This window comes from Mycolicibacterium pulveris (assembly GCF_010725725.1).
GTDB classification, from domain to species: domain Bacteria; phylum Actinomycetota; class Actinomycetes; order Mycobacteriales; family Mycobacteriaceae; genus Mycobacterium; species Mycobacterium pulveris.
The window spans coordinates 1,584,960-1,812,731 of the sequence record NZ_AP022599.1; the positions used below are offsets into that span (position 1 = coordinate 1,584,960).

Annotated in this window: 219 protein-coding genes, 3 pseudogenes and 1 riboswitch (2 of these 223 running past the window's edge); of the genes and pseudogenes, 86 read left to right on the forward strand and 136 right to left on the reverse strand. The window is 68.2% G+C overall.

The window, feature by feature from the left end; all coding sequences use genetic code 11:
• On the forward strand, window positions 1-14 hold the end of the coding sequence (locus G6N28_RS07815) for a hypothetical protein (protein ID WP_163899033.1). It extends 289 nt beyond the left edge of the window; only the last 14 of its 303 coding nucleotides appear in the window; the start codon falls outside the window, past its left edge; the stop codon is at window positions 12-14.
• Between the two features lie 60 nt (window positions 15-74).
• Entirely contained in the window at window positions 75-458 is a 384-nt protein-coding gene (locus tag G6N28_RS07820; protein ID WP_163899036.1) for a nitroreductase family deazaflavin-dependent oxidoreductase, read from the forward strand.
• A 9-nt stretch (window positions 459-467) separates the two neighbouring features.
• On the opposite strand, the gene G6N28_RS07825 is transcribed toward G6N28_RS07820, so the two are convergent.
• On the reverse strand, window positions 468-1,091 hold the full coding sequence (locus tag G6N28_RS07825) for a universal stress protein (RefSeq protein WP_163899039.1): 624 nt from the start codon (window positions 1,089-1,091) through the stop codon (window positions 468-470).
• Window positions 1,092-1,261: 170 nt separating this feature from the next.
• On the opposite strand from G6N28_RS07825, the gene G6N28_RS07830 reads away from it, so the two are divergent.
• Together G6N28_RS07830 and G6N28_RS27260 are read left to right on the forward strand one after the other, a co-directional pair.
• Window positions 1,262-1,444, forward strand: coding sequence for a hypothetical protein (locus tag G6N28_RS07830; protein WP_163899042.1), 183 nt, complete (start codon window positions 1,262-1,264; stop codon window positions 1,442-1,444).
• A 28-nt stretch (window positions 1,445-1,472) separates the two neighbouring features.
• A complete protein-coding gene (locus G6N28_RS27260; protein ID WP_163899045.1) occupies window positions 1,473-2,801 on the forward strand; it encodes an AAA family ATPase in 1,329 nt (442 codons plus the stop codon).
• Between the two features lie 31 nt (window positions 2,802-2,832).
• On the opposite strand, the gene G6N28_RS07840 is transcribed toward G6N28_RS27260, so the two are convergent.
• The 15 genes from G6N28_RS07840 to G6N28_RS07910 all read right to left on the reverse strand — a co-directional run bounded on the left by G6N28_RS07840 (window position 2,833) and on the right by G6N28_RS07910 (window position 14,151).
• Window positions 2,833-3,306 carry a lipoprotein LpqH gene (locus tag G6N28_RS07840; RefSeq protein ID WP_163899048.1) on the reverse strand — a complete coding sequence of 158 codons (474 nt, stop codon included), beginning with the start codon at window positions 3,304-3,306 and terminating at the stop codon, window positions 2,833-2,835.
• 100 nt (window positions 3,307-3,406) lie between these two features.
• Complete coding sequence (locus G6N28_RS07845) at window positions 3,407-4,765, reverse strand: cytochrome P450 (RefSeq protein ID WP_163899051.1); 1,359 nt, start codon at window positions 4,763-4,765, stop codon at window positions 3,407-3,409.
• A gap of 57 nt (window positions 4,766-4,822) precedes the next feature.
• Window positions 4,823-5,305 (reverse strand): pyridoxamine 5'-phosphate oxidase family protein, encoded by a 483-nt coding sequence (locus G6N28_RS07850; RefSeq protein ID WP_163899054.1) that lies wholly within the window; start codon window positions 5,303-5,305, stop codon window positions 4,823-4,825.
• Window positions 5,306-5,324: 19 nt separating this feature from the next.
• The gene (locus G6N28_RS07855; RefSeq protein ID WP_163899058.1) at window positions 5,325-5,594 is read right to left on the reverse strand and encodes a hypothetical protein; all 270 of its coding nucleotides are present in this window, start codon (window positions 5,592-5,594) and stop codon (window positions 5,325-5,327) included.
• Between the two features lie 68 nt (window positions 5,595-5,662).
• A complete protein-coding gene (locus G6N28_RS07860) occupies window positions 5,663-6,262 on the reverse strand; it encodes a TetR/AcrR family transcriptional regulator (RefSeq protein WP_163899061.1) in 600 nt (199 codons plus the stop codon).
• Window positions 6,243-7,118, reverse strand: coding sequence for an oxygenase MpaB family protein (locus tag G6N28_RS07865; RefSeq protein WP_163899064.1), 876 nt, complete (start codon window positions 7,116-7,118; stop codon window positions 6,243-6,245). The genes G6N28_RS07860 and G6N28_RS07865 overlap by 20 nt, the downstream gene beginning before the upstream one ends.
• A gap of 149 nt (window positions 7,119-7,267) precedes the next feature.
• Window positions 7,268-7,501 carry a hypothetical protein gene (locus G6N28_RS07870; protein WP_163899068.1) on the reverse strand — a complete coding sequence of 78 codons (234 nt, stop codon included), beginning with the start codon at window positions 7,499-7,501 and terminating at the stop codon, window positions 7,268-7,270.
• A complete protein-coding gene (locus G6N28_RS07875; protein ID WP_163899070.1) occupies window positions 7,498-7,992 on the reverse strand; it encodes a transport-regulating membrane protein Mce1N in 495 nt (164 codons plus the stop codon). The genes G6N28_RS07870 and G6N28_RS07875 overlap by 4 nt, the downstream gene beginning before the upstream one ends.
• Complete coding sequence (locus G6N28_RS07880) at window positions 7,989-8,360, reverse strand: hypothetical protein (protein WP_163899074.1); 372 nt, start codon at window positions 8,358-8,360, stop codon at window positions 7,989-7,991. Before G6N28_RS07880 ends, G6N28_RS07875 begins: the two co-directional genes overlap by 4 nt.
• A 10-nt stretch (window positions 8,361-8,370) precedes the next feature.
• A complete protein-coding gene (locus tag G6N28_RS07885; protein ID WP_163899076.1) occupies window positions 8,371-8,817 on the reverse strand; it encodes a hypothetical protein in 447 nt (148 codons plus the stop codon).
• Entirely contained in the window at window positions 8,814-9,746 is a 933-nt protein-coding gene (hemB, locus tag G6N28_RS07890; RefSeq protein WP_163899078.1) for a porphobilinogen synthase, read from the reverse strand. Before hemB ends, G6N28_RS07885 begins: the two co-directional genes overlap by 4 nt.
• Before the next feature lie 62 nt (window positions 9,747-9,808).
• The gene (locus G6N28_RS07895) at window positions 9,809-11,503 is read right to left on the reverse strand and encodes a bifunctional uroporphyrinogen-III C-methyltransferase/uroporphyrinogen-III synthase (protein ID WP_163899080.1); all 1,695 of its coding nucleotides are present in this window, start codon (window positions 11,501-11,503) and stop codon (window positions 9,809-9,811) included.
• A 16-nt stretch (window positions 11,504-11,519) separates the two neighbouring features.
• Entirely contained in the window at window positions 11,520-12,470 is a 951-nt protein-coding gene (gene hemC / locus G6N28_RS07900; RefSeq protein ID WP_163899082.1) for a hydroxymethylbilane synthase, read from the reverse strand.
• A gap of 3 nt (window positions 12,471-12,473) precedes the next feature.
• Window positions 12,474-13,817: a glutamyl-tRNA reductase gene (locus G6N28_RS07905; protein WP_163899084.1), complete on the reverse strand. Its 1,344-nt coding sequence runs from the start codon at window positions 13,815-13,817 to the stop codon at window positions 12,474-12,476.
• 79 nt (window positions 13,818-13,896) lie between these two features.
• Window positions 13,897-14,151 carry a glutaredoxin family protein gene (locus G6N28_RS07910; RefSeq protein ID WP_163899087.1) on the reverse strand — a complete coding sequence of 85 codons (255 nt, stop codon included), beginning with the start codon at window positions 14,149-14,151 and terminating at the stop codon, window positions 13,897-13,899.
• A gap of 39 nt (window positions 14,152-14,190) precedes the next feature.
• Here G6N28_RS07910 and G6N28_RS07915 point away from each other — a divergent pair, with 39 nt between their 5' ends.
• Entirely contained in the window at window positions 14,191-15,108 is a 918-nt protein-coding gene (locus G6N28_RS07915; protein WP_235674501.1) for an HAD family hydrolase, read from the forward strand.
• 55 nt (window positions 15,109-15,163) lie between these two features.
• Entirely contained in the window at window positions 15,164-15,703 is a 540-nt protein-coding gene (locus tag G6N28_RS07920) for an FAS1-like dehydratase domain-containing protein (protein WP_163899090.1), read from the forward strand.
• Between the two features lie 18 nt (window positions 15,704-15,721).
• On the opposite strand, the gene G6N28_RS07925 is transcribed toward G6N28_RS07920, so the two are convergent.
• The 9 genes from G6N28_RS07925 to G6N28_RS07965 all read right to left on the reverse strand — a co-directional run bounded on the left by G6N28_RS07925 (window position 15,722) and on the right by G6N28_RS07965 (window position 23,347).
• Window positions 15,722-16,795, reverse strand: a complete 1,074-nt coding sequence (locus G6N28_RS07925) for a lysophospholipid acyltransferase family protein (protein WP_163899093.1) — start codon at window positions 16,793-16,795, stop codon at window positions 15,722-15,724.
• A 38-nt stretch (window positions 16,796-16,833) separates the two neighbouring features.
• Window positions 16,834-17,934: an SDR family oxidoreductase gene (locus tag G6N28_RS07930; protein ID WP_163899096.1), complete on the reverse strand. Its 1,101-nt coding sequence runs from the start codon at window positions 17,932-17,934 to the stop codon at window positions 16,834-16,836.
• Window positions 17,935-17,965: 31 nt separating this feature from the next.
• On the reverse strand, window positions 17,966-18,067 hold the full coding sequence (locus tag G6N28_RS07935; RefSeq protein ID WP_003402602.1) for a 30S ribosomal protein bS22: 102 nt from the start codon (window positions 18,065-18,067) through the stop codon (window positions 17,966-17,968).
• An 85-nt stretch (window positions 18,068-18,152) separates the two neighbouring features.
• Window positions 18,153-18,416, reverse strand: coding sequence for a helix-turn-helix domain-containing protein (locus G6N28_RS07940; protein WP_046752438.1), 264 nt, complete (start codon window positions 18,414-18,416; stop codon window positions 18,153-18,155).
• A 142-nt stretch (window positions 18,417-18,558) separates the two neighbouring features.
• Window positions 18,559-19,431 (reverse strand): pyrroline-5-carboxylate reductase, encoded by an 873-nt coding sequence (gene proC / locus G6N28_RS07945; RefSeq protein ID WP_179962037.1) that lies wholly within the window; start codon window positions 19,429-19,431, stop codon window positions 18,559-18,561.
• Window positions 19,432-19,460: 29 nt separating this feature from the next.
• On the reverse strand, window positions 19,461-20,273 hold the full coding sequence (locus G6N28_RS07950) for a thioesterase family protein (RefSeq protein WP_163899102.1): 813 nt from the start codon (window positions 20,271-20,273) through the stop codon (window positions 19,461-19,463).
• A gap of 26 nt (window positions 20,274-20,299) precedes the next feature.
• The gene (locus G6N28_RS07955; protein ID WP_163899105.1) at window positions 20,300-21,145 is read right to left on the reverse strand and encodes a sugar phosphate isomerase/epimerase family protein; all 846 of its coding nucleotides are present in this window, start codon (window positions 21,143-21,145) and stop codon (window positions 20,300-20,302) included.
• A 28-nt stretch (window positions 21,146-21,173) separates the two neighbouring features.
• A complete protein-coding gene (locus G6N28_RS07960; protein WP_163899109.1) occupies window positions 21,174-22,316 on the reverse strand; it encodes an Rv0497 family membrane protein in 1,143 nt (380 codons plus the stop codon).
• 26 nt (window positions 22,317-22,342) lie between these two features.
• A complete protein-coding gene (locus G6N28_RS07965; RefSeq protein ID WP_163899113.1) occupies window positions 22,343-23,347 on the reverse strand; it encodes a Ppx/GppA family phosphatase in 1,005 nt (334 codons plus the stop codon).
• Window positions 23,348-23,379: 32 nt separating this feature from the next.
• On the opposite strand from G6N28_RS07965, the gene G6N28_RS07970 reads away from it, so the two are divergent.
• Entirely contained in the window at window positions 23,380-24,156 is a 777-nt protein-coding gene (locus G6N28_RS07970) for a DUF3109 family protein (protein WP_163899116.1), read from the forward strand.
• A gap of 51 nt (window positions 24,157-24,207) precedes the next feature.
• Here the strand turns inward: G6N28_RS07970 and G6N28_RS07975 are convergent, their stop codons facing one another.
• The 6 genes from G6N28_RS07975 to G6N28_RS08000 form a co-directional block, all read right to left on the reverse strand.
• Window positions 24,208-24,894, reverse strand: a complete 687-nt coding sequence (locus tag G6N28_RS07975; RefSeq protein WP_163899119.1) for a response regulator — start codon at window positions 24,892-24,894, stop codon at window positions 24,208-24,210.
• 9 nt (window positions 24,895-24,903) lie between these two features.
• The gene (locus G6N28_RS07980) at window positions 24,904-26,085 is read right to left on the reverse strand and encodes a PAS domain-containing sensor histidine kinase (RefSeq protein WP_163899121.1); all 1,182 of its coding nucleotides are present in this window, start codon (window positions 26,083-26,085) and stop codon (window positions 24,904-24,906) included.
• Window positions 26,086-26,215: 130 nt separating this feature from the next.
• Window positions 26,216-26,965, reverse strand: a complete 750-nt coding sequence (locus G6N28_RS07985; protein ID WP_163899124.1) for a phosphoglyceromutase — start codon at window positions 26,963-26,965, stop codon at window positions 26,216-26,218.
• Between the two features lie 93 nt (window positions 26,966-27,058).
• The gene (locus G6N28_RS07990) at window positions 27,059-27,565 is read right to left on the reverse strand and encodes a type III secretion system chaperone family protein (RefSeq protein WP_179962038.1); all 507 of its coding nucleotides are present in this window, start codon (window positions 27,563-27,565) and stop codon (window positions 27,059-27,061) included.
• Window positions 27,562-28,908: a D-inositol-3-phosphate glycosyltransferase gene (mshA, locus tag G6N28_RS07995; protein ID WP_163899127.1), complete on the reverse strand. Its 1,347-nt coding sequence runs from the start codon at window positions 28,906-28,908 to the stop codon at window positions 27,562-27,564. The genes G6N28_RS07990 and mshA overlap by 4 nt, the downstream gene beginning before the upstream one ends.
• 38 nt (window positions 28,909-28,946) lie before the next feature.
• Complete coding sequence (locus G6N28_RS08000; RefSeq protein ID WP_163899131.1) at window positions 28,947-30,209, reverse strand: ROK family protein; 1,263 nt, start codon at window positions 30,207-30,209, stop codon at window positions 28,947-28,949.
• 168 nt (window positions 30,210-30,377) lie between these two features.
• Between G6N28_RS08000 and G6N28_RS08005 the strand changes: the two genes are divergently transcribed.
• Window positions 30,378-31,124 (forward strand): SDR family oxidoreductase, encoded by a 747-nt coding sequence (locus tag G6N28_RS08005; RefSeq protein WP_163899134.1) that lies wholly within the window; start codon window positions 30,378-30,380, stop codon window positions 31,122-31,124.
• 9 nt (window positions 31,125-31,133) lie between these two features.
• Here the strand turns inward: G6N28_RS08005 and G6N28_RS08010 are convergent, their stop codons facing one another.
• On the reverse strand, window positions 31,134-32,444 hold the full coding sequence (locus G6N28_RS08010) for a L,D-transpeptidase (RefSeq protein WP_235674502.1): 1,311 nt from the start codon (window positions 32,442-32,444) through the stop codon (window positions 31,134-31,136).
• A 15-nt stretch (window positions 32,445-32,459) separates the two neighbouring features.
• The gene (locus G6N28_RS08015) at window positions 32,460-33,515 is read right to left on the reverse strand and encodes a UDP-N-acetylmuramate dehydrogenase (protein ID WP_163899137.1); all 1,056 of its coding nucleotides are present in this window, start codon (window positions 33,513-33,515) and stop codon (window positions 32,460-32,462) included.
• A 26-nt stretch (window positions 33,516-33,541) separates the two neighbouring features.
• Here G6N28_RS08015 and G6N28_RS08020 point away from each other — a divergent pair, with 26 nt between their 5' ends.
• A complete protein-coding gene (locus tag G6N28_RS08020; RefSeq protein WP_163899140.1) occupies window positions 33,542-34,054 on the forward strand; it encodes a DUF2505 domain-containing protein in 513 nt (170 codons plus the stop codon).
• A gap of 22 nt (window positions 34,055-34,076) precedes the next feature.
• Window positions 34,077-34,589 (forward strand): DUF2505 domain-containing protein, encoded by a 513-nt coding sequence (locus tag G6N28_RS08025; protein ID WP_179962039.1) that lies wholly within the window; start codon window positions 34,077-34,079, stop codon window positions 34,587-34,589.
• Here G6N28_RS08025 and G6N28_RS08030 read toward each other — a convergent pair.
• The 12 genes from G6N28_RS08030 to G6N28_RS08085 form a co-directional block, all read right to left on the reverse strand.
• Complete coding sequence (locus G6N28_RS08030) at window positions 34,586-35,194, reverse strand: TetR/AcrR family transcriptional regulator (protein WP_163905970.1); 609 nt, start codon at window positions 35,192-35,194, stop codon at window positions 34,586-34,588. The genes G6N28_RS08025 and G6N28_RS08030 overlap by 4 nt on opposite strands.
• A 270-nt stretch (window positions 35,195-35,464) precedes the next feature.
• A complete protein-coding gene (locus tag G6N28_RS08035) occupies window positions 35,465-37,198 on the reverse strand; it encodes an HNH endonuclease signature motif containing protein (protein ID WP_163899144.1) in 1,734 nt (577 codons plus the stop codon).
• Window positions 37,199-37,265: 67 nt separating this feature from the next.
• A complete protein-coding gene (locus G6N28_RS08040; RefSeq protein WP_163899148.1) occupies window positions 37,266-38,957 on the reverse strand; it encodes a PE-PPE domain-containing protein in 1,692 nt (563 codons plus the stop codon).
• On the reverse strand, window positions 38,954-39,262 hold the full coding sequence (locus G6N28_RS08045; RefSeq protein WP_163899151.1) for a cupin domain-containing protein: 309 nt from the start codon (window positions 39,260-39,262) through the stop codon (window positions 38,954-38,956). The genes G6N28_RS08040 and G6N28_RS08045 overlap by 4 nt, the downstream gene beginning before the upstream one ends.
• 107 nt (window positions 39,263-39,369) lie before the next feature.
• A complete protein-coding gene (locus tag G6N28_RS08050) occupies window positions 39,370-39,879 on the reverse strand; it encodes an Rv2253/PknI dimerization domain-containing protein (RefSeq protein WP_163899154.1) in 510 nt (169 codons plus the stop codon).
• Window positions 39,879-41,153 (reverse strand): cytochrome P450, encoded by a 1,275-nt coding sequence (locus G6N28_RS08055; protein ID WP_163899157.1) that lies wholly within the window; start codon window positions 41,151-41,153, stop codon window positions 39,879-39,881. Before G6N28_RS08055 ends, G6N28_RS08050 begins: the two co-directional genes overlap by 1 nt.
• Complete coding sequence (locus G6N28_RS08060) at window positions 41,150-41,779, reverse strand: TetR/AcrR family transcriptional regulator (RefSeq protein WP_163905972.1); 630 nt, start codon at window positions 41,777-41,779, stop codon at window positions 41,150-41,152. The genes G6N28_RS08055 and G6N28_RS08060 overlap by 4 nt, the downstream gene beginning before the upstream one ends.
• A 59-nt stretch (window positions 41,780-41,838) precedes the next feature.
• The gene (locus G6N28_RS08065; RefSeq protein WP_163899161.1) at window positions 41,839-42,273 is read right to left on the reverse strand and encodes a nitroreductase family deazaflavin-dependent oxidoreductase; all 435 of its coding nucleotides are present in this window, start codon (window positions 42,271-42,273) and stop codon (window positions 41,839-41,841) included.
• A 6-nt stretch (window positions 42,274-42,279) separates the two neighbouring features.
• On the reverse strand, window positions 42,280-43,536 hold the full coding sequence (locus G6N28_RS08070) for a cytochrome P450 (RefSeq protein ID WP_163899164.1): 1,257 nt from the start codon (window positions 43,534-43,536) through the stop codon (window positions 42,280-42,282).
• The gene (locus tag G6N28_RS08075) at window positions 43,533-44,321 is read right to left on the reverse strand and encodes an SDR family NAD(P)-dependent oxidoreductase (RefSeq protein ID WP_163899167.1); all 789 of its coding nucleotides are present in this window, start codon (window positions 44,319-44,321) and stop codon (window positions 43,533-43,535) included. The genes G6N28_RS08070 and G6N28_RS08075 overlap by 4 nt, the downstream gene beginning before the upstream one ends.
• Window positions 44,318-45,538 carry an amidohydrolase family protein gene (locus G6N28_RS08080; RefSeq protein ID WP_163899170.1) on the reverse strand — a complete coding sequence of 407 codons (1,221 nt, stop codon included), beginning with the start codon at window positions 45,536-45,538 and terminating at the stop codon, window positions 44,318-44,320. The genes G6N28_RS08075 and G6N28_RS08080 overlap by 4 nt, the downstream gene beginning before the upstream one ends.
• A complete protein-coding gene (locus G6N28_RS08085; protein ID WP_163899173.1) occupies window positions 45,535-47,004 on the reverse strand; it encodes an aldehyde dehydrogenase family protein in 1,470 nt (489 codons plus the stop codon). Before G6N28_RS08085 ends, G6N28_RS08080 begins: the two co-directional genes overlap by 4 nt.
• Window positions 47,005-47,176: 172 nt before the next feature.
• Between G6N28_RS08085 and G6N28_RS08090 the strand changes: the two genes are divergently transcribed.
• From G6N28_RS08090 to G6N28_RS08115, 6 genes are read left to right on the forward strand one after another with little or no spacing between them, the layout of a single operon-like run.
• Entirely contained in the window at window positions 47,177-48,367 is a 1,191-nt protein-coding gene (locus tag G6N28_RS08090) for an MCE family protein (RefSeq protein WP_163899177.1), read from the forward strand.
• The gene (locus G6N28_RS08095; protein WP_163899180.1) at window positions 48,364-49,392 is read left to right on the forward strand and encodes an MCE family protein; all 1,029 of its coding nucleotides are present in this window, start codon (window positions 48,364-48,366) and stop codon (window positions 49,390-49,392) included. Before G6N28_RS08090 ends, G6N28_RS08095 begins: the two co-directional genes overlap by 4 nt.
• A complete protein-coding gene (locus G6N28_RS08100) occupies window positions 49,385-50,440 on the forward strand; it encodes an MCE family protein (RefSeq protein WP_163899183.1) in 1,056 nt (351 codons plus the stop codon). Before G6N28_RS08095 ends, G6N28_RS08100 begins: the two co-directional genes overlap by 8 nt.
• Before the next feature lie 2 nt (window positions 50,441-50,442).
• Window positions 50,443-51,768, forward strand: a complete 1,326-nt coding sequence (locus G6N28_RS08105) for an MCE family protein (protein ID WP_163899186.1) — start codon at window positions 50,443-50,445, stop codon at window positions 51,766-51,768.
• Between the two features lie 2 nt (window positions 51,769-51,770).
• Window positions 51,771-53,006 (forward strand): MCE family protein, encoded by a 1,236-nt coding sequence (locus G6N28_RS08110; RefSeq protein ID WP_163905973.1) that lies wholly within the window; start codon window positions 51,771-51,773, stop codon window positions 53,004-53,006.
• Entirely contained in the window at window positions 53,006-54,445 is a 1,440-nt protein-coding gene (locus tag G6N28_RS08115; RefSeq protein WP_163899188.1) for an MCE family protein, read from the forward strand. Before G6N28_RS08110 ends, G6N28_RS08115 begins: the two co-directional genes overlap by 1 nt.
• A gap of 4 nt (window positions 54,446-54,449) precedes the next feature.
• On the opposite strand, the gene G6N28_RS08120 is transcribed toward G6N28_RS08115, so the two are convergent.
• The 5 genes from G6N28_RS08120 to G6N28_RS08140 are packed head-to-tail and all read right to left on the reverse strand — an operon-like array spanning window position 54,450 to window position 59,730.
• Complete coding sequence (locus tag G6N28_RS08120; RefSeq protein WP_163899192.1) at window positions 54,450-55,643, reverse strand: thiolase family protein; 1,194 nt, start codon at window positions 55,641-55,643, stop codon at window positions 54,450-54,452.
• Window positions 55,640-56,053 (reverse strand): Zn-ribbon domain-containing OB-fold protein, encoded by a 414-nt coding sequence (locus tag G6N28_RS08125; protein ID WP_235674503.1) that lies wholly within the window; start codon window positions 56,051-56,053, stop codon window positions 55,640-55,642. Before G6N28_RS08125 ends, G6N28_RS08120 begins: the two co-directional genes overlap by 4 nt.
• Window positions 56,050-57,264, reverse strand: coding sequence for a CaiB/BaiF CoA transferase family protein (locus G6N28_RS08130; RefSeq protein WP_163899195.1), 1,215 nt, complete (start codon window positions 57,262-57,264; stop codon window positions 56,050-56,052). The genes G6N28_RS08125 and G6N28_RS08130 overlap by 4 nt, the downstream gene beginning before the upstream one ends.
• Before the next feature lie 14 nt (window positions 57,265-57,278).
• Window positions 57,279-58,115, reverse strand: a complete 837-nt coding sequence (locus tag G6N28_RS08135) for a mycofactocin-coupled SDR family oxidoreductase (protein WP_163899199.1) — start codon at window positions 58,113-58,115, stop codon at window positions 57,279-57,281.
• Window positions 58,116-58,125: 10 nt separating this feature from the next.
• Window positions 58,126-59,730, reverse strand: a complete 1,605-nt coding sequence (locus tag G6N28_RS08140; RefSeq protein WP_163899202.1) for an AMP-binding protein — start codon at window positions 59,728-59,730, stop codon at window positions 58,126-58,128.
• A gap of 95 nt (window positions 59,731-59,825) precedes the next feature.
• Here G6N28_RS08140 and G6N28_RS08145 point away from each other — a divergent pair, with 95 nt between their 5' ends.
• Both G6N28_RS08145 and G6N28_RS08150 read left to right on the forward strand, forming a co-directional pair.
• On the forward strand, window positions 59,826-60,653 hold the full coding sequence (locus G6N28_RS08145) for a carbon-nitrogen hydrolase family protein (protein ID WP_163899205.1): 828 nt from the start codon (window positions 59,826-59,828) through the stop codon (window positions 60,651-60,653).
• Window positions 60,650-61,555, forward strand: coding sequence for an LmeA family phospholipid-binding protein (locus G6N28_RS08150; RefSeq protein ID WP_163899208.1), 906 nt, complete (start codon window positions 60,650-60,652; stop codon window positions 61,553-61,555). Before G6N28_RS08145 ends, G6N28_RS08150 begins: the two co-directional genes overlap by 4 nt.
• A 4-nt stretch (window positions 61,556-61,559) precedes the next feature.
• Here G6N28_RS08150 and G6N28_RS08155 read toward each other — a convergent pair whose 3' ends face one another.
• From G6N28_RS08155 to G6N28_RS08195, 9 genes are all read right to left on the reverse strand, one after another.
• On the reverse strand, window positions 61,560-63,263 hold the full coding sequence (locus tag G6N28_RS08155; RefSeq protein ID WP_163899211.1) for a zinc ribbon domain-containing protein: 1,704 nt from the start codon (window positions 63,261-63,263) through the stop codon (window positions 61,560-61,562).
• On the reverse strand, window positions 63,260-64,906 hold the full coding sequence (locus G6N28_RS08160; protein ID WP_163899214.1) for a S53 family peptidase: 1,647 nt from the start codon (window positions 64,904-64,906) through the stop codon (window positions 63,260-63,262). Before G6N28_RS08160 ends, G6N28_RS08155 begins: the two co-directional genes overlap by 4 nt.
• Complete coding sequence (locus G6N28_RS08165) at window positions 64,848-65,141, reverse strand: hypothetical protein (RefSeq protein WP_128108109.1); 294 nt, start codon at window positions 65,139-65,141, stop codon at window positions 64,848-64,850. Before G6N28_RS08165 ends, G6N28_RS08160 begins: the two co-directional genes overlap by 59 nt.
• A gap of 50 nt (window positions 65,142-65,191) precedes the next feature.
• Complete coding sequence (gene deoC / locus G6N28_RS08170; RefSeq protein WP_163899217.1) at window positions 65,192-65,890, reverse strand: deoxyribose-phosphate aldolase; 699 nt, start codon at window positions 65,888-65,890, stop codon at window positions 65,192-65,194.
• Between the two features lie 2 nt (window positions 65,891-65,892).
• On the reverse strand, window positions 65,893-66,309 hold the full coding sequence (locus G6N28_RS08175) for a DUF2599 domain-containing protein (RefSeq protein ID WP_407664942.1): 417 nt from the start codon (window positions 66,307-66,309) through the stop codon (window positions 65,893-65,895).
• On the reverse strand, window positions 66,309-66,590 hold the full coding sequence (locus tag G6N28_RS08180; RefSeq protein WP_046752623.1) for a DUF2516 family protein: 282 nt from the start codon (window positions 66,588-66,590) through the stop codon (window positions 66,309-66,311). Before G6N28_RS08180 ends, G6N28_RS08175 begins: the two co-directional genes overlap by 1 nt.
• Window positions 66,591-66,638: 48 nt before the next feature.
• On the reverse strand, window positions 66,639-67,259 hold the full coding sequence (locus G6N28_RS08185; protein ID WP_163899221.1) for a heparin-binding hemagglutinin: 621 nt from the start codon (window positions 67,257-67,259) through the stop codon (window positions 66,639-66,641).
• 68 nt (window positions 67,260-67,327) lie between these two features.
• Window positions 67,328-67,741: a helix-turn-helix domain-containing protein gene (locus tag G6N28_RS08190; protein WP_163899224.1), complete on the reverse strand. Its 414-nt coding sequence runs from the start codon at window positions 67,739-67,741 to the stop codon at window positions 67,328-67,330.
• A 90-nt stretch (window positions 67,742-67,831) separates the two neighbouring features.
• Window positions 67,832-69,160 (reverse strand): DUF445 domain-containing protein, encoded by a 1,329-nt coding sequence (locus tag G6N28_RS08195; RefSeq protein WP_179962040.1) that lies wholly within the window; start codon window positions 69,158-69,160, stop codon window positions 67,832-67,834.
• Between the two features lie 103 nt (window positions 69,161-69,263).
• On the opposite strand from G6N28_RS08195, the gene G6N28_RS08200 reads away from it, so the two are divergent.
• Together G6N28_RS08200 and G6N28_RS08205 are read left to right on the forward strand one after the other, a co-directional pair.
• On the forward strand, window positions 69,264-69,962 hold the full coding sequence (locus G6N28_RS08200; RefSeq protein WP_163899227.1) for a TetR/AcrR family transcriptional regulator: 699 nt from the start codon (window positions 69,264-69,266) through the stop codon (window positions 69,960-69,962).
• Window positions 69,963-69,983: 21 nt separating this feature from the next.
• Window positions 69,984-70,829: a polyphosphate kinase 2 family protein gene (locus G6N28_RS08205; RefSeq protein WP_163899230.1), complete on the forward strand. Its 846-nt coding sequence runs from the start codon at window positions 69,984-69,986 to the stop codon at window positions 70,827-70,829.
• 307 nt (window positions 70,830-71,136) lie between these two features.
• On the opposite strand, the gene aceA is transcribed toward G6N28_RS08205, so the two are convergent.
• Both aceA and G6N28_RS08215 read right to left on the reverse strand, forming a co-directional pair.
• Window positions 71,137-72,423: an isocitrate lyase gene (aceA, locus tag G6N28_RS08210; RefSeq protein WP_163899233.1), complete on the reverse strand. Its 1,287-nt coding sequence runs from the start codon at window positions 72,421-72,423 to the stop codon at window positions 71,137-71,139.
• Between the two features lie 234 nt (window positions 72,424-72,657).
• The gene (locus tag G6N28_RS08215) at window positions 72,658-73,473 is read right to left on the reverse strand and encodes an acyl-[acyl-carrier-protein] thioesterase (protein ID WP_163899236.1); all 816 of its coding nucleotides are present in this window, start codon (window positions 73,471-73,473) and stop codon (window positions 72,658-72,660) included.
• 100 nt (window positions 73,474-73,573) lie between these two features.
• Between G6N28_RS08215 and ramB the strand changes: the two genes are divergently transcribed.
• On the forward strand, window positions 73,574-74,989 hold the full coding sequence (ramB, locus tag G6N28_RS08220) for an acetate metabolism transcriptional regulator RamB (RefSeq protein ID WP_163899239.1): 1,416 nt from the start codon (window positions 73,574-73,576) through the stop codon (window positions 74,987-74,989).
• 10 nt (window positions 74,990-74,999) lie between these two features.
• Window positions 75,000-75,551 (forward strand): carboxymuconolactone decarboxylase family protein, encoded by a 552-nt coding sequence (locus G6N28_RS08225; RefSeq protein WP_163899242.1) that lies wholly within the window; start codon window positions 75,000-75,002, stop codon window positions 75,549-75,551.
• 9 nt (window positions 75,552-75,560) lie between these two features.
• On the opposite strand, the gene G6N28_RS08230 is transcribed toward G6N28_RS08225, so the two are convergent.
• From G6N28_RS08230 to adh, 7 genes are all read right to left on the reverse strand, one after another.
• Window positions 75,561-76,949: a phenylacetate--CoA ligase family protein gene (locus tag G6N28_RS08230; RefSeq protein WP_163899246.1), complete on the reverse strand. Its 1,389-nt coding sequence runs from the start codon at window positions 76,947-76,949 to the stop codon at window positions 75,561-75,563.
• A 10-nt stretch (window positions 76,950-76,959) separates the two neighbouring features.
• Window positions 76,960-77,229 carry a hypothetical protein gene (locus G6N28_RS08235; protein WP_128108125.1) on the reverse strand — a complete coding sequence of 90 codons (270 nt, stop codon included), beginning with the start codon at window positions 77,227-77,229 and terminating at the stop codon, window positions 76,960-76,962.
• A complete protein-coding gene (gene lpdA / locus G6N28_RS08240; RefSeq protein WP_163899249.1) occupies window positions 77,226-78,620 on the reverse strand; it encodes a dihydrolipoyl dehydrogenase in 1,395 nt (464 codons plus the stop codon). The genes G6N28_RS08235 and lpdA overlap by 4 nt, the downstream gene beginning before the upstream one ends.
• A 62-nt stretch (window positions 78,621-78,682) precedes the next feature.
• Window positions 78,683-79,162 (reverse strand): hypothetical protein, encoded by a 480-nt coding sequence (locus tag G6N28_RS08245; protein WP_128108127.1) that lies wholly within the window; start codon window positions 79,160-79,162, stop codon window positions 78,683-78,685.
• Window positions 79,155-79,433, reverse strand: coding sequence for a putative holin (locus tag G6N28_RS08250; protein WP_163899252.1), 279 nt, complete (start codon window positions 79,431-79,433; stop codon window positions 79,155-79,157). The genes G6N28_RS08245 and G6N28_RS08250 overlap by 8 nt, the downstream gene beginning before the upstream one ends.
• A gap of 27 nt (window positions 79,434-79,460) precedes the next feature.
• Window positions 79,461-79,913: a DUF779 domain-containing protein gene (locus G6N28_RS08255; RefSeq protein ID WP_163899255.1), complete on the reverse strand. Its 453-nt coding sequence runs from the start codon at window positions 79,911-79,913 to the stop codon at window positions 79,461-79,463.
• A gap of 80 nt (window positions 79,914-79,993) precedes the next feature.
• Window positions 79,994-81,517, reverse strand: coding sequence for an aldehyde dehydrogenase (gene adh / locus G6N28_RS08260; RefSeq protein ID WP_163899258.1), 1,524 nt, complete (start codon window positions 81,515-81,517; stop codon window positions 79,994-79,996).
• 56 nt (window positions 81,518-81,573) lie between these two features.
• Here adh and G6N28_RS08265 point away from each other — a divergent pair, with 56 nt between their 5' ends.
• Window positions 81,574-83,586: a prolyl oligopeptidase family serine peptidase gene (locus G6N28_RS08265; RefSeq protein WP_163899262.1), complete on the forward strand. Its 2,013-nt coding sequence runs from the start codon at window positions 81,574-81,576 to the stop codon at window positions 83,584-83,586.
• On the opposite strand, the gene G6N28_RS08270 is transcribed toward G6N28_RS08265, so the two are convergent.
• Both G6N28_RS08270 and efeO read right to left on the reverse strand, forming a co-directional pair.
• Window positions 83,579-84,838, reverse strand: a complete 1,260-nt coding sequence (locus tag G6N28_RS08270) for a Dyp-type peroxidase (protein WP_163899265.1) — start codon at window positions 84,836-84,838, stop codon at window positions 83,579-83,581. The genes G6N28_RS08265 and G6N28_RS08270 overlap by 8 nt on opposite strands.
• Window positions 84,835-85,758 carry an iron uptake system protein EfeO gene (efeO, locus tag G6N28_RS08275; protein WP_163899268.1) on the reverse strand — a complete coding sequence of 308 codons (924 nt, stop codon included), beginning with the start codon at window positions 85,756-85,758 and terminating at the stop codon, window positions 84,835-84,837. The genes G6N28_RS08270 and efeO overlap by 4 nt, the downstream gene beginning before the upstream one ends.
• A gap of 134 nt (window positions 85,759-85,892) precedes the next feature.
• Between efeO and G6N28_RS08280 the strand changes: the two genes are divergently transcribed.
• Window positions 85,893-86,798 carry a crotonase/enoyl-CoA hydratase family protein gene (locus G6N28_RS08280; protein WP_163899271.1) on the forward strand — a complete coding sequence of 302 codons (906 nt, stop codon included), beginning with the start codon at window positions 85,893-85,895 and terminating at the stop codon, window positions 86,796-86,798.
• Here the strand turns inward: G6N28_RS08280 and G6N28_RS08285 are convergent.
• Genes G6N28_RS08285 through G6N28_RS08310 form a run of 6 tightly spaced genes read right to left on the reverse strand, consistent with a single transcriptional unit; the run spans window position 86,785 to window position 91,705 of the window.
• Window positions 86,785-87,771 carry a DUF2889 domain-containing protein gene (locus tag G6N28_RS08285; RefSeq protein ID WP_163899273.1) on the reverse strand — a complete coding sequence of 329 codons (987 nt, stop codon included), beginning with the start codon at window positions 87,769-87,771 and terminating at the stop codon, window positions 86,785-86,787. The genes G6N28_RS08280 and G6N28_RS08285 overlap by 14 nt on opposite strands.
• A 28-nt stretch (window positions 87,772-87,799) precedes the next feature.
• Window positions 87,800-88,651, reverse strand: coding sequence for a Nif11-like leader peptide family natural product precursor (locus G6N28_RS08290; RefSeq protein WP_163899277.1), 852 nt, complete (start codon window positions 88,649-88,651; stop codon window positions 87,800-87,802).
• Between the two features lie 41 nt (window positions 88,652-88,692).
• Window positions 88,693-90,210 (reverse strand): aldehyde dehydrogenase family protein, encoded by a 1,518-nt coding sequence (locus G6N28_RS08295; RefSeq protein WP_163899280.1) that lies wholly within the window; start codon window positions 90,208-90,210, stop codon window positions 88,693-88,695.
• A gap of 9 nt (window positions 90,211-90,219) precedes the next feature.
• Window positions 90,220-90,786, reverse strand: coding sequence for a phosphatase PAP2 family protein (locus G6N28_RS08300; RefSeq protein ID WP_235674505.1), 567 nt, complete (start codon window positions 90,784-90,786; stop codon window positions 90,220-90,222).
• Entirely contained in the window at window positions 90,783-91,298 is a 516-nt protein-coding gene (locus G6N28_RS08305) for a mycothiol transferase (RefSeq protein ID WP_163899284.1), read from the reverse strand. The genes G6N28_RS08300 and G6N28_RS08305 overlap by 4 nt, the downstream gene beginning before the upstream one ends.
• A 14-nt stretch (window positions 91,299-91,312) precedes the next feature.
• The gene (locus G6N28_RS08310; RefSeq protein ID WP_163899287.1) at window positions 91,313-91,705 is read right to left on the reverse strand and encodes a VOC family protein; all 393 of its coding nucleotides are present in this window, start codon (window positions 91,703-91,705) and stop codon (window positions 91,313-91,315) included.
• Window positions 91,706-91,727: 22 nt separating this feature from the next.
• Between G6N28_RS08310 and G6N28_RS08315 the strand changes: the two genes are divergently transcribed.
• Window positions 91,728-93,446, forward strand: a complete 1,719-nt coding sequence (locus G6N28_RS08315; RefSeq protein WP_163899290.1) for an N-acyl-D-amino-acid deacylase family protein — start codon at window positions 91,728-91,730, stop codon at window positions 93,444-93,446.
• Window positions 93,447-93,452: 6 nt separating this feature from the next.
• Here G6N28_RS08315 and G6N28_RS08320 read toward each other — a convergent pair whose 3' ends face one another.
• Both G6N28_RS08320 and G6N28_RS08325 read right to left on the reverse strand, forming a co-directional pair.
• Window positions 93,453-94,709 carry a hypothetical protein gene (locus tag G6N28_RS08320; protein ID WP_163899294.1) on the reverse strand — a complete coding sequence of 419 codons (1,257 nt, stop codon included), beginning with the start codon at window positions 94,707-94,709 and terminating at the stop codon, window positions 93,453-93,455.
• Between the two features lie 250 nt (window positions 94,710-94,959).
• Entirely contained in the window at window positions 94,960-96,303 is a 1,344-nt protein-coding gene (locus G6N28_RS08325; RefSeq protein WP_163899297.1) for an ICP22 family protein, read from the reverse strand.
• 168 nt (window positions 96,304-96,471) lie between these two features.
• On the opposite strand from G6N28_RS08325, the gene G6N28_RS08330 reads away from it, so the two are divergent.
• Window positions 96,472-96,846 (forward strand): pyridoxamine 5'-phosphate oxidase family protein, encoded by a 375-nt coding sequence (locus G6N28_RS08330; RefSeq protein ID WP_163899300.1) that lies wholly within the window; start codon window positions 96,472-96,474, stop codon window positions 96,844-96,846.
• Between the two features lie 153 nt (window positions 96,847-96,999).
• Here G6N28_RS08330 and groL read toward each other — a convergent pair whose 3' ends face one another.
• Window positions 97,000-98,625, reverse strand: a complete 1,626-nt coding sequence (gene groL, locus G6N28_RS08335; protein WP_163899303.1) for a chaperonin GroEL — start codon at window positions 98,623-98,625, stop codon at window positions 97,000-97,002.
• Window positions 98,626-98,828: 203 nt separating this feature from the next.
• Window positions 98,829-99,929 (reverse strand): PE-PPE domain-containing protein, encoded by a 1,101-nt coding sequence (locus G6N28_RS08340; protein ID WP_163899306.1) that lies wholly within the window; start codon window positions 99,927-99,929, stop codon window positions 98,829-98,831.
• Between the two features lie 361 nt (window positions 99,930-100,290).
• Here G6N28_RS08340 and G6N28_RS08350 point away from each other — a divergent pair, with 361 nt between their 5' ends.
• The gene (locus G6N28_RS08350) at window positions 100,291-101,976 is read left to right on the forward strand and encodes a DEAD/DEAH box helicase (RefSeq protein WP_163899309.1); all 1,686 of its coding nucleotides are present in this window, start codon (window positions 100,291-100,293) and stop codon (window positions 101,974-101,976) included.
• Between the two features lie 48 nt (window positions 101,977-102,024).
• On the opposite strand, the gene G6N28_RS08355 is transcribed toward G6N28_RS08350, so the two are convergent.
• The 4 genes from G6N28_RS08355 to G6N28_RS08370 are packed head-to-tail and all read right to left on the reverse strand — an operon-like array spanning window position 102,025 to window position 105,095.
• On the reverse strand, window positions 102,025-102,300 hold the full coding sequence (locus tag G6N28_RS08355; RefSeq protein ID WP_235674506.1) for an addiction module protein: 276 nt from the start codon (window positions 102,298-102,300) through the stop codon (window positions 102,025-102,027).
• Window positions 102,301-102,302: 2 nt separating this feature from the next.
• Window positions 102,303-103,118 (reverse strand): HAD-IIA family hydrolase, encoded by an 816-nt coding sequence (locus G6N28_RS08360; RefSeq protein WP_163899312.1) that lies wholly within the window; start codon window positions 103,116-103,118, stop codon window positions 102,303-102,305.
• 25 nt (window positions 103,119-103,143) lie between these two features.
• Window positions 103,144-104,562: a PH domain-containing protein gene (locus G6N28_RS08365; RefSeq protein ID WP_163905983.1), complete on the reverse strand. Its 1,419-nt coding sequence runs from the start codon at window positions 104,560-104,562 to the stop codon at window positions 103,144-103,146.
• Window positions 104,563-104,612: 50 nt separating this feature from the next.
• A complete protein-coding gene (locus G6N28_RS08370; RefSeq protein ID WP_163899315.1) occupies window positions 104,613-105,095 on the reverse strand; it encodes a PH domain-containing protein in 483 nt (160 codons plus the stop codon).
• 41 nt (window positions 105,096-105,136) lie between these two features.
• Between G6N28_RS08370 and G6N28_RS08375 the strand changes: the two genes are divergently transcribed.
• The 17 genes from G6N28_RS08375 (at window position 105,137) to G6N28_RS08455 (ending at window position 123,137) form a co-directional block, all read left to right on the forward strand.
• Window positions 105,137-106,048, forward strand: coding sequence for an SDR family NAD(P)-dependent oxidoreductase (locus G6N28_RS08375; RefSeq protein WP_163899319.1), 912 nt, complete (start codon window positions 105,137-105,139; stop codon window positions 106,046-106,048).
• Complete coding sequence (gene moeA, locus G6N28_RS08380) at window positions 106,048-107,244, forward strand: molybdopterin molybdotransferase MoeA (RefSeq protein WP_163899321.1); 1,197 nt, start codon at window positions 106,048-106,050, stop codon at window positions 107,242-107,244. Before G6N28_RS08375 ends, moeA begins: the two co-directional genes overlap by 1 nt.
• A 40-nt stretch (window positions 107,245-107,284) precedes the next feature.
• Window positions 107,285-107,983: a phosphatidylserine decarboxylase gene (locus G6N28_RS08385; protein WP_163899324.1), complete on the forward strand. Its 699-nt coding sequence runs from the start codon at window positions 107,285-107,287 to the stop codon at window positions 107,981-107,983.
• The gene (gene pssA / locus G6N28_RS08390) at window positions 107,980-108,831 is read left to right on the forward strand and encodes a CDP-diacylglycerol--serine O-phosphatidyltransferase (protein ID WP_163899326.1); all 852 of its coding nucleotides are present in this window, start codon (window positions 107,980-107,982) and stop codon (window positions 108,829-108,831) included. The genes G6N28_RS08385 and pssA overlap by 4 nt, the downstream gene beginning before the upstream one ends.
• Window positions 108,828-111,008, forward strand: a complete 2,181-nt coding sequence (locus G6N28_RS08395) for an AAA family ATPase (RefSeq protein WP_163905984.1) — start codon at window positions 108,828-108,830, stop codon at window positions 111,006-111,008. The genes pssA and G6N28_RS08395 overlap by 4 nt, the downstream gene beginning before the upstream one ends.
• Window positions 111,009-111,149: 141 nt before the next feature.
• A complete protein-coding gene (locus G6N28_RS08400; RefSeq protein WP_163899328.1) occupies window positions 111,150-111,638 on the forward strand; it encodes a DUF1707 domain-containing protein in 489 nt (162 codons plus the stop codon).
• A gap of 128 nt (window positions 111,639-111,766) precedes the next feature.
• Entirely contained in the window at window positions 111,767-112,267 is a 501-nt protein-coding gene (locus tag G6N28_RS08405) for a CBS domain-containing protein (RefSeq protein ID WP_235674507.1), read from the forward strand.
• 12 nt (window positions 112,268-112,279) lie between these two features.
• The gene (locus G6N28_RS08410) at window positions 112,280-113,563 is read left to right on the forward strand and encodes an ArsB/NhaD family transporter (RefSeq protein WP_163899330.1); all 1,284 of its coding nucleotides are present in this window, start codon (window positions 112,280-112,282) and stop codon (window positions 113,561-113,563) included.
• Window positions 113,564-113,609: 46 nt separating this feature from the next.
• Window positions 113,610-115,715 (forward strand): acyltransferase family protein, encoded by a 2,106-nt coding sequence (locus G6N28_RS08415; protein WP_235674508.1) that lies wholly within the window; start codon window positions 113,610-113,612, stop codon window positions 115,713-115,715.
• 159 nt (window positions 115,716-115,874) lie between these two features.
• Complete coding sequence (locus tag G6N28_RS08420; RefSeq protein ID WP_163899332.1) at window positions 115,875-118,769, forward strand: Na+/H+ antiporter subunit A; 2,895 nt, start codon at window positions 115,875-115,877, stop codon at window positions 118,767-118,769.
• Entirely contained in the window at window positions 118,766-119,239 is a 474-nt protein-coding gene (locus G6N28_RS08425; RefSeq protein ID WP_163899334.1) for a Na(+)/H(+) antiporter subunit C, read from the forward strand. Before G6N28_RS08420 ends, G6N28_RS08425 begins: the two co-directional genes overlap by 4 nt.
• Window positions 119,236-120,834: a Na+/H+ antiporter subunit D gene (locus G6N28_RS08430; RefSeq protein ID WP_163899336.1), complete on the forward strand. Its 1,599-nt coding sequence runs from the start codon at window positions 119,236-119,238 to the stop codon at window positions 120,832-120,834. The genes G6N28_RS08425 and G6N28_RS08430 overlap by 4 nt, the downstream gene beginning before the upstream one ends.
• The gene (locus G6N28_RS08435) at window positions 120,831-121,364 is read left to right on the forward strand and encodes a Na+/H+ antiporter subunit E (protein ID WP_163899339.1); all 534 of its coding nucleotides are present in this window, start codon (window positions 120,831-120,833) and stop codon (window positions 121,362-121,364) included. The genes G6N28_RS08430 and G6N28_RS08435 overlap by 4 nt, the downstream gene beginning before the upstream one ends.
• Window positions 121,361-121,648 carry a monovalent cation/H+ antiporter complex subunit F gene (locus tag G6N28_RS08440; protein WP_163899341.1) on the forward strand — a complete coding sequence of 96 codons (288 nt, stop codon included), beginning with the start codon at window positions 121,361-121,363 and terminating at the stop codon, window positions 121,646-121,648. The genes G6N28_RS08435 and G6N28_RS08440 overlap by 4 nt, the downstream gene beginning before the upstream one ends.
• Window positions 121,645-122,007 (forward strand): monovalent cation/H(+) antiporter subunit G, encoded by a 363-nt coding sequence (mnhG, locus tag G6N28_RS08445; RefSeq protein WP_163899343.1) that lies wholly within the window; start codon window positions 121,645-121,647, stop codon window positions 122,005-122,007. Before G6N28_RS08440 ends, mnhG begins: the two co-directional genes overlap by 4 nt.
• Entirely contained in the window at window positions 121,994-122,791 is a 798-nt protein-coding gene (locus G6N28_RS08450) for an SAM-dependent methyltransferase (protein WP_163899345.1), read from the forward strand. Before mnhG ends, G6N28_RS08450 begins: the two co-directional genes overlap by 14 nt.
• Window positions 122,792-122,852: 61 nt before the next feature.
• Window positions 122,853-123,137, forward strand: coding sequence for a type VII secretion target (locus G6N28_RS08455; protein ID WP_163899347.1), 285 nt, complete (start codon window positions 122,853-122,855; stop codon window positions 123,135-123,137).
• 20 nt (window positions 123,138-123,157) lie between these two features.
• Here the strand turns inward: G6N28_RS08455 and G6N28_RS08460 are convergent, their stop codons facing one another.
• The 5 genes from G6N28_RS08460 to G6N28_RS08480 are packed head-to-tail and all read right to left on the reverse strand — an operon-like array spanning window position 123,158 to window position 126,413.
• Complete coding sequence (locus tag G6N28_RS08460; RefSeq protein WP_163899349.1) at window positions 123,158-123,796, reverse strand: LON peptidase substrate-binding domain-containing protein; 639 nt, start codon at window positions 123,794-123,796, stop codon at window positions 123,158-123,160.
• Window positions 123,797-123,798: 2 nt separating this feature from the next.
• Window positions 123,799-124,932 (reverse strand): glutamate--cysteine ligase, encoded by a 1,134-nt coding sequence (locus G6N28_RS08465; RefSeq protein WP_163905989.1) that lies wholly within the window; start codon window positions 124,930-124,932, stop codon window positions 123,799-123,801.
• Window positions 124,913-125,599, reverse strand: coding sequence for a superoxide dismutase[Cu-Zn] (gene sodC, locus G6N28_RS08470; protein ID WP_163899351.1), 687 nt, complete (start codon window positions 125,597-125,599; stop codon window positions 124,913-124,915). Before sodC ends, G6N28_RS08465 begins: the two co-directional genes overlap by 20 nt.
• A gap of 10 nt (window positions 125,600-125,609) precedes the next feature.
• Window positions 125,610-126,068, reverse strand: coding sequence for a LytR C-terminal domain-containing protein (locus tag G6N28_RS08475; RefSeq protein WP_179962041.1), 459 nt, complete (start codon window positions 126,066-126,068; stop codon window positions 125,610-125,612).
• 36 nt (window positions 126,069-126,104) lie between these two features.
• Window positions 126,105-126,413, reverse strand: coding sequence for a nucleoid-associated protein NapA (locus G6N28_RS08480; protein ID WP_046752892.1), 309 nt, complete (start codon window positions 126,411-126,413; stop codon window positions 126,105-126,107).
• Between the two features lie 135 nt (window positions 126,414-126,548).
• Between G6N28_RS08480 and G6N28_RS08485 the strand changes: the two genes are divergently transcribed.
• Entirely contained in the window at window positions 126,549-127,142 is a 594-nt protein-coding gene (locus G6N28_RS08485; protein ID WP_163899356.1) for a peptide deformylase, read from the forward strand.
• Window positions 127,142-128,047: an N-acetylglutamate synthase, CG3035 family gene (locus G6N28_RS08490; RefSeq protein WP_163899358.1), complete on the forward strand. Its 906-nt coding sequence runs from the start codon at window positions 127,142-127,144 to the stop codon at window positions 128,045-128,047. Before G6N28_RS08485 ends, G6N28_RS08490 begins: the two co-directional genes overlap by 1 nt.
• 1 nt (window position 128,048) lies before the next feature.
• Here the strand turns inward: G6N28_RS08490 and G6N28_RS08495 are convergent, their stop codons facing one another.
• Window positions 128,049-128,339: a CDGP domain-containing protein gene (locus G6N28_RS08495; RefSeq protein WP_163899360.1), complete on the reverse strand. Its 291-nt coding sequence runs from the start codon at window positions 128,337-128,339 to the stop codon at window positions 128,049-128,051.
• Between the two features lie 66 nt (window positions 128,340-128,405).
• On the opposite strand from G6N28_RS08495, the gene G6N28_RS08500 reads away from it, so the two are divergent.
• The 8 genes from G6N28_RS08500 (at window position 128,406) to G6N28_RS08535 (ending at window position 136,412) form a co-directional block, all read left to right on the forward strand.
• Window positions 128,406-129,206 (forward strand): exodeoxyribonuclease III, encoded by an 801-nt coding sequence (locus G6N28_RS08500; RefSeq protein WP_163899362.1) that lies wholly within the window; start codon window positions 128,406-128,408, stop codon window positions 129,204-129,206.
• 47 nt (window positions 129,207-129,253) lie between these two features.
• Window positions 129,254-130,855: an HNH endonuclease signature motif containing protein gene (locus G6N28_RS08505; protein ID WP_163899364.1), complete on the forward strand. Its 1,602-nt coding sequence runs from the start codon at window positions 129,254-129,256 to the stop codon at window positions 130,853-130,855.
• Window positions 130,856-130,895: 40 nt separating this feature from the next.
• Window positions 130,896-131,004: riboswitch (TPP riboswitch) on the forward strand.
• Window positions 130,999-132,597: a phosphomethylpyrimidine synthase ThiC gene (thiC, locus tag G6N28_RS08510; RefSeq protein ID WP_163899367.1), complete on the forward strand. Its 1,599-nt coding sequence runs from the start codon at window positions 130,999-131,001 to the stop codon at window positions 132,595-132,597. Its footprint overlaps the riboswitch before it by 6 nt.
• On the forward strand, window positions 132,594-133,436 hold the full coding sequence (thiD, locus tag G6N28_RS08515; protein WP_163899369.1) for a bifunctional hydroxymethylpyrimidine kinase/phosphomethylpyrimidine kinase: 843 nt from the start codon (window positions 132,594-132,596) through the stop codon (window positions 133,434-133,436). The genes thiC and thiD overlap by 4 nt, the downstream gene beginning before the upstream one ends.
• Window positions 133,433-134,050, forward strand: a complete 618-nt coding sequence (locus tag G6N28_RS08520) for an alpha/beta hydrolase family protein (RefSeq protein WP_163899371.1) — start codon at window positions 133,433-133,435, stop codon at window positions 134,048-134,050. The genes thiD and G6N28_RS08520 overlap by 4 nt, the downstream gene beginning before the upstream one ends.
• Window positions 134,047-134,631, forward strand: coding sequence for a septum formation family protein (locus tag G6N28_RS08525; RefSeq protein WP_163899374.1), 585 nt, complete (start codon window positions 134,047-134,049; stop codon window positions 134,629-134,631). Before G6N28_RS08520 ends, G6N28_RS08525 begins: the two co-directional genes overlap by 4 nt.
• Before the next feature lie 15 nt (window positions 134,632-134,646).
• Window positions 134,647-136,131, forward strand: a complete 1,485-nt coding sequence (locus G6N28_RS08530; protein WP_163899376.1) for a flavin-containing monooxygenase — start codon at window positions 134,647-134,649, stop codon at window positions 136,129-136,131.
• An 11-nt stretch (window positions 136,132-136,142) separates the two neighbouring features.
• On the forward strand, window positions 136,143-136,412 hold the full coding sequence (locus tag G6N28_RS08535; RefSeq protein WP_163899378.1) for a DoxX-related protein: 270 nt from the start codon (window positions 136,143-136,145) through the stop codon (window positions 136,410-136,412).
• On the opposite strand, the gene G6N28_RS08540 is transcribed toward G6N28_RS08535, so the two are convergent.
• A complete protein-coding gene (locus tag G6N28_RS08540) occupies window positions 136,379-137,614 on the reverse strand; it encodes a TetR/AcrR family transcriptional regulator (protein WP_163905990.1) in 1,236 nt (411 codons plus the stop codon). The genes G6N28_RS08535 and G6N28_RS08540 overlap by 34 nt on opposite strands.
• Before the next feature lie 104 nt (window positions 137,615-137,718).
• On the opposite strand from G6N28_RS08540, the gene G6N28_RS08545 reads away from it, so the two are divergent.
• From G6N28_RS08545 to G6N28_RS08560, 4 genes are read left to right on the forward strand one after another with little or no spacing between them, the layout of a single operon-like run.
• The gene (locus G6N28_RS08545; protein WP_163899380.1) at window positions 137,719-137,943 is read left to right on the forward strand and encodes a hypothetical protein; all 225 of its coding nucleotides are present in this window, start codon (window positions 137,719-137,721) and stop codon (window positions 137,941-137,943) included.
• Between the two features lie 11 nt (window positions 137,944-137,954).
• Window positions 137,955-138,296 carry a hypothetical protein gene (locus G6N28_RS08550; RefSeq protein WP_163899382.1) on the forward strand — a complete coding sequence of 114 codons (342 nt, stop codon included), beginning with the start codon at window positions 137,955-137,957 and terminating at the stop codon, window positions 138,294-138,296.
• 14 nt (window positions 138,297-138,310) lie between these two features.
• Window positions 138,311-139,531, forward strand: a complete 1,221-nt coding sequence (locus G6N28_RS08555; RefSeq protein ID WP_163899384.1) for an APC family permease — start codon at window positions 138,311-138,313, stop codon at window positions 139,529-139,531.
• Window positions 139,528-140,817 (forward strand): uracil-xanthine permease family protein, encoded by a 1,290-nt coding sequence (locus tag G6N28_RS08560; protein ID WP_163899386.1) that lies wholly within the window; start codon window positions 139,528-139,530, stop codon window positions 140,815-140,817. The genes G6N28_RS08555 and G6N28_RS08560 overlap by 4 nt, the downstream gene beginning before the upstream one ends.
• Here G6N28_RS08560 and G6N28_RS08565 read toward each other — a convergent pair.
• Genes G6N28_RS08565 through thiO form a run of 5 tightly spaced genes read right to left on the reverse strand, consistent with a single transcriptional unit; the run spans window position 140,771 to window position 145,770 of the window.
• Window positions 140,771-142,219 carry a M28 family peptidase gene (locus tag G6N28_RS08565; protein ID WP_163905992.1) on the reverse strand — a complete coding sequence of 483 codons (1,449 nt, stop codon included), beginning with the start codon at window positions 142,217-142,219 and terminating at the stop codon, window positions 140,771-140,773. The genes G6N28_RS08560 and G6N28_RS08565 overlap by 47 nt on opposite strands.
• A complete protein-coding gene (locus tag G6N28_RS08570; RefSeq protein WP_163899388.1) occupies window positions 142,219-143,727 on the reverse strand; it encodes a M28 family metallopeptidase in 1,509 nt (502 codons plus the stop codon). Before G6N28_RS08570 ends, G6N28_RS08565 begins: the two co-directional genes overlap by 1 nt.
• Window positions 143,728-143,766: 39 nt before the next feature.
• Entirely contained in the window at window positions 143,767-144,528 is a 762-nt protein-coding gene (thiG, locus tag G6N28_RS08575) for a thiazole synthase (RefSeq protein WP_163899390.1), read from the reverse strand.
• Complete coding sequence (thiS, locus tag G6N28_RS08580; RefSeq protein WP_163899392.1) at window positions 144,521-144,718, reverse strand: sulfur carrier protein ThiS; 198 nt, start codon at window positions 144,716-144,718, stop codon at window positions 144,521-144,523. Before thiS ends, thiG begins: the two co-directional genes overlap by 8 nt.
• A complete protein-coding gene (gene thiO / locus G6N28_RS08585) occupies window positions 144,715-145,770 on the reverse strand; it encodes a glycine oxidase ThiO (RefSeq protein WP_163899394.1) in 1,056 nt (351 codons plus the stop codon). The genes thiS and thiO overlap by 4 nt, the downstream gene beginning before the upstream one ends.
• A 202-nt stretch (window positions 145,771-145,972) precedes the next feature.
• On the opposite strand from thiO, the gene thiE reads away from it, so the two are divergent.
• Window positions 145,973-146,644, forward strand: a complete 672-nt coding sequence (gene thiE / locus G6N28_RS08590; RefSeq protein ID WP_163899396.1) for a thiamine phosphate synthase — start codon at window positions 145,973-145,975, stop codon at window positions 146,642-146,644.
• On the opposite strand, the gene G6N28_RS08595 is transcribed toward thiE, so the two are convergent.
• The gene (locus tag G6N28_RS08595) at window positions 146,628-147,134 is read right to left on the reverse strand and encodes an NUDIX hydrolase (RefSeq protein ID WP_163899398.1); all 507 of its coding nucleotides are present in this window, start codon (window positions 147,132-147,134) and stop codon (window positions 146,628-146,630) included. The genes thiE and G6N28_RS08595 overlap by 17 nt on opposite strands.
• Before the next feature lie 113 nt (window positions 147,135-147,247).
• Here G6N28_RS08595 and glnX point away from each other — a divergent pair, with 113 nt between their 5' ends.
• The 4 genes from glnX to G6N28_RS08615 all read left to right on the forward strand — a co-directional run bounded on the left by glnX (window position 147,248) and on the right by G6N28_RS08615 (window position 152,519).
• Entirely contained in the window at window positions 147,248-148,567 is a 1,320-nt protein-coding gene (gene glnX / locus G6N28_RS08600) for a protein kinase G-activating protein GlnX (protein WP_163899400.1), read from the forward strand.
• A 10-nt stretch (window positions 148,568-148,577) separates the two neighbouring features.
• Window positions 148,578-149,543, forward strand: coding sequence for a glutamate ABC transporter substrate-binding protein (locus G6N28_RS08605; protein WP_407664943.1), 966 nt, complete (start codon window positions 148,578-148,580; stop codon window positions 149,541-149,543).
• Window positions 149,543-151,840: a serine/threonine-protein kinase PknG gene (locus G6N28_RS08610; protein WP_163899402.1), complete on the forward strand. Its 2,298-nt coding sequence runs from the start codon at window positions 149,543-149,545 to the stop codon at window positions 151,838-151,840. The genes G6N28_RS08605 and G6N28_RS08610 overlap by 1 nt, the downstream gene beginning before the upstream one ends.
• 253 nt (window positions 151,841-152,093) lie before the next feature.
• Window positions 152,094-152,519 carry an STAS domain-containing protein gene (locus G6N28_RS08615; protein WP_235674509.1) on the forward strand — a complete coding sequence of 142 codons (426 nt, stop codon included), beginning with the start codon at window positions 152,094-152,096 and terminating at the stop codon, window positions 152,517-152,519.
• On the opposite strand, the gene G6N28_RS08620 is transcribed toward G6N28_RS08615, so the two are convergent.
• Window positions 152,520-153,728 carry an acetate kinase gene (locus G6N28_RS08620; protein WP_163899404.1) on the reverse strand — a complete coding sequence of 403 codons (1,209 nt, stop codon included), beginning with the start codon at window positions 153,726-153,728 and terminating at the stop codon, window positions 152,520-152,522.
• Window positions 153,728-155,800: a phosphate acetyltransferase gene (gene pta / locus G6N28_RS08625; protein WP_163899406.1), complete on the reverse strand. Its 2,073-nt coding sequence runs from the start codon at window positions 155,798-155,800 to the stop codon at window positions 153,728-153,730. Before pta ends, G6N28_RS08620 begins: the two co-directional genes overlap by 1 nt.
• Before the next feature lie 272 nt (window positions 155,801-156,072).
• Between pta and G6N28_RS08630 the strand changes: the two genes are divergently transcribed.
• The 4 genes from G6N28_RS08630 (at window position 156,073) to G6N28_RS08645 (ending at window position 162,728) form a co-directional block, all read left to right on the forward strand.
• Entirely contained in the window at window positions 156,073-157,572 is a 1,500-nt protein-coding gene (locus tag G6N28_RS08630; protein WP_163899409.1) for a hypothetical protein, read from the forward strand.
• Window positions 157,573-157,640: 68 nt separating this feature from the next.
• Complete coding sequence (locus G6N28_RS08635) at window positions 157,641-158,996, forward strand: glycosyltransferase family 2 protein (RefSeq protein WP_163899413.1); 1,356 nt, start codon at window positions 157,641-157,643, stop codon at window positions 158,994-158,996.
• Complete coding sequence (locus tag G6N28_RS08640) at window positions 158,993-160,921, forward strand: hypothetical protein (protein WP_235674510.1); 1,929 nt, start codon at window positions 158,993-158,995, stop codon at window positions 160,919-160,921. Before G6N28_RS08635 ends, G6N28_RS08640 begins: the two co-directional genes overlap by 4 nt.
• 4 nt (window positions 160,922-160,925) lie before the next feature.
• On the forward strand, window positions 160,926-162,728 hold the full coding sequence (locus G6N28_RS08645; protein WP_163899414.1) for an ArnT family glycosyltransferase: 1,803 nt from the start codon (window positions 160,926-160,928) through the stop codon (window positions 162,726-162,728).
• Here G6N28_RS08645 and fgd read toward each other — a convergent pair.
• A complete protein-coding gene (gene fgd / locus G6N28_RS08650; RefSeq protein WP_163899415.1) occupies window positions 162,631-163,641 on the reverse strand; it encodes a glucose-6-phosphate dehydrogenase (coenzyme-F420) in 1,011 nt (336 codons plus the stop codon). The two genes, G6N28_RS08645 and fgd, sit on opposite strands and share 98 nt — an antisense overlap.
• A 35-nt stretch (window positions 163,642-163,676) precedes the next feature.
• On the opposite strand from fgd, the gene G6N28_RS08655 reads away from it, so the two are divergent.
• A complete protein-coding gene (locus tag G6N28_RS08655) occupies window positions 163,677-164,432 on the forward strand; it encodes an MBL fold metallo-hydrolase (RefSeq protein ID WP_163899416.1) in 756 nt (251 codons plus the stop codon).
• On the opposite strand, the gene G6N28_RS08660 is transcribed toward G6N28_RS08655, so the two are convergent.
• Both G6N28_RS08660 and G6N28_RS08665 read right to left on the reverse strand, forming a co-directional pair.
• Complete coding sequence (locus G6N28_RS08660; protein WP_163899417.1) at window positions 164,425-164,721, reverse strand: hypothetical protein; 297 nt, start codon at window positions 164,719-164,721, stop codon at window positions 164,425-164,427. The genes G6N28_RS08655 and G6N28_RS08660 overlap by 8 nt on opposite strands.
• Complete coding sequence (locus G6N28_RS08665; RefSeq protein ID WP_163899418.1) at window positions 164,718-165,254, reverse strand: GNAT family N-acetyltransferase; 537 nt, start codon at window positions 165,252-165,254, stop codon at window positions 164,718-164,720. The genes G6N28_RS08660 and G6N28_RS08665 overlap by 4 nt, the downstream gene beginning before the upstream one ends.
• A 65-nt stretch (window positions 165,255-165,319) precedes the next feature.
• Between G6N28_RS08665 and G6N28_RS08670 the strand changes: the two genes are divergently transcribed.
• A complete protein-coding gene (locus G6N28_RS08670) occupies window positions 165,320-166,171 on the forward strand; it encodes an SDR family oxidoreductase (RefSeq protein WP_163899419.1) in 852 nt (283 codons plus the stop codon).
• Between the two features lie 79 nt (window positions 166,172-166,250).
• Here G6N28_RS08670 and G6N28_RS08675 read toward each other — a convergent pair whose 3' ends face one another.
• The 6 genes from G6N28_RS08675 to purT form a co-directional block, all read right to left on the reverse strand.
• On the reverse strand, window positions 166,251-167,132 hold the full coding sequence (locus tag G6N28_RS08675) for an endonuclease domain-containing protein (protein ID WP_235674511.1): 882 nt from the start codon (window positions 167,130-167,132) through the stop codon (window positions 166,251-166,253).
• A 90-nt stretch (window positions 167,133-167,222) separates the two neighbouring features.
• Window positions 167,223-167,639, reverse strand: a complete 417-nt coding sequence (locus G6N28_RS08680; protein WP_163899420.1) for a hypothetical protein — start codon at window positions 167,637-167,639, stop codon at window positions 167,223-167,225.
• Window positions 167,639-168,856 carry an O-succinylhomoserine sulfhydrylase gene (locus G6N28_RS08685; RefSeq protein WP_163899421.1) on the reverse strand — a complete coding sequence of 406 codons (1,218 nt, stop codon included), beginning with the start codon at window positions 168,854-168,856 and terminating at the stop codon, window positions 167,639-167,641. Before G6N28_RS08685 ends, G6N28_RS08680 begins: the two co-directional genes overlap by 1 nt.
• Entirely contained in the window at window positions 168,853-169,266 is a 414-nt protein-coding gene (locus G6N28_RS08690) for a rhodanese-like domain-containing protein (protein ID WP_163899422.1), read from the reverse strand. The genes G6N28_RS08685 and G6N28_RS08690 overlap by 4 nt, the downstream gene beginning before the upstream one ends.
• A gap of 19 nt (window positions 169,267-169,285) precedes the next feature.
• Window positions 169,286-169,693, reverse strand: coding sequence for an Rv0361 family membrane protein (locus tag G6N28_RS08695; RefSeq protein WP_163906002.1), 408 nt, complete (start codon window positions 169,691-169,693; stop codon window positions 169,286-169,288).
• Window positions 169,694-169,728: 35 nt separating this feature from the next.
• A complete protein-coding gene (gene purT, locus G6N28_RS08700) occupies window positions 169,729-170,952 on the reverse strand; it encodes a formate-dependent phosphoribosylglycinamide formyltransferase (protein WP_407664944.1) in 1,224 nt (407 codons plus the stop codon).
• Window positions 170,953-171,018: 66 nt separating this feature from the next.
• Between purT and G6N28_RS08705 the strand changes: the two genes are divergently transcribed.
• The 3 genes from G6N28_RS08705 to G6N28_RS08715 are packed head-to-tail and all read left to right on the forward strand — an operon-like array spanning window position 171,019 to window position 174,485.
• A complete protein-coding gene (locus tag G6N28_RS08705; protein ID WP_163899425.1) occupies window positions 171,019-173,037 on the forward strand; it encodes an MMPL family transporter in 2,019 nt (672 codons plus the stop codon).
• A gap of 54 nt (window positions 173,038-173,091) precedes the next feature.
• Window positions 173,092-174,297: a cytochrome P450 gene (locus G6N28_RS08710; protein WP_163899427.1), complete on the forward strand. Its 1,206-nt coding sequence runs from the start codon at window positions 173,092-173,094 to the stop codon at window positions 174,295-174,297.
• Window positions 174,294-174,485 (forward strand): ferredoxin, encoded by a 192-nt coding sequence (locus G6N28_RS08715; RefSeq protein WP_163899429.1) that lies wholly within the window; start codon window positions 174,294-174,296, stop codon window positions 174,483-174,485. Before G6N28_RS08710 ends, G6N28_RS08715 begins: the two co-directional genes overlap by 4 nt.
• Before the next feature lie 361 nt (window positions 174,486-174,846).
• On the opposite strand, the gene G6N28_RS08720 is transcribed toward G6N28_RS08715, so the two are convergent.
• Window positions 174,847-174,993 (reverse strand): hypothetical protein, encoded by a 147-nt coding sequence (locus G6N28_RS08720; RefSeq protein ID WP_163899431.1) that lies wholly within the window; start codon window positions 174,991-174,993, stop codon window positions 174,847-174,849.
• Between the two features lie 109 nt (window positions 174,994-175,102).
• On the opposite strand from G6N28_RS08720, the gene G6N28_RS27415 reads away from it, so the two are divergent.
• Both G6N28_RS27415 and G6N28_RS27420 read left to right on the forward strand, forming a co-directional pair.
• Window positions 175,103-175,471, forward strand: coding sequence for a PGRS repeat-containing protein (locus G6N28_RS27415; RefSeq protein WP_407664945.1), 369 nt, complete (start codon window positions 175,103-175,105; stop codon window positions 175,469-175,471).
• Window positions 175,472-175,587: 116 nt separating this feature from the next.
• Window positions 175,588-176,253, forward strand: coding sequence for a hypothetical protein (locus tag G6N28_RS27420; RefSeq protein WP_407664946.1), 666 nt, complete (start codon window positions 175,588-175,590; stop codon window positions 176,251-176,253).
• Here the strand turns inward: G6N28_RS27420 and G6N28_RS08730 are convergent.
• From G6N28_RS08730 to G6N28_RS08740, 3 genes are read right to left on the reverse strand one after another with little or no spacing between them, the layout of a single operon-like run.
• Window positions 176,234-176,830 (reverse strand): hypothetical protein, encoded by a 597-nt coding sequence (locus tag G6N28_RS08730; RefSeq protein WP_163899435.1) that lies wholly within the window; start codon window positions 176,828-176,830, stop codon window positions 176,234-176,236. The two genes, G6N28_RS27420 and G6N28_RS08730, sit on opposite strands and share 20 nt — an antisense overlap.
• The gene (locus tag G6N28_RS08735; protein ID WP_163899437.1) at window positions 176,827-177,462 is read right to left on the reverse strand and encodes a PaaI family thioesterase; all 636 of its coding nucleotides are present in this window, start codon (window positions 177,460-177,462) and stop codon (window positions 176,827-176,829) included. Before G6N28_RS08735 ends, G6N28_RS08730 begins: the two co-directional genes overlap by 4 nt.
• Complete coding sequence (locus G6N28_RS08740) at window positions 177,459-178,757, reverse strand: adenylosuccinate synthase (RefSeq protein WP_163899439.1); 1,299 nt, start codon at window positions 178,755-178,757, stop codon at window positions 177,459-177,461. The genes G6N28_RS08735 and G6N28_RS08740 overlap by 4 nt, the downstream gene beginning before the upstream one ends.
• Window positions 178,758-178,834: 77 nt before the next feature.
• On the opposite strand from G6N28_RS08740, the gene G6N28_RS08745 reads away from it, so the two are divergent.
• The 3 genes from G6N28_RS08745 to G6N28_RS08755 all read left to right on the forward strand — a co-directional run bounded on the left by G6N28_RS08745 (window position 178,835) and on the right by G6N28_RS08755 (window position 181,425).
• A complete protein-coding gene (locus G6N28_RS08745) occupies window positions 178,835-179,413 on the forward strand; it encodes a peptidase M50 (protein ID WP_163899441.1) in 579 nt (192 codons plus the stop codon).
• Window positions 179,414-179,512: 99 nt separating this feature from the next.
• Window positions 179,513-180,292 carry a site-2 protease family protein gene (locus tag G6N28_RS08750; protein WP_163899444.1) on the forward strand — a complete coding sequence of 260 codons (780 nt, stop codon included), beginning with the start codon at window positions 179,513-179,515 and terminating at the stop codon, window positions 180,290-180,292.
• 242 nt (window positions 180,293-180,534) lie between these two features.
• A complete protein-coding gene (locus tag G6N28_RS08755) occupies window positions 180,535-181,425 on the forward strand; it encodes a cation diffusion facilitator family transporter (RefSeq protein WP_163899446.1) in 891 nt (296 codons plus the stop codon).
• Between the two features lie 4 nt (window positions 181,426-181,429).
• Here G6N28_RS08755 and G6N28_RS08760 read toward each other — a convergent pair whose 3' ends face one another.
• Window positions 181,430-181,846 carry a DUF3151 domain-containing protein gene (locus G6N28_RS08760; protein WP_163899448.1) on the reverse strand — a complete coding sequence of 139 codons (417 nt, stop codon included), beginning with the start codon at window positions 181,844-181,846 and terminating at the stop codon, window positions 181,430-181,432.
• A 92-nt stretch (window positions 181,847-181,938) separates the two neighbouring features.
• On the opposite strand from G6N28_RS08760, the gene G6N28_RS08765 reads away from it, so the two are divergent.
• Window positions 181,939-182,796 carry an Rv0361 family membrane protein gene (locus tag G6N28_RS08765; protein WP_163899450.1) on the forward strand — a complete coding sequence of 286 codons (858 nt, stop codon included), beginning with the start codon at window positions 181,939-181,941 and terminating at the stop codon, window positions 182,794-182,796.
• Here the strand turns inward: G6N28_RS08765 and G6N28_RS08770 are convergent.
• Entirely contained in the window at window positions 182,793-183,806 is a 1,014-nt protein-coding gene (locus G6N28_RS08770; protein ID WP_163899452.1) for an alcohol dehydrogenase catalytic domain-containing protein, read from the reverse strand. The two genes, G6N28_RS08765 and G6N28_RS08770, sit on opposite strands and share 4 nt — an antisense overlap.
• Window positions 183,807-183,936: 130 nt before the next feature.
• Here G6N28_RS08770 and G6N28_RS08775 point away from each other — a divergent pair, with 130 nt between their 5' ends.
• The gene (locus G6N28_RS08775) at window positions 183,937-184,614 is read left to right on the forward strand and encodes a DedA family protein (protein ID WP_163906004.1); all 678 of its coding nucleotides are present in this window, start codon (window positions 183,937-183,939) and stop codon (window positions 184,612-184,614) included.
• Here the strand turns inward: G6N28_RS08775 and G6N28_RS08780 are convergent.
• The 8 genes from G6N28_RS08780 to G6N28_RS08815 are packed head-to-tail and all read right to left on the reverse strand — an operon-like array spanning window position 184,611 to window position 192,509.
• On the reverse strand, window positions 184,611-185,807 hold the full coding sequence (locus tag G6N28_RS08780; RefSeq protein ID WP_163899454.1) for a vWA domain-containing protein: 1,197 nt from the start codon (window positions 185,805-185,807) through the stop codon (window positions 184,611-184,613). The genes G6N28_RS08775 and G6N28_RS08780 overlap by 4 nt on opposite strands.
• Entirely contained in the window at window positions 185,807-186,454 is a 648-nt protein-coding gene (locus G6N28_RS08785; RefSeq protein ID WP_163899456.1) for an SRPBCC family protein, read from the reverse strand. Before G6N28_RS08785 ends, G6N28_RS08780 begins: the two co-directional genes overlap by 1 nt.
• 20 nt (window positions 186,455-186,474) lie before the next feature.
• Window positions 186,475-187,362: an AAA family ATPase gene (locus G6N28_RS08790; RefSeq protein WP_163899458.1), complete on the reverse strand. Its 888-nt coding sequence runs from the start codon at window positions 187,360-187,362 to the stop codon at window positions 186,475-186,477.
• Complete coding sequence (locus G6N28_RS08795) at window positions 187,359-187,952, reverse strand: nucleotidyltransferase family protein (RefSeq protein ID WP_163899460.1); 594 nt, start codon at window positions 187,950-187,952, stop codon at window positions 187,359-187,361. The genes G6N28_RS08790 and G6N28_RS08795 overlap by 4 nt, the downstream gene beginning before the upstream one ends.
• Window positions 187,934-188,719 (reverse strand): XdhC family protein, encoded by a 786-nt coding sequence (locus tag G6N28_RS08800; RefSeq protein WP_163899462.1) that lies wholly within the window; start codon window positions 188,717-188,719, stop codon window positions 187,934-187,936. Before G6N28_RS08800 ends, G6N28_RS08795 begins: the two co-directional genes overlap by 19 nt.
• Window positions 188,720-188,727: 8 nt before the next feature.
• Window positions 188,728-191,130 (reverse strand): aerobic carbon-monoxide dehydrogenase large subunit, encoded by a 2,403-nt coding sequence (locus tag G6N28_RS08805; RefSeq protein ID WP_163899464.1) that lies wholly within the window; start codon window positions 191,128-191,130, stop codon window positions 188,728-188,730.
• Complete coding sequence (locus G6N28_RS08810) at window positions 191,127-191,615, reverse strand: (2Fe-2S)-binding protein (RefSeq protein ID WP_163899466.1); 489 nt, start codon at window positions 191,613-191,615, stop codon at window positions 191,127-191,129. Before G6N28_RS08810 ends, G6N28_RS08805 begins: the two co-directional genes overlap by 4 nt.
• Before the next feature lie 18 nt (window positions 191,616-191,633).
• The gene (locus G6N28_RS08815; protein ID WP_163899468.1) at window positions 191,634-192,509 is read right to left on the reverse strand and encodes an FAD binding domain-containing protein; all 876 of its coding nucleotides are present in this window, start codon (window positions 192,507-192,509) and stop codon (window positions 191,634-191,636) included.
• A gap of 137 nt (window positions 192,510-192,646) precedes the next feature.
• On the opposite strand from G6N28_RS08815, the gene G6N28_RS08820 reads away from it, so the two are divergent.
• The gene (locus G6N28_RS08820) at window positions 192,647-193,624 is read left to right on the forward strand and encodes a LysR family transcriptional regulator (protein ID WP_163899471.1); all 978 of its coding nucleotides are present in this window, start codon (window positions 192,647-192,649) and stop codon (window positions 193,622-193,624) included.
• On the opposite strand, the gene nhaA is transcribed toward G6N28_RS08820, so the two are convergent.
• From nhaA to clpB, 7 genes are all read right to left on the reverse strand, one after another.
• Window positions 193,608-195,464: a Na+/H+ antiporter NhaA gene (gene nhaA / locus G6N28_RS08825; protein WP_235674512.1), complete on the reverse strand. Its 1,857-nt coding sequence runs from the start codon at window positions 195,462-195,464 to the stop codon at window positions 193,608-193,610. The two genes, G6N28_RS08820 and nhaA, sit on opposite strands and share 17 nt — an antisense overlap.
• Window positions 195,461-196,561 (reverse strand): glycoside hydrolase family 76 protein, encoded by a 1,101-nt coding sequence (locus G6N28_RS08830; protein WP_163899473.1) that lies wholly within the window; start codon window positions 196,559-196,561, stop codon window positions 195,461-195,463. The genes nhaA and G6N28_RS08830 overlap by 4 nt, the downstream gene beginning before the upstream one ends.
• A gap of 14 nt (window positions 196,562-196,575) precedes the next feature.
• A complete protein-coding gene (locus G6N28_RS08835; protein WP_163899475.1) occupies window positions 196,576-197,217 on the reverse strand; it encodes a TrmH family RNA methyltransferase in 642 nt (213 codons plus the stop codon).
• Window positions 197,210-198,106: a hypothetical protein gene (locus tag G6N28_RS08840; protein ID WP_163899477.1), complete on the reverse strand. Its 897-nt coding sequence runs from the start codon at window positions 198,104-198,106 to the stop codon at window positions 197,210-197,212. The genes G6N28_RS08835 and G6N28_RS08840 overlap by 8 nt, the downstream gene beginning before the upstream one ends.
• A gap of 12 nt (window positions 198,107-198,118) precedes the next feature.
• Window positions 198,119-198,907, reverse strand: a complete 789-nt coding sequence (locus G6N28_RS08845) for an SDR family NAD(P)-dependent oxidoreductase (protein WP_163899480.1) — start codon at window positions 198,905-198,907, stop codon at window positions 198,119-198,121.
• A gap of 14 nt (window positions 198,908-198,921) precedes the next feature.
• Window positions 198,922-199,761 (reverse strand): trehalose monomycolate transport factor TtfA, encoded by an 840-nt coding sequence (gene ttfA / locus G6N28_RS08850; RefSeq protein ID WP_163899482.1) that lies wholly within the window; start codon window positions 199,759-199,761, stop codon window positions 198,922-198,924.
• Between the two features lie 143 nt (window positions 199,762-199,904).
• Complete coding sequence (gene clpB, locus G6N28_RS08855) at window positions 199,905-202,451, reverse strand: ATP-dependent chaperone ClpB (RefSeq protein ID WP_163899484.1); 2,547 nt, start codon at window positions 202,449-202,451, stop codon at window positions 199,905-199,907.
• A 175-nt stretch (window positions 202,452-202,626) separates the two neighbouring features.
• On the opposite strand from clpB, the gene G6N28_RS08860 reads away from it, so the two are divergent.
• Both G6N28_RS08860 and G6N28_RS08865 read left to right on the forward strand, forming a co-directional pair.
• Window positions 202,627-203,025, forward strand: coding sequence for an Rv0361 family membrane protein (locus G6N28_RS08860; protein ID WP_163899486.1), 399 nt, complete (start codon window positions 202,627-202,629; stop codon window positions 203,023-203,025).
• 30 nt (window positions 203,026-203,055) lie between these two features.
• Window positions 203,056-203,718: a GAP family protein gene (locus G6N28_RS08865; protein ID WP_163899488.1), complete on the forward strand. Its 663-nt coding sequence runs from the start codon at window positions 203,056-203,058 to the stop codon at window positions 203,716-203,718.
• Here the strand turns inward: G6N28_RS08865 and G6N28_RS08870 are convergent.
• Window positions 203,713-204,327, reverse strand: coding sequence for a TetR/AcrR family transcriptional regulator (locus G6N28_RS08870; protein ID WP_179962042.1), 615 nt, complete (start codon window positions 204,325-204,327; stop codon window positions 203,713-203,715). The two genes, G6N28_RS08865 and G6N28_RS08870, sit on opposite strands and share 6 nt — an antisense overlap.
• A 95-nt stretch (window positions 204,328-204,422) precedes the next feature.
• Here G6N28_RS08870 and G6N28_RS08875 point away from each other — a divergent pair, with 95 nt between their 5' ends.
• From G6N28_RS08875 to G6N28_RS08885, 3 genes and pseudogenes are all read left to right on the forward strand, one after another.
• Entirely contained in the window at window positions 204,423-205,442 is a 1,020-nt protein-coding gene (locus tag G6N28_RS08875) for an ABC transporter permease (protein WP_163899490.1), read from the forward strand.
• 16 nt (window positions 205,443-205,458) lie between these two features.
• On the forward strand, window positions 205,459-206,625 hold the full coding sequence (locus tag G6N28_RS08880) for an FAD-binding oxidoreductase (RefSeq protein ID WP_163899492.1): 1,167 nt from the start codon (window positions 205,459-205,461) through the stop codon (window positions 206,623-206,625).
• 115 nt (window positions 206,626-206,740) lie between these two features.
• A pseudogene (locus G6N28_RS08885) lies at window positions 206,741-207,241 on the forward strand (zinc-binding dehydrogenase); the annotation flags it as partial.
• On the opposite strand, the gene G6N28_RS08890 reads toward G6N28_RS08885, so the two are convergent.
• Window positions 207,232-207,675 carry a nuclear transport factor 2 family protein gene (locus G6N28_RS08890; protein WP_235674513.1) on the reverse strand — a complete coding sequence of 148 codons (444 nt, stop codon included), beginning with the start codon at window positions 207,673-207,675 and terminating at the stop codon, window positions 207,232-207,234. The pseudogene G6N28_RS08885 and the gene G6N28_RS08890 overlap by 10 nt on opposite strands.
• A 39-nt stretch (window positions 207,676-207,714) precedes the next feature.
• Between G6N28_RS08890 and G6N28_RS08895 the strand changes: the two genes are divergently transcribed.
• Window positions 207,715-208,617, forward strand: coding sequence for an aldose 1-epimerase (locus G6N28_RS08895; protein ID WP_163899498.1), 903 nt, complete (start codon window positions 207,715-207,717; stop codon window positions 208,615-208,617).
• 4 nt (window positions 208,618-208,621) lie between these two features.
• On the opposite strand, the gene G6N28_RS08900 is transcribed toward G6N28_RS08895, so the two are convergent.
• From G6N28_RS08900 to G6N28_RS08920, 5 genes and pseudogenes are all read right to left on the reverse strand, one after another.
• Window positions 208,622-209,296, reverse strand: a complete 675-nt coding sequence (locus G6N28_RS08900; protein ID WP_163899500.1) for a methyltransferase family protein — start codon at window positions 209,294-209,296, stop codon at window positions 208,622-208,624.
• Window positions 209,297-209,349: 53 nt separating this feature from the next.
• Entirely contained in the window at window positions 209,350-221,850 is a 12,501-nt protein-coding gene (locus tag G6N28_RS08905; protein WP_163899501.1) for a non-ribosomal peptide synthetase, read from the reverse strand.
• Window positions 221,837-226,409 (reverse strand): annotated as a pseudogene (locus G6N28_RS27425) (amino acid adenylation domain-containing protein). Before G6N28_RS27425 ends, G6N28_RS08905 begins: the two are co-directional and overlap by 14 nt.
• A gap of 22 nt (window positions 226,410-226,431) precedes the next feature.
• A pseudogene (locus G6N28_RS08915) lies at window positions 226,432-226,662 on the reverse strand (MbtH family protein).
• Window positions 226,663-227,029: 367 nt separating this feature from the next.
• A protein-coding gene (locus tag G6N28_RS08920; protein ID WP_163899503.1) for a class I SAM-dependent methyltransferase crosses the window boundary here: on the reverse strand, window positions 227,030-227,772 show its 3' portion. The gene runs 136 nt beyond the window's last position; the window shows 743 of its 879 coding nt (coding positions 137-879); its start codon lies beyond the right edge, outside the window — the gene reads right to left on this strand; it ends in the stop codon at window positions 227,030-227,032.

The window sequence follows — 227,772 nt, forward strand, 5'->3', positions numbered from 1 at the left end:
TGCACTCATCCTAGCCCTTCGCGCTCAACCAACCGCCTTGAGGTGGGCCACGTCGTACGGGTTTGATGGCTGTTATGCAACTCCCGCAATGGCTGGCCCGGTTCAATCGACACGTCACGAACCCGATCCAACGGCTGTGGGCGGGCTGGGCGCCGACGTTCGGCATCCTCGAGCACGTCGGCCGCAAGTCCGGCAAGCCCTATCGCACGCCGTTGACGGTGTTCTCCACCGCGGACGGGGTCGCGATCCTGCTCACCTACGGGCCGAACCGCGACTGGTTGAAGAACATCACGGCCGCCGGCAATGCCCGGATAAAGCGGCACGGCCGCACCTTCACCGTGGCTGATCCCCGTGTGGTCAGCAAAGCCGAGGCCGCCGAGCACGGGACCGGCATGGCTCGGTTCGTCTTCGGGCGAATGCCGTTCGAGCAGGCGGTGCTGCTGCGTCGGGCACCCTGAGCTGCCGGCTCACACTCGCATGTGCGCGGGGTCGACGATGAGCACCGGCACCGGGGAGTGCTCGAGCAGATAGGAGGAGACGCTGCCGAGCAGCAGCCGGCTCACGCCGCGGCCGCGGCGACCGACGGCGATGACGTCGGCCTCCAGCTGTTGAGCGCGGTGGGCCAGCGCTTCTCCGGCGGCGCCGACGAGCACTTCGTGCCGGGGCGGTCGGTCTGGTCGCCCGATCTTGGCCGCGACGGCGTTCAACTCCGCGTCGGCCGTGGCCACCACCGCTTGCTGGGGATCCTCGGCGGCCTCGTAGGGCACCACCTCGGCCAGGACGAGTTCACCGTCCCCGCCGAACAGTCGCTGCGCGGCGTCGAGCGCGGCTGCCGCCTGCGCGGACCCGTCCCAGCCCACCAGGACACGCGGCCCAACGCTCGGTGCTGCGTCGTCGTCGCCGGTCGACACCCGCCGCGGCCCACCGCGGTCCGCGCGTTCCAGCGCGATCGGGACGAAGATCGGGCCGAGCACCAACGCGATCGGGATCCAGCGGAGGTCGTGGCCGCGGCGGGCCAACCACAGCCCGGTGATCGCGCCGGTGCCGAACCACACGACCAGAAACGCCACTCTGAAGGCGACAGTGTCCATACCTGGTTTCCCCCGGGCCGAGATCGACGTTTTGTCGACTTTTACTCGAACTTTTCGTCCCAAATGTCCCTTTGCGCAACAAGACCACACGACCACACGGCAACAAGGCAACGCAACTGGGGTAGCGGGTTACCCCAGCGCGCCCCCGACGGCGCCGTCAACCTTGGTCCATGTCGGCCGAACCGCTGGCACGGCTGCCGTTGCCGTACGCGACCGCACTGCGGTTGCGGGCCGCCGGCGTCGACGACGAGGTGATCGCCGATCGGGTCGGCGTCGACCTGGATGCCCTCCCGACATTCATGCGGGTGGCCGAGGCCAAGCTGGCCGCCGCATCGAGGCAGACGCCGTCCTGAACGCGCCGGTAGCGGCTAGAATTTTCCGGTGATCCAGGGCTGGCCGCTGGTAGGGCGGTCAGAGGAACTGGCGGTCATCGCCGAGGCCACGCGGGCAGCGGATCGCTCCCGCGGGATCGTGTTATCCGGTTCGCCCGGCGTCGGCAAGACGCGGCTGGCGCGCGAAGCCGTCGCACGCTGCGGCCCGCGCGGCGCCCGCCGATACTGGATCGCCGGCACGGCGTCGTCGCGCAGTGTTCCGCTGGGTGCCTTCATCGACATCGCCAGCGACTTCGGCCCGGATCCGCTGCGGCGGGTCCGCGAAGTGATCGACGGACTGATCGGGGATGCGCGCCGCGGCGAGGTCGTCGTCGGGGTCGACGACGCCCACCTACTCGACGACCTGTCGGCGTTCACCGTGAACCAACTCGTCACGCGACGGCTGGCCACCGTCATCCTGACGATCCGCTCGGGCGAGTCGCCGCCGGACGCGATCACCGCGATCTGGAAAGACCAGCATCTGGAACGCCTTGAACTGCAGCCACTTTCGCTGCCGGAAATCGCGGACCTGGTGCAGCATGTGCTGGCCGGGCCGGTGGATTCGTTCAGCGCGCAACGGCTTTGGCAGTACACCCAGGGCAATGCGCTCTATCTGCGGCACCTGCTGGACAACGAGGTGAACGCCGGCCGGATCTCCCGATGCGCCGGGGTGTGGCTGTGGGACGGGCACCCGCAGCTGTCCCCGACGCTCGTCGAGCTGATCGAGGCGCGGATGACCAAGGTCGCCGCCTCCGACCAAGACGCCGTCGCCGCCCTTTCCACCGTTTCCCCACAGCAGTCCGCCGTTGCCGCCCGGGCAGCCGGCGCACGTGGCGTCGAGGCCGTCGCCGATCAGCAGACCGCCCGGGCCGATCAGGCCCAGGAAAGCCCCGCCGCCGAACAACGCTTGGGTGTTCAACGCCTGCGGCACCGACGGCCCGTCGCCGGCGGCACCTCCTTGCGGTGTCGCAAACACCAGCGGTGCAAAGAAGTTGGCGCCTGCCGACGTCACCGAGTTGGCGTCGGCGGTGAAGTCTTCGACGGCGGCACTGACCGCGAGGACGGTGTCGCCCGCGGCTCCGGATCCCGCGGGGTCGCCTTCGCTCGACGGAGGACCTTCGGGCGCCGCCAACGGATTCCACGCTTGCGACGATGTCGACGACGTCAACGCCATCGGCGGAGGCGCCGCGGCCCGCACCGTGGCGGTGGAGTCGACGGGGGTCGACGGCGGTGGTTGCTGCGCCGCGACGCTCACGCCCCCGACCATCAGCAGCCCAGCCGCCGCCGCGGCGGTGATCTTGGCGTTGTTGTCAGTTGTCGATGTCGAGTTCCGCTTTGACATGAGCGCCCTCCATCCGCGCCTGTAATGGCTACGGGCAGGTCACCGCGATCTCGAAGGGCTTGTTGACGGGCTGCATGGGATTGGCCATGTCGACGCCGGTGGCGGTGCCCGAGATCTTGTAGGTGTCGCCGTTCTTTTCGACCTTCGCCTCACCCTGACCGGTGCCGCTCTGGAAGCCCAGCGTCACGCCGTTGACGTTGCCGAGGCCGACCGATTGCACGGTCGAGCCGTCCTCGCTCAACACCGCCCCGATGCCGGTCATCGCGTCGCCGATGGCGATGTTCAGGTTTCCGCCCATGCTGGAGCACACGACGGTGCCCTCGACGTCTTGATCCTGCCCGTCGATCGACACCTTGGTGGCGCCACCGCTTGATCCGGCCGGTGCGGCGCTGGCGGTTCCCGGGTCGGCGGCACCCTCGGACTTGTCATCCGACGAACAGCCGGACATCCCGGCGATGATGAGCATCGCACCGCTCGTCGCGATCAAGAACCCACGCTTCACGACCCTGCTCCTTCGTGTGCTGTGACCGTCAGGAGCAACGTATTTCGGGAGGGTGTGCGCGGCTGGGGTAGTGAACTACCCCATTTTTCCCGGGTCGACGTCAGCCGCGCGGACGCAGCCGGGCCCGGATCGGGCCCTTGGCCACCGTGGTGAACGGCACCTCGCAGTGGAACTCGTCGTCGAGCGAACGGATCTCGAGGGCCCGCAGGATGGTGCCCAACGCCAGCGTCGTCTCCAACCGCGCGAAGTGTTCACCGATGCACGGCCGGCCCCCGCCGAGAAACGGCAGGAACTGCCAGCGGTCGCGGGCCTTGACGTTCTCCGGGCTGAACCGGTCGGGGTCGAACGCCATCGGGTCGGGCCACAGCTGAGGATCGTGATGCAGCGCGTACAACCCCACCGCCAGCAGGCTGCCCTTCTCCACGCGGTAGCCGTCCACGGCGATCTCCTGGGTGGCCAGGCGTGCGACGCCCGCGGCGGGCGGGCACAGCCGCAGCGACTCGTGCAGCACCTGCACGGTGTAGTCCAGCCGGGGCACGTCCTGCGGCGTCAGCTCGCGGTCGCCGATCGCGGCGGCCTCCTCGGCCACCCGGGCCTGCACGTCGGGGTGATGGCCCAGGATCCACAGCGTGTGGGTGAGCGCCGTGGCGGTGGTGTCGTGCCCGGCCAGCATGAAGATCAGCAGATCGTTGGAGATGTCCTCGTCGGACAGCGGCTTGCCGGTCTCGGGGTCGGTGGCCGCGATCAGCGCCTGCACCAGCGGCGCGTCCCGGTGCGGATCGGCCCGGCAGGCGTGCACCATGTCGTCGGTGATCTGGCGCATCTCGGCGACCGCGGCAGCGGCGCGTCGACGCGCGGGCGTCGGCAGCCAGCGCGGTGCCCGCACCGGCCGCAACGCCCGGTCGGCGGTGTACGACGACGCCACGTGCATGCACCGCGCGATCGTCTCGGCGCGTTCGTTGAGGTCGATGCCGAGCACCGACCGGCCCAACGACTGCATGGCCACCTTGCGGCACTCCAGGTCCAGGTCGACCTCGCCGCCGTCGGGCCAGCGATCGACGAACCGTTGCGCCGCCGCGGACATGTGGCCGCCGAAGTCGCGCACGTTGTGCTTGGTGAACACCGGTTGCAGCGCCCGTTTGCGCGGCCGCCACAGCTCGTTGGGCAGCACGAACAGGCTGTCGCCTGCCATGTTGCGCACTTCCTCGTGGATGATGCAGCGCTCCGAGGACGCGTCTTTGCGGCCCAGCACGTCGCGCATGGCGTTGGGTGACATCACCGCCACGATCGGCGGGAACAGCCACTTCGGCCCGAACTGGATTCGCGTGATGCGTCCGCCGGCGTCGCGGATCTCCTCCTGGCCGGTGTCGAGCCTGCGTACGAGCTTCACCAGCCGCCAGAACGGCAGCGGATTCTTCGGCACCAGCGGCAGGCTGGCGACGTCAAGCGTCGTCGTCATGGCTTCGATCATGACGCAGCGCCTGCGCCGCGCGCGAGCGGGTCCCGCGGTTTGCCGTCAGGCGGCCCACAGCAGCGGAGCGCCCCGGCCCTGCGTCATCACGGTGCCCGCCATCACCCGGATCCGGTACGGGCTGAGCCGCAGCACCGCGAACTGATCGGATGTCGGGCCATCGCGCCACATCGGGATGATGCGCGGGTCGTAGCCGACGGGCTCGGAGGCGTTGGCGAACTTGTCCCAGACGGCGGCGCGCGTCTCGTCGTCGAGGTACCACTCGACGAGGCACTCGGCGCTGCAGGTGTCGTGGCTGGGCGACCAGTAGCTCACCGACACCTCGGGGTGGGCGGCCAGATGCGCCTTCTTCACCGGGCTGGGCACCGTCGCGATCCAGCCGAACAGGTCGGTTCCGTCCCACTCCCAGATCGGATGCAGGATCCGGGTGCGTGGACGGCCGTTGGCGTCGACGGTGGCCACCGATGCCCACACGATCGAGTGCGCCATCTCGACGAACGCGGGCGCGATCTGCTCCAGCGAGGTCACGCCGGGCACTCTACGCGGGTTACGCGTCGTCCTTGCGGTCGCTGTATTTCGGGTTGCCCTCGTCGTCGACCCATTCGTTGACGGCGGTGCCCGAGACCGCGCCGCCGGTGCCGGGCATCGTGATGGTCTCTCGGGTGTCGTCGTAGTCCTTGGCCATCTCCTTGGCCTTTTGCCGGTGTTCCTCTGTCACCTCGGGCTTTTCGGTGGGTGGCGGGTCGTCGGGTTTGTCGACGACCTGATGGTGGTCATCGGTGCGGGGTTCGGCGCTGTGCCGTCTGTCGTCGTTCATGGCCTACTGTCTGCCCCCGCCAGGCCCAGACAAAACCGGCCAGCGCCCTCCGACCCCCCGCTTTCGGGCTAGGCGGACACGGTGCGCAGCGCGGCGGGCAGGCTGGGCAGGAAGTGGCGGGTGGCGAAGGCCCGGATGTCGTCGGCGGTGTCCAGCGGGGTGGCGCTGGGCAGCAGCAACACCATCGCGGCGTAGCGCAGGATCGTGTCGGCCAACTCGTCGACCGCATCCGCGCCGATCCGTTCGTCGAAGCCGGGCGGGAAGATGGTCCGCAGCGCGCCGGCCATCCGCTCGATCGCCGCGTCCCAGTGTTGGTTGGCCAACTGCAGCACCAGCGCCGGCTCGTCGGTGACCATCCGGTGCAGCACCCGGTGGCTGCGGAACTTCAGGATCGAGTGGGTGAACGCCTCGACGTAGTAGTTCGACTGCGGCCCGGCCTGTTTCAGTTCGGTGGCGATGTCGGCGAACAGCGTCACGTTCTCGTCGTCGATGACGGCGGCGATCAGCTCGTCCTTGTTGACGAAGCGCCGGTAGATCGTGGTGCGGCTGACGCCGGCGCGGCGGGCGACGTCTTCCAATGCCACCCGGCGGAACCCGTGCTGTTCGAACTCGACGACGGCGGCGTCGAGGATCGCGCGAGTGGTGGCGTCAGCCTCTGGCTGTGACATAGCCCTTGCACGCATAGCCGTTGTACCGCAACCGCATTGGCAGCCGGTCCCACAGCCAGTTCACCGGGCGCGTGCGCCAGAACGCGGCGAAGCGCTGGTACCGGCGTTCCTGGCGGTCACTCCACGGCAGGCCGAGCAGGTCCCGGGCGCGCGGCGGCAGGCCGCCGGTGGTCAGGAAGGCCGCCAGCGGGTTGAAGATCGGCGCGATCAGCCGCCACGCGACCGGATGCACGCCCTTGGGGCACGGAAAGCCCTTGGTCACATAGCCGACGCCGTATTTCGCGGTGGGGTGGGCGACGACGATCTCGTCGAGCATCCGGTCCCAGTAACGCTCGAACTCGGCGTAGGTGGCCGGCATCGGCCGGTCGCTGACGCCGTAGCGGCGGTACCACGTCTTCGACTCGAGGTAGATCTGCTCCTTCTCCTCGCGGGTCAGCCGCTTGACGAAGGTGTCGGCGAAGTACAGCACCTGTTCGACGAAGGTGGCATGCGCCCAGAAGTAGGTTTCGGGATCCAGCGCGTGGTAGCGCTGCCCTGCCCCGAACTCACTGGGCATCTCGCCCTTGATCTCGGTGTGGAAGTCGCGGACCTGGGCGCCCGGGTGGTCGTCGTCGGTGCCGTAGACGGTGTTGAAGATCGGCGGCAGCGAGCGCTTGACCCGCGCGGCGGTGTCGTCGAAGAACACCGAGTGGTCGAGCACGCCCTGGCCGAGCTCGGCGAGCATGTTCTGCAGCACCGCGGGCCGCGGCCCGATCAGGAACATCCTGTTGTCGCCGAAATAGCGCCAGACCAGCGACTGCGGGCCCAGCGGCAGCGCGTCGTCGAGGTGCTCGGTCTTCTCCACCAGTTCGGTCATTGCAACAGTGTTACAAATTCTGAACTTTGTACCAAGCGGTTGTGAGGCGCCTCTCACCAGGCACGCCGAAAGGGACAAACCGGCGGGAAAGTGCGAGTGTTTCTCACCATTGCGTCGATCTCGGCGAACGCAGGGCGCGGCGCGGGAGTTCAGCGGCGCAACCGGGCCAGGCCCAGCACGGCCAGCACACCCGCCACGGTCGCCAGCAGCAGCGACAGGCCCAGCAGCGGCGCGCTGTAGACCACCGATGTCGTGCCGGGCTCGCCTTCCAGCACCGGGGCCACCCCGACTGTCGAACTGGCCGCCAACCAGCTCAGCACGCACCCCAGCGCCGCGGCCACGGCCAACGCCAACAGCACCGCGGCGCGAACCGAAGCCCTCACGGCGCGCGGTCCGGCGGTATGCGCTCCTCGACCAGCTGGGTCAGCGCCATGCGCAGCCGCTGGTGCTTACGCGCCCACGCCTGCGCGCCGCGGTCGTTGGTCAACTTCAGACCGATCCCCGTGCGGCCGCGCGGCACGCCGGTCAGTTCGCCGAGCGCCCGAAACGACTGCCATTTCGGGGTTTCGGGGCCCGTGGCCTCCGGATAGACGCGCACGATCTCGTCGATGCTGATCCGTTCGGTGCCCTGGCGCAGCGTCTCCGGGGTCAACTCGACGGAGGTGTGGATGCGCGCCGCCTTGACCTGGATGGCCAGAAATCCCGACACCAGCACCAAGAAGATGCCTGGCACCAGCCACTGGAACCCGTATCCGGCCGACGCCTGGATCAGGCCCATCGAAACTCCGGCGGCGGGACCGGCCAGCACCCACCACCAACTCGCGCCTTGCTCGTAGAACAACACCTGCGTCGGTGTTTCGCTGCTCCGGGTCACTGCGCTTCCTCCTGGACGGCCTCACGGCGCCGGGTCATCAACACCGCGCCTGCGATCAGCGGCAGGATCGCCGACAGCGTGAGGATGTGCACGACGCCGAGCGCCGCGGTCAGGCCGATCCACGCCGCGGTCACCACCGCCAGCGCCACCGCGGCCCGGCGGAACCGGGTGTCGCCGGTGCGGCTTCGACCGGCCAGATACGCCAGCACGGCACCGACCACGGCGGTGACGACGCCTGCGACGCGAAACACCGCAGGCAGGCTCACCGAGGCGGTCAGCAACCCGCCCACCATCAGCATCACCGCGGCTGCCGCCCAGCACCAAAACGCAGCGGTGACAAGGCCGGGTCGCGGCTGTGGAGCAGTCATTTCGAGCAGCCTAACGGGTGAAGAACGCCTGGGCGTCCTTGCGGTGCAGCAGCACCGCCCCGCCGATGATCAACACCGATCCGACGATGGCGCACACCGCATACGTGAAGGCCGCCACGGTGTGGCGTTCGTCGGTGAACAGGCTGCTCGCCATGTACACCACCGAAGCCACGCCGCCGCCGGTCAACAGCGTGCGGGCCCACCGGTAGCCGTGGCGCATGAGGATCAGGAACGTCAGTACCACCGCCGAGAGGATCACGACGAACATCACCGTCAGGACGGCCACAGGAAATGGCACCGCACGTTCGGCCGATCCGAACACGTCGACGAGATATCCGGTGATCATCAGCGGAAGCGCGATCACCCACAGCCAGAACCCGGTTTCGACGTCCGGCGGTCTACCGTCGGACGACTGCGGCTCGGGCTGTGACGCCTGCCCCTCGGAACCCCAGGTCACGCCAGCCAGTCGGCGACCTCGGCCGCCCAGTAGGTCAGCACGATGTCGGCACCCGCTCGCCTGATGCCGGTCAGCGTTTCCAGCGCGACGGTCTGCAGGTCGATCCAGCCGTTGGCGGCCGCGGCGCTGATCATCGCGTACTCGCCGGAAACCTGGTAGGCCGCAACGGGAACGGGCGACACGTCGGCGGCGGCGCGGACGACGTCCAGGTATCCCATCGCCGGTTTGATCATGATGATGTCGGCGCCCTCGTCGATATCCAGCTGCACCTCGTGGCGTGCCTCGCGGGCGTTGCCGGGCTGCTGCTGATAGGTGCGACGGTCCCCGCTCAGGCTGGACGCCACGGCCTCACGGAACGGGCCGTAGAAGCCGGACGCGAACTTGGCGGCGTAGGCCAGGATCACGGTGTCGGTGTGGCCCGCCGCGTCCAGGCCGTCGCGGATCGCGGCGACCTGCCCGTCCATCATGCCGCTCGGTGCGACCACGTGCGCCCCGGAATCCGCTTGGGCCACCGCCAGTTCGACGTACTTGGCGTTGGTCGCGTCGTTGTCCACCCGGCCGGTCGCGTCCAGCACGCCGCAGTGGCCGTGGTCGGTGAATTCGTCGAGGCAGGTGTCGGCCATCAGCACCGTGTCGTCACCCAGATCCTTGGCCAGGTCGCGCAGCGCGGCGTTGAGGATGCCGTCGCGTGCCACCCCGATCGACCCGCCGGGGTCCTTGTCCTCCTCGCGCGGCACCCCGAACAGCATCAGGCCGCCCACACCCGCGGCCACCGCGGAGGCGGCTGCGCGGCGCAGCGAGTCCCGGGTGTGCTGCACGACGCCGGGCATCGAGGCGATCGGCCGCGGCTCGTCGATGCCGTCGGCGACGAACATCGGCAACACCAGATGCCTTGGCTCCAACGAGGTCTCAGCAACCAGTCGGCGCATGGCCGGGCTGGATCGCAGCCGACGGGGACGGTGACGCGGAAACACTCCGGCTCCTCCGGTGGCTACCGCCGACGGCTCTTCTTGCGCGGCGGCGGCAACGCGCCCTCGGCCCGCAGCCGTGCCGCGTGCTCGGCCAGCGCGTCGACCAGCGGCCCCACCGCGGCGACCTCGGGCTGCACGTCCACGCGCAGACCGAATTCGGCTGCGGTTTCGGCCGTCTTGGGCCCGATGCACGCGACGATGGTGCGCGCGTGCGGCTTACCCGCGATACCGACCAGGTTGCGCACCGTCGAGCTCGACGTGAAGCACACCGCGTCGAAACCACCGGTCTTGATCATCTCGCGGGTGTGGGCAGGCGGCGGCGCGGCGCGCACCGTGCGGTATGCGGTGACGTCCTCGATCTCCCAGCCGCGCTCACGAAGCCCCTCGGCGAGGGTCTCGGTCGCAATGTCTGCGCGCGGCAACAACACTCGGTTCACCGGGTCGAACACGTCGTCGTAGGGCGGGAAGTCCTCGAGCAGACCCAGCGAGGACTGCTCACCCGACGGCACCAACTCGGGCTCGATACCGAAGGCACGCACCCGGTCCGCGGTGGCTTGACCGACGCAGGCGATCTTCACCCCGGAGAAGGCGCGCGCGTCCAGCCCGAACTCCTTGAACTTCTCCCACACCGCGCGCACCGCGTTGGTGGAGGTGAACACCACCCACTGGTACCGGCCGTCGACAAGTCCCTTGACGGCGCGCTCCATCTGCGCGGGGCTGCGGGGCGGCTCGACGGCGATCGTCGGCACCTCCATCGGCGTCGCGCCGTGACCGATCAGCTTTTCGCTCATCTCGCCGGCCTGGTCCTTGGTGCGCGGCACCAGTACCGTCCAGCCGTACAGGGCGCGGCTTTCCCACCAGTTCAGCTTCGCGCGGTGGTTCACCGTCTTGCCGATCGTCACGATCAGCGGTCCGGCCAACGGGCCCGACGGTTCCATACCCGCGGGCTTCTCCAGCACCGCCTTGTCGAGCAGCCCGGCCAACGTCGTTTCCACCGAACGCTGCTGGCACGTGGTGCCGTTGGCGGTCACGACCGCGGGGGTGGTGTCGGTCAGCCCGTACTCGATCAGCGTGCGCGCCGCGTCGGGCAGATGCGTGGCGGTCGCCTTCAGGATCAGCGGTCCCGGCGCGGCGGCCAGCGCCCCCCAGTCGACGTCGCCGCGGACGTCGGCGACCGTGTGCGACGACCCCAGCGGCAGCCCGGCATAGGTGGGCACCGCCGTGGTGTCGGGCAGGCCCGGCACGATCTCGAAGTTCAGATGCGTCCGCGCCAATGCGGAAATCTCGGTGATCACCGCGTCGATCGACAACGGGTCACCCGCCACCAGCCGCACCACGTCGACACCCGTGCGGGCCTCGGCGGCCAGCGCCTTGGCGACCTCGGAGGGATCGCCGACGGCCGACCGGATGTCCGGGCCGCCGGGGATGGTCGAGGTTTCGTCGTCGTCGCCGACCTCCACATCCTTGAGGTCCTTGCCTTCCTTGGCGTCCTTGGGTTTTTCGGCGGGCTCCGGCCCCGCCGGGGGCGGCAACTCGGAACCCACCAGGGTCCGGACCGCTTCTGGCACGTCGGGATCGGTGAACACCAGGGCGGCGTTGCCCAACACCGCGCGGGCCCGCAACGTCAGCAGGCCGGGATCTCCCGGGCCTGAGCCGACGAACGTGATGTGGCCCGGCTTCGGCTTGCGACCTCGCCCGCTACTCTGGCCTGTCATCTCTCGTCACTCCGCTCTACAGCTCAGTGCGATCCGCCATGATTTCGCGCGCCCCCAGCTCGAACAGCTCCCTGGCCACCGAGAGCCCCAACTCTCGTGCCCGATCGGGAGTGCCGATCCCGGACGCGCGGATCACGTCGGATCCGTCCAGCGCCGCCACGCAGCCGCGCAGCGACAGCTCTTCGAAGACATGGCCGTCCTCATCGATGGACTCGACCACCTCGGCGACCGCGCCCACCGGTGCGGAACAACCCGCCTCCAGTTCGGCGAGCAGGGCTCGTTCAGCGGTGATCGCTGCGCGGGTGTCGGCGTCGTTCAACTCCGCCAGCTGCGCGGCAAGCTCGGTGTCGTCTGCGCGGCACTCCACCGCGAGCGCACCTTGAGCCGGCGCTGGCAACATCTGCACCGGCTCGAGAGTCTCGGTGACATCGGCCAGCCGTCCGATGCGGGACAATCCCGCACGTGCGACCACGATGCCGTCGAGATCACCGTTGCTAACCCTGTTCAACCTGGTATCTAGGTTGCCTCTTAGGGGGCGGATTTCCAAACCGAGACCCAATGCTCTAAGCTGTGCGATCCGCCGCGGGCTCGATGTGCCGATCCGCGAGCCCGCCGGCAACTCTCCGAGCACCATCCCGTCGCGGGCCACCAGGGCGTCGCGAGGGTCCTCGCGCGGCGGCGTTGCGGCGATCATGAACCGCGGGTCGGCGGCGGTCGGCAAATCTTTACAGGAGTGCACGGCCATGTCGACGCGGCCGTCGTGGATGGCCTCGCGCAGGGCCGCGGTGAAGACCCCCACCCCGATGTCGGCGATCGGGCCAAGGTTGCGGTCACCCTCGGTGGAGATGATGACCAGCTCGGCGTCGTACCCGCGGGCGGTCAGGGCGTCCAGAACGGTTCCCGCCTGGGTGGTGGCCAGCAGGCTGCCGCGGGTGCCGATCCGAAGTTTTGGGCGACGTTTGGTCAAGCGTTACTCGGGTTGGTCGATTTCGGTTGCCATCAAAGGCAATTCACCAGCGGCGACGGCATCGACGGCCTGCTGGTCGAGTTCGAAGAGCTCGCGCAGTGCCTCGGCGTAGCTGTCGCCGCCCGGCGCGCTGGCCAGTTGCTTGACGCGCACGGTCGGGGCGTGCAGCAGCTTGTCGACCACCCGGCGCACGGTCTTGGCGACCTCGGCGCGGTGCGCGGCGTCCAGGCCCGGCAGCCGGTTGTCCAGCCTCAGCAACTCGGCTTCGACGACGTCGGCGGCGCGCTGCCGCAGCGCGGTGACGGTCGGGGTGACCTCGGACATGCGCTGCCCGGCCAGGTAGTTGGCAACCTCGGCGGCGACGATGCCGCGGGCGGCCTCGGCGTCGGAGGCCGCGGCGCGGGCCGAGGGTTCGCGCTGGATGCGCTCCATGTCGACGACGTAAACGCCGGGCAGACCGGCGATCGCCGGGTCGACGTCGCGGGGCATACCGAGGTCGCAGATCACCAGGTGTTCGCGCTCGGAGCGCCCGGCCAGGCCGCGATGCGCGTCGGCCAGCGAGACCACCGGCCGCACCGCGCCGGTGCACGACACCACGACGTGGGCCTCGCCGAGCACGCCCGCCATGTGATCGAGCGGATAGGCCTCGGCGGCCACGCCCTGGGCACGGACGTGCTGGGCGAGGCGCCGGGCCCTGGTCACCGACCGGTTCACCACGTGCACGCTCTCGATACCGGCGCGGATGAGCTGCTTGGTCGACAACGAGCCCATCGAGCCGGCGCCGATCACCACCGCGGTGCGCCCGGCCAGCGAGTCCAGCTTGGTTTCGGCGATGCCCAGCGCCACCGACACCACCGACGTGCCCGCGGCGTCGATACCCGTCTCGGTGTGCACCCGCTTGCCCACCGACAACGCGCGCTGGGACAGCTCGTGCAGGGTGCGCCCGACGGTCCTGTTGGCCTCGGCGGCGGCGTAGGCGCGGCGGACCTGCCCGAGTACCTGCTGTTCGCCGATCACCGCCGAATCCAGCCCGCTGGCCACCGCGAACAGATGCTCGACCGCGGCCTCCGCGTACCGCACGTAGGCGTATCTGGTCAGGTCGCTCAGCGACATGCCGGAGTGTTCGGAGAGCACCTGCCCGATCACCGAAAGGCCGCCGTGGAACGCCTCGACGACGGCGTAGACCTCGACCCGGTTGCAGGTGGACAGCACCATGGCCTCGGTCACCAGGGGGGATTGCAGCACCTGGTCGACGATCTTTGCCTGTTCAGCCTCGTCGGTGCTCAGTTGCTCGAGGACCGACACCGGCGCGCTGCGGTGCGAAACACCAAAAAGCAACACGCTCACGGCCGCATCACCATGCGATCCACGGTAGCCGCTGGACAGTTAGGTAACCAAATTTCGCGCATACTGCCGACCGGGGATTTCACGGCGCCAGGTCCGCCCGCAACCGTGGCTCGTCGACCTCCCAGTAGCTGTGCTCGCTGCCGTCGAGCAGCACCACGGGAAGCCGGTCGCCGAACTCCGCGCGCAGCGCCGAGTCCCCGCCGGCCGCGGCGGCGTCGACGTCGGTGATCGTCAGCGCGAACCCGAGCTCGTCGGCCAGCCTCCTGAGCTGGGTGGCCGCGCCCGCGCAGACCGCACACCCCTCCCGTGTCAGCAACTGCACCCGCCGGTCCATGTCAGCAGTATGACCGGTGCGTGACTTAGGGTTGATTTCGTGTCCGATTCCGGTCGCATCGAGACGGAACAGCTGGCGGGGCCGTCCACGCCCGAAGCCCAACAGGTCGCCGGTGAAGCCAGCGCCGAGGCGGCTGTCACGGAGTTGGCCACCGAGGAGGTCACCACTGGGCCGCCACCGCCGCTGGATTTGACCGCCGCGGCGTTCTTCGACGTCGACAACACCCTGGTGCACGGGTCGTCGATGGTGCACTTCGCCCGCGGGCTGGCCGCGCGCGACTACTTCACCTACCGCGACATCGCCAAGTTCATCTACGCGCAGGCCAAGTTTCAGCTCATCGGCCGCGAGAACAGCGACGACGTCGCCGAGGGCAAACGCAAGGCGCTGGCGTTCATCGAGGGACGATCGGTCGACGAGCTGGTGGCGCTGGGCGAGGAGATCTACGACGAGATCATCGCCGACAAGATCTGGCCGGGCACCCGCGCGCTGGCGCAGATGCATCTGGACGCGGGCCAGCAGGTCTGGCTGGTCACCGCGACGCCGTACGAGCTGGCGGCCATCATCGCCCGGCGGCTGGGGCTGACCGGGGCGCTGGGCACCGTCGCCGAGTCGGTGGACGGCGTGTTCACCGGCAGGCTGGTGGGCGACATCCTGCACGGCACCGGCAAGGCGCACGCGGTGCGGTCGCTGGCCATCCGCGAGGGGCTCAACCTCAAGCGCTGCACCGCGTACTCGGACAGCTTCAACGACGTGCCGATGCTGTCGTTGGTCGGCACGGCGGTGGCCATCAACCCCGACGCCGATCTGCGTGAGCTTGCCCGTGAGCGCGGTTGGGAGATCCGTGATTTCCGCACCGCCCGCAAGGCCGCGCGCATCGGGGTGCCGTCGGCGCTGGCCCTGGGCGCGGTCGGCGGGGCGCTGGCGGCCATCGCGTCGCGCCGCCAGGACGGCAAGTGAGCGGCCAGGCGCTGATAGGCTCGCGCCCGCTGACCCCGAAAGAAGAGATCGCTTCATGGGCATTGCCGAAAAGATCGTCGGAACCCACTACCGCTACCCGGATTACTTCGAGGTGGACCGGGAAAAGATCCGTGAATTCGCCAGGGCGGTCAAAGACGAGCATCCGGCGCACTACTGGGAGGACGCCGCCAAGGAGTGCGGCCACGACTCGCTGATCGCGTCGCTGACGTTCCTGGCGGTCGCGGGCCGTCGGGTGCAGTTGGAGATCTTCAACCAGTTCGACGTGCCGATCAACATGGAGCGGGTGCTACACCGCGACCAGAAGCTGACCTTCCACCGGCCCATCCTGGCCGGGGACCGCCTGTACTTCGATTCGTATCTGGATTCGGTGACCGAGTCGCACGGCGCGGTGGTCACCGAGATCCGCGGTGAGGTGACCGACGCCGAGGGCAGGCCGGTGATCACCAGTGTCGTGACCGTGATGGGCGAGGCCGCCTCCGACACCGAAGCCGACGAGGTCACCGAGCAGATCGCGGCGGCCCGCGATGAGGCGCTCAAGAAGATGCTTGCCAAGCAAACCGCTAAGGGCAGTTAACAATTCGGCGCGTGACGCTCAGCCGAAGAACGTGTTGCGCCGATTGGCCAGCAGCTGATACAGGGTCTGCTGGATGGTCTCGCGCACGTGGTCGGTCAGCTCGAAGGTGACCATCGGGTCCTCGGCGGCCGACTCGTCGTAGCCTGCGGTCTCGATCGGCTCGCCGAACTGGATGTGCCACTTCGACGGCAACGGCACCATCCCCGCGGGCCCGGCCAGCGGGAAGAACGGCGTGATCGGGAAATACGGCAGCCCGAGCAGTCGGGCCAGCAGCTTGACGTCGGCGATCATCGGATAGATCTCCTCGGAGCCGACGATCGAGCACGGCACGATGGGCGCCTTGGCGCGCAGCGCGGCCGACACGAACCCGCCCCGGCCGAACCGCTGCAGCTTGTAGCGGTCCTTGAAGTGCTTGCCCAGACCCTTGTAGCCCTCCGGAAAGACGGCCGTCAGCTCGCCGGCGGCCAGCAGTCGGTGCGCGTCGGCGGTGCAGGCCATCGTGTGGCCCGCCTTGCGCGCGGCGTGGCCGAGCACCGGCAGGTCGAAGACCAGGTCGGCGGCCAGCAGACGCAGATCGCGGTGCGTCGGATGGTGGTCGTGTACCGCCACCGACGTCATCAACCCGTCGAACGGCAACACGCCCGCATGGTTGGCCACCACCAGCGCCGCGCCGGAGATCGGCAGGTTTTCGATCCCGCTGACTTCAACCCGGAACCAGGACTTGAAAAACACCCTCAGCAAAGGCAAAAAGATTGCGTTGTTGAGGTGCGAGTCGAAGCCGAACTCGTCGACCGGGTAGTCACCGGTCATCCGCTTGCGGATGAACTCGGCCACCACCGCGATGTGCTTGGCGAGTTCGGTGGGCGTCGCCTCGCTTGCGGCCGCGGCGCCCGCGACCACACCGCGGTGCTCGTCGATCTCGTGGATGACGGCCGCGATCTGTTCGGCTGACGCACCGCCGGGCGGATCGGAGAGCACCGAGGGATGTCGACGGCGAGCGCCTTCGGCACGTGCGGCAGACCGCCGCTGAGCCGCTGCACGACTCGAATTCTTATGCAGCGGAATGACTTTCGCCTTCGGCTCGCCCGCCACGTTCGTTACCTTCTCCCGGTTATCTGTAGAGTTTGCGTCTACCTTCCCCACCGTTGCGCCGCTGCCACGGCCCGACTCTCCATTGAGCGTACCCAGCCGGGGTCGATGATCGGAGTCAAGCCGCGACCCCGGACGTAGTCGTCAAAGGCCTCCACGGTTGTCCACTTCGGGTTGAAGCCAAGGTCATTGCGCATTCGCGTGGTGTCCATGACCCTGCCGTAACTCAAATAGTCCAACTGCTCGCGATCCAGCTCAGTGTAGCGAGTTGCGCGCCACAGCGAATCCGCAGCGGCCAAAACCGGTCGCGGCAGCGGCAGCGGTATCCGGCCGGCCCGCCGGATCGCCTGGCTCATCATGATGATCCCGGGAGCGCCGATGTTGAAGGTCCCCGGCTTACCCGCCATCGTCGCCCGCTCCAGCGCGCCGAGCGCGTCCTGCTCGTGCAGCAGCTGCAGCCGCGCGTCGTGCCCGACGACGGTGGGCACCACCGGCCCGGCGAGGTAGCGCGACAGCGCGGTGTCCATCGCGGGCCCGATCATGTTGGCCAGCCGCAGGATTGTCACGGTGATGTCGGTGCGGCGCCGGCCGAGGCCGCGCGCGTAGCCCTCGATGTCGATGCTGTCGCGCGCGAACCCGTCGCGGGGCGGGCGCCTTGCGCTGCTGTCCTCGGTGAACATCACCGGGTCGTGGGCGCTGGCGCCGTACACCTCCGACGTCGACTTGACGACCACGCGGCGCACCGCCGGCGCCTTCTGGCAGGCGGCGAACAGCTGGATCGCGCCCATCACGTTGAGTTCCTTGAGCGTGGCCCGCCCGCCCGAGCGCGGGGCGTAGGACGCCGCGGCCGCGTGCACCACGGTGTCGACGTCGCCGTTGCGGATCACCTTGGCGATGAACGGGTTACGGATGTCGGCGCGCACGAACTCGGCGCGGCCCATCCGGCGCAGCAGGTCCTTGCTCGGCGCGATCGCGTCGACGGCGATGACGTGGTTGATCAACGGGTTCTGCGCCAGCCGGGCGGTGAGGTATCCGCCAAGGAACCGGCACGCCCCGGTGACCAGAACGACCTTCGGATAATGCACGCTCTCGCGTGAGTCAGACCCGTCAGCGTGCCCGAAAGAGCGACCCTCGGAATCCATATCCGGTCAGCCTAGCGACCGCGGGCGAAAGTTACTTGCCGAGCTTCCTACGCTGCACCCGGGTGCGACGAAGCAGCTTACGGTGCTTCTTCTTCGACATCCGCTTGCGCCGCTTCTTGATGACTGAACCCATGAACTCCGAAGTCTCCGCTACCTATGGCATTGCTTGACCCGGCTACCTTACCGGGACCACCTCGGCGAACGGAAAACGGCTCGGTCTAGCCGGCGTCGAAGTACGAGCTCTCCAGCATGTCGTGGACAGCCTTGGCGTGCACCCGGAACGATCGGCCGACCCGCACGGCGGGCAGCTCTCCGTTGTGCACCAGCCGATACACGGTCATCTTGCTGACCCTCATCAGGCTCGCCACTTCGGCGACGGTGAGAAATTGAGCTCGTGGCGGCTGGCTGTCGGCGGAGCCGGTGTCACGTGCCGACTTGCCACTAGCCGAATCCCGCGCCGATGGCCCGTTCATAGACGTCATCGCAACCCAATCATTCAAGGCACGGGCCGTTCCAGCGGCTTCCCCTCCGCTGGCATCCCAACCCGTGCTTACAAGGAGGAGAATAGCGTGGCTTGTGGGGTTACTGCGACGGGTGTGGGTTATTCGATCGGAATTAATTGAATTACCCAGATGTAATTCCGAGCTGCTCAGAGCGGGTTTTTGCGGCTTCCACGGCGTTGGCCACCGCCGCCCGCAAACCGCCCTTTTCCAGTTCCCGCAGACCAGCCGCGGTGGTACCGCCCGGCGAGGTAACCGTCGCGCGCAGCGCGGCGGCGGACGTGTCCATGGCCGGGGGCGCGTCCGTACCGCCGGCCGCCTGGGTCTGGTCGAGCCGATCCAGCAACATCGCCGCCGACCCGGCCATGGTCTGCGCCACGAGTTCGGTGGCCACCGACCGCGACAACCCCGCGTTGACGCCGGCGTCCACCATCGCCTCGACCATCAGGAAGAAGTACGCCGGGCCCGACCCCGACAGCGCGGTGACGGCGTCGAGTTGGGACTCCGGAACGGTCAGCACTCCGCCGACGGCGTCGAAGATCGCCGACACCTCCTTGAGGTGCTGCGCGGTCGCGAACCGGCCGGGGGCCAGCGCGCTCACGCCCCCGCCGACCACCACCGGCGCGTTGGGCATCACCCGGATGACGGGCGCACCGGCGGGCAGCTTGTTCTCGAAGAAGGCGGTCGTGACACCCGCCGCGATCGTGACGAAAACCTGTTCGGCCGTGTCGCTTTCGGCCTGGGCCGCGGCTTCGGCGATCTCGGCGACCAGGCCCTCGACGTCGAACGGCTTCACCGCGACGATCACGTACGTCGCGGTGCCGACGGCGTCGGCGACCGACGTCACCAACACCGAGTGCTTCTCGGCCAGGTACTTCGCGCGGTCGGGATCCTTCTCGGCCACCACCAGGTCCTTGACCTGCCGCCCGGCGCGCAGCAACCCGGACAGCAGCGCCTCACCCATGCCTCCGCCACCGACGATCGCGATTCTGGCCATGCGCCAAAGCATTGCAGATGCGTGCCGGGCTACGCGCTCGGCACCATCGCGAGTTGGCGGGTCTGCACCACGATGTGGCCCTCGGAGTCGACGACGATGTGGTCTTCGTCGAACCAGTCCTGGCCGATCTGCACCGTCGTGCACAGCACGCGCAGCCAGCCGTCGGCCGGACGGGCGCGCAGGTAGGCCGTCAGCTGCACCGTCGGCGCCCATCCGAACCGGTTGACGCCGAACGTCACCGGGGCCGACACGTCGCCGCACAGCAGCGCGAACAACACATCCGGGGCGGCGCCCTTGGGCCGCACCCAATACTCGATGATCGGCGGCCCGCCGTCGGTGCGGGGGGCGAAGCTGGTCAGCGACGGCCGGATGTCGCAGCCGCGCGCCAGGTGGACGATGTCGGCCATCGGATGGCCCGGGCCGATCGGCTCCAGGCCCGGCGGCGGCTCGGGCGGCATGAGCGGAACGACCGGGTTCACCGACAACAGCGGCGCGACGTGCTGCTCGGGTTCGGCCAACGTGACCGCGGCGCGCACCGCCGTGCGCTCGCCCTGGTTGAGCTCCACGTCGATGAGGCTGACCCGGCGACCGCGTTTGCGCACCGTCGTGGTGACCCGCATCGGCCCGGGGTCCGGCGCCCACAGGAAGTTGCCAGACACCGCGATCGGCTCGACGCCGTCGCCGGCGTGCTCGGTGCGGGCCGCGTTCGCGCACAACGCCAGCATCGCCCCGCCGTGCACCTTCGGCCCGATCGTCCAGTGCTCGTTGAGCTCACCGTCGTACACGCCGTCGCCCACCTTGGTGAGCGCCATCGCGTCGGTGAACAGGGTGGAGCCAGGCATGGGCGGTTTCCTCCGTCAGCGGGGTGTCAGCGCAGCAGGTGCGCGCGGGCGAACTGCAGCGACTCCGTCAGCAGCGCCTCGCGTTCGGCAGCGGTCCGCGCGCCCGACGTGGTCACCTCAAGGATCACATGCCCGGAAAAGTCGCTGGCCGCCAGCGTCTGGCAGATCTCGACGGTGGGCTGGGTGCCGTGGCCGGGCACGAGGTGCTCGTCGGTGGATGCGCCGCTGCCGTCACACAGGTGCAGGTGCACCAGCCCGTCACCCATCCGGCGGGCCATGTCGATCGCATCGGTGCCCGCCGTGGCGGTGTGGGACAGGTCGAGCGTGTAGTGGGCGTGGTTACCGTCCAGCGGGTCGTAGGACGGGGCGAACGCGGAGAAGCCGGGGCCGGGCTTGCCGCCGCGATTGCGCATCCGCTCGATCGACGTCTGGCCGGCGCCGAAGAACCGGTCGGCGCGGAACGGAAACATGTTCTCCACCGCGACCATCACGTGGCTGGACGCCTCGAGTTCGGCGACCTGCTCGCTGAACCCCTCGGCATAGCGGCGCTGCCAGCGAAACGGCGGATGCACGACGACGGTCTGGGCGCCCAGCTCCTCGGCGGCGCGCACGCTGCGTTCGAGTTTGGGGATCGGGTTGGCGCCCCACACCCGCTGCGAGATCAACAGGCACGGCGCGTGCACCGACAGCACCGGCACCCCGTAGCGCTTCGACAGCTTCGCGACGGCCTCGACGTCCTGGCTGACCGTTTCGGCCCACACCATCAGCTCGACGCCGTCGTAGCCCAGCCGCGCGGCGTACTCGAACGCGGCCTCGGTTCTCAGCGGGTAGACCGAGGCCGTCGACAAACCGACCTTGATGGCGGGGCGCACGGTGCTTATCGGGTTATCGGCCGGCCGCCTAGCCCGACTGCAGCAGCGCCAACGGGCCCAACGTGACCAGGGCCCCGACGGCCACCGCGATCAGCGTGCTGCCGATGTCTTCGGTCTTGCGTACCACCCGCACGCCGACGACGAGACCCAGGATCACCAGCACCGACAAGACCAGCGCGACGATGTTGTTCCACTTCCACAGCTGGTCGAACGCGATGAACAGGCCCGCGCCGAACGCGACGGCGACGACACACTGCCCGACCACCCAGGCCGCCCGCAGGATCGCCGACATCCGCGAGGGGGCGGCGGTGTCGAGATCTTCGTCAAGGTCTTCGTCGAGGTCCTCGTGGTCCTCGAGATCGATGTCCTCTGGGCCCGGGCGGGTGTCGCGGGCGGTGAGGTCGTCGTCGACCGTCGGGCCGCCGAACAACCTGTCGTCGCTGTCGCTGGAGCGCAGGTATGACGGCAGCTCGTCGTCGTCGGCGTCTTCGGCGGCCTTGTCCAGTTCGGCGACGTCCGCGTCGTCCTCCCCGGCCGGGGCGTCGGCCCAGCCGATGACCGGGTCGGGGCTCATCGTCTCGGCGTCCACCGCGGCGGTCGACTTGGGGCGCGACTCCGAGCGCCGCGGTGGCGCGAAGAAGTCCAGGTCGACGTCTTTCTCGCGGTGCTCGATGTAGGCCGCGTAGTCGGCGACGGCGTCGGCGTAGTCGTCGGCCTCGTCCTCGGTAGCCTCGGCTTCGTCGGTATCGGTGACGTCGGTGGCCTCGGTGTCGGTGACGTCGGTGGTGGCCTCGGCCGCGGTGGTCTCGGCCTCCTCGACGTCGGGGGCGGCTGCCTCTTCGGGCGCCTCTACGGTGTCGGGCTCGGCCTCGGTGACGACATCCTGGTCGACGGCGCCGTTGGTCTCGACGGTCTCGACGGCCTCGACGGCCTCGACGGCCTCGGTGTCGGCGGTGTCTTGCGCGGTGTCGGTGGCCTCAGCTTCGTCGGTGTCGGTGGCGCGGACGATCGGGATCTCGCCGGTGAGCTCGGCGACCGTGACCGAGCCGGTGGCGCCGCGGCGTCGCCTGCGTCGACCACCGATGGGTGGGGCACCGATGGTGCCGTTGCGCGCGAGCAGCTCCGCAACCGAGATCGGTCGTGTGCTGCTGCTGTCGTCTGATCCTGTCATCGTCTGTCGCCTCTGGGCCTCGTCACCTATCGTCCAGCATTCCGTCCGGACGTTTCCACCGAGACCGGATTCTCATTCTCGGTATGGCCGTTAAGGCCGCTACCGTTGGTTTCGCTGTCGAGTTTCCGCAGAATCAGCCCTTCCCGCAACGCCCACGGGCAGATGTCCACGGTCTCCACAGAAAGCGCGTTCATGCTGGCCTCAGCCACCAACGCCCCGGCCACGATCTGCGGCGCCCGGTCGCTGCTCACCCCTTCCAACTCCGCTCGGTCAGCAGCGGTCATCCTAGAGATGAAAGCTATGAGCTGCCTAAGGCCGGTGGCCGTCAGCGTCCGTTTCACCCTCGGCCCTGCTCCTGACGGTGCCGCGCCGGTCAGTCGGGCCAGTGAGCGGAACGTCTTGGAGGTCGCCACGGCCAGGTCGGGGGCACCGGCCTTGATCACCTCGGCGCCGGCGTCGGCCAGCTCGGTGGCCAGCCAGTCGCGCAGCATCGCGACCCGGCGTCGGCCCGGCGGGTCGTCGGGCAGCCACTCGCGGGTCAGCCGGCCCGCGCCCAGCGGCAGCGACAGCGCCACCTCCGGCTCCTCGTCGACGCCGTTGCACAGCTCCAGCGAGCCGCCGCCGATGTCGATGTTGACGATGCGCCCGGCGCTCCAGCCGTACCAGCGGCGCACGGCCAGGAAGGTCAGCCGGGACTCGTCGACGCCGCTGAGCACCTTGAGCTCCACCCCGGTCTCGGCCTGCACCCGTGCCAGCACGGCATCGGAGTTCGTGGCGTCGCGCACGGCCGAGGTGGCGAACGCCATCAACTCCGCGCACCCGGAGCTGGCGGCGATCTTGGCGAACTCGTCGACGGTGCGGACCAGCTTGTCGGCGCACTTGCGGGTCAGGTTGCCCGACGAGTCCATCGATTCGGCGAGCCGCAGCGAGGCCTTGGTGGAACTCATCGGCGTCGGATGACCACCGCGGCGCGCGTCCACCACCAACAGGTGAACGGTGTTGCTGCCCACGTCGAGCACGCCTAATCGCACTCTCCCAACTTAATCGGTCTACCGTTGGATACGTGACTGGCACACACCCCGGAGAGGTCGAACTCGATTTCGCCCGTGAGTGGGTCGAGTTCTACGACCCCGACAACCCCGAGCATCTGATCGCCGCCGACATGACATGGCTGCTGTCGCGGTGGACGTGTGTGTTCGGCACGCCCGCGTGCAAGGGCACGGTGGCGGGCCGCCCGGATGACGGGTGCTGTTCGCACGGGGCGTTCTTGTCCGACGACGACGACCGTGCCCGCCTCGACGACGCCGTCGAGCAGCTCACCGACGAGGACTGGCAGTTCCGGGACAAGGGCCTGGGCAAGAAGGGCTACCTCGAAATGGACGAGTACGACGGCGAACCCAACCTGCGCACCCGAAAATACAAGGGCGCCTGCATCTTTCTGAACCGGCCGGGGTTTCCCGGCGGGATCGGGTGTGCGCTGCACAGCAAGGCGCTGAAGCTGGGCGTCGAGCCGTTGACGATGAAGCCCGACGTGTGCTGGCAGCTGCCGATCCGGCGGGTGCAGGATTGGGTCGAGCGCCCGGACGGCTCGGAGATTCTCAAGACCTGGATCACCGAGTACGACCGCAGGGGCTGGGGTGAGGGCGGTGCGGACCTGCACTGGTACTGCTCCGGCGACCCGGCCGCGCACGTCGGCGCCAAACAGGTGTGGGAGTCCTACGCCCCCGAGCTCACCGAACTGCTCGGCGAGAAGGCCTACGCCGAGCTGGCCGCGATGTGCAAGCGGCGCAGCGCGTTAGGGCTCATCGCGGTCCACCCCGCCACCCGCGCGGCCGAATAGGGATTTCGGCGTATTTCGTCACGGTCAGCGTGACAAACTACTCCGAAATCGCTAGCCCTCGAGCTTGTAACCCAGGCCGCGCACCGTGACCAGGTGCACCGGGTTGGCGGGGTCGCTCTCGATCTTGGACCGCAGCCGCTTCACGTGCACATCAAGGGTTTTGGTGTCGCCGACGTAGTCCGCGCCCCACACCCGGTCGATGAGCTGCCCTCGGGTCAGCACCCGTCCGCTGTTGCGCAGCAGATACTCGAGCAGATCGAATTCCTTGAGCGGCAGTGTGATCGTCTCACCGTTGACGGTGACCACGTGCCGTTCGACGTCCATCCGGATCGGACCCGCCTCCAGCACGCCGTCACCGACCCCATTGTCGTCGGTCTCGGCGCCACGCCGCAGCACCGCGCGGATACGCGCGATCAGCTCACGCGCCGAGTACGGCTTTGTGACGTAGTCGTCGGCGCCGAGCTCCAGGCCGACGACCTTGTCGATCTCGCTGTCGCGGGCCGTCACCATGATGACCGGAACGCTTGAGCGCGAACGCAATTGCCTGCACACGTCGGTTCCGCTCATCCCCGGCAGCATCAGGTCGAGCAGGACGATGTCGGCACCGGCCCGCTCGAATTCGGCCAGCGCCGAAGGGCCGTCGGCCACCACCGTGGCCTCGAAGCCCTCCTTGCGGAGCAGAAAGGCCAGGGGATCAGCCAAGGACTCCTCGTCCTCCACGATCAACACGCTGGTCATTTTGTTTCGCTAGTCCTCTCGTTCGCGGTGCGCATCTTCGTTTCCAGTATGGGGATATGCCGGAATCGACAGCGTGAACGTCGATCCCGTACCAGGCCGGCTCCACAGCCGGATCGATCCGTTGTGGTTGGCGGCGACATGTTTGACGATGGCCAGCCCGAGGCCGGTGCCGCCGGTGGCCCGTGAGCGCGCCTTGTCCACTCGGAAGAAGCGTTCGAAAACCCGCTCCTGGTCTTCGGGGGCGATGCCGATGCCGCGGTCGGTGACCGCGATCTCGATATGGTCGTCGCGTCGACGTCTGCTGATCGACACCGAAGATCCGTTGGGTGAGTACGCGATTGCGTTGGCGACCAGGTTGGCCACGGCGGTCACCAGCAGCGTCTGATCACCGAGGACCTGGTAGCCGGTCGGCGCGTCGGTGGTGATCGCGATGTCGGCGTTGTCGGCCGCCACTTTGTAGCGCGACAGCGCCTCGGACACCACGGTGTCGACGTCGACGGCTTCCAGATCGGGCAGGCGTTCGGCGCCCTGCAGCCGGGACAGTTCGATCAGCTCGCCGACCATGTTGGCCAGCCGGTGCGATTCGGCCAGCATCTTCTCGGCGAAATGGCGCGCGGTCTCGGGGTCGTCGGCGGATGCCAGCAGTGCCTCGGCGAGCACGCTCATCGCGCCAACGGGGGTCTTGAGCTCGTGGCTGACGTTGGCGACGAAGTCTCTGCGCGTGGCTTCCATCCGCGCGTGCTCGGAGAGGTCGTCGACGTACACCACCGCGAACCGGCGATCCTGTTCGGTCAGCAGCCGCACGTGCCCGCGGATGGACTGCACCGACCGTCCCGGCGTGCTGCGTTTGCGTGGCGACAGGTCGACCTCGGCGTCCTCCCCCGTGGCCAGGGTGCGTTCGGCGGCCAGCCACGCCCGGTCGTCGAGCAGCCGGTCGGTGACCAGGCCCAGCTCACGCGCGCGTTGGTTGGAGTAGACGACGTCACGGAACTTGTCGACCACGACGATGCCCACCGGCGACTGGGAGAGCACGTGCTCGAGCATCTGCGAGACGGTGATGCCGGCCTGTTGGGCGGCCCGGCGGCGCCGACGCTCGATCCAGCGGGGAGCAAGGCCCGCCCCGAGCCCGACACCGATCACCAGTGCGAGCAGCACCACCGCCGCGAGCAGTAGCGCCGATACGACACTCACGCGAAAAGCGTACGCATACGGTGAACGTCATCCCAGCAGCGTGCGGCGTAATCGAGATAAGTCACACAACAAATCTCAGGTATTCGACCGCTGTTCACCGAATGTTTGCCCGCACCGGGGGTTTCTCGCCCTATTTGGCGCCCTGGGCCGCGACGGCGGCCGCCCCGGCCGCGGCGGCCTCGGGGTCCAGGTACTGCCCGCCGATGACCGTCGGCTTGAGGTCGGAATCCAGGTCGTAGCGCAACGGGATGCCGGTGGGGATGTTGAGGCCGACGACCTCCTCGTCGGACATGCCGTCGAGGTGCTTCACCAGCGCGCGCAGCGAGTTGCCGTGCGCGGCGATCAGCACGGTCTTGCCTGCGCGCAGGTCGGGTTCGATCACCTCGGTGTAGTACGGCACGAACCGTTCGACGACGTCCTTGAGGCATTCGGTGCGCGGCGGGCCGCCGGGGATGTCGGCGTAGCGCGGGTCGGCGTCCTGGCTGTAGGTGCTGCCGAGCTCGATCGGCGGCGGCGGGGTGCTGTAGCTGCGCCGCCACGCCATGAACTGCTCCTCGCCGTACTTCTCCTTGGTCTCGGCCTTGTTCAGCCCCTGCAGCGCGCCGTAGTGGCGCTCGTTGAGCCGCCAGTCGCGATGCACCGGGATCCAGTGCCGGTCGGCCTTGTCCAGCGCGAGGTTGGCGGTGGTGATCGCCCGGCGCAGCAGCGACGTGTAGAGCACGTCGGGCTGGCGGTCCAGTTCCTTGATCAACTCACCGGCACGGATGGCTTCAGCGCGGCCCTTGTCGGTCAGGTCGACGTCGACCCACCCGGTGAACAGGTTCTTGGCGTTCCAGTCGCTTTCGCCGTGGCGCAGCAGGATGAGCGTGGAATTTCCCATGTCGACGAGCCTAGTCGGAGGCGAGACCGACGAAATGGCGGGATCTGGTCGCCCAAACCCGCCAAAGCGTCGGTTCCGGTGAAAGTGCGGGGATCAGTCGTCGTCGATGAGGTGCTCGAAGGCGCGCAGGTTGTTCAGCGACTCACCGCGCGACACCCGCCACTCCCACTCCTTCTGGATGGACGACCGAAAACCCAGCTCCAGCAACGTGTTGAAATCGGAATCGACGGCTTCGAGCACCTGGCCCAGCACCCGGTCGATCTCGTCGTGGGTGACCGCGTGCAGCGCGATCCGGCCGACCAGATAGATGTCGCCGACGTTGTCGAGGGTGTAGGCCACGCCGTACAGCCTGCGGTTGCGCTTGAGCAGGAACCGGTAGACGCCCTCGTGGTTCTCGTCGGGCTTGCGGCACACGAACGCCTCGATGCGCACCGAGTGCTCGCCGATGGACAGGATCGTGTTCGTCTTGAGGCGACGCTCGCCGGGAAGCTCGACGATGATCCCGGGCAGCCCGCCGTGCGCCCCCTCATGGCGGGTGCAGACCAGCTCGCTCTCCTTGCAGGCGTCGACGATGATCTGCTCGACCTCGGCGGGGTTCATGCCCGCACCCGCCGCCGGGAGAAGATGCGGCCGGTGCGCCGCGCGGCGGGGTCGCGGCGCTGGTGGCGGGCGCGGTAGTCGCTGATCGCGCGCCCGTAGCTGGCCAACAGCGCATCGACGGTGTGCGACCAGGAGAACGTGGCGGCATGCGCGACGGCCGCAGTGCGCAACATGTCCGGGTCGCGCTCCAGCAGCGCGCCGATGGCCGCGGACCAGTCGTCGACGTCGTGGCTGTGCACCAGGGTGCCGGTGACACCGTCGCGCACGGCGACGGGCAACCCGCCGACCGCGGCCGCCACGACCGGGGTACCGCACGCCTGCGCCTCGATGGCGACCAGGCCGAACGACTCCGAGTAACTCGGCACCGCGATCAGATCGGCGGCCCGATACACGTTGACCAGCGATTCTCGGGACTGTGGCGGCAGGAACGTCACGCGATCGGAGATACCCAGGTCGTCGGCCAGGCGGATCAGCCCGTCGGGCGCCTGCAGCCCGGTGCCCGACGGGCCACCGGCGATCAGCACCCGCAGCCCGGGTAGCTTCGCCGCGGCGCGCAGCGCCAGATCGGGCGCCTTGAGCGGTTGGATGCGCCCGACGAAACCCACCGTCGGCGCGTCGGGGTCCAGCCCCAGCGCGGCGCGCGCCGCGCGCCGGTCGCCGGGGGTGAACGTGTCCAGGTCGACGCCCGGGTGCACGACGTCGATACGGGCCGGGTCCGCGCGGTGCAGCGAAACCAGTTGCTGCGCTTCCATTTCGGTGTTGACGATCAACCGGTCAGCCTCGTCGACCACCTGCTGTTCGCCGACCGCACGCAGCGGCGGTTCCGGCGCGTCACCCTCGGCCAGCGCGGCGTTCTTCACCGCGGCCAGCGTGTGCGCGGTGTGCACCAGCGGCACCGCCCAGCGGTCCCGCGCCAGCCAGCCCACCTGACCGGAAAGCCAGTAATGCGAGTGCACGATGTCGTAGTAGCCGGGTTCGTGGGTGGCTTCGGCACGCAGCACGCCAGCGGTGAACGCGCACAGCTGGGTGGGCAGGTCGTACTTGTCCAGCCCCTCGAAGGGCCCGGCCACGACGTTGCGCACCAGCACGCCCGGCGCCACCGGCACCACCGGCGCGTCGGCCGACGTTGTGGCCCTGGTGAAGATCTCCACCTCGACGCCGCGTCGCGCCATCTGCAGCGCGGTTTGCAGCACGTAGACGTTCATGCCGCCGGCGTCGCCCATGCCGGGCTGGGCCAGCGGGGACGTGTGCACCGACAGCACAGCGACGCGCCTGGGAGCCGGGCGGCCGGCGACATCGGGCCTGGGAGCCGGGCGGCCGGCGACATCCGTGGCTAGGCGCACACACTCATGTCTACACCGCCGTGGCGAAAGACTTGGGATCAGGCGGTGGCGTCCCTGCGGCCGGCGCGCCGCATGGCACCGATCGGGTCGGCGTACAGGCCGCCGAGGGAGACCACCCCGGCACCGGCCTCCTGCACCCGGTCGCCGAACGCGGTCATCCGGATCTGCCGCGCGGGCAGCACCGAGCGCTGCGCGAACGCCGCCTCGACAATGGCCATGCCTTCGGGGTACTGGGTGAACGCCTGACCGCCGACCACCAGGTCGTCGGGGTTGAGCATGTCGCGCAGCAGCGCCACCGCTTCGCCGAGCACTCGCGCCCGCTCGGCCAGCAGTGCGGCTGCGTGCGGGTCGCCCTGCCGCGCGGCCCGCAGCAGCGCCCTCACGGTCGATGCCGGGCCCTGCGCGGGGAGGATGCGCGCCCTGCGGGCCGCGGTGAGCACCGCTTCGTCGCTGACGGTGGTCTCCAATTGCCCGCTGCCGCCGAGCAGTTCGGAATGCGCGGGTAACGCGGCGATGGTGCCGGGACCGCTGGTCGGGGAGTGCACCCGTCCGCCGATCGACAGTGCGTAGCCGACGGTCTCGCGGGCGTAGACGTAGAGGCTGGTCGAGGTGGGCGAGGGCTGGCGGCGCATCCCGAGCAGCAGTTCGGCGCCTGCCATGGCGTCGACGTGCGAGGCGACCGACACCGGCAGGCCGAGCGTCTCGGCCAGCACCGGCCCGACCGGCGCGTCGGTCCAGCCGAGCCGGGGGTGATCCAGCGTGCCCGCGGTGCTGTCGACGACGCCGCCCGCGGCGACGCCCACCCACAGCGGGCGGCGGCGGTGCCACCGGCTCAGGTAGCGGCGCGCGCTTTCGGCAACGGCGGACACCGCGACGTGTTGGGGTCCGCGCGGTGTCGGCGTCTCGACCACGTCGAGGGTGCGGCCGAACAGGTCGGTGGCCACGATGCTGGTGGCACGCGCGCCGATGTGGATGCCCAGCGTCAGGTAGGGCTCGTGGTTCACCTCGACGGGTACCCGCGGCCTGCCGACGGCCCCGGAGACCGCCAGATCGGCGCGTTCCCGCAGCAGACCTGCCTCGAGCAGCGCGCTCACCTGACGGTTGACCGTGGCGATGCTCAGCTTGGTGTGTTGTGCGATGACGTCGCGAGCGATCGGGCCGCGCAGCCGCGCAGCGCCGAACACCGAGGCGGCCGCGGCGTCGGCGACCTTCAGCGACGGGGCGACGATGTGGTGTCTGGTCAGCAGCGCGCGCTTGGTGTGGGCGACGGTCGGAGCCGGGCGAACGGTGGTGATGGTCATGGGGTGTCCTTCAGGAAAGTCGGCGGGCGGGGACTTGGCCACCCCTGGCGACTCGTCAGGACGTACGAAGTGGTTCTGCGGAGTCGCTCAGGCGCGGCAGAGCGCGCGGCGACAACAACAGCTCCCGTACATACGGGGGAACTTAACACGACAACTAAGGTTGGGCAGATGATCGCAGCGCAGAGCGCAAAGCGGGTTGCGGTGGTCACCGGCGCCAGTGCAGGCATCGGCGAAGCAACCGCGAAAACCCTTGCTGCTCAAGGGTTTCACGTGGTCTGCGTGGCCCGCCGCGCGGACCGTATCGAGACGCTGGCGAAGGAGATCGGCGGCACCGCGAGTGTGACGGACGTCACTTCCGAGGACGATGTGGCGGCGCTGGCCGACAGCCTGGAGCGGGTCGATGTGCTGGTCAACAACGCCGGTGGCGCCCGCGGCCTGGAGCCGGTCGCCGAGGCCGACGTCGATCACTGGCGGTGGATGTGGGAGGCCAACGTGCTCGGCACGCTGCGGGTCACCAAGGCGCTGCTGCCGAAGCTGATCGACTCCGGCGACGGGCTGATAATCACCGTCACCTCCATCGCGGCGTTCGAGACGTACGACGGCGGGTCCGGCTACACGTCGGCCAAGCACGCGCAGGGCGCGCTGCAGCGCACCCTGCGTGGAGAGCTTCTGGGAAAGCCCGTGCGGCTCACCGAGATCGCCCCGGGCATGGTGAAGACCGACTTCTCGCTGCGCCGGTTCGACGGGGACGAGGAGCGTGCGGCCAAGGTGTACGAGGGCGTCACGCCGCTGGTCGCCGAGGACGTCGCCGAGGTGATCGGTTTCGTCGCGTCGCGCCCGTCGCACGTCAACTTGGACTCGATCGTGATCCGGCCGCGCGATCAGGCCACCGCCACCCGCTTCAACCGCCGCTGACTGAGCGGCTCAACGGCCGGCCGGTTGCGGCGCGCCTGTCGGCGCACCGGGCGGCGCGTCCGTCGGGGTCGCCGGAGCGGTGTCGGGGATCTCCTCCGGTGAGGGCTCGTCATCCAGCGCCGACATCGCCACCCACTCGTCCCACGGCACCACCCAGTCCCAGATGTCACCGTCGGCGTAGGACAACTCCAGGCGGGTGCCCGTGATCTCGACCGGGTCGCCGTAGATGGCGGTGTTGAAGTACTGCTCGGCGTCGCCCGGTGACAGGTTGATGCAGCCGTTGGTGACGTTGCTGCTGCCCTGCGCGCTGGCGCTGGCCGGGTTGGCGTGAATGAACTCGCCGTTGTTCGAGATGCGCACGGCGTGGCGCATGTGCACGTTGGCGTAACCGGCGGCGGGGTTCGTCATGTAGAAGTCCTGGTACTTCTCGGTGACGACGTGGATTCCGCTGCGGGTCACGTTGCGGTCCAGATCGCCCTCGCCGTAGCTGCACGCGAAGTCCATGATCACCGCGCCGTCGCCGTCGAGCACCTGGATGCGGTGCGACGGCGCGTGCCCCCGGACCACCTGGCGGCGGCCGATCTCGAAGTGCAGCGTCGCGTCCTGCGCGCCGTAGGCGCCGTCGCCGAACGGCACCCCGTACAGCCGCGAGTCGACGTTGACCTTGGTGCCCGCCGGGAAGTACTCGCGGGGCCGCCAATGCATGCGCGAGCCGCCGACCTCATCGGGCAGCCACGCCCAACTGCCCTCGACGGGCGGGTCGGTGGTCACGGTGACGGCCTCCTCGACGGACGCCTTGTCGCTGATCGACGCGTCGAACTGCATGATGATCGGCGCCGCCACACCGACGACCTGACCGTCGGCGAGCTGGAACCGCCCATTGACCTGCTTTGTCGGCGTCAGCGTGGTGAAGGCGCCGGCCACCGGGACCGCCTTGCCGTCACGGCCGACGACCGAACCGCTCCACGTGTACCGCGAGCCGTAACCGAGCGGCTCGGCGACGGTGAACTCGGTGCGGTCCCGGTTGAGCGTGCCCGTGACCACCTTGCCGTCCGGGTTGGTCAGCGCGACCCGCTGGAACCAGCCGTCGGTGACCGCGACGCGCACCGGTGCGACGGGTGAGACATCGGTGGCGGCGTCCGCCGGTTCGAACGTCACCGTCGGCGCGGAGGGTGCGGCCGCCTCCCCCGACGTCGTGCTCGAGTTACCGGCACAGGCCGCCAATGCTCCGGGCGCGACGACACCGACCACCAGGGCGGTCAGGGCACGCCGCCGGCTGATCGGCGGCGGCCAGGCGTCGAAAATGGGGCCGGGGCTCACGCGTCCCCAGCGTACCTAGATACTGCAGCCGACCAGGGCAGGCTCGGGTGTGAGTTCGATCCCGAATTTCGTTCGCACGCCGTCACGTACGGTCCGTGCCAGCGCGAGCACGTCGGCGGTCGTCGCTGCGCCGCGGTTGGTGATCGCCAGCGCGTGCTTGGTCGACAACCTGGCCGGGGCGCCTTCACCCGGATAGCCCTTGGCGAAGCCCGCACGCTCGACGAGCCAGCCGGCCGCCAGCTTCACCTTGTCCCCCGCCGGGTAGTTGGGCACGGGTCCGTCGACGCCCGCGCAGAGGCGCTCGAACTCCGCGTGAGACACCACGGGGTTGGTGAAGAACGAACCCACACTCCAAGTGTCGTGGTCGGCTTCGTCGAGCACCATGCCCTTGCGGGCCCGCAGCTCAAGCACCGTCTCGCGCACCCGCACGGGATCCACGCGCGCGCCGGCCTGCACCCCCAGTGCGGTGGCCAGCTCGCCGTAGCGCATCGGGGCGCTGCGGCCGTCGGCATCCAACGCGAACTCCACCTCGAGCGCGATGGCCTGCGACGAGTGCTTGAGGACGCTGGTGCGGTAACCGAATCGCAGCGCGTCCGGGCCGACCCACCGGTCTTCGCCGGTGCGACGGTCCAGCAGCCGCACCCGACGGATGGTGTCGGCGACTTCGGCGCCGTACGCGCCGACGTTCTGCACCGGGGTGGCACCCGCCGAACCCGGTATGCCGGAAAGGCATTCGAGCCCGCCCAGCCCGTGCGCCAGTGATGTCACCACGACGTCGTCCCACACCGCGCCCGCTTCGGCACGCAGCACGTTGTCCTCGACGGTGACCTCGGTGTTGGCGAGCAGGATCACGGTCAGGTCAGTGAGGTCGTCGGCAAGCACGACGTTGGAGCCGCCGGCGAGCACCAGCGCGTCGTCGTCGGGACCGAGTTCCCGCACGACGTCCACGACTTTCTGCGTGGTGTCGCAGTTGATGAGCCGCTGCGCGACGCCGCCGACACGCAACGTGGTCAACGGGGCAAGCGGCACCGCCTCCTCGACGGAGGCGCCCCCTACGACCGATGTGACCACGGGCGGTAACGGTAGCGTGGCCAGCTATGCCGCGTTCATTCGACATGGCCGCCGAATACGAGGGCAGCGTCGAACAGGTCCACCGAGCGTTCCGTGACGAGCGGTACTGGTTGGCGCGGTTGGCCGATTCTGGTGCCGACGACTACTCGCTGGATTCGATGGTCGTCGACGACGACGGCGGAATCGACGTGATCACCACCCAGACGTTGCGCGCCGACCGGCTGCCCGGGTTGGTGACACAGTTTCACCGGGATGATCTGAGCTTCGTGCGGGAGGAGATGTGGAGCCCGGTGCGCGACGGGCGGGCCGAGGCGACCGTCAAGGGCTCGATCGATGACGCACCTGCCAGCCTCTCGGGCATCGCGGTACTGACGCCGGCGAATCCGGGTCGCGGCTCGCGGCTCGCGTTCAACGTGGCGGTCGAGGTGCGGGTGCCGTTGGTCGGCGGCAAGATCGAGAACTTCATCGGCTCGCAGCTGGTCGACCTGCTTATCGCCGAGCAACGCTTCACCACCGGATGGCTCACCGGAAACGGCTGATTCGTAAGTAAACTTACGCTCTATGTCGCGTCGCATGGAGTACACGCTTTCGTTCGACGTGCCGGCGGAGAAGATGTATCAGGACTTCACCAGCCGCGATTACTGGCAAAGCCTGATGGACGCCTATCGGCAGATGAGCCCGTCGGAGATCACGTCGTTCTCGTCGGATGAGCGGGGCACCGACATCGTGTTCGTCCAGGAGGTACCGCGCTCGGAGCTGCCTGCGATCGCGCGGTCCGTGGTGCCCTCCGACATGGTCATCACCCGCACGCAGCATTTCGACCCGTTCGACCACGCGAGAAATCGGGCCAAGGGCAGCTACGCGGCGTCCATTCCCCGCGGGCCGGGCCGGTTCGGCGGGCAGTACTTTCTCACCGACACCGCCACCGGCAGCCAGTTGAGGTTGGCCAGCGTCTGCAAGGTGTGGATCCCGTTGATCGGCGGCGCGCTCGAGGACCTGATCCTGCACCACACCAAGTACCTCTTCGACGCCGAGGAGCAGTTCGCCGCCCAGTGGATCGCGAAGCACCATTAAGTGGTGCTGCCGCCGAGCGCGGTGAGGCAGAACCGCCACAGTTGCTCCTTGACGACGTCGAGTTCCCCCTCGGCGGGCGCGGCGAACGCGTAGTAGTGGTAGACCGACCGCACGAGTTCGGTCATGAACCATGAATCCCATTCGGGGTCAGGCGGATTCAGCAGGCCCGCCTCGATGGCCGCGTCGACTTCGCCGCGCACCAGGTCGACGAACGGCTTCTCGGCCTCGGCGAGCTCCTTTGGAAACTGCCGGTGCAGCCGCCAGCGCGTCGAGACGACGAACCGCGGCATCGCGGCGTCGCGATTGTTGCCGCCGAGCCGCTCCAGCGTCGAGGTGAGGTAGTAGCGCAGCCGCGCGAGCGGGTCGGGCAGGTCGGCCGCCTCACGCGACCAGCGGTCGACGGCCTCCGACATCGCGTCGCCGATCACCGCCAGCAGCAGCTCGTCCTTGCTGGCGAAGTAGCGGTAAAAGGTCTGCAGCGCGACACCGGCTTCGGCGGCGAGTTCCTGGGTGGTGAAGTCGTCACCCTTGGCGTCGATCAACTTCCTGGCCGCGTCCAGCATCTGACGGACCTGCTGGGCGATGCGTTGGCGGGACCGCTGCACAGCCGCGGAACGCTCGACCGCACGCTCTACCCAGGTCACCGGAAAACTCTATCGCCTTGCTTGTCATTCTCGACGTGTCGTATCCCATCCAGCTGAGGGCTCGGCGCGGTCTCGCGCCGGGTTTCATCCGCCGCGCGCAAGTACTCGCATTCGCCGAGAACGCACTTGGCCCTCGCCCTGAACCTATTTCGGCGCTTCGCCACCCCAATATCGGCGAACGAGAAGGTCAACCTGGTTGGGCGACAATACCGTCGGCGGCGGTCGCCCCAACTATCGCCGGTAGGGGTCGTAGTGGTTGACCTCACGCTTGTTGAGTGTGCGTTCGGTGTTGATGCGTGTGGTGGTGTCGGCGGCGCGGGTGCGTCGTCGGCGGGGCATCTTCAGGTGGCGTTGGGCTGAAGGTGGTGGGGGTGGGTGTGCGGGTGGGGGTAGGTCGGCGGTGGTGGTGTTCCAGTGTGGGAACAGCATGCGGCTGAGCGGGTGGGTGGTGTAGGTGTGTCCGCTGGGGGCTGTCCAGGTGATGGTGCCGTCGGGTAGTTGTTGGTCGTGCCAGCCGCAGAAGGTTTTCAACAAATGATGTAGGCGGCATAGGCATTTGGTGTTGGAGGGGTGGGTGCGCCCGGCGGGGTGGGGGATGGTGTGGTCGATGTCGCAGTAGTGGGCGGGGCGGTCACAGCCGGGGAAGCGGCAGGTCAGATCGCGCATGCGGATGAAGCGTTGGCAGGGTTGTGGGGGCCGGTAGCCCGGGTCGGCGATGTCGTCGGGGCGATACACGCTGCGGACGGTGGCGCCGTTGGCGATCAGTTCGGCTAGCAGTGCTGGGGGGATCACCCCGCCGCCGCGCCCGAGGATGATCGCTGCCGGGGCACCCGCCGGCGGCTGCGGCTCATAGACCGATCCAGCGCCCGGGTCACTCGGGGGTGTCGGTGGCTCGGATGTGGGTTCCTCGCTTGGCGGTGTGGGTTCGGCCGCCGGTGCCACCTCATCGTCAGCCGGTGGTGCCGGGGTGTCGGTGGACCGATTGGGTTTGCGCGATTGGGGCTTGGCGGTGGTGGTCTCAGAGCCGCCGTGGTCGTCGGTGGTGTCCTGGGTGTGGGTAGCGGTGGTGGTCTCGTCGTGCACCTCGGCGGTGTCGGCGGTGTTGGTGGTCGTGCTGTTGGGGTTGGTTTCGGGGGTGGGGGTGGCGGTGGGCTTGGTGGGGGTGGTGTCGGTGATGGCGTGGATGACGATGGCGGTGGCGCGGGGGTCGGGGGCCCCGGCGCGTGGGCACTGCGCGGCGCCGCAGTGGCAGGCCAGCTGTTCAGCGCCGGCGGCGATCGCGCCCAGGGCCGCGGCGCGGCGTTGCCCGCAGGTACGCGGATCGCCATCACACACGCTGGTGCTCAGCTCGGTGATGCGTTGCTCGAGCAGCGCGGCATCAGGGGCGCTCAGCCGGCCGTAGACGGAGGCGGTGCCGGTGGCGTCATCGGGCTTGCCGATCTGCACATCACAATTGCGGGCGGCTTCATGAAAGCGTCGCCGCGCATCGGGATCGTGGGTTTCCACGATGGCGTCGATGGCCAAGTCCAGGCGCTGCTGTGACAGCGCCCCCCAGCTGCAGGCGTGCTCGGCGATCGCGGCATCGATACGGGCGGCCAACTCGGCGTTGAGGACCAGATGGGTGCGCCAGGTGATCGTCGAGATCAGCTTGGCGCTGATCGCCCCGGCCGCAAACAGGGCAGCGACCTTGGGTAACCGCTCGCGCAGGCTCAACCCGATGGCCAGTTGTTGTTTGGCCCGGTGGTGGCTGATGCCCATGGCCGCGCCCACCTCAGCAGCCGCGCACGCCCACAGATCCACCACCCACTTTTGGCGCTCATCGTCTTCGGGTTCGGTGGCGCGTGCGGCCAGCTCCCCGACCGCGGCCAGCCGCCGCGCCGCGGCCTGGGCCTCCGCACGGGTACAGGCCTGAATCTCGGCCACCAACCCGGCCTCACCGACCGACCGAAACTCCGACCCAAACATACGTTCGATACTGCCACGGCCCACCGACAAGACAGACCCCGCAGGTCAGCGGCTTATTTCGTATACTTCACGCAGCGTCCCCCGCGCTCGACGCCGCGCCTCCATGATCGGTTGGCGAGTGACCGGTGTCTGTCGCATCGTCGGTGCGCGCCGCCGGTTTGTCGGAGTCATCAGAGAGTGCGTCGTCCTCCGCCAGGGCGTCGTCCTCCGTCAGGGCCTCTTCGTCCGGCACGGCCTCCTCATCCGCGACGGCAGCAGCCTCAGATAGCGCGTCGCTATCCAGCGCGGCGTCGTCCTCACCTGAAGAGTCGTCGGCCACAGTGATCTCGACATCCAACGGAGTGACGTCCTCTGAATCCTCCTCGTCGATGGCGGCCTCGTCCTCCGACATAGGCTCGGCAGCAGAGGACGCGGCGTCATCTGTTTCCGCCGTGGGCGCGCCGAGATGCGGTGCGACCCGGCGCAGGAGGTGGATCACCGCGTCAGTCAACACATTCGGAGGCGCATCCGGGTGCGGATACAAAAAGTTGTCCTCTGCCCACGCCGTGAACGGGAACAGCACCGGGTCGATGAGTTGATTGAGTAGATCGGGCACACGCAGCGCGTTCAATACGCTGTCGAACGCCGTAGCTACCGGCCCCTCGACCGCCGCGAACGCCTGGAACGGGTTGAAGTGCGCATTGAGCTGGCGCACCACATCGCGGTATGGAGCGCCGATGACGTCGGCCGACAACGCCTCCAACGATTCCAGCCGCGCCGCCACCGACGCATACCCGGGAAGTTGACCTCCGAAGATTCCCGCAGCGTTGTTGGCACCCTCGACGACCGCCGCGGCGAGCTGGATCGCAAGGGTCACCGGATCGATCACCGGAATCAGCTGCGCCGGTGTGGGTTCCCCGAACGGAATCGTGCGGTCGTACCCCGCATCGACCAGTGCCGTGAAGAACGGTTCGAAGACGTCGATGACCTTTTCCGGCATCCCCGCCAGCCGGAAGAGATCGAACAGCGGGAGATCCTCGGTGGGAATCCAGTAGTAGGTGGTATCACCATGTTGCTGAACGACGGTGCCCGGCACATACTTCGGGCTGTCCGGGTCCAGGCTGACCTCCGGCCCGTACAGCGCATGTACGAAAAGCACACCAAATATCGCGTTGAGGGTCGCCACCGGGTTGAGCAGAAACTGCGGGGTGTCGGCCAGACCGTCGAATTCACGCACGATGTCCATGGTCTTGATCCCGAGGTCGGTGCGTGCCGCGCCGTTGAAGGTGAAGTCGAAGAACGGAATCGTGATGCCCGCCAACCGCGAAGCGATACCGCCGTTGGGCCGGTTTCCCACACCGATGCCGACGAAGGTGACGTCGGGCACCTCCTCACCGCGTGCCTTTCGTGCGGCCAACTCGGCCTTGACCTTCAGCGATACCACGGTGCTCTGCGAGAAGCCGAACACCACAAACGGCCCGTTCTGCTCGGCCATGGCGTCGACCAGCAGATCGATTCCGCCCTCGACCGATCCGTTGATCCCGATGATCTGCGAACGTTGCCGCACGGCGATCGGCGTGTATCCCGCGTCATCGGGAACCGTCGGCGCGATGAAATCCTCGACTGCCGAATCCATGAATCCCTTGCTGGGAACGGGAAACGTGGTGCCGTCCATGATGAGCGCATTGGTCAGCAACCGCGCGCTCGTGGGAAGCGTTGGTGTCCAAGCCAACACGGCCGCACAGCTCAGTGCCAGCAATGGAATCAGAAACCTGTTCACGCGCCGCCCCGGTCGGCGGTGCGCTGCATGGCGTCCATGCACTGCTGCAGGGCGAACGCCGGGTTGAACTCGATGTGTTTGGTGGGCCCGGAGTATTTCAGGATGTGTCCGGCCGGGAAGAAGTACACCTCACCGGCCACGGCTTCCTCGTCCGGCCGGTCGGTGTTGGGATACGTTGCGCTGACCGCCCCTTCGACGACATAGCCGTAGTGCGGACACATGCACAACCCTCCGGGCAGCCCGCCGATCCGGTAGAGCTCGGTGCAGTCCAGCGGATGGTGCACCGAAGTGAACCCAACCTCCATGTCGCCCCATTGCACCGAACGGAATCCGTCTCCGGCCGCGGGCCAGCGGCCACCGCCGCCGCTCGGAAGATCGGTTGGTTTGGCGTGTGGCATATCGGCCTTTCGGGTCAGTCCAGCTTCTCCAGCCGGAACGGCATCTCGATCTCGGTCTTCTCGTTGAGGCTGCAGCCGCCGCTCTCCCCCGACGTCATGTCGAACCCGGCGAACACCCGCGAACCCGGCAGCATGAACCCGTCGTCGCCGACCGGGAAGAACCGGTAGCTCTGGTGCCCCGTCACCGTTCTGCCGGTGCCGTCGGCGCAGTGCTGCCAGTCGGGCAGATCGCGTTTGACGATGTATTCGCCGTTGCTGACGGTGATTTCGGCGTTCCAGCCCGCGTCGCTGGTCACTGTTCCGCGGCAGGTGACGACGTTGGTGCACGTCATCGCGATGGTCCAGACGCTGCGGACGGTGCCCTGGTTGCGACGGACGTCGTTGGTGGTGGCCCAGCCGCCGTTCGAGGTGGCCAGGAAGGTGCCGTTGAGGGCCCAGTCGTCGGCGGCGTGGGCATGCGGCGCGGCGACGACGCCGGCCGTGACAACCGCGGTCAGCACCGTCACCAGAGTCGCGACGCGCATCAGCGCACCGGCGTGAACCGTAGGTGCAGATCGGTCAGACCCCGCAGGATGTATGTCGGCTCGTAGGTCAACCGTCGGTCGTCGGGCCGTCCGTGGAACCGTTCGTCGACGTCGATTTCGGTCATGCGCGCCAGGATTCGCTCCAACGACACCCTGCCCTCGACCCGCGCCAGCGGGGCGCCGGGACACGAGTGGGCGCCACGCGCGAACGCGATCTGCTCGCGCACGTTCTTGCGGTCGAGCCGGAATTCGTGCGGGCACTCGAACTTGTTCGGGTCCCGGTTGGCCGCCGCGGCGGAGATCATCACCGTCGTGCCCGCCGGAATGTCGACCCCCGCCAACGTCGTCGACCGCACCGCCAGCCGGAACTCCGTCTTGACAGGGCTTTCCATCCGCAGCGTCTCCTCGATGAAGGTCGGCACGAGGCTGGGATCGTCACGCAGACGCTGCTGCAGTTCGGGCCGCTCGCACAGGATCAGCAGGGCGGCGCCGAGCAGTTTGGCGGTGGTCTCCTGGCCGGCACCGAACAGGAAGCTCGCCGTGCGCACAACCTCGGTGACGGTGGGCTGCGAACCGTCGGGGTAGGTCGCCGTGGCGAGGTCGCTCAACACGTCGTCGCGGGGCTGTGCGCGCCGCTCCTCAATGTAGGCGCTGAACTTTTCGTCGAGAAACTCCAGCGGGTTGATCGCCGCCGCGTCGCCCTCGATGTTGCCCATCAGGTGCGGGTTCGCCAGGGCGTCCCGAAACTCCCTGTGGTCCTCGCGGGGAACACCCAACAGGTCGGCGATCGCCAACAACGAGAACGGCTTGGAATACGCGGTGAGGAACTCGCACTCGCCGCTGTCGACGAACTCGTCGAGCTGGTTGTCGGCCAGCTCCCACAAGAAGTCCTGATTGGCCTTGAGCCGGCTGGGCGTCAGCAGGCGCGACAGGATGGACCGGGCCCGGGTGTGGTTGGGCGGGTCCATCGCGACCATGTGCTCGTGCAACGGCATCTGCGTGCGGTGCGCGTCGATCTGGTCGCGGATGTCATCACCTTCGGGCGTGAAGGGCAGCGGCGGGAACGGGCCGCCCACGGCCACACAGTTGGACCACTGCTCGGCGTCCTTGAACACCTCGAGGGTCTCTTCGTAGCCGGTGACCGCCACCACGCCGTGATGCGGTTCTTTCACGACGGGGCCCTGGCTGCGCAGGTACTCGAAATAGGGGTGCGGGTCGGGTACGAAATCCGGGCTGGTGAAGAAGTCGATGTCACCGAAATCGGATTTTGTCACTGCTCAACACCTTTCGCGAACTGAGGGGTACCGCCGAGCGCGGTCAGGCAGAAGTTCCACAGGTTCTCCTTGACGAGCTTCAGTTCATCACGGCTGTCGTCGGCGAATGCGTAGAAGTGATAAACCGACCGGACCAGCTCGCCGAGGAACCACGAATCCCATTCGGGGTCAGAAGGGTTGAGAAGACCCATCCCGATTGCCCTCTCGACCTCGGTGCGCAGCAGGTCGATGAAAGGCTTCTCGGCCTCGGCAAGCTCGTTGGGAAACTGCCGATGCAGCCGCCACCGGGTGGACACCACGAACTTCGCCAGGGCGGAATCCTGGCGGTCGCCGTCGAGACGCTCCAGCGTGCTCGTGATGTAGAACCGCAGCCGGTCCAACGGATCGGTGCGTCCGCTGGCCGCTTGGGTCCATCGCTCACACGCTTCGGTCATCGCGTCGCCGATCAGCGCCAGCAGGAGTTCGTCCTTGCTGGCGAAGTAGCGGTAGAAGGTCTGCAGCGCGACGCCGGCCTCCGCGACGAGTTCCTGCGTGGTGAACTGGTCACCCTTGGTGGCGATCAACCGTCTCGCGGCGTCGAGCATCTGCCCGACGTGCTGGGCGATCCGCAGACGGGATCGCTGCACCGCCGCCGAGCGCTCGACGGCGCGTTCGACCCACGATTCTGAGGGCGCCCCCGCGTTGGTCATGTCGGGGACAGCACGACGACGGGAATCGGCCTCTCCGTCCGTGCTTGGTAGACGTCGTAGTTCGGCCACAACTCGGTCATGATGCGCCACAACCGCGGTTTCTCCTCTGCGGTCGCGGTGCGTGCGGTCACGGCGATCCGCTGATCGCGCACCTGGATCTCCGCAGAAGGGTGGGCCTGCAAGTTCAGGTACCACTGGGGATGCATCGGCGCCCCGCCCATCGACGCGACGACGAGGTAGTCCTCGTCGTCGCGGCCGAAGATCAGCGCCGACGTCCGCGGCTGCCCGCTGCGCCTGCCGGTGACGGTGAGCAACAGGGTGGGTACGCCGTTCCACAGGTAGCCCACTTCGCCGGCGCTCTCGCGGTACGCCGCGACATGATCGGCGCCCACCAGTGTGAGATTTGGTGCGGTGTAGCTTTTTTCGCTCATAACACCTCAGGCCGGGTCGAAGAGGACGGGGATCGCGGTGGCGCCGCGCTCGTACAGGCCGACGAAGCGGGGTGGCTCGGCGTCGGGATCCAGCCGCAGATTCGGCAGCCGGTCCAGAAGCGCCGAGATCGCGACGGCCATCTCGGCGCGCGCCACGTGCATACCGAGGCAGATATGTGCCCCCTGCCCGAACCCGAGGTTCGGGCGCAGCGGGCGGTGGATGTCATAGGTGTCCGGGTTCTCCCACCGCTGCGGATCCCGGTTGGCCGCACCGATGTTGATGTGCACTACCGATCCGGCGGGTATCCGCACACCGCCCAGTTCGGTGTCTTGCATCACCCAGCGGGAGAACATCGGGTCGGTGGGCATCCAGCGCACCGACTCCTCGATCGCGGGCCGCAGCAGCGAGCGGTCCTGTCGCACGGCGTCGAGCAGCTCAGGGCGTTGCAGCAGCACGGTCAGCGTCGTGCCCATCTGCTTCCACGTGGTGCCCGACCCGGCGCCGAGCAGCAACAACACAAACGAATCGAGCTCGCGCTCGGTCAGATACGTGGTGTTGCCGTCGTCGTCGGTGATCTCCGCCTGAACCAGCACACTGATCAGATCGTCCTGCGGCTCTTCGCGTCGCGCCGCGATCACCGGCCGGATCAGCTCGATCACCCGCTGGGGGTCGCGAGCGAGCGCCGCGCGCACCTCGAGGGCCTGCTCGACGGGCAGCCCGAAGCTGCCGGTGATGGTGAGGATCGGGATCGCCGCGCAAAAGTCGACATTGAGCTCCGCGTGGCCGTCAGCCGCGAACCCGTCGATCAGCATGTCGACGGTGGCCGAGATCCAGTTGTCGATCCACCAGTTGCAGTTCGACGACAGGAACGACGGCTGCACCAGCGCGCGGTAGCGCTTGTGCTGCGCACCGTCCATCGACAGCATGCTGTTGGTGAGTCCCAGCGGGCCGTTGTCGAGATCGACCGGTTCCGGTGAGGACGCGAAGATCTCCGGATTTCGGTGTGCGGCAAAGCCGGTCTCGTAGTCGAACAGTGTGAAGTGGGGACGGTCGGGGTAGGGCAGGCCGTGGAAGTACATCGCGCCGTCACATCCGGTGAGCTCATGTAACACGCCGGGCAGCACGGGCCCCTGCTCACGCAGCCGATGCCAGATCGGATACGGGTCATCCTGGTAGGCGCCGCCGCTGAGCTCGTTGTAGGAGCTGCGCAGGTCGAACAGTTCGCGCAGACGCACGCGGTCCAACAGAGCAGAGGTGCTCATCGCGCCACGTACCCTCCGTCGACCGGCAATGCCACCCCGGTGACATTGCGTGCTGCGTCGGACACCAGGTACAGCGCTGCCTCCGCGCAGTCCTCGGCGGTGATCGCGCTGCCCAGTGGGTGCTGCGCCCCGACCTTTTCGGCGATCCCGGCCCGCTGCGCCTCGTCCACCTCCAAGCCGCCTGCCGCCATGAAGCCGGTCAGCGGCATGGCCGCCGGGCAGATCGCGTTGACCCGGATGCCGAACGGCGCGGCTTCGATCGCGACCGCGCGGGTCAACTGCAGCACACCGCCTTTCGTCGCGCCGTATACCGAACCGCCCCAGGCCACCAAGCCGGCCACCGACCCGGTGTTGAGGATCACGCCGCCGTCGCCCTGCTCCTTGAACTGCAGCACGGCGTGTTTGCAGCAGAGGAACACCCCGCCGAGGTTCACCGCGACCAACCGGTTGAAGTCCTCGAGCGTGTGGTCCTCGAGGGTGGCGCCGAGCCGCGGGGTCGGAATTCCGACGTTGTTGAAGACGATGTCGAGCCGGCCGAAGGAGTCCACCGCGGCGGCGATCATCGACCGGACCTGCTCCTCGACCGACACGTCGACACCGACCGCGACCGCGGTGCCGCCAGACCCCTCGATCTGGCGGACCGTCTCCTTGGCGTGGTCGAGGTCGATGTCGGCCGCCACCACCCGCGCGCCCTCCTCGGCGAACCTCACCGCGGACGCCCGGCCCACTCCCGAGCCGGCGCCGGTGACGACGGCGCTCTTGCCGTCAAGGACCCCGCCGCTCATGCGTTCGCCAGCTCGGGCGGCTCGGCGGGGGTGAAGCGGTACAGCTTCTCGGCGTTGCCGCGCAACAGTTTGTACTGAACGCTTTCCGGCAGATCTTTCATGGTGCTGCGCGCGACCTCGATGCAGTCGGGCCAGGTGGAGTCGGAGTGCGGATAGTCGGTCTCGCACATGATGTTGTCTTCGCCGAGTTCGTCGATGCTCCTGATCGCGTGACGGTCCTCGATGATGCAGCCGAAGATGTGGTTGCGGAACGTCTCACGGATGTCGAGCGTGTCCAGATCCGCGGCGTTGCCGGCGTGGCCCATGAACTTCGTGCCGCGCTTGACCCAGTACCGCTGCTTGTCGAGTACCTGTTCGGCGCGTTCGAGGAAGTAGGGCATCCAGCCCATTTCGCCTTCGGACAACGCGATTTTCAGGTTGGGGTAGCGCTGGAACAGCCCGCTGAACAACCAGGACAGCATCGTTCCCGAGGTGCGGGAGGCGCCCCAGGTCAGGTTGGCCATGAACGGCGCGTCACTGCAGATCTTGGGCAGTTGCGACGACGAGCCGACGTGCATGCTGGCCACCATTCCGGTCTCGTTGGCCGCCGCCATCACCGGGTCCCAATACCCGCTGGGGTCGTGGATGGTCGGCAGCCCCAACGGCTCCGGGTTCTCCGAGAATGCGAACGTCGTCACGCCCCTGGCCGCCATGCGCTCGATCTCCTTGGCCGCCAGCGGTGGATCCCACATCGGGATCAGCATCAGCGGGATGTACCGGCCGGGGGCGGCCGCGCACCATTCCTCGACAAGCCAATCGTTGTAGTGTTGCAGGCATTCGAACCCGAACTCGCGGTCGCTGGCCTCCATGAACAGCTGTCCGCAGAACCGGGTGATCGTCGGAAAGCACAGCGAGGCAAGCACACCCGCGCGGTCCATGTCCTCGATGCGCGCCTTGGCGTCGTAGCAGCCCGGGCGCATCTCGGCATAGGACAGCGGTTCGGGGCTGAACTCCTCCTTGGTCTTGCCGACCACCGCGCTCAACCCCGAGTTCGGATAACGCTTTCCGTCGTAGACCCACATGTCGACCCCGTTCTCGTCGGGTTCCATGTGCGGCGCCTTGTCGCGGTCCTTCGCGGCGACGCGGTCCACCCAGAGGTTGGGTGGCTCGAGGATGTGGTCGTCGACCGAGATCAACCAGTTGAGGTCGTAGCTGGCAGCGTCGCCGTTAGCGCTCATCGTGAAAGCTCCCCTATCGACATGTGTTTGACTTCCTGGAACTCTCGGATCCCGTCGGGGCCCCGTTCGCGGCCGAGGCCGCTCTGCTTGTATCCGCCGCTGGGCGCGTAGGCCGAGAACACGGTGGTGTTCACGTTGACCGCCCCGGTGCGCAGGCGGCGCGCCACCTGCACCGCGGTCGCCACATCGGCGCCGTACACCTGCCCCGACAGCCCGTAGATGCTGTCGTTGGCGATCGAGACCGCGTGGTCGAGGTCGCGGTAGCCGAGGACGGCGATCACCGGGCCGAAGATCTCTTCCTGGGCAGCGGGATTGGCGTTGTCGGCGACATCGAGCACGGTGGGTTCGAGGTAGTATCCGCGGCTCAGTCCCTCCGGCCGTGCGCCGCCGCAGACCACCTTGGCGCCGTTCTCCTCGGCGGCCGCGATGATCCGCTCGCACTTGTCGCGCTGTGCGGCGCTGATGACCGGGCCCATCGCGGCGTCGGACCGGTCGGGCGGCCCCACCGTGATCGCGCGGTAGGCGCCGCTGACCGCCTCCACCGCCTGCGCCCGCAGGTCCTCGGGAACCAACATCCGCGTCGCCGCCACGCAGGCCTGCCCAGCCGTGCTCATCACCACCATGGCGGCTCCCGCTGCGACGCGGTGAATCGCGTCGGCCAGATAGATCTGCGCCGACTTGCCGCCCAGTTCCAGCGAGACCCGCTTCACCGTCGGCGCCGCCTGCGCCAGGATCTTGCGGCCGGCCAGAGTGGAGCCGGTGAACGACACCATGTCGACGGCCGGATGGCTGGTCAGCAATTCCGCAGCGGCAGTGCCGGATTCGACGACGACACTCAGCACACCCGAGGGCAGCCCGGCCGCATCGGCGGCCATGCCGAAGATCAGCGACGACATCGGCGTCAACGGGCTGGGACGCAAGATGACCGAATTGCCCGCCATGAGAGCGGGAATGAGCTTCTGAAAGCCCATGATCAACGCGGCGTTGTACGGCGTGATGGCGGCGACCACTCCGACCGGCTCATGTCGGCGGATGCTCAACGCAACCCGGCCACGCACCAGATCGTCGACCGGTACGGGGCTGGCTTCTTCGTGGGTCATCGACTGGTACAGGTCGATGGTCTGCCGGGCCAGCCCGACACCGGCGCGTAGTTGCGTCATCTCCGCGAACCGGGTGGGTTGTCCGGCCTCGGCGACCAGGGTGGGTACCAGAACGTCAGCGGCGGCCTCGATGTGGTCGATGAACGCGTGCAGGATCCGGGCCCGGTCCGCGACCGCCAGGTCGGCCCACCGGCCCGCGTCGAAGCTGCGGCGGGCCTCACCGATGGCGTGCTCGACCTGATCGAGCGGCGTCGCGGTGATGTCGGCGACGTGGGTCTCGTCGGCGGGATTCTCGACGCGGACCACCTCGTCGCCGGTCACCCACTGACCCGCGACGTACGTCCGTCGCTCCGCGAGAATCGCCACGTCGCCCCTTCTCCCTGTCAATCGACGATGTCACAGTAGAACATGATTCTACTTTTGACCATCTTGAGGTTCTGATATTCGCTGTGTACTCTTCTCGTCACTACAAGTGTGAGATTTCGGTCACATCTTAGGGGGAGCCCTTGGTCACCGCTAGCAAGTCGCTGAACGCTTTATGCGTCCCGGCTTGAAGCCTCGGCTGCTCGCCGGGTTGGTCGCGGTGCTCGGCGTGGCCGGGGTCGTCGCGCTGGCGATCGCGATGTTCAACGGCGCCTTCACCGCCACGGTGCCGCTCACGGTGCTCACCGACCGGGCCGGTCTGCTGATGGATCCCGGTGCGCGGGTCAAGCTGAACGGGGCTCAGATCGGCACGGTCTCGGAGATCACCGAGCGGCCGGACGGCCGCGCCGCTTTGACGCTCGCGATCGATCCGGCCCGGATGGGCCTGCTGCCCGACAACGTCGATGTCGAGATCGGCGCCAACACCGTGTTCGGCGCCAAATCGGTCGAGTTCGTTCCCCCGCGGAATCCGTCGCTGGTACCGCTGCGCGCGGGACAGGTGCTCGATTCCGAGCGCGTGACCGTAGAGGTGAACACGATCTTCGAGGATCTCAACGCCGTTCTGCAGCACGTGGATCCGACCAAGCTCAACGAAACTCTCGGCGCGATGTCGACAGCGCTGAGCGGCCGCGGTGAAACGTTCGGCCGCTCGCTCAGCGACTTCAACGCCTTTCTCGCCAAGATCGAGCCGAGCCTACCCGCGCTGAGCCGCGAACTGCAGGCGTTCCCCGATGTCGCCACCGCCTACGCCGATGCCGCACCCGATCTGATGTCGATTGTCAACAACGCCAGTCGGATCAGCCGCTCGCTGGTGGACCAGCACTCGGCTCTCGACCGGTTTCTGGTGTCCAGCATCGGGTTGGCCGATATCGGCGACGACGTCATCGGCGGCAATCGAGAAGCGCTCACCGAACTGATGCGGCTGATGGTGCCCACCACCGACTTGACCAACGAGTACCACGAGGCCCTCACCTGTTCGCTGACGGGCGTCATCGCGTTCGCGCTCAAGCCGCCCGCGCCGGTGCCCGGCGTGAACGACCTCGGTGCCCTGACGTTGGGGCTGGAGCGCTACCGCTATCCGCAGGACCTGCCGAAGGTCGCCGCGACCGGTGGACCGCAATGCGAGGGGCAGCTGCCGCTGAAGTTCAACACGTATCCGCCCAAGGTCGTCGCCGACGTCGGCACCGACCCGACCCGGTACGGCAACCAGGGCCTGTTGCTGAACTCCGATGGCCTCAAGCAATGGTTGTTCGGCCCGATCGACGGTCCGCCGCGCAACACCGCACAGTGGGGTCAGCCCGGATGAGCCTGACGCGGACCATCCTCAAGTTCGGCGCCTTCGCGGCGGTCATGACGGTTCTGACCGCGAGCCTGTTCCTGATCTTCGGCGAGTTCCGAAGCGGTTCCACCCGAAGCTATTCGGCGGTCTTCGCCGATGTCTCGAGCCTGGAGCCGGGTGATTCGGTGCGGGTGGCCGGGGTCCGGGTCGGCACCGTCGGCACCGTGACGTTGCAGCCCGACAACACGGTGGTGGTCGGGTTCGACGCCGACGAGGGCGTGGTGCTCACCAGCGGCACCCGCGCTGCGGTGCGCTACCTGAACCTCGTCGGCGACCGCTACATGGAACTCGTCGACGGCCCGGGATCCACCCAGGTGTTGCCGAGCGGGACCGAGATACCGGCCGAGCGCACCCAGCCGGCGCTGGACCTCGATCTGCTGCTCGGCGGGCTCAAACCGGTGATCCGGGGACTGAATCCCGACGACGTCAACGCGCTCACCAACGCGTTGGTGCAGATCTTCCAAGGCCAGGGCGGTGCCTTGCAGTCGTTGCTGAGCCGGACCTCGTCCTTCTCGAACACATTGGCCGACAACAACATCGCGCTGGAAAGCCTCGTCGACAACCTCGAAGCGGTGCTGGGAACCCTCGGCGCGGAAGGTGAGCGGTTCTCGGGCGCGCTGGATCGGTTCGAACGGCTGACCTCGGAGTTGGCGGCCGACCGCAACACGATCGGCGAGGCCGTCAGCGCGCTCAGCGCCGGTACGGCGTCGGTCACACAGCTGCTGTCCGAGGCCCGTCCCCCGCTGGCAGGCACCGTCGACGAACTTCACCGGCTGGCCCCGCTGCTGGAGAAGGACAAGGACCTCATCGAGGTGTCGCTGCAACGCGCCCCCGAGAACTACCGCAAGCTGGCGAGGGTCGGCTCCTACGGCAGCTTCGTGAACTACTACCTGTGCGGTATCACCGTGCGTGTCACCGATCTTGAAGGCCGCACCGCTGTCTTCCCGTGGATCAAGCAACGAGACGGAAGGTGTGCCGAACCGGATGCTTAAGTACCGCGGCGCCAACCTGAAACGGGCGGGCTTCATCGGGGTCGTGCTCATGGTGTTGGTCGTCGCCGTCGGGCTGCAACCCGAACGGCTGCTGTCGTGGGCCACCGCGATCAGGTATCACGCCGAGTTCGCCGAGGCCGGCGGGCTGAGCCCCGGCAACGAGGTCAAGGTCTCCGGCGTAAAGGTGGGCACCGTCACCGACGTCGCACTCGGCCGAAACGGCGCCGTCGTCACCTTCGTCGTCAAAGACACTGTGCGCCTGGGGGATCAGACCACCGCGCACATCAGGACCGGAACGCTGCTGGGTGCGCGGATCCTCACGCTGGAACCCGACGGCCGCACCGCAATGAAGCCCGGCGACATGATCCCGCTGTCCCGGACCGGCTCGCCCTATTCGCTCAACGAGGCGGTCAACGACCTGACCACCAACGTCGCCGCGACGGACACCGCCACGCTGAACCACTCGCTCGACACGCTGTCGGCCACCCTCGACCAGATCGCCCCGACACTGGGACCCACCTTCGACGGGCTCACCCGGCTGTCGCGGTCATTGAACAGCCGCAGCGAAACGCTGGGCAGGCTTTTGCAGAACGCCGCCGCGGTCACGGATGTGCTCGCCCAGCGCAGCCACCAGTTGAACACGTTGATACTCAACGCCAACGACCTGCTCGCGGTGCTGGTCGAACGCAGGCAGGCGATCAGCGAACTGCTCGCCAACACCAGCGCGGTCGCTAGGCACTTGACGGGCCTGGTCAAAGACAACGAAGCCGAACTGGCCCCGACACTTGATCGGCTCAACGCGGTGACCGCGATGCTGGAGAAGAACCGCGACAGCCTCTCGGCGGCGCTGCCGGGGCTGAAGAAGTTCGAGATCACCACCAGCGAGGCGGTGTCCAGCGGCCCCTACTACAGCGCCTACGTGCCCAACCTCATACCTCCCGAGCTGCTGCAGCCGTTCTTCGACTACGCGTTCGGCTTCCGGGCCAACGATCCGCACATGCCGCGCGCACTGTTTCCGTGGCCGCGCAACGGAATTCCGGGAGGTTAGCGATGACGCGGTCGAAGGTTGTCCTGCTCGCGGCGCTGATCGTCATGTTGGTCGCGGGCACCGCGCTGGTGGTGCACCAGACGTATTTCGCACCGAAGATCATCACGGCCTACTTCTCCTCGGCCACCGGGTTGTATCCGGGCGACGACGTCCGCATCGTCGGGGTCAAGGTCGGCCGGATCCGGTCCATCACCCCGCAGCCCGACCGGGCCGAGGTCACCATCGAGGTGGATCACGACGTGCGGGTCCCCGCCGACGCCAAAGCCGTCATCGTCGCGCAGAACCTGGTCGCCGCGAGGTACGTGCAACTGGCGCCGCTGTACCGCGAGGGGGAGCCGCAGCTGCCCGACGGCGCGGTCATCGACCAGTCGCGCACCGCGGTTCCGGTCGAATGGGACGAGGTCAAGGAGCAACTGTCCAGGCTGGCAACCGAACTCGGACCGGACAGCACCCTGTCGAGCAGTTCGGTGGGCCGGTTCATCGAGGCCACCGCCGACGCCATGGACGGCAACGGCGCCAAGCTGCGGGAGACCTTCGCGGTGCTTTCGAAGCTCGCGCGCACCCTGTCCGACGGCAGCGGCGACATCGTGGCCACCATCGAGAACCTGCAGACCTTCGTCACCGCGCTACGCGACAGCAGCGACGACATCGTGCTGTTCGGGGACCGGCTGGCCACGTTCAGCACCGTGATGGCCGACAGCAGAAGCGATCTGGAGGCCGCGATCGCGGAGTTGGGCGTGGCGGTCGGCGAGATCAAGCGCTTCATCGCGGGCACCAGGGACAAGACCGCCGATCAGGTGCAACGCCTCGCCAACGTCACCCAGGTGCTGGTCGACCATCGGTCCGACGTGGAAAACATCCTGCACGTCGCCCCTACGGCGTTCGCGAACTCCTACCACATCCTCAACCCGAACGTTCCCGGTGCGCTCGGCACGTTCGTGCTCACCAACTTCTCCAACCCGGTCGCGTTTCTGTGCGGCGCGATCGGCGGCATCGCCAACGTCACCGCGCCCGAGACCGGCAAGCTGTGCGCCCAATACCTCGGGCCCGCGCTGCGGTTGCTCAACTTCAACATCCTGCCGCAGCCGCCGATCAACCCGTTCCTGATGCCGTCCTACACCCCGGACAAGGTGGCCTACGCCGATCCCGCGCTCGCGCCCGGCGGGGGCGGCGGCGCCGATCCGCCGGAGCCACCGCCGGCGGTGTCGGCCTACACCGGGGCGGGCGTCGTGGCGCCGCCCCCGGGTTTCCTGCCGCCGCAGGCCCCGCCCTCGCTGCAGGACGTGCTGTTGCCTGCCGAAGTTCCGGGAGGGTCACCGCCATCGTGAACATGCGTGCCTTACGTCGAAGCGCCGCGGCCGGGATCTGCGCCGCGGTGACGCTCACCTCGTGCGGGTTCGGCGGGGTGAACACGCTTCCGCTTCCCGGTGCGGTGGCCAGCGGACCCGGCAACGACGTCTATCACGTGCAGATCGCCAACGTCGGGACGCTGGAGTCGAATTCGCCGGTGATGATCGACGACGTGGTGGTGGGCAGTGTCGGGGCCATCGACGTCGTCGACTGGCATGCCGAGGTCGAGGTGCGGGTGAAGCCCGACACCGTGGTCCCCGCCAACGCCGTCGCCGCCGTCGGGCAGACCAGCCTGCTGGGCTCGATGCACGTCGCGCTCGATCCGCCGATCGGCGAATCACCCACCGGCCGACTGCAGCCGGGTTCGACGATCACGCTGGATCGGTCGTCGACGTACCCGTCCACGGAGCAGACGCTGTCGTCGTTGTCGGTGGTCGTGAACGCCGGCGGGCTCGGCCAGGTCGGTGATTTCGTTCACAGCACCGCCGCCGCGCTGTCCGGCCGAGAGGCTGACGTACGCGATCTCATCGACCGGCTCGACACGTTCGTGGGAACCGTTGACGAGCAACGGGATCGATTCGCCGCATCCGTCGAGGCGCTGGATCGACTCACCGCTGTCCTGGCGGCGCAGCGTTCCGACATCACCGACGCGCTGCACACCGTACCGCCGGCGCTTGACGTCCTATTGCAGGAACGTGCGCAGTTCGTCACCGCGATGCAGAAGCTGGGCGAGTTCAGCGACACCGCAACCGAACTGGTCAACTCCACCCAGGACGACCTCGTGCGCAACCTGACCAATCTCGAGCCGACGCTGAAGGCGCTCGCCGACGTCGGCCCGTACCTCGGCACGGTGGTGGCCTACCTGCCGACCTACCCGTTCTCGCAGAACTTCATCGACCGTGCCATCCGCGGCGACTACATCAACATCTTCGCGGCCATGGACCTGACCGTGCCGCGGCTCAAGCGCTCGTTGTTCCTGGGTACCCGATGGGGCGACCCGAACGCCGACTTCGTTCCCGCACCGGGCGATCCGGTACACCTCAATTACACCTACGAACCGCTCAATGTGGGTGTGACTCCGCCCGTGCCGGTGGACACACCCCTTCCGAATGCCGCCCCGGAGCCCGCTGCGCCATCGGCGCTTCCGGCCGCACCGCAGGCGCCGCCGCCGACATCCACGATCTTCGCCGGGCCGTACCCCGCCGGAGCGAGCTGATGCTCAGCCGGATCGTCCGCACCCAGCTCATCGTGTTCACCGTCGCGTCGGTGATCGCGATGACGGTGATGGTGTTCGGCTATCTGCAGGTGCCGACGTGGTTGGGCATCGGGCACATCACGGTGACCGTGCAACTGGAGGGCACCGGCGGGTTGTACCGGTTCGGCAACGTCACCTACCGCGGCGTGCAGATCGGCAAGGTGTCAAGCGTCGAGCCGACCGCCTCGGGCGCCACCGCGACCCTCTCACTCACGGATTCGCCGCGCATCCCCGCCGACGTCGAGGCCCACGTCCGCAGCGTGTCGGCCGTCGGCGAGCAGTACGTCGACCTGGTTCCCCGCGCTGGCGGGCCCCCGTTCCTGGAGAACGGCGCGGTCATCGAAAGGCGGGACACCACGATCCCGCTCAAAGTGGGCCCGGTGCTCGACGAGCTGAGCGCGATGGTCAAGAGCGTGCCGAAGCAGAAGCTGTCCGATCTGCTCGACGAGTCATTCCTCGCGTTCGACGGGGCCGGCTACGACGTCGGTTCGCTGCTGGACTCGGGAGCGCGCATCGCCGCCGACGCCAACGCCACCGCAGATCGCACCCGGATCCTCGTCGACGACAGCGAGCCGCTGCTCGACTCGCAGGCGCAAAGCACTGAGGCACTGCGAATCTGGGCGCGCAGCCTCAGCGCGGTCACCGGCCAGCTCGTCGACAGCGATCCGGAGATCCGCACCGTGCTCAACACCGGTCCCGGCGCCGCCGACGAGATCGCACGCCTGCTCGAGCAGGTGAAGCCGACGCTTCCGGTGCTGTTGGCCAACCTGACCACGGTCGGCGAGGTCGGGGTCACGTACAACCCGTCGCTGGAACAACTGCTGGTGCTGCTGCCGCCGTACGTCGCCGGGTTCGGTTCGCTCTCACAGTTGAACAACCCGGTGGGCCTGTCGCTGGGCGGCTTCTCGTTGATGAACGGTGATCCGCCGCCGTGCACGGTGGGTTTTCTGCCGCCGTCGCAGTGGCGTTCACCCGACGACGAGACGGTGATCGACACGCCCGACGGTCTGTACTGCAAGCTGCCGCAGGATTCACCAATCGCCGTGCGCGGGGTGCGCAACAACCCGTGCATGGGCAAGCCGGGGAAACGGGCGCCGACGGTGGAGATCTGCAACAGCGACGAACCGTACAAGCCGTTGGCGATGCGCCAGCATGTGTTGGGGCCGTACCCGTTCGATCCCAACCTGGTGTCGCAGGGTGTGCTCCCCGATGACCGGGTGCTGCCCGACAGCAACACCTTCGCTCCGATCGAAGGCACGCCGCCGCCGCCACCTCCGAATGCCGCCGCCGTCCCTTACGACCCCCGCACCGGGCGCTACATCGGTAGCGACGGGCAGGTCTATGAGCAGACCGACCTGAACAGGCAGCCCGCGACGTGGCAGGATCTGTTTCCGCGCTGACTCGTCACAGCGGTTCCGACGAGTACGCCACCACACCGCCGAAGTGCGGTGCGGCCTGGCACGCCAACGCGATCGACGCGTCACGTTGCCGCTCACCGGCGCGCCGCGACAGCTGCAGGTAGCACTCCAGCATCTGCGGCACACCGTGCATGCGCCCGTTGCCGAGCGCACCACCCCCCGACAGTGCGGGCACCGCGCCGGGACGGTCGGCGTCGATGCCGCCCGCCTCGACGAAGCGGTGGGCCTCGCCGACCGGGCAGATGCCGAGTACCTCCAGCCAGAACCACACCAGGGGTGAGAACCCGTCGTAAACCTGGGGCAGGTCAACGTCTTTGATGCTCAGACCGGTGCCGCGCCACAACCGGGCCGCGGTGTGCGCTCCGCCGTCGAGGATGTCGTCCAGCGGCCAGTGCATGGGCAGCCGGCGCGGCGGCGGGGCGCTGCTGGCGTAGCCCGCGACATACACCGGTGGGTGCGGCAGATCCCGCGCCCGCTCGGCGGTGGTGAGGACGAACGCGGCGACGCCGTCGACCGGGATGTCGCAGTCCAGCCGACACACCGGGTCGACCAACTGTGGTTCGGCGAGGTACTCCGTCGTGGTCAACGGCCTGCCGCGCCAATACGACCAGGGCAGCCGCGCGCCGTTCTTGCGGGCTTCGGTCACCACCGCGGCCATCGACTCCCGGCGCGCGCCGAACCGCAGCAGATACTCGTTGTAGGGCAGCGCGATCATCGCCAGCGGGCCGAAAAGCCCTTGCGGCGCCGACCATTGCGCGGCTCCCCGGATGTCCCGCATCGGGTTGCCGTGGTAGCTGCCCGCCGGGTTGTGCAGCGCGCGGTGCACCACGACATAGTCCGCGGCACCGCTGATCAACGCATTGACCGCCATCCCCACCGAGCCGCTGAGCTGGCCGATGCCGTCGAACCCGGCGACGTAGGCCGGCGTCGCGCCGAGGCTGCGCGCCAGCCAGGTCGGGGAGACGATCGTCACGCCGTCGACAAGCTGATGTCCGCCGGCGCTGGGCAACATGGCAGAGCCCACGAAGCCGTCCACCACCTGCAGGCTCAGCCCGGCGTCGGCGATGGCGGCGCGTGCGGTGTCCACCGCCACCGCACCCAGCGCACGTTTCGCGCGGCGTTCGATCGTGCTGTGCGCATAGCCGACGACGGCGACCCGGCTACGCATGGAAACGCTCATCGGGCCAACTCGAAAGCGGGAACGGCGATTTCGTCGGAAAGGTCCTCGAACGCCACCCGTACCGGCGCACCGAGGTGTAGGTCCGCATCGACGCCGTCGAGCAGGCGGCCGACGAGCCGCAGGCCCGATTGTTCGGCGAGTTCGACGTCGACGAGCACGAACGGCACGTCGAAGCCCGGCAGGAACGCCTGGCGCACCACCGTCCACGACCGCACCACCCCGCGACCGCTGACCGCGGTGAACTCGTAGCACGGATCGGTGGAGCCACACGCGGTGCACACGACGTCGGGCGGCGTCGTCAGCACCGCGCACCGCGCGCACCGGGCGACGGTCAGGACGTGTTGCGCGGCCGCCGCCCAGTACGGCGCCGACGTCTCGTCGGGCACCGGCAGCGGACGGTGCGATGTCACGGAATCACGCCCCGCTCGGCAAGCGCGCCGATGCGGTCCCAGTCATATCCCAGCTCCTCCAACACCGCCTCGGTGTGCTCGCCGTGTTCGGGCGCGCGCCGCAACGCAGGCGGATGCTCGTCGAATTGCACAGGGACGCTGGGCAACCGGTAGGTCGTGCCGTCGTCGGTGACCACATCGCCGATGTAGGAGTTGGCGGCCACCTGCGGGTCCTCGGCGACTTCGGCGATCGTCTGGATCGGCGCCCACGGCGCATCCAGGTTCGCCAGCACCTCCTTCCACTGCGCCAGCGTGCGTTCGGCGAAGATCGCGTCAAGTTCGGCGACGCAGGCGGCCGCGTTGACACGCCGGGCGGCGAGATCGACGAACCGCGGATCGCCTGCGAGTTCGGGCCGCCCGACGGTGCGGCAGAAGTCGGCCCAGTACCGGTCGCCCTGCAGGAACATCAGCTGGACATGCCTGCCGTCCTTGGTGCGGTAGGTGGCCGTCAGCGGGTTGACCATCGGGCCGCGACCCGAGACCGGCTGCGCCTCACCGCCGTTGAGGGTGGCCAGCAGATCCGAGGACAGCATCCACATCGCCGTCGCCAGCAGCGAGACGTCCACCACCGAACCCGTGCCGGTGCGGGTGCGCTTGAGCAGGGCCGCGGCGATGCCGAAGGCCAGCGCCATGGCGCCGTTGCGGTCACCCATGGCGCCGCGCTGGCTGATCGGGTAGTCGCGTTCGGTGGGGGTGAGCATGTGGCCGACCCCGCCGCGCGCCCAGAACGCCGAGCTGTCGTAACCGGGCTGGTCGGCGTCGGGCCCACGCACACCGAAGCCGTGCCCGCGGGCGTACACCAGGTGGGGGTGGCGTTCGCGCACCGCGTCCGCGCCCAGGCCCAAGCGGTCCAGCGCGCCGGGACGAAGGCTGGTGAGCAGCACGTCCGCCGACGCCAGCAGATCGTGCAGCACATCGAGGCCGCCAGGGTCACGCAGGTTGAGCGCGACGGACCGCTTGCCCCGATTCGCCAGCGCCATCGACAGATTGACGCCGCCGCGATCGGTACCGATGCCCTGGGTGGCCAGCCCGCGGTACGGGTCGCCGTCGAGCCGCTCGACCCTGATCACGTCGGCTCCCCAATCGGCGAGCAGGGCGCCGGCGACGGGCACGAAGACCCACTGGGCCAGTTCGACCACCCGGATCCCGTCAAATGCGCCACTCTGCGTCATCGCCCGCCTTTCGGCTACTTCAGGCAGCTGCCCGCGTCGATCGGAAGCGGGACGCCGGTGATGTAGCGGGACTCGTCGGATGCCAGAAACAGTACGGCGTTGCTGATGTCGACGGACTCGACCCACGGAATCGGCAGCATGTGAAACATCTGGCAGATCGGCTTGATGTCGTCGGGTCCCGGGTTGTCCAGGTCGGGCCGGAAAGCCTTGTAGGTGGACTCGTTCAGCAGCAGGTCGGTGCCCACATGGGTCGGATGCACGGAGTTGACGCGGATCGAAAACTGCCCCAGTTCGACCGCGAAGGTTCGCATCAGCCCGACGACGCCGTGCTTGGCGGTGACGTAATGGCCCACGTGCGGATAGGCTTTCAGGCCTCCCACCGAGCTCGTCAGGATCACCGATCCGCCCCGGCCGCCGGCCTTGATGTGCGGCACCGCAGCCTTGACCGATTTCCACACTCCGGACAGGTTGACGTCGAGCATCTGCTGCCAACGCGGTTCGTCCATCTCGTCGAGCATCGCGCCCGGCGTGCCGATTCCGGCGTTGGCGACGACGACGTCGAGTCGGCCGAGTTGTTCCACTGCGCCGTCGACCGCGGCTTTCAACGCGTCGAAGTCCCGCACGTCCACCTCCGCGGTCACCACCCGCCGGTCGAGCGCCTTGACCAGGTCGGCGGTTTCGGCGAGGTCGGCGGGTGAGGCGCCCGGTTCCGGCGTGCCCTCGATGTGGCGGCAGACGTCGACGGCGATGATGTCGGCGCCCTCCTGAGCCAGCCTGACCGCGTGACTGCGACCCTGGCCCTTCGCCGCGCCGGTGATGAGGGCCACCTTGCCCGCTACCCGTCCGGTCACTTCGCTCTCCTCACAGTGTGTGGGTACGTTGAACCTGCTGGCGCACAAGGTATTTCTGAACCTTGCCGCTGGCCGTGCGGGGGAAGTCGTCGGCCTGATGCAGCTCTTCGGGCCATTTCTGCCGCGCCACCCCCGCGGCGTCGAAGTGGGCCCGCACCTGCTCGCGGTTCGGCATCGCCTCCCCCGGCCTGACCCTGAGCACGGCGACGACCCGCTCACCGAACCGTTGATCGGGTGCCGCCACCACGACGGCCTCGGCCACCTGCGGCATCGTCAGCAGCACCTCCTCCACCTCGATGGCGGAGACGTTCTCGCCGCCGCGGATGATGACGTCGGCCTTGCGGTCGGTGATGGTCAGATAGCCGTCCTCGTCGAGCACCCCGATGTCGCCGGTGTGATACCAGCCGTCGTCGTCGAACGCGCGCCTGGTGAGCTCGTTGTCGAGGTAGCCCAGGCACAGATCCGGCCCGCGGGAAAGGATCTCGCCGTCGGAAGCGATCCGGATCTCCACCCCCGGCCGCGCGTTTCCGTCGGTGTACAGCCGCTTGTCCAGTGCCGCGTCGGGTCGCGAACCGGTGATCGACGGATGCTCGGTGCTTCCGTAGGACCGGGTGACCACCAGACCCAGGTCGGTCAACCGGCGGGTGACCGCCGCAGGCACGGCCGAGCCCCCGAGGCCCAGGTAGGGCATGTACTGCAGGTGTTCGTCGGTGAACTCGGGATGGTCCAGCAGGCTGGTGATGAAATACGTTGGGCCACCGCCGAAGCCGACTCCGTCGTTCTTCATCAACGCGAGCACCGCCGCGGGGTCCCACGCGTCGGACAGATGCACCGGCACGCCTTCCAGCACCGGGCACAGCAGCCCGCCGAGCATGCCGATGAAGTGCCCGACCGGCAGCGCCATCAGGTTGCCCGCCGGGTTGTGCACGTGGTTGGCGGCGAGCTGGCGGATCTCGCATCCCAGGGTCTGGTGGCTGTGCACAACGCCTTTGGGGTCGCGGGTGGTGCCCGAGGTGAACGCGATCAGGGCCGGCCCCGACGGATCGGTCTCCGCGACGCCCGCCATCGGCTGGGCGGCGAGCAGGCCCTCGAAGTTGTCCTGCCCGCGCGAACCCACCACGCCGACGACCGGCACGTCGCCGCACAGGTCGGGGTGGTACTTCATCCGCCCGAACTCGGTGGCGGTGATGAACACTCGGGGCCGCGCGGTACCGAGAATATGGCCGAGTTCCTTGCGGCCGTAGAAGTGCACGATCGGCACGACGACCGCGCCAAGCAGCGCCGAGGCCCAGAATGTCGCGGCCGCTTCCATCCAGTTCGGCAGCTGGAACGCCACCACGTCGCCCGGCCCGACGCCGCGGGCCCGCAACCCGGCCGCCAACCGACGAGCCACCTGTTCGACGTCGCCGTAGGTGCCCGCGTACGGCCGCTCGGTGGAGTGGACGCGAAACACCATGTCCCGCCGGGACTGCAGGGCCGCGCACAGCAGGTCTCCGAGGGTGTCCGAGGTCCACCAGCCCTCGGACTCATAGCGCGTCCGCAGCGCGGCGGGGATGTCGCGACTGCAGATCACCGACTCTCCCTGTCCAGGTGGCAGATGGGCAGGTGTCACCATAGCAAGGCTCTCGCATTACGAGAGTCATATTCTACTTTTACATGGGAGTTATTGGACCCCACAGGGTCACGATCACGACAAACTAGGCTGGCCGCATGCGGATTTCGCTGGCGCAGATCCTCAGCGGCACCGAACCTTCGGCCAACCTGGGGTTGGTCGAGGACTACACCCGCCGCGCCGCCGACGAGGGCGCCCGGCTGGTGTTGTTTCCCGAGGCGACGATGTGCCGCTTCGGGGTGCCGCTCGCGCCCGTCGCGGAACCGCTCGACGGACCGTGGGCGTCGGGCGTGCGGGCCATCGCCGAGCGGGCCGGCGTCGTCGTCGTCGCGGGCATGTTCGTCCCGGCACCCGACGGGCGGGTGACCAACACGCTGATCGCGGCCGGCCCCAGCTCGGACGGTTACATCGACACGCACTACGACAAGATCTACCTCTACGACGCGTTCGGCTTCAAGGAATCCAAGAACGTCGCGCCGGGCCGTGAGCCGGTGACCATCGAGGTCGACGGCCTCACCGTCGGCCTCACCCTGTGCTACGACGTGCGATTCCCGGAGCTATACGTCGAATTGGCCCGCCGCGGAGCACAACTGTGCACCGTGCACGCCTCGTGGGGAAGCGGCGACGGCAAGCTCGCGCAGTGGACGCTGCTGGCCAGGGCCCGCGCGATCGACACCACCGGCTACGTCGCCGCCGTCGACCAGGCCTACCCCGGCGACGACATCGCGGCGGCCGGCCCCACCGGGGTGGGCGGCAGCCTGGTCGCCTCACCGACCGGCGAGGTGCTGGCCTCGGCGGGTCCCGACCCGCAGCTGCTGGTCACCGACATCGACCCGGTCGCCGCCGAGAAGGCCCGCCAGACCATCGCGGTGATGAGCAACCGCGCGGAGTTCCTCTCGACAGGTAAGGCAGAATCGCGGGGATGACTGAGCCAGGCCCACCGCCACCGGGACCAGCAGGCCCGCCCCCGCAAAGTGGCCCGCCCCCGCAGGGGCCGCCACCACCACCACCGGGACCACCGCCACCACCACCGGGACCGCCCCCGCCACCGGGGCCGCCAACTGAAGAGGACGCGTCGCTGCTGGGCAAGCTCACCAACCTGTTGCGCGATCCGCTGTCGATCGTGCTCGTGCTCGTCATCGTGCTGGCGCTGGCGTTCGCCGGCGTGCTCATCGGTGAGCTCTACGCGCGCAACCGGGCCAACACCGTGGTGGCCAGCGTCGTGGAATGCGTGGTGGAGGACCAGGCGAGCGCCTCATTCGGCGTCATGCCCCCGTTCCTGTGGCAGCACATGACCGGGCACTACACCAACATCCACATCGAGACCGCGGGCAACCAGGTCCGCGAGGCCAAGGGCATGAAGGTCACCCTGACGATCAACGACGTGCGCCTCGAGGACACCGCCACCTCGAGCGGTTCGGTCGGCTCGCTGGTCGCGAACATCACCTGGACGACCGAGGGCATCCGGCAGACGATCGCCGATTCGATCCCGCTCGTCGGCGCGTTCGTCAACGGCGTGACGACCAACCCGGCCGAGGGCACCATCGAGCTGGAGGGTGCGCTGGGCAGCATCAAGGCCAAACCCACGGTCGTCAACGACGGCATCTCGCTGCAGGTCACCCAACTGACCGGGCTGGGCTTCACGCTGCCTCGCGAGGCCGTGCAGCCGGCGCTGGACGCCTTCACCGCCCAGCTGACCGAGAACTACCCGATGGGCATCTCCGCCGACTCGGTCGAGGTCACCGATGCCGGTGTGGTGAGCCGGTTCTCGACGAAGAACGCGTCGATGCCGAAGGGCGAACAAGACCCCTGCTTCGCGCAGCTCTAGGGTCTCAGCCGTCCAGGTCGCGCCAGCGGAAGCTGTTGACGTACTTGCCCATGTCCATGGCGAGCTGAAGGTTCGCCGCGGACGGATGCCCGGGCCCGTCGTCGGGAGTGAACTCGCGGTAGGGGCCGATCGCCGCGGCCACCAACGCGTAGTCGTACTTGACGGCGACCATGACGATCAGCCGCAGCCGGCTGAAGGTTCCGCTGGCGCCCTGCGGGTATTCGTCGACGACGACGCCGTAGCCGGGTTCGTACCCCACCATGGCGTTGGGGATTTCGTAGTCGGTGACGGCCTCGGGAAAGCGTTCTCGGATCAGGTCTTGAGCGATCTGCTTCGGCGACTGGCTGTGTGCGGGCATCCCGAACAGGTGCAGGGTGCCGGTGTCGCCGCCGACGAACTCGAGCTTGACCCCGTCCGGATTCAGCGTGGCCTCGTAAGCCGTTCCGGGACCGGGGTACTGAACCGTGAACGCACCGTCGCTGGCGACGAAGCGCGGGTTGGACTCGACCTGCTCCCCGAACGGCGGACGGCCACAGTCCGGTGGGCAGACGTACGCCACCGGAGGCGGGGTGAGCACCGCGGCGACGGCCGCACCGCCCGCCGCCGCGACGCCGACACCGGCACCCAGCACCGCGAGCACCCTCGTGAGGCTGGTCTGACGCACCGGCTCGGCCGTGGTGTCCCGTCGCGCGGCGCGCGAAGCACGCGACGCCGCAAGGCTGGCCACGCCGCAGTTCGGGCACAACGCCGTGTCGGCGACGACGTGCTCACAGTGCGCGCACAGCACACGGCGGTCCGGGTCGGCGTCGTCGTCGGGTTCGTGCAACAGCATCTGCTGCAACCCGAGGCGTAGCGCCAGCAGCGCGACCACCGCGATCGCCACGTGCAGCGCGAAGTGCTGACCGTGCAACAGCGGAGACACCTCGAGCAGTCCCGAGACAGCGTAAATCCCCAGCCCCACAAGAACACTGACGGCGATCGACCGCGTCCGCCCCGACCACAACGCGGCACCGACCAGCCCACCCACTGCCGCGGCGGTCAACGGGATCGCCGCACCCACGATCCCGGCCATCGTCAGCAGCCCGCTGACCGGCCAGCCCTCAGCGGTGATGCCGGTCGCGAACTCCGGGGCCATCCGCGTGAGGGTGGCCGCCGCGGTGAACGCGAGCGCACTCCACGCGCCGAGCGCAAAGCCGTCCAACGATTCCCGGTCGGGTTGGCGGATCAGCCGCACCACCGCCACCGGGACCAGCATGAGCACCGCGCTCACCGTCGGTATCGCGACACCGAGAACATAGGCGTGCGTGTCGGTTTCGGGGCCGAACAGCGCGATGTCGTAGGCGTCGGCGAACATCACCCCGATCAGCCGCGCCCACCCGACACCGATGCCGATCGCCAGCACCGTGGTCAACGCCAGCGAGCGCGCAGGCAGATCGCGATGCGCGTCGGACTCGTACAGGTACAGCACGAACACCAGCGGCACCCCGAGCGCGCACACCATGATCAGCGGCGCCTGCCAACGCAGCAGGGCGAAGCCGATCGCCGTCACCACCACGGCGGCCAACGCCACCCGGAACGGTGTGCGGGAGCGGTGAGGCAGACGCGGGAACAACGAACTGGCCGCCGACAGCCGCAACACGGGTTCCGATGGTGCCGCGGCGTATTCACCCATGCGCAGCCGGCCCCGACCGTCGTCCCGGGAACTCACCGCGGCGCCACTCCCGTCTGCAGGTCGAGCAGGTTACGCGCGAGGTTGGAGGTGTTGGGGCTGCCAAGCCCGGTCACCAGGTCGTAGCCGGGTTGGGCGAGGTCGACAGCATTTCCGCCGCGGCGCACGTCGCGGAAGCCGGGCAGGTTCGATCCGGCGGCCACCCGGTACAGCTGCGGGTTGAGGTTGCCCAGCGGGCGGCCCCCGTTGGCGACGATGTACTGGTTCATCAGCACGGTCAGCGCGGCCCAGATCGGTGCCGCCTGGGATGTGCCGCCGCCGAGCACCTCCCGCTGGTTGTAGATGAACCGCACCCCGGTGAACGGGTCTGCGACGGCGGCGACGTCGGGTGAGAGCCGCCTGCCCTCGGTGTCGCGATCCACCGTCAGCTCCTTCTGCCACTCCGGACGGTCGAACAACTGCGACACCCCGCCGCTACTGCCATGTGACAGCGGCGAATCCACCCACGCGCGCTCGGCGCGCCACTGACCGCGCGGTCCGGTCGACAGCGTGGTCCCGCCGACCGCGGTCATGGTGGGCAGCGACGCGATGGAGTCCAGCCCGATGTCGTCCGCACCCGGAGGCGACGACCACTCGTCGCCCCCCTTGCATTCCAGCCCACCGTTGTCGCCGCTGGCGTCGAACGCCGACGTGCCGTTGTCTTGAGCGGCCGTCAACGCGGCATGTACCGGAGCGAGATCCGCTGCGGTCACCAGCTTTTCGCAACCCCACCCGATCGACAGGCTCCACACCGCACCGGGGAACTGCCGGTCGACCGACTCGAACAGCCGGCCGATCTTCTCGTAGGCGCCGTCACCCTCGACGGTCGGTCGGGCGTTGACCACCACGAGCTGCGCGTCGGGTGCGATGGCATGTGCCACTTGCAGATCCATCGCTGTCTCGCCGCGGGTCTCTTCGGGTTTCCCGCCCACCCAGATCGGCGTGAACCGCGGCAACCCGGACGTGTCCGCGAACATGTCGAGGTCGTCCTGCTCAGCGCCGTCGAACGCGAAGAACACGATCGTGGCGCCCTTGCCGGTGAAGCCCGCATCGGCGAGCGGTGTCGCGTTGTACACCTCGAGCAGGCCCGTCGGCGTCAACCCGCCTTTGGGCACGTCGAGCGGAAAGAACCCGGGTGCCAGTCCGGAAACCTTGGTGTGGTGCGGCGTGTAGCTCATGATCCGGCCGACCTCGGTGACCGATCCACGCAACGGCATCGGCACCGACGGCTGCGCAGGCGACGCGTAGAACTCCTGCCCCTTCGGGCCGCGGTAGTCGCGAACGGGCACGTCGAACGCGCGCGCGATGTCCTGCGCGGCGCCCTCGACGATCGCCCAGTCGTCGCCGGGGCGCCATCGCACCCGCAGGTCGCGGGCCTCGGCCCAGTTCATCAGCGCATCGGGTCGGCCCGCCCCATCGAGCGCGACGGTGAGCTGGGCATCGGCGGCGCGTGACCGACCCAGATCCGTCGAACTGGCCAGCAGCGCCGCAAACGGGCCGGTGATCAGCTCCGGAGTGCGTGGCGCACATCCGGCCGACGCCCCGATCAGCAGCGCGGCCCCGACGACGGCCGCGACCCGGCGGCTACTGCCCCCGAGGACCGTGGTGGGGACCAGGAGTCGGACCTGGGGCGGGCGGCGCATAGACGGTGGGTGAGAACGGATTCGGCCCGGGGTCGATGCGTGGCGCCTTCTCGGTCGGCGAGACCGGGGCCGCCGGGGCCGACGTCGTGGCGGTCGTGGTGGTGGTGGTCGTCGTCGTCTCGGGGGCCTGCTCCTCTTCGCTGGAGCAGCTCGCCGTGAGCGCACCCATGGCGACGATGGCACCCATGCCGGCGACGGCCGCGACCCGGCGAGGCCAACGGTTCTGTTCAGTCATCTCGTGATCCTATCCGCGGGCTCGCTGAAACCAGCAAATTGTTTGTGACGTCAATTAACACTCTGATCGTACTCGATTCCCTCCAGTACCGCTCGTGTCCCGGAGAGACCCAACCGCGTCGCGCCCGCGTCGAGCAACGCGATGGCATCGGCCGCGGTGCGGATCCCGCCGCTCGCCTTCACCCCGACCTGGGGTGCGACGGCGGCGGTCATGACCTCCACGGCACGCACCGTCGCCCCGCCGGCCGGATGGAAACCCGTCGAGGTCTTGACGAAGTCCGCGCCCGCTTCGGCGGCTGCCGAACAGGCCTCGGTAAGTGCGCGCTCTCCGACGACTGCCAGCAACACCGCGGACTCGACGATCACCTTCAGCACGACCCGGTCACCGGCCGCGGCACGCACCGCTGCCACGTCGGCGCCGACGGCTCCGAAGTCGCCGGCCACCGCCGCGCCGACGTCGATCACCATGTCGATCTCGTCGGCGCCTGCCGCCACCGCAAGCCGCGCCTCCTCCGCCTTGACGGCCGAAAGATGTTTGCCCGACGGGAATCCCACGACCGCGCAGACCTTTTGGGCCCCCGACCGCGACCGCGCCGCCACCGGAACCATCGACGGGGACACGCACATCGCGTACACCCCGAGTTGGGCGGCCTCGTCGGCCAGCCGCACGACGTCGGCCTCGGTCGCCTCGGGTTTGAGCAGGGTGTGATCGACCAGCGCGGCCACGTCCGCGCGACGGTAGGCACCCACCGCTAGAACGGTTCTTCCGTGCCGCCGGGGTTGCACCCCGCAGCGACCATGGCGTCGAAGTCGACCTCGGGCCGCCACGGCTCCAGGTTCCAGCTCGACTTGCCCGGTTCGATGAACTCGGCGTAGTACCAGTGGCATTCGAACTGTGCCCTCATGCCGGGCAGATCGGCGTCGGGGGAAATCGCCAGCACCTCGGCCCACGCCGCGTCGGGACCGACCGGGCTGCCCAGGGTGGCGGTTTCGCGCCCGGCTTCGGTGGGATACACCCTCAGGCTCGACAGGTCGCCCCACTTCGCCCACTCGACGTCGTCGATGTACGGCGGGGCGGGCACCGCCGGGTCAGCCGACGCGACAGGCGCGAACGCGACCGCGCCCAACGTCCCGACCGCCGCGACGACGAGCGTCCGCAGCGCACGCACTACCGGGACTTTCCCTGGACTTCCAGAATCTTGGGCCGCACGTCGACCAGATAGACACCGGCCGCGACGGCCGCGATGGCGGTGCCCATGATTCCCAGTACCAACGCCAGCAACGCCCCGATTCCGAGGATCACCAGCCACACCGGCTTGGTCAGCTTGTCGACGGCCGTATAGGCGTCGGGGCGCTGCATGGCGGCGTGCACGAACGCGTACACGACCGTCACCAACACGGCGATCTGCAAAAAGAAGAGGACGTAACCCACTAGGCCTTCGAGCTGCACGCCGTCAAGCCTATGCGGGTTACGCCCTCTGGGCGAATTTCTGCCGAACTACTTCTGGGTGACCTTCTTGGCCGCGGCCTTCTTGGCAGGCGCCTTCTTGGCGGGCGTCTTCTTCGCCGGAGCCTTCTTGGCGGCCTTCTTGGCCGGCGCGGCCCCCTTCTCGGCCTTCTTCGGCAGCTCGACGCCGACCAGCTTGGCGGCGCGCTCGCCGACCGCGCGGGTCTGCGCTGCCACGTTGCCCAGCGCCTCCTGGGTCAGCTCGACGGCCTGATCGGTGTAGCCCTCGACGCGCTCTGCGGCGTCGGAGAGGCCCGGCTGGCTGCGCAGCCGCTCCAGGGCGACCTCACCGCGCTCGACGAGCTTGTTGTACGTGCTCTGCGCGGCCTCCGCGTAGGTCTCGGCGAGCTTGCGCAGCTCGTCGCTGCTCAGCCGCTCACGCAGCTCCTCGAACTGCGACGGTAGCTCCTCCTGCAGCTTGTTGATGCGCGCGCGACGCTCCTCGACGGAGCTGCGGGCGTCGGTGCGGGCGTCGCCGGCACGCTCACGCAGGGTCGCGACGATCTCGTTGATTCGCTCCAGCGCCAGGTCCGCGGCGCCCACCGCGGCGAGCAGCGGAGCCTTCAGGTCGTCGACGGTCGGCTGGTTCTTGGCCGGGGTGTTCTTCGCCATGGTCGTGATTCCTTTCGAAGTTGGGTTGTGATCAGTCCGTCGGATGGGGTGGTGTCAGTCCAAATGTGTCAATCGGTCGACTCCTCGTCTGCCTGAGTGGCTAGGGCTTCGTTCTGCTGACAAAACGACGTGTAGATGTCGAGCAGCACCTGCTTCTGCCGCTCGGTGATCGCCGAGTCGGTGATGATGGCGTCGCGGACCTCGCTGGTCTCACTGGGCTCGAGGATCCCGGCCCGCACGTAGAGCACCTCGGCGGAGACCCGCAGCGCCTTGGCGATCTGGTTGAGCACGTCGGCAGAGGGTTTCCGCAATCCCCGCTCGATCTGGCTGAGGTAGGGATTGCTGACACCGGCCTTTTCGGCCAACTGACGCACGGATACCTGTGCAGCCTCACGCTGCGTTCGGATGAAGGTGCCGATGTCCTGTGCAGCGTTCTGTGCGGCGCTGGACACGACGACGGCAAGGTTGTCATCCTGCGGCATGCAAGCCCCCTCGTGCGTTGGGTATCCGGATTGCGACATCCCCTACCCTACGACGGAGTGCTAACTTTTGCAAGCAGCAGTTAGCGCAGGTCAAAACAGTAGTTGGGCTACCGAATAGATCACCAGGCCTGCCATTGCGCCCACCACGGTGCCGTTGATCCGGATGAATTGCAGGTCGCGGCCGACGTGCAGTTCGATGCGCCTGCTGGCCTCGTCGGCGTCCCAGCGCTCGATCGTCTCGGTGATGATCGCGGTGATCTCCACCCCGTATTCACCGACCAGGTGCGAGGCGGCACGGATGATCCAGCCGTCGACCTTGTCGCGCAACTCGGCGTCGTCGCGCAGGCTCTCCCCGATGTGCACCACGGAGTCGGCGATGCGGGTGCGCAGCGCCGAGGACGGGTCGTCGACCGACTCGAGGATGATCCGCTTGGCCGCGCTCCACGCGGTCTCGGCGGCCCTGGCCACCTCGTCGCGGGCCATGACCTGTTCCTTGACGTTCTCGGCGCGCTGGATCGTCGCGTCGTCGTGCTGCAGGTCGTCGGCGAATTCGAACAGGAACCGGGTGGCCGAGCGTCGCAGTTCGTGGTCGGGGTTGCGCCGCACCTTGTCGGTGAAGTCCATCAGCTCGCGGTGGATGCGGTCCCCGACGAGGTGATCGACCCACCGCGGCGACCAGGTCGGCGAGTCGCGTTCGACGACGCGCTCGATGATGTCCCCGGCATTCAGCGACCACTGGAAGGCCCGATCGGCGAGCAGCTGAAGCAGCGCTTCCTGCCGGTGTTCGGCCAGCAGCGTGGCCAGCACCCGCCCGATCGGCGGCCCCCACAACGGCTCGGCGAGGCGTTTGACGATCATCCGGTCGAGCACCTGCTGGACGTCCTCGTCGCGCAGCATCTCCACCAGAACCCTCAGCACCCTTGAGGTTTCGGCTGCCACCCGTTCGACGTGCGAAGGCTCGCACAGCCACTTGCCCAGCCGGCCCGCGACGTCGGCGTCGCGCAGCTTGGTGGCCACCACCTCCGGTGACATGAAGTTCTCGCGGACGAAGTTGCCGAGCCCTTCGCCGAGTTGGTCCTTCTTGCGTTTGATGATCGCGGTGTGCGGGATCGGAATGCCCAGCGGGTGTTTGAACAACGCCGTGACCGCGAACCAGTCCGCCAGCGCGCCCACCATTCCGGCCTCCGCGGCGGCCCGCACGTAGCCGACCCAGCCGGGCGCACCGTGGGACTGGGCCCAGGTGCAGACCAGGAAGATCACGGTGGCGCCGACGAGGAAGGACAGCGCGACGACCTTCATCCGGCGTAGGCTGCGCCGTCGCTCGGCGTCGGCGACGCTGTCCGCGCCCGCCAGCGACTCGGCGAAGCTGGGACGATCCCGGGTCACGGCGCGTCGGCCGGTGTCGGGTCTGTGTGCCACCCCACCATCATCCGCTATGCCAGCGGCTGCCGACCGGTCCGAGCGCCCACGGTCAAGATCAGCCGTACTATCGGGATAACAACGGAAACGGATCACGGAGAAAGTGACACAGCAGAACGAGGCCGTTGCGGTCAAGACCGATGGGCGTAAGCGGCGGTGGCATCGGCACAAGGTGGAACGTCGAAACGAGCTGGTCGACGGCACTTTGGAGGCCATCCGGCGACGCGGAAGCAACGTCAGCATGGACGAGATCGCGGCCGAGATCGGCGTCTCGAAGACGGTGCTGTACCGCTACTTCGTCGACAAGAACGATCTGACCACCGCGGTGATGATGCGGTTCGCCCAGACGACGCTGATCCCCAATATGGCTGCGGCGCTGTCGTCGGACCTTGACGGCTACGAGCTCACGCGCGAGATCATCCGCGTGTACGTCGAAACGGTGGCCGCCGAACCCGAGCCCTACCAGTTCGTCATGGCCAACAACTCTGCGAGCAAGAGCAAGGCGGTCGCCACCTCCGAGCAGATCATCGCCCGGATGCTGGCGGTGATGTTGCGCCGCCGCATGAGCGCGGTCGGCATGGACACCAGCGGCGTGGTGCCGTGGGCCTACCACACCGTGGGCGGCGTGCAGCTGGCTACGCACTCGTGGATGACCGACCGGCGGATGAGCGCCGACGAGTTGATCGACTACCTGACCATGCTGTCGTGGAATGCGTTGTGCGGCATCGTCGAGGTCGGCGGATCGCTGGAGAAGTTCCGCCAGATGCCGCATCCGTCGCCTGCGCTGCCGCCGAAGGACTAGCCGCGGCGCTGGCTTCCACCGATGTCCTCCTCCAATGAGATCTCGCGCCTGCTGAGGTTTAATCCCGGTGACAAGGTCGTCGACGTCGATCCGCGGGCCACGCCGGGATTCGACGGCAAGAAGGCCGACGGCGCCGAGGTGCAAAGCGAGCGCAGCGCCCGGCTGGCCGAACTGCAGGAGCTGCTCTACGCCAACCACAAAGCACGCGGCGACCACCGCTCAATTCTGTTGGTGCTGCAGGGAATGGACGCTGCCGGTAAGGGTGGCATCGTCAAACACGTTGTGGGAGCGGTCAACCCGATGGGTGTGCGCTACACCGCGTTCGGGAAGCCGACCGAGGAGGAGCTGGCCCACCACTACCTGTGGCGCATCCGCAAGGCGTTGCCGCCCACGGGCCACATCGGGGTGTTCGACCGATCCCATTACGAGGATGTGCTGATCGTGCGCGTGCACAACCTCGTGCCGCCCGACGTGTGGGAGCCGCGCTACGACGAGATCAACGCGTTCGAGCGCGAACTCGTCGCCGGTGGCACGACGGTGGTCAAGGTCGCGATGTTCATCTCGCTCGACGAGCAGAAGCAGCAACTGCTCGAGCGCTTGGACGATCCGACGAAGCACTGGAAGTACAACCCCGGCGACGTCGACGAACGCAAGCTGTGGCCGAAGTACCAGGAGGCCTACCAGGCGATGCTCGATCGCACCTCGACCGAGTACGCGCCGTGGCACGTCGTGCCGTGCGACCGGCGGTGGTACAGCCGGCTGGCCGTCACCGAGTTGCTCATCGAGGCCCTCGAACGGCTCGATTTATCCTGGCCACCAGCCGATTTCGATATCGAGGCCGAGCGCAGACGGCTCCTGGAGACCTGACGCCCTTATAACGGCGAACGCACGGTTGTTGACGCGTCTACTCGACGTATGCGTACAACAACCGTGCGCTCGGCGAAACCGCTCAGTGGCTACAGCGCCGGGTTCCACTTCCTCCTCGCGGCCTGGGGGCCGCGCATCGTCAGTGACTTCAGCCTCGGGTTCCACTTCCTCCTCGCGGCCTGGGGGCCGCGCATCGTCAGTGACTTCAGCCTCGGGTTCCACTTCCTCCTCGCGGCCTGGGGCCGCATCGTCAGTGACTTCAGCCTCGGGTTCCACTTCCTCCTCGCGGCCTGGGGGCCGCGCATCGTCAGTGGAACTGCCCCTCTTCGGTCGAGCCCTTCAGCGCGGTGGTCGAGCTGTTCGGGTCCACCGTGGTGGCGATCCGGTCGAAGTAGCCGGCACCGACCTCGCGCTGATGCTTGGTCGCGGTGTAACCGCGCTCCTCGGCGGCGAATTCGCGCTCCTGCAGCTCGACGTAGGCGCTCATCTGGTTGCGCGCGTAGCCGTAGGCCAGATCGAACATCGAGTAGTTCAGCGCGTGGAAGCCGGCCAGCGTGATGAACTGGAACTTGAAGCCCATCGCGCCGAGCTCCTTCTGGAACCGCGCGATCGTCGCGTCGTCCAGATGCTTCTTCCAGTTGAACGACGGCGAGCAGTTGTAGGCCAGCATCTGGTCGGGGAATTCGGACTTGACGCCCTCGGCGAACTTCTTGGCCAGCTCCAGGTCCGGGGTACCGGTCTCCATCCAGATCAGGTCGGCGTACGGCGCGTAGGCCTTGGCACGCGCGATGCACGGCTCCAGCCCGTTCTTCACCCGGTAGAAGCCCTCCTTGGTGCGCTCACCGGTGATGAACGGACGGTCGCGCTCGTCGACGTCGGAGGTGATCAGGGTGGCCGCCTCGGCGTCGGTGCGGGCGATGACGACCGTCGGCACGTCGGCGACGTCGGCCGCCAGGCGCGCCGAGGTCAGGGTGCGGATGTGCTGCTGGGTCGGGATGAGCACCTTGCCACCGAGGTGGCCGCACTTCTTCTCCGAGGCCAGCTGGTCCTCCCAGTGCGAACCGGCGACACCGGCGGCGATCATCGCCTTCTGCAGCTCGTAGACGTTGAGCGCGCCACCGAAGCCGGCCTCGCCGTCGGCGACGATCGGGGCGAGCCAGTTCTCCACCGACGTGTCGCCCTCGACCTTGGCGATCTCATCGGCACGCAGCAGCGCGTTGTTGATGCGGCGCACCACCTGCGGCACCGAGTTGGCCGGGTACAGGCTCTGGTCGGGGTAGGTGTGACCGCTCAAGTTGGCGTCACCGGCCACCTGCCACCCGGACAGGTAGATGGCCTTCAGCCCGGCGCGCACCTGCTGGACGGCCATGTTGCCGGTCAGCGCGCCGAGGGCGTTGACGAACTCCAGGTCGTGCAGCTGGTTCCACAGCACCTCCGCGCCGCGACGGGCCAGGGTGTGCTCCTCCACAACGGTGCCCTGCAGGGCCACCACGTCCTCGGCGGTGTACTCGCGGGTGACGTTCTTCCACCGCGGGTTGGTGTCCCAGTCTTTCTGGATCTCTTCGGCGGACCTCGGCTTACCGACCGTCGACATGGTTCCTCCAATGTGTGAGAGTTGTTAACAGCTGAGCGACATAACTGTCGTGATAATCCGAGCATGCCCTACGCCATAACCGCAGGTCCAGTCGTTTCAATTGTCAAGTTCAGCGAAGGTCCAGCAAAAATTTGCAAAGTTTGCGAAGAACGGTTTCGCTGAACCGGTTCAGTTGTTACCGAGCGGTAACACGTTTTCGCAGGTCAGTACGCCCGTACTGTTAATCCGGTCGGGTCAGAGTTCGAAGATCGCGGCGACGGCTTTGGTCTCCTCGCCGACCGCGTATGTGAGCGTTATAACAGTGCGATCGGTCAGCGCCGGACCGAATTGATCGGTCGATCCGGGCGGGTGCACGTGCGAGATGATCTCCAGCTTGTCGCCGAGTGCGGCGGCGGCATCGTGTTCGATCGTCACCCGGATCGGCTTGCCCTGAAGTTCGGGCGCGGAGAACAGGTAGTCCTCGATCACCGTCCAGTACACGGAGTTGTTCATGTGGTCGAAGATGTCGATGTCGGCGACCCTTACCGGATACTCCCGGATCTGTGCGGCGTCCTCGCGGCTGCCCGGCTTCAGGTAGGGCTTCCAGCGCAGGCGGTTGACGTCGGTGGTCCGTCGCAGGCCCTCGATGAAGTCGTCGGCGATGCGCGCGGGCCCCTGGGTCTCCCGGTTGATGTTGATCCAGAACGCCTCGGATTCCATCAGCCCGCCCTTGCGCCCGTCTATGCGGACCCGCATCTCGCACCACCGGTTCGACGTGCCCGAACACCAGCGGCGCAGCCGCAGCATGTCCTGGAATTCGATGGGCCTGATCAGGTCGATCATCGTGCGCCGCACGATCCAGAGCGGATGCGTCTCCTCGTAACCCAGCTCGCGTAACTGGTCGGAGCCGATGTCCTGGATGTGGCGGGTCGCGGCGTCGAAACGCAGCCGGCCGTGGCGGTCGATGTCGGCGACCCGCAGCGGCCACTGCCTGTCGAAGACGTCGGGATGCGGGTCCGGCACCGGCATCATCACCTTCGCCAAACCCTGGTTATCTGCGTTAGCCGCCATGGGTGTTTCTCTCCTGTGTCCCGACCGCTAAATCCTCCCACAGCCGCGTCCCTGCCAACGATGCGAAGGCGGCCTTCACAGCGAGGTTAAGGTGGGTGACGTGGCCAAGACATTCGTCGGTTCGCGGGTCCGTCAGCTCCGGACCGAACGCGGACTGAGCCAGGCCGCGCTCGCGCAGATGCTGGAGATCTCGCCGAGCTATCTCAACCAGATCGAGCACGACGTGCGCCCGCTGACCGTGGCCGTGCTGCTACGGATCACCGACGTGTTCGGGGTGGACGCGACATTCTTCGCATCCGAGGACGACACCCGGTTGGTGGCCGAACTCCGCGAGGTCACCATCGACCGCGACGTGGACGTCGACGTCGACCTCGCCGAGGTGGCCGACATGGTCAACTCCCATCCGGCGCTGGCCCGCGCGATGGTGAACCTGTACCGCCGCTACCGGTTGACCACCACCCAGCTGGCGGCCGCCACCGAAGACCGATACTCCGACGGCAGCGGTAGCGGCTCGATCACCATGCCGCACGAGGAAGTCCGCGACTACTTCTACGAGCGGCAGAACTACCTTCACGAACTGGACACCGCCGCAGAGGATTTCACCATCTGCATGGGCATGCACCGCGCGGAGTTGCGGCGCCAGCTGGCCGACCGGCTCACGATGGTGCACGGCGTGCACATCGTGCAGCGCAGCGATCTCGGTGACACGGTGCTGCACCGATTCGATCCGGACACCAGGACGCTGCAGATCAGCAATCACCTGTCCTCGGGTCAGACGGTGTTCAAGATGGCCACCGAACTGGCCTACCTCGAGTACGGCGACCTGATCGACACGCTGGTCGAGGAGGGCAAGTTCACCAGCGAGGAGTCCGCGATCCTGGCCCGGCTCGGGCTGGCCAACTATTTCGCCGCCGCAACGGTGTTGCCCTACCGGCACTTTCACGAGACCGCCGAGAACTTCCGCTATGACGTGGAACGGCTCTCGGCGCACTATTCCGTGTCCTACGAGACCATCTCGCACCGGCTCTCGACGCTGCAACGGCCGTCGATGCGCGGCGTGCCGCTGTCGTTCGTGCGGGTGGACCGCGCCGGGAACATGTCGAAACGCCAGTCGGCCACCGGCTTTCACTTCTCCGCCAGCGGCGGGACGTGCCCGCTGTGGAACGTCTACGAGACGTTCGCCTATCCGGGCAAGATCATGGTGCAGATCGCCCAGATGCCCGACGGACGCAACTACATGTGGGTGGCCCGCACCGTCGAGCGCCGCGCCCGGCGCTACGGCCAGCCCAGCAAGACCTTCGCCATCGGGCTCGGCTGCGAACTGCGCCATGCGCACCGGCTCGTCTATTCCGAGGGGCTGGACCTGTCCGGGGACAACGCCACGCCGATCGGCGCCGGCTGCCGGGTCTGCGAGCGGGACAACTGCCCGCAACGCGCCTTCCCCGCGCTGGGTCGCGCGCTCGACCTCGACGAGCACCGCAGCACCGTGTCGCCCTACCTGGTGAAGCAGCCCTAGACTCAATTTGGTGAGTGCAATCGAGCCCGCGCGCATCGCGCCCGGCGGATTCAAGGAACTCGGCCCGCTCAACTGGGTCATCGCCAAGCTCGGCGCGCGAGCGATCCGGGCACCGAGATTCAGCCTCGTCGATGTGCTCGGCCAGCACCGGCTTCTGTTCCTCGCCTGGGCGCCGTACAGCGCAATGCTGTTGGGAGCGCTGTCAAAGCTGCCGGTGAAGGACGCCGAGACCGTCATCCTGCGCGTCGGTCATCTGCGCAACTGCGAGTACGAGCTGCAGCAGCATCGCCGGTTGGCGCGCACCCGCGGGTTGGGCCCGGAGCTGCAGGCCAAGATCTTCGAGGGCCCCGACGCCGAGGGCCTGACCGACCGGCAACGCGCGCTGATCACCGCCACCGACGAGTTCGTCGTCACCCGCGGCGTGTCTCCTGAGACATGGGCGACGCTCGCCCGCCACCTGACCAAGCAGCAGCTGATCGAATTCTGCATGCTGGCAGCGCAATACGACGGGCTGGCCGCGACTATAACCACACTCAAAGTGCCGCTGGACTTCCCGGATTAAGCCCGTCGATCAGGGCTTCACCTCCGAGTAGACCTGGCGGAATTTGCCGCTGCGCGGGTGCACCCGCGGCGGCTCGGCGGCCACCTGGACGTCCACCGGGCTCGCACCCAGCCCCGCGAGATGGTCCCGCAAGCGCGCCCGGACCCGGTCCTCGACCTCCCCCCTGGTTGCTGTCGGCTGCACCGTCAGGCGAACGACGAGCCTCGCCGGACCTGTCTGCACCAGCTGACACCGTGCCATCCCGGGCGTCTGCTCGGCGACCGTCGCGATGGCCAGCCCGGATACGTCGACGACGCGACCCGCAGCACCGGTGAACCTCAGCACATCACCGGTTCGCCCACGTACGTCGATCTCCGGAAACGGGCTACCGCAGGGACAGGCCGCCGACCGCATGGTGACGCGGTCCCCGAGCGGATACCGGATGACGGGCTGGATGCGGTTGGCCAGGTTAGTCACCAGCACGTCGTCGGATACCCGCCCCGGCGGCGTCGGCTGATGGTTCGCATCGACTGGTTCGACGATGTACCAGTCGGTGTTGACGTGCAATCGCTGATGGGCGCACTCGTTGGTCAACCCGGGCGCTTCCGACGCGCCGTAATAGTTTCCGACCCGACATCCGAATGCCGCTGAAATCTGTTGGCGCACAGTGCTGGTAAGCGTTTCACCGGCCGCGCTGACCAGTATCGGCCGCAGGTGCAGGCGGCCGGCGGCCTGTTCCTGCGCCAAGACCTGCAGCACGCTGGGATAGCCGCTCAGCAGCACCGGTTGGAAGTCGTTGAGTTCGGCAACCAGGGTGCTCAACGGCGCCAGCGCCGAGAACAGCCGCTGCGATCTCGCACGCCACGGCAGCATGCGGTGCCTGCGGGCGATCATGGTGTTCGCCAGGTAATGCCCGTCAGTGACGAACACCGCGGCCATCCGGCCCTTCCCTCGAGCCAGCGCCCACAGGGTGGGTAGCGACAACAGCGCCGTGGACACGCTGCGGACGTAGCCCAGGGCGTTGTAGACGGCCAGCGCGCCATGGTCGTGCAGCAGAATCGCCGGCGTTCCGGTGGCGCCCGAGGTCGTACACACGATGTAGCGGCCCAAGAAGTCGGACCCGATCAGGCTCGGGTCGGCGATGAACGTCTCGACCCGGTCACGGCGCACCGCCCGGTCGGTGACCCAGTCGTCGAAGTCCGCCATCAGCTCACCCTTGGTGATGACCGGGAGTTGATCGACGCCGGAAAAATGCTCGGGCACATCGCGGTAGCGTTCGGCAAGCAGAGGCGAGCCGGCGCGCGCGTAGTCGACGAGCTCCCGCAGACGACGACGTTGACGTCCGACGATGCCTGCCTGCCCTTCCCGCGCGGCGCGCCGGCAATCGCAGGCAGCGCTTACATCGGTCCGGACGCTCACCCGTCGCAGGCTACAGGTAGGTCACGCCGAGAACGACCAGCGAGAACAGCACCGGCGAGATCGGCAGCGCGCACAGAAACGCCGCCAGCACCTCCGACTTGCGTTGGTACGCACGCCAGCCCAGCACTCCACATACCGCGCCGAGGACGAACGACAGCGCGGCGACCACCAACACCCAGCTGCTGACCGTGCTGGTCGCGGTGGCCAGCGAGATCCCGGCCAGCCACAGCACATGGCCGACCAGCAGTCCGCCGATGCCGGCGACCCAGATCGCTCTCAAAAGTTGATCATGTGGCCGGCCAGCCCGTGGAAGCACTCCTGCAACGCCTCGGACAGCGTCGGGTGGGTGTGCACGTTGCGGGCCAGCTCGTTGACGGTCAGGTCCCACTTCTGCGCCAGGGTCAGCTCCGGCAGCAGTTCGGAGACGTCGTGGCCGATCAGGTGACCGCCGAGCAGCTCACCGTACTTACCGTCGGCGATCAGCTTGACGAACCCGCTGGGATCGCCGAGCCCGTGGGCCTTGGCGTTGGCGGTGAGCGGGAACTTGGCGACCTTGACGTCGTAGCCCTCGTCGCGGGCCTGCTCCTCGGTGAGCCCGAAGCTGGCGACCTGCGGCTGACAGAACGTCGCCCTGGGCATCATCCGGTAGTCACCGAGCGCCAAAGTCTCTGCGCCCGCGATGGTTTCGGCTGCCACCACGCCTTGCGCCTCAGCGACGTGCGCCAGCTGCAGCAGCGCGGTGACGTCGCCGATCGCGTAGATGTGCGGCACGTTGGTGCGCATGTAGTCGTCGACGCCGATCGCCTTGCGGTCGGTGAGCTGCACGCCCGCCGCGTCGAGTCCGTAGCCCTCGACGTTGGGGGCAAAACCGATGGCCTGCAACACTTTGTCGGCCTTGAGCTCATCGGAGTTGCCGTCCTTGCTCACCTGGACGGTCACCGTCGAGCCGTCATCGCTGATGGACTCCACCTTGGTGCCGGTGAGGATCTTCACGCCCAGCTTCTTGAACTGCTTCTCGATCTCCTTGGAGACTTCGGCGTCCTCGTTGGGCAGCGCGCGCGGCAGGAACTCGACGACGGTGACGTCGACCCCGAAGTTGCGCAGCAGGTAACCGAACTCCATGCCGATGGCGCCCGCGCCCGCGATGACGATCGACGACGGCAGCTCGCGCGTCATGATGAGTTCTTCGTAGGTGACGACGTTTTCCGACAGCGACGTGCCGGGCACCAGCTTGGTGCTGCTGCCGGTGGCGATGATCGCGTTGTCGAAGGTGACCGTCTCGGTGCCGCCCTCGTTTAGGTCGACCTCGAGAGTGTTGGGGTCCTTGAACTTCCCGTACCCGTGGATCTCGGTGATCTTGTTCTTCTTCATCAGGAAGTGCACGCCGGAGACGCGACCGTCGGCGACCTTGCGGCTGCGGTCGAAGGCCACCCCGTAGTCCATGGTCGGCTCGCCGCTGATGCCGAACAGCTTGGCGTCCTTGGTGACGATGTGGGCGATCTCCGCGTTGCGCAGCAGCGCCTTCGATGGGATGCAGCCGACGTTGAGGCATACGCCGCCCCAGTACTTGGGTTCGACGACTGCGGTGTTCAGCCCGAGTTGGGCGGCGCGAATGGCCGCGACGTATCCGCCGGGACCGGCTCCGAGAACAACGACGTCATAGTGAGTCACGTTCATCACCCTAGTGCCAAGACCAGCGGCCATGGGCCGGGCGCGAATCTATGAAGCCCGCGTCAGTACGGGATCAGGCCACCGAAGCAGCGGCTGGCGTATTCGCAGAACTTCAGGCCGTGTAGCACCGCCGCACCGCCGGTCGCCGCCAGCGGGGCCGACATCACCGCGATCGCCAGTGCCGAGATCACGGGCCGGTCCGGAACCATCGCCATGATTAGGCCCGCGACGGTGCAGACCATCACGAACACCAGCACGACGAACACCGGCGGCGTCTTGTCGATCGACTGGAACCACCAGTAGTACATGCCCCACCCGGCCGCGCCCGCCACGATCCACACGCACGCCACCACCCCGACGAACATCCAGCGCTTGAGGAACTGGTAGCTACCGGCGACGACGAGCGGGTGCGCCGGGGCGGGCAACGGCTCCGACGGCGGCTGGTCGGCCGGGGCCGAAACGGGCACTTCGCCGGTGAACAGCGGCGTGTAGGGCTCGGTCGGCTCGCCGGCGAGGACCTCGGGGCCCGCGGTGTCAGGCACCGTGCACCACCTGCATCGCGACCAATGTCCCGAACCAGCCGGGAGCGATGGCCAGCACGAACGCCCCGACGGTGGTGACCCAGCGTCGACCCGACAGCAGCATCGTCAGCATCCCGACCGCGCTGGGCACGCCGACCACCAGCGCGATGACGATGTCGGGCCGGACCGTGGCGGTGACCAGCACCATCGCGGCGATTCCGGTGATCACGCCGACCGCTGCCCCGACCAGCATCGCGCTGGTCAGCAGCCATGGGCGCGGCAGCGGTATCACGCTTTCGAGGTTAACGCCGAACGGCCGTCAGACCTTTGAGCCACGCCCCAGCGGCGGCGTCGGTGTCGGGCGCACGCCCCTGGCGAAATCCGCGCCGGTGACCGGCGTCTGCTCGGCCAGCAGCGTGTTCTCCGCGTCGGTGAACGCCCGGCCGCGAGACAGGAACCGCATGCCTTCGGGGGCCTCGACGCTGAACCCGCCGCCGCGCCCGGGCACGACGTCGATCACCAGCTGAGTGTGTTTCCACGCCTCGAACTGCGGGCCCGAGATCCACACCGGCACGCCGTTCCCGACATCGAGGATTCCGAGCAGGATGTCGCGGTCGCCGACGAGGAACTCGCCGTCGGGGTAGCACATCGGCGAGGAGCCGTCGCAACAGCCGCCGGACTGGTGAAACATCAGCGGCCCGTGTCTGGCCTGCAGCCTGGCCAGCAGGTCGGCGGCGGCCGCGGTGATCAGCGCCCGCGGCGGCACCCCCACGCCCTCCGCCGAACGTTCCGTACCGCTCGAATTTTCGGCGGAAATTCGAGCGGTACGGAACGTTCGCGCCGATCGGGAGGTCAGAAGAACCCCTGCGCCTTGTCGCTGTAGGACACCAGCAGATTTTTGGTCTGCTGGTAGTGGTCGAGCATCATCTTGTGGTTCTCGCGGCCGATGCCGGACTGCTTGTACCCGCCGAACGCCGCGTGCGCCGGGTAGGCGTGATAGCAGTTGGTCCACACCCGGCCGGCCTTGATGTCGCGGCCCGCCCGATAGGAGGTGTTGCCGTTGCGCGACCACACCCCCGCGCCGAGCCCGTAGAGGGTGTCGTTGGCGATGGCGATCGCGTCGTCGTAATCGGAGAACGACGTGACCGCCACGACCGGACCGAAGATCTCCTCCTGGAAGATCCGCATGTTGTTGGTGCCCTCGAAGATGGTCGGCTGCACGTAGTAGCCGCCGCACAGGTCGCCGCCCAGCTCGGCGCGCTCGCCGCCGGTGACGACCTTGGCGCCCTCGGACTTGCCGATGTCGATGTAGGACAGCACCTTCTCGAGCTGGTCGTTGGAGGCCTGCGAGCCGATCATGGTCTCGGTGTCCAGCGGGTCGCCCTGGCGCACCGCCTTGGTGCGGATCGCGGCCAGCTCGAGGAACTCGTCGTAGATGTCGGCCTGGATCAGCGAGCGCGACGGGCATGTGCACACCTCGCCCTGGTTCAGCGCGAACATCGTGAAACCCTCCAGCGCCTTGTCCTGGTAGTCGTCGGCGGCCGCCAGCACGTCGGAGAAGAAGATGTTCGGGCTCTTGCCGCCGAGCTCCAGGGTGACCGGGATCAGGTTCTGCGACGCGTACTGCATGATCAGCCGGCCCGTGGTGGTCTCCCCGGTGAACGCGATCTTGGCGATCCGGTTACTGGACGCCAGCGGTTTGCCCGCCTCGAATCCAAACCCGTTGACCACGTTGACAACTCCGGCGGGCAGCAGGTCGCCGATCAACGACATCAGGTACATGATCGACGCCGGGGTCTGCTCGGCGGGTTTGAGGACGACGGCGTTGCCCGCCGCCAGCGCGGGCGCCAGCTTCCAGGTGGCCATCAGGATCGGGAAGTTCCACGGGATGATCTGGCCGACGACACCGAGCGGTTCGTGGAAGTGGTAGGCGACGGTGTCGTCGTCGATCTGGCTCAGCGAGCCCTCCTGGGCGCGGATGGCGCCCGCAAAGTAGCGGAAGTGGTCGACGGCCAGCGGGATGTCGGCGTTGAGAGTCTCGCGGATGGGTTTGCCGTTGTCCCACGACTCGGCCAGCGCGATCGACTCGAGGTTGGCCTCGATGCGGTCGGCGACCTTGTTGAGGATGTCGGCGCGTTCGGCGGGCGCGGTCTTACCCCATTGCGGCGCGGCCGCGTGGGCGGCGTCGAGCGCCTTGTCGATATCGGCTTCGGTAGACCGCGCGACCTCGCAGAACGGCTGACCGGTCACCGGCGTCGGGTTCTCGAAGTAGTCACCGGAGACGGGTGGCTCCCATTGGCCACCGATGAAGTTCTCGTAGCGCGGCTCGTACGCCATCAGTGCGTCCGCCGAACCGGGGCGAGCGTAGACGGCCATCAGCGACTCCCTCCTCAGACGGTGTAACCGACCTCACACTACGCCGAGCCGCCACAATGGCTCTTGTGACGGCGACCGATGACCCGTATCTCTGGCTCGAAGACATCACCGGCGACGAGGCGTTGGACTGGGTGCGCAAGCACAACGAACCCACGCTCGCCAGGTTCGGCGGTGAACGCTTCGAGCAGATGCGCGCCGAGGCGCTGGAGGTGCTCGACACCGATGCCCGCATCCCGTATGTACGGCGTCGCGGCGAGTACCTCTACAACTTCTGGCGCGACGCCGACAACCCGCGCGGGCTGTGGCGGCGCACGACGCTGGAGAGTTACCGCAGCGAGGAACCCGAGTGGGACGTGCTCATCGACGTCGATGCGATCGCGTCCGCCGAGGACGAGAACTGGGTGTGGGCCGGCGCCGACGTGATCGAGCCCGACCACCACCTGGCCCTCGTCCAGCTGTCGCGCGGCGGCTCGGACGCCGCGGTGGTGCGTGAATTCGACATGGTGACACGGCAATTCGTGTCCGGCGGGTTCGAACTGCCGGAGGCCAAGACGCAGATCACCTGGGCCGACGAGAACACCGTCCTGGTCGGCACCGACTTCGGCGAGGGCTCGCTGACCGAATCCGGGTATCCGCGCCTGGTCAAACGCTGGCGCCGCGGTCAGCCGCTCGCCGAGGCCGAGACGGTGTTCAGCGGGGCGGTCGACGACGTCATCGTCGCCGCGGCGGTGGACCGCACGCCGGGTTTCGAGCGCACCATGATCAGCCGGGCGATCGACTTCTTCAACGACGAGGTCTATGAGTTGCGCGGCGAGGAACTCATCCGCGTCGACGCGCCCACCGACGCCACCGTGTCGGCGCACCGCGACTGGCTGCTGATCGAGTTGCGCACCGACTGGTACACGGCGACGGCGCAGTACGCCGCCGGGTCGCTGCTGGCGGCCGACTACGACGAGTTCCTCGCCGGCACCGCGGAATTGGTGGTGGTGTTCGAGCCCGACGAGCACACCTGCCTGAACCAGTACGCCTGGACCCGCGACAAGCTGGTGATGCTGACGCTGGCCGACGTCGCCAGCCGCGTCGAGGTCGTGACGCCGGGAACGTGGCGGGCCGAGCCGGTGCCGGGCATCCCCGACAACACCCACACGGTGATCGTCACCGCCGACGACCTCGGCGACGAGGTGTTCCTCGACTCGAGTGGATTCGACACTCCGGCGCGTCTGCTGCACGGGCCTGCCGGCGGCGAGCTGACCGAGATCAAACGGGCACCGTCGTTCTTCGACGCCGCCGACCTGGTGGTCAGCCAACACTTCGCCGAGTCCGACGACGGCACCGCGATCCCGTATTTCGTTGTGGGCCACCGTCACGTCGAGGCGGCGGGACCGACGTTGCTCAGCGGTTACGGCGGGTTCGAGGTCGCCAACACCCCGAGCTACAGCGGCGTGCTCGGCCGGCTGTGGTTGGCCCGCGGCGGCACCTACGTGCTGGCCAACATCCGCGGCGGCGGTGAGTACGGCCCGAGGTGGCACACCCAGGCGATGCGCGAGAACAGGTACCTCGTGTACCAGGATTTCGCTGCTGTGGCACGGGATCTCGTGGCACGTGGCATCACTAAGGTCGAGCAGCTCGGCGCGCAGGGGGGCAGCAACGGCGGGTTGCTGATGGGCGTGATGCTGACGCAGTACCCGGAGCTGTTCGGCGCGCTGGTGTGCAGCGTCCCGCTTCTGGACATGCGCAGATTCCATCTGCTGTTGGCCGGTGCGTCGTGGGTGGCCGAGTACGGCAATCCCGACGATCCGGCGGACTGGGAGTTCATTTCCAAATACTCGCCGTATCAGAACATTTCCGCCGACCGCCGTTATCCGCCGGTGTTGATCACCACCTCCACCCGCGACGACCGGGTGCATCCGGGTCACGCCCGCAAGATGACGGCGGCGCTCGAGGCGGCGGGCCATCCGGTGCACTACTACGAGAACATCGAAGGCGGGCACGCCGGCGCGGCCGACAACGCCCAGATCGCGTTCCGCTCGGCGTTGATCTACGAGTTCCTGTGGTCGACGCTCAGCTGACCAGCTCATCGCCGAGGAACCGGTCGGGCCCGGTAACCCCGGGCAGGACGAAGAAGAAGCCGCCGCCGACCGGCAGGATGTACTCCTCGAGCGGTTCTCCCTTCAACCTGCTCTGCACGGTCAGGAATCCTTTCTGCAGGCTGCGCTGGTAGGCGATGAAGGCCAGCCCCTGATCGAGCCGGCCCGCCCCGTCGAAGCCGCGCGAGTAGTTGAATCCGCGGCGCAGGATCAGGTTTTCGTCGGTCTGCGGGGTGCGCGGGTTGGCCAACCGGATGTGCGCGTCGAGCGGGATCCGCTTGCCGTCGGGATCCGAGGGATAGTCGGGGTCGGCGAATTCGTCGGACATGCCCAGCGGCGCGCCGCTGATCTTGTTGCGTCCGAAGATCGCCTCCTGCTCGGCGAGCTGGGTGCGGTCCCAGAACTCGACGAACATCCGGATGATGCGCACTGCCTGGTATGACCCGCCGACCGCCCACTGCGGCTCCCCGTCGTCGGGACCCACCCACACGTGCCGGTCCATCACAGCGGCGTCGTTCACATCCAGGTTGGATGTTCCGTCCTTGAACCCCAACAGGTTACGCGGTGTGGTGGCTTCCGAGGCCCGGCCGGCGCCGATGCCCCGGGCGTAGCCGTCGACCATCCATCGCAGCACGAGGTCGCTTCGGGTGCGGCGCATCAGCTGCCGCAGCGCGAACTGCACGGTGTCGTTGTGGCCGGCCTCGAAGATGATCGACAGATCCCCGTGCGACAGCTTCGGATCCAGCCGGTCGTTGGCCAAAAACCCCATGGTGACCAACTCTTTGGGTTTGCGATCGGCCAGTCCGAACCGGTCGTCGAACAGCGACGCCCCGACCCCGACCACGATGGACAGGTTGTCAGCGGGCGGCTTGTCCCCGAGGATGCCGGAGTCGACGGGCGGATATTCCGGGTCGCGCACCTGCGGCGGCTTGCCCGCCATCAGGCCACGGATCTCGTCGGTGAGCGCGGCCAGCGTGTCCGCCAGCGCGGCGCGGTCCTTGGACAGCACGTTGAACGACGCCACCAGCCCCTGCTCGGGCACCGGCAGTGCGGTGATGCCGGTTTGGTGCGGGCCCTCGAACGGCACGAACGTCGGCTGGGGCGCGGCAGGAGGGCCGTCGTCGCGCGCGCAGCCGATCAACCCGGCACCCGCGCCGACGACCGCGCCGGTGCCCAGCGCCCCGGTCACGAAGGACCGGCGCGAGATGCCTGCCCGGCGCGGCCGCGGGGTCACTTCAGCTTCAGCGCCCCTGCGACTTGAGACATGTTCTCGGAGAGCCCGGCGAGCTCGGCCTTGAGCTTGTCGATGGTCGGCGGGTCGACGGTCACCCCGGTGCAGCGCGGGGACGGGTAGGGATCGTTCTCGGTGCAGAACAACACCCAGCCGTCGCCGCGGCGCAGGGGTCGCATGGTGTCGAACACCGAGTTGATGCCCGCGTCGATCTTGCCGAGCAGCGCCGGATCGGCCTGAACCAGCGCAGGATTCAACTTGCCGACGGCGTCGCGGGCGCCTTGCAGGTTGGCGTCGAAGTCCCACAGGTCGGTCTTGGAGTAGCGGTCCTCCTCGCCGGTGATCTTGCCCTCCGACACCTCTTCGATCAGCTCCGCGGCGCCGTTGGCCACATCGACGGGCTTCACCTCGACCGCGGGGAACTGCTCTTTGAGCTGCGCGACGTCGGAGTCGAGCTGGTCGGCGAACGGGGCGGCGCCCTCGGTGGTGTTCTGCTCGAACAGGATGTACTCCAGGCGGTGCCAGCCGGTGAATTCGGGGGCGTCGACGCCCGCGAAGTCGTCGACGCGGGCGTCGATCTTGCGGTCGATGTCCTCGACCAGGCCCGCGATCGGTTCGATGCGCTCCCACGGCGCCCGCGACGGCGCGTAGGCGTCCTGGGCTGCCTGCAGGTCACCGGCGCGCACCGCGTCGGTGAATACCTTGACGACGCGCTGGAGTTCGTCGATGTTGCTCGCGACGTAGGCCTTGTAGTCGGCGGCCGCCTTGTCCAACACCTCAGCGGGAACCGCTGCCGCCGCGGACGCCGTGGTCGCGTCGGCGGTCGTGGTGGCCTCGGTGCTCGCGGAGTTGTCGCCGGAGCATCCGGTCAGGATGAGGCTCGCGGCTGCCACTGGCGCGCACCATGCGATGTAGCGGTTCATCTGGTACCTCTCGGTTGGCGAGGCTGAACAGTAGCACTTAGCGCAGACTAACTGAGGTTTACCTAAGCCAATCGGGACGCACGCGATCCGGCGGAAAGCGTGTGCCGTGCCCACGCTCACACCACACTGCAGACATGTCGACAACGCCGCAGTTCGAAACCCTGCTCTACCAGGACCAACCGCCCGTCGCCACGATCACGCTGAACCGGCCGGAGCGCCTCAACACCATCGTGCCGCCGATGCCGGACGAGATCGAAGCCGCCGTCGGCCTCGCCGATCGAGATCCGGCGATCAAGGTCATCGTGTTGCGCGGTGCGGGGCGCGCGTTCTCCGGCGGATACGACTTCGGTGGCGGCTTCCAGCACTGGGGCGAGGCGATGAACACCGACGGCCGCTGGGATCCCGGCAAGGACTTCGCGATGGTCACCGCCCGCGCGACCAGCCCGCACCAGAAGTTCATGGCGATCTGGCGTGCGTCCAAACCCGTCATCGCCCAGGTGCACGGTTGGTGCGTGGGCGGCGCCAGTGACTACGCGCTGTGCGCCGACATCGTCATCGCCAGCGACGACGCCGTCATCGGCACCCCGTACGCACGCATGTGGGGCACCTACCTCACCGGCATGTGGCTGTACCGGCTGAGCCTGTCGAAGGTCAAGTGGCATTCGCTGACCGGTGAGCCGCTGACCGGAAAGGAAGCTGCCGCAGTCGAACTCATCAACGAGTCGGTCCCGTTCGCAAACCTCGAGGAGCGGGTGCGCGAGGTCGCGGACAAGCTGGCGACGATTCCGCTGTCGCAACTGCAGGCGCAGAAGCTGATCGTCAACCAGGCCTACGAGAACATGGGTTTGGCGTCCACGCAGACGCTCGGCGGCATCCTCGACGGGTTGATGCGCAACACCCCCGATGCGCTCGACTTCGTCGAAACCGCTGCCTCACAGGGGGTTCGGGCCGTTATCGAACGTCGTGACGGCCCGTGGGGCGACTACAGCCAGGCACCACCCGAGCGGCAGCCGGACCCGTCACACGTCATCGAGCCCTAAGCAGCTCGAACAGGGCGTCGAGGTCGCCGAGCGCGCGCAGGGTGTCGTTGAGGTGCGTACAGGTGCTGGTGCCGACGAACTCGCTGCGAACCCGGCTGCGCAGCTCGGCGACCGTCATGTCCTGCGCCCGTCGCGCGCTTGCGATCGCACCCGGACACTCCTGCCACGGCAGCACCCGCACGTCCGCGCTGATCGAGGCGATTCTCCGCGTCGACGTGTCCACCGAACCCACCACGGTGTACTCGTGTAGCACCGTCTCGACCCCGTCGCGGTCCATGTGCGAGTCGCGGAAGTGGGCGTCGAAGTCCGCCGAGCCGTTGTCCGCGCCCTGGCGCAGATCGAGCCGTCGGTATCGGCGCATCCCGTTGGCGCGCAACGGTTCAACCGGGTGCGCGGAGAGGTCCAGCGGTGGCGCCACGGGGCCTCGTGCGGTCGGGATCATGTTGTGGCGCCGCGCGAACGACACCATCGAGGCGTCGGGCGCGAAACCCGCGCAGATTCCCCCCATCCGGTCGGCGGTGCCGTCGGGTAGTTTCTGTTCGGTACCGAGATCAACTGCCCTGCGCTGCAGCGCATAACCGGATACCAGGGCCGCACCGACCCAGTCGTCGAGCAGCAGATGCAGAAGGCTGGCCCGCCGCACTTCGTCGGGCAGCCGCTCCCCCACCGCCGAGCGGAAGCCCGGCCCGACGCGGTGGCCGACCAGTCGGCTCAGCCGATCGTCGTGCGGGACGGCGGAGATGTCGTCGACGACCCGGTTGGCCAGGTGCGCACGGATGGCGAGCCGGCCGAGCACGCGCGCCGCGGCGGACCCCCTACCCACGACGTCGCTGGCGCGCAGGTCCACGACGGAGTCGTCGTCACCGGCCGGATGGGTGTCGATGGTGCTGGTGCGGCGCAGCGCGCCGGTCACCAGGGGCGGCGACGACTCGACCGGCTGCTGCGGGCCGGCGATGTCCGACACGAACGGCATGCGTCGACGGTATCAATGCGAAGCTGGGCTAAGCGTCGCGGCGACGCAACCCGCCCAGCAACGCCACCAGCACGCCGAACACCACCAGTGCCGCACCCGCCGCCAACGTCAGGTTGAACCAGCGGTGCAGGCTGTCTTCGGCGTGTCCGACCACGACGTCGGCGATCACGCGGATGTCACCGGTCGTGCGGTTGAGCGCGTCGTTGACGTAGCCGCGCGCCACCTCCAGGCCGGCCCATCCCGCAGCGCCCACCAGTAGTGCCGAAACTCCCAGCGCAGCAAGCGCTTTACCGCGCGATCGGGATGCCGCCAAGGTCAACAAGGCGAAGACGCCGGTCAGGATCGTGGTGCCGACGGTGATCCACGGTCCCCACGTCGACACCTGCCGCAGCCGGCCGGGGTGCAATCCCGTGGTTTCGGGCACCGTGATCGGGACGGTCAGGGTCTGCGGCACATCGAGGTCGATCTCGCCGAGCAGGGCCCCGATCGACGGATCGTTGAGCATCGGGGCGATGTCGATGAACCACCGGTCGGTGCCCGCCTCCCGCTGGACGGAGTCGGTGAACATCCACCGGTGCGCGATGCGGTTGGCCTGCCCGAACTGGCCGGGAAAACCCGCGCTGCCGGTGTAGGCGACGGTGCCGCGGCGGACCATCTCCCGGTCGAGGGTGTAGCCGTTGTCGGCCGCGAAAGAGATGATCTGGCTGGCCAACTCGGCGGCCATGGCGCTTTGCAGTTGGGGATCCTCGGCCGCTGAGGCCGAGAACGCCGCGTAGCCGTCCTCGCTGACCACGTTTCGCTGGGCCCACATCGCCGGGACCGCCACCGCAAGAAGGAGCGTGGTGACGAGCCACAGCAGCATGGTCGCCACCAGCCGCACGCGTAGGTCCTCCTTACGGGGCGAACGTCAACGCAGCGAGCTTACTTCGCCACCCGCCGCGGCCGCGCCAGGGCCAGCTTGGTCATCAACTTGTTCATTCGCTTGAGCGCCTTGAGGGAGTTGTTGTAGTAGGTGCCGCCTGCGCCGATGTTGGTGCGCGGCGCCACCACGGCCTCCTGGCGGCAGAACTTGCGCATGCCGTCGGGTCCGCCGAACCGCGCCCCGATGCCGGAGTTCTTCCAGCCGCCCATCGGCGCCGTGGTGCACATCAGGTTCGAGATCACGTCGTTGACGTTCACCGCGCCGCAGTCCAGTTGCACCGCAATCGATTTGGCGCGCTCGATGTCCTTGGAGAACACCGACGCCGACAGGCCGTACGGGCTGTCGTTGGCCAGCCGGATCGCCTCCGCGACGCTGGCCACCTTCATGATCGGCAGCGTCGGTCCGAACGTCTCCTCGGTCATGCACGCCATCGAGTGGTCGACGTCCACCAGCACGGTCGGCGGATAGAAGCTGCCGGGACCGCCGGGCCGCTTGCCGCCGGTGAGCACTCTGGCGCCCGCGGCCACGGCCTCGCGGACGTGGCGCTCGGTCACCTCCACCTGGCTGTCATCGATCAGCGAGCCGAAGTCATATCCTTCGCCCGCGCCCACCTTGAGGTTCTCCACCGCGCGCACGACCGCGTCGACGAACTCGTCGTACACCGGCTCCAGCACGTACACCCGCTCCACCGACACGCAGGTCTGGCCGGCGTTGAACATCGCGCCCCACACCGCCGCGTTGGCCGCCAACTCGATGTCGGCGTCCTCTAGGACGATCATCGGGTCCTTGCCGCCCAGCTCCAGGCTGACCGGGGTGAGCCGGCGCGCGGCCCGCTCCATCACCTTCGCCCCCGTCGCGCTGGAGCCGGTGAAGTGGATGTAGTCGGAGTTGTCGACGACGGCCTCGACCGCCTCCCGGGCGCCCTGCACGATTCCCATCACCTCCGGTGCTCCCGAATCCAGCCAGCCGCGCAGCAGCAGCTCGGCGGTCAACGGGGTGCGTTCGGACGGTTTCAGCAACACCGCGCAGCCGGCCGCCAGCGCCGCGAGGGCGTCCATCAGCAGGTTGGCCACCGGATAGTTCCACGGCGCGACGATGCCGACCACCGGATACGGTCGGTAGTGCACCTCGACCTTCTTGATCGCCAGGAACGGCAGCGCCGCGGGCCGGGTCTCCGGTGCCAGCGCCTTCTCCATCGTCTTGATGTAGTAGGAGGCGATCATGATCAGCAGCGGCACCTCCTGGGCGGCGTCGGTGGCCGACTTGCCGGTCTCCTTGATCAGCAGCGACTCGATCTCGTCGCGGTGCTCGCCCATCCACACCGCGTACCGGGCCAGCACCTTGGCCCGCCCCTTGGGGCCGCGGGCTTCCCACTGCTTCTGCGCGTCGCGCAGCCTCGCGGCCACCCGTGGCACGTCGGCGGGGTCGGTCCAGCGCACGGTGCCGGCGACCGCGCCGGTCGCGGGGTTGCGGACGGTTCCGGTATCTGGCAGCTCAACATCGGGCGTGGCAGTCATAGCCCCATGCTAGCCACCTCGTGTGATCCATATCGCACGCGTGTTGACACGTGTCAAGTCACGTTCGGCGAGCAGCGCCGCGAGGCAGACCAGCGACGTTCCCAGCAGCACCCCGCCGATCGTGTCGGTGAAGTAGTGAAAGGTCGTGCCGACCCCGATCACCGCCAGCCCGACATACAACGCCGCGAACACCCACGCCCACAGGGCGTAGCCGGTCACCAACACGAACAGGCCCAGCACGACGGTCGTCGTCGTGATGTGCCCACTCGGGTAGGCCAGGCCGCCGCCCTTGTCGCGACCGAACAGGGGCTTGATCAGCTGCACCAGCAGGTAGGCGCCGTACGGCAGCACCGTCGCGACGGCGGCCAACCGCCACCGCCGCCGATACAGCGCAAAGCCCACCACGGCCGCCCCGACGATGATCAGCGCCAGCGGGTTCGTGAACCCCTGCAGGTCGCGGGTCGGGCTGTGGCTGTAGCGGTGAAACCAGTCATCCAGGCCGGTGCTCGATTTGCCGACTGCCCAGCCGAGCAGCACCATCGCAAGCAAACCGACCGGCGGCCACCACCGGATCACGCAATGCCGCGCAGGTAGGCGGCGGCGCCGAGGTGCTGGGCGGCGTCGTCGACGATGCTCACCAGCCGCACCCCCGCGGTCACCGGCGGATCCCAGTTCGGGTCGACGACGCGGCCGAGCTCGCCGGGCGTCACCGACGCGATGTACTCGAGCGTCATCTTGTGCACCGCGCGGTAGTAACCGGCGAGCAGGTCGGCCGGCGCGCGCACCTTGGCGACCTCTTCCGGGCCGTGCCCGTAGCCCATCGCGTCGCGCGGAAGGTCGAGGTTGAACCGGTCGACCCAGCCGTCGCGCAACCAGACTTGCTCGGTGCCCGCGATCGCACAGATCTGCAAATCCTGTTGTCGCGCGCTGTGCCAGATCAACCAGGAGATGCTGTTGGCCTCCTGAGTCGGGCGGTAGAACGCGACCTCGTCGGTCAGCCCGTCGGTCAGCTCCTCGACGTGCTCGATCTGCCGGGTGAACATGTCGCGCAGCAGCTCACGCACCGCCGAGACATCAGAGTCAGCCATATCCCCGAAGGTACTCAGTCCGCCGCGGGCTGCGCGCCGTGAAAGACGGCCTCGATGTTATTGCCGTCCGGATCACGCACGAACCCGCCGTAGTAACCCGGGTGGTACTCCGGCCACAGCCGCGGAGCGTGCAGCGACTCGGCACCGGCCTTCAGCGCGGCGTCGTAGAAGGCGTGCACGGCGTCGGTATCGGCGGCCTGGAACGCGAAGTGCACCTCGCGGTTGGGGCCCGCCGCATCGCCCGCGTGCATGTCGGCGATCCAGAAATCCGGCTTGCCGTCCCTGCCGTAGCCGATGGCCACCTGATAGTCCAGCTGCCTGGTGTAACCGAGCACGCCCAGCACCCGGTCGTAGAACGCCTTCGACTTCTCGAAGTCCGCACAGTTGATTCCGAAGTGGTCGATCACCGGCTCATCGTAGATTCGAGGTATGAAATACGACCTCGTGATCCGCGGCGGCACCATCGTCGACGGCCTCGGCGGCGAACCCTACGTCGGCGACGTGGCTGTCTCGAACGGGAGAATTGCCGCGGTGGGCACGGTGGACGGTGCCGGCACGCGGGAGCTCGACGCGACCGGACTGCTGGTCACCCCGGGGTTCGTCGACCTGCACACCCACTACGACGGCCAAGCCGTCTGGTCGGACCGGCTCACCCCGTCCTCGGCACACGGCGTCACGACGGCGGTGATGGGCAACTGCGGCGTCGGGTTCGCCCCGTGCCGCCCCGAGGACCACGACGTGCTGGTCGACGTGATGGCCGGGGTCGAGGACATCCCCGGCGTGGTGATGGTCGACGGGCTGCCGTGGACCTGGGAGACGTTCCCGGAGTTCCTCGACGCGCTGGACGCGCGACACCGCGACATCGACGTGGCCGCGCTGCTGCCGCACTCCCCGCTGCGGGTGTACGTGATGGGCCAGCGCGGAGTCGACCGCGAACCGGCCACCCCGGAGGACCTCGCGTTGATGCGCAAGCTCGCCGCCGAAGCGGTCCAGGTGGGGGCGCTCGGGTTCGCGTCGTCGCGGTTCACGCTGCACAAGACCCAGAGCGGGCGGCCGATTCCGAGCTACGATGCCGACCGCGCCGAGATCGAGGCGATCGCGCGCGGCGTCGACGACGCCGGCGGCGGGCTGATCCAGTTCGTGCCCGACCTCGTCGCCGGTGACTACGAGCCGGTGCTGCAGACGGTGTTCGACGTCGCCGAGGATGTCGGTCTACCGGTGACGTTCACCTTGGCCATCGGCAACGCCGGCGACCCGTTCTACGTCGACGCGCTCACCATGGTCGAGAAGGCCAACGCTGGGGGCGGCGACATCAGCGCGCAGATCTTCCCGCGCCCGATCGGGCTGGTGCTGGGACTGGAACTGTCGGGCAACCCGTTCGTGACGTATCCGAGTTACCAGCAGATCGCCGGTCTGCCGCTGGCCGAGAAGGTTGCCGAGATGCGCAAACCCGAAGTGCGCGAACGCATCCTGGCCGACAAGCCGGCATCCGACGGGCATCCGCTGATGTTCGCCGCGCAGGCTTTCGAGTGGATGTTCCCGCTTGGCGATCCGCCGAACTACGAGCCGCCGCGGTCGGAGAGCATCGCCAGCCGCGCCCGCGCCCGCGGCGTCAGCCCGCTCGAGGAGGCCTACGACCGGCTGCTCGACGACGACGGCCACGCCATGCTGCTGGTCACGCTGGCCAACTTCCGTGACGGCAGCCTGGACACGGTGGCGGAGTTGATCCGTCGCGATGACGTCGTGCTGGGCCTCGGCGACGGCGGCGCACACTACGGAATGATCTGTGACGCAAGCTTTCCCACGTACATGTTGGCGCACTGGACTCGTGACCGCGCGTCGGGGCGGCTGACGGTGGCCGAGGCGGTGCGCGAGCTGACGTCGGTGCCCGCGCGGGTGGCGGGCCTGGCCGACCGTGGCCGCATCGCGGTGGGGTACAAGGCCGATCTCAACGTCATCGACCACGACGCGGTGCGCCTGCACCGGCCCGTCGTCACCTACGATCTGCCCGCCGGGGGTCGACGCCTGGACCAGGGCGCCGACGGCTATGTCGCGACCATCGTGTCGGGCGAGATCATCGCCGAGAACGGGGTCCCGACCGCCGCGCGGCCCGGGCGGTTGATCCGCGGCCGCCAGCCCGCACCCTGAAGCCGCTCAGGCCGCCTCCCCAGCGGGCTCGTCTGCGCCGGAATCGGTTTCGGCTGTGTCGTCGTCGGTGGGCTCGGGATCGGGCGTGACGGTCTCGTCCGGCTCCTCCGCAGCGTCGGTGACGACGACGGTCTCGAGTTCATCGGCGGTCTCGCCGGGAACGAACTTGTTGCCCGGCGTGATGTCGAGGCCCAAGGTGCTCGCCGGGGGTGAGTTCAGCTCGTCTTCGGCGAGTGGTTCTGCCGCCTCCTCGACCTCACCCTGCTCGACCTCACCCTGCTCGACCTCCGCGCTCACCGGCATCGGCGCCGCGGGCTGCTCATCAGAGACATCTCCCGAGGTTGAAACCTGTTCGGCCGCAGCCACTTCCACTGCCGCAGGCGCGTTGAGCTCGGAGAGCGGGTTGATCGGTGTCGGCAGCACGCTCAGCGTCTCGTTGATCGCATCGAAAACGGCCGACGTGATGTCTGACGCCAAGTCGCCGATCGGTCCGGGAAGAGACGACACCGGCGAGACGAGATCCCCGATCAGCTCACCGAGCAACCCGTTGGAGGACAGCAGCACGTGCGCCAGGCCGCTGAGCAAGCCCGGAACGGTGCCGGGGTTCGCGAGCGCCACCTCCACCGCGGCCTCCAGGTAGGCAGGCAGTGAAACGGCGTAGAGCGTCGCGGTTAAGGCAAGTCTCGCCGGCAGAAGCAGGCCCTGGTTGAGGGCGAACATGGTCTTGCCGAGGTCCGTCAGCCGGAAGTCGATGTAGGCGTCCGCGCCGGGGTCCGGGTCCGGCAGGCCCGCCGCGATGAACTCACCGAAGGCGTCGGCGAGCTCATTGATCGCGTTGCCGACGCCCGTTGCGAGGGGCGGCGGGAGTACGCCGGCAAAGATGAGCAGGACTTCCCTGATCGCGCCGGGGTATGAGGCCGCCGGGACCCCGTCGGACGGGTTCACGTACCGCTGCACCAACAGGCTGAACACGCTGGGCGCGACCGCTGGGGACCGCGCGGCAACCACGGCGGTCGCGGCCAACTCGAACGGCAGGGAGAGGGTCGCCAGGACCGGGATGTAGAGGCCCTGCGCGGCCCCTCCGGCGATGACGCCCGCGTCGTAGAGGATTTCGGTGACCACCGAGACGTTGGCCACCTCCGCGGTGACCGCGGTGGGCCGGCGATCTTCGGGGACGTCGACGGCGGTCCCGGTCGCAGCAAGTCCGGCGGCTAGAAGCGCCGCGGCCAGCTTGGTCGGGAGCGGACGGGTAGATGCATACATCACTCTCCCCCTCGAGTAGAGAACTCGTGAGCCCGTTGCCGACTCACACCTGATGCACGCAGAGTACGACTGCAATAAACGCCCGCGTAAGTATTGGGCAAATTTGCCAGCACGAGATTTTCTTGCGTTCGCAAGCGATATATCAAGTGCCGCTAAGGAAATCAGCTTCAGTTGCTGCCCAAGTCAGGTGCTGTCAACGAAAAGGCCCGGTCCCCAGAGGGGGGACCGGGCCTCTCGCGCGGTTATCGGATCAGGCGGCCGCTCCGCCTTCGTTTGCACCCGAGTCGGAACCGTCCGCGTCGTCGGCGTCGTCGTCACTCGACTCCGGATCGGCGGGGGCGGGGCTTTCCGGCTCCTCGGTCGGGTCGCCGCCCGTGCCCTCATCGGCCGGTTCAGTGCCACCGCCGGGTACGAACTTGTTGCCCTGCTTGACATTTTCCGAACCTGACACCGAGAGCGTCTCAGCGTCGTCATCCGTGGACTCCGAGTCGTCGGTAACCTCGTCCGTTCCGTCCTCCGCGTCGTCGGCGCCACCGTCGGTGTCCTCGCCGGACGTCGACCCCAGGGCCTGAATGCCGGTGTCGCCTTCACCCTGTGGCTCGTCGGCCTCGTCGGTTTCGTCGGACGTCGCGGAAGCTTCACCCGCCGACTCGTCGCCCGCCGCCGAGGCCGTGGCCTCGTCGACGATCGGGCTGACCGGCGGCGGCAACAACTTCAACAGGTTGTCGACCACTTGGTAGAACCCGTCTCGGAACTGCAGAGCGACGGCTCCGATCCCGGGCAGCGCCACGAACGGTTCGGTAAGGGGGCCGACGACGCCGCCGAGCAGACCGTACTCCGGGTTCGCTACTTGGTTCACCAAGTTGCTGAGCAGGCCGGGGATCTGGAGTGGGTTGCGCAGCGCCGCTTCGAAGGTCGCCTCCAAATTGACCGGCAGATAACCCAGGTAGCGCACGACGTTGCCAGCGGCGTCGATCTGCGATACCGCCGCAAGCTTGGCGGCGAAGATCAGGCCCCCGACGAAGGTGTCGTTCCAGAAGAACTGCGTCGCCAAGGCCCCCGGCGTGGAGTCTGGCAAATAGACGGAAAACGCCGTGTTGATCGCGGCTGAGAGGTCTAAGAGCCTGCTTATCATCGGCCCGCTGATCGACGGCGGCAAGGCGCTGGCAAGGACTGCGAGCGACACCACAAGTTCCTGGGCATACGTTTCCCAGGGGTAGTCGAAGGACGGGTTCGCATAGTGCTGGATGAGCCAGCTGATCAGGCTCGACTCGAGGGCCGGGTCCTGCTGCCCGAGCAGCAATACGGTCCAGAGGTCGTACGGCAACGCGGCTTGCGCCTCGGCGAGGATCTGGAGCGTGTAGCTCGAGCCGGCCACGAGATTGCCGAAGTCCAAGAGGAGGTCGGTGACGATGGATGCCGGGGCCACCTCGGCGGTGATCGTCGGTGTCACCCGGTCATCGGGCACCTCGACGACGGCGGCCCCGGTCGAGACGACTCCGGCCGCCACGATGGCTGCTGCCAACTTGGTCGGCAGCGGGCGTGCGAACGTGTTCAATTGTTCCCCCTTACGGATCGGCTCGCGGGCTTCCACGAATCGGCGGCAAATGCCCCGCAGGGCAGCATACGGAATCGTTCGACGCTTGCGTTAATTTTCTGGCAAACATTTTCGACGTGTCGAAAAGTTTGCGGGGTTGAGCCGAGATGCATTCATCCGCCGGGGTGGTCGACCGGGTTGCTGAGCGGGGGGAAGATGAGGGTCATGAGCGTGAAGGTGGACTTGGACCGGCTGGCCGACGCATTGAGCGATTTCGCATTCGCCTACCTGATCTCGGTCGGCGACGACTACCGTGCCCACACCGTCGCCGTCGACCCGACCCTCGCCGACGGCGTGCTCGACATCGGATCCGTCGGCAACACCACCCAGCGCAACGTCACGGCACACGGCGACGTCACCGTGGTCTGGCCGCCGCGCGAACCCGGTGGCTACTCGTTGATCGTCGACGGCACCGGCAAGATCAGCGACAACAGGTTGCGGGTCTCGCCGACGCGTGCGGTGCTGCACCGCAAAGCGACTCCGGAGTCGCCCGCGACCAGCCCGGACTGCCTGCACGACTGCGTGCCGCTGAAAAAGTAAGCCCCTAAGCCGCGCCGAGTGTGGCCTCGTGTCACGCCTCGCGGCGAAAAGGCGTGCGGGTAACCCACGTTCGCCGCTGAAAAAGTAACCCCGAGAGTCATCGCACGAAAAAGCCCGGGCTGCTCTCGCAACCCGGGCTCTTCGTGGACAGGCTTAGAAGTCCATACCGCCCATGCCACCGGTCGGGTCGCCGGCGGGTGCGGCGGCCTTCTCCGGCTTGTCGGCGACGACGGCCTCCGTGGTCAGGAACAGCGCCGCGATGGACGCCGCGTTCTGCAGCGCCGAACGCGTCACCTTGACCGGGTCGGCCACGCCTGCCTTGAGCAGGTCCTCGTACTCACCGGTCGCGGCGTTCAAGCCCTTGCCGGCTTCGAGGTTGCGAACCTTCTCGGCAACCACGCCGGGCTCCAGGCCCGAGTTGGCGGCGATCTGCTTCAGCGGAGCCTCCAGCGCGACACGCACAATGTTGACACCGGTCGCCTCGTCGCCGTCGAGCTTGAGCTCGTCGAGCACCGGGCCGGCCTGCAGCAGGGACACACCGCCACCGGCGACGATGCCCTCCTCCACGGCGGCCTTGGCGTTGCGCACCGCGTCCTCGATGCGGTGCTTGCGCTCCTTGAGCTCCACCTCGGTGGCGGCCCCGGCCTTGATCACCGCAACGCCGCCGGCCAGCTTGGCCAGCCGCTCCTGCAGCTTCTCGCGGTCGTAGTCGGAGTCGCTGTTCTCGATCTCGGCGCGGATCTGGGCCACCCGGCCCGCGATCGCCTCGCTGTCACCGGCACCCTCGACGATGGTGGTCTCGTCCTTGGTGACGACGACCTTGCGGGCCTTGCCGAGCAGGGAGACGTCGGCGGTCTCGAGAGACAGGCCGACCTCCTCGCTGATGACCTGGCCGCCGGTGAGGATCGCCATGTCCTGCAGCATCGCCTTGCGACGGTCACCGAAGCCCGGGGCCTTGACGGCGACGGACTTGAAGGTGCCGCGGATCTTGTTGACGACCAGGGTGGACAGCGCCTCGCCCTCGACGTCCTCGGCGATGATCAGCAGCGGCTTGCCGGACTGGATGACCTTCTCCAGCAGCGGCAGCAGATCCTTGACGGTCGAGATCTTGGAGCTGACCAGCAGGATGTAGGGATCCTCGAGGACCGCTTCCTGACGCTCGGCGTCGGTCACGAAGTAACCCGAGATGTAGCCCTTGTCGAAGCGCATGCCCTCGGTCAGCTCGAGCTGCAGCCCGAAGGTCTGCGACTCCTCGACGGTGATGACACCCTCGTTGCCGACCTTGTCCATCGCCTCGGCGATCAGCTCGCCGATCTGCAGGTCACCGGCCGAGATCGCGGCGGTCGCGGCGATCTGGTCCTTGGTCTCGACCTCCTTGGCCGACTTCAGCAGGGTCTCGGTGATCTTCTCGACGGCCTTCTCGATGCCACGCTTCAGGCCGAGCGGGTTGGCACCGGCCGCGACGTTGCGCAGACCCTCGCGCACGAGCGCCTGGGCCAAAACCGTTGCCGTCGTCGTTCCGTCGCCGGCGACATCGTCGGTCTTCTTGGCGACTTCCTTGACCAGCTCGGCGCCGATCTTCTCGTACGGGTCCTCCAGCTCGATCTCCTTGGCGATGGACACACCATCGTTGGTGATCGTGGGGGCGCCCCACTTCTTCTCCAGCACGACGTTGCGACCCTTGGGCCCCAACGTCACCTTTACCGCGTCGGCGAGGGCGTTCAGGCCCCGCTCGAGGCCGCGGCGGGCCTCTTCGTCATACGCAATTTGCTTGGCCATTGCGAAGTGTTTCCTCCGGATTGGGGATGGCACATCTGTTGGCCGGGTGCAGTGCCCGCGACGGACGGCTTCGGGTGTGCTCCGCGGGTGCGGCCCCTAGCCTCACCGTCCCGACCTAGCACTCACCGGTCGCGAGTGCCAACTGCATTCTTAGCACTCGACCATGGAGAGTGCAAGGTCGTTCGTCGGGCCGCCGGCGGCGGTCAACCGTCCCCGTCCGTCGATTCTGACGGGGTCTGCGGATCACTCGCCGGGGCCTCGGGTTCCGCGGCCGTCTTCTCCGACTTCTCAGGGTCCGTATCGACGGAGATCCGGTCCAGCAGGCGGCCCGTGGAAGCCGGTTCGCCGACGTCAACCGTGTCTTCGCGGCTCTCGCGCGATTGCGCACGCGCCTGCTGCTGACTCTGCACATTGCGGTGAAGCGCGCCGTCGCGCAGGTACGGGCGCCTGTCACCGGGCCGATCGTGTCGGACATATCCGGCGTCGACGATCGGACGCACCACCTGATCGACCCTGTCCACGAGCACGCCGGGCACGCCGACGTCGCGGAAGACCTGCGTCAACGGGAGGTTCTGGGTCGGCACGAAATGCGTGGTGACGATCCCGCCCGCCCCGTTCGTGTGCGTGGTCGTGTTCTCGGGCGACAACGTCTCCGGATCGCCCGCCGCGATCGGGGGGCCGTGGACGTAGACGATGCCCATCAGCGCGTTGGCCGAGGAGATCAGGTTCCACGGACGATCCGGCGGGTCGGCCCAGCCGTCGTATTCACCGATGACGATCGTGGTGGGGTAAGGAGACTCCGCGATGCGGCTGATCCGGTAATTCAAGACGGGAATGTAGGTGCCCTCCTTGAACCACTCGGCCACGCCCGCCTCCGGTGGAGCGATCAGGACGAACCTGATGTCGTCCGTCGACGGGGCATCGGGGTCGGCCGCCAACTTCGCGGCCAGCCTGGAAGCCACCATGGCGCCCATCGATTCGCCGATGACCACGACTTTGCCGTCAATCTGGCGCACGGCGATGTCCGCTTGCTTCACGCCGTCACGCAGCGCCCACTCTGAGGCAAGGGCGTTCTGCGAGTAGTCAACCACCTGCGGGTCGTCGTCGTCGTGAAAGTGAATCCCGATGACCGGGTAGTTGGTGGCGATGAGCGGATAGAACGGGTTGATGCGCTTGAAGACGGTCGCTCCGGGGATCAACACGGCTTCTTCTGCGGCGCTCACCGCGGTGGATGTCGTTACGGTTCCCAGCACCACGCACATAGCTGCGACCACCGGCCACAGCCGCTGCCACCATCTAGCCATAGTGCTGTTTCTCCTGATCGGACCGCACCGTCGCAGCAATAAGAGATAGTTTTCCACGCGGCCGTCAACCGGGTGGGCGAGTTTGCCGACCCGCGCGTGCCCACCAGGGAAATCCGGCGGCACCCGGGCCCGGATCACGATGGCACCGACGCGCAGGCGTCACCGCCGATGTTGTTTGCTCCGGGCGCCCCGCGCGAGCACTACTTCGAAGGTCTGGCCAGGCTCGGCGACACGCCCGACGAGGAGCGCCAAGCGTGGTTCGTTCGCACCGCCGACTTCTCGACGTCGACACGAACCCGGGAAGGATGCGAGCGCGTAATCCGTTGCGCTAGGCTGCTTACCGATCAGTGAGGAGTCTTGGGTGCGGGTTGATTCAGCGCCCGACACCCAGGCTTTGCGAGGCTGGCAGCGTCGGGCTTTGGTGCGGTATCTTACCGCCCAACCGCGTGATTTCCTGGCGGTCGCGACCCCCGGTTCGGGTAAGACGGCGTTTGCCCTGCGCGTGGCCGGCGAGCTGCTGGCCGACGGCACCGTCGAGCGGGTCACCGTCGTCGTGCCGACCGATCACCTCAAGACGCAATGGGCGCTGGCCGCCGCCAGAAGCGGCATCGCGCTGGACCCGAAGTTCACCAACTCGTCGGCGCAGACGTCCTCGGAGTACCACGGCGTGGTCGTCACCTACGCCCAGGTGGCCAGCCACCCGACCCGGCACCGGGTGCGCACGGAGAACTACCGCACGCTGGTGGTGTTCGACGAGATCCACCACGGCGGGGACGCCAGGAGCTGGGGCGAGGGCATGCGCGAGGCCTTCGGCGACGCCACCCGCCGGCTGGCGCTGACCGGCACGCCATTCCGCAGCGACGACAGCCCGATCCCGTTCGTCACCTATGAGCCCGACGGCGACGGCGTGCTGCGCTCGGTGGCCGACCACACCTACGGCTACGCGGAGGCGCTCGCCGACGGCGTGGTGCGACCAGTGGTCTTTCTGGCCTACTCCGGTGAGGCCCGCTGGCGCGACAGCGCGGGCGAGGAGCACTCGGCACGCCTCGGCGAGCCGCTCACCGCCGAGCAGACCGCACGCGCCTGGCGCACCGCGCTGAACCCGGCGGGCGAATGGATGCCCGCCGTCATCGCCGCCGCCGACACCCGGCTGCGCCAGCTGCGCCAGCACATGCCCGACGCAGGCGGCATGGTGATCGCCTCCGACCAGGCCGCCGCGCGGGCCTACGCCGAACTGCTCACCCGGATCACCGGCGAGGCACCGACCGTCGTGCTCTCCGACGATCCCGGCTCCTCGGACCGGATCAGCCAGTTCTCGGCCGGCACCGGCCGGTGGCTGGTCGCGGTGCGGATGGTCTCCGAAGGGGTCGACGTGCCGCGGCTGGCCGTCGGCGTCTATGCCACCAGCGCGTCGACGCCGTTGTTCTTCGCTCAAGCCATCGGTCGCTTCGTGCGGTCGCGCAGGCCCGGTGAGACGGCGAGCATCTTCTTGCCGTCGGTGCCCAACCTGCTGTTGCTGGCCAGCGAGATGGAGGCCCAGCGCGACCATGTGCTGGGCAAACCGCACCGCGAATCCGACGGCGACGACTACGTCGAGCGTCGCAAGTCCGAACCCAGCGAACTCGACAACGGTTTCGAGTCGCTGGGCGCCGACGCCGAGCTGGACCAGGTGATCTTCGACGGCGCGTCGTTCGGCACCGCGACGCCCGCGGGCAGCGAGGAAGAAGCCGACTATCTCGGTATCCCCGGCCTGCTCGACGCCGAACAGATGCGAGACCTGTTGCGACGCAGGCAAGAAGAACAGCTTGACCGTCGGAGCCGCGCAGTCGGTACCAGTGAGGTGCCGCGAGTCTCCACCCACGGGCAGCTACGCGAGCTGCGCCGCGAGCTCAACGCGCTGGTGTCGATCGCCCACCACCGCACCGGTAAGCCGCACGGCTGGATACACAACGAGCTGCGCCGGATCTGTGGCGGCCCTCCGGTGGCGGCGGCCACCACCGAGCAGTTGCAGGCCCGCATCGAGGCGGTCCGCACGCTGAATTCGTGATTTCGGCGCGCTTATCGACCCTGAGGGGGCATGAGCGCGCCGAGATCACTAGGTGAGCAGCCCGCAGCCGGCCACCCCGCACAGCAGCGAGCTGGCCAGCAGCACCGGCCAGCCCAGCACGGCCACCACCAGCGCCGCGATGTTGGCGAAGACGGTGAAGTCAGCGCTGAGCGCATGTTTGAGCTGACCGATCAGCTCGATGTGAAGCATCGCGTAAGCCACGCCGATCACCGTGTACGCCAACCCGATCCACAATACGAGCTCGACCACCGTGTTGATGCCCCGCCGCAGCAGCGCCTGCTGCACGCGCTCCCATATCGTCATCGCTACAGCCCGAGAAGCTCCGGCAGGTCGGCCACCGAGTCGATCACATGGTTGGGCTGCATCGCGAACTCGTCTGCCGCCCACCGGTCCAGCGTGTCCTGCCGGAACTTGCCCGTGCGCACCAACACCCCCGTCATCCCCACCACCTGAGCAGCCAGCACGTCGTTGTTGAGATCGTCGCCGACCATGTACATCTCGTCGGGTTCGACGCCGAGACGGCTTGCCGCCGCGAGGAATCCGTCCGGTGCCGGCTTGCCGACGGCGGTCGCCTTGCGGCCGGAGGCCTCCTCCATACCGATCAGATACATCCCGGTGTCGATCCGCAGGCCGTCGCTGGTGGTCCACGCGGTGCTGCGATGCATGGCGACCACCGGCACGCCCTGGGCCATCCAGTCGTACACCCACGACAGCGTCAGATGGCTGTACTCCGGCCCCGCGCCGCCCAGCAACACCACGTCGGGTTTGTCGGGCGTCTTGGGGCCGGCGAACTCCGTGGAGTACACGATGTCGATGCCCGCCATGTCCTCGGCGATCTGACCGCTGTTGACCAGAAAACAGCGTGCGCCCGGAAAACGGTCGCGGACATACTCGGCCGTCAGCACCGCGGCGGTGACGACCTCGTCGGGGCGCACCGTCATGCCCGCTTCGGTGAGCAGTTCGGCGATCTGCGCCCTGGTACGCGTCGTCGTGTTGGTCAGATACGAGCAGGCAACCTGGTGCTCCGCCAACACCCGCAGCGCGCTCGCCGCGCCCTCGATCGGTTTCCACGACGTCACCAGGACACCATCGATGTCGAAGAGCACTCCACCGATAGCCATTGCCCGACAGTAAACGGCAACCGATTCAGCGCAAGTCGGACCCCACCCGAGCCCACTTGTTGTCGGCGACCCACGGCGACGCCTCCGACGCGATCGACCACGCCAACTCCGCGGGCACGTCGATCACCTGATAGCGCTTGACCCCGGCCGCCGTGGCCGCGATCAGCGTCGCCACCCCGACACGGCGCTGCATCAGCGTCTGCCGCACGGTCCAGCCGATGATGCCCGAGGCCTCGATGCAGTCGCGGCGGCGTTGCAGGCTGCCGGTGCGCGCGACCAACCAGCCGTCCCCCACCCGGTGCCCCAGCGATCGGGACCGGTCGTGGGCCAGCAACGCGCAACACACCGCGAGCAGCGCGCACAGCACCCAGGCCCACATCGGCGCCGAGATGACCGCCAGCACGACGGCAATCACCACCGGCAGCGCCATTGCCCGCACCCACCGCCGTCGCGTCGCCGCAGGGCCGTGCGCCCGCAGCGGCCCGCTCACCACCTCGGGCCGTTCGATCAGATCGGTCAGCACCGCCTCGGCCGTCGCCCTCGGACATGGCGGCAGCAGCAGCGACGCCTCCCCCACGCCACCGACACCGGTCATCACCGCGTCCAGTCGCGCACCGCCGAACAACCGCACCAGCAACGGCTCCCGCAGCGTCCCACCGCGCAGCCGGCGCATGTCGAACGTGTGCTCGCGCACCCGCAGCAGCCCGAGGCGCAGGTGCAGCACATCCGCGTCGCGCCGCAGCACCAGGTTCCCGTAGCTCAGCAGCGACTGCAGCACCGAAAGCACCACCGAAGCCAGTAGCACGCCGACGGCAACCACCGCAACCGTCGCCGCCACCCCGAACCGTTCGGCGACGTCGACACCCGACCGGGCCACATCCGAGTCCTGCAGCGCCGCACCGACTCCCATTTGATAGACCAGCCCGACAGCCGCCGCGATCATCGCCAGCCCGGTGAAACTCAATGGGCTGTAACGCAGCCAGGACGGATCCCACCGGGCCAGCACCCGACCCGCGGGAGCCTGTTCCTCCTCGGCGACCGCCAATGAGTCGGCCAGCAGGATCGCCCGCAGCCGGGGCACCTCCTCGGCCTGCACCGCGTCCAGCGCGAACACAGCGTCACCGCTGGCCTCCTGGCCGGTGCTCACCCGCAGCACCGTCAACCCCAGAAGCCGGTGCAACAACCGCGCCTCGGTTGAGACCGACCGAATCCTGTTGCGCGGCACCGAGATCACCTTGCGCTGCAGCACACCGGTGCGCAGCTGCACGTCGGATGGCCCGATCCGGTAGGTGGTGGTGAACCAGCGCGCGGCGCCGTACGCCACCGTCGCCGCCACGACCATCACCACCACGGCGGGGTTACCGGTCGCCGACCCCAGCACCAGCGACCCGACGATCACCGGGATCTGGCGCATCACCTCGTGCACCGGATGCACCAGCAACATGCGCGGGCTCAGCCGGTGCCACACCTCGGTCGGGGCGTCGGGCAGCTCGCTCACGTGGCGTCCTCGGTGCCCAGCGCCGCGACGTCGGTCAGCCGCGCGACGATCCGATCGGCCACCTCGGTGTCCAGCGCGACGATGCGCACCGCACCGGCCGACGACGCCGTCGTCACCGTGACGGTGGCCAGCCCGAACAGCCGGTCCAGCGGCCCCCGTTCGGTGTCGACGGTCTGCACCCGCGATATCGGTGCGATCCGGCGTTCCTGCACCAGCCAACCCGAACGCGTGTAGACCGCCCGCCCGTCGATGTCCCACCTGTGCACGCGATACCGCCACAGCGGCACCACCACCACGAACACCGCGACGCCCACCGCCGTCAGCGCCGCCGCCAACACGTGCAGCCACCACATCCGCGGGTCGACGATCAGCCACACCAGCTGGGCGAACGCCAGCGCCAGCCACGGAATCGCCGCGCCGATCGCCCAGACCAGAGGCGCCTTGCGGCTGGGCGGATGGGCCGGTTCAACCAGATCCATGATTCGAGCATGACGCACGGCGGGCTGAGTATGTTGATCGCATGACCGCCAAATGGACCGCGGCCGATGTGCCGGATCAGTCAGGCCGGGTGGCCATCGTCACCGGCGCCAACTCGGGGCTGGGCTATGACACGGCGGCCGTACTGGCCGGCAAGGGCGCGCATGTCGTGCTCGCCGTGCGCAACCTCGACAAGGGTCGGCAAGCCCTTGACCGCATCAAATCCGGCTGTCCCAACGCCGATGTCACGCTTCAAGAGCTCGACCTGACGTCGCTCAACAGCGTGCGCAAGGCCGCCGCCGAACTGCGTGCGACCTATCCGCGCATCGATCTGCTGATCAACAACGCGGGCGTGATGTACGTGCCAAGGCGGGAAACCACCGAAGACGGCTTCGAGATGCAGTTCGGGACCAACCACCTGGGTCACTTCGCGTTGACCGGGCTGCTGCTGGAGAACATGCTGCAGGTCGGCGGGTCCCGTGTGGTGACGGTCAGCAGCGTGGGGCACCGGGTGCTGGCCCGCATCCATTTCGAGGACCCGCATCTGGAGCGCAAGTACAACCGGGTCGAGGCCTACGGCCAGTCCAAGCTGGCCAACCTGTTGTTCACCTACGAGTTGGCCCGCCGACTCAAAGCCAAGGAGGCCCCCACCATAGCGGTCGCCGCGCACCCCGGCCTTTCGGACACCGAGCTCATGCGCCACCTGCCCGATTTCATTCCGGACTTCGTCTGGAAGATCATCGCCCAACCCGCCGACAAGGGCGCGTTGCCGACGCTGCGCGCGGCCACCGACCCCGGCGTGCAAAGCGGTCAGTACTACGGACCCGACGGCATCGGCGAGACCCGCGGGCATCCGAAACTCGTTGCGTCCAGCGCACAATCGCACAACCAAGACATCCAGCGTCGGCTCTGGAGCATGTCCGAAGAGCTGACCGGCGTCACCTTCCCACTCTGATGCGCCCGGTCGAGGAACACCAGCGCGTCGTCGCCGACCTCATCACGCCCCGCCCCGCCGCTCGGGTGCCGCTGGCCGATGCGCTGGGGCTGGTGCTGGCCGAGGACGTCGTCGCGCCGCTGTCGTTGCCCGGCTTCGACAACTCCGCCATGGACGGATACGCCGTCGTCGCCGACGACGTGGCCGGCGCGACAGCCGAACAGCCCGTCGTGTTGCCCGTCGCCGAGGACATCCCGGCGGGCCGCACCGATATGTTGACGCTCAAACCCGGTACCGCACACCGGATCATGACCGGGGCGCCGCTGCCGTCGGGTGCGACGGCCGTGGTGCCCGTCGAGGCCACCGACGGCGGCGTCGACACCGTCGCGATCCGCGCCGGCGCACCGCCCGGCAAGCACATCCGTCGCGCCGGTGAGGACGTCACCGCGGGCACCACGGTGCTGCGCGGCGGGCAGGTGCTCACCCCGGCGGCGCTGGGCCTGGCCGCCGCGCTCGGATTGGGTGAGCTGGCGGTGATTCCGCGCCAACGGGTGCTGGTGATGTCGACGGGCACCGAACTGGTCGCCCCGGGCACCCCGCTGCAGCCGGGCCAGATCTACGAGTCCAACGCGGTGATGCTGGCGGCGGCGCTGCGGGACGCCGACGCCGAGGTGGTGGCCTCGGCGATGTCCGGTGACGACGTCGACTCGTTCCGCGCCACGCTGGCCCGCCACGCCGGCGACGCCGACCTGATCGTCACCACCGGCGGGGTGAGCGCAGGCGCCTACGAGGTCGTCAAGGACGCGCTGGGCGGCACCGTCGATTTCGTCAAGGTCGCGATGCAGCCGGGCATGCCGCAGGGCTGCGGGCGCGTCAACACAGGCACGCCGATCGTCACGCTGCCCGGCAACCCGGTCAGCGCGCTGGTGTCGTTCGAGGTGTTCCTGCGCTCGCCGCTGCGCGCCGCGATGGGCCTGCCCAACCCGGACCGGCCACGCCGCAGCGCCGTGCTGACCGAGGATCTGACGTCACCGCGCGGCAAGCGTCAGTTTCGCCGCGGGGTGCTCGACGCCGACGCGGGCACCGTCACCAGTTACGGGCCGCCCGCCTCGCACCATCTGCGCTGGCTGGCGTCGGCGAACTGTCTGCTGGAGATCGATGAGGACGTCACGGAGGTGGCTGCGGGCACCCGGGTGCAGGTGTGGGACCTGGCATAGCGGCCTTGGTCGATACCTTCGCCCGTAGAATCGCGGGACGATGGCCAGACGCCCCGACCTCACATCCGGCCCCGAGCGGCTCGCGGCGCTGGTGCGCACCACGATTCCGCCGATGCACCGCGCCGGGCTTCCCTTCGTGGGGGCCAGTCTCGCGGTCGCCGCGCTCGGCTGGCGCAACCCTTGGCTGCGCCGGGCCGGGCTGACCTCGGCGGCGGCCAACGCGGCGTTCTTCCGGCACCCGCCCCGCGTGTCGCCGACCCGACCCGGGCTCGTCGTGGCACCGGCCGACGGCCTGATCTGCCTCATCGAAGACAGCCCACCGCCGGCCGAACTCGGTTTGCCCCCAACGCCTTTGCCGCGCATCAGCATTTTCCTTTCGGTGTTCGACGCGCACGTGCAGCGCGCCCCGATCGGGGGCGAGGTCGCCGCCGTCGTACACCGGCCGGGTCTGTTCAGGTCGGCCGAGCTCGAGGCGGCCAGCGAGGACAACGAACGCAACAGCGTGGTGATCGCCGGCCCCGACGGCGTCGAGGTGATCGCCGTGCAGATCGCCGGGCTGATCGCGCGCCGCATCGTGTGCGAGGCCAAGGTCGGCGACAAACTCGCGATGGGGCAGACCTACGGGCTGATTCGCTACGGGTCGCGGCTGGACACGTACCTGCCCGCGGACGCGAACGTCTTAGTGACGACCGGGCAGCGCGCATTGGCCGGTGAGACGGTATTGGCCGAGCTGCGATGATCAAACCTCGGGTCAAGCCGGGCGTGGTCAGCCTGCGCATCCTGCCCAGCGGTATGACCGTGGCCGCGATCTGCCTGGGGCTGACCGCGGTCAAGATGGCGCTGGACAACCGGCCGACCGAGGCGATGGCGTTTCTGGCCGTCGCGGCGATCCTGGACGCGCTCGACGGGCGCATGGCCCGCGCGCTGAAGGCGACGTCGCGGATGGGCGAGGAGATCGACTCGCTGGCCGACGCGGTCAACTTCGGTGTGGCACCGGCGTTCATTGTGTACGGCACGCTGCTCTCGCAGTCGCAGGTCGGCTGGATCGTGGTGCTGCTGTACGCGGTATGCATCGTGCTGCGGCTGGCCCGTTACAACGCGATGCTCGAGGTGGATCAGCCCGCGTTCGAGAAGAAGTACTTCGTCGGAATGCCCGCGCCCGCCGGGGCGATCGGGGCGATCGGACCGCTGGCGGCGAAAATGCAGTTCGGCGAGGGCTGGTGGACATCGGAATTGGCCGTGGTCATCTGGATGGTCGGCGTCTCGCTGCTGGTGGTCAGTACGATCCCGATGCGCAAGATCCACACGTTCTCGGTGTCGCCCAACATGGTCGCCCCCCTGTTGGCGCTGCTGGCCATCGCGGTCGCGGCCGCGATCCTCTACGGCTATTTGGTGATCCTGCTGATCATCGCGGCGTACGTCATCCACATTCCGTTCGCCGCACGGACCAGACGGTTCCTCGCGCAGCATCCCGAGGTGTGGGACGAGCGACCGCGGCAGCAGCGCGCGGCGCGACGAGCCATCCGCCGCGCACAGCCCCACCGCCGCTCGATGCTGCGGCTCGGACTGCGGAGGCCGGGCTCCTGACGAAAGCCAACCAGCAGCTCACCCTGACCGCGCGGCTGAACACGTCCGCATTGGACTCCCGGCGCGGTGTGGTCCGGCTGCATCCAGAAGCCATTGCGGCGCTGGGCATTCGGGAATGGGATGCGGTGTCGCTGACGGGCTCGCGCACCACCTCCGCCGTCGTGGGGGCCGCGCCGGCGGGCACCCCGGCGGGAACGGCGCTGCTCGACGACGTCACGCTGTCCAACGCGGGTCTGCGCGAGGACGCCACCGTGCTCGTCGCCCCGGTGACCGTCTACGGCGCGCGGTCGGTGACGCTGTCGGGCTCCAAGCTGGCGACCCAGTCGATTTCGCCGCAGACGCTGCGACAGGCGTTGCTGGGCAAGGTGATGACCGTCGGCGACACGGTGTCGCTGCTGCCCCGCGAGCTCGGACCCGACATCCCCACCTCGCGGGCCACCGCGGCGCTGGCATCCTCGGTCGGCATCACCTGGACATCCGAACTGCTGACGGTGACCGCCACCGATCCCGCGGGACCGGTCAGCGTGCAACCCAATTCGTCGGTGGCGTGGGCATCGGCGGGCGTGTCGGCGACGACGTCGACGCTGCCCACCCCGCCCTCGCCATCGACCCCGGTGCGCAGCGTCGACGACCTCAAGGGTGCGCAGGCCCAGGCCGAGCGCCTGACCGAATGGCTCAAGCTCGCACTCGACCAGCCCGAGCTGCTGGAAACCCTCGGTGCCACAGCCAATCTCGGTGTGCTTGTGTCCGGCCCCGCCGGTGTCGGCAAGGCGACCATGGTGCGCGCCGTGTGTGCCGACCGGCGGCTCGTCGAGCTTGACGGCCCCGACGTCGGTGCGCTGCACCCCGACGAACGGCTGCGCAGCGTGGCGTCGGCGGCCGACACCGTGCGCGACGGCGGCGGGGTGCTGCTGATCACCGATGTCGACGCGCTGCTGCCCGCTGACCCGGACCCGGTGGCGTCGCTGATCCTGGCCGAGCTGCGCACCACCGTCAGCACCCGCGGCGTCACGGTCATCGCGACCTCCGCGGTGCCCGAGAACGTCGACGCGCGGCTGCGCGCCCCCGACCTGTGCGACCGCGAGCTCGGGCTCCCCCTGCCCGACGGCGCCATCCGTAAGCAGCTGATGGAAGTGCTGCTGCGCGACGTGCCGGCAGCCGACCTCGACCTCGGCGAAGTCGCCGACCGCACACCGGGTTTCGTCGTCGCAGACCTGGCCGCACTGGTCCGCGAGGCCGCGCTGCGGGCGGCGGCACGGGCCAGCGCCGACGGGGAACCGCCACGGCTGACCCAGGACGACCTGATCGGCGCGACGTCGGTCATTCGCCCGCTGTCGCGATCTGCCACCGAGGAGGTTTCGGTCGGCTCGGTGACCCTCGACGACGTCGGCGACATGGCCGCCACCAAGCAGGCGCTCACCGAGGCGGTGCTGTGGCCGCTGCAGCATCCCGACACCTTTGAGCGGCTGGGCGTCGCGCCGCCGCGCGGCGTGCTGCTCTACGGTCCGCCGGGGTGCGGCAAGACGTTCGTGGTGCGGGCGCTGGCCAGTTCGGGCCGCCTGTCGGTGCACGCCGTCAAAGGCGCGGAGCTGATGGACAAATGGGTCGGCTCCTCGGAAAAGGCCGTGCGCGAGCTGTTTCAACGCGCCCGCGACTCCGCGCCGTCGCTGGTGTTCCTCGACGAGATCGACGCGCTGGCGCCCCGGCGCGGGCAGAGCTTCGACTCCGGGGTCACCGATCGCGTGGTGGCCACGCTGCTGACCGAACTCGACGGCATCGACCCGCTGCGCGACGTGGTGGTGCTCGGCGCGACGAACCGCCCCGACCTGATCGACCCCGCGCTGTTGCGCCCCGGCCGCCTGGAGAAGCTGGTGTTCGTCGAGCCGCCCGACGCCGAGGCGCGCCGCGAGATCCTGCGCACGGCGGGCAAGTCGATCCCGCTTGCCTCCGAGGGTGATCAGGCTGTGGACCTCGACGCGCTCGCGGACGAACTGGAGGGGTACAGCGCGGCGGACTGCGTCGCGCTGCTGCGCGAGTCGGCGCTGACCGCGATGCGACGGTCCATCGACGCGGCCGACGTCACGGCCGCCGACGTCGCCGCCGCCCGGCAGACCGTGCGCCCGTCGCTGGACGCGGCGCAGGTGGAGTCGCTGCGCGCGTTCTCCACGACACGCTGAACTCTGCGATTTCGGCGCGCTGACCGTCCCTGAGGGTCGATTACCGCGCCGAAATCGCCAACAACACATCTTGACAGTGCCAAGTTGACCCGGCATAGTCGGACCTGAACTTGTCAGTGTCAAGATCGAGGAGGTCCCGCCATGACCGCCCCCCACACCGCCGAGGTCCGCGCCGGCGATCACGACCGCGAGAAGACCGCGAGCCTGCTCGGCCTGGCGCTCGCCCAGGGCTACCTCGCGATGGACGAGTACGAGTCGCGGCTGCAGACCACGTTCGCCGCCGAGACCCGCGCGCAGCTGCGCCACCTGACGTCCGACCTGCCGGTCGAGCGGCTCAAACGCAACGATCCGCGTCGCCACGAAGCGCGCAGACGGGCCGTCAGGCGCAGCGTCCGGCTGCACCTGGCCGGCTATCTGACGATGGTCGCGATCGTGCTCACGGTGTGGCTGGCGGTCGGCCTGACCGCGGGCTCCTGGTACTTCTGGCCGATCTGGCCGATCCTCGGCGCGGGTATCGGCGTGCTCGGCCACACGCTGTCGGTGCCGACGACGCGATCACGAACACTCGAATCACACAGCACGGCAACCGAACTCGGCTCTATGCCGACAGTCTGTCGATTCCGGCCGTGAACCCCTCCCCGGTCGACTACCCTTTCACGTAGGTGTTCGCCCCGCTGGTCACCAGCACGTCACGGGCGCGCGGAGTTTTCAGCTCAGTCGGGTCAACGGGTCGACGAACCGATCGGAGAACGACGACCATGACACTCGCCGACACCCACGGAACCCGATGGAAGATCGTCATGCAGGCACATGAAATCGCGGTCACCCCTCCGACGGTCCGGATGAACGACCCGGTGTCCAAGGCCGTGCAGCTGATGGTGGTCAACCGGCTGCCCGGGCTCGTCGTCGTCGACGACGACGACATTCCGGTCGCCGTGCTGCCCGGCACCCAGGTGCTGCGACTGGCCATCCCCGAGTCCTACCGCGACGACCCGGCGCTGGTGCGCACCGTCGACGAGATCCACGCCGACCTGTTCTGGCACGGCCCCGGCAAGCTCACGGTCGGCGATTGCCTGCCGACCCCGGTCGCCAAGCCGGTGACCGTCGCGCCCGATGCCACGCTGCTCGAGGTCGCCACGGTGATGGCCACCAAGCGAAGTCCCTTGATCGCCGTCGTCAACGGCGAGGGCAGGCTCGTCGGCGCCGTTACCTTGGAGCGGCTGCTCACCAGCTTGGCCGTGGCCGGGCCCAACGACTGAATCGTCTCGCTCGTGCTGGCACCACTACTGGCGCTGGCAATATTCGTCGTCGCCTTCTGGTTCCTGGCGACCGAACGCGCGAACAAGGTCAAGACGGTTCTGGTCGCCGCGGGCCTGATGACCCTGCTCGGGCTGACCCCGGGCGCGCAGGTCTTCTACTCCGACCAGAAGGGCATCGACTGGAACGTCATCTTCCTGCTGCTGGGCATGATGATCATCGTCGGCGTCGTCAAACAGACCGGGTTGTTCGACTTCCTGGCCATCTGGGCGGCAAAGCGGTCCAGGGGCAAGCCTTTTCGGCTGATGGTGATGCTGATGCTGATCACCGCGGTGGCCTCGCCGGTGCTCGACAACGTCACGATCATCATGCTGGTCGCACCGGTGACGCTGGTGATCTGCGACCGGCTCGGCATCGCGCCCCAACCGTTCCTCATCGCGGAGGTGCTGGCGTCCAACATCGGTGGCGCCGCAACGCTGATCGGCGACCCACCCAACATCATCATCGGCAGCCGGGCAGGCTTGTCCTTCAACGACTTCCTGATCCACATGGCGCCCGCGGTGGTCGTGATCTTCGTGCTGTTCGTCTTCTTCACCAGGTTGTTGTTCCGAAAAGACCTGCACACCAACCACATGCAGCTCGAGAAGGTGATGGCCCTGCAGGAGCGCCGCGCCATCAGGGACGCTCGCCTGCTCGCCCGCTCGATGGCGGTGCTGGCCCTGGTCATCGTCGGCTTCGGCCTGCACTCGGTGCTGCACGTCGCCCCGTCGATCGTCGCACTGCTGGGGGCGGGCGTGATGCTGATGGTCACCAACGTCGACGTCGGCGACCTGCTGCCCGAGGTCGAGTGGCCGACGCTGGTGTTCTTCATGGGGCTGTTCGTGATGGTCGCCGGCCTGGTGCACACCGGGGTGATCGGCTGGATCGGCAACGCCGCGGTGTCGTTCTTCGGTGACAACTTCTTCATGGCCGCCACCGGGTTGCTGTTCGGCTCCGCCGTGCTCGGGGCGTTCATCGACAACATCCCCTACACCGCCACGATGGCGCCTGTGGTCGAACCGTTGGCCGCCGAGGCCGTTGGCGAGACCGGCAGGGCGCTGTGGTGGGCGTTCGCCCTCGGCGCCTGCTTCTCGGGCAACGGCACCGCGATCGCGGCCAGCGCCAACGTGGTGGCCATCGGCATCGCCCAGCGCGCCGGTCACACCATCAGCTTCTGGCGGTTCACCCGCTACGGCATCGTCGTGACACTTCTCTCGACCCTGCTGGCCTGGGTGTACGTTTGGCTTCGATATTTCTGAGCCACCTGCTGACCGGGCGAAGCTCGACCGCCCGATAGGAATTCCCGTGCCCGCCGTCAAGTCGTATCCCGCTGCCCGAACGGTGCACCGTCGGGTCCGCGATGACCTCAACGGGCTGCGCGGGATCGCGATCGCGCTGGTGGTCGTCTACCACATCTGGTTCGGCCGGGTCTCCGGCGGCGTCGACGTCTTCCTCGTGCTCTCCGGGTTCTTCCTCGGCGGCCGGCTGTTGCGGCAGGCCGCCGAGCCCGGCGCCGACGAGCCGTTGCCGAGCGCGCTGATCAGGCTGGTGCGCAGGCTGTGCCCGGCGCTGGTGGTGGTGCTCGCGGCCTCGGCGATGCTGACGGTGTTGGTCCAGCCGCAGACCCGGTGGGAGACGTTCGCCGATCAGAGCCTGGCCAGCCTCGGCTATTACCAGAACTGGTATCTGGCCCTGACGTCCAGCGACTATCTTCGCGCCGACCAGAACGTCAGCCCGCTGCAGCACATCTGGTCGATGTCGGTGCAGGGCCAGTTCTTCGTGGCGATGCTGTTGATCGCCTGGCTGGTGGCGGTCGCCACCGGGAGAGGCGGCTGGGGTGCGCGGCGACGCCGGGTGCTGGTCGCGGTCACCGCGGTGGCCACCGTCGCCTCGTTCGCGTATGCGGTGTTCGCCCACCACGTCGACCAGGCCAGTGCCTACTACGACAGCTTCGCCCGGGCCTGGCAACTGCTGGCCGGTGTGCTGGCCGCCGCGGTGATCTCCGCTGTCCGCATGCCCGGCTGGTTGCGGGTGGCGGCCGCGTTGACCGGGGTTGCCATGCTCTTCGGCTGCGGCATCCTGATCGACGGCGCGGCACAGTTCCCCGGACCGTGGGCGCTCGTCCCCGTCGGCGCCACGATCCTGCTGATCCTCAGCGGCGCGGGAACCGAAGCCAACCTGCCGTGGCCGAACCGGCTGATGGCCACTCCCGCGCTGGTCACGCTGGGCGCCATGGCGTACGCGCTGTACCTGTGGCACTGGCCGCTGCTCATCTTCTCGATGGCATTCCTGGACCGCCACACCGTCGGGTTGCGCGGCGGTCTGCTCGTGTTCGCGGCCTCCCTGCTGCTGGCCTATCTGACCCTGCGGCTTGTGGAGGATCCGCTGCGCAAGCCGGGCAGCGCCACGGCCCTCGCCACACAACCGGTTCAGGGCCGGCCGCGCCGGTTGACGACGACGATGGCCGTCGTTGTCGTCGCGCTGGCGGTTGCGGTGTGCGTTTCGGCGTTCGGCTGGCGCAAGCACATCGCCGACATCCGGGCCAACGGCAACGAACTGCAGTCGCTGGCGCCGCGCGACTATCCCGGTGCCCGCGCGGTTCTCGAACCGATGCGGGTGCCGGACCTGCCGATGCGGCCCACGATCCTGGAGGCGGCCGAGGATCTTCCCGCCACCACCATCGACGGCTGCATCACCGAGTTCGCCGACACCGAGGTGATCCGCTGCACCTACGGCGACCCCGGCGCGACGAGAACCATCGCGCTGGCGGGCGGTTCACACTCCGAGCATTGGATCGCGGCGCTGGACCTGCTCGGTGTGCGGCACGGCTTCCGCGTCGTGACGTACCTGAAGATGGGCTGCCCGCTGACGACCGACGACGATCCGCGCAACGCGGTCACCCACGAGCCCTACCCCGAATGCCGGTCCTGGGTGAAGAAGGCCATGGCGGCGCTGATCGCCGATGCGCCCGACTTCGTGTTCACCACGACGACGCGGCCGCATCCCCACGGGCCCGGTGATCTCGTGCCCGACGGATATCTCGGCGTCTGGGACGAGCTCGACGCCAACGACATCGCGATTCTCGGCATGCGCGACACCCCGTGGATGTTCCGGGACGGGGCTCTCGTGGCGCCGGTGGACTGCCTGGCCGAGGGCGGTGACGCCGAATCATGCGGGCTGCCGCGACACGAGGCGCTTGCCGAACACAACCCGACATTCGACCACCTCGACCGCTACCGGTCGATGTCGATACTCGACCTGAGCGATGCGGTGTGCCGGCTCGACGTGTGCCGTGCCGTCGAGGGCAACGTGCTCGTCTACCACGACGCCCATCACCTCTCGTCGACCTATGTGCGCACGCTCGCCGACGAGCTGGGTCGCCAACTTTCCGACGCCACCGGGTGGTGGTGAGGACACCCCAATATCACACCGGCCGCCGGATGACGGTGCGCGGGCACGGCATCGGCCCACGTAGAATGGCTTCCGACTTAGCCATTGACACCGGCTGACACCCCGCCATCCGCACATCGCCTGACGCTGTTGCCGATCAGACGACCCGATCGGAGTGCCATGCTCGCCATCTTGCTCGCCCACGCGGTGGCCACCGCGTTGGCGCCGCTCTTGGTGTACCGGTGGGGTCGCAACGCGTTCTATCCGCTGTCGCTGGTGCCGCTGGGCTCGCTGGCCTGGGTGGCGCTGAACTGGCCGGCGCCCGGCCAGGCGAGAACCACCGATGTGGTGTGGGTGCCCGAGCTGTCGATCGACATCACGCTGCGCTTCGACTCGCTGGCGGCGATCATGAGCGTGCTGGTGCTGGGCATCGGCGCGCTGGTGCTCTTCTACTGCGGACCCTATTTCCATCGCCGCGACGGCAAGATGGAGAACCGCCTGCCGAGCTTCGCCGCGGAGATGGTCGCGTTCTCGGGCACGATGTTCGGGCTCGTCGTCAGCGACAACATGCTGGTGCTCTACGTGTTCTGGGAGCTCACCAGCGTGCTGTCGTTCCTGCTGGTCGGCCATTACGCCGAGCGGGCCACCAGCCGCCGCGCCGCCACCCAGGCGCTGTTGGTCACCACGTTCGGCGGGTTGGCGATGCTGGTGGGCATCGTCGTGCTCGGCACCGTCGCGGACACCTACCTGCTGTCGGAGTTGATCGCGGCCCCGCCGACCGGGATGGCCGCATCGGTGGGCCTGGTGCTCGTGCTGGTCGGCGCGCTGTCCAAGTCGGCCATCGTGCCGCTGCATTTCTGGCTCCCCGGCGCGATGGCCGCCCCCACCCCGGTCAGCGCCTATCTGCACGCCGCGGCGATGGTCAAGGCGGGCGTCTACCTCATCGCGCGGATGGCGCCGGGGTTCGCCGATTCGCCGATCTGGCGTCCCCTCGTGCTCAGCCTGGGCGTGCTGACCATGCTGTTGGCCGGCTGGCGCGCCGTGCGCGAATACGACCTCAAGCTGATCCTGGCGTTCGGCACGGTCAGCCAACTCGGGTTGATCACCGTCATGGTCGGCGGCGGTGGCAGCGACATGATGCTGGCCGGGCTGGCGATGCTCGTCGCGCACGCGATGTTCAAGGCCAGCCTGTTCATGGTCGTCGGCATCATCGACCACGCCACCGGCACCCGCGACATCCGCAGGCTGGCCTGGCTGGGCGACCGGGCCAGGCCGCTGCTGGTCATCGCGATCCTGGCGACCGCGAGCATGGCCGCGATGCCGCCGTTCTTCGGGTTCGTGGCCAAGGAGGCCGATTTCGAGACCGTGCTGCACAGCCCGTCCCTTGGCGCGGCGGCGCCGTTCGTGCTGGCGGGCATCGTGCTCGGCTCGGTGTTCACCACCATCTACAGCCTGCGGTTCCTGTTCGGCGCGTTCGGCCGCAAAGGGCTGGCCAAACCGAGCAAGCGGGTGGCCGAGCTGCACCGCCCCCCGGTCACCTTCCTCATCCCGCCGGGCGTTCTGGCGGTGGCCGGGCTGGTCTTCGGGCTGTGGCCGTCCCGGGTCGACACCGTCCTCGACGGCTACGCCGACACCGTCCCCGGCGGAGCCGACTACGACCTGGCGCTCTGGCACGGCTTCGGGCTGCCGCTGCTGCTGTCGGCCCTCGTGGTGGCCGTCGGTGCGGCCGCCTACGTCGGCCGCGAGCAACTGCGGCGGATGCGCACCGCGCCGACGCCCCTCGGCAATGCCGACCACATGTACGACGCGGTGATCCGCGCCCTCGACGTGCTCGCGGTGCGGGTGACGGCGGTGACCCAGCGCGGATCGATTCCCGCGACCCAGTCGGCGATCCTGGCCACGCTCGTCGCGGTGCCGACGGTGGGGCTGGCCATCGGTGCCCGCGACCGCCCGAACTTCGAGCTGTGGGACCTCCCGCTGCACACGGTGGTCGGTTTCGTCATGCTGTCCGCCGCGTTCGGCCTCACCGTCATGCGCAACCGGCTGGCCTCCGCGCTGCTGGTCGGGGTCACCGGCTACGGCTGCGGTGCGATCTTCGCGCTGTACGGTGCCCCCGACCTGGCGTTGACTCAGTTCCTGGTCGAGACGCTCACGCTGGTGATCTTCGTCCTGGTGTTGCGGACGCTGCCCGCAGAAGCCGACAAGGCCAACGTCAGCGCGCGCCGGCTGCCGCGTGCCGTACTTGCGCTGGCCGTCGGTGCGACCGTCACCGCGGTTGCGAGCTTCGCGGCCGCCGCCCGCACCGGGGTGTCGGTGTCGGCGCTGCTTCCCGACGCCGCGTACTACCGCGGCCACGGCTCCAACACCGTCAACGTGCTCCTGGTCGACATCCGCGCCTGGGACACCATGGGTGAGATCATGGTGTTGCTGGTGGCTGCCACCGGCGTCACATCAATGGTGTTCCGGCACAGGCGGTTCGGCACCCCACCGCGGGTGGCCGACGCCGGCCAGCCCGACATCGGCAGGATCGCGTCGTTCATCAACATCAGCCCGGCCGTCGGCGACACCACCTGGCTGCGCGGCAGCGACCTGCGCGACCCGCAACACCGGTCGTTGGTGCTCGAGGTGGCCACCCGCATCATCTTCCCGCTGATCATGGTGCTGTCGGTGTACTTCTTCTTCGCCGGGCACAACACCCCCGGCGGCGGGTTCGCGGGCGGGTTGACAGCCGGGCTGGCGGTGGTGCTGCGTTACATCGCGGGCGGCCGTTACGAACTCGGCGAGACGCTGCCGTTCGATGCCGGCCGGGTGCTCGGCGCGGGACTCACCCTTTCTGCGGGCACCGCGGTCGGCTCACTGCTGCTGGGCGCACCGGCCCTGTCGTCGGCGCTGATCGAGTTCGACGTGCCGGTGCTGGGCACCGTCAAGTTCGTCACTTCACTGTTCTTCGATGCGGGGGTCTACCTGATCGTGCTCGGCCTGGTTCTCGACGTGTTACGCAGTCTGGGCGCCCGCCTGGACGTCGAGTTGGCCGAGTCGCGCCCCGCCCGCCGATCGCAGGTGCGTGTCGAATGACCTCTTACATCGTCCAGCTCGTGCTGATCGGCGGGGTCACCAGCGCCGGGGTGTATCTGCTCCTGGAACGCAGCCTGGTCCGGATGCTGATGGGGCTGCTGCTGATCAGCAACGCCGTCAACCTGCTCATCCTGTTCGCGAGCGGCAAGTCGGGCAGGCCACCGATCCGGGGCGCCACCTCCAACAGCTCCGAGCACGCCGTGGACCCGCTGACCCACGCGATGATCCTGACCGCGATCGTCATCACCATGGGTGTGGCGGCGTTCGTGCTCGCGTTGGCCTACCGGTCCTACCAGCTGACGACGGCCGACGAGGTCAGCGACGACCCCGAGGACACCCGGGTGTCTCGACTGTCCGACGAGGAGGCCACCACCATCGACGCCGACCGCCCGCAGCCACCCGGGCTGTACAAGGACACCGACGCGCCCGACGAACTGGACGCGCTGCCCGGGGACAAGGGGTCGCGATGACGCTCGGGGGTGTGCTGACGCCGTTGCCGGTGCTGATCCCGACGCTCGCGGCGGCCATGACGCTGTTGGCGGGACGGCGGGTTCGGCTGCAGCGCCTCATCACCACGCTCGCGCTGACCGCCGTGGTGGTGGTGTGTTCGCTGCTGCTCTGGCTCACCGACGGAAGCGGCACCATGGCATTGCACGTCGGCGGTTGGGGGCCAACGGTTTCGGGCATCGGGCCTCTGGGCATCACGCTGGTGGTCGACCGGTTGTCGGCGCTGATGCTCGTCGTGTCGTCGATCGTGCTGCTCGCCGTCATGCTCTACGCGATCGGGCAGGGTATCCGCGACGGCGACGAGCGCCAGCCGGTGTCGATCTTCCTGCCCACCTATCTGGTGCTGTCGGCGGGCGTGTGCATGGCGTTCCTCGCCGGTGACCTGTTCAACCTGTATGTCGGCTTCGAAGTGCTGCTGGCCGCGAGCTTCGTGCTGTTGACCATCGGCGCCAGCGAGGACCGGGTGCGCGCGGGCGCGTCCTACGTCATGGTGTCGATGGTCTCGTCGATGATCTTCCTGTTCGGCATCGGATTCGTGTACGCGGCCACCGGGACGCTGAACCTGGCCGAACTGGCGGTGCGCCTCGACCACGTCAGCAGCGGCACCCGCACCGCGATGTTCGCGGTCCTGCTGGTGGCGTTCGGCGTCAAGGCCGCGGTGTTCCCGCTGTCGGCGTGGCTGCCGGACTCCTACCCCACCGCCCCCGCCCCCGTCACCGCGGTGTTCGCCGGCCTGCTTACCAAAGTCGGTGTGTACGCGATCATTCGGGCGCACTCGCTGCTGTTCCCCGACGGCGGGCTGGACCCGGTGCTGCTGGTGGCCGCGCTGGTGACCATGCTGGTCGGGATACTGGGCGCGATCGCCCAAAGCGACATCAAACGTCTGCTGTCGTTCACGCTCGTCAGCCACATCGGGTACATGGTGTTCGGTATCGCGCTGTCCAGTGATCTCGGTACCGCCGGCGCGATCTACTACGTCGCCCACCACATCGTGGTGCAGACGACACTGTTCCTGGTGGTCGGTCTGATCGAGCGGCAAGCGGGCGCGTCCACGCTTCAGCGGCTGGGCGGGCTGGCCGCGGCCAGCCCGCTGCTGGCGTTCATCTTCGTTGTACCTGCACTCAATCTCGGTGGCATACCACCGTTTTCCGGCTTCATCGGCAAGGTCGCGCTGATGCAGGCGGGCGCCGACAGCGGTTCGGTGCTGGCCTGGATCCTGGTGGGCGGCAGCGTGGTGACCAGCCTGCTCACGCTGTACGTCGTGACCCGCGTGTGGACCAAGGCGTTCTGGCGGACCCGCACCGACGCCCCCGAGGGGCACCTGGCGGCGGCGACCCCGACGGTGCTGCTCGACGATTCGGAGGACGTGGAGTTCGCCGATCGCCTGCACGTCGGCCGCATGCCGGTCAGCATGCTGGTGCCCACCGGTGCGCTGATCCTGGTGGGCGTGGCCCTGACCGTGTTCGCGGGCCCGATCTTCGGCTACAGCGAACGCGCCGCCGATCAAGTGCTCAACCGCGACCTGTACATCAGCACCGTGCTGGGGGCGGATCGATGAGGGCCGTGCTGCTCCGGCTGAGCGTGCTGTTGGGCCTGATCCTGGTGTGGATGTTGTTGTGGGGCAGCATCTCTGCGGCGAACTTCGTCGGCGGCCTGGTGGTGGCGTTGGTGATCACGCTGCTGTTGCCGCTGCCGGTGGTGCCGGTCGAGGGGAAGGTGCACCCGCTGTCGTTGCTGCGCTTGATCATCCAGATAGCCTACTGGCTGGTGCGCTCATCCATCCAGGTCGCGTGGCTGGCCGTCCGGCCGGGACCGCCACCGGTCAGCGCGGTGTTGCGAGCCCACTTCGCGCTGAAATCCGATCTGGTGCTCGCGATGGCGGTGAACCTCATCAACCTCACCCCGGGCACGATCGCGCTCGAGGTGGACCAGGCGCGCCGGGTCGTCTACGTGCACGTGCTCAACGCCCGCACCGACCGCGCCATCCGGGAGTTCCACGACCAGATGGCGATGTTGGAGCGGCTGTTGAAAACGGCGCTGGAACGCGACGAGGACTGGCGGCCGGCGGCCGACAAGGAGGCCGCGTGAGTTACGTGTGGATGATCGCCGGGGTGCTGATCAGCGCGGCCGCGGTGGTCACGATGTACCGGATGCTGGGAGGCCAGAGCACGCTGGACCGGCTGGTCGCCTTGGATACCCTGACGGCGGTGACGATGTGCGGCATCGGGACCTGGGCGGCGTTCAGCCAGGACTCCACCGTCACCTATCCCATGGCCGCGATCGCGTTGATCTCATTCGTCGGCACGATCAGCGTGGCACGCTTCCGCGTGCGCGACGTCGAGCGTCCGCGCGGGGGACGGGGGATGCGATGAACGTCGCCGACGTCGTCACCGCCGTGCTGGTGCTGAGCGGCTCGACCCTGGCGCTGACCGCCGCGATCGGCATCGTCCGGTTCCCGGACACCTTGACGCGCATGCACTCCGCGACCAAACCGCAGACGCTGGGCCTGCTGCTGGTGCTCGCGGGGGCGGCGATCAGGCTGCGCGGCAACGCCGACGTCGGCATGCTGATCCTCACCGGGTTGTTCGCGGTGATCACCGCCCCGGTGATCGCAAACCGGGTGGGACAGCTGGCATACCGTGAGCACAGCTTCCGCGATGACCTGCTCACCAAGGATGAGATGCGTGAAGCGGTCGTCGACGGGGAACTCGACAACAATGGGGAGAGCTGACGACGACGGCAGGCACGACACCGAGGGCGTAGACCAGACCGAGCTGGGTGTGGCGTGGTTGCGCGCGCAGGAGAGCGACTCGGGTTGTCCGCTGTTCACCGACCCGTATGCGCAGATGTTTCTCGATGCCGCCGAGGCGCGGGGCTGGCAGTTGCCGCCCACCCACGTGATGGACCGGATCCGCTCGATCGCGGACTACGCGGCATCCCGTACGAAGTGGTTCGACGAGTTCTTCATCGCCGCGGGCGCCTACGGCATCGAGCAGATGGTGATCCTGGCGGCCGGGCTGGATTCGCGGGCGTGGCGGCTGCCGTGGGTGGAGGAAACCGTCGTCTACGAGATCGATCGCCCCGACGTGCTGGCGTTCAAGGCCGAGACGCTGCGCGCCAACGATGTGCAGCCAGGGGCCCGCTACGTCCAGGTGGCGGTCGACTTGCAGCAGGACTGGCCGAAAGCGTTGCGCGACGCCGGGTTCGACGACACCGAGCCGTTAGCCCTGGCAGCGGAAGGGTTGCTGTCCGATCTGCCCGCCGAGGGCCGAGACCTGCTGTTCGAACGGGTTCAGGAACTCAGCGTGAGCGGTAGCCGCGTCGCCGTGGAGTCGTTCGGTGCGGGTCGCCGCGAGCAGCGCAGCGATGTCCCGCGCTGGTTGACCGAACACGGTTGGGAGGTCACGACGACCACGGCGGCCGACCTGATGGATCGCTACGGCCGCTGCGGTCCCGATCAGCCCGATCTGACCACACCTCGGACCGAGTTCATCGACGCCCGGCTGGTCTGCTGAGCTTCCCTGGTACGAAATTTGGTGCGCATCGACGGTCCCGACCGCCGGTAACGTGCAGGCCATGCTGGTTGATCCGGAGATCCTGCGCGTGCTCGCCGGTCAGGTGGACGCGGCGTCGGCTACCGTCCGCGAAGCCGACGTCGGCGACAAGACGAGCTCGGCGGCTGACGGGCTGCCCGGCTCCACCACCCGGTGGGCGGTGCGACTCGTCGGTGCCCATCTGGCCGAACGGGCCGAGGCCATCGCCGCGAACCTCACCGAGCTGGGGCGGGCGGTGCGCGGGGCCGGCGAGGGGTACGAGGTCACCGACGCGGAACTGGCGGGAAGCCTCGACGAAATCTTCTAGAGTCTGCTAGATCCGAAAAGCTAGTCCCCCGACGACAGTTGGAACTCCACCATCGCGGTGAGGGTCTCGAGCGCGTCGCCGAGCACCGCCAACCGCGCCGCCGCGGTGGGCGCCGCCAAGACCGCGTACCGGTCGGCCTGCCCCATCGGAAGCCGGGAACTCAACGCGTACAACCACGTTCCTGCGTCCCCCGACGCGTCGGCGCCGGCCACGATGTCGCGTGCGTTGACCTCGGCGCCGCGGGCGGCGGCGATCCGGTCGTACAACGCCACGATGCGATCTTCGACGTCGCGGATCGCGTCGACGTCGACCGCTTCGCCGGGCTCGTCGGGCCACGGCTCGACGGCGGCCCGCGGATAGGGGTCGTCGGGCTGCCATTCGAGCACCCGGATCCGCTCACCCATGACACACCGCAGTCGGTAGCGGCCGGCGCCGTTGTCGATGCACTCGGCGATGCGGGCCATCGCGCCGACGTCGCTGCGGACGTCACCGCCACCGACCTCGCGGCCGGCCGCGATCAGCACGACCCCGAACGACGGGTCGTCCATCGCCAGGCAATCCGAGACGAGCGCGGTGTACCGCGGCTCGAAGATCCGCAGCGGCAAGTCTTCTCCCGGCAGCATCGCCACCTGGAGCGGAAACATCGGTATCGCCGCCACGGCTAGATGTCCAACTCGGCCACCAGCGCGTCGACCACCGCGCGCAGATCGCCGTCATTCTCCTCGGCGACCCTGCGCTGACGTTGGTAGGACGCGCCTGTCCGGTAGATGTCGGCGACGCGGGCCAGCTCGTCTGCGCAGTGCAGCGACTTGGCCACCGGTTCGAGCCGGGTCAGCAGCTCGTCGAGATCCTCGGTGACCAACCGCTCATTGCTGTCGGCGTCCAGGATGATGACCGCGTCAAGCCCGTAACGCGCTGCGCGCCACTTGTTTTCCTGCACGTGCCACGGGGGCATCGTCGGGAGCCGCTCGCCGGCGTCGAGGCGCCGGTCGAGGTCGACCACCAGGCAGTGAGTCAGTGCCACCAGCGCGCTCAGCTCGCGGAGGTTGGACACGCCGTCGAAGACCCGGATCTCCACCGTCCCCTTGTGCGGAGAAGGCCGGATGTCCCAACGGATCTCGTTCATGTGGTCGATGACGCCGGTCTTCTTCTGGTCGTGGACGAAGCCTTCCCACTCTGCCCACGTCTGGAAGTGGAACGGCAGCCCGGCCGTCGGCAGCTGCTGAAACATCATGGCCCGGTTGGAGGCGTACCCGGTGTCTTCGCCGTCCCAGAACGGCGACGACGAGGACAGCGCGAGCAGGTGCGGGTAGTGGTTGAGCAACGAGGTGTTGATCGCCATCACCTTGTGCGCCGACGAGATGCCGACGTGCACGTGCACCCCCCAGATCAGCATCTGCCTGCCCCACCACTGGGTGCGCTTGATCAGCTCCGCGTAGCGCGGCGCGTCGGTGAGGCTGCCCGGCGACCATTTCGCGAACGGGTGTGTGCCCGCGCTGAACAGCTCCATCCCGCGGTCGCGGACGATTCTGCGTGCGGTCACCAGCGTTTCACGCAGATCGTCCATCGCCTGCGGCACGGAATCGCAGATGCCGGTGACGATCTCGACGGTGTTGCGCAACAGCTCCTTGTGTACGCGCGGGTTGTTCTCACCGAGCTCCTCGATGACCTGGGTGGCCTCGTTGCTCACATCGCGCGTTTCGGCGTCGACGAGCGCGAACTCCCACTCCACCCCGACAGTCGGCCGAGGCGACCCGGCGAAATCTATGTGGCTGCTAGCCGGTGCCGATAACACCGCACGCCACGCGATTTCCGGCATCGCCGGTCGCCAGGGTGGTCTCGTCGGGCGGCGGGTTTCCGTTGACCTGCTGGTAGCGCTCCGGCGGGATGTTGGCGAAGTTGTCCGCGTTCTCGTGGATGATGATCGCGGTCTTCTCGCCCTCCAGCAGGTCCTCGGCGGTGAACGCATCGGTCGTCGTCACCAGCAGCGCCGAACCGTCCTCGCGCACCTGCAGCGAGGTGAGGTCACCGCTGGCGGGATGGCCCGTGTGGCCAGAGACCTGGAAATGTCCACCCGCGGAATTGAAGTCGCCCCGCGCGCCGCCGGTCGGCGCCACCGAGTTCGCCTCGCACTTCCCGAGGGAGTGGATGTGCATGCCGTGGAATCCGGGGGTCAGCTTGCCCGTCTCGGTGGTCTGAACAGTGATGGTGGCGTATCCGTTCGCGAACTCGAAGTCGGCGGTGGCCACGGTGGTTCCGTCGGCCATCTTCAGATCCGCGGTCAGCTTCTCGGTGGCCTCACCCTGCTCCTGCGCGCCGGGCGCGGCGGTCGGCGAGGGCGAGCCCGTCCAGATCGACGGTGTGGTGCCCGGCGTATCGCTGGGCTGTTCGGGCGCGGCGCATGCACTCATGGCAAGCGCGGGGACGGCAAACAAGGCGGCTGCAGCGACGGTCTTGAGCATGGGCAAGAGCCTAGCCGGTGACGACTACAACCACGCCCGGCGGTTGCTCGGCGAGTTCAGGCAGCCGCGGTTCCACCGGTGCCTCCAACAATTTGCCCACCTCATCGGCGGCTTCCTGCTCGCCGGGGGCGTCGCTGAAGTACACGGTGGTCGCGGCCACGTCCGGAAGGGTCAGGTTCCCGGTTTCGGTGACGTCCCAGCCGGCCTCCCGCAACCGGTTGGCGGTGCCTTCCGCGGCCCCCTGGACCTCGGAGATGTTGTAGACGCGTACGTCGGCCCGCGCCGGCTCGGCCGCCTTCGTCGGGCTCGCCGTCGTGGTGATGGTGCTCGTGGCGATCGTCGACTGGTCGTCGTCGTCGCTGTCGGAGCCCATCGCCTGAAATCCCACCAGCAGAAACACCACGCCGAGGAACAGCAGCACCATCACCATGGCGCGCAGCGGCAGGCCGGAGGAGTTTCGCTGGTTCATTGCGCCCACTGTAACGGCCCGTCGGGCCGACGAAGATCAGGTGACGTCGAAGCCGAGCCGTCGTGCCGCACGCGCCTTCTGCCTGCTGGCCCGCAGCCGGCGCAACCGCTTGACCAGCATCGGATCGGCTGCCAGCGCCTCAGGCCTGTCGACCAGCGCATTCAGCACCTGGTAGTAGCGGGTGGCCGACATCGAGAACAGCTCTTTGATGGCGTCTTCCTTGGAGCCGGCGTACTTCCACCACTGGCGTTCGAACGCCAAAATATCGTGCTCTCGGCGGGTCAGCCCATCGCTGGAATCAGAGACGTCCCCGGATTGCTCAGTCCGCGCGATCGCGCCGTCCATCTCGCTCCTGGACCCTTCCGACAATCGAAATTACATCGCTGTGGTTCGGCGATCATTCAATCACGGGTTCGTGACCTATGGCGTCAGATATGCCCGCGAGTCGGGGGATAAGGCCTGCCGCCTTAAGCTTTCCCCGTGGCCGTCGTACCAATCCGCATCGTAGGAGATCCCGTCCTGCACACCCCGACCGAACCGGTGACCGTCAACGAGGACGGCTCGCTGCCCGAGGAGATCCGCGAGCTGATCCAGGACATGTACGACACCATGGACGCCGCCAACGGCGTTGGCTTGGCGGCCAATCAGATCGGCGTCTCCAAACGCGTGTTCGTCTACGACTGCGCGGACGCACGGGGCCAGACGACTCGTCGCCGCGGCGTGGTCGTCAACCCGGTGCTGGAGACCTCCGAGGTGCCCGAGACCATGCCCGATCCGGAGGACGACGACGAGGGCTGCCTTTCGGTGCCGGGTGAGTCGTTTCCGACCGGCCGGGCCGACTGGGCCAGGGTGACCGGGCTGGATGCCGACGGCAACCCGATCACGGTGGAGGGCACCGGCCTGTTCGCGCGGATGCTGCAGCACGAGACGGGCCATTTGGACGGGTTCTTGTACCTGGACCGGTTGATCGGCAGGCACGCCCGCGCCGCCAAGCGGGCGGTGAAAGCGCACGGGTGGGGCGTGCCGGGGCTGTCGTGGATGCCCGGCGAGGATCCGGACCCGTTCGGGCACTGATGACCTGGCCCGCGGTGGGGAAGCGGGTGGTGATCCGCTATCGCCTGCCCGCCGGATCCGATCCGCCCCTGAGCGACGTGATCGGGCACCTGCTCGCGGTGGGCCAGACGTTGACCGTGCGCACGAAAACCGGTGACATCGTGGTCGTCCCGGCCGCGGACGTGATGGTCATCCGGGAACTGCCGCCGGCCACCATCCGCACCGCCGACATTCGCAAGCTCGAGCACGCGGCGGCGCTGGCCTGGCCGGGCGTCGAGCAGCAGTGGGTCGAGGGGTGGTTCCTGCGCGCCGCCGACGGTCACACCCACCGCGGCAATTCGGCTGTGCCGCTGGGTTTCGACGCCACCGCGTCGGCGCTGCCCGCCATCGTCGAGTGGTACTCCGCGCGTGGCCTGACCCCGTGGCTTTCGATTCCCGATCGGCTGTTCCGGCTCGCCGAGGCCCCGCCGCACCTCGAAACCGTCGCGCTGGCACGCGATCTCGACACCGCCGAAGAACCCGATGCGATGGTGCGGTTGACCCCCACCCCCGGCGACGACTGGCTTCGGCTGTATGAGCGCGACGTGCCCGTCGAGGTACTGACCTCCATTGTGGACGGCGAGGTGGTGTTCGCCTCGATCGACGATGCGGCCGTGGCCCGGGGCGCGGTGACGACGACGATCGACGGCGGTCGGTGGGTGGGCATCTCGGCCTTGCGGGTGACCGACGCGGAGCGCCGACGCGGGCACGCGCGCAGGCTGTGTTCGGCGCTGCTGTCCTGGGGGGTGGAGCACGGTGCGTCCCACGCGTACGCGCAGGCGCTGACCGACAACGGGCCCGGCAGGAGTCTTTTCGCGGCGCTCGGCTTCCTCGAGCACCATCGCTCGCGTTATGTCCGCGCGGACACCCTTGGCATGTCCCGCTAGGTCAGGGACCGATGTGTGTCGGCGGATCGGCGAAGGCGAGGTCCGCGGTGTGCCGGCCCGGGCCCATCAGCCCGCAGCGCTTCTCGGGCACCAGGTGCGAGCTCAACCCGCTCGGAACCCACCGGGTGACCCCCACGCAGCGTTCCCACGTGCCGTCGGGCTGGACGGGTCCGTCGCACTTGCTGATGAACTGACCGCCGTAGAGGCAGCCGGCGGTGGCCGGGGGCGCCGACGCCATCGACCCCGCCGCGATCAGCAGCACGGCGGCGGCTCCGGCGATGCAGCGCCTCATGCGACGAACGCTACCGCTTATCGCCCTGCTTTTCGCGGGGATGACCCTCTCCGTAGCCTGTAGGCCATGCGGCTGGCGACCTGGAATGTGAACTCGATCCGTGCCCGGGTCGACCGCGTCGTGGACTGGCTGGAGCGCGGCAACGTCGACGTGCTGGCCATGCAGGAGACCAAGTGCTCCGACGAACAGTTTCCGGTGATGCCGTTTCTCGCCGCCGGCTACGAGGTGGTGCACTGCGGGTTCAACCAGTGGAACGGCGTCGCGATCGCGTCACGCGTCGGCATCGCCGATGTACAGGTCGGGTTCGAGGGCCAGCCGACATGGTCCGACAAGCCCGACGTCGAGGCGGCCGCAGAAGCCCGCGCGCTCGGGGCGACGTGTGACGGCGTGCGGGTGTGGAGCCTGTACGTGCCCAACGGTCGCACCGTCGGTTCGCCGCACTACGTGTACAAGCTGGAATGGCTTGCCGCGCTTCGTAACGCGGCAGAAAAATGGCTCTCCGAGGATCCGTCCGCACAGATCGCACTCGCGGGCGACTGGAACATCGCCCCCACCGACGAGGACGTGTGGAGCGTCGAGTTCTATCAAGGCAGCACCCACGTCACCGAGCCCGAACGCGCGGCGTTCAACGCCATCGTCGACGCCCAGTTCACCGATCTGGTAAGGCCTTTCGCACCGGGTCCACAGGTCTACACCTACTGGGACTACACGCAGCTGCGGTTCCCCAAGAATCGCGGGATGCGCATCGACTTCATCCTCGGCTCGCCCGCGCTGGCCGCGCGCGTCGTGCACGGCGAGATCGTGCGCGAGGAACGCAAGGGCAAGGCGCCCAGCGACCACGCCCCGGTGCTCATCGAGTTGGCCTGAGGCGGTTACCGAGAAACGTTGTCGGTGGGCCGTGGCATGCTCGGGGCATGTTGATCGAACAGTTGTTCGAATTGCGCAGTGCCGAGGTGCTGATCGAGGAGATCGTCACGGCGCACCGGGAAGAGTCCATGCTCATGGCACGGCGGATGGGCGCCATCGGGGAGCTGCTGTCGCTGCGCACGGACGAAGCCGAGAACACCGACCCCGACCCGGGCTGGGCCATCATCACCGGGTTCGCCCGCACCTCCGCCGAGGTGGGCGCGGCGATGAACATGGCGCCCATGGCCGCCAGCCGGCTGGTCGCACAGGCCGAAGCGCTGGACACCCGGCTGCCGAGCATCGCCGACCTGCTCGAGGACGCCGACATCGATTGGGCCACGACGCAATTGATCATCACCCGCACCGAACTGGTCGACGATCACCTGATCAGCCGGATCGACGAGGCCCTCGCCAAGCGCTTCATCAAGTGGCAGAGCTGGTCGCGGCGGCGGGTGATCAACACCGTCGACAAGCTCATCCGTGAGATCGATCCGGATGCCGCAAAGGAGCGGCGGGCGTCGTCCGAACGTGGCCGCTACGTCAGCGTCACACCCCACCCTGACGGCACGGCACAGCTGAGCGGGCGCCTCACCGCCACCGCCGCGGCGGCGTTCGACCGGCGCATTGCGCAAATGGCCGCTGGGGTGTGCGCCAAGGATTCGCGCACCGTGGATCAGCGCCGCGCCGACGCGATGTCCGCACTCAGCGAGGGCCACGAACTGCGTTGCGACTGCGGCCAACCGGGGTGCCCGGCGCGCGGGGGCGACGACGCCGGCAGCGGCCCGCGGGCGGTGATCAACGTGATCGCCAGCGCGGACACGGTGACCGGCGACAGCGACGAACCGGGGTATCTGGAGGGGTTCGGTGTCATCGACGCCGACCAGGTGCGTGAGCTCGCCGAGGACGCGCCGGTGCGGTGGCTCGAGAAACCCGCGGTCACCGAGGAGCAGGCGATGCGGTACCAGCCCACCGCCGCGGCGGCCCGCTGGATCCGGCTGCGCGACCTGACGTGTCGCTTTCCGGGCTGTGACCGACCGGCTGCGCGCTGCGACATCGACCACACCACGCCGTTCAACCACGCCGACCCGGCCGCGGGCGGCTTGACGGTGCCGTGGGGCCTGGCGGACTACTGTCGACAACACCACCGCCTCAAGACTTTTCACGGCGGGGCGAGCGGCTGGAAGGACGAACAGTTGTCCGACGGGACCATCGTGTGGACTTCGCCGACAGGCCAGACATACCGCACCACCCCCGACGGTCCGGAGCTGTTCGCGGGTATGCGGCCCGCCTGCGCGGCGCCGACAGCGCGCAAAGGCAGCCGGGCTCGTGACAGGGCGGCGCGAATCAAGCGGATTCGCAACCAACTCTCAGAACAGCGGCCGATCAACGCCGCCCGGCGTCGTCTCGATCGGGCCCGCAGGCGCGAGATCGAGCTTCGCAAGTGGCGAAACAGGTCGCGCAAGTTGCTCGTCCTTTTCAAGGGCGGCGAGCCGAGCACCAGCCCGTGGTGCCCGTGGATCAACGAGCCGTTGGAGCCCGAAGAGCTGCCGCCGGACTGGGAGCCTCCGCCGGAACCACCTTCGTCGCCCGACGACGAGCCGCCATTCTGAGGGGTCTCCCCTTTCGCTGAGCGCTGCGCTACGGTGGGCAGCGTCCATACACGGGAGTGCACGCCCAGTGCGCTGAGAGGACGGGTGGGCCCGTCGACCGTACGAACCTGACCGGGTAATGCCGGCGTAGGGAGATGACTCAAATGGCGCTGTCGAACAATGCTGCGGCTACTCCGTCCGTCACCACCGGCCCGATCGCGGGCAGCACCAAGATCTATCGGGAACTCGAGGACGGCGCGCGCGTGCCGTTTCGGAGAGTGAACCTCTCCAACGGTGAACACTTCGACCTGTACGACACCTCCGGCCCGTACACCGATCCGACCGCCGACATCGACCTGCATCGGGGCCTTCCCCCGCGAGCGGGTGTCGTGCGCGACCGCGGCACCCAACTGCAACGCGCCCGCGCCGGCGAGATCACCGCGGAGATGGCGTTCATCGCCGCACGCGAAGGTGTGCCTGCCGAGCTGGTGCGCGACGAGGTCGCCCGCGGGCGCGCGGTGATTCCCGCCAACCACAACCACCCCGAGGCCGAGCCGATGATCATCGGCAAGGCGTTCGCGGTGAAAGTCAATGCCAACATCGGTAATTCGGCGGTGACCAGTTCCATCGCCGAAGAGGTCGACAAGATGGTCTGGGCCACCCGGTGGGGCGCCGACACCATCATGGACCTGTCCACCGGCCGCGACATCCACACCACCCGGGAGTGGATCCTTCGCAACTCGCCGGTGCCGGTCGGCACCGTGCCGATCTATCAGGCGCTGGAGAAGGTCAACGGCGACCCGACCGCGCTCACATGGGAGTTGTACCGCGACACCGTGATCGAGCAGTGTGAGCAGGGCGTCGACTACATGACCGTGCACGCCGGGGTGTTGCTGCGCTACGTTCCGCTGACGGCGCAGCGGGTCACCGGCATCGTCAGCCGCGGCGGCTCGATCATGGCCGCCTGGTGCCTGGCCCATCATCGGGAGTCCTTCCTGTACACGCACTTCGAGGAGCTCTGCGAGATCCTGGCCCGCTACGACGTGACGTTCTCGCTCGGCGACGGGCTGCGGCCCGGATCGATCGCGGACGCCAACGACGCCGCCCAGTTCGCCGAGCTGCGCACGCTCGGTGAACTGACGAAGGTTGCCAAATCCCATGGCGTGCAGGTGATGATCGAAGGGCCCGGCCACGTGCCGATGCACAAGATCGTCGAGAACGTGCGGCTCGAGGAGGAGCTGTGCGAGGAAGCCCCGTTCTACACGCTCGGCCCGTTGGCCACCGACATCGCACCGGCCTACGACCACATCACCTCGGCGATCGGCGCGGCGATCATCGCCCAGGCCGGCACCGCGATGCTGTGCTACGTCACCCCCAAGGAGCACCTCGGGCTGCCCGACCGCAAGGACGTCAAGGACGGCGTGATCGCCTACAAGATCGCCGCCCACGCCGCCGATCTGGCCAAGGGGCATCCACACGCACAGCAGCGCGACGACGCGCTGTCGCGTGCCCGCTTCGAGTTCCGGTGGAACGACCAGTTCGCGTTGTCGCTCGACCCGGACACCGCACGCGAGTTCCACGACGAGACCCTGCCCGCCGAACCGGCCAAGACCGCGCACTTCTGCTCGATGTGCGGCCCGAAGTTCTGCTCGATGCGCATCAGCCAGGACGTCCGCGAATACGCCGCCATGCAAGCCGGAATGGCCGAGAAGTCGCGGGAATTCGCCGAACACGGCAACCGCGTCTATCTTCCACTGGCATGAACCAGCGATTTCTGCCGGTGCCTGCCCCCGGCACGACGCCGGTGCGGGTGATGACGATCGCGGGATCGGACTCCGGCGGCGGCGCCGGCATCCAGGCCGACATGCGCACGTTCGCCCTGCTCGGCGTGCACGGCCTGGTCGCGGTCACCGCGGTGACCGTGCAGAACTCGGTGGGCGTCAAAGGATTTCACGAGGTGCCGCTCGACATCATCGCGGGCCAGATCGAGGCGGTGGCCTCCGACATCGGGTTGCAGGCCGCCAAGACCGGCATGCTGGCGTCCTCGGCGATCATCGACACCGTGGCCGACGTGTGGCGCGGGCAAGGCCTTTCGGGCAGCGTGCCGCTGGTGGTCGACCCGGTGTGCGCGTCGATGCACGGTGACCCGCTGCTGCATCCCAGCGCGCTGGATTCCCTCAAGCACCAACTGTTTCCGTTGGCCACGCTGGTGACGCCCAACCTCGACGAGGTCCGGCTGTTCACCGGCATCGAAGTCGTCGACGCGGCAACCCAACACGACGCCGCGCGCGCACTGCACGGTCTGGGACCGCAGTGGGCGCTGGTCAAGGGCGGCCACCTGCGCACGTCGTCGCACAGCGCGGACCTGCTGTACAACGGCACCGACTTCTTCGAGTTCGACGCGACGCGCATCGACACCGGCCACGACCACGGCGCGGGCGACACCCTGGCCGCCGCCACCGCCAGCGCGCTGGCCCACGGCCACTCCGTGCCCGACGCCGTCGAGTTCGGCAAGCGCTGGGTGACCGAATGCCTGCGCGCGGCTTATCCGCTGGGGCAGGGGCACGGACCGGTGTCGCCGTTGTTCAGACTGTCCCGATGAACCTCGAGCAGATCGCGGGCGTCGCACACGCCCCGCAAGCCACGCCGACGGGCGTGGTCGTGCTCACCCACGGGGCGGGCGGGAGCCGGGAGTCCCCGCTGCTCATCCGCGTCTGTGAGGAATGGGCGCGCCGGGGTTGGCTGGCGGTGCGCTACAACCTGCCCTACCGGCGACGCCGCCCGAAGGGCCCGCCGTCGGGGTCGGCCAAGGCCGATCAGGCCGGCGTCGCGGAAGCCGTCGCCGCGGCCCGCGCCTTGGCCGACGGCCCGGTGATCGCGGGTGGGCATTCCTACGGCGGCCGGATGACGTCGATGGTGGTCGCTGACCGGCACGCTGACGTCGACGTGCTGACGCTGTTCTCCTATCCGTTGCACCCGCCCGGCAAGCCCGAGCGCATGCGCACCGAGCACCTGCCGCGCATCGCCACGCCGACGGTGTTCACCCACGGCAGCTCGGACCCGTTCGGCAGCCTCGACGAGTTGGCGACCGCGGCGAAGCTCATCGACGCGCCCACCGAGGTCGTCGAGATCACCGGGGCCCGCCACGACCTCGGCTCGAAGTCAGTCGATGTGGCGGCCATGGCCGTCGATGCGGCACTACGCTTGCTGGCGTGACCATGCCGCCGGGCCAGCCGCCCGAGTACGGACCGCCCCCGTCGCCATACGGACAGCAGCCGTATCCGCCGCCTCCCCCGCCGCCGTACTCGCCGCCGCCCGGCGGTTACTACCCGCCGCCGAACCCGAAGTCGAAGTCCAACAAGGTGCTGCTGATCGTGCTGGGCGTCGTCGTCGGGCTGATCGTGCTCGTGGTCGGCGTCAGCATCGCGTTGTTCCTGATCATCGGCAAGGACACCGTCACCGCGACGGACGTCAAGGTGGGCGACTGCCTCAAGGAGATCCCGGCCGGCGGCCGGGTCCTGACGGTGCAGACCACCTCATGTGACGAATCCCACGCCGGTGAGGTGTTCGCGGTGCTGCTGATGCCCGACGGGGAGTTTCCCGGCCAGAACGCCATCGACGACTACGCCGAAAAGTGCAGTCCCGAGTTGGCCAGCTATTCGCCGGCCGCGATGGAGGACGACACCATCCAGATGTTCGTGCTCTATCCCACCGCCGAGACCTGGGCCCAGGGCGATAGGGCCGTGACCTGCATCGCCACGCTCGATCCGCCGCGCACGGGAACCATCAAAGGTTGAGGTACCGTTTTTCACATGACCAGGCACTTCGACGCGGTGATCGTCGGCGCGGGCTTCGGCGGAATCGGTGCGGCCATCCAGCTCAAGCGGTTGGGCTACGAGAACTTCGTCATCGTCGACCGTGAGGACGACTTGGGCGGCACGTGGCACGTCAACCGCTACCCGGGGCTGGCCGTCGACGTCCCGACCACCACGTACTCCTACTACTTCGAGCCGAACCCGAACTGGTCGCGGCTGTTCTCCACCGGCGACGAGATCAAGCAGTACGCCGCCGACGTCGCCGACAAGTACGACGTGCGCAAACACATGCGCTTTCGCACCGTGGTGCAAGGCGCCCGCTGGGACGAAGACGCCAAGCTCTGGCAGGTGACCGTCAACGACGGCGAGGTGCTCAGCGCCCGCTACCTGATCACCGCCACCGGCTTCCTGTCCCAGCCGAAGATCCCCGACATCCCCGGCATCGACACCTTCGCGGGCCGCGTCATCCACACCGCCGATTGGGATGACGACTACAACCCCGACGGGCAGCGGATCGCCGTCATCGGGACCGGCGCCACCGCGGTGCAGCTCATCCCCGAACTGGCCAAGACCGCGGCCGACCTGACCGTGTATCAGCGCACCCCGATCTGGGTGGTGCCCAAGATAGATCTGCGCATCGGGCCGCGGACGAAGCGGTTGTTCGCCCGGTTACCTATGACGCAGCGCATCCTGCGCTGGCTCACAGACTCCATCTACGAGTGGATGGTCACGATCGGGGTCGTGCACTACCGGACGTTCCGCGGCCGGGGCAACATCTCGGCCGCCGACCTGTCCAAGCTGCATCGCTTCCTCACCATCCGGGACAAGGAGCTTCGGCGCAGGCTCACTCCGGACTATGAATTCGGTTGCAAGCGACCAACTTTCAGCAACGATTACTACCGAGCCTTCACCAGACCGAATGTGCACCTGCAGGACATCGGGATCGACCACGTGCAATCCGACGGCATCGTGGGCAAGGACGGCACCAAGAACACCATCGATACCATGGTGCTCGCTACCGGGTTTGATCTATGGGAGGCCAACTTCCCGGCCATCGAGATCATCGGTCGTGAGGGCCGCAACCTCGGAAAGTGGTGGCGCGAGAACAGGTTCCAGGCCTACCAGGGCGTGTCGATACCGTACTTTCCGAACCTGCTGAGCCTGGCCAGCCCGTACGCCTTCCTCGGACTGAACTTCTTCAACACGATGGAATACCAGATGCGGCTGATGGACCGGCTGTTCCGGGAGCTGCAGGCGCGCGGTGCGAGCATCTTCGAGGTCACCGAGGAAGCCAACACCCGCTACCTGGGCCGGATGACCGAGTTGCTCGGCAATTCACTGTTCACCTTGGGCAATTGCGCATCGGCGCGGTCCTACTACTATGACCCGGCCGGGGAGCCGACGCTGCTGCGGCCCACCACCACCGATACGGCGCTCAGGGAGGCCTCCGAGTTCCCCCTGAGCGACTACGTGATCAGCTAAGAGGAGTTGCCTTGGCCGAGAAGAAGAATTCGCCCGGCGCCACGCTGGCAGGTCTGGCGCTGGCCGGGGCCGGGGTGGCACACTTCGCCAAGCCTGAACTGTTCGAGTCGATCACCGAACAGGCGTTCGCGAGCAAGAGCCGCGAGCTGATCTACATCAACGGCGGCATCGAGACCGCGCTGGGCCTCGGGCTGGCCGTGCGGAAGACCCGCAAGCTGGCCATCGTCGGCGCGGTCGGCTACCTGATTTACCTGGCGGGCAACGTCGCACGTAACCGGTAGCGGCCCAACAACGTAAGGTCGAGCAGCCGCTGCAACATCAGGTGGCTCTGCGGCGAGTTGTCGTAGCGGGTCAACCGGCCCAGATCGATCACCAGCGACATCGCCGCGTGCACGGCGAACCGCGCCTGCCCGGGTGTCCACTCCGGGCGCACCGCGACCACCAGGTCGACCCATGACTCCACGGTGGCGCGCTGCATGTTGCGCAGGATCTTCTGGTCGGCCGCGGTCATGTTGAGCCGCTCGGTGTAGTACACGTAGTCCAGTTCGGGCTGGTCGAACGATCGCTCGACATAGGAATCGATGATCGCGGTCAGCGCGTCCTCCGGGTCGGGGTTGGTGCTCGTGATCGTCGCGACTTCGGCGGACAACCGGTCGGCCGCGCGCCGGAACGCGGCCGCGAGGATGTCGCTCTTGCCCGAGAAGTACCGATAGATCCCGGACGCCGGCATGCCGACGGCCGCGGCGATCTCCTCCATGCTGGTCTCGCGGTAGCCCTTGACGTTGAAAAGCCACATCGACTCGGTCAACAGCGCTTCGTACTTCGACGAGTCGGTCCCGGTCCGCACCCGGGGCGCAGCCGCGGCTTCCGAAAGGTCGGGCAGGTCGGTGGTCAGCACCGCCTGCGCGAGGTCGGCCAGCAGCGCGCGGACCTGGACGGCAGGCAACTTGGCCCGGTGATCGACGATGCTGCCGATCACCGATAGCGCCGCAATGGACAGCGTCCATCGTTGCCGCGAGGAAAGGCCCGGACGAATCACGTTGAGCGGACGCTGGATTCGATGGTTCACGACACGCATTTGTGCGATCAGCGTGGCCTGGTCGTCGCCGCGCAGGTACCGGCCCTCCCACCGATACAACCCGCCGGAGATCCGGTTGCGCATCGAGGTGTCGATGAGCGCCCGGATCAACCGGTCGAGCAGATCCCGCGGATCGTCGAGCTCGACGTCGTCGGCGAACGTCGTGCAGTCCACCAACTGCTGCCCCAGGCTCAGCACCGCGTCCCGAAACAGCTCGTACTTGCTCGCGTAGTGGCGGTACAGCGCGGCGGCGGAGATGTTGACGCGCGAGGCGATGGCCTCCATGCTCACGCCGTAATATCCCACCGCGCTGAACGCCTCGGCCGACGCCTGCGCGATCTGGGCCTTGCGGTCCTTCGGCCGGCGCCGCACCGCGTCAGGGCGGGGTGGACCGCTGGGCGACATGGCCTTCACGATAACCGACGTTACGGACACATATCTGCCGACTTCGCCTTGAAATTATCGGCAAAGCCCTCGCGGCAGAAAGAATACTCATTAACATAAAGGAGGTGTTGGACGCGCTGCGGAAGGTACTGGGCTTCCGGGTGACGGTCGGCGAGTTGATCGTGGTGGCGCTGGTTGTCGGCACCCCCTACCTGGTCGTCGGCGTCTTCTGGTCCAGCACGCACACCGAACATCTACAGCACATGGACGGCGTCGACCTGGCGGTTTCCTATCTCGGCTCGATCGTATCGTGGCCGGTGCTGCTGTTCTCCGACGTTTGCATGACCTGAACGGAGGCCTTTTGAGCCAGCGGCATCACCGCCTCGCCTATACCGGCATCATCGCCGCGCTCCTGTTGGGCATCGGGTTGTTCGCGATGAACTTTCCGGTCTTCCTCGACGCCTATGACCGGTGGGGCTTCCAGATCAAATGCGGGACCGGTTACGTCTCCGATCTGTCGCAGGCCGCCGCGGTGGTCGGCGACGCCGACTACGTCGACGAATGCGAAACCGCGCTGCTGACCCGTCGCCTCTGGACGATCCCGCTGGCGGTCGTCAGCGGCCTGGTGCTGCTGGGCGTCGCCGTCGCGTCGGCGACGACGTCGGTGCGCGATTCGCTGGTACCGCACCGCGACGAAAGCTGACCTAGCATTTCGGGGTGAGCACGCCGGAGCGCCCCGCGCTGCACCGGCGGCTGGGCACCGTGGACGCGGTCACCATCGGGCTCGGCTCGATGATGGGCGCCGGCGTCTTCGTCGCCTTCGCCCCCGCGGCCGCCGCCGCAGCATCGGGCCTGCTGATCGGGCTGGTGATGGCCGCCGTCGTCGCTTACTGCAACGCCACCTCATCGGCCCGGCTGGCTGCGCGGTATCCGCAGTCCGGCGGCACCTACGTCTACGCCAGGGAACGGCTCGGCGCGTTCTGGGGCTACCTCGCGGGGTGGAGCTTCATCAGCGGTAAGAGCGCGTCCTGCGCGGCGATGGCGCTGACGGTCGGGTACTACCTGTGGCCGGACTGGGCGCACGCGGTCGCGGTGGCCGCGGTGGTGGCGCTGACGGCGGTGAACTACGCGGGCATCCAGAAGTCGGCGCTGTTGACCCGGGCGCTGGTCGCGGTCGTGCTCGCGGTGCTGGCCGGGGTGGTCGTGGTCGTGATGGGACTCGGCGACGTCGACGCCGCGCGGCTGGCGTTGCGCGATGACTTCTCCGCGGGCGGCGTGCTACAGGCCGCCGGGCTGTTGTTCTTCGCGTTCGCCGGCTATGCCCGGATCGCCACGCTCGGCGAAGAGGTGCGCGACCCGGCCAAGACGATCCCGCGCGCCATCCCGATCGCGCTGGGTATCACGTTGGTGGTGTACGCCGCCGTCGCGGTCGCCGTGCTGTCCGAACTAGGCAGCCAGACACTGGCGTCGGCGACGGCGCCGCTGGCCGACGCGGTGCGCGCGGCCGGGTACCCGGCGGTGGAGCCGGTGGTGCGTGCCGGCGCGGCCGTCGCGGCGCTCGGCTCGCTGCTCGCGCTGATCCTCGGGGTGTCGCGGACGGCGCTGGCCATGGCACGCGACGGACACCTGCCCACTGCGCTTGCCGCGGTGCACCCGCGCTTCGGCAGCCCGCACCGCGCCGACATCGCCGTCGGCGCCATCGTGGCCGTCGTCGCGGCGGTGGTGGACGTCCGCAGCGCGATCGGGTTCTCCTCGTTCGCCGTGCTGGTCTACTACGCGATCGCCAACGCCGCGGCGTTCACGCTGGGGCGCAAGGTGATTCCGATCGCCGGGATGATCGGCTGTCTGGTCCTGGCGTTCGCACTGCCGGGCCCTTCGGTGCTCGCGGGCGTATCCGTGGTGCTGGTCGGCGCGCTGGCCTACCGTCTTACAGCGTGAATCCCCTGACGTGGACGACGGTGGCGGCCCCACCGGACACGGATTTCGTGGTCGCCCCCGATGAGCGGCTGAGCTGGTCGCGCACCGTCGGGATCGGCGCCCAGCACGTCGTCGCGATGTTCGGTGCCACCTTCCTGGTCCCGGTGCTGACCGGGTTCCCGCCCGCGACCACGCTGTTGTTCTCCGGCGTCGGCACGATGCTGTTCCTGCTGATCACCGGCAACCGGCTGCCCAGCTACCTGGGCTCGAGTTTCGCCGTGATCGCGCCGGTGACCGCGGCGGTGGCCGCCGACGGCACCGGCAGCGCGCTTGGTGGGCTGGTGGCGGTCGGGGTCGCGCTCATCGTCATCGGGACGGTGGTGCACGTGGTCGGCACCCATTGGATCGACGTGACGTTGCCGCCGGTGGTCACCGGAACGGTCGTGGCGTTGATCGGCTTCAACCTGGCGCCGGCCGCCAAGGCCAACTTCGAGAAGGGACCCGTGGTGGCGATCGTCACGCTGGTGCTGCTGGTGGGAACGCTGGCGTTCTTCCGCGGCATCGTCGGACGTATGGCCATCTTTGTCGCGGTGGTCGCCGGCTACCTGCTGGCGTTGCTGCTCGGCGACGTCGACACCTCGGCCATCAAGGCCGCACCGTGGCTGGGTCTGCCCGAATTCCATTCGCCCACATTCACGTTGGCTGTCCTGCCGATGTTCCTCCCCGCGGTGATCGCGCTGGTCGCCGAGAACATCGGCCACGTGAAGTCGGTCGCGCAGATGACCGAGACCGACCTCGACCCGGTGATGGGCCGTGCCATCGCGGCCGACGGCGTGGCCACGACGCTGGCCGGGTTCGGCGGCGGTTCGGCGACCACCACCTACGCCGAGAACATCGGCGTCATGGCGGCCACGCGGGTCTACTCGACCGCGGCATACTGGGTCGCCGCGGCGATCGCGATCGCACTGTCGCTGTGCCCCAAGGTGGGTGCGGCGATCTCGGCGATCCCCGCCGGTGTCCTCGGTGGCGCGACCGTCGTCCTGTACGGGCTCGTCGGCGTGATCGGCGTGCGGATCTGGTTGACCAACCGCGTGGACTTCTCCGACCCGCTCAACCAGATGACCGCGGCCATTCCACTGATCATCGGGATCGCCGACTTCACCTGGCACGCCGGTGATCTGACGTTCACCGGCATCGCGCTCGGCTCAATCGCCGCGCTGCTGGTGTATCACGGCATGCGGCTGCTCGGGTTTCGGAAGGCTAGCGGGCGCCCCGCTGCCGCTGCGCCTGAGCCGGAACCCCGTTGACCCCTTCGATCGACTGTGCGTAGGTCGCGACGGCGAACGCCGCGGCCGAACCCATGACCGCGAGCGCATCCCGGTTGATGTTGGCGACGGTGTCGCGTCGGGTGCGGTAGTTCGGATCGAAGGCGATGCCGGCGTGTCCGCCCCAAAGACGTTCCTGCGCTTCGGACTTGCGCTGCGACGAGCCCGTGGTCAAACCGCCGATCGGGATACCCGCGCTCAGGAACGCGTTGTAGTCGGTGATCCTGCTCAGCGGCATGTCGGCGGGCCGCACGCCGGCCGAGTAGAGGTAGCCGGCGAGGGTGCGCTCGATGCCTGCCGATCCCTCCGGCACCGCGTGGACCGGGATGTCGGGGTTGAGCTGCGCCGACTGGTCGCCGTCGTAGGTGAAGTAGCCCGCGTTCGACGACCCGATCATGTCGACGTCCAGGTACAGCGCGATCTGGCTGAGCTGTTCGGTCGACAGCCCGCGCAAGTAGCTCGTCGCGCCCTGCAACCCGTTCTCCTCCGAACCCCAGAACGCGAACCGCACCGCGTTGGTGGTGCGCGGCTGGGATCCCAGCGCCGACGCGGTCTCCAGCAGCGCCGCGACGCCTGAGCCGTTGTCGTTGATGCCGGGGCTGGCTGCCGAGCTGTCCAGGTGCGCCCCGGCCATGACGACGTTGTCGGTGGCGCCGGTGTTGGTCTGTGCCAGCACGTTTCGTCCCTTGGCCATCACCGGCTTGTCATCCAGTACCAGCGTCACGCGGGCGGTGGTGCGACGCAACGCCGCGTTGGTGGCCGCGTCGATGACACCGACCGGCACGGTCAGCCCGCGGTAGTAGCCCGGGGTGAACAGACCCGACGGGGTGCGGCCCGCTTCGCTGACGACGAGAAGGCCGACCGCCCCCTCGGCGACGGCCACGTTCTGCTTGTCGACCACGGAGCACCCGGTGTCGTCGACGACCGAGATCGCTCCCTTGACCGAAACCCCGTCGTAGTCAGACGTGCGGCACCCCGCCGGCCGCCCCGGCCGCAGCGTGATCGCCTTCAACCCGCCCGGTGGGGTGCTGATCAGCAGCGACGCTTGGTCGACGTGGTGCTCGCGGCCGTTGACCGTCAGTGTCGGGTCGCCGCCCTCCACCCGGTCGAGCCGCTCGTACTCCGGGGTTTCGACGTCAAAACCCTTGTCCCGCAGGAACTGCGCGACATAGTCGACGCTGGCGGACAATCCGGTCGTGCCCTGCCCGCGGTTGCCGTCGTTGGCGTCGGCGATCTCCTGCAGCTTCTCCAGGTGGGTGTACATCCCGTCGGCGGTGACCGCGGCGGCCAGCGCGCGGGAGAACTCAGCCGGCGACGGCCCGTCGTCGCCGTTCGAGCACGAGACCAACACCGCGACCGCCGCGATGAGCGCCGCCCACCGCATCACGATTCCAGCGCATGACGGGTGCGGTCCTCACGGATCGGAATGCCGTTGCGCCCGCCCTGGTCCTGCGAGTAGATCCCGATGGCGTACGCGACGCCCTTGCCGTTGATCTCCAACGCGGTACGGCTGATGTGCTCCAACGTGTCCGAGGCCTTGTGGTAGTTCGGGTCGAACGGTTGGCCCGCCCGGCCGCCCCATCGTTGCGCCTGCTGCTCGGTCATCTCCGCTTCGGCGCCCGAGAACAGTCCGCCCGCAGGGATACCGGCGAGGGTGAAGCTGCTGTAGTCGGACCGGCCCTCGAAGTTGATGTCGGCGGGTGACTTTCCCGCCTCGTCCAGATAGGCGACCAACGTGCGCTCGATACCCGCCGACCCCTCGGGCACCCGCGGAACGGGCTGGTTGTGGTCGGGCGGCGCGGACTGATCGCCGTCGATGGTGAAGTACCCCGGGTTGGGCGATGCGATCATGTCGAAGTTCAGATACAACGAAATGTCCTTGAGCTCATCGACGCTCAAGGATGCCACGTAGTCGCTGGATCCGAGCAGGCCGTTCTCCTCCGCGCCCCAGAACCCGAACCGCACCGCGTAGTTGACGTCGGGCGAACTGCCCAACTGCAGCGCGGTTTCCAGCACCGCGGACACCCCGGAGCCGTTGTCGTTGATCCCGGGCCCCTCGGGAACGCTGTCCAGGTGCGCACCGACCATCACGACGTTGTCGGTGGCGCCGGTTGTGGTCTGGGCGATGACGTTGCGGGTGCGCTCGATGTGCACACCCGCGTCGAGGACGAGGGTGGTCTGGCCCGGTTCGGCGCGCAGCCGCTCACCGACGGCCTTGGTGACGCTGACGACGGGGATCTTGACCTCGGTCTGCTCGCCGAGCGTGCCGCCCATCTCGTCACCGTCCTCGTTGTTGGCGACGACCAGCGCCACCGCCCCGCGCTCGGCGGCGGCGCTCTCCTTCTCGAAGAACGGGCAGGTCCCGCGGTCGACGAGCACGACCGCGCCGGCGACCGGGAGCCCGTCGTAGTCGGACGGCGTGCATCCGGGTGAGTCCTCGACGCGGGCGGGCACCAGCGGGCCCGAGACGCCTTCCGGCGGGGTGCCGATCGTGAAGTTCAGCGGCTTGGCGGCGATGGTGGCGCCGCCGACCGTGAGCGACGGCTCCTCGGCGAACGGTATCCGCGCCTCGAACTCGGGGGTCTGGACCTCGAATCCGTTGTCCTGCAATGTGTTCACCACATAGTCCACACTGGCGTCGTAACCGGGGGTGCCCAGCGCGCGGTTGCCGCCGTGCCCGTCGGCGATCTCCTGGAGCTTGGTCAGGTGCGCCCACATCGCGTCGACCGTCACCCGGTCGCCGAGCGTCCGCGCGAAGTCGGTGGCTGCCGCGCTCGGCCCGGCGGGCGTGGACGGTGTCGGCTTCTCGCGCACGTCGCGGCCGCATCCGGCCAGGACCACCACGGCGACGGCCGCCAGCGCGACCAGTTTCGACGACAATGTGTGCCTCATCGCCCACCACGTTAGCGGCAAGCTCTGACGCCGCGCCTGTTACGGAAGAGACGGGCTTGACGCCCGTGCCCAGAACCGTTTCGGAATCCGTCCGGCCTGGCGGGCCAGGTATCCGGCGGTGACCGCGGCGGCCATCGCGGCGGCCATGGTGGGCGGATCGTCGGCGCGGGTCACCGCGGATGCCAAAAGTACCGCGTCGCAGCCGAGTTCCATCGCCAACGCGGCGTCACTGGCCGTCCCGATGCCGGCGTCGAGCACCACCGGAACCGAAGCCGCCGCGACGATCATCTCGATGTTGTGCGGGTTGGCGATTCCCAGCCCGGTGCCGATAGGCGAACCAAGCGGCATCACCGCCGCGCAACCCGTGTCCTCGAGGCGGCGGGCCAGCACCGGGTCGTCGTTGGTGTAGGGCAGCACGACGAAGCCGTCGTCGACCAGCTGCTCGGCCGCCTTGACCAGCTCCACCGCGTCGGGAAGCAGCGTGCGCTCGTCGGCGATGACCTCGAGCTTGACCCAGTCGGTTTGCAGCGCCTCGCGGCCGAGCTGCGCGGTCATCACCGCCTCGGCGGCGCTGCGGCAGCCAGCGGTGTTGGGCAACGGCGAAATGCCCAGCCGGTTCAGCAGATCCAGCACGCCGGTGCCGCCCTCGGCGTCCACCCGGCGCATCGCCACGGTGGTCAGCTCGGTTCCGGAGGCGATCAGCGCCTCTTCCAGCACCGCGAGGTTGGGCGCACCGCCGGTGCCCATGATCAACCGGGAACCGAACTCACGGCCGGCGATCGTCAGTTTCGTATCAGCCACCTTGCACCGCCGTCACCACTTCCAGGCGCGCACCGTCGGTCAGCGTGGTGTCCCACGCCGAGCGCGGCAGCACCGACCAGTCCAACGCCACCGCGATGCCCTTCTCGGGAAAGCCGAGGCGGGCCAACAGCGCGGCGATGGTCGTTTCCGGGTCCACCTCGACCGCTTCGTCGTTGACGGTCACTTTCATCTACTCGCTCCGAGACCTGCTCCAACTGTCACTTCGAGTTCGGCGGCGATCCGCTGTGCGGTCCACGGCGCCAACAGGAATCCGTTGCGTCCGTGCCCGGCGGCCACCAGCGTGCGCTCGTCGAGGCGCTTCACGATCGGCATCCCGTCCGGCGTCATCGGACGCAGGCCCGCCGAGACCTCGGCGAGCTCGTACTCGCCGAGCGCGGGCATCACCGCACACGCGTCGTCGAGCAGCTCGCGCACGCCGGTGACCGACGGTGCGGTGTCGCGACCGTGCTCGTACTGCGTCGCACCGACGACGACGCCGTCCGCGCGGGGCACCAGGTAGACCTGCCTGCCGTGCACCCGGGCGCGCACCACACGCTGCGGCACCGGCATACAGCCGCGCCGCCAGCGCAGCCGCAACACCTCGCCCTTGACCGGCCTGATCGGCAGCCCCGGCCAAAGCGCGGGCGCGTCAATCCCGTTCGCGATCACCACGGCGTCGGCCTGCACGTCGCCCAGCTGCAGCGCCGGCGCAGCCCACTGCACCCCGAGCTGTTCACAGCGCGCTTCCAACGCCGTGACGACCGCCCGATTGTCCACGGCCAGTTCGGTTTCCGCGCACAGGCCGTGCCGGATGCTCTGCGCAAGCATCGGTTCGACATCGCGGGCGCACGTGGTCACGGTGATCGGATGCCCCTGGGCCTCCAGCCATTCCCCGACCCGCTTGAGATCGGCGACGTCGGCGCGGTCGACGGCGACCACCAGCGACTCCCGCGCGGTCACCACGGTCTCGGGCAGCCTGTCGAGGAAGCCGTCGTGCCACAGCGCCAACGACTCCAGCCCCAGCCGCAGCAGCTCGTCCTCGCCGGGCCAGCCCTCACTGTGCGGGGCCAGCATGCCGCCGGCCACCCACGACGCGCCGCGCTCCTCGGTGCGGTGCACCCGGACCGCCCACCCGTCCAACGCGGCGCGGCGGGCGACGGACAGCCCGATGACGCCGCCGCCGATGACCGCCAGCGACCTGCCGTTGTTTCCTGAAGCCAAGATCCCTCCCTTCGCCGGCATGACCCGGATCAGGTGTGACGGTAAGGGCACGGCGGGCCCACTCTCAGTCCCCGGTCCCGGGACTCCCGTGTCGCGCCATCCACCCTACTCGCGGCCCGCCGCGCCACCCCGCGAGTGTGTCGTTTCATCCGCGCCACGCCGGCGGCGGCGGATCAGGACGCACAGTCGCGGGCGGACAGTCCGAGCCGCTACGGTTCGCCCTGTGGACAACCGCCGTGACCGTCTTGGCGCCGCGTCGCTGTACCTGTGCACCGACGCCCGGCGTGAGCGTGGTGACCTCACCGAATTCGCCGATGCGGCGCTGGCCGGCGGCGTCGACGTCATCCAGCTGCGCGACAAGGGCTCACCCGGCGAACAGCGGTTCGGCCCGCTGGAGGCGCGCCAGGAGCTCGACGCGCTGGCCACGCTCGCCGAGGCGGCCCGCCGCCACGGCGCGCTGCTGGCGGTCAACGACCGGGCCGACATCGCCAGGGCCGCGGGCGCCGACGTGCTGCACCTCGGCCAGGACGATCTACCGTTGGCCGTCGCGCGCGCCATCATCGGCCCCGGCCCGCTGATCGGCCGGTCCACCCACGACCCCGACCAGGTGCGCGCCGCCGTCACCGAAGCCGTCGACTACTTCTGCGTCGGGCCGTGCTGGCCCACCCCGACCAAACCCGGCCGCCCCGCCCCCGGCCTGCCGCTGGTCCGTGCGACCGCCGAGTTGGGCACGGACAAACCGTGGTTCGCCATCGGCGGAATCGACGAGCGGCGGGTCCCCGAGGTGCTCGAGGCCGGGGCGCGTCGCATCGTGGTGGTGCGGGCCATCACCGCCGCCGAGGACCCCCGCGCGGCCGCACAGCGGCTGAAAGCCATGCTCAGCGCTGCGGGTTGACCAACAACGGGATCGACTCGGTCAGCGTGCGCAGCCGCTCCCAACTCGCGGCGAAACCCGGATGCAGCGGCAGCTCGCTGACCTGCGCCACGGGCACCCAGCGCAGCTCGGCGCTCTCCCGGTTCGGGATGGTCTCCAGCTGTTCGGGCGCGTCGGCGATGACGGTGGTGTAGCTCCAGTACGCGCCGCCCGCGCCGGTCACCTCCGCGGTGACGACGGTGGTGCGCACCGTGAGGTGCTCGGCGGCCAGCCCGGCTTCTTCCTGTGCCTCACGGACCGCGGCCTCCTCGGCGGTCTCGTGGCTGTCGCGAGCGCCGCCGGGCAGGCCCCAGGTGCCGCCCTGATGGCTCCACGCCGCGCGGTGCTGCAGCAGCACCGCGGCCGCACCGTCGGGATCCGGGGCCCGCAGCAGCAAGCCGGCCGCTCCGAATCTGCCCCAGAAGGCGGCGCCGGTGTCCGACACCACCCAGCCGTCACCGTCGCCACGCACGCGATCAGAATACGGACGCGCGCGCTTCCGCAACCTCTTAGACTTCTTTTATAGGGTTGAGCGGTCGGGAACCATAGCCGGAAAGCACCGATTTAGATGAGGTCCGCGCGCACGTGACTGTGGAGTTGGCGCACCCGTCGACCGAGCCGCTCGCATCGCGGTCGCCGACCACTTCTGCCCATCCACGCTGGTGGTTCTTCTGGACCACGCCGGGCCGCATCCTGACCATCGGGTTCGTGTTGTCCGCGCTCGTCATCGCCAGCGCCTTCGGCACATCGACGACCATCAACGACCGCCAGCAGGTGCTGATGCGGGTGCTCAACCACACCGAGCCGCTGGCGTTCGCGGCCGGGCAGCTCTACACCACGCTGTCGGTCGCCGACGCCGCCGCGGCCACGGCGTTCATCGCAGGCGCCGAACCACAAGACGTCCGGCAGCGCTACGAACAGGCCATCACCGACGCGTCGGTGGCGGTCACCCGCGCGTCCAGTGGACTGACCGACGACGACATGATCCAGCTGCTCGGCCGCATCAACGCCCAACTCTCGGTCTATACCGGGCTGGTCGAGACCGCGCGCACCAACAACCGCTCCGGCAACCCCGTCGGCTCGTCGTACCTGTCGGAGGCGTCGGCGTTGATGCAGACCCAGATCCTGCCCAATGCCCAGCACCTGTATGAGCAGACGTCGGGGCTGGTGGACGCGGAAACATCGGCGTCGACGCGGATTCCCGGGCCGGTGATCCTCGTGGTGCTCGCGACGTTGTTGTTCGGGGTGTTCGCCAACCGCTGGTTGGCGCGCCGGACCCGGCGGCGGATCAACATCGGGTTCGTGGCGGGCGGGCTGGCCGTCTCGATCATGCTGATCTGGGTGGGCACCGCGCTGATCCTCTCGACCGCCGACAGCCGCAACGCGAAAGACACTGCGGCCCAATCGCTCAAGACGATCACCAACCTCGCGATCACCGCGCAGCAGGCCCGCGCCGACGAGATCCTGTCGCTGATCCGCCGCGGTGACGAAACCGTGCGCAAGCAGTCCTACTATCAGCGCATCGACACGATGGCCGAGCAGCTGTCGGAGTATCTCGCGCGCCCAGACGCGATCGCCAAGACCGACCTCGCCGACGCCGAACAGCTGCTCAGACGGTGGCGGGCGGCCGACGACCGGATCAACGCCTACATCAGCGTCGGCAACTACCAGGCCGCCACCCAGGTGGCGCTGGGCACCCGCGAGGACGACTCCACGCCGGCCTTCAACCAGCTCGACGAGGCGTTGAGCAAGGCCATCGAGGAGAGCCGCAGCCAGTTGCGCAACAACATCGTCAGCGCCCACCGGGTGCTGTCAGGAGCGACGGTGGGCGCCGCGGTGCTCAGCATCGTGGCCGCGGTGTCGGTGGCGCTGGGGTTGTGGCCGAGGCTTAGCGAGTACGGATGATCGAGTACGGATGATGTTGAGGAAGTTCGGGGTTCTGCTGGCCGCGACGGCACTGCTGTCCGGCTGCGGGCAGGCGACGTCGACGACCATGACGCCGGGGATCACGTTGGCCCCGCCCACCCCCGCGGGCATGGAGGAGATGCCGCCGCAACCGGTGCGGGTACCGGAGGCGACCGAAGACGACTGCGACCGCACGGCGAGCCTGCGGCCGTTTCCCACCAAGGCCGAGGCGGATGCCGCGGTGGCCAACATCCGGGCGCGCGGGCGGCTGATCGTCGGGCTCGACATCGGCAGCAACCTGTTCTCGTTCCGCGATCCGATCACCGGTCAGATCACCGGGTTCGACGTCGACATCGCCGGTGAGATCGCGCGCGACATCTTCGGCACCCCATCTCAGGTGGAGTACCGGATACTGTCGTCGGCCGACCGGATCGAGGGGTTGCAGAAGAACCAGGTCGACGTCGTCGTCAAGACCATGACGATCACCTGCGAACGCAAGAAGCAGGTCAACTTCTCGACCGTCTACCTGAACGCCAACCAGCGGATCATGGCCCCGCGCGATTCGGCGATCGCGCAGCCGTCTGATCTGTCCGGTAAGCGGGTATGCGTGGCGAAGGGCACGACCTCGATGCGGCGGATCCAGGAGATCACCCCGCCGCCGATCATCGTCGGCGTGGTGGCATGGGCGGACTGCCTGGTCGCGCTGCAGCAGCGGCAGGTCGACGCGGTCAGCACCGACGACTCGATCCTGGCGGGGCTGGTGTCGCAGGATCCCTACCTACACATCGTGGGGCCCAGCCTCAACGAGGAGCCCTACGGAATCGGGATCAACAAGGAGAACACCGGGCTGGTGCGTTTCGTCAACGGGACGTTGGAGCGGATTCGCCGCGACGGCACGTGGTACACGTTGTACCGCAAGTGGCTCACGGTGCTCGGCCCGGCGCCGGCACCCCCGGTCGCGAGGTATTCGGACTGATGGCCGAGACGCGGCACGACGACGTCGAGGGGGACCGGCCGGCCACCGAAGAGCCGACCGTCGGGACGCAGCCGGCCAGCTTCGACGACATGGGCCTGGATTCGGGTTCGACGCTGCGGCCGATGGCCACCCAGGCCGTGTACCGGCCCCAATTCGACGACGACGACGAAGACACCGACGCCGGCGACACCGAACCCCACGAGCACACGACGGTGAGCACGGCGCTGTCGCCAACCCGCCGCCTCGGCGGCGGACTGGTGGAGATCCCGCGCGTGCGCGCCAAGGACCCGCTGTCGGCGTTGATGCGCAACCCGGTGGTCGCCGAATCGAAGCGGTTCTGCTGGAACTGCGGACGCCCGGTCGGTCGTGCCACCGCGGACAGCCCCGCGTTGTCGGAGGGCTGGTGCCCGCACTGCGGCAGCGCGTATTCGTTTCTGCCGCAACTGAGTCCGGGTGACATGGTCGCCGACCAGTACGAGATCAAAGGTTGCATCGCGCACGGCGGTCTGGGCTGGGTGTATCTGGCGCTCGACCACAACGTCAACAAGCGCCCGGTCGTGCTCAAAGGCCTGGTGCACTCCGGCGACGCCGAGGCGCAGAAGATCGCGATGGCCGAACGACGGTTCCTCGCCGAGGTGACCCATCCGGGAATCGTCAAGATCTACAACTTCGTCGAGCACGAGGACAACCACGGCAACCCGGTCGGCTACATCGTGATGGAGTACGTCGGCGGCACGTCGCTCAAACCGGCACGGGGCGAGAAGCTTCCGGTCGACCAGGCCATCGGCTACATGCTCGAGATCCTGCCCGCGCTTGGCTACCTGCATTCGATCGGGCTGGCCTACAACGACCTCAAACCCGAGAACATCATGATCACCGAGGAGCAGCTCAAGCTCATCGACCTCGGCGCGGTATCGACCATCAACTCGTTCGGTTACCTCTACGGCACACCGGGATTCCAGGCGCCCGAGATCGTGCGCACCGGCCCGACGGTGGCCACCGACATCTACACGGTCGGGCGCACGCTGGCAGCGCTGACATTGAAACTGCGCACCCGCAAGGGCCGCTACGTCGACGGGCTTCCCGAGGACGATCCTGTTCTGGCCGAATACGATTCGTTCGGCAGGTTGCTGCGCCGCGCCATCGACCCGGATCCGCGGCGACGGTTCGGCAGCGCCGAGGAGATGTCCGGCCAGCTGCTCGGTGTGCTGCGCGAGGTGGTCGCCAGGAACACCGGCACCCCCAGACCCGGCTTGTCCACGGTGTTCTCCCCGACGCGGTCGACGTTCGGGATCGATCTGCTGGTGGCCCACACCGACGTCTATCTCGACGGCCAGGTGCACTCGGAGAAGTTGACCGCGCAGGAGATCGTCAGGGCGCTGCCGGTGCCGCTGGTCGACCCGACCGACGTGGGCGCGACGGTGCTCTCGGCCAGCGTGTTGAGCGAGCCCGTGCAGACGTTGGACCAGTTGCGCGCCGCGCGGCACGGGGCGCTGGACTCGGAGGGGATCGACCTGTCGGAGTCGATCGAGCTGCCGCTGATGGAGGTGCGGGCCCTGCTCGACCTCGGAGACGTCGCCAAGGCCACCCGCAAGCTCGACGACTTGGCCGGCCGGGTGGGGTGGCGCTGGCGGCTGGTGTGGTTCCGTGCGGTTTCCGAACTTCTGACAGCCGACTACGTCTCTGCCACAAAGCATTTCACCGAAGTGCTGGACACTCTTCCCGGCGAGCTGGCGCCGAAGCTGGCGCTGGCGGCCACCGCCGAGTTGGCCGGTTCCGACATCGAGGAGTCGTCGGAGCGCACGTTCTACAACACGGTGTGGTCGACCGACAACGGTGTCATCTCGGCGGGGTTCGGGCTGGCCCGTGCCCAAGCGGCGGCAGGTGACCGAGACGCGGCGGTCAAGACGCTGGACCAGGTGCCCGCGATGTCGCGGCATTTCACCACCGCGCGGTTGACCAGTGCGGTCACGCTGCTGTCGGGGCGGTCGATGAGCGAGATCACCGAGAAGCACATCCGGGACGCCGCCCGTCGGGTCGAAGCGCTGCCCGACACCGAACCGCGCGTGCTGCAGATCAGGGCGCTGGTGTTGGGCACCGCGATGGACTGGCTGGCCGACAACCCCGACAACACCGCGAGCACCAACCACATCCTCGGCTTCCCGTTCACCAAGCACGGCCTGGCGCTCGGGGTCGAGGCATCGCTGCGCGCCCTGGCCCGCGTCGCGCCCACCCAGGCGCACCGATACGCGCTGGTCGATCTGGCCAACAGCGTGCGCCCGATGAGCACGTTCTAGTTTGCTGACCCCGGCTACGGAATCAGTTGTCGCAGACCCCGCTTTATGCCGCCTTGACCAGTGTTTTCGCTCGCAGATCGCTTATGGTCATCCAACGGATTTCGTAGTAATCTCCGAGCAGGTTGAGTTAACAGCCGACTGGTGGCGTCATAGGCGCAGGGCGGCAAGCTCTGGCGCACGGCTTTAAGACGTAGGGCCCGTTTTCTGACGGCACCCGCAGTACGAAGCGTTAATTTCGGCTGAGGGAGTCCACGTGTCTGCTGCAGTAGGTACCTACCGGGTGTTCCGTCCCGCCCCCGAGGCGCTGGACCGGTGCGAACACCACCATCGCGCGCGGTTCTCCGCGTCGCACCGCGCGTCCGAGGTCGTCGTCACGGTGGAAGGCGAGGTCGACGCGACCAACAGTCGGGCCATGGCCACATATGTGGAGTCACAGCTGCTCGGCGTCTCGCATCTGGTGCTGGACCTGCGGCTGGTCGACTTCTTCGGCACCGCCGGGTTCGCCGCCCTGCACAACATCAACGTGGTTTGTGCCCGCAGCGGGGTCACCTGGCGGCTGCGCTGTGGCCGGCAGGTGCGCCGGCTCCTCGCGATCTGCAATCCCGAGGCCGCGCTGCCGCTGGAGAAGCCGCAGTCGGTGCTCGACGACCTGCGGGCAGGGGACCGCGCGCTGGCCTGATCAGCCCGCCGCCAGCACGGCCACGCAGTCGCGGGCGATCGCCAGTTCCTCGTTGGTGGGCATCACGAGCACGGTCGTCGGCGAGCCGTCGGCCGAGATGCGCCGTGCGGTCTTGGCGGGGCCGGCGTTGAGCTGCTCGTCGAGCTCGATGCCCAGCCCGCCCAGTCCCGTCATCGCGTCGCGGCGCACGTTGACGTCGTTCTCCCCCACCCCGGCGGTGAACACGATGACATCGGTTCTTCCGAGCAACGCCATGTAGGCGCCGATGTACTTGCGCAGCCGGTGGATGTAGACGTCGTAGGCCAATTGCGCTGCCGCATCGCCCGATTCGATCTGTTCTCGAAGCTCGCGGAAGTCGATCTCGCCGCCGAGACCGAACACGCCCGAGCGCCGGTTGAGCATCTCGTCGATCTCGTCGACGCTCATCTTGGCGGTTCGGGACAGGTACAAGATGATGCCCGCGTCGACGTCACCGGGGCGGGTACCCATCACCAGCCCCTCCAACGGGGTGAGGCCCATGGAGGTGTCCACGGGTCGCCCACCGGCGATGGCCGACGCGGACGCACCGTTGCCCAGGTGCAGCACGATCTGGTTCAGCGACGTCAACGGGGCGTCGAGGAACACCGCGGCCTGCTCGCTGACGTACTTGTGCGAGGTGCCGTGAAACCCGTACCGGCGAATGTGCCACTTCTCGGAGACGGTCCGGTCGATCGCGTAGGTGGCGGCGGCCGCGGGGAGGTCGTGGAAGAAACCGGTGTCGAACACGGCGATGTGAGGCAGGTCCGGAAGGAGTTTACGGGCCACCTCCATGCCGAGCACGGACGGAGGATTATGCAGGGGCGCAAGCGGTGCCAGCTCACGCATCTTGGCGATCAGCTCGTCGGTCACCGGCGTCGGCTCATAGAAGCTGCGGCCGCCGTGCACGGCGCGGTGGCCGACGGCCACCAGGTTGACGGTGTCCAGGCTGGCGCCCGCCTCGTCCAGCAGGTCGAACGCGGTGCGCAGGGCCGCCTCGTGATCGGCGATGGCCGGCCCGTCACGACGGGCTTCGCGGTCACCGACGGTCATCCCCGCCAGCGCGGAGTCCTCTCCGATGCGCTCCACGGTGCCGTCGGCCAGGGACGCACCCGAATCGGGGTCGATGAGTTGGCATTTCAGTGACGACGAGCCTGAGTTGACGACCAGTACGGTGCGGCCGGGCGCGGTCATCAGCGCTCCCCTTGGGCCTGAATCGCGGTGATGGCAACGGTGTTCACGATGTCCTCGACCAGCGCGCCCCGCGACAGATCGTTCACGGGCTTGTTCAGACCCTGCAGCACGGGGCCGATCGCGATGGCGCCCGCGCTGCGCTGGACCGCCTTGTAGGTGTTGTTGCCGGTGTTGAGATCGGGGAAGATCAGCACGGTCGCGCGGCCGGCCACCTTCGAGTCGGGCATCTTTGTTGCGGCAACCGACGGTTCCACCGCTGCGTCGTACTGGATGGGGCCGTCGACCAGTAGGTCGGGGGCCCGCTTGCGTACCAGCTCAGTTGCCGCCCTGACCTTTTCCACGTCGGCGCCGGAGCCGCTGGTGCCCGTCGAGTACGACAGCATGGCGACCCGCGGTTCGATGCCGAACCGTGCCGCGGTGTGCGCCGAGGAGATCGCGATGTCGGCCAGCTGCTCTGAGGTCGGGTCCGGCACGATCGCACAGTCCCCGTAGGCCAGCACGCGATCGGCAAGGCACATGAAGAAGATGCTCGACACCGTGGAGACGCCGGGCGAAGTCTTGATGATCTCGAACGCGGGCCGCACCGTGTGGGCGGTGGTGTGCCGGGCCCCCGAGACCATGCCGTCGACCATGTCGTTGTGCACCAGCATGGTGCCGAAATAGGAGACGTCGTGGATGATCTCGCGGGCGTGCTCGACGGTGACACCTTTGTGCTTGCGCAGTTCGGCGTACTGCTCGGCGAACTTGTCGCACAGGTCGCTGGTCTGCGGGTTGATGACGGTCGCCGACGAGAGGTCCACCCCGAGTTCGGCGGCCCGGAACCGGATCGCCGATTCCTCGCCGAGGATGGTGAGATCGGCGACCTTGCGCCGCAACAACCGGCCGGCCGCCCGCAGGATGCGGTCGTCGTCGCCTTCCGGCAGCACGATATGCCTACGGTCCGACCGGGCCTGGTCCAGCAGCTGGTAGGTGAACATCTGCGGGGTGACGACGTCCGGGATCGGAATGGCCAGCTGCGCCAACAACTCCGCGACGTCGACGTGGGTCTCCATCAGCTGCAGCGCGGTGTCGATCTTGCGTTGCGAGGAGGTGGTCACTCGGCCCCTGGTCGCCGCCACCCTGCTCGCGGTCTCGAACGTGCGCAGCCCCGTCGCGATGATCGGCAGCCGCAGGCCGAGACCGGAGACCAGCGCGGCTATCGAAGGATGCAGCTCCAGACCACCGTTGAGGATGATGCACGACAGCGACGGAAAGCCCTCGGCGGCATGGGCGCTCGACAAGGCGAGCACCACATCGGAGCGGTCTCCGGCGGCGACGACGCCGACGCCTTCGGTCAGCCGCTCCAGGACGTGTTCGGCGGTCATGCCTGCGACCATCATGCTCATCACCTCGCGGTTGAGCAGCGCCGGGTCGCCGATGACCATCGAACCGTTCACGGCCCGCTGCAGCTCCGCGACCGTCGGCGCCACCAGCAGCGGTGACTCGGGCAGCACATAACAGTTCGGCTCGAAAGCCTCGAGGGCCTCGGCGACCGCCGCCAGCTGCTCCGGATCGCAGCGGTTAGCCACCACGGCGGCGGTGTGCGCGTGCTGGGCCGCCACCTCGTCGAGACAGATGTCGACGATCTTGGCGACCTGCTCGGGGCTGCGGTCCTTGGCCTTCACCGCCAGCACCACCGGCGCCTTCAGGTTGGCGGCGATGCGCGCGTTCGTCGACAACTCGCTGGGGGTGGCGACGTCGGTGTAGTCGCTGCCGACGACAAGCACCGCGTCGCACTGTTCGGCGACCTGGTGGTAGCGATCCACGATGTCGGCGATCGCCGTGTCCGGGTCGTCGTGCAGCTGCTGGTAGGTCACGCCCACACAGTCTTCGTAGGTCAGCTCCGCATTGGCCTGGGCGAGCAGCAACTCGAGGATGTAGTCGCGCTGTTCGCCCAGCCGGATGATGGGGCGGAAGACGCCTACCCTGGCAACCGTTGCGGTCAAGCGGTGCAGGATGCCGAGAGCGATCGTCGATTTGCCGGTGTCGCCTTCGGGTGCAGCGACGTAGATCCCGTGTGAATGAGCGGGCACGGGAGCCAGCCTAAGGCAACCGCCGGCCACCGGTCGGGCTGAAAACCGACCGATTGCGAGGTGCTCATCGCCCGATTTTCCACCGCTCGGTAAAAATTTTGTGTGATCTTAGTCTCAGTAAAGCATATTACGTTTGCGTAGCCAATGATGTCTGACGTATCAACAAGTCAGAGCTATTAACCTCTTTGTAAATTTGCTTGCGAGTGCAAATCTAGCAAACTCCCGCAACGGCGCGGCGAGTGTATTGGTAGGCCCCCGGCATTGCGAGGACCATGACTGACACCGCGCTTCGCACCAACCTCGCGACGCATGCCGCCAAATTGCACGCGGTGTCGCCGCAGCAGCCCGGCGTCGAGGTCCCACACCGGCGCCCGTTGATAGCGGAGCTGCCCTTCGCCGCCAGGATCGGGATCGCTGCCGCGCTGGGCCTCCTCGGCTACTTCGGGGTTTTCGGGCACGCCATCGCCGATGCCGCGGCCGGCTCACGCGCCACCCCTCTGGTGGTCGTCCCGCTGCTCATGGTGCTGATCGCCACCGGCTACCGGCGGCCGTCGCGCGGCGTCGGTGATTCGGAATCCGACTGGATCATCGCCGCCTTCGTGGGGGTCGCGAGCTTCACCGCGATCTATCTGTTGACCCAGCGGATGCCGACGCTGTCCTCGTTATGGCACCTGCAGTCCCTGGGGTTCGTGGTGTGGTTCGCCTGTCTGCTGGCGGTCCTCCTCGGTGCGCGCCATGTGGTGCGGATGTGGAAGCTGTGGGTCTTCGCCGTGTGCTGCGCGACGCCCCTGCCGTTCCTGCTCGCCGCTTCCGCGCTGGGTGGCTCCGACGACGCCGTGGCCCTGCTGGCCGCCGGCGTCGGTGCGGTCGCGGTGTTTTTGGCGTCCGAAACCGTTCGGTGGGGGCCGCGGCTGCTCGCGACGGCAGGGTGCTTCGTCCTGGCCGCCGTCGTCGTGGTGTCCCTCGACGCCTACACCGGTCTGTTCGCCGCGGTCATCGTCGGCGGCGGAATCCTGCCGGTGGCAACCGTTGTCGTGTTGCACCGCGCGACGGCCACGACCGGCGACGAGGCGGATCCGTCCGCGCCGCGGCTGCCGCGCCTGTCGCCGGTGTCGGTGGCGGTCCTGGCAGTCATCGCGATCGCGTTGGCCGTCGTGAACTATCCGGCCGCTCGTCCGGCCGACGTGCCTGTGGTCACGGCCGACTGGGCCGCCCGCGCCGGGCTCGGAGCTCCGACGGTCTATCCCTTCATCACCAGGACGCTGGGTGCGGACGCGACGCTGGTGCGCTACTCGCTTCCCGGTGCCGCCGGAAAGCCCGCAGCCGCAGTCGATGTGATGTCCAGCCCCAACCGGGCGGCGCTCGACGACCTCACCGGCGCGGTCTGGTATCCGAGCGCCAGCCCCGTCGAGTACCGGCCCGCGCCGACGGCCGCCGACGCGCCCCCCGGTGCGAGGGTCGTGCACAGCAACGCGGACGCCGCGACATACGGCGACGACCAGCACTGGTACGCCGTCACCTGGGATTGGCACGCCGCCAGTGCTTACCAGCGCGTCACCGTGATCGTCAGCCAGGCGTTCGACGGGCGTGACATGCCGCCTGCCCCCGCACCGCTGTCGCTGGTGGACACCTCGGTGAGGCCGGCGCTGTGGACGACACGGCAACAGCCGCACGTCGACGGCGAAGTCGACCCGGCGGTGATCAACCGCGCCGACCGACTGACGCGACAGCTTGTCAGGTCGGCCGAGGTGGTCGGGGCGCCGACGAGGTGACAAGGACGGCGACACCGGCGTCTCTGCCGTCTCACTTCTCGGCCCGCACGGCACTGAACCGAAGGTCGATGCTGCGGTTCGGCGCGCTCGCGGTTCTCGTGGTCGGTGCGGTCATCGCGGCGCCGCGCATCGTCGCACCGCTGCTGACCGGTGTGGTCGCGTTGCTCTACCTGGCTGCCACGCTGGACCGAAATTACCTGTTGTTCACCGGCCTTCGAGCGTCGGCGATGGTGCGCGTGACCCGCGAGGAGGCGCTGGCGCTGTCCGACGACGAGCTGCCCGTGTACACGGTGCTGCTACCCGTCTACGACGAGCCGTCGATCGTGACGAACCTGCTCAACGGGGTGGGCAAGCTCGACTATCCGCGCGACAAACTGGAAGTGCTGCTGCTCGTCGAGGAGGACGACGTCGCGACCCAGGCGGCGCTGATCGGCGCGGAGCTCGAGTCGGTCCGATTGGTGCTGGTTCCCCACAGCCTGCCGAAGACGAAGCCGAAGGCCTGCAACTACGGCATGTCGCTGCCCGATCTGCGCGGCGAGATGGTGACGATCTACGACGCCGAGGACATCCCCGACCCGCTGCAACTACGCCGTGCGGTGGCCGCATTCCGGCGGCTACCCGACGAGATCGGTTGCCTGCAGGCAAGGTTGGGCTACTTCAACGAAAGGCAGAACCTGCTGACCCGGTGGTTCTCGCTGGAGTACGACCAGTGGTTCGGCGTGATCCTGCCCGCCGTCGAGAAGGCGGGTTGCGTGGTCCCGCTCGGCGGTACGTCGAATCACATGTCGACCCGCATCTGGCGCGAGGTCGGCGGTTGGGACGAGTTCAACGTCACCGAGGATGCCGATCTCGGCGTGCGGCTGGCGCGGCACGGTTACCGCACGCTCATCCTCGACTCGATCACGTTGGAAGAAGCCAACTCCGACGTGGTGAACTGGATCAGGCAACGGTCCCGTTGGTACAAGGGCTATCTGCAGACGATGCTCGTGCATCTGCGCGATCCCACGGGGCTGCGACGTGAAATCGGAACCAAGGCCATCCTGCGGCTGCTGAACATGACCGGCGGAGTGCCGGTGACCGCCGTCTGCAATCTGGTGTTCTGGTTCACGATGCTGGTATGGGTGTTGGGTCGCCCGCCCGTCATCGCCATGGTCTTTCCCCCGATGACCTACTACGTCTGCTTGGCGTTGTTCCTCATCGGCGCTCCGCTGTCGGTGTACTCCGGGCTCATCGTGACCAAGGAACTCGGTAAACCGCATCTGTGGCCGGCGGCGCTGCTGACCCCGCTGTACTGGCTGCTTCAGGCGGTAGCCGCCGTAAAAGCCATCTACCAGTTGGTGTTCCGGCCGCACTTCTGGGAGAAGACCGTGCACGGCCTGACCCAACCGCATACCTCGCCACCATCTACTGGAGGTCGACGGTGAAGACACTCACCCGAGCCATGGCGGCTGCCGCCATCGTCATCACAACCCTGTGGGCGCAGCCCGGGCTGCCGAATGCCTCGGCCGAGCCCCGTGGCCAGGAGGTGCCCGGCTCGAACGTGACACCGCCGATCGTCTGGCCCGAGTTGGGGCTCCCGGATCGCCTGGAGCTGATCGGGGCCAACCAGACCACCGGCGTCTCGGTCCCCGTGCCCTCGGGAGTGAAACCGACGACCCTGACCGGTCAGATCGGGTCGGTGGTCAACATCGACCAGGGCCGGATCGAGGTCCTCGACGGCCGCGGCATCGTGCTCGGCACGATCCCCGTGCCGGGTGATCTGGCCACCGTTCCCTTCCGCGTCGACATCTCCCGCGCCGAGATCAAGGACGGTCAGGCCCAGCTCAACTTCGTGCTGCGCGACAAGACCGCCGCTACCGACAGCTGCTCGCAGCCACCGGCGTTGGCATTGAGCCAACTCGCCGCGGCGTTCTCCGGCCCGACACCGGATCCCAAAACGGTGGCGGATTTCCTGCCGGGCTACCTCGACCAGGTGCTGATCCGGGTTGGCTCCGCGCCGACTGAGAGCCAGCAGCAGGCGGCGCTGGATCTGGTCGCCGAGCTCACCCAGTTGTATCGGCCCATGCCGGTGCGCATCGAGGTGGACAACGCCGACGGCCCGGTGCCGCCCGGCCGTAGCATCGCGCGGCGGGTGATCGACATTCGCGACGGTGGCACGGCGGGGCTGAAGGTCGAAAAGCCCGGCACCCCCGACGCGGTGCTGGCGATCACCGGCACCGGGCAGGAACTCGTGCAACAGGTCGACCTGTTCGCCGACCGTCGCTTCAGCCTCGCCCAGAACCCCTCGGCTGCAACGCTTTCCGCGCTGGAGGACCGCAGCGAGGCGACGAACATCAAAACCTTCGCCCAGCTCGGCATGACCGGTGAGGCCTCGGTGCTGGGAACCAGCACGCTGTACGCGGGTTTCGACGTGAGCAAGTTCGCGCTCGGGCCGATCAGCCACGCGAAGGTACATCTGAAAGCCAAGTACACGCCCGTGGTCGGTGGGGAGGCATCGGTGTTGATCCGCTCCGGGTCGACGGTGCTGGCCACCCGCGTGCTCGACGAGTCGGGCGTGCTCGACGTGACCGGTGACATCCCTCCCGAGTCGATCACCTCGACCATCGGCTTGGCGATGGAGCTGCGGTACACCCCGCGCCAGGAATGCGCGCCGGTCAACGACCGCATGACCTTCGCACTCGACCCGCAGTCGACGGTGACCGTGACGCCAGGAACCCACAACCGTGGGGGCTTTCCGATCCTGCCGATGGCGTTCACCCCGGACTTCGATGTCGCGATCGACAGCCCCGACCACCTGACCTACGCCGCGCAGGCAATCAACCTGATGGGACAGCAGACGACGGTGGCGTTGCGCCCCCGGCTCACCACGTTCGCCACCGCCGTCGCGTCGGGCACCGGCCTTCTCGCGGTCACCGGGGGCAGCGAGTTGGCCGACGCGGGAATGAACCCGCCCATCCAGCCGGGCGCACCGAACACCGTGAGCTACAACGCGAGCCCAGGGACCGATCTGGATCTGGGCGGCCCGCTGGGCGTGGTGCAGGCGTTCACCCACAACGGGCGCACGGTGCTGGCGATTTCGGGAAGCGGGGACTGGTCGCTGGTCGGCGATGCGCTCAATTACATCCGCGGCCTGGAGAATCGCTGGGCGTCGTTGAGCGGTGATGTCGTCGCGACGGGCGCCGAGCGCCAGACGGTCAACCTGACCGTGCGCGAGGGCGGCGGGCTGGTCAACGAATATCCCGGCGACCACTGGAAGTGGTGGGCGTGGGTATCGGTGGCCGCCGGTGCGGCGATCGTGATCGCAGCGGTGACGCTGCTGGTGGTTCGCAGACGACGGAGAACACAGTGAGGTGGTGACCGTAGGCCCGGCGCTCGCCGGAAATCTAGGCGCCGACACCCCCGCACCCACCCCCGCCCCTGAACCGCGGCGCGGCTGGGGTGTCGGCCTGTTCGTCGCGCTCGCCGGCCTCTACTTCGCCGTCGGGGCCGTACTGATCCTGCGGTTCAACATGTTCGACCCCGACGCACCGAGCCGGGTGGCCAACGCCGGCTATGTGGTGATGAGCCGGCACCCACACCTGTCCGCGATCGGGTTCGTCTGGAACCCACTGCCCAGCATGGTGCAGATACCGATTCTTCCGCTCAGCCAGTGGTGGCCGGAACTGAAGACGCACGGCCTGGCCGGCGTGCTGCAGAGCGCGTTGTTCATGGCGGGCGCGGCCGTGATGGTGCGGCGCATCGCGCTGGACCGCGGCGTCGGGACGGTGTGGCGGTGGTTGGCGGTCGGCTGCTTCGCGCTGCAGCCGATGATCATCATCTACGGCGCCTCCGGGATGAGCGAGGCGGCCCAAATCTTCTTTCTCTTGTGGTGCGCGCGCCACCTCATGCAGTGGGTGCACCTGCAGCGGGTGGGCGACCTCGCTTGGGCCGGAATCGCATTGGGCCTCGGCTACCTATGCCGCTATGAAGCGGTACCCGCCGCGTGTGGTGCGGCCCTGCTCGTCGGCGTTGTCGCGTTCCGCGCCGCGCGCCGATCGCAACGCGTCAACGACGCCGTGATGAGCGTGATCATCGTGCTGTTCCCGTTGGCCACCGCGTTCATCGTGTGGGCGTTGACCAGCTGGGTGGTCTCGGGCGAACTGTTCGCGACGTTGTCATCGCAGTACGGCAACGACAGTCAGGTGAGCGCGGCGATGGAGCGTGGCGGGCCGCTTGCCGAGGCGGCCTCCAGCGACTGGGTGGTGATCGCCGCGCGGCTGCTGGGCATGCAACCGTTCGCCCTGCTGGCCGTGGCGATCGCCGTCGCACACAGCCTGCTGCGCCGGAAGGCCGACGCGTTGGTGCCGATCGCGGTGTTCGGACCGGTCCTGGCGTTCGCCGTGTGGGGTCAGTACACGTCGGCCACGTTCGGCTGGTTCCGGTTCTACCTGCTGGCGATCCCGCTCGTCGTCTGTGTCGCGCTGGCGCTGTGGGAGCCGGGCACACCACGGCGGTGGCGTGCGGACAGCGCGGCGAACCGCACCGGTGCGGCGTTGCTGTGCCTCTCGCTGACGGTCGGCATCCCGGTCACCGTGGCGGCGATGGCCGACGAGCGGATCGGCAACCAGCAACTCCAGTTCGGGCTGAGGTCGCTGTTCGACGAGGAACGGTATCCGCCCGCCGAACAGTGGTACCGCCGACTGATGGTCAACGACCGGGCGCTGGCCGAATACTTCGACCGCAAGCAGCTTCCCGACGGCGCCGTGCTGATGGACACGTTCAACACCTGGGGCATCTGGCTGGCGTCCGATCGGCCCCGCCAGTTCCTGATCACCAGCGACTACGACTTCACCGCCGCGTTGAACCGGCCGTGGGACTTCGGTGTGCAGTACATCGTCGCGAGCAACCCGAACATCAGCAACGCCGACGCGCTGAACCTGCGCTACCCGACGCTCTGGCAGGACGGCGCCGGGCTGGGCACCCTCGTGCATTCGGTGTACGGTGCGACCGGCGACGAGCGGTTCCGGGTCTACCGCACCACGGGCCGGCCCGCGGTCACCGAGCCGACGGAAGAAGAGATCAACCGAGACGGCGCAACCGCGGCGCCAGATCCTTCTGAAACAGATCGAGAAACCGGCGCTGATCGTGCCCCGGCGCGTGGAACACCAGGTGGTTGAGCCCCCACTTCACGTACTGGCCAACCTTTTCCACGGCCTCGTCGGGATCTGACGCCACGATCCAGCGCTTGGCGACCTGCTCGATCGGCAGCGCGTCGGCGGCCTTCTCCATCTCGATCGGATCGTCGATGCTGTGCTTCTGCTCGGCGGTCAGCGACAGCGGCGCCCAGAACCGGGTGTTCTCCAGCGCCAGATCCGGGTCGGGGTCATAGGAGATCTTGATCTCGATCATCCGGTCGATGTCGTCGACGCTGCGGCCCGCGGCCTCGGCGCCCTCAGAGACAGCGGGGATGAGCTTGTCCTTGTACAGCTCCTCGCCCTTGCCCGACGTGCAGATGAACCCGTCGCCCGCACGCCCGGCGTAGCGGGCCACCACGGGGCCGCCGGCGGCGACGTAGACCGGGATGCCGCCCACGGGCACGTCGTAGATCGACGCCCCCTTGGTGTGGTAGTACTCGCCGTCGAAATCCACCCGGTCGCCGAGCCACAGCTCGCGCATCAACCGCACGGATTCGCGCAGCCGGGCGAACCGCTCCTTGAACTCCGGCCACTCGCCCTCGTAGCCGGTGGCGACCTCGTTGAGCGCCTCCCCGGTGCCCACCCCGAGGAAGATCCGGTCCGGATACAGGCAGCCCATGGTGGCGAACGCCTGCGCGATCACAGCCGGGTTGTACCGGAACGTCGGCGTCAGCACCGAGGTGCCCAGCACGATCCGCTTGGTGCGTTCGCCGACCGCGGTCAGCCACGCCAGCGAGAACGGCGCGTGGCCGCCCTCGTGCCGCCAGGGCTGGAAGTGATCGCTGACCGTCGCGCTGTCCATGCCGTGCGCTTCGGCCGCCACGCCCAGTTCGACGAGCTCGCGCGGGGCGAACTGCTCCGCCGACGCCTTGTATCCCAGTTTGAGTTCAGCCACGCGTTCGTTTCTACTCCACTGCCTACACTCGCGGGATGGCACCGGTCGTTACCGAGCTTGTTCAGATCACCGACGCCGTCCATTTCGCCCACACCGACCTCGTCAACTGGACGCTGGTCACCGACGGCGACGGTGTGTTGCTGATCGACGCCGGGTTTCCCGGCAGCCGCGAGGACGTGCTGGAGTCGCTGCGCCGGCTGGGTTTCGGCGTCGACCAACTGCGCGCGATCCTGCTCACCCACGCGCACATCGACCACCTCGGCTCGGCGATCTGGTTCTCGAAAACCCATGGCATACCCGTGTATTCGCATGCCGCCGAGGTGGGACACGCCAAGCGCGAGTACCTCGAGCAGGCATCGCCGCTCGACATCGCCAAGCACGTCTGGCACCCGCGCTATCTCGCGTGGACCGTGGCGATCACCCGCAAGGGCGCGTTGACGCGGGAGGGGATTCCGGCCACCCGGCCGCTCACCGAGGACGTCGCCGCGGGGTTGCCCGGCCGGCCGATGGCGATCCCCACCCCCGGCCACACCGGCGGCCACTGTTCGTACGTGGTCGACGGCGTGTTGGTCAGCGGTGACGCGCTGGTCACCGGCCATCCCCTGGCCCCGCGCCAGGGCCCGCAGCTGCTGCCCCAGCTGTTCAACCACGACCAGCACGGCTGCGTGCGCAGCCTTGGCGCGCTGGCGATGATGGACGCCGAGGTGCTGCTGCCCGGGCACGGCCCGGTGTGGCGCGGGTCGGTGCGGGAGGCCGCCGAAACCGCCAGGCGCGGCGCGACTCTCAGCTGAGGGTCTGGTAGCCCAGCAGGAAGATCGCCGTCAGGCACAGTCCGCACGCCACCACGATGGCAGGCATCAAGATCATGCTGTCGAGTTCGTCGTCGTCGAGCACGTCGTCGCGGAACCGGCCGAACAGCACCCGCGCCACGCCGGTCCTGCGGAACACGCGAACCAGACCGCGCACCGCCCTGGTCTCCCGCCTGCGGCCGATGAACACCCGCGACGCCAACCCGAGCACAAAGGTCACGGCGGCGGCCAACAGGATCAGCCAGCCGACGGTCGTCTGCGTCCAGGTCACATGCCCACTTCCGGTGTCGTCGGTGCCTTTCGGCTGGCGCGGTCTTCTCCGGGGTACCCATCCAGCACCTTGACGAACGCGACGGGAAACACCTCGCCGTCGGCGGGCAGCGGCTCGTCGAGCCGGGTGTATCCGGTTGCCAGATAGAGCGCCTCGGCCTCGGGTTGGCGGTCGCCGGTCATCAGGTACACGCGTCGGTAGCCGCGTGCGGCGATCTCGGTTTCCAGCGCGGCGAGCAGTGCCTTCGCGTGGCCCCGGCGCCGATGCCGGCTGTCGGTCCAGATGCGTTTGAGTTCCGCGGTGTCGGCGTCGAAGCGGCAGAACCCGCCGCCGGTCACCGGCTGTCCGCCGAGCAACCCGACCAGCAGCCCGCCATCCGGCGGGGCGAAGGCCCGCGGCGGCACCGAGCGCAACCACTTCATGACGCGCTCCTCGGTGCCGCCGTATCGGCCGGCGTACTCGACGGCCAACTCGGCAAGCAGCGGCTGCGCCAAGGGATGGTCCTGATCGACCGAAACGAAGCGAAGCGACATGCCCTCAATGTCTACCGTGGCAGCGCACTTCCACACCTAACTTGACACGTGTAAAGTCCGGCCGCATGGACAACATCAGGGGCAAGACCATCGCGATCACCGGTGCTGCCCGCGGGATCGGGTACGCCACCGCGAAAGCGTTGCTGGAACGCGGTGCGCGGGTGGTCATCGGCGATCGCGACGTGGCGTTCCAGGAGTCGGCCGTGGCCCAGCTCACCAAGCTCGGCCCGGTGTCGGGCTACCCGCTCGACGTCACCGACCGCGAGTCGTTCGCGGCGTTTCTCGACAAGGCCCGCACCGACGGCGGCGGCCGCATCGACGTGCTGATCAACAACGCCGGCGTGATGCCGATCGGCCCGTTCATCGAGCAGTCCGAGCAGGCCATCCGGTCCGCGATCGAGGTGAACCTGTACGGCGTGATCACCGGCTGCCAGTTGGTGCTCGGCGACATGATCGCCCGCCGCAGCGGGCACATCATCAACATCGCGTCGTTGTCCGGGCTCATCCCGGTGCCGGGGCAGGTCGTCTACGTCGGTGCGAAGTTCGGCGTGGTGGGGCTTTCCGCGGCGCTGGCCGACGAGGTCGCGCCGCACGGCGTGGAGGTGTCGGTCGTCATGCCGCCGTTCACCAAGACCGAGTTGATCTCGGGCACCAAGAGCAGCGGCGCCATCAAGCCGGTGGAACCCGAGGACATCGCCGCGGCCGTCGTCAAGACGCTGCAGAAGCCGAAAACCCATGTGGCCGTTCCGGCTCCGCTGCGGTTCACCGCTCAGGCCGCACAGATGCTCGGCCCGCGCGGACGCCGGTGGCTGAACAAGAAGCTCGGCCTGGACCGGGTGTTCCTGGACTTCGACACCGCCGCGCGCCAAAGCTACGAGCAGCGCGCGCAATCCGCGCAGGGCGTGGTCGAGGAATAAGACTGCCGAACGTTCCTTACCACTCGAAGTTCCGCGGAAATTTCGAGCGGTAAGGAACGTTCGCGGCTGCAAAGTTGGCCTAATATGGTGCGCCCGCAGCGCGTAAAGCCGCGCGGGTGCGACCGATGATGACATCGGGGCGGTTGCGCAGCATGTTTGCGCTGACGCGGATGATCCGCCATCCCAAGGCTTGGAATTTGGCCTGCTTCTCGATGTCCCTCTCCCGGACCTGTGGATCCGTCCAGTGTTGAATCCCGTCGTACTCCACGCCGACACACCAGTCGTCCCAGCCCATGTCGATGCGGCCGACGAAAACGCCGAATTCGTTGAAGACCTCAAGTTGCGTGCACTGTGGCCGCAGCCCGGCCCGAGTCAGGATCAGTCGGGTGCGCGTCTCCTGGGGCGACTCGGCTCCGGCATCAGACAGGCTGATCGCTTCACGCAACTGGACGATGCCCCGAGCACCGCGGTGGCGATCGGCGAGCAGCTGGATATCAGGGGGCTTGAGATCAGTCGCCTGCATCAGCGCGTCGAGCCGGATCACCGCTGTGGTCAGGCCACGCCGGCGGCCCAGGTCGTACGCCGTTCGGGCGGCTGTGGTCGCCGGTATGCCATTCACGACGCAAACCTCGTCATCTGCGAGCTTGTCGGAATGCAGCAAGATCCCCTTGGTCTTGTGGCGATGTGGTTGGTTGATTTCGGCAGGTAGGTGCGCATCGATCCATTGCATGCCGTGTAGTGCGGCGGCGGAAAGACCCGCAGCTGTGGCACGCCGCTCCGACCACAGCCACGCCGCCACGGCCTTGTCAACGGGCGCTACGACGTATCCGCTGGGTACATAGACGTTGCGAAACACCGCATCGTGTCGGGTCGCCAGCTGGTACCGATTGACGACACCAGCTGCCACCGCCTCTGAACCAATAAACGGGCGCATGGGTATAGGACGCGCCTGGGCCGCCATCCGGTTCCATGCCCGGCGAACGTTCCTTACCGCTCGAATTTCGGCCGAAACTTCGAGCGGTAAGGAACGTTCGCGGCCGCCTTGAGAGCGCTAAGCGCTGAAGCTCGGTACCGGATCGCCGTGGCGGTATGCCTCGATCACGTCGAGGCACTCGAACAGCTCCTGGAAGCCGAACTGGTAGTCATCGGCGGTGCCGACGAACACGACGTGAACGATGTCGGTGTCGTCGGCCGCGGTCAGCACGATCGTCGTCATATCGGCGATCTCGTCGTCGTCGAGGTCGGCCTGCGACGGCGGGTAGCACCACAGCGCCGACTCCTCGTCGGAGGCGTCCTCGTCGAAAACCCAGCCGCGCTCGCTGATTCGCTGATCGAACTCCTCGAGCAGCGCGGCCGTTTCGATGTCGTCGGACAGCGAGGCCATGACCGCGTCGGGCACCCAACGCTCGTTGCGTGCGGCCCGGCGTTTGCGCCGCCGCGCCTTCTTGGCCTCGGACCGCTTGGACACTAACCCAGCGCCTGGTCGATGTCGGCGATGAGATCGTCAGTCTCCTCCAGCCCCACCGAGATTCGCACCACCCCGTCGCCGAGGCCGATGGCTGCCCTGCCCTCCGGACCCATCGCCCGGTGGGTGGTGGTGGCTGGATGGGTGACCAATGACTTGGCGTCGCCGAGGTTGTTGGAGATGTCGATGAGCCGCAGCTTGTCGAGCACCTCGAAGGCCCGCTCTTTGGTGCCGCCTTTCAGCTCGAAGGTGATCACCGTGCCGCCGCCGGTCATCTGCCGCTTGGCCAGGTCGTACTGTGGGTGCGACTCGAGGAACGGGTACCGCACCCAGCTCACGGCGGGATGGTTCTCCAGGAATTCGGCGATCCGGTGTGCCGACGTGTTCTGGTAGTCCACTCGAACCTTCAGCGTCTCCAAGCCTTTCAACAGCGTCCACGCGTTGAACGCGCTGATCGCGGGCCCGGTGTGGCGCATCAGCTTCTGCACCGGCTCGTCGATGTAGGTCTTGTCGCCCAGAATCGCCCCGCCGAGCACGCGGCCCTGCCCGTCGATGTGTTTGGTACACGAGTACACCACGACGTCGACGCCGAGCGGTAAACCCTGTTGTAGGATCGGTGTCGCGAAGACGTTGTCCAGCACCACCTTTGCGCCAGCAGCATGCGCGAGGTCGCACACCGCGGCGATGTCCACCAGCGACTGCATCGGGTTCGACGGGGTCTCGAAGAACACCGCCGCGGTCGGAACCGACAGCGCCTCTTCCCACTGGGACAGATCCTCGCCGTCGACGAACACCGTCTGCACGCCCCACCGGGGCAGGATCTCGTTGCACACCACGAAGCACGACCCGAACAGGCTGCGCGCGGCGACCAGCCGATCACCGGCGCCCAGCAGCGCGCCCAATGAGGTGAACACCGCGGCCATCCCGGTGGCCGTCGCGAAACATGCGGGCGCGCCTTCGATCAGGCGCAGCCGCTCCTCGAACATCGAGATGGTCGGGTTGCCGTACCGCGAGTACACATAGCGGTCGATCTCGCCGGTGAACGCCTTCTCGGCCTCGGCGGCCGACGGGTAGACGTATCCCGAGGTGAGGTAAATCGCCTCGGCCGTCTCGTCGAAATGCGACCGCAACAATCCGCCGCGCACTCCGATGGTGCCCGGGCCCACGCCGTCGGGCAGCGGGGCGGGGCGGCGCACCGAGGGCACCTCCTGGCCGCTCATGACTGCCTCCAGGGCAGACCGACAGCCTTCCACCCGGACCCGCCGCGGTGGCGGTGCTGGTCGAGGTCGCCCTCGAACCCGTCGAGAATGTTGTAGGACGGAGCGATACCGGCCGCGGTGGCGGCCTTCGCGGCCGCGATCGAGCGATTGCCCGAGCGGCACAGGAACACCACCGGCCGGTTGGGTGCGGCGCCGACCTTTGCGACGAGGTCGTCGACGAACGCCTCGTTGGTGGTGCCGTCGGTGCGGTTCCATTCGATGAACACGACATCACGCCCCAGCGTGGCCAGATCCGGTACCCCGACGAAGCGCCACTCGGCTTCGGTGCGACAGTCCACCAGCACCGCCTCGGGGACGTCGGTCAGCAGCGTCCAGGCCTCCTCGGGCGTGATGTCTCCGGCATAGCTCACGAACCGAAGTGTCCCACAGCTACCTTGGGCCGGCCGAACAGACCTTCCATGCCCCGTCCTCGCGGACAAAGCTCATGGTCACACTGGTTTTGGTGTCCGGCGCCTTGTCGAAGTGATACGTCGCCTTGGCGCTGGCCCGGTCCCCGTCGACCTTGATGTCGGTGACGTCGTCGACGTAGCGCGCACCCCGCGAGTCGACCGAATTGCGTTGCTCGGCAAGCACATCAGCTTCGGTACCCTGCTCGGCCGCGCAGGTGTAGGTGCGGAAGTCGGCGTAGCTGAGTCGCTGCAGCGCGTCGTTCTGGCCGACCGCCGCGCGGGCCACCTGCTGCTCGGCCGACGGCTCGTCGTCGCCCAACAGGTTGAACAGCGCGATTACGATCACGATGAGCACCACCACGCCCAGCGCCGCCAGAAACGGCGTCATGGTCGGCCGGTCGGCAGGGGTCTGCTCGGACACGGCTACCAGAGCCCGCGCAGCGCGGTGGTGACCCGCTTGGCGCGGTCGCGGGCCACGATCGGATCGGCCGCGGTGGCCAGGGCCACCCCCAGGCGGCGCGGGGTCTCGCCGTCGTCGGGCCGGTTGAACAACCGCACGTCGCTCTCGGCGACGGTCAGCGCGTCGGCGAGCGCGACCTGCGGATCGACGTGCGAGCCGGTGGTCGGCTCGGCGCCGGCGTAGACCACCTCGGCGGCCGCCGGGGAGACCATGATCGTGTCGACCGGCAGCCCGAGGATCGCCCGGGCATGCAGCTCGAACTCCGAAAGTCGTTGGGAGCGAAGCGTCACCAGGCCGCTGTCGTGCAGCCGCGGGCGCACGCTGTCGAAGTACACCTCGTCGCCGCGCACCAACAGCTCGACGCCGAACACGCCGCGCCCGCCCAGCGAGTTCACGATGCGCGCGGCGATCGATTTCGCGACGTCCAGCGCGGCAGGCGGCATCGGCTGCGGCTGCCAGCACTCCAGCACGCCGCCGTCGACCTGGCGGTGCCCGATCGGCTCGCAGAAGTGCACGGCCGGCCCGGTCGGTCCGGTGGTGCGGACGGTCAGCAGGGTGATCTCGAAGTCGACGTCGACGACGGTCTCGGCCATCACCCGGTTGTGCGGGATCCGGCCGGCCACCACCGCGCGCTGCCAGGCGGGCTCGACATCCTCGGCGCGTAGCAGCACCGACTCGCCCTCGCCCGGTGCCGCCGCGACCGGCTTGACCACCAACGGAAAACCGGCGTGCTGGGCCACCGCGGTCAGCTCCTCGACTGAGCCGGCAAACCAGAACGGCGCGGTGGGCAGGCCGAGTTCGTCAGCCGCCAGCCGGCGCAAGCCCTCGCGGTCCAGCGACAGCCGCGTGCTGCGCGGTGTCGGAAACACCTCGACGTCGCCGCGCTCGGCGACGGCGATCAACGCGTCCGCGGCGATCAACCCCGCCTCGGCCACGACGTAACGCGGGCTCTCCTTCTCGATCAGCGCGGTCAACGCGTCGGCGTCGTTCATCCGGGCCACGACGGCCCGATCAGCCACCCCGTGCGCCGGCGCGTCGGCGTAGCGGTCCACCGCGATGACCTCGGCGCCCAGCTGCTGAAAGGCCAGCGTGAGCTCGCGGCTCAGTTCGCCGGCGCCGAGCAGCATCACCGTCGAGCGCGCTGCCGCGGGCTGCGCCGGCGTGTCGTCCTCAGTCATGTCACTCATGGCGAGGTCCACCCTGCCAGATGCCGGGCCAACGGGTTCAGGCCCGGCTCTGAAATATTGGAGGACATGTCGCGACGCGTGTCCTGGACACTGGCAGTTCTCGTGATCGCCCTGTCCGGGGTCCTGATGGCACTGGCCGGCAGCGACGAATCGAGCAGCCGCTCGCCGGTGCCGGTGCCCGACAGCGCCGAGTCCGCCCGGGTCGACGAGCTGCGCGCGCAGTTCCCCGGCGGTGACAGCGCGCCGGCGATCATCGTCGTCACCCGTGCGGACGGCGCCGCGCTGAGTTCGGCCGATCTCGACGCCGTCAACCAGAACTGGCCGGCTCAAGTCTCGTCCGACGGCCAGGCGGCGCTGGCGGCCATGCCGATGGACGCCGACCTGTCCGGCTTCGAGCTCACCGACGCGGTGACCGAGCTGCGCGAGGACGCCGCCGAAGGGCTGCCGCCGGGGCTGCGCACGGAGGTCACCGGCGGCCCGGCGTTCGGCGCCGACATCGCCGACTCGTTCTCGGGCGCCAACATCACCCTGCTGGCGGTGACGGCCGCCGTCGTCGCGCTGCTGTTGATCATCACCTACCGCTCCCCGGTGTTGTGGCTGGTGCCGTTGGCGGTGATCGGGTTCGCCGACCGGGTGGCCGCGGTGCTCGGGACCGCCGTCGCGCAGGCCCTCGGCATGACGCCGGACGGGTCGACCGGCGGTATCACCAGTGTGCTGGTGTTCGGGGCGGGCACCAACTACGCGTTGCTGCTCATCTCGCGGTACCGAGAGGAGTTGGGCCGCAACGATAACCACCGCGTGGCGCTGGCGGTCGCGGTGCGCCAGGCCGGCCCCGCGATCCTGGCGAGCAACGCGACGGTGGTGCTGGCACTGTTGACGCTGTTCTTCGCCTCGTCGCCGAGCGTGCGCAGCCTCGGGGTGCAGGCCGCGGCAGGTCTGATCGTCGCGGCGGTGTACGTGCTGCTGGTGTTGCCGCCGCTGCTGGCGCTGTTCGGCAGGCGGTTGTTCTGGCCGTTCATTCCGCGGGTCGGCGCCAAACCCCTTACCGACAGCGGGATCTGGCACCGCATCGCCGAATCGGTGGCTCGCTGGCCCGGCAGCGTGGCGGCGGTGTCGATTGCGGGGCTGGCACTGTTGTGCATCGGGGTGTGGAACACGCCGGTCGGGCTGTCGCAGACCGAACAGTTCCGGGTGCAGGCCGAGTCGGTCGCCGGATACGAGCGCCTGTCAGAGCACTTCCCCAGGGGCCTGACCGACCCGGCCCACGTCGTCGCCCCGACCGAACGCGCCGCCGACGTCGAACAGGCGATCGTCGCCACCCCCGGCGTGGTGTCGGTGACCCAGGCGGGCCAAAGCGCCACCGGGCTCACGCAGTGGTCGGTGGTGATCGACGCGGAACCGGCGTCAGACGAGGCGTTCACCGTCGTCGACGAGCTGCGCGCCGCGGTGGGCGAGGGCGCCCTGGTCGGCGGATCGGACGCCACCGCGCGCGACGCCAGCGCCGCGGCGGGCCATGACCGGTTGGTGGTGGTGCCTGCGATTCTGGTGGTGGTGCTGGCGGTGTTGTATGTGCTGCTGCGGTCGGCGCTGGCGCCGCTGGTGCTGGTGGCGGTGACGGTGCTCAGCGCGCTGGCCGCGCTCGGGCTGGGTGGCTGGGCCAGTGTGCACCTGTTCGGCTTCCCCGCGCTGGACAACAACGCGCCGCTGTTCGCGTTCCTGTTCTTGGTGGCCCTCGGCGTGGATTACACGATCTTCCTGGTCACCCGCGCCCGCGAGGAGACGCCCGAGCATGGCACCCGCGACGGCATCGTGCGTGCGGTTTCGGCCACCGGCGCGGTGATCACCAGCGCGGGGATCGTGCTCGCGGCGGTGTTCTGCGTACTGGGCGTGCTGCCGCTGATCGTGCTGACGCAGGTGGGCATCATCGTCGGCCTCGGCATCCTGCTGGACACGTTCCTGGTGCGGACGGTGATCATCCCGGCCTTGTTCACGCTGATCGGGCCGCGCATCTGGTGGCCGGCGCTGCGCGGCGCCTCCGGCGCCGATACCGCCCAACGGGACATTTCGGCGGGAAAGTGCGAGTAAAACCGCCCAAAAGGTAGATCTCGCGGCGCTCGGGTGCGCGGGTAACGTCTAGGCATGACCCAGGCTGCCGAACTTCCGCCGCTGCACATGCGGCGCGACGGGCTGGAGCCGACGCCGGCGTTGCGTGAGATCCGGGAACGCACCGGGATCCGCACGGTGACGAACTCGTTCGGCATGCAGGTGTACCTGATCACCCGGCACGACGACATCAAGGCCGTGCTCTCGGACCACGAACGGTTCTCCAACACTCGCCCGCCCGGCTTCGTGCTACCCGGCGCGCCAACGGTTTCCGACGAGGAGTTGACCAGGGCACGTGCGGGCAACCTGCTCGCCCTCGACCCGCCCGAGCACCAGCGGCTGCGGCGCATGCTCACCCCGGAGTTCACCATCCGGCGGATGAAGCGGCTGGAGCCGCGCATCGCGGAGATCGTCGACCAGCAGCTCGACGCCATGGCCGGTACCGGCCCGCCCGTGGATCTGGTGCAGACCTTCGCGCTCCCGATTCCGTCCCTGGCGATCTGCGAACTGCTCGGCGTGCCCTACGACGACCGCGACGAATTCCAACAGCGCAGCGCACGCCAACTCGACCTGTCCACACCCATTCCCGAACGGCTGGAGTTGCAGCGACAGGGCCGCGCCTACATGGCGTCGCTGGTCGAGCGAGCCCGGCGAGAGCCCGGCGACGACATCCTCGGCCTGCTGGTGCGTGAGCACGGCGCCGAGCTCAGCGACGACGAGCTCGTCGGCGTCGCCAGCCTGCTGCTGCTCGCCGGCCACGAGACCACGTCGAACATGTTGGGACTGGGCACGCTGGCCCTGCTGCGGCATCCCGACCAGCTCGCCGCGGTGCGCGACGACCCCGACATCGTCGCGCCCGCAGTGGAGGAGCTGATGCGCTGGTTGTCGATCGTGCACAACGCGATCCCGCGATACACCACCACCGACGTCGAGGTGGCCGGGGTGAAGATCCCGGCCGGTGAACTCGTGTTCGTCTCGCTGCCGTCGGGCAACCGCGATCCGGACTTCATCGACTCGCCCGAGGTGCTCGACATCCGGCGCGGCGCCATCGGGCACCTCGGGTTCGGCCACGGGGTGCATCACTGCCTCGGCGCGCCGCTGGCGCGGATGGAGATGCGTATCGCGTTTCCCGCACTGCTGCGCCGCTTTCCGACCCTGGCGCTGGCCGAGGACTACAACGAGGTGCAGTTCCGGGCGTTTCACTTCATCTACGGTCTGAAATCATTGAAGGTGACATGGTGAGAGTGCAAGCCGATCGCGACGTGTGCATACAGGCCGGTAACTGCGTGATGGTTGCCGGCGCGGTGTTCGACCAGGACGACGACGGCATCGTGACGGTCCTGGTCGATGAGGTGCCTGACGATCAGCTGGCCAATGTGCAGGAAGCCGTCAAGCTGTGTCCGTCGCAAGCGCTCCGGTTCGTCGAGTGAGCAGCGAAGACCGCTCCCAACTAAGTGGCGCCAGCACCAGAAGGCCCGAAGTGCAGTAGCGCCCTACTTAAAGCGTCACGACACCTCGACGGCAAAGTACCCCAAAGGCGCGACCTCCGGTTGACACGTCCGGAAGGGGTATGGCCATGACCAGAATTCGACGAGGTGGAGACAACGCGCGAGGCCATCTCCAAACGTACGAGCAGAAGTCAGCTCCCACGCCGCAAATCCTCGCCGCTCTCGCAGCGGGCATGTTGACGGTAACCGGCGGCGTCACAGTGGAAAACGTTTCCAGTGCGGTAGATGTGTTACCCAAAGCTGCCAGCCACGGAAACAGCACGACACGAAATGTCACCGACATTCATCCGGCGATGCTGGCCGCATCGACACCGTTGAACGCCGGCGGAAGCTCGGCACCGGTCATCGTGGCCACACTCGGCCTACTCGCCCCGTCCCCGGCCCCGCCGACAGCATCCGGCTCCGCCGCCGATCCAGCACGGGTTTCCATCAATAGGTCCCAACCGAACTTCTTTGCCCCGCAGCGCTTTCGGATCGCCTCCGCACTCTTGGGTGATGGGATCTCTGCAACGCGAGCTGCGAACCCCTCAGCTGCGCTGGTGGGCGGGACCAACTTCGTCCACCTGATCGGACCCGGCGGATGGCTGATCGGCAATGGTCTCGACGGCGACGAGCCGGGTGAGGACGGCGGCCCTGGAGGCCTTCTGTGGGGTAACGGAGGCAAGGGCGCGGATGGCGCGCCCGGACAAGCCGGTGGAAACGGCGGCCGCAGTGGGCTGTTCGGCAATGGCGGCGCAGGAGGGACGGGTGGCCTGGGCGGCCCCGGGCGGCAACGGCGGGGACGCGCAACTGTTCGGCAATGGCGGCGCAGGAGGGGCGGGCGGTGCAGGCTCCCCCGGTGCAGATGGCGTCAACCCGGCGTGGGACGGTGTCAGCGTCGCCGGAACGGGCGCCGACGGTATCGATAGTCCGGCCAATTCCTCGGCCGGAACGAACGGCTACGACGGTTACGACGGTCGCGCGGGATTCGCCGGCGGCGACGGCGGCGACGGCGGAGTTGGTTTCAATCCAGGCTTTCTCGTAGGTGCCCAAGGAGGCCACGGCGGCGCCGGCGGCAACGGAAGCCCTGGAGCGCCGGGGGGTGATGGTGGCGCAGGCGGAAATGCCACTATCGCGACCGAGAGCATTCCTCAGCCCGCAGTGGCAGGCCGCGGCGGCGACGGCGGCGCCGGAGGCACCGGTGCACGCGGGGGTGACGGCGGCAACGGCGGCAATGGCTTCGTCGACTGCGAGGGCTGCAGCGCTGTCGGCGGCGACGGCGGCGATGGTGGCCCAGGTGGCGCCGGTGCCGCTGGCGGCAACGGAACCGCCGGAGCACCTGGCGGCAACGGCGGCCGCGGCGGCGTGTTCGGCGGCACAGGCGGTGCAGGCGGGCCCGGCGGCCGGGGCGGAGATGGTGGCGACGGCACTGACGGCGGCAACGGCGGCAACGGCGGCGTCGCTGGTCATGGCCAGGGCGGAATCGAGGTTCCCGGCCAGGGCGGTGCCGGCGGCACGGGCGGAGCCGGCGGCGCCGGTGGCGCAGGCGGTCCGGGTGGCAAAGGGGGCACCGGCGGGCCGGCCGGGGTATTCGGTCAGCCAGGCGCCAACGGCAGTCCAGGACAAACGGGCACTCCCGGAGACAGCGGCGAGAACGGAAGCGATGGTGCCGACGGAGAAAGCGGGGACGTCTAACGGTCGAGGTCGATGACACCGGCCCGAGTGAGCAGCAGCACGCTCACGCACAGCACCCACGCCGGAAACGCCAGCACCAGCCACATGGAGATGTCGCTGGCCACCAGGATACCCACCGCGGCAAGGTAAGTCGCGACCACCAGCCAGCGCGGCATGAGGTTGGTCTTCAGCCAGATGGTGGCCAGCGTGATCATGAACACCGCGGCCATCCGCAGCCCGTAGGTGTTGCCGAACGCCAGCGTGAGCTCGCGGGCGAACTCGGCGGTGGTGCCATTACTGTGTGCCGCAGCCATACTCGTGGCCGACGCGGCGAACATCATTGCCAGAAACAGCAATCCGCTGCCGATGAACACCGTCGAGAAAAACTTGTCCTCGAACCCGCCGAAACCGTCGCGCACCACGCCGATGAACCACAGAAACGCGATGCCCGCGAACGGCATCAGGGTCGCGGCCACCCGGGTGCGTACGTCGCCGCCGTCGGGCACGGCGACCCGCATCAGCACCATCACAGTGGTGAACAGCACGGCGAACAACACCCCGGCGAGCGCCGCCGCCCGAGGTGTGGAAAGCCGGTGCCGCACAGGGGTGTTCATGGCTGTCCCGGTAACAACCGGATCATCAGCCCGTTGGCCTCGGCGAGCAGGTTACCTTCGGGGTCGCGCAGTTCGGCGTTGACGAACGCCTTGCGGCCCTCGGCGTCACGCATCCAGCCACGCGCGGTCAGCGGAGTGTTGATCGGCGTCACCTTGCGATAGTCGACATGCAGGAATGCGGTGCGGCTGATCGGACGGCCGACGGCGTGGATCACCATGCCGAACACCGAGTCGAACAGCAGCGGCAGCACACCGCCGTGGACGGCGGAGTTACCGCCCACCGAGAACCGGCTGAACTGCACGGTCAGCTCCACCCCCTCGGGGCTGAGGGTGACGTCACGGTACGGCGGCATCAGCAGGCTGCCCGCGCCGGGCAGCGAGGGCACCCGGTTGGCCGGCCCGACACCCTCCGGCGCCTCGAACGGGTCGAGCAGCTTGACCAATTCCTCTGCGCGGCCGGCGGCCTGCTCCCAGGTGTCGTCGTCGGGATCAGCCGAGACCGCCAGGTCCTGGAGACGACGCATCGCGGTCAGGAACCGGCCGAATCCCGGACCTGGCATCGCGGGTTCATATTCGGGAAAGCCGCCGTGCTTGGCGTAGTCCGGATCGATCAGGTGTGGGTCATCGCTCACGAGCGGGCCGCCAGGATGTCGCGACGTACGATCGTCTGGTCGCGCCCAGGTCCCACACCGATGCACGAAATATGCGCTCCGGCAAGCTCTTCCACTCGCAGCACGTAGTCGCGCGCCTTCGCGGGTAGATCGTCGAACTCGCGTGCTAAGGAGATGTCCTCCCACCAGCCGGGCATCTCCTCGTAGATCGGTTCGGCAGCGGCAATGTCGGTCTGGGTCATCGGCATCTCGGTGAGGCGCTTGCCGTTGACCCGGTAACCCACACACACCGGCACGGTTTCGAGGCTCGAGAGCACGTCGAGTTTGGTCAGGAAGTAGTCGGTGATGCCGTTGACCCGCGTCGCGTACCGGGCGATCACCGCGTCGAACCAGCCGCAGCGGCGTCGTCGTCCCGTCGTCACCCCGAACTCGCCGCCGGCCTTGGACAGGTATTCGCCCTTGTCGTCGAACAACTCGGTGGGGAACGGCCCCGAGCCCACCCGGGTGGTGTACGCCTTGAGGATGCCGAGGACCGTGGTGATGCGGGTAGGGCCGATCCCGGAGCCGACCGCCGCCCCGCCCGCCGTGGGATTCGACGATGTCACAAACGGATACGTGCCGTGGTCGACGTCGAGCAGGGTGCCTTGCGAGCCTTCCAGCAGAACCGTCTCGCCCTTCTCCAGCGCCGCGTTGAGCAGATAGCGGGTATCGGCGATGCGCTGCTTGAACCCCTCGGCCTGTTGCAGCAGGGCTTCGACCACCTCTTCGGCCTCGATGGCCTTGCGGTTGTAGATCTTGACCAGCACCTGATTCTTGAATTCCAGTGCGGCTTCGATCTTTTCGGAAAGCAGAACGGGGTCGAGGACGTCGGCGACGCGAATTCCGATGCGGGCGATCTTGTCCTGGTAACACGGACCGATGCCACGGCCGGTGGTTCCGATCTTCTTGCTGCCCGCATAGCGTTCCACGACCTTGTCGATCGCCACGTGATACGGCATCAGCAGGTGCGCGTCGGCCGAGATCAGCAGCCGCTCGGTGTCGATACCGCGGTCCTCCAAGCCTTTCAGCTCGGTGAGCAGCACACCGGGATCGACCACCACGCCGTTTCCGATGACGTTGGTGACGCCGGGAGTGAGGATGCCCGAGGGGATCAGGTGAAGCGCGAAGTTCTCACCGGTGGGCAGCACGACGGTATGGCCGGCGTTGTTGCCGCCCTGGTAGCGCACCACCCACTGGACCCGCCCACCGAGTAGATCGGTGGCCTTTCCTTTGCCCTCGTCGCCCCATTGCGCGCCGATGAGCACGATTGCCGGCATGGCATATTCTCCCGCTAATCTGCATGAACACTGCAGCCGGTGAGCCACCTTATCCCAGCCGCACGTGAGGAGCCGCGTTGAGCGCCGCTGATGTCGTGGTGTTGCCGTGCGGTGGCCGTCGACTGCCCCGTGCGCTGCGCAACCTCCCCTTGGCCGAATCGCCCGAGGTCAGCTGTCGTCGGATGATTGTCGTAGGTTCGCACGCCGACCTGGCCGGTGTGCTGACGCAGCTGCTGCGCGCCGACCGGCTCGACGTCGAGGTGGCACACGTGCGGCGGTCCTGGCAGGCGCGCCGGGCGGTGCGCGGGGTCGCAACGCGGGTGCCGCTGATCCGCGACGAGACCGGCACCGTGATCGTCGGCGCGGCGGAGTGGCGCGGCAACCCTGCAGGTTCGGCGCTGCGCGGCGAGGCCGTCGTCGACGACACCGTGCTGTTCGACGGCGACGTGCCCGGCGTGCGCGTCGAACCCACGCCGACGATGCCGGGCCTGCGCGCGGCGGTGCTGGGACGAGGCCGGTTGAGCTGGGTCACCGGCCGCGCCGCGCAACTGGGCACGACGGGCGCGATCGTGTGCCGCGACGGTGCGCCGGGGCCGCGGCCGGTGCGGCGCTCGACGTTCTACCGGCACACCGAGGGCTGGCTGCGGGTGGGCTGAGGCTCCGTCTTACCTGCCGTGAGATCGACGAAACGGCGGATTCCTCTCGCACTTTTGCGCCCGTTTGCCCCTTTGGGCGAAACGGTAGCGTCACTAGCCGTGACCATCCGTCCGCTGAACCAGTCGGTGCGGCCCAGCCCGATCTTCCTGGCGATCGTCGCGCTCACCACGATCGGCGGCGTGCTCGCGTGGATCGCCGCCGACGCACCCGACGTGCTGGCCTACGTCGGGGTGTTCGTCTTCGTCATCGCCGGCTGGGTGGTGACGCTGTGCCTGCACGAGTTCGCCCACGCGTTCACCGCCTGGCGCTTCGGCGACCACGACGTCCCCGTCCGCGGCTACCTGACGCTGAACCCGTTCAAGTACTCCAACCCGGTGCTGTCGATCGGGTTGCCGATCCTGATCATCGCGATCGGCGGCATCGGGCTGCCCGGCGGGGCGGTGTGGGTGCGCACGTCGTTCATGACCAGGCGCCAGAAGACGCTGGTCAGCCTCGCGGGCCCGGCCACCAACCTGGCGTTCGCGATCCTGCTGCTGAGCCTCACGGCGTTGATGCGCGACGCGCAGCGGTCGGTGTTCTGGTCCGGGGTGGCGTTTCTGGGCTTTCTGCAGGTGACGGCGTTCGTGCTCAACATGCTGCCGATCCCCGGCCTCGACGGCTACGGCGCGCTGGAACCGCACCTGAGTCCCGACACGCAGCGGGCGCTGCAACCGGCCAAGCAGTGGGGCTTTTTCATCCTGCTGATCCTGCTGCTCGCCCCGGGGCTCAACCAGTGGTTCTGGGACATCGTGTTGTGGTTCTTCGACTTCTCCGGCGTGCCCCGTCAGCTGGTGGGCGCCGGAAGCGCGCTGACCCGGTTCTGGTCCGCCTGGTTCTGACGCGACGGGCCCCGCGACTGTGCGTCCTCATACGCCCCGCGCGGCGTGTTGCGTATGAAACCGCACCCTCGGCGAAACGACGCCACCCCGCGGCAAGCCCTCGACCCGCGACTGTGCGTCCTCATACGCCCCGCCCGGCGTGTTGCGTATGAAACCGCACACTCGGCGAGCCAGCACGCCCGGCGAGACAAGCCGGCGCGCCGATCCCTTGACATATGCGTATTTGTGCATAGATTGCTGGCATGGGTGTCGGACATGATCACAGTTCGGTTGATGCCCGCGTCTCGCGGATGGTCATCGCCGCGGTCATCCTCACCGCGTTCTTCGCGCTGGAGCTGACGACCGCGCTGGTGATCGACTCGATCGCCCTGCTCGCCGACGCCGGCCACATGCTCACCGACCTGGTCGCGATGTTCATGGGCCTGACCGCGGTGCTGCTGGCCCGCCGCGGCAGTACCTCGCCGGCCCGCACCTACGGCTGGCACCGCGCCGAGGTGTTCACCGCCGTGGCCAACGCGGCGCTGCTGGTCGGCGTGGCGGCGTTCATCCTCTACGAGGCGGTCGAACGGCTCGGCCACGCGCCCGACGTGCCCGGCGTGCCGATGATCGTCGTCGCGCTGGCGGGGCTGGCCGCCAACGCCGTCGTCATGCTGCTGCTGCGGTCGCACTCCGAGAAGAGCCTGGCCGTCAAGGGCGCCTACATGGAAGTCCTCGCCGACACCGTCGGCAGCGTCGGGGTGCTGATCGCGGGCATCGTCACGGTCACCACGCGCTGGCCGTACGCCGACGTCGTGGTCGCCGTGTTCGTCGCGCTGTGGGTATTGCCGCGGGCGTTCTCGCTGGCCCGCGCGGCCCTGCGGATCCTGTCGGAGTCCTCACCGGCCCACATCGACGTCGACGAGCTGCGCGCCGCGCTGAGCCGGGTCGAGGGCGTCACCGAAGTGCACGACCTGCACGTGTGGACGCTGGTGCCGGGCAAGGACATGGTCACCGCGCACCTGATCAGCGCGCGCGATTCGGCGTCGGTGCTCGACGACGCACGTGCGGTGTTGAGCGCACGCGGGTTGGATCACTCGACGGTTCAGGTCGAGCCGCCCGACGACGCCGCGGACTGCAGATGCGACGCGGAGTGAGCGATCAGCTCAGGCCGAGCGCCGCACGCGCGTCGGGATCGCAGTCGTCGAGCAGATCCAGGCAGCGCTGATACTCGTCGCTCTCCCCGATCGCGTCGGCAGCGCGCGCCAGCGCCGCCACACAGCGCAGGAACCCCCGGTTGGGTTCGTGGCTGTAGGGCACCGGACCGAACCCCTTCCAGCCGTTGCGCCGCAACTGATCCAGGCCGCGGTGATAGCCGGTGCGGGCATACGCGTAGGCGGTGACGGGCTGATCCTCGGCCAGCGCGGCCTCGGCCAACGCCGCCCACGCCACCGACGCCGACGGATGCGCGGCGGCCACGATGGCGGGGTTCTCGGCGGCGGCCAGCTCCGCTTCGGCGGCGCTGTCACCGGGAAGCAACACGGGATCCGGTCCGAGGAGATCACCCATCCGCGTCATGGCCCCATTGTGCCGTGCGCCGGGCAAAGCATCGATCGGGTCGGGTGGTTAAGCTTCCGGCCGTAGCGTCGTAAGGGAGGAAAGCCGCACGGATGCCGAACCCATCAGGGCCTGACCAGCCAGATGACGAAGTCGACGTGACCCCCGCCGACGACGCTCACGACGCCGACGACGCCGCTGACGCCGAGCAAGGGGCCGCCGACGACGCACACCACGATTCCGAGGCCGCCACCGAGGTGCTGCCGCCGCCGGATCCCGATCACGAGCCGGCCACCGAGGTGATCTCACACGCCGACGCGCTCACCGAGCAGAACCCGGCGGACCACGCCGGCGAGCGCCGGTTCACCGCGCCGTCGGGTTTCGACGCCGGCTCCACCCAGAAGATCGACACCCCGCAGGACCCGGCCACCGAGGTGTTCTCACCGCCGCCGGGTGCGGTGCAGCAGAAACCCGTTGCCCCCCAGGTGATTCCACCGCGTGACGAGGCGCCCAAACCGCCACAGAACCGGCGTAGCTGGGGCTGGGTGATCGCGATCGTGCTGGTGATCGCCGCGCTGGCGGCCATCGCGGTGCTCGGCACGGTGCTGCTCACCCGCGGCTCGGACGCGCGGGTCTCGCAGGAGGATCAGGTTCGTTCGACGATTCAGAACTTCGACATCGCGATCCAGAACGGCGATTTGGCCACCCTGCGCAGCATCACCTGCGGCGCCACCCGCGACAGCTACGTCAACTACAACGACCAGGCGTGGGCCGAGACGCATGCCAGGGTCGCCGCGGCCAAGCAGTACCCGGTGGTGGCCAGCATCGACGAGGTGGTGATCAACGGCGACCACGCAGAGGCCAATGTCACCACGTTCATGGCGTTCGCCCCGCAGGTCCGCTCGACCCGCAGCTTCGACCTGGAGTTCCGCGACGACCAGTGGAAGATCTGCCAAGCCCCCAACAGTTAGACGGTCAGCACCATCCGGTAACGCGCCCGGCCGGCCTCCATCGCGGCGTACGCGTCGGCGGCCTCGGTCAGCGGCCGCTCTTCGATCCAGGCGCGCACCCCGCTCTGCACGGCGAACCGCATGGTCTCCTCGACATCGCGCGACGTGCCCGACGGGTGCCCGATCACGCGTCGCCCGGCCATGATCAGGTCCGCGGGGCTGATCGGCATCGGATCGGCCGACACGCCGCAGATCACCAGTTCGCCTTCGGGGCCCAGCCCGCCGACGGCCTGGCCGATCGCCGCCGAGTTGGCCGCGGTCGCCAACACCGCGGCCGCGCCACCGAGCGCCTGAAGTGCCGCCGCGACATCCTGTGCGGTGGAGTCGATGTACTGGTGCGCACCGAGAGTGCGGGCGTCGTCGGCCTTGTCGGGGCCGCGGGCGATCGCAACCGTTTCGAAGCCCATCGCCCGCGCCCACTGGACCCCGAGGTGTCCGAGCCCGCCGATGCCGACGACGGCGACCAGGTCACCGGGTGCGGCCGCGGTGCGCCGCAGCCCGTTGAACGTGGTGACGCCCGCGCAGCCCATCGGTGCGGCCTCGGCGAAGGACAGCTCGTCGGGGATGCGGGCCAGCGCGGCCACCGGGACGACGGCCGACTCGGCGTATCCGCCGGGGTAGTGCCAGCTCGGCACCTGCATCCGCTGGCACTGCATGAACCTGCCTTTGCGGCACGGCACGCACCGGTTGCAGTTGCCGCCGAACCAGCCGACCGCGACCCGGTCGCCGGGGCCGAAGTCCTCGATACCCTCGCCGACCTCGGCGATCGTGCCCGCGATCTCGTGGCCCGGCGTGACCGGCCAGCTCATCTCGGGAAATCCGCCGTTGACGATGCCGTGGTCGGTGCCGCACACCCCGCAGGCGGCGACCGTGATGCGGACGTGGTCGCGCGGCGGCGACGCCGTCTCGACGTCGCTCAGCACCAGCGGCGCACCCGCGGATTCGACCAGCACGGCTTTGTGAGTTGGCATATTCGGACCCTAGTGGCGCCGACGCGGGTCCGCCTGCCGTCGACGTTTCCTGGATCGCCGACGCCGACCGGTATGTTGGGGCGTTGTGACCACCACGGCCCTTCTCGCGGCGAGCGACCAGCTGGCGCTCATGCCCGACTTCCTGGACCCGATGACGCTGCTGGGCTATTTCGGGGCGTGGGCGCTGGTCGGTCTGCTGCTGGTGATCTTCGTCGAGTCGGGGGTGCTGTTCCCGGTCCTGCCGGGTGATTCGCTGCTGTTCGTGGCGGGCATGCTGGCCGCGGGCACCGCCGCGCTGGCCGCGGAGGGCGGCCAGACCATCAATTTCCAGCTGTGGCAGCTGCTGGTTTTCATCCCGATCGCGGCGATCCTCGGTGGTCAGGCGGGTTACTGGATCGGGCGCAACATCGGCACGGCGATGTTCAAGCCCGACGCCCGGTTCCTCAAGCAGCGCTACCTCGATGAGGCGCACGAGTTCTTCGTGCAGCGCGGCCCGTTCGCGATCGTGATCGCCCGGTTCGTGCCGATCGTGCGGACGCTGGCGCCGCTCACCGCGGGCGCGGCCCGGATGAGCTATCCGGTGTTCGCGCTGTACAACATCGTCGGCGCCGTCGTGTGGGGTGTGGGGTTGACGCTGCTCGGCTACTGGCTGGGCCAGTTCGAGTTCATCCAGAACCTGCTGGAGCCGATCGTCATCGCGATCGTGGTGGTGTCGGTGATGCCGATGCTGCTGGAGTGGCTCAAGCGTCGTCGCGCCACCAAGCGGGCGGGCGGGTCCGCCCAGCCGGCCACCGAGCAGCCGTCCTAGGCCCCCTGGTCGGCCAGCACGGCGAACAACTCCTTCAGCCCGGTCAGCGAGTGCGCGGGCAGAAAGTGATCGCAGTAGGGCATCGCGGCGGCCATCGATCCGGCCAGCGGGCGGAAGTCGGGGTGCGCGGCGCGCGGGTTGAGCCAGACCAGTGTCTGCGCGCGCCGGCGTACCCGCGCCAGCGCCCGATCCAGAATCTCCGGTGGGTCGCTGTCCCAACCGTCGGAGGCGATGATCACCACCGCGCCGCGTAATACGTTGCCGTGCGGCGCCGCCAGCAGCTCACCCACGCAGTGGCCGACACGCGTTCCGCCGTATCGGTCGGTGACCTTCGCGTTGGCCTTGGCCAGCGCGACCTCGGCGGACCGATGCGACAGCGCCGCGGTGAGCCGGGTCAGCGACGTCGAGAACGCGAACACCTCGGGCCGGATTCCTTTGTGCCGCAGGGCCGCAGCACGCATCAGGTGCAGGTAGACGGTGGCGTAGGGCTGCATCGAGCGGCTGACGTCGCACACGAGCACGACGCGCCGGGGGTGCGCACGGGCGCGGGTGCGCGCCACCCGCATCGTCTCCCAGCCGGTCTCCCGCGACTGCCTCATGGTCGCGCGCAGGTCGACGCGCTTGCCGTGCCGGTGCGGTTCGGCGCGCATGCTGCGGCGCTGGGGCCAGCGCACGACGGACTGTTCGAGCCACCGGCCGAGCAGCCGCAGCTCGTCAGGGTCGAATCGTTCGAACGGTTCGTCGGCGGAGGCGACGATCCGGCTGGGCAGGGTGTCGGGGATGCCGAAATCGCTGTCGTGCGGATCGGTCGCCGTCACCGACGCCGGCCTGGTGCTCCACGGCAGGCCGCCCTGGGCGACCCCCTGCCGACGGCCCGGCACCCCGGGCTCGGATGCGGCGGTGGTGCCAAGGCTGCGTTTGAGCCCCGGCGGGTCCACCCCCAGCACCGCGTCGGCGAAGACGGCCTCGAACACCGCGTCGAACGGGGCGATGTCCTCGACCCGGTTCACCAGGGTCAGCCGCGCGGCCCAGTACAGCTGGGTCCGGGTCGCGGGCCAGTCCCGTTGCAGCACTTCGACGAATCCCGTTGGTCCGCTGGCGGAAACCGCGATACCCCCGCCATGGAGCCGATCGACCAGTGCGACGGCGAACGCGGCGATGTCGACGCCGCGCAGCAGATGCGGCGTCGTCATCAGCTGGCGCGCCGTGCCTTTCGCACGAGCATAAACACCACAGCCGCGAGCAGTACTGCGCCGAGCACCGCGGGGGCGTACTTCTTCAATGCGCTGCCGCCGGCGAGTTCGAGCAGATCGATGGCTTCCGGTTCTTGCTTGGCCGCGCCGATGTCGATCACCGGTGCGGCCTCGCCGTGTTCCTGGGCGGGCAGTGCGGCCTTCTCGGCGGCCAGTTTCTGCTCGAGCTCGTCGACGAACTGGCCCAGCAGCTTCTCGGAAACCTGTTGCAGCATACTGCTTCCGAACTGGGCGAGCTTACCGACGATCTTCAAGTCGGTGTCGACGGTGACCCGGGTGTGCTCGCCCGCGTCGTGCAGCTGGGCGACGACGGTGGCGGCCGCGTTGCCGGTGCCGCGGGCCTCCTTGCCCTTAGCGTCGATGACCGCACGGTACTTCTCGTCGTCCTGTTCGACGAAGCGCACCTTGCCGCTGAATTCACTGGTCACCGGGCCGACCTTGACCTTGACCTTGCCGAGCACGTCGTCGCCGTCACGGCCCGTCATCTGCGCTCCCGGCATCAGCGGAATGACCTGTTCGAGGTCGGTCAGCACCCGCCAGGCATCCTCGACCGGCACGCTGACGGTGAACTCGTTGGCGATCTTCATCAGGCTTTTCCTCTCGGCTTTCAGCGGTATTCGGCGAATGCGTCCTTGATCAGGGCACGGTCGTCGGGGGTCTTGGCCAGTGCGCCCAGGCTGGCCAGCGCGTGTTCGGTGTCGGCGGCGACGAGTTCGGTCACCCCGAGCGCGACGAGCGCGGCGACCCAGTCGATGGTTTCGGCAATGCCCGGCGGCTTGTCGAGGTCCAGAGTTCTTGCCGCGCCGACGAACTGGGAGGCGCGCTCGATGAGCGGGGCGCTTGCACCCGCCACCGTGCGCCGCACGATGTCGGCCGCGCGCACCGGGTCGGGGTAGTCGATCCAGTGGTACAGACAGCGGCGCCGCAGCGCGTCGTGCAGATCGCGGCTGCGGTTGGAGGTGAGCACCACGATCGGCGGCTGCTGCGCGGCGAAGGTGCCCAGTTCCGGCACGGTGACGGTGGCCTCGCCCAGAAACTCCAGCAGCAGCGCCTCGAATTCGTCGTCGGCACGGTCGATCTCGTCGATCAGCAGCACCGGCGCGCCCGGTCCGCGGTACCGGACGCACTGCAGAATCGGCCGGTCGACCAGATACGCCTCGGTGTACAGGTCGGACTCGTCGATCCCGGTGCCGCGCGCTTCGGCCAGCCGGATGGACAGCAGTTGACGCTGATAGTTCCAGTCGTAGAGCGCCTCGGCGGCGGTCAGGCCCTCGTAGCACTGCAACCGCAGCAGCGGCGTACCCAGCACCGCGGCAAGAACTTTGGCCGCGGTCGTCTTGCCGACCCCGGGTTCGCCCTCCAGCAGCAGCGGGCGCCCGAGCGTGGCCGCCAGATAGATCGCGGACGCGGTGCCGATGTCCAAAAGGTAGTCGTGGGCGTCGAAGCGACGGACGACCTCGTCGACATCGGCGAACAGTGCCGATGATCGGGTCATTGCGCCACCGATGCGAGCAGGCGTTCGTAGTCGTCCCAGGTGTCGACGTCCAGCGGTACCGCGCCGTCGATGCGGACCCGGCGCACGTCATGGGCACCGGACTCGATCATCCGCCACACGCCCTTGTCGCCGTGCAACTCCGAAAGCTCACCGAACATGTTGCGGCTCAGCCAGAACGGGTGGCCGATTCCGTCGTAGCGGCACACCGCGATCGGCGCGCCGCGGCCGCACGCGATGAGCTTGGTGACCGTCCTGCGTGTCAGCCTCGGCTGGTCGCCGAGCATCAGCACGACGCCGTCCGCTCGCGGATCGACCCATGGCAACGCCGCGCGCAGCGACGACGAACACCCTGCCGCGTGATCGTCTGCCAACACGATGTCGATCCCGTCGAGGACCACCGATTTGCGTACCGCGTCTGCGGCCGCGCCGAGCGTGACGATGAGCTGGTCGAAGGGGCAGCTCCTGGCGACCGCGAGGGTGGCGCCCAGCACCGTGGTATCACCGAGCTTCAACAGCTGTTTGGGGGTTCCGCCCAACCGTCGGGATGTGCCGGCCGCCAGCACCATTCCCGTCACCCGTGATCGTGGCATGCGTCCTCTCTTCGCGTCTCGGCCGGCGCCGCTGCCCGGTCGGCGGCAAGACCGTCCACCCTGATCCCCCGGATCACCTCGGCCAAGATCGACACCGCGATCTCGGCAGGGGTCTTCGCGCCGATCGGCAGGCCCACCGGGGTGTGTACCCGCCGCCGCTGCTCGTCGGTAAGGCCGAGGTCATCGAGAAGCGCCTGCCCCCGCACCTTGCTGGCCACCAGTCCCACGTAGCCGACGCCCGCGTCGAGCGCGGCGCGGATGATCTGGGCTTCCGGACCGCCGTGCGTGGCGATGACAACGGCGGTGGCCGGTGCGAAATCCGCTTCGTCGTCGCGCATGTCGTCGCGCATTGCGTCGTAGCCAAGCACCGAGCACATGGCGGCCAGCGCGTCGGCGATCGGCGTGGCGCCGCACACCCGGATCAGCGGCGGGGGGACCTGCGGGGCCAGGAAGATCTCCAGTGCCCCTCCGGACAGGCACGGGTTGACGACGACGCACGCGCCGGGCGCCTCCGGGTAGTGCACGTCGCCGTCGGGCAGCACCCGCAGCAGCACGCTCTCACCCGCCTGCAACGCGCCCAGCGCCGCCTTGCGCACCGAGTTCTGCGCGCAGTGCCCACCGACGAACCCTTCGATCGTGCCGTCGGACAACAGGATTGCCTCATCACCCGCGTGTGCCGATGCGGGCTGTTGGGCACGTACGACGGTGGCGTGCACGAACGGCGTTCGCGCGCGCCGCAGCTGGGCGACCCGTTCGGTGATCGTCATGTCGTCTCCTAGATCGGGGGTTGCGCCCGCCCCTGCATCGCCTCCCACACCCGCGACGGGGTCAGCGGCATGTCGGCGTGGCGAACCCCGAACGGCGCCAACGCATCCACCACGGCGTTGACGACTGCCGGCGGCGAGCCGACGGTCGCCGACTCGCCCACCCCCTTGGCGCCGATCGGGTGGTGCGGCGACGGTGTCACGGTGTGGCCGGTCTCGAGGTTGGGTACCTCCACCGCGGTCGGGATCAGATAGTCCATCAACGATCCGCCCAGGCAGTTGCCCTCCTCATCGAACGCGATGATCTCCATCAGTGCCATTCCGATGCCGTCGACGATGCCGCCGTGCACCTGGCCCTCGATGATCATCGGGTTGATGCGGGTGCCGCAGTCGTCGACGGCGAGGAACCGGCGCACCTTGACCACCGCGGTGCCGGGGTCGATGTCGACGACGCAGAAGTACGCGCCGTATGGATAGGTGAGGTTCTCGGGGTTGTAACAGATCGACGCGTCCAGGCCGCCCTCCAGGCCCTCGGGCAGATCACCGGCGCCGTGTGCCCTCATCGCGATGTCGGCGATGGTGACCGATGCCGACGGGTCGCCTTTGACACGGAATGTGCCCTTGTCCCATTCCAGGTCGGCGATGCCGGCTTCGAGCATGCCCGCGGCGATGATCTTGGCCTTGTCGCGGACCTTGCGGGCCACCAGCGCGGCCGCCGCGCCCGAGACCGGGGTGGACCGGCTGCCGTAGGTGCCAAGCCCGAACGGGGTCTGGTCGGTGTCGCCGTGCACCACGTCGATGTCGTCGGGCGGGATGCCCAGTTCCTCGGCGACGATCTGAGCGAACGTCGTTTCGTGACCTTGGCCCTGGCTCTGAACCGACAGCCGCACAACGGCTTTGCCGGTGGGATGCACCCGCAGCTCGCAGCCGTCGGCCATGCCGAGGCCGAGGATGTCCATGTCCTTACGCGGGCCCGCGCCGACGGCCTCGGTGAAGAACGACATGCCGATACCCATCAACTCGCCGCGCTCGCGCTTCTCCCTCTGTTCTCTACGCAGCTCGTCGTACCCGACCATCTCCATGGCCAGCCGCATGGTCTTCTCGTAGTCACCCGAGTCGTACACCCACCCGGTCTTGGACTTGTACGGAAACTGCTCGGGCCGCAACAGGTTTGACAGCCGCAGCTGGGCCGGATCCATCTCGAGCTCGTAGGCCAGGCAGTCCACCAGCCGCTCGACGAGGTAGACCGCCTCGGTGATGCGGAACGAACAGGCGTAGGCGACGCCGCCGGGTGCCTTGTTCGTGTACACCGCGGTCATGTGGCAGTACGCCGCCTCGATGTCGTAGCTGCCGGTGAACACCCCGAAGAACCCGGCCGGATACTTCACCGGCGCCGCGGTGCCGTTGAACGCGCCGTGGTCGGCCAGCACGTTGGACCGGATCGCCAGGATCTTTCCGTCGCGGGTGGCGGCGATCTCGCCGAGCATGATGTAGTCGCGGGCGAACCCGGTGGACGTCAGGTTCTCGCTGCGGTCCTCCATCCACTTGACCGGCTTGCCCAGCAGCAGGGAGCCGACGATCGCGCACACGTACCCCGGATAGATCGGCACCTTGTTGCCGAAGCCGCCGCCGATGTCGGGTGAGATGACCCGGATCTTGTGCTCGGGCAGGCCTGCGACCAACGCGTACAGCGTGCGGTGGGCGTGCGGTGCCTGCGTGGTCGACCAGAGCGTGAGCTTTCCGCTCACCGGGTCCAGATCGGCCACCGCGCCGCAGGTTTCCATCGGCGCCGGATGCACCCGGGGATAAACGATCTCCTGCTTGACGACGACGTCGGCCTTGGCGAAGGCGGCTTCGGTGGCGGCGGCGTCGCCGGTCTCCCAGTCGAAGCAGTGGTTGTCGGTCTTGCCCTCCAGGTCGGTGCGGATCACCGGGGCGTCGGGGTCAAGCGCCCGGCGCGCGTCGATGACCGGATCGACCGGGTCGTACTCGACGTCGATGAGCTCGAGCGCGTCGCGGGCCGAGTAGCGGTCCTCGGCGACGACGAACGCCACCTCCTGGCCCTGGAACCGCACCTTGTCGGTGGCCAGCACGGCCTGCACGTCGTTGGACAGCGTAGGCATCCACGCCAGCCCCTTTTCGGCCAGATCGGCGCCGGTGACCACCGCTTTGACCTTGGGATGTGCTTGGGCCGCACTGGTATCGATGCCGACGATGCGGGCGTGCGCATACGGTGAGCGCAGGATCGCCAGGTGCAGCATGCCCGGCAGCACCACGTCGTCGACATAGTTGCCGCGGCCCCTGATGAACCGCGGATCCTCCTTGCGCAGCATCCGGCCGTGCCCGCACGGCTTCTGGTCGTTGTCGGCCGTGCCGTCCGGCAGGCCATCTGGGCGTACTTCGGTGGTGGTCATGCCTTGGCCGCCTCTGCGCTCGCGGAGCGACCGGCTCGGGCCGCCCACTGGATGGACCGCACGATCGTCGTGTATCCGGTGCAACGACAGATCTGTCCGGCGATGGCCTCGCGGATGGTGTCCTCGTCCGGGTCGGGATCGCGGTCGAGCAGGGCGCGGGCCGTGATCATCATTCCCGGCGTGCAGAAGCCGCACTGCAGGCCGTGGCACTGCATGAAGCCCTCCTGCACGGGGTCCAGCCGGCCGTCGACCTCCAGGCCCTCCACCGTGCGGATGGTGCGCCCGCTGGCCATCGCCGCCAGCACCGTGCACGACTTGACCGGCTCGCCGTCCATCTCGACCACACAGGTGCCGCAGTTGCTGGTGTCGCAGCCCCAGTGGGTGCCGGTGAGGCGCAGCTGATCCCGCAGGAAGTGGACGAGCAGCGTGCGCGGCTCGACCTCGGCTGCCACCGGTTCACCGTTGACGGTCATGTTCACTTGCATCGCCAGACCCCTTCGGCCTCAGTTGTTGTCGCGGGCCCGCGCCGCCGCGGTCCGCAACGTCCGGATGGTGAGCTCGGAGGCGAGGTGGCGCTTGTAGTCCGCGCTGCCCCGCATGTCGCTGACCGGGTTGCAGGCTTGCGCCGCGCCGCGGCCCGCCTCGGCGAACGTGTCCTCGGTGGCCGGCCGCCCTGCCAGGCCCGCACCGACCTCGGCCAGCGCGGCCGCGTCGGCGTTCACCGCGGTCAGCCCGAGCCGGGCCGTGCGCAACGTCTCGCCGTCGAGGGTCACCGCCGCGCCGGCGGCGGTCACCGCCCAGTCGCCGACCCGGCGCTCCACCTTCGAGTAGGCGCTGGAGCTGTGCAGGGCCAGCGGGATCCGGATCTCGGTGAGCAGTTCGTTGTGGGCCAGCGCGGTTTCGTACGGGCCGGTGAGGAAGTCGTCGATGGCGATCTCACGCTCCCCGGCCGGGCCCCGGGCCACACACACCGCGTCGAGCACGGTGCACACCGTGGTCAGGTCCTCGGCGGGGTCAGCCTGGCACAGCGAGCCGCCGACCGTGCCGCGGTTGCGCACCACCGGGTCGGCGATCACCTTCTCGGCGTCGCGGAAGATCGGGCACACCGCGGCCAGCGCGTCGGACTCGAGCGCCTGGCGGTGCCGGGTCATCGCGCCGATGCGCACCAGGGTCGGCTCGACCTCGATATAGCCGAGCTCGGACACCAGGTCGTTGATGTCGACCAGGTATTCGGGGTTGGCGATGCGCAGCTTCATCATCGGCAACAGGCTGTGGCCGCCCGCGACGACCATCGCCCCGTCGCCGAGGCGATCCAGGAGTCCGACGGCGTGGTCGACGCTGGTGGCGCGTTCGTATTCGAAGGGACCGGGGACCTGCATGTGATCGTCCTCACACAGTAGGGCTGGGCCCCCAGTGTGGGCGGCTCTGACCAGGGCGTCAACCGCGAGTTAAGCGATCACTTAAACCGCGGGTCGACCTGCGCCCGGGGGCCGTCTGTCCGACGTAGGCTCGCGTCGTGACCCCGGCTCAGCTGCGCGCCTTCTCGGCCGTCGTCCGACTGGGATCGGTACGCGCGGCCGCCGAGGAGCTCGGCATGTCCGACGCCGGCATCTCCATGCACGTGGCCCAACTGCGCAAGGAACTCGACGACCCGTTGTTCTCCAGGACATCGACGGGTCTGGCGTTCACCCCGGGCGGGCTGCGGCTGGCCAGCCGGGCCGTGGAGATCCTCGGCCTGCAGCAGCAGACGGCGATCGAGGTCACCGAGGCCGCGCACGGCAGGCGGTTGCTGCGCATCGCGGCGTCCAGCGCCTTCGCCGAGCACGCCGCGCCCGGGCTCATCGAGCTGTTCTCGTCGCGCGCCAAGGACCTCGCGGTGGAGCTGAGCGTGCACCCGGCGAGCCGGTTTCGGGAGCTGATCGCCTCACGCGCCGTGGACATCGCGCTCGGTCCGGTCGCCGGCGACATCGCCGGGCCCGACGACGGTTCGACGGTGCTGCGGCCGTTCCTGAACTACCAGATCCTGACGGTGACGGCGCCCAACAACCCGTTGGCGGCGTTCTCGGATTCGGCGCCGCCGCTGTCGGCGCTGCAGGAACAGCAATGGCTGCTGGGCCCGTCGGCGGGCGGCGCCGACGGCGAGATCGCTTCGATGCTCAGGGATCTCGCGATCCCGGAGGAACAGCAGCGGATCTTCCAAAGCGACGCCGCCGCGCTGGAGGAGGTGCAGCACGCCGGCGGCGTCAGCCTGGCGATCGGGTTCGCCGTCGGCAAGGATCTGGCCGCGGGCCGGCTGGTCCAGGTCAAGGGCCCGCGGCTGCAACGGCCCGGCGAGTGGTGCGCGATGACGTTGTCGCCGTCGGCGCGCCAGCCCGCCGCGTCCGAACTCGTCCGGTTCATCACCACACCGCGATGCACGCAGGCGATGCTGCGCGGCGCCGGGGTCGGTGTGACACGGTTTCGGCCCAAGATCCACGTCACGCTCTGGAGCTAGCGGCGGCCTCCAACGCGCGGATCAGGCTGGCGGAGTCCCATGGACCCTTGTGCCGCTTGCCGTTGATGAAGAACGTCGGGGTCGCGTTGAGGTCCATCTCCTCGGCGTCCTGCGCGTCGTCGGTCACCCGGTGCAGCACCTTGGACGGCTGCACGCGGACGTCCTGGTCGAACTGCTCGATGTCGCAGCCTGCGGCCACCGCGTAGCGGTACATGTCCGACCACTCCAAATCGTCCTGGTGGCCGAACAGTTCGCGGCCCATCGCCCAGAACCTGCCCTGCAGCGCGGCCGCCTCGCTGGCCCGCGCGGCGTCGTAGGCGCGCGGGTGTTCCCGCTCCAACGGGAAGTGCCGCCACACGTAGCACAACCGGTTGCCGAAATGGGCGATGACTTCGTCGATGGCGCCGGTGGCGCGGCTGCAGAACGGGCACTCGAAATCGCCGTACTCCACCAGGGTCAGCGAAGCGTCGGGGTTGCCGCGGATATGGTCGCGCTCCGGGTCGATCGGTCGAATCATCTTGAGCCCGACTGGATCTGGTGGGCTGAGCCAGTCGGTGACCCGGAATATCGCCCAGCCGAGGGTGAACGCCACCAACGACGCGGCCAGTACACCGATGCGGGCCTGATCCTGGCGGGCGGGATCGTCGATCGCGATGTCGACGATGAAAAGCGAGATGGTGAACCCGATTCCGGACAGCGCGGCACCGCCGGCCAGCCGCTTGACGGTCAGCCCGGGCGCCAGCCGCCCGAAACCGGTGCGGCGCATGAACCACGTCGCACCGGTGATGCCGACGAACTTGCCGAGCACCAACCCGGCGATGATGCCCCAGGTCAACGACGACCCGAACGCCTCGGCCAGGCTGGCGGCGTCGAGGTGCACACCGGCGTTGACCAACGCGAACAGCGGCAGCACGAAATATGACACGTACGGCCCGAAGTCGGTCTGCAGCCGCTCGTTGATCGAGATCGACTCCCGCAGCCGACGCGCCGCGGTGCGGGCATATCGCGAGTTCGGTGACTGCCGAAACGCCCGGATCACCCCGATCGCCTGCTCGACGCGCTGACGTTCAGGGGTGAAGACGGGGATCAGCAACGCGACGGCGACACCCGCCAGTGTCGGGTGAATTCCCGCAACGGCCAACGCCACCCACAGCGCGAAGCCGAGCACCGCGTACGCCGGCCCGCGCGCCGCGGGCAGAAACCGCACCATCGCGATCGCGGCGATCAGCGCCACCGCCAGCATCAGCGGCAGCACCTGGATGCGGTCGGAGTAGAACACCGCGATGACGATCAGTGCGCCGACGTCGTCGACCACGGCCAGGGTCAGCAGGAACAGCCGAAGCCTGCCGGGGAATTTCGGTTTGATGATGGCCAGCGCGCCGACCAGGAACGCGGTGTCGGTGGAGATCACCACGCCCCAGGCGTGCGCGTTGTCCCCGGAGGAGTTGACAAGGACGAAGATGAGCGCGGGCAGGACCAGCCCGGCGAGCGCGGCGACGACGGGCACCGCCGCGCGCGAGCGCTCGGTGAGCTCGCCGATCGTGAACTCGCGCGTGACTTCGAGCCCGACGAGGAAGAAGAAGAACGTCATCAGGCCGTCGTTCACCAGGTGTTTGACGGTCAGCTCGAAATGGTCGGCCCCGAGGGTGAGCCCGATGTGGGTGTCCAGCAACGCCCAATAGCTGCCGTCCCACGGCGAATTCGCCCAGAGGATGGCCAACAGGGTGAACGCCAGCAGCAGGGCCGCTGCGGTGTTCTCACCGGTCCGTGACGCCCTGCCTTCGCGGTTGAACCGCGAAGGCAGCAGGCGGACGATCCGCGGTGCCGGTCCGGCGGTCACGTCTGGGAGACGGCGTGCGCGGCTTCCATCAACATCCACCCCGACAGCTGCACCGAGAGATCACGCTCGGGCACCTCTGAGGCGTTGACGGCGCCCTCGACGAACTGTGCCTCTTTGCTTGCAGCCGTTGGTAACTCGGCGATGCGGTCCCAGAACGTGCCGAACAGCGGTAGCCCGTCGACGGTTTGGCGGTTGTTCCAGGCGGCCTGCGCGGAATCCAGCACCAGGGCCTTGGCGGTGTCCCGCGCCGCCGCGTCCCGCGAGTCGTTTCGCGGCAACATGGTGACGACCAACGCGAGGTAGCGGGCCAAAATTCCGTCGAACAGCCCGCCGTCGCCGCCGCCCGCGCCGCGGATCACCCCGCCCGGCGCCATGTGCTCCTTGACCGCGGCGACCAGCCGATGCACCCGCGCGGCGTGCTCCGGGTCGTCGGTGCGCGCCGCGAGCTCGGTTTCCAGCCCGAGCACCACGCCCTGGCAGTAGGTGTACTGGGCCCGCACCAGGGAGCCGGCCTTGATGCCGTCGAACACCAGGTGGGTATCCGGGTCGATCAGCGTCTCCTCGATCCAGTCGGCCATCTGCTGTGCGCGCCGCAGCCGGTCGTCGTAGCGGGCCAGGAAGATGCCCGCCGGACCGTTGGCCGGGGCGTTGAAGAACTGGTCTTGTTTGCGCCAGGGGATGCCGCCGCCGTCCTCGGGCACCCACGCGTTGACGAACTGTTCGGCCAGCTTCTTCTGCGCCTTGGCCGTGTGAACACCGGCCAGCCGCTGGGCGCGCTCCAGCGCCAGGGCCAGCCAGGCCATGTCGTCGTAGTAGTCGTTGACCCAGCCGGTGTTTCGCAGCCGGTGCGCCCGGATCTGGTGGCGGATCTTCTTCTGCCGCTCGGGACGGGGATCGCGCACCTGCGCGTCGACGAGGTTGTCGATCAGGTGGGCCTGCCACCAGTAGTGCCAGGTGCCGAACCACCGGTGGCCGCGCGCCGCCGGCCAGGCGACCACACCCAGTTGGGTGCCCGGCAGTCCCCACAACCGTTTGAGATGGCGTTTCTCGATCGCGGCTTCGGAGCTGGCGGCGCGGTTGGCCCAAAGCTGGTCCATGGTTCGATCCTGCCTTACCAGGCGTTGGAAAGGTCCGCGTGTTGGGTGATCCAGGTGTGCATGGCGATGCCGGCGGCGACCGCGGCGTTGATGCTGCGGGTGGATCCGAACTGGGCGATCGACACGGTCAGCGCCGCCCCCGCCTTGGCGTCGTCGGTGATACCGGGCCCCTCCTGCCCGAAGATCATCAGGGCGGTGCGCGGCAGCGACGCGTGTTCGATGCGCGCGGCACCCGGCACGTTGTCGACGGCGACGACGGTCAGGCCGGCGTCGGCGGCGAACGCCAGCAGGTCTGCGGTGGTGTCGTGGTGACGCAGCCGTTGGTAGCGGTCGGTCACCATGGCGCCGCGCCGGTTCCAGCGGCGTCGCCCGACGATGTGCACGGTGTCGACCGCGAACGCGTTGGCGGTGCGTACGACGGAGCCGATGTTGGCGTCGTTGCCGAAGTTCTCGATGGCGATGTGGAGCGAGTGTCTGCGCTCGTCGATGTCGGCGATGATCGCCTCGCGCGTCCAATAGCGGTACGCGTCAACGACATTGCGGGTGTCACCCTCACGCAGCAGCGTGGGGTCGTAGCGATCGTCGTCGGGCGGCGGACCCTGCCACGGCCCCACCCCCGGGCGCCGGCCCCATTCGGTCGGGCCCGGCTCAGTCATCGACGGTCCACAGTCCGGCGTGGGTGCCGATCACCGACACGGTGCTGTACAACAGCGCCTGGTTGATTTCGCCCTGCGGGCACAGCGATACCCGGATCTGCACCGCGTCGCGAGACGCGTCGGGCAGCACCAGCATCGAGGCGCCGTAGACGTCGCAGGCGTGGCTGAGTCCCGGTGCGGGCAGCGACGGCGACACCAGCACCATCGTCGGGCCGCCCCGGCGCAGCGAGGCTTCCCGGTATTGCTCTGCCAGCCCGCTGATCTCGAGCCCGAGCAGCATGTAGCCGTTGCCCTGGAAGGCGTTCGGGTCGCCGAGCGCGGCCGGGCCGAGCATCGCGCCGTCGGCATTGAACGCATCGATGCTCGTCGTCTTGATCGACAGGCCGGTCTCGTTGTCCTTGGTCGGGGGCAACCCGACCGGAAAGGCCGCGGGATACGCCGTCGTCGTCCCTGCGATCCGGTCCTGCGGCGAGTACACGTAGACCCCGCGCACCTGGACCAGGTCCCGGTGTGGGCCCAGGCACACCGTGCCCGACATCCGGTCCGGTGTTGACGATACCGGTTGCAGCGCAAGGTTTGTCACGTCGCGGCAGCCGCCGATCGCGTTGGCCTCGATGGGATGCGCCAGGGCGCCGTAGAGGCCGAACCTGACGTCCTCGGGTTCGGCGTGCGGGGCGTCGGGCTGTGCCGGTGCCGCGTCGACGTCGACGAGCACGTGGTCGCCCTCCACCCGGAGGTTGGACACCGACATGTTCCAGCCCAGCACCGCAAGCGATTCGCCCACGGCGGCGGTCAGCGCGCCGTAGGGGGACTGGAGGCGGTCGTCACCGGAACACGCTGAGGCTGCGACGAGAACAATCGCCGCCAGCGTCGCGGTCAGCGCGCGCACGTACGATCGGCTCTAGGTTCTATCCCGGCCACGGCCAACAACTTTCGTCATGGCCCGCACCAGCCTGCGGGGCACCAGGCGGCCTCCGGTGGTGAGCACCTTGTACTGCAGACCGGGAACGATCACGACCCTGTTGCGCTTGGCGTCCTTGGCGATGTGGGCCATCGTTTCGCGCACCACGTCGTCGACCTCCAGCCACAGAATCGACGGGGTGCCGCTCATCTCGATCCCGGCGCGCTGATGGAACTCGGTGCGGACGAACCCCGGGCACAGCGCATACACGCCGACGCCGGTGCCGCCCAGCCCGTTGGCCAACCCTTCGGAGAACGCGACCACCCAGGCCTTCGATGCCGAGTACGTCGACCCGCGTCCGGGCAGCAGCCCGGCGACGCTGGCGACGTTGATCACGGTGCCGTGGTGCGCGTCGAGCATCGCGGGCAGCGCGGCGTGGGTGAGCTGCATGACCGCGGTGACGTTGACGTCGAGCTGTGCCTGCAGCAGCTCGTAGTCGGCGGTCCAGAACTCGCCGGAGGTGCCGAAGCCCGCGTTGTTGACCAGCACCTGCACCCCGGCGGCGAGCCGGTCGGCCACCTTGGCCCGGTCGGCCGCCTCGGCCAGATCCGCGACGATCACCTCGACCTGCGCACCGGCCTCGTCGTGCAGCTCGGCGGCCAGGCGCTCCAGGCGCGCAGCGTCCCTGGCGACCAGGACCAGGTCGTAGCCGTCGGCGGCGTAGCGGCGGGCGAATCCCGCGCCGAGACCCGATGTCGGTCCAGTGATCAGCGCGACAGGACGGGACATGCCTAAGAGGGTACTTACCGCTGGTAATGCGGCGACTGCCGTCCGTTGCGCGCCGACGGCGGCCGCCGGGCACCCTCAGGACGGGCGGGGGGCGGAGCGTAACGGCCCGCTTCCGGGCGCCCCGCGACCGGTTCCGCGCGTCCCGGTGCCGGTTCGGCGCGGCCCGGGGGCGCGGGGGCCAGCGGGCGACTGGGTGAGCCGCTGCGGCGGGCAAGCGGGACTTGGCCGCCCTGGGCGGTGGTCTGCGGCGTCGGCGGCAGCACCCGCAGCAGGTCGTTGAACTGCCGCACCGTGCGCAGCCCCTCGTCCCACTGGGCGCGGGTGCTGGTGACCGGCATCGACACCAGCGTCCAGTGCTCCTCGTTCCACATGATCTCCGCGCAGTCGGGGGCGGTGTGGGCGAACGTCACCATCCGCCGGTCACACGCGCGCCGCGCGGCGTCGAGGTTGGTCGAGTAGACCATGCGCGGGCCGATCGCGCCGAGCAGCCAGATGTCATTCTCCCGCGGCTCTTTGATCCCCTTGAGGCGCAGGTCGACGACCACGTTGGTGCCCACCTTGCGGTGCAGCGCGATCACGGTCGCGACGTCCTCGAGGTCGAAGATGAACACCGCCTCGCCGCGGATCTGACCGAGCACCACGTTCTTGGCGGTCACCTCCCCGACCGTCGACATCACGCCGCGTTTCCACCGCTTGAGGATGTCCGCCGATTCGTGCTCGTAGTCGAACCCGTGCGACTTGGCCCACGACTTGCGTCGCCTGCCCAGCCCGCGCCGACGGTCGATGTCGACATACAGCAGCACCGCCGCACCCACGAAGCAGAGTGCGGACAGCGTGAACCAAAGCGGCACCATCGCGTTCAGCCTACTGGCAGGAAGGGCCAAATCCCGAACTCGGCCAGATCACAAGACGGTTTTCACGCCATAACCGCGGCGAAACTGCGGCCAGATCGCATTCCGAACAGAAATCGCGATCTGACCGCAGTCTCGATGGGCGCTCAGCCCAGGACCAGCGAGTCGCCGTCGGGGCTGACGTTGACCGGCACCACATCGCCGTCGTGCACGGTTCCGGCCAGCAGCAGCTTGGCCAGCTGGTCGCCGATCGCCTTCTGGATCAGCCTGCGCAGCGGGCGTGCGCCGTACTGCGGGTCGAAGCCACGTTCGGCCAGCCACTTCTTCGCCGGCAGCGACACCTCCAACGTGAGGCGACGCTGCTCCAGCCGCTTGGCCAGCTGCGCCAGCTGGATGTCGACGATCTGCACCAGCTCTTCGGGCTGGAGCGGATCGAACACGATGACGTCGTCGAGCCGGTTGATGAACTCGGGCTTGAACGCCGAGCGCACCGCGGCCATCACCTGCTCCTCGGTGCCGCCGGCACCCAGGTTCGATGTGAGGATCAGGATCGTGTTGCGGAAGTCGACCGTGCGGCCCTGGCCGTCGGTCAACCGCCCCTCGTCGAGCACCTGCAGCAGCACGTCGAACACGTCGGGGTGGGCCTTCTCGATCTCGTCGAACAGGATCACCGTGTACGGCCGCCTGCGCACCGCCTCGGTCAGCTGACCGCCCTGGTCGTAGCCGACGTAGCCGGGAGGCGCACCGACCAGGCGAGCCACCGAGTGCTTCTCGCCATACTCACTCATGTCGATGCGGACCATCGCGCGTTCGTCGTCGAACAGGAACTCCGCCACGGCCTTGGCCAGCTCGGTCTTACCGACGCCGGTGGGACCCAGGAACATGAACGAACCCGTGGGCCGGTTCGGGTCGGCGACACCGGCACGGCTTCTGCGAACCGCGTCAGAAACCGCCTGCACCGGCCGCTTCTGGCCGACGACCCGCTTGGCGAGCTCGTCTTCCATCCGCAGCAGCTTGGCCGTCTCGCCCTCGAGCATCCGGCCCGCGGGGATGCCGGTCCACGCCTCGACCACACCTGCGATGTCGTCGGGCCCGACCTCCTCCTTGAGCATCACGTTCTCCCGCGCCTCGGCGTGCGGCAGCGCGGCGTCGAGCTTCTTCTCGACCTCCGGGATGCGCCCGTAGCGCAGCTCGGCGGCCCGCTCGAGGTTGCCGTCACGCTCGGCACGGTCGGCCTCGCCGCGCAGCTCCTCGAGCTGTTCCTTCAGCTCGCGGACCACGTCGATGGCGCTTTTCTCGTTCTGCCACCTCGTCGTCAACTCCGCCAGCTTCTCTTTGTGGTCGGCCAGTTCCGCGCGCAGCTTCTCCAGCCGTTCCTTGGACGCCTCGTCCTCCTCCTTGGACAGCGCCATCTCCTCGATCTCGAGCCTGCGCACGATGCGCTCGACCTCGTCGATCTCGACGGGCCGGGAGTCGATCTCCATGCGCAGCCGGGAGGCGGCCTCGTCCACCAGGTCGATGGCCTTGTCGGGCAGGAAGCGCGAGGTGATGTAGCGGTCGGACAGCGTGGCCGCCGCCACCAGCGCGGAGTCGGTGATGCGCACACCGTGGTGCACCTCGTAGCGGTCCTTCAGGCCACGCAGGATGCCGACGGTGTCCTCCACCGACGGCTCGCCGACGAACACCTGCTGGAAGCGCCGCTCCAGCGCGGCGTCCTTCTCGATGTACTTGCGGTACTCGTCGAGCGTGGTGGCGCCGACCAGCCGCAGCTCGCCGCGGGCCAGCATCGGTTTGATCATGTTGCCCGCGTCCATCGAGCCCTCGCCGGTCGCGCCGGCGCCGACGATGGTGTGCAGCTCGTCGATGAACGTGATGATCTGTCCCGCCGAGTCCTTGATCTCGTCGAGCACGGCCTTCAGCCGTTCCTCGAACTCGCCGCGGTACTTCGACCCGGCGACCATCGACCCGAGGTCCAGGCTGATCACGGTCTTGTCGCGCAGGCTCTCCGGCACGTCGCCTGCCACGATGCGCTGGGCCAGGCCCTCCACGATCGCGGTCTTGCCGACGCCGGGCTCACCGATCAGCACCGGGTTGTTCTTGGTGCGTCGGCTCAGCACCTGCACGACGCGGCGAATCTCGTTGTCGCGCCCGATGACCGGGTCGAGCTTGCCTTCCCTGGCGCGGGCGGTCAGGTCGGTGGAGTACTTCTCCAGCGCCTGGTAGGTGCTCTCGGGGTCGGGGCTGGTGACGCGTGCGCTGCCACGCACCTTGGCGAAGGCATCGCGCAACGCCTGCGGTGAGGCGCCGTGGCCGGTCAGCAGCTTGGCGGTGTCGCTGTCACCGGTGGCCAGGCCGACGAGCAGGTGCTCGGTCGAGACGTACTCGTCGTCCATCTCGGTGGCCAGGTTCTGGGCAGCGGTGATCGCCGACAGCGCCTGCGGCGACAGCTGTGGCTGGGACGCCGCGCCGGTGGCGCTGGGCAACCGGTCGAGCAGCCGCTGCGTCTCGGCACGGATCGTCGCGGGCTGCACTCCGACGGCCTCCAACAGCGGCGCGGCAATGCCGTCGGCCTGGGTCAGCAATGCCATCAGCAGGTGGGCGGGGGTGATCTGCGGGTTGCCCGCGGTCGTCGCCGCCTGCAAAGCCGAAGTCAGCGCCGCCTGGGTTTTGGTCGTCGGGTTGAAAGAATCCACGACAGCCTCCATTCGTTGCGAAGGGGTGCAAAAAGCCTTGTCGGGTTGTTCAACGCAGTCAAGGTTGAGTCTGTTCCGCTCAAGTATGAAATTTTTCGCCGGCTTCGCAGCGCTATCCGCAACACGCCGGTCCCGGCCTCCCGATTCGTGGTGGCTCGTCGGCGACGCTGGACAGATGTTGCGTACGGTCGCCGCGTTGAGCGCGGTGGCGGTGCTCGGGGCGGCGCCGCCGGTTCCGGCCCGCGCGGCGACGGACCAGGAGCAGATCCGCGCGGTCCTCGAGGGCATGAACGACGCCTACAACCGGTTCGACTTCGCCGGCTTCGCCGAATACGTGTGCGCGGCGATGCGAGAGGCCGACGGCTTCGAGGCCGATTGGTATTCGAGCAGGCGCGTGGACGGACCGACGCGCATCACGGTCGGTTCGGTCGCGGTGAGCGGCGACCCGGCTTCGTCGGCGGTGGCCAACGTGCGTTTCGAGGCGGCCGAGCACACCGAGACGCTGGCCGTCGACTTCGTGCGCGAGCAAGCGCGGTGGCGAGCCTGCCGGTATCACCCGGTCAGGGCCATATAGTTCGACGGACCCGGAACCGGAAGGTTGGCGATGCTGCAATCGGTGCTCACCGAACTCGTGCCGCTGGCGCTTGTCATAGCGCTGTCCCCGCTGTCGATCATCCCGGCGGTGCTGGTGTTGCACACGCCGCGGCCGCGTCCGACCGGGTTGGCGTTCCTGATCGGCTGGCTGGTCGGCATCGCGGCGTTGACGACGGCCTTCGTCGGGGTCTCCAGCCTGCTCGGCGGGCTCGGCCACAAACCGCCGAGCTGGGCGTCGTGGCTGCGCATCGTCGTCGGCGCCGCGCTGATCGCGTTTGGCATCTACCGCTGGCTGATGCGCAAGAAGTCGGCGCACATGCCGCGCTGGATGCAGAGCTTGAGCAAGCTCACCCCGGCCCGGTCGGGCGCCACCGGGCTGGCGCTGACCGTCGTCAACCCCAAGGTGCTGTTCATCTGCGCCGCAGCGGGTTTGGCGATCGGCACGGCCGGGCTCGGCAGATCGACCGTGTGGATCGCCGTCGTCTGGTTCGTCGTGGTGGCCGCATCGACGGTGGCGATACCGATTCTCGGCTATGCCGTCTCCGGTGACCGCCTCGACAACGCGCTGTCGCGGCTGAAGGACTGGATGGAGCAGCAGCACGCCGTGCTGATGGCGGTGATCCTCGTCGTGATCGGTCTCATGGTGTTGTACAAGGGAATTCACAACCTATAGCTCGGTGGACAGGTAACGCGTCACGGTCGGAGCGATCAACCGCACCACTTCGTCATCGGGCAGCGTCGCCAACGGCGGCACCTCCATCACATACCGCAGCATCGCCATTCCCACGAGCTGGCTGGCGGCGAGCATCGCGCGCAGCCGGGCCGGCTCGTCGCCGCCGAGCGCACCGGATACCGCGGTCAGCACGTAGTTCTGCATGAACCCCCGGAACGCCTCGTGCGCATCGCTGTTGGACGTGGCCGACTGCAGCATCGCCACCATGGTGGGCCCGGTGTCGGGTTCGGCCCAGATCCGCATGTAGGCGCGCACGATCCGGCTGCCGATGTCCGAGTCGTCGTCGGCCCCGCCGGTGATCGCGGTCACCAGCACACCGGGATCCAGGATCAACCTCAGCGATTCGCGAAACAGGTCGGCCTTGGAGCCGAACAGGTAGAGCACCATCGCCGGATCGACGTGGGCGTCGCGGGCGATCGCGCGCAGCGTCGTCTTCTCGTAGCCGTCGGTCGCGAAGCGCTTCTTGGCCGCGGCCAGCACCGCCTCCCGCGACACCGGGTCGCCCCGGCGCCGGCCCCGACGCTTGGCCGTTGTCGCTGGTGAAGGCATATCCGACAGTAACATTTCAATAGGTGTTGAAATCAGCCCGGGTACGGAGTTACGCTCAGCGGAGAATTAATTCAACATCAGATGAAAAGGCGACCATGACCGAGACACGGCTGGACCCCTCGTCCCCACCCCCCAACCACACGTCCTCAGGGCACGAACCGCCTGCGGCGATCCGCGCGACCGGCATCGTCGTGGTCCTCACCGTCGTGCTCGCGATCGTCGCGCTGGCCTTCGCGCTACCCGCGGTGCACACCGCGCCCCGCGATGTGCCGATCGGCGTGGCGGGCCCGCAGGCCGCCAGCGGGCAAGTCGAGGCGGCCCTGCAACAGCAGGCCCCCGGCGCGTTCGCCGTCACCTACTACCCCGGCGAAGCGGCCCTGCGCGACGCGATCCTCAGCCGGGATGTCTACGGCGGCATGGCAATCGGCCCGGACGGGCGCAAACTGCTGATCGCCACCGGCGGCAGCCCGATCGTCGCGCAGCTACTCACCCAGCTCGGTGACGGAATCGCCCGCCACACCGGTGCGCAGATCCAGGTCGAGGATCTCGCGCCGCCGACCGCCGCCGATCCGCGCGGCGCCGGCCTGGCCGCCTCGGCGTTGCCGATCACCCTGGGCGCGCTGCTGCCCGCGATCGCGCTGGTGCTGGTGCTCAAGCGCGAGATCTGGACCCGTGTCGCGGCGATGGTCGTCTTCTCCGGGCTGTCCGGCCTGACGATCGCCGCGCTGCTGCGTTTCGTGTTCGGCTCGATCGACCAGAACTTCTGGGGCGTCACCGGCGGTCTGACGCTCGGAGTGCTCGCCGCGGGGCTGACGATCATGGGGTTGGGCTCGGTGTTCGGACGGGCGGGGTTGATCGTCGGCGCACTGCTGGCGGTGCTGGTCGGCAACCCGCTGTCCGGGTTGAACAGCGCACCGGAGATGCTGCCCAGCGGGTGGGGCGCATTCGGGCAGTGGCTGCCGCAGGGCGCCAACGCCACCCTGCTGCGGTCCACGGCGTTCTTCGACGGCGCAGGCGGCACGATGCCGATCGTCGTGCTGAGCTGCTGGGTGCTCGCCGGTGCGGCGCTGATGGTCGTCGCTGCGCTGCGACAACGAGGCGGCGGGCAAAGCTGACTTACACTCGGGCGGCGTGGGACTCGACGACCGTGACGCACTGCGGACGCTGCGCGACGCCGTCGATCCCGCGCTGGGCTCCGAGGAGCTGATCCGCACCTTCTACACCAACTGGTTCGCCGCCGATCCGTCCGTGCGGGACCTGTTTCCCCCCGATATGGCGCAGCAACGCGGCGTCTTCGCGCAGGTGATGACGTGGCTGTTCGACGAACTGGTCGCCCAGCGCGCAGACGAGCCGGTGGCGTTCCTGGCGCAGCTGGGCCGCGATCACCGCAAATACGGTGTCACACAACAGCATTACGACAGCATGCAGAAGGCGCTGCTGGGCACGCTGCGCGGTCACCTCGTCGACAGCTGGAACGACCGGCTCGCCGAGGCCACCCACGATGCGGTCGCGTTGTTCATCGGCGTCATGCGCGGGGCGGCCGACGCCGAGAAGGAACCGCCCTACTGTGACGGCACGGTGATCGAGCACATCCGCGCCACCCGCGACGTCTCGGTGGTGCGACTGCAACTGGACCGGCCGCTGTCCTATCACCCCGGCCAGTACGTCACCGTGCAGGTGCCGCAGTGGCCGCGGCGGTGGCGCTACCTGAGCCCGTCGATTCCCGCCGACCCCAGCGGCGCCATCGAGTTCCACATCCGCTCGGTGACCGGCGGCATGGTGAGCACCGCGATCGTCGGCGAGACCACGCCCGGCGACCGCTGGCGGCTGTCCAACCCCCACGGCGGCCTGCACGTCGCCCGCGACGACGGTGACGTGCTGATGGTGGCGGGCAGCACCGGCCTGGCGCCGCTGCGGGCGCTGATCATGGACCTCACCCGATACGGGGTGAACCCCCGGGTGCACTTGTTCTTCGGCGGCCGCTACCCCAGCGACCTCTACGATCTGAAAACGCTCTGGCAGATCGCCTCGCAGAACCCGTGGCTGTCGGTGACCCCGGTGTCGGAGTACAACGTCGACTCGCCGTGGGCGCGCGACTACCCCGATGTGACCCCGCCCCGCGGATTGCACGTGCGCCAGACCGGCATGCTGCCCGACGTGGTGACCAGCTACGGCAACTGGGGGGACCGCCAGATCCTGATCTGCGGCGGCCCGGAGATGGTCCAGGTCACCAAGGCCGCCCTGATCGCCAAAGGCGCGCCGCCCGAACGGATCCAGCACGATCCACTGTCGAACTGACGCACCGTTTGGGCGCGAGCAGACGTGAAAACCCCCTCTTTGGCCATCAAATGGGGGTGTTCACGTCTGCTCGCCGACGGGTTCGCAATGCGGCGGCGTCGGCGGGCTCGGCGCCTACGCCGTGCAGTACGCGAAACTGCTCGGGGCTGGCGCCACGGTGGTCGCTTTCGCCCGCAACGACGAAAAGCTCGCGCTGGCAACGGAAAACGGAGCCGATCACACCATCAACATCGGCGACAGAACCGGCGACCAGGTGCGTGACGCGCTCGAGCAGACCACCGGCCGACGCGAGGTCGACGCGGTGATCGAATGCGCCGGCGCCCAGAACAGTATCCGGCTGGCGTTCGAGCTGCTGGCCACCGAGGGCGCGGTGGCCACGGTCGGCTTGGTCGGCAATCGTGTCGACATGCCGCTGTTCCCGGTGGTCAGCCGCGAGTACACGTTGTTCGGCTCGTTCTGGGGCAATTACAACGACCTCACCGAAGTCGTCGCGCTCGCCGAGGCCGGGAAGATCAAAGACTCGGTGACCCAGGTCCGCTTCGAGGAGGTCAACGACCACATCGAGGCGCTGGGCCGCGGCGAGTTCGTCGGCCGCGCGGTGATCGTCTACGACTGATTGTCGGCGGGCACCCGCTGCCAGAAATCGTTGAAAGCGATGCTGTCGAAAAATGCTGTGCCCCTGACGATTCGCCCATTTTCAAGCGTCAGGAACCAGGAGTACGTATTGCGATACGGCGCGCCGTCGCGAGCCGTGCCCTCGGCGTCGAAGAACACGATGACGGTGTCGCCGTCGGCATAGATGTCACGGATCGCGGGACGCAACGGGGTGGCCATCCGCGAGTTGAACGGCCGGATCACGTTGCCCAGAAAGTCTTCCTTGCTGGTGTAGACGCGTGACGCCGCCGAGTTGCCGACGATCTCCCACACCGCATCATCGGCCAGAACCTCGTACGGACTGCCGTTGCCATTGCTCCACGCGTCGAAACCGGCGCGGACAATTCGCAGGTTGTGCGCTTCCGTTGCGTCATGGACCCGCGCATTTTCGGTCATCGCTTGATCTATCCGCATCCGGTGGCAGGATCTGCTGGCATGGCCGAATTTGAGAGCGTCACGCTGAAGGATCCGGCATCGTCGATGACGGCCACGTTCGTACCGGTGGCCGGCATGGTCGGCACGTCGCTCGCCGACGCGGGCGACGAGTTCCTCGGCCAGCGCCGCGGTCTGGACGCCTACGTGAAAACCGGCAAGACGATGGGCATCCCGATCTTGTATCCGTGGGCAAATCGGTTGAGCGCCAGCAAGTACGGAATCAACGGTGCCGTCGTCACCCTGACCCCCGGCACCGGCGGGGTGCGCACCGACGAACACGGCGTCCCGATCCACGGCGTACTGGGGGCCTATCCGGGGTGGCTGGTCACGGCCCGTACGGAGAACTCGCTGACGGCCGTCGTCGACTACGGCGGAAAGCCCCGGCTGCTGGCGTCTTTCCCGTTCCCGCACCTGCTGACGCAGAGCGTGACGCTCACAGACCGCAAGCTCACCATCGAGACCACGGTGATGCCGACGACGTCGGCGTCGGTGCCGCTGTGTTTCGGCTACCACCCCTATTTGAGGATCCCGGGGATCCCGCGGGAGCAATGGCGGCTCACCACCCCGACGATGCGCCGCCTGGCGGTCGACCACTGGGGCATCCCCACCGGCCAATCTCAGGAGTGGCCCGGAGGCACCGAGCCGCTCAAGCACGCCGAGTATGACGACGGCTTCGACAACGTGCCCAACGGGGCGGTGTTCTCGGTGTCCGGCGGTGACCGGCGCATCGACGTCCGGTTCGAGGCGGGTTATCCGGCCGCGCAGATCTTCGCGCCCCGCAACGACAACGTCGTCTGCATCGAGCCGATGGCCGCCCCGACCGACTCGTTGCGGCGCGGCACCTACCGTTATGCGGTCCCCGGCAAACCGGAGACCGCGCGGTTTTCGATCACGGTGACCTGAGCGGTCACCACATGCCGGGCACCAGGCGGTAGCGAACCTTCTGCGTGTACTCGAGGTATCCGTCCAGTTCCTCGTTGAGCAGGTTCTCCTCGTCGCGGATGCGCATGGCCAGCACCATCACGCCCGGCACGACGAGCAGCAGTCCCCAGTAGGACCCGAGCGCGAGCGGGATGCCCACCATCATGATCACGTTTCCGGTGTACATGGGGTGACGCACCACCCCGTACAGACCGCTGGTGGCCAGCGTCTGTCCGGTCTCCACCCGCACGGTGGCGGCGGCGTAGTTGTTCTGGATCACCACCAGCATCGGCGCCATGAGCCCGACCGCCACCAGAACGTTGCCGATCAGCGAAAGGGCCGGCGGGACATGGCTCCAACCGAAGCGGTGGTCGAGGGCGCTGACCACCAACATCGTCAACAGCGACAGCCACAACCCGCCCATGACCGCCTTTTGCACCGCCCGGGTCTCCGCGCCCGGCCCGCCGCTCATCCGCCGTTGGAGCGCGTCGGGATGGGCGCGCAGCAGATAGATGTTCGACGTCCATATCGACGCGAGGAACACCGCCACCAGAAGCCAGGCTTGCCAGTAGTCGACGGTGCCCGCGACGCCAAACACGATCAGCCCGAACACCACCGGTTGGATGAGCCCGGATATCAACAGTTTCAGCGCGGCCTTCACCGATCCTCCTTGCCGTGCCGTGACCGAGAGTGCAGACACCGCGTCATTTTCGGCTATTTCCTGGCGCCCGTCTGGTAGCCCGCCGAGTAAGTCAGGTGATAGTTCAGGCTTCTGACGGTGGGTGTGTCGAACAGGGTGGGCAGCGCGAGGTGGACACCGAAGGCGGCGTTGATCGCGGTGACCGCCCGCATCGCCGACAGCGAATCGCCGCCCAGGTCGAAGAACGAGTCGTCGACGCCGACGTGCTCGAGTCCGAGTACCTCGGCGAAGATGTCGACCAGGACCTGTTCGACCGGGGTGATCGGACCGCGGTCATCGCCGTCCTCGCCGTCGGATTCAGGTGGGCTCCCCGCCTGGTTGCTCCACCTGGCGAGCTGGGCGAGTTCCCCGTTGTCGGAGAGCCGCACGGCCGACAGCGGCTGGTTCGGGTCGGTGGTCATGGCCACCAGTACCCGCTTGAACCGATCCATCAGCGTGTGGATGGCGGGCTCGTCGAATACGTCGGCGCGGTATTGGATTCGAAGGTCGAGTTCGTCGCCCGGGACCGCCTGCACCGCGAGCGGGTAGTGGTAGAAGTCGCGGTTGTCGAGCCCGGCGATGGCCAGTCCGTCGGCACCCGCCAAGCGGGCGGTGTCGGTCGGGTAGTTCTCGTAGACGAAGACGGTGTCGAAAAGCCGCTTCTGGCCGGTGAGGCGGTGAATCTCGCTGAGCCCCAGGTGATCGTGTTCGAACGTGTGGTTGCGGACGCGTTGGAGTTGATCGAACAGGTCGACGGCGGTGGTGGTGGCGGCGATGTTCGCCCGCACCGGAACGGTGTTGATGAACAGGCCGATCATCGACTCCGCACCGGGCAGGTCGGTCGGCCGCCCGGAGACGACGGCGCCGAAGACCACGTCGTGCTGACCGGTCAGCCACGCCAACAGCTGCGCCCACGCGCCCTGAAGCACGGTGCTGACCGTGGTCTGGTGAGAGCGGGCGAACTCGTTGAGGGCCAGGGTGGTCTCCTGCGACAGCCGCACGGCGGCGACGCGTCGGTTCGCGGGAGCCAGCTGGTTTGGCGGGCCGACCAGGGTGGGGGTGTCGACCCCGGCCAGCACCTGGGCCCAGGCGGCGCGGGCGGCGTCGAGATCGCGTTCGGCCAGCCAGTCGAGGAACCGGCGGTAAGGCGTACTGGCCGGCAGCCGTTGTCCGTAGTAGCCGGCGAAGACCTCCCCCAGCAGAATCGGCAGCGACCAGCCGTCGAGCACGATGTGGTGGTTGGTCAACACGAAGCGGTGCTCGTCGGCACCGGTGCGGATCAGCACGGCCCGGATGGGCGATTGTCGAGTCAGGTCGCATACCGCGGCGCGCTCGGCGGCGCACACGGACGCGACGTGGTCCTCGACGTCGACCTCGGTATCGGCGAGATCCTCGTAGTGCCAGGGTATTTCGGTCTCCGCCGGGATGACCTGCACCGGCTGCTCGAACTTGGCGGAGAATCGGGCCGCCAGATGCGGGTGCCGGGTCACCGTCGCCTGCAGTGCCTTTCGCAGGCGGTCTTCATCAAGTGGGCCGGTCAGCGTCACGTCCAGCTGCACCGCATACACGTCATCGCCGGAATCACGGGCGATCCCCGCGTGGAACATCAAGCCCTGCTGCAGGGGGGTCAGCGGCAGGATGTCGGCGACCCGGTCGTTTTCGCACAGCTCGTCGATCTGATACTGCTCGAGCTGGGCGGGCGCGATGTCGGAGGGGGTCAGTCCGCCGCCGCCGCCGCGCACGTGGGTGCAGATTCCGGTGAGGGCGTCGAACCACAGTTGGCTGAGCCGGTTGACCTGTGAATGGTCCAACGCTGAAAGGGCCCAACTCCAGCCCGCGCGAAGACGCGGACCGGTGTCGGTGTCGACGGTGCCTGCGTTGAGTGCCAGGGTGTGCATCAACGGCATCGGGATCGCCGCGGCGACGCCGGTGACCGACCCGTCGCTGCAGATCTCCCAACGATCGCCGCCCGCATGATCGCCCCCGCCGGCCATCCGGCCCAGATAGTTGAATCCGATCGGTGGATCGGCTGCGTCGAGGTCGACGTTGTCGTTGAGGTAGCGCAGCATCCCGTAGGACAGCCCGTCGGGCAGGGTGCGCAGCTGTTCTTTGGCGGTCTTGATCGCCGCACCCAACGCGGGGTCGCCGGAGACCACCTGGCTCCAGGTCAGTCCGGCGGCCTGCATGGCGACCGGGTATTTGGCGGTGAACCATCCCACGGTGCGCGACAGGTCGACGTCGGCACCCAGCTCTTCGTCTCGGCCGTGTCCCTCCACGTCGATGCAGATCCGCTCGGCACCGGTGCCCAGGAACTCCGCCAGCGCCAACCCGAAGGCGATCAGCAAGATGTCGTTGATCCCGGTGTGAAACGCCGCGGGCACCTCACCGAGCAGCATCTGGGTGGTCTCGACATCCAGATCCAGAGCCAAGCTGCCTGCGTTGACGTAGGTGTCGACCACCGGTTGCACCGCGGGCAACGGGGGCGGTACCGCGGTGATCTCTCGCCAGACCTGGCTCTGTGCAACGACTTTGGGGTCGTGGGCGTGTTCGGCCAGCAGGGTGGCCCAGCGCTGGAACGAGGTGCCGGGTTGAGGCAGTGTGACCGGTTGGCCGGCGCGGTGCTGGGCCCAGGCCAGGTTGAGGTCCTCCAACAGGATCCGCCACGACACCCCGTCGACAACCAGGTGGTGTGCGACGACGAGCAGTTGGCCGGTGCGGGCCGCCCAGAGTGCGCTGACCATCTGCCCGGCGGCGGGGTTCAACCGTGACCGGGCCTGGATCACCGCGTCGTCGGTGAGCACGTCGATGGTGTGTAGGCAGTCGGCGGCGGTGACGGTGCCGGGCTCGGGCACCGTCAGCGTCCAGCGGCCGGCGGCGTCCTCCTCGACGCGCGCGCGCAGCATCGCGTGCCGATCCAGCAGCGCCTGCAGCATCACCAACACATCCGCCTCGCTGGTGCCGGAGGGCGCCTGCACCACCACCGTTTGGTTGAAGTAGTCCACGGGGTTGCCCGCGGCCTCTTGGCTTTCGAGCCAGCGGATGATCGGCGTGGCGATCACGGTGCCGGTACCGTCGTCGGATTCGGCGTCGAGGTCGGTGATGGTGGCGGTGCGGGCCAGGCGGGCCACGGTTTGTTCGGTGAAGATGTCACGGGGTCGACACAAGATCCCCGCGGCGCGGGCACGCGCGACCACCTGCATCGACAAGATACTGTCGCCGCCGAGTTCGAAAAACGACTCATCCACCCCGACCCGGTCCAACCCCAACACCTGGGCATAGATATCGGCCAGGATCTGCTCAACAGCATCACTGGGCGCCCGATAGGACTCCACGTCCTGATACTCCGGAGCCGGCAACGCCCGCTTGTCCAACTTGCCGTTGACCGTCAACGGCATCGCCTCCACGGCCACCACCGCCGCGGGCACCATATAGTCGGGCAACCGCTGCGCCAACACCGCACGCACCTCAGCCGCATCAGCATCACCGGTGATATAACCCACCAACCGCTTATCACCAGGACGGTCCTCACGCGCGATCACCTCGGCCTGAACCACCCCCGCCACCGCAGCCAACGCCGCCTGCACCTCACCGAGCTCGATGCGATACCCACGAATCTTGACCTGCTCATCAGCACGACCCAAATACCGCAACTGCCCCTGGCCATCCCAGGCCACCACATCACCGGTGCGATACATCCGCTGCCCACCCGGCCCGAACGGACACGCCACAAACCGCGACGCACTCAACCCCGAACGACCCACATACCCATAGGCCAGCCCCGCACCCACCACATACAACTCACCAGCAACCCCCGGCGGCACCGGCGCCAACCACTCATCGAGCACAAAAAACCCAAGATGAGCCAACGGCACCCCGATCGGACTGACCACACTGCCCACATCAGCCACCCCGATCGGCCTAAACGAGGCATGCACCGTCGTCTCGGTGATCCCATACATATTGATCAACCGCGGCCGATCCGGATGAGCCCCCAACCACCCCGACAACCGCTGCGGCTCCAACGCCTCCCCACCAAAGACCACCGCCTCAAGCCCCAACCGCCCACCAACCTCGGGCTCGACCTCCGCAGCAGCCTGCAACGCATAAAACGCCGACGGCGTCTGACTCAACACCGTCACCCGCTCATCAACCAACAACCCCAACAAATCCTGCGGCGAACGCACCACCGCATCCGGGACCACCACCACCTGGCCCCCAAACAACAACGCCCCCCAGATCTCCCACACCGAAAAATCAAACGCCAACGAATGACACTGCGAAAACACCTGCCCCGACAACCCCATCTGGGCATCCAACGTCTGCAACAACCGCGTCACACTGCCCTGGGCAACCGCCACCCCCTTGGGCCGACCCGTCGTCCCCGAGGTGTAAATCACATACGCCACCGCATCGGCACCCACCACCGGCAACGACACCGGCTGACCCCACTCGGCATCAGCCACATCCACCACACCCACACCACAACCGGCAAGCCGCTCAGCCAACACCGCCGTGGTCACCACCACCACCGGAGCCGCATCACCAACCACAAACTCCAACCGCGCCGCCGGCACCGAAGGATCCACCGGCACATACGCCGCCCCCACCTTCAACACCGCCAACATCGCCACCACAGCATCAACCGAGCGCGGCAACAACAACCCCACCCGATCCCCAACACCGACCCCACGACCAACCAACAACCCCGCCAACCGATCCGAGGCCACATCCAACTCGCGATACGTCAGCGACCGACCCTCACACGACACCGCCACCGACCCCGGCACCCGCGACACCTGCGCCCCAAACAACCCCACCATCGACCCAGACACCGACGCGGGTTGGCCCAACACCGCCTGGTTGCTCCACGCGTCGAGCAGCGCCCGCTCGTCGCTTCCCAGCACGTCGATGGCCGACAGCGACCGGTCCGAGTCGGTGAGCATCGCCGTCAGTACCCGCTCCAACCGGGCGATCATCGTCTCGACGCTGACGGCGTCGAACACGTCGGTGCGGAATTCGACCTCGCCCACGATGCCGGTGGGCGTCCCCTCCGCGCTCCACCGCTCGGCCAAGCCGAACGACAGGTCGGTGCGAGCGGTCTTTGTGTCAAGCGGTATTTCGGTGACCTGGACGTCGCCAAGGGTCAACCCCGCGGAGTCGCTGTTGTCCTCTCGGAGGTTGCGCCAGGACAGCATCACCTGGACCAGCGGGTGATGGGTCAGCGAGCGGGTCGGATTCAGCCGGTCGACGACGACTTCGAACGGCACATCCTGGTTCTCGTACGCGGCGAGGCTGCGTGCACGCACCTGCGCCAGCAGCTCGGCGACGGTGGGATCACCACCGACATCGACCCGCAGCACCAACGTGTTGACGAAGAAGCCCACCAGGTCGTCGAGCGCGGGATCACGCCGCCCGCCGATCGGAAAGCCCACCGCCACATCAGAACTCGCGCTGAGTTTGGCCAGCAGCACCGCCAGCGCCGCCTGCACCACCATGAAGCTGGTGACGTTGTGTTCGCGGGCCAGCCGGTCGATCTGCTGCTGCAACTCGGCCGACCACGCGAACGGCACGCGTGCGCCGCGGTAGTCCGCGACCGGCGGGTACGGCCGGTCGGTCGGCAACTGCAGCCGCTCGGGCATACCGGCCAGCGCTTCCTCCCAGTAGGCCAACTGAGCGGCGATGCGGCTTTCGGTGTCGGCGACGTCGCCGAACTGCGCGCGCTGCCACAACGTGTAATCGACGTAGGAGACCGGCAATTCGGCCCAGTCCGGGCCGCGCCCCTCGGCCCGGCTGGCATAGGCGACCCCCAGGTCGCGCACCAACGGCGCGATCGACAGCCCGTCCGCGGCGATGTGGTGCACCACGGACACCAGCAGGTGTTCATCGTCGGACATGCGGAAAAGCTGTGCCCGCAACGGGATTTCGGTGGTGAGATCGAACGGTCTCTGCGCGATCTCGTCGAGCGCGTCGTTGCGCCGGCTCTCCGACCAGTCGGTGGCGTCGACGACGGTCCAGCCGAGGTCGACGTCGGCGGCCGGCACCACCAATTGGCGCGGTGTCCCGTCGGGCGCGACGAACAGCGTCCGCAGACTCTCGTGCCTGCCGACGACATCGGCGAGTGCCGCGCCCAACGCGTCGGCATCCAGGATCCCGTGCAGGCTCAGCGCCACCGCGATGTTGTAGGTCGCCGACGGGCCTTGAAGCTGCTCGATGAACCACAGTCGGCTCTGGGCGAAGGACAGCGGCACCTCGGCGGGCCGTTCCGTCGCCTTCAGCGGCTCCAACCGTGCCTCGCCGCTGCCGATGCGCGGCGCGAACTGACCGACGGTGGGGGCTTCGAACAGCGTCCGCACCGAGACGCCGGCGTCGAAACTGGCGTTGACGGCCGCGACCAGACGCATCGCCAGCAGCGAATCGCCGCCCAAGTCGAAGAACGACTCGTCCACCCCGACCCGCTCGAGCCCGAGCACGTCGGCGTAGATGCCTGCCAGAATCTCCTCGGTCGGCGTGGTCGGGGCCCGGTATTCGCCTGCCGTGTATTCCGGCGTCGGCAGGGCCCGCCGGTCGAGTTTGCCGCCGACCCCCAGCGGAAGCTCGTCCAACGCCACCACCGCGGCCGGAACCATGTACGGGGGCAACCGCTCTGCCAGCGCGACGCGGGCCTTGGCCGGGTCGGCGGTTCCGGTGATGTAGCCCACCAGGCGCTTGTCCCCGGGGCTGTCCTCGCGGGCGATGACGACCGCCTGGTCCACCCCGTCCAACTCGGCGAGCGCGGCCTGGACTTCGTGCGGCTCGATGCGGTATCCGCGGATCTTGACCTGCTCATCGGCGCGCCCGAGATACTGCAGTTGTCCGTCGGAACGCCAGCGCACCAAATCCCCGGTCCGGTACATGCGGGCACCGGCCCCGGCGAACGGGCACGCCACGAACCGCGACCCGGTCAACCCCGACCGGCCGAGATATCCGACGCCCACCCCGCGGCCCGCCACGTACAGTTCGCCGACGACGCCCACGGGTACCGGCCGCAGCTGCTGGTCGAGGACGAACAGCGCCACCGTCGGTGGCGGCGCACCGATCGGCGCGGCGCCCGAACCCGCCGCCAGCGGGGCGCTCAGCGACGCGTAGACAGTGGTCTCGGTGGGGCCGTAGGCGTTGATCACCACCCGTCCCGGCGCCCATTGATCCACCACCTCGGCCGTGCAGGCCTCACCGCCGAGCAGCAGCGCCGTGGACTCCAGGCCCTCGGGTGAGAGCGCCGCGACCGCCGAGGGGGTCTGGGTGAGCACGTTGACCCGTTCCTTGACCAGCAGGGCGTGGAACTCATCCGGCGAGGTGACCACCGTCTCGGGCACCACGACCAGCCGCGCGCCGCCGAGCAGGGCAGCCCAGATCTCCCACACCGAGAAGTCGAACGCGTATGAGTGACACTGGGTCCACACCTGCTCGGCCGGCAGGTCGGTCGGTGTCGAATCCGCCAGATGCGCCAGGTTGGCGTGGGTGATCGCCACTCCCTTGGGGGTGCCGGTGGTGCCCGAGGTGTAGATCAGGTAGGCGATGTCGTCGGGAGCCGGTGCCGGCGGCGGGGTGCTCGGCCGGGTTTGGATGGCCGGATCGTTCAGGTCGACGACGACGACATCGCGTCCCTCCAGCCGCGGGCGCAGGTCCGCGGTGGTGATGACGGCGACGGGCGCGGCGTCGGTCAGCATGAAGTCCATCCGCGCCGGCGGCAGTGACGGGTCGATCGCCAGGTAGGCGGCTCCGGTCTTCAGCACTGCCAGCATGGCGACGACGGCTTGGTCCGAGCGTGTCAGCAGCAGCGCGGCACACGATCCGGGGCCGACACCGCGTTCAGAAAGCAAGTGCGCCAGTCGGTTAGCCGCGTCGTCGAGTTCACGGTAGGTCATGGGCTGGCCGCCGAAACTGAGCGCCACCGCCTCGGGTGCGCGGGCGACCTGCGCGGTGAACAACTCCGGAACCGATACGGCGGTGGGCGCGGGCCGCGACAGCAGAGCCCGGTTGCCCATCTCGTCGAGCCGAGCATGCTCGGCCTCTTCGAGCACATCCAGGGACGACAGCCGCCGCGCCGGGTCGGAGGTCATCGCCACCAGCATTCGGCGCAACCGTTCCATCATCAACTCGATGCTGGCGGTGTCGAACACGTCGGTGCGGAATTCGGCCAGCACCCCGATGCCGGTGGGCTCACCGGCCCTGGTCCAGCTTTCGCTCAACGCGAATGCCAGGTCCACTCGGGCGGTGTGGGTGTCGACCGGGATCTGGGTGATCTGCAGATCCCCTAGGGCCAAGGCGATCTCGTCACTGGCTTCCCCGGGGAGGTTGCGCCAGGACAGCATCACCTGGACCAGCGGGTGATGGGTCAGCGAGCGGGTCGGATTCAGCCGGTCGACGACGACTTCGAACGGCACATCCTGGTTCTCGTACGCGGCGAGGCTGCGTGCACGCACCTGCGCCAGCAGCTCGGCGACGGTGGGATCACCACCGACATCGACCCGCAGCACCAACGTGTTGACGAAGAAGCCCACCAGGTCGTCGAGCGCGGGATCACGCCGCCCGCCGATCGGAAAGCCCACCGCCACATCAGAACTCGCGCTGAGCTTGGCCAGCAGCACCGCCAGCGCCGCCTGCACCACCATGAAACTGGTGGCATTGTGTTCGCGGGCCACCTGGGCGATTCGCTGCTGCAGTTCGACGGGCCACAGCGTGGAGATGCTGGCTCCGCGTTGGTCGGCCACCGGCGGATAGGGCCGGTCGGTCGGCAACTGCAGCCGCTCGGGCATGCCGGCCAGCGCTTCCTCCCAGTAGGCCAACTGGGACGCGATCAGGCTGTCCTCGTCGTTCAAGTCGCCGAACTGCGCGCGCTGCCACAACGTGTAATCGGCGTACTGCACGGGCAATTCGTCCCACACGGGATCGAGCCCGGCGCAGCGACAGACGTAGGCGACACCGAGGTCGTTGACCATCGGGCCCATCGACAGGCCGTCCGCCGCGATGTGGTGCACCACGCACACCACCACGTGTTCGTCGGCCGCGACACGGAAGAGCTTTATCTGCAAGGGGATTTCGGTCGCCAGGTCGAACGGGTGGCCCACGACACCGTCGATGGCCTCATCCAGCTCGGCTTCAGACCAGGTAGTGGCGTCGACGACGTCCCAGCCGAAGTCGGCCTCGTCGGCGGGCACCACAACTTGCCGCGGAATCCCCTCGGGCGCCGGGAAGATCGTGCGCAGGCTTTCGTGACGACCCACGACGTCGGCCAGCGCCGCGCCCAGCGCTTCGACGTTCAGGTGTCCTTGCATCCGCAGGCCGACCGCCATGTTGTAGGTGGGTGACGGCCCCTGCAACTGGTCGAGGAACCACAGCCTGTTCTGGGAGAACGACAGCGGGATCACCGCGGGTCGCTCCATGGCCACCAACGGTTCCAGCCGATCGTCGTCGGCGCCGATGCGGGCCGCGAGCTGGGCGATCGACGGCGCCTCGAACAACACGCGCACGGAAAGACCGGCGTCAAGGGCGGTGTTGACGGCGGTGACCAGACGCATCGCCGTCAACGAGTCGCCGCCCAAGTCAAAGAACGAGTCGTCCACCCCGACCCGCTTGACGTCCAGCACCTTGGCGTAGATGCCCGCCAGGATTTCCTCGACCGCGGTCGACGGGGCACGGTAGTTCTCGGCGTCCTCGAACTCCGGTGCCGGCAGCGCTCGCCTGTCGAGTTTTCCGTTGACCGTCAGCGGCAGCGCGTCGATCGCGATGATTGCTGCGGGAACCATGTACTCGGGTAGCCGCTGGGCCATCGCCGCGCGCGCGGCGGCCACGTCGGCGTTGCCGGTGATGTAGCCGACCAACCGCTTGTCGCCGGGGCGGTCCTCACGCGCGACCACCACAGCCTGCTCGACCCCGTCCAGCTCCGCCAGCACCGCGCGGACCTCACCCAGCTCGATGCGGAACCCGCGGATCTTGACCTGCTCGTCGGCGCGGCCGACATACCGCAGCTGACCGTCGGCGCCCCACCACACCAGATCCCCGGTGCGGTACATCCGCTGACCGGGCGGCCCGAAGGGACACGCCACGAACCGGGACGCCGACAACCCCGGCCGTCGCCAATACCCCAGGCCCGCTTGTGCGCCGGCCACGTACAGCTCGCCGATCACGCCGACCGGCGCCGGCCGCAGCCACTGGTCCAGCACGAAGAACGCGAGATCGGGCAGCGGACCGCCGACGGGGCTGACATCGGCATCGGCGTCGCCCTCGACGATCTCGCGGAACGACGCATGTACCGTCGTTTCGGTGGTGCCGTACAAGTTGAGGAGCCGCGGCGAACCCGGGTGGTTGTCCAGCCAGGACCGAAGACGTTGGGGCTCAAGCGCTTCCCCGGCGAAGATCACCGCCTGCAGCTTGAGCTGCCTGCTGAGCTCGGGCTGCAGTGCGTCGGCGGTCTGCAACGCATAGAACGCCGACGGCGTCTGGCTCAAGATGGTGACCTGCTCCTTGGCCAACAGCGCGTGGAAGTCCTCCGGCCCTCGGGCCACCGCTTCCGGGACCACCACCAAGCGGCCGCCGAACAGCAGTGCGCCCCACATCTCGCACACCGAGACGTCGAAGGCGAGCGAATGCCACTGAGACCAAACCTGGCCGGCCAGTTCGATACCGACGTCCATCGCTTCCAGCAGCCGGGTCACGTTGGCATGGGTGATGGCCACGCCCTTGGGAACGCCGGTGGTGCCCGAGGTGTAGATCAGGTATGCGAGTTCGTCGGCTGCGGGCTCGGGCAGTGCGGTGTGCGGTTGGGCGCCGATGGCCGGGTCGTCGACGTCGATGATGCGCAGGCCCTGATCCGCGAGTCGATCGGCCAGCTCGGGTGTGGTGAGGGCAACCGTCGGCGAGGCGTCGTCGAGCACGAGCTGCATGCGCGCCGCCGGCGCCGTCGGGTCGATCGGCACATAGGCCGCACCGGTTTTGAGCACGGCCAGGATCGAGGTGATCGCGTCGGCCGAGCGCGGTAACAGCAACGCGACCCGCTGCCCCGGCCCGACACCCATTCCGGCCAGCAGATGCGCCAACCGGTTGGCCGCCTCGTCGAGCTCGCGATAGGTCAGCGACCGGTCCTCGAAAGTCAGCGCCGTCGCCTCCGGGGAACGCGCCACCTGCGCGGCGAACAACCCGGGGATCGACGTGGGCGCGGGCGCAGGTTGGCTCAGTACCTCCTGGTTGCTCCACGCGTCGAGCCGAGCCCGCTCGTCGCGGCCCAGCACGTCGATCGCCGACAGCGGCCGGTCCGGGTCGGCGATCATCGCCGCCAGCACCCGCTCGAATCGCTCGATCAGCGTCTGCACATCGGACGCATCGAAGACCTGGGTTTCGTACTCGACGCGAAGACCCAACTCGCTGCCGGGCAGGGCCTGCACCGCCAGCGGGTAGTGGTTGTATTCGTGGTGAGCGAACCCGGTGACGGCCAGCGCGTCGTCGCCGGGTAGTTTCGCCGCGTCGATCGGATAGTTCTCGTAGACGAAGAAGGTGTCGAACAGCCGATCTTGACCGGTGACCCGATGGATTTCGCTCAGCGCCAGATGTTGATGGTCAAGCGTCTGGGTGTGGGCGTCGCGCAACTGCTCGAGAAGACCCGCGGCGGTGGTGCCCGCCGTGATCCTCGCTCGCACCGGCACCGTGTTGATCAGCAGGCCCACCATCGAGTCGGCGCCCAGCACCTCATCCGGGCGTCCCGAGACCGTGGTGCCGAACGCGACATCGCTCTGGCCGGTCAGCGACGTCAGCACCCGCGCGTAGACGCCCTGTAGCACGGTGCTGACCGTGGTCTGATGCGAGCGCGCGAACTCACCGAGAGCGGCTGTGGTGTCCTCGGATACGGTGAACGACGCGACGGCCCGCTGCCCCTGTTCCACCTTGCCCGATAGCCCGACGAGCGTCGGATGTTCGAAGCCGGCCAGCACTTCGGCCCAGGCGGCGCGGGCGGCATCGAGATCGCGTTCGGCCAGCCAGCTGACAAAGCGGCGGTACGGGGTGGCCGGAGGCAACCGCCGACCGTGATAACTGGCGAACACCTCCCCCAGCAGAATCGGCAGCGACCAGCCGTCGAGCACGATGTGGTGGTTGGTCAACACGAAGCGGTACTGCTCGGCTCCGGTGCGGACCAACGCCGCCCGGAACGGGGGCTGGTCGGCCAGATCGCACACGGCGGCACGTTCCGCCGCGCACAGCGCTGCGAACTGCTCCTCGACGACGTCACTGCCGCCGTCGAACTCGACGTACTGCCACGGCACCACCGGTTCGGTCACCAGGATCTGTACCGGCTCAGCGAACTGTTGCGAGAACCGGGCCGCTACGTTGGGATGCCGCGACACCACCGTCTGCACGGCCGCGCGGAGTTTGTCCCGATCCAGCCGACCCGTCAGCGTGACGTCGAGTTGCACGGCGTACGTATCGTCGCCGGCCTGCGCGGCGCTGGCGTGAAACAGCAGCCCCTGCTGCAGCGGGGTCAGCGGCAGTACATCAGCTATCCGCATACTGCCGCTGAAGCTCGTCGATTTGTTCTTGGCTGAGACCGGCGACGATGTCGGAGGGGGTCAGTCCGCCGCCGCCGCCGCGCACGTGGGTGCAGATGCCGGTGAGGGCGTCGAACCACAGTTGGCTGAGCCGGCTGACCTGTGCGTGGTTCAGCACCGACGGCGCCCACGTCCAGATCGCGCACAGGGCGGGGCCGGTGTCGGTATCGACGGTCCCTGCGTTGAGTGCCAGGGTGTGCGTCAACGGGATGGGCGGTTTGACGCCGGGGCTGACGGTGGCCAAGCCGTCCCAGCAGATCTGCCACACGTCACCGGAGCCGTCGGCCGTGGCCGCACCTTGGCGGCCCAGGTAGTTGAACGCGATCGGTGGATCGGCTGCGTCGAGGTCGACGTTGTCGTTGAGGTAGCGCAGCATCCCGTAGGACAGCCCGTCGGGCAGGGTGCGCAGCTGTTCTTTGGCGGTCTTGATCGCCGCACCCAACGCGGGGTCGCCGGAGACCACCTGGCTCCAGGTCAGTCCGGCGGCCTGCATGGCGACCGGGTATTTGGCGGTGAACCATCCCACGGTGCGCGACAGGTCGACGTCGGCGCCCAGCTCTTCGTCTCGGCCGTGTCCCTCCACGTCGATGCAGATCCGCTCGGCACCGGTGCCCAGGAACTCCGCCAGCGCCAACCCGAAGGCGATCAGCAAGATGTCGTTGATCCCGGTGTGAAACGCCGCGGGCACCTCACCGAGCAGCATCTGGGTGGTCTCGACATCCAGGTTCACCGCCAGGTTCCCCGCGGTGTTCAAAGTGTCCGTCTCGGGGCTCGCCGGTGACAGCGCCGCGGGGGTCGCCGCGATCTGGCGCCAAGTGTCGGTCTGTGCAACGACTTTGGGGTCGTGGGCGTGTTCGGCCAGCAGGGTGGCCCAGCGCTGGAACGAGGTGCCGGGTTGAGGCAGTGTGACCGGTTGGCCGGCGCGGTGCTGGGCCCAGGCCAGGTTGAGGTCCTCCAACAGGATCCGCCACGACACCCCGTCGATCGCCAGGTGATGGACGATCGCCACCAACCGTCCCGTCGACTTGACCCAGAGTGCGCTGACCATCTGCCCGGCGGCGGGGTTCAACCGCACACCGGCCTGGATCACCGCGTCGTCGGTGAGCACGTCGATGGTGTGTAGGCAGTCGGCGGCGGTGACGGTGCCGGGCTCGGGCACCGTCAGCGTCCAGCGGCCGGCGGCGTCCTCCTCGACGCGCGCGCGCAGCATCGCGTGCCGATCCAGCAGCGCCTGCAGCATCACCAACACATCCGCCTCGCTGGTGCCGGAGGGCGCCTGCACCACCACCGTTTGGTTGAAGTAGTCCACGGGGTTGCCCGCGGCCTCTTGGCTTTCGAGCCAGCGGATGATCGGCGTGGCGATCACGGTGCCGGTACCGTCGTCGGATTCGGCGTCGAGGTCGGTGATGGTGGCGGTGCGGGCCAGGCGGGCCACGGTTTGTTCGGTGAAGATGTCACGGGGTCGACACAAGATCCCCCGCGGCGCGGGCACGCGCGACCACCTGCATCGACAAGATACTGTCGCCGCCGAGTTCGAAAAAACGACTCATCCACCCCGACCCGGTCCAACCCCAACACCTGGGCATAGATATCGGCCAGGATCTGCTCAACAGCATCACTGGGCGCCCGATAGGACTCCACGTCCTGATACTCCGGAGCCGGCAACGCCCGCTTGTCCAACTTGCCGTTGACCGTCAACGGCATCGCCTCCACGGCCACCACCGCCGCGGGCACCATATAGTCGGGCAACCGCTGCGCCAACACCGCACGCACCTCAGCCGCATCAGCATCACCGGTGATATAACCCACCAACCGCTTATCACCAGGACGGTCCTCACGCGCGATCACCTCGGCCTGAACCACCCCCGCCACCGCAGCCAACGCCGCCTGCACCTCACCGAGCTCGATGCGATACCCACGAATCTTGACCTGCTCATCAGCACGACCCAAATACCGCAACTGCCCCTGGCCATCCCAGGCCACCACATCACCGGTGCGATACATCCGCTGCCCACCGGGCCCGAACGGACACGCCACAAACCGCGACGCACTCAACCCCGAACGACCCACATACCCATAGGCCAGCCCCGCACCCACCACATACAACTCACCAGCAACCCCCGGCGGCACCGGCGCCAACCACTCATCGAGCACAAAAAACCCAAGATGAGCCAACGGCACCCCGATCGGACTGACCACACTGCCCACATCAGCCACCCCGATCGGCCTAAACGAGGCATGCACCGTCGTCTCGGTGATCCCATACATATTGATCAACCGCGGCCGATCCGGATGAGCCCCAACCACCCGACAACCGCTGCGGCTCCAACGCCTCCCCACCAAAGACCACCGCCTCAAGCCCCAACCGCCCACCAACCTCGGGCTCGACCTCCGCAGCAGCCTGCAACGCATAAAACGCCGACGGCGTCTGACTCAACACCGTCACCCGCTCATCAACCAACAACCCCAACAAATCCTGCGGCGAACGCACCACCGCATCCGGGACCACCACCACCTGGCCCCCAAACAACAACGCCCCCCCAGATCTCCCACACCGAAAAATCAAACGCCAACGAATGACACTGCGAAAACACCTGCCCCGACAACCCCATCTGGGCATCCAACGTCTGCAACAACCGCGTCACACTGCCCTGGGCAACCGCCACCCCCTTGGGCCGACCCGTCGTCCCCGAGGTGTAAATCACATACGCCACCGCATCGGCACCCACCACCGGCAACGACACCGGCTGACCCCACTCGGCATCAGCCACATCCACCACACCCACACCACAACCAGCAAGCCGCTCAGCCAACACCGCCGTGGTCACCACCACCACCGGAGCCGCATCACCAACCACAAACTCCAACCGCGCCGCCGGCACCGAAGGATCCACCGGCACATACGCCGCCCCCACCTTCAACACCGCCAACATCGCCACCACAGCATCAACCGAGCGCGGCAACAACAACCCCACCCGATCCCCAACACCGACCCCACGACCAACCAACAACCCCGCCAACCGATCCGAGGCCACATCCAACTCGCGATACGTCAGCGACCGACCCTCACACGACACCGCCACCGACCCCGGCACCCGCGACACCTGCGCCCCAAACAACCCCACCATCGACCCAGACACCGACGCGGGCGCCGCAGGCGCGCTCAAGACCTCCCGGTTACCCCACCCCTCGAGCCGAACGCGCTCATCGGTATCCAACACCTCCACCGACGACAACCGCCGACCTGAATCAGCGACCATCAACCCCAGCACCCGCTCCAAACGCTTGGCGAGTTCGGGGAGGTCGAAACGGGACAACGGCCCACCGCCACCGGATGTGCTGAAGAAGAGTTGGTCACCGGCGCCGGAGAAGATCAGCCCGAAGTCACCGACTTGACCGGGGTTGGTGAAGGACGCCGATGCCTCCACACCGGCGAAGTCCAGCGTCAGTGCCGACGGCATGAAGTTGACGCTCACCCGGTGGGCCGGCTGTTCGGTACCGCGGGTTCCGGCTTTGCGTTCGAGGGCGTACACCGGAAACCGCTGATGCTGGAGGGCTTCTCGGATTCGGGCGTCAACATATGCGCAGAAGTCGGCTACGGTCGAGTCCGGCGCGACCTTCAACACCAGCGGCACGACCCCCGACACCATTCCGGGGAGTGTCTTGGATTCCGGACGTACTCGCCTGCTGACCGGGAAGTCGAGGACTACCTCTGAATTGGCGCCGCACCAGCCACGCACCAGGAGCGCGCACGCAGCGGTGATGACCGATGATCGAGGCAGATTCCACGCCTCGGACAGCTCCTGGATCTGCCGAAGAACAACGGGATCCAATCGCACCGGTGTCGGGGGCTGATCCGCGTCGTCGTCGTTCGCGGTGGTCTGCGGCAAGCAGGTGGCGTGTTCGGTGTGCGCCGGCAGGTTCTCGGCCCAGTAGGCCTGGTCGACCTCGTGGTCCGGAGACGCCTCGTAGTCCGATTCGCAGTCAACCAGGTCCTGCAGCGAGCCGAAGAACGCGGGCGGGCACGGGGTGCCGGAAACCATCGCGGCGTAGACGGTCGCAATCCGATGCGCCAGCAGCGTGATTCCGGTGCCGTCGATGACGATGTGATGAAAGCAGCCGAACAGATAGAACTCGTCGTCCCAGGTCTGGAAGAGCACGAATTTGAACAGCGGGCCGTCGAGCGGCATCGGCGTGCGTTGGATCTCGCGCGCCATCCGGCGGGCTTCCTGCACCGGATGGCGGGAGTCGGTCAGATCGTGGAACGCGACGTCGACATCGGGGTCCTCGATCGCCTGTTGCAAGACTTGGCCATCCACCTCGAAGATCGCGGCCCTGGCCGGTTCGGCCTCCTTCATCACCTGGCGGATGGCCCGTCCCAGCAAGTCACGGTCGATGGCGCCGTCGAACCGCGCCAGCACACCCAACTGCCAGTCGGTGGTGGAGTGGCCGGTCTCCTGTGCAAGCCAGATGTCGAGTTGTGCGCGCGTCAACTGCAGCGCGTTGCCTTCAAACTTCATTCGTTCCCCGAACCCAAACGCACTAGTTATCGGAAGTCCCGCTCGCGGCCAGCCTCTCGCGCAGAGTCTTGGGCCGGATGTCAGGCCAGTTGCGTTCGATGTAGTCAAGACACGACGCGCGGTCCGCTTCGCCGTACACCACCTGCCAACCGGCAGGCACGTCGGCGAAGGTCGGTCACAGGCTGTGTTGCTCCTCGTTGTTGACCAACACGAAGAAGCTGCCGCTTTCGTCGTCAAAGGGGTTGCTAGACACCCAGGCTCTCCCGATCAACTAATTGACGCTTCTGCAAGATCTCGTAAACCATACTTCGCAGCCGGAACGCTGTCACGGGGTTCGGAGTTAACCCAGTCACGTGCAGTTACGTTTCCGCGGGTTAACTTGCGGTATCGGTCTTTTGAGCGCAACGCTTAGTTTTGCACCCGTTACCGACGGTAATGCGTAAAAGTCAGCACATTGCATTCAATTTGCTGAAACCGCCAACGGGCGCTTCGCCCCACACCCGCGAGAACCCACGTCTGGATGCCGGCACCAACTCCCAGCGCGTCCGGCCGCACGGCCCCGACCGCTCCCACCGTGCGGTGCGGGCGACTTGTGGAAAGGGTTGCGGCCTAATTTATTTCTAGGAGGACCCCGCGGTACGTAATTGCGATCGCAATATTCGGTACTCCAACAAGCCCGCCCGTAACTGTTCGTAGATGGCCGACCCGGGTAACGCGAGAAAGTTCGCGACACGCGCGTTTCCGTCGCCATAAACCTGCGCCCAGTTGCTGCTCGCTTGGTCGCGTGAGGCCAACACATTAGCGGTGATATCGCGGTCGCTTTCGGTGACAAAACCCAGCGATGCCAAACGCATCCTGACGTAATCCCAGTCGTCCGGGCTCAGGAAGTCGGTGTGCAAGAACCATGCGCCGGAACGGCAGATTCTGCGTACCTCGTTCAGGAACTTCGGCAGGTTTCCATAAGAATGCGACGACTCCACATTCAGGACTGCGTCGCAGAACTCATCAGGCAGGGGCAGATTCAGCGCATCGCCGACCTTGAAATCGATCGCATGCTTGGCATGAGCCTTATTGCAGAAGGCGATCGCTTCGGAGGACATATCAATGCCGATGACCTCACCGTCGAATTTCTCCGCCACCAGTGCCGAGTTCCCACCTCGACCGCAACCGATCTCGACAATGGTGCGGTTATTGAGGTCAACGGGACCGACAACCTCCAACACCAGTCGGACCGAGTTGGCATTGAAAGTGCCGTCGCGAATATCGAAGACGGACTCGTTGTTCGCATCCGTCGGAAGGTATCCGTAGTTGAGGAAGAACGATGAATCGGCCACTCCGACTTCTTCCAGGCGGCGACTGAGCT

What these genes read in the sequence shown, in the direction of transcription:
- G6N28_RS07820 (WP_163899036.1), top strand. Translation starts at nt 75, where the DNA reads ATGCAACTCCCGCAATGGCTGGCCCGGTTCAATCGACACGTCACGAAC.
- G6N28_RS07825 (WP_163899039.1), bottom strand. Translation starts at nt 1,091, where the DNA reads ATGGACACTGTCGCCTTCAGAGTGGCGTTTCTGGTCGTGTGGTTCGGC.
- G6N28_RS07830 (WP_163899042.1), top strand. Translation starts at nt 1,262, where the DNA reads ATGTCGGCCGAACCGCTGGCACGGCTGCCGTTGCCGTACGCGACCGCA.
- G6N28_RS07845 (WP_163899051.1), bottom strand. Translation starts at nt 4,765, where the DNA reads ATGACGACGACGCTTGACGTCGCCAGCCTGCCGCTGGTGCCGAAGAAT.
- G6N28_RS07855 (WP_163899058.1), bottom strand. Translation starts at nt 5,594, where the DNA reads ATGAACGACGACAGACGGCACAGCGCCGAACCCCGCACCGATGACCAC.
- G6N28_RS07860 (WP_163899061.1), bottom strand. Translation starts at nt 6,262, where the DNA reads ATGTCACAGCCAGAGGCTGACGCCACCACTCGCGCGATCCTCGACGCC.
- G6N28_RS07865 (WP_163899064.1), bottom strand. Translation starts at nt 7,118, where the DNA reads ATGACCGAACTGGTGGAGAAGACCGAGCACCTCGACGACGCGCTGCCG.
- G6N28_RS07880 (WP_163899074.1), bottom strand. Translation starts at nt 8,360, where the DNA reads ATGACTGCTCCACAGCCGCGACCCGGCCTTGTCACCGCTGCGTTTTGG.
- hemB (WP_163899078.1), bottom strand. Translation starts at nt 9,746, where the DNA reads ATGCGCCGACTGGTTGCTGAGACCTCGTTGGAGCCAAGGCATCTGGTG.
- G6N28_RS07895 (WP_163899080.1), bottom strand. Translation starts at nt 11,503, where the DNA reads ATGACAGGCCAGAGTAGCGGGCGAGGTCGCAAGCCGAAGCCGGGCCAC.
- G6N28_RS07910 (WP_163899087.1), bottom strand. Translation starts at nt 14,151, where the DNA reads ATGGACCGGCGGGTGCAGTTGCTGACACGGGAGGGGTGTGCGGTCTGC.
- G6N28_RS07920 (WP_163899090.1), top strand. Translation starts at nt 15,164, where the DNA reads ATGGGCATTGCCGAAAAGATCGTCGGAACCCACTACCGCTACCCGGAT.
- G6N28_RS07930 (WP_163899096.1), bottom strand. Translation starts at nt 17,934, where the DNA reads ATGGATTCCGAGGGTCGCTCTTTCGGGCACGCTGACGGGTCTGACTCA.
- G6N28_RS07935 (WP_003402602.1), bottom strand. Translation starts at nt 18,067, where the DNA reads ATGGGTTCAGTCATCAAGAAGCGGCGCAAGCGGATGTCGAAGAAGAAG.
- G6N28_RS07940 (WP_046752438.1), bottom strand. Translation starts at nt 18,416, where the DNA reads ATGACGTCTATGAACGGGCCATCGGCGCGGGATTCGGCTAGTGGCAAG.
- proC (WP_179962037.1), bottom strand. Translation starts at nt 19,431, where the DNA reads ATGGCCAGAATCGCGATCGTCGGTGGCGGAGGCATGGGTGAGGCGCTG.
- G6N28_RS07950 (WP_163899102.1), bottom strand. Translation starts at nt 20,273, where the DNA reads ATGCCTGGCTCCACCCTGTTCACCGACGCGATGGCGCTCACCAAGGTG.
- G6N28_RS07960 (WP_163899109.1), bottom strand. Translation starts at nt 22,316, where the DNA reads ATGACAGGATCAGACGACAGCAGCAGCACACGACCGATCTCGGTTGCG.
- G6N28_RS07975 (WP_163899119.1), bottom strand. Translation starts at nt 24,894, where the DNA reads ATGACCAGCGTGTTGATCGTGGAGGACGAGGAGTCCTTGGCTGATCCC.
- G6N28_RS07985 (WP_163899124.1), bottom strand. Translation starts at nt 26,965, where the DNA reads ATGGGAAATTCCACGCTCATCCTGCTGCGCCACGGCGAAAGCGACTGG.
- G6N28_RS07990 (WP_179962038.1), bottom strand. Translation starts at nt 27,565, where the DNA reads ATGAACCCCGCCGAGGTCGAGCAGATCATCGTCGACGCCTGCAAGGAG.
- G6N28_RS08000 (WP_163899131.1), bottom strand. Translation starts at nt 30,209, where the DNA reads ATGACCATCACCACCGTTCGCCCGGCTCCGACCGTCGCCCACACCAAG.
- G6N28_RS08005 (WP_163899134.1), top strand. Translation starts at nt 30,378, where the DNA reads ATGATCGCAGCGCAGAGCGCAAAGCGGGTTGCGGTGGTCACCGGCGCC.
- G6N28_RS08020 (WP_163899140.1), top strand. Translation starts at nt 33,542, where the DNA reads ATGCCGCGTTCATTCGACATGGCCGCCGAATACGAGGGCAGCGTCGAA.
- G6N28_RS08025 (WP_179962039.1), top strand. Translation starts at nt 34,077, where the DNA reads ATGTCGCGTCGCATGGAGTACACGCTTTCGTTCGACGTGCCGGCGGAG.
- G6N28_RS08035 (WP_163899144.1), bottom strand. Translation starts at nt 37,198, where the DNA reads ATGTTTGGGTCGGAGTTTCGGTCGGTCGGTGAGGCCGGGTTGGTGGCC.
- G6N28_RS08045 (WP_163899151.1), bottom strand. Translation starts at nt 39,262, where the DNA reads ATGGAGGTTGGGTTCACTTCGGTGCACCATCCGCTGGACTGCACCGAG.
- G6N28_RS08050 (WP_163899154.1), bottom strand. Translation starts at nt 39,879, where the DNA reads ATGCGCGTCGCGACTCTGGTGACGGTGCTGACCGCGGTTGTCACGGCC.
- G6N28_RS08065 (WP_163899161.1), bottom strand. Translation starts at nt 42,273, where the DNA reads ATGAGCGAAAAAAGCTACACCGCACCAAATCTCACACTGGTGGGCGCC.
- G6N28_RS08070 (WP_163899164.1), bottom strand. Translation starts at nt 43,536, where the DNA reads ATGAGCACCTCTGCTCTGTTGGACCGCGTGCGTCTGCGCGAACTGTTC.
- G6N28_RS08075 (WP_163899167.1), bottom strand. Translation starts at nt 44,321, where the DNA reads ATGAGCGGCGGGGTCCTTGACGGCAAGAGCGCCGTCGTCACCGGCGCC.
- G6N28_RS08080 (WP_163899170.1), bottom strand. Translation starts at nt 45,538, where the DNA reads ATGAGCGCTAACGGCGACGCTGCCAGCTACGACCTCAACTGGTTGATC.
- G6N28_RS08090 (WP_163899177.1), top strand. Translation starts at nt 47,177, where the DNA reads ATGCGTCCCGGCTTGAAGCCTCGGCTGCTCGCCGGGTTGGTCGCGGTG.
- G6N28_RS08095 (WP_163899180.1), top strand. Translation starts at nt 48,364, where the DNA reads ATGAGCCTGACGCGGACCATCCTCAAGTTCGGCGCCTTCGCGGCGGTC.
- G6N28_RS08100 (WP_163899183.1), top strand. Translation starts at nt 49,385, where the DNA reads ATGCTTAAGTACCGCGGCGCCAACCTGAAACGGGCGGGCTTCATCGGG.
- G6N28_RS08105 (WP_163899186.1), top strand. Translation starts at nt 50,443, where the DNA reads ATGACGCGGTCGAAGGTTGTCCTGCTCGCGGCGCTGATCGTCATGTTG.
- G6N28_RS08110 (WP_163905973.1), top strand. Translation starts at nt 51,771, where the DNA reads ATGCGTGCCTTACGTCGAAGCGCCGCGGCCGGGATCTGCGCCGCGGTG.
- G6N28_RS08115 (WP_163899188.1), top strand. Translation starts at nt 53,006, where the DNA reads ATGCTCAGCCGGATCGTCCGCACCCAGCTCATCGTGTTCACCGTCGCG.
- G6N28_RS08120 (WP_163899192.1), bottom strand. Translation starts at nt 55,643, where the DNA reads ATGAGCGTTTCCATGCGTAGCCGGGTCGCCGTCGTCGGCTATGCGCAC.
- G6N28_RS08130 (WP_163899195.1), bottom strand. Translation starts at nt 57,264, where the DNA reads ATGACGCAGAGTGGCGCATTTGACGGGATCCGGGTGGTCGAACTGGCC.
- G6N28_RS08140 (WP_163899202.1), bottom strand. Translation starts at nt 59,730, where the DNA reads ATGGTGACACCTGCCCATCTGCCACCTGGACAGGGAGAGTCGGTGATC.
- G6N28_RS08145 (WP_163899205.1), top strand. Translation starts at nt 59,826, where the DNA reads ATGCGGATTTCGCTGGCGCAGATCCTCAGCGGCACCGAACCTTCGGCC.
- G6N28_RS08150 (WP_163899208.1), top strand. Translation starts at nt 60,650, where the DNA reads ATGACTGAGCCAGGCCCACCGCCACCGGGACCAGCAGGCCCGCCCCCG.
- G6N28_RS08160 (WP_163899214.1), bottom strand. Translation starts at nt 64,906, where the DNA reads ATGCGCCGCCCGCCCCAGGTCCGACTCCTGGTCCCCACCACGGTCCTC.
- G6N28_RS08165 (WP_128108109.1), bottom strand. Translation starts at nt 65,141, where the DNA reads ATGACTGAACAGAACCGTTGGCCTCGCCGGGTCGCGGCCGTCGCCGGC.
- G6N28_RS08185 (WP_163899221.1), bottom strand. Translation starts at nt 67,259, where the DNA reads ATGGCGAAGAACACCCCGGCCAAGAACCAGCCGACCGTCGACGACCTG.
- G6N28_RS08190 (WP_163899224.1), bottom strand. Translation starts at nt 67,741, where the DNA reads ATGCCGCAGGATGACAACCTTGCCGTCGTCGTGTCCAGCGCCGCACAG.
- G6N28_RS08205 (WP_163899230.1), top strand. Translation starts at nt 69,984, where the DNA reads ATGTCCTCCTCCAATGAGATCTCGCGCCTGCTGAGGTTTAATCCCGGT.
- aceA (WP_163899233.1), bottom strand. Translation starts at nt 72,423, where the DNA reads ATGTCGACGGTCGGTAAGCCGAGGTCCGCCGAAGAGATCCAGAAAGAC.
- G6N28_RS08215 (WP_163899236.1), bottom strand. Translation starts at nt 73,473, where the DNA reads ATGGCGGCTAACGCAGATAACCAGGGTTTGGCGAAGGTGATGATGCCG.
- adh (WP_163899258.1), bottom strand. Translation starts at nt 81,517, where the DNA reads ATGGCCGTCTACGCTCGCCCCGGTTCGGCGGACGCACTGATGGCGTAC.
- G6N28_RS08265 (WP_163899262.1), top strand. Translation starts at nt 81,574, where the DNA reads ATGGCTCTTGTGACGGCGACCGATGACCCGTATCTCTGGCTCGAAGAC.
- efeO (WP_163899268.1), bottom strand. Translation starts at nt 85,758, where the DNA reads ATGAACCGCTACATCGCATGGTGCGCGCCAGTGGCAGCCGCGAGCCTC.
- G6N28_RS08280 (WP_163899271.1), top strand. Translation starts at nt 85,893, where the DNA reads ATGTCGACAACGCCGCAGTTCGAAACCCTGCTCTACCAGGACCAACCG.
- G6N28_RS08285 (WP_163899273.1), bottom strand. Translation starts at nt 87,771, where the DNA reads ATGCCGTTCGTGTCGGACATCGCCGGCCCGCAGCAGCCGGTCGAGTCG.
- G6N28_RS08295 (WP_163899280.1), bottom strand. Translation starts at nt 90,210, where the DNA reads ATGACTGCCACGCCCGATGTTGAGCTGCCAGATACCGGAACCGTCCGC.
- G6N28_RS08305 (WP_163899284.1), bottom strand. Translation starts at nt 91,298, where the DNA reads ATGGCTGACTCTGATGTCTCGGCGGTGCGTGAGCTGCTGCGCGACATG.
- G6N28_RS08315 (WP_163899290.1), top strand. Translation starts at nt 91,728, where the DNA reads ATGAAATACGACCTCGTGATCCGCGGCGGCACCATCGTCGACGGCCTC.
- G6N28_RS08320 (WP_163899294.1), bottom strand. Translation starts at nt 94,709, where the DNA reads ATGTATGCATCTACCCGTCCGCTCCCGACCAAGCTGGCCGCGGCGCTT.
- G6N28_RS08330 (WP_163899300.1), top strand. Translation starts at nt 96,472, where the DNA reads ATGAGCGTGAAGGTGGACTTGGACCGGCTGGCCGACGCATTGAGCGAT.
- groL (WP_163899303.1), bottom strand. Translation starts at nt 98,625, where the DNA reads ATGGCCAAGCAAATTGCGTATGACGAAGAGGCCCGCCGCGGCCTCGAG.
- G6N28_RS08340 (WP_163899306.1), bottom strand. Translation starts at nt 99,929, where the DNA reads ATGGCTAGATGGTGGCAGCGGCTGTGGCCGGTGGTCGCAGCTATGTGC.
- G6N28_RS08355 (WP_235674506.1), bottom strand. Translation starts at nt 102,300, where the DNA reads ATGACGATATGGGAGCGCGTGCAGCAGGCGCTGCTGCGGCGGGGCATC.
- G6N28_RS08360 (WP_163899312.1), bottom strand. Translation starts at nt 103,118, where the DNA reads ATGGCTATCGGTGGAGTGCTCTTCGACATCGATGGTGTCCTGGTGACG.
- G6N28_RS08365 (WP_163905983.1), bottom strand. Translation starts at nt 104,562, where the DNA reads ATGTTGCTGGTGCATCCGGTGCACGAGGTGATGCGCCAGATCCCGGTG.
- G6N28_RS08370 (WP_163899315.1), bottom strand. Translation starts at nt 105,095, where the DNA reads ATGGATCTGGTTGAACCGGCCCATCCGCCCAGCCGCAAGGCGCCTCTG.
- G6N28_RS08375 (WP_163899319.1), top strand. Translation starts at nt 105,137, where the DNA reads ATGACCGCCAAATGGACCGCGGCCGATGTGCCGGATCAGTCAGGCCGG.
- moeA (WP_163899321.1), top strand. Translation starts at nt 106,048, where the DNA reads ATGCGCCCGGTCGAGGAACACCAGCGCGTCGTCGCCGACCTCATCACG.
- G6N28_RS08385 (WP_163899324.1), top strand. Translation starts at nt 107,285, where the DNA reads ATGGCCAGACGCCCCGACCTCACATCCGGCCCCGAGCGGCTCGCGGCG.
- pssA (WP_163899326.1), top strand. Translation starts at nt 107,980, where the DNA reads ATGATCAAACCTCGGGTCAAGCCGGGCGTGGTCAGCCTGCGCATCCTG.
- G6N28_RS08400 (WP_163899328.1), top strand. Translation starts at nt 111,150, where the DNA reads ATGACCGCCCCCCACACCGCCGAGGTCCGCGCCGGCGATCACGACCGC.
- G6N28_RS08405 (WP_235674507.1), top strand. Translation starts at nt 111,767, where the DNA reads ATGACACTCGCCGACACCCACGGAACCCGATGGAAGATCGTCATGCAG.
- G6N28_RS08420 (WP_163899332.1), top strand. Translation starts at nt 115,875, where the DNA reads ATGCTCGCCATCTTGCTCGCCCACGCGGTGGCCACCGCGTTGGCGCCG.
- G6N28_RS08425 (WP_163899334.1), top strand. Translation starts at nt 118,766, where the DNA reads ATGACCTCTTACATCGTCCAGCTCGTGCTGATCGGCGGGGTCACCAGC.
- G6N28_RS08430 (WP_163899336.1), top strand. Translation starts at nt 119,236, where the DNA reads ATGACGCTCGGGGGTGTGCTGACGCCGTTGCCGGTGCTGATCCCGACG.
- G6N28_RS08435 (WP_163899339.1), top strand. Translation starts at nt 120,831, where the DNA reads ATGAGGGCCGTGCTGCTCCGGCTGAGCGTGCTGTTGGGCCTGATCCTG.
- mnhG (WP_163899343.1), top strand. Translation starts at nt 121,645, where the DNA reads ATGAACGTCGCCGACGTCGTCACCGCCGTGCTGGTGCTGAGCGGCTCG.
- G6N28_RS08450 (WP_163899345.1), top strand. Translation starts at nt 121,994, where the DNA reads ATGGGGAGAGCTGACGACGACGGCAGGCACGACACCGAGGGCGTAGAC.
- G6N28_RS08455 (WP_163899347.1), top strand. Translation starts at nt 122,853, where the DNA reads ATGCTGGTTGATCCGGAGATCCTGCGCGTGCTCGCCGGTCAGGTGGAC.
- sodC (WP_163899351.1), bottom strand. Translation starts at nt 125,599, where the DNA reads ATGCTCAAGACCGTCGCTGCAGCCGCCTTGTTTGCCGTCCCCGCGCTT.
- G6N28_RS08475 (WP_179962041.1), bottom strand. Translation starts at nt 126,068, where the DNA reads ATGAACCAGCGAAACTCCTCCGGCCTGCCGCTGCGCGCCATGGTGATG.
- G6N28_RS08480 (WP_046752892.1), bottom strand. Translation starts at nt 126,413, where the DNA reads ATGGACGGCGCGATCGCGCGGACTGAGCAATCCGGGGACGTCTCTGAT.
- G6N28_RS08490 (WP_163899358.1), top strand. Translation starts at nt 127,142, where the DNA reads ATGACCTGGCCCGCGGTGGGGAAGCGGGTGGTGATCCGCTATCGCCTG.
- G6N28_RS08495 (WP_163899360.1), bottom strand. Translation starts at nt 128,339, where the DNA reads ATGAGGCGCTGCATCGCCGGAGCCGCCGCCGTGCTGCTGATCGCGGCG.
- G6N28_RS08500 (WP_163899362.1), top strand. Translation starts at nt 128,406, where the DNA reads ATGCGGCTGGCGACCTGGAATGTGAACTCGATCCGTGCCCGGGTCGAC.
- G6N28_RS08505 (WP_163899364.1), top strand. Translation starts at nt 129,254, where the DNA reads ATGTTGATCGAACAGTTGTTCGAATTGCGCAGTGCCGAGGTGCTGATC.
- thiC (WP_163899367.1), top strand. Translation starts at nt 130,999, where the DNA reads ATGGCGCTGTCGAACAATGCTGCGGCTACTCCGTCCGTCACCACCGGC.
- thiD (WP_163899369.1), top strand. Translation starts at nt 132,594, where the DNA reads ATGAACCAGCGATTTCTGCCGGTGCCTGCCCCCGGCACGACGCCGGTG.
- G6N28_RS08520 (WP_163899371.1), top strand. Translation starts at nt 133,433, where the DNA reads ATGAACCTCGAGCAGATCGCGGGCGTCGCACACGCCCCGCAAGCCACG.
- G6N28_RS08530 (WP_163899376.1), top strand. Translation starts at nt 134,647, where the DNA reads ATGACCAGGCACTTCGACGCGGTGATCGTCGGCGCGGGCTTCGGCGGA.
- G6N28_RS08540 (WP_163905990.1), bottom strand. Translation starts at nt 137,614, where the DNA reads ATGTCGCCCAGCGGTCCACCCCGCCCTGACGCGGTGCGGCGCCGGCCG.
- G6N28_RS08565 (WP_163905992.1), bottom strand. Translation starts at nt 142,219, where the DNA reads ATGCGGTGGGCGGCGCTCATCGCGGCGGTCGCGGTGTTGGTCTCGTGC.
- G6N28_RS08570 (WP_163899388.1), bottom strand. Translation starts at nt 143,727, where the DNA reads ATGAGGCACACATTGTCGTCGAAACTGGTCGCGCTGGCGGCCGTCGCC.
- thiS (WP_163899392.1), bottom strand. Translation starts at nt 144,718, where the DNA reads ATGAAAGTGACCGTCAACGACGAAGCGGTCGAGGTGGACCCGGAAACG.
- thiO (WP_163899394.1), bottom strand. Translation starts at nt 145,770, where the DNA reads ATGCCGGCGAAGGGAGGGATCTTGGCTTCAGGAAACAACGGCAGGTCG.
- G6N28_RS08605 (WP_407664943.1), top strand. Translation starts at nt 148,578, where the DNA reads ATGATGTTGAGGAAGTTCGGGGTTCTGCTGGCCGCGACGGCACTGCTG.
- G6N28_RS08610 (WP_163899402.1), top strand. Translation starts at nt 149,543, where the DNA reads ATGGCCGAGACGCGGCACGACGACGTCGAGGGGGACCGGCCGGCCACC.
- G6N28_RS08620 (WP_163899404.1), bottom strand. Translation starts at nt 153,728, where the DNA reads ATGACCGCGCCCGGCCGCACCGTACTGGTCGTCAACTCAGGCTCGTCG.
- G6N28_RS08630 (WP_163899409.1), top strand. Translation starts at nt 156,073, where the DNA reads ATGACTGACACCGCGCTTCGCACCAACCTCGCGACGCATGCCGCCAAA.
- G6N28_RS08635 (WP_163899413.1), top strand. Translation starts at nt 157,641, where the DNA reads ATGCTGCGGTTCGGCGCGCTCGCGGTTCTCGTGGTCGGTGCGGTCATC.
- G6N28_RS08655 (WP_163899416.1), top strand. Translation starts at nt 163,677, where the DNA reads ATGGCACCGGTCGTTACCGAGCTTGTTCAGATCACCGACGCCGTCCAT.
- G6N28_RS08665 (WP_163899418.1), bottom strand. Translation starts at nt 165,254, where the DNA reads ATGTCGCTTCGCTTCGTTTCGGTCGATCAGGACCATCCCTTGGCGCAG.
- G6N28_RS08670 (WP_163899419.1), top strand. Translation starts at nt 165,320, where the DNA reads ATGGACAACATCAGGGGCAAGACCATCGCGATCACCGGTGCTGCCCGC.
- G6N28_RS08675 (WP_235674511.1), bottom strand. Translation starts at nt 167,132, where the DNA reads ATGGCGGCCCAGGCGCGTCCTATACCCATGCGCCCGTTTATTGGTTCA.
- G6N28_RS08685 (WP_163899421.1), bottom strand. Translation starts at nt 168,856, where the DNA reads ATGAGCGGCCAGGAGGTGCCCTCGGTGCGCCGCCCCGCCCCGCTGCCC.
- G6N28_RS08695 (WP_163906002.1), bottom strand. Translation starts at nt 169,693, where the DNA reads ATGACGCCGTTTCTGGCGGCGCTGGGCGTGGTGGTGCTCATCGTGATC.
- purT (WP_407664944.1), bottom strand. Translation starts at nt 170,952, where the DNA reads ATGAGTGACATGACTGAGGACGACACGCCGGCGCAGCCCGCGGCAGCG.
- G6N28_RS08705 (WP_163899425.1), top strand. Translation starts at nt 171,019, where the DNA reads ATGTCGCGACGCGTGTCCTGGACACTGGCAGTTCTCGTGATCGCCCTG.
- G6N28_RS08710 (WP_163899427.1), top strand. Translation starts at nt 173,092, where the DNA reads ATGACCCAGGCTGCCGAACTTCCGCCGCTGCACATGCGGCGCGACGGG.
- G6N28_RS08720 (WP_163899431.1), bottom strand. Translation starts at nt 174,993, where the DNA reads ATGGAAACCCGTGCTGGATCGGCGGCGGAGCCGGATGCTGTCGGCGGG.
- G6N28_RS08730 (WP_163899435.1), bottom strand. Translation starts at nt 176,830, where the DNA reads ATGAACACCCCTGTGCGGCACCGGCTTTCCACACCTCGGGCGGCGGCG.
- G6N28_RS08740 (WP_163899439.1), bottom strand. Translation starts at nt 178,757, where the DNA reads ATGCCGGCAATCGTGCTCATCGGCGCGCAATGGGGCGACGAGGGCAAA.
- G6N28_RS08755 (WP_163899446.1), top strand. Translation starts at nt 180,535, where the DNA reads ATGGGTGTCGGACATGATCACAGTTCGGTTGATGCCCGCGTCTCGCGG.
- G6N28_RS08760 (WP_163899448.1), bottom strand. Translation starts at nt 181,846, where the DNA reads ATGACGCGGATGGGTGATCTCCTCGGACCGGATCCCGTGTTGCTTCCC.
- G6N28_RS08765 (WP_163899450.1), top strand. Translation starts at nt 181,939, where the DNA reads ATGCCGAACCCATCAGGGCCTGACCAGCCAGATGACGAAGTCGACGTG.
- G6N28_RS08770 (WP_163899452.1), bottom strand. Translation starts at nt 183,806, where the DNA reads ATGCCAACTCACAAAGCCGTGCTGGTCGAATCCGCGGGTGCGCCGCTG.
- G6N28_RS08775 (WP_163906004.1), top strand. Translation starts at nt 183,937, where the DNA reads ATGCCCGACTTCCTGGACCCGATGACGCTGCTGGGCTATTTCGGGGCG.
- G6N28_RS08780 (WP_163899454.1), bottom strand. Translation starts at nt 185,807, where the DNA reads ATGACGACGCCGCATCTGCTGCGCGGCGTCGACATCGCCGCGTTCGCC.
- G6N28_RS08785 (WP_163899456.1), bottom strand. Translation starts at nt 186,454, where the DNA reads ATGAAGATCGCCAACGAGTTCACCGTCAGCGTGCCGGTCGAGGATGCC.
- G6N28_RS08790 (WP_163899458.1), bottom strand. Translation starts at nt 187,362, where the DNA reads ATGACCCGATCATCGGCACTGTTCGCCGATGTCGACGAGGTCGTCCGT.
- G6N28_RS08795 (WP_163899460.1), bottom strand. Translation starts at nt 187,952, where the DNA reads ATGCCACGATCACGGGTGACGGGAATGGTGCTGGCGGCCGGCACATCC.
- G6N28_RS08800 (WP_163899462.1), bottom strand. Translation starts at nt 188,719, where the DNA reads ATGACGATCACCGAACGGGTCGCCCAGCTGCGGCGCGCGCGAACGCCG.
- G6N28_RS08805 (WP_163899464.1), bottom strand. Translation starts at nt 191,130, where the DNA reads ATGACCACCACCGAAGTACGCCCAGATGGCCTGCCGGACGGCACGGCC.
- G6N28_RS08810 (WP_163899466.1), bottom strand. Translation starts at nt 191,615, where the DNA reads ATGCAAGTGAACATGACCGTCAACGGTGAACCGGTGGCAGCCGAGGTC.
- G6N28_RS08815 (WP_163899468.1), bottom strand. Translation starts at nt 192,509, where the DNA reads ATGCAGGTCCCCGGTCCCTTCGAATACGAACGCGCCACCAGCGTCGAC.
- G6N28_RS08830 (WP_163899473.1), bottom strand. Translation starts at nt 196,561, where the DNA reads ATGGACCAGCTTTGGGCCAACCGCGCCGCCAGCTCCGAAGCCGCGATC.
- G6N28_RS08835 (WP_163899475.1), bottom strand. Translation starts at nt 197,217, where the DNA reads ATGACTGAGCCGGGCCCGACCGAATGGGGCCGGCGCCCGGGGGTGGGG.
- G6N28_RS08845 (WP_163899480.1), bottom strand. Translation starts at nt 198,907, where the DNA reads ATGTCCCGTCCTGTCGCGCTGATCACTGGACCGACATCGGGTCTCGGC.
- ttfA (WP_163899482.1), bottom strand. Translation starts at nt 199,761, where the DNA reads ATGGTGCCGCTTTGGTTCACGCTGTCCGCACTCTGCTTCGTGGGTGCG.
- G6N28_RS08860 (WP_163899486.1), top strand. Translation starts at nt 202,627, where the DNA reads ATGTTGCGTACGGTCGCCGCGTTGAGCGCGGTGGCGGTGCTCGGGGCG.
- G6N28_RS08865 (WP_163899488.1), top strand. Translation starts at nt 203,056, where the DNA reads ATGCTGCAATCGGTGCTCACCGAACTCGTGCCGCTGGCGCTTGTCATA.
- G6N28_RS08870 (WP_179962042.1), bottom strand. Translation starts at nt 204,327, where the DNA reads ATGCCTTCACCAGCGACAACGGCCAAGCGTCGGGGCCGGCGCCGGGGC.
- G6N28_RS08875 (WP_163899490.1), top strand. Translation starts at nt 204,423, where the DNA reads ATGACCGAGACACGGCTGGACCCCTCGTCCCCACCCCCCAACCACACG.
- G6N28_RS08890 (WP_235674513.1), bottom strand. Translation starts at nt 207,675, where the DNA reads ATGACCGAAAATGCGCGGGTCCATGACGCAACGGAAGCGCACAACCTG.
- G6N28_RS08895 (WP_163899498.1), top strand. Translation starts at nt 207,715, where the DNA reads ATGGCCGAATTTGAGAGCGTCACGCTGAAGGATCCGGCATCGTCGATG.
- G6N28_RS08905 (WP_163899501.1), bottom strand. Translation starts at nt 221,850, where the DNA reads ATGCGGATAGCTGATGTACTGCCGCTGACCCCGCTGCAGCAGGGGCTG.